At 72.8% G+C, this 230,686-nt stretch carries 146 protein-coding genes and 2 pseudogenes (2 of these 148 only partly in view); 60 read left to right on the forward strand and 88 right to left on the reverse strand.

Annotated features, from left to right (window positions below; all coding sequences use genetic code 11):
- Positions 1–34, forward strand: the 3' end of a protein-coding gene (locus ACTVZO_RS44000; protein ID WP_443304213.1) for a D-alanyl-D-alanine carboxypeptidase family protein. 1,271 nt of this gene lie to the left of the window's left edge; the window shows 34 of its 1,305 coding nt (coding positions 1,272–1,305); the start codon falls outside the window, past its left edge; the stop codon is at positions 32–34.
- A gap of 79 nt (positions 35–113) precedes the next feature.
- Here the strand turns inward: ACTVZO_RS44000 and ACTVZO_RS44005 are convergent, their stop codons facing one another.
- The 3 genes from ACTVZO_RS44005 to ACTVZO_RS44015 form a co-directional block, all read right to left on the reverse strand.
- On the reverse strand, positions 114–1,469 hold the full coding sequence (locus ACTVZO_RS44005; protein ID WP_443304215.1) for a sensor histidine kinase: 1,356 nt from the start codon (positions 1,467–1,469) through the stop codon (positions 114–116).
- A 352-nt stretch (positions 1,470–1,821) separates the two neighbouring features.
- A complete protein-coding gene (locus ACTVZO_RS44010) occupies positions 1,822–3,465 on the reverse strand; it encodes a penicillin-binding transpeptidase domain-containing protein (protein WP_443304217.1) in 1,644 nt (547 codons plus the stop codon).
- Positions 3,466–3,710: 245 nt separating this feature from the next.
- Positions 3,711–4,289, reverse strand: a complete 579-nt coding sequence (locus tag ACTVZO_RS44015; RefSeq protein WP_443304218.1) for a hypothetical protein — start codon at positions 4,287–4,289, stop codon at positions 3,711–3,713.
- A 232-nt stretch (positions 4,290–4,521) separates the two neighbouring features.
- Between ACTVZO_RS44015 and ACTVZO_RS44020 the strand changes: the two genes are divergently transcribed.
- Together ACTVZO_RS44020 and mihF are read left to right on the forward strand one after the other, a co-directional pair.
- Positions 4,522–4,914 carry a hypothetical protein gene (locus ACTVZO_RS44020; RefSeq protein WP_443304219.1) on the forward strand — a complete coding sequence of 131 codons (393 nt, stop codon included), beginning with the start codon at positions 4,522–4,524 and terminating at the stop codon, positions 4,912–4,914.
- A 217-nt stretch (positions 4,915–5,131) separates the two neighbouring features.
- Positions 5,132–5,470 (forward strand): integration host factor, actinobacterial type, encoded by a 339-nt coding sequence (mihF, locus tag ACTVZO_RS44025; RefSeq protein ID WP_443304220.1) that lies wholly within the window; start codon positions 5,132–5,134, stop codon positions 5,468–5,470.
- Positions 5,471–5,485: 15 nt separating this feature from the next.
- Here the strand turns inward: mihF and ACTVZO_RS44030 are convergent, their stop codons facing one another.
- From ACTVZO_RS44030 to ACTVZO_RS44040, 3 genes are all read right to left on the reverse strand, one after another.
- Positions 5,486–5,956 (reverse strand): response regulator, encoded by a 471-nt coding sequence (locus ACTVZO_RS44030; RefSeq protein WP_443304221.1) that lies wholly within the window; start codon positions 5,954–5,956, stop codon positions 5,486–5,488.
- Between the two features lie 307 nt (positions 5,957–6,263).
- Complete coding sequence (locus ACTVZO_RS44035; RefSeq protein WP_443304222.1) at positions 6,264–6,989, reverse strand: LuxR C-terminal-related transcriptional regulator; 726 nt, start codon at positions 6,987–6,989, stop codon at positions 6,264–6,266.
- Between the two features lie 66 nt (positions 6,990–7,055).
- A complete protein-coding gene (locus ACTVZO_RS44040) occupies positions 7,056–7,790 on the reverse strand; it encodes a GH25 family lysozyme (RefSeq protein WP_443304223.1) in 735 nt (244 codons plus the stop codon).
- A 274-nt stretch (positions 7,791–8,064) separates the two neighbouring features.
- On the opposite strand from ACTVZO_RS44040, the gene ACTVZO_RS44045 reads away from it, so the two are divergent.
- From ACTVZO_RS44045 to ACTVZO_RS44080, 8 genes are all read left to right on the forward strand, one after another.
- Positions 8,065–8,829, forward strand: coding sequence for a peptidoglycan-binding protein (locus ACTVZO_RS44045; RefSeq protein WP_443304224.1), 765 nt, complete (start codon positions 8,065–8,067; stop codon positions 8,827–8,829).
- Positions 8,830–9,072: 243 nt separating this feature from the next.
- On the forward strand, positions 9,073–11,367 hold the full coding sequence (locus tag ACTVZO_RS44050; RefSeq protein WP_443304225.1) for a sensor histidine kinase: 2,295 nt from the start codon (positions 9,073–9,075) through the stop codon (positions 11,365–11,367).
- 35 nt (positions 11,368–11,402) lie between these two features.
- On the forward strand, positions 11,403–11,768 hold the full coding sequence (locus ACTVZO_RS44055; RefSeq protein ID WP_443304226.1) for a DUF742 domain-containing protein: 366 nt from the start codon (positions 11,403–11,405) through the stop codon (positions 11,766–11,768).
- A complete protein-coding gene (locus ACTVZO_RS44060) occupies positions 11,749–12,372 on the forward strand; it encodes a GTP-binding protein (RefSeq protein ID WP_443304227.1) in 624 nt (207 codons plus the stop codon). Before ACTVZO_RS44055 ends, ACTVZO_RS44060 begins: the two co-directional genes overlap by 20 nt.
- Positions 12,373–12,449: 77 nt before the next feature.
- Positions 12,450–12,737 (forward strand): hypothetical protein, encoded by a 288-nt coding sequence (locus ACTVZO_RS44065; RefSeq protein ID WP_443304228.1) that lies wholly within the window; start codon positions 12,450–12,452, stop codon positions 12,735–12,737.
- A 52-nt stretch (positions 12,738–12,789) separates the two neighbouring features.
- A complete protein-coding gene (locus ACTVZO_RS44070) occupies positions 12,790–13,974 on the forward strand; it encodes a sensor histidine kinase (protein WP_443304230.1) in 1,185 nt (394 codons plus the stop codon).
- Positions 13,975–14,101: 127 nt separating this feature from the next.
- Entirely contained in the window at positions 14,102–14,410 is a 309-nt protein-coding gene (locus ACTVZO_RS44075; protein WP_443304231.1) for a WhiB family transcriptional regulator, read from the forward strand.
- A 27-nt stretch (positions 14,411–14,437) separates the two neighbouring features.
- Positions 14,438–14,842 (forward strand): SsgA family sporulation/cell division regulator, encoded by a 405-nt coding sequence (locus ACTVZO_RS44080; protein WP_443304232.1) that lies wholly within the window; start codon positions 14,438–14,440, stop codon positions 14,840–14,842.
- Between the two features lie 50 nt (positions 14,843–14,892).
- Here ACTVZO_RS44080 and ACTVZO_RS44085 read toward each other — a convergent pair whose 3' ends face one another.
- The 13 genes from ACTVZO_RS44085 to ACTVZO_RS44145 all read right to left on the reverse strand — a co-directional run bounded on the left by ACTVZO_RS44085 (position 14,893) and on the right by ACTVZO_RS44145 (position 30,306).
- Positions 14,893–15,528 (reverse strand): exosortase/archaeosortase family protein, encoded by a 636-nt coding sequence (locus ACTVZO_RS44085; protein WP_443304233.1) that lies wholly within the window; start codon positions 15,526–15,528, stop codon positions 14,893–14,895.
- Between the two features lie 36 nt (positions 15,529–15,564).
- On the reverse strand, positions 15,565–17,046 hold the full coding sequence (locus ACTVZO_RS44090) for a glycosyltransferase (RefSeq protein WP_443304235.1): 1,482 nt from the start codon (positions 17,044–17,046) through the stop codon (positions 15,565–15,567).
- 45 nt (positions 17,047–17,091) lie between these two features.
- Complete coding sequence (locus ACTVZO_RS44095) at positions 17,092–17,262, reverse strand: hypothetical protein (RefSeq protein WP_443304236.1); 171 nt, start codon at positions 17,260–17,262, stop codon at positions 17,092–17,094.
- 138 nt (positions 17,263–17,400) lie between these two features.
- Positions 17,401–18,228: a M15 family metallopeptidase gene (locus ACTVZO_RS44100; RefSeq protein ID WP_443304237.1), complete on the reverse strand. Its 828-nt coding sequence runs from the start codon at positions 18,226–18,228 to the stop codon at positions 17,401–17,403.
- Positions 18,229–18,308: 80 nt separating this feature from the next.
- Complete coding sequence (locus ACTVZO_RS44105) at positions 18,309–19,100, reverse strand: metal-dependent hydrolase (RefSeq protein WP_443304238.1); 792 nt, start codon at positions 19,098–19,100, stop codon at positions 18,309–18,311.
- 61 nt (positions 19,101–19,161) lie between these two features.
- Positions 19,162–19,323 (reverse strand): hypothetical protein, encoded by a 162-nt coding sequence (locus ACTVZO_RS44110; protein WP_443304239.1) that lies wholly within the window; start codon positions 19,321–19,323, stop codon positions 19,162–19,164.
- 47 nt (positions 19,324–19,370) lie between these two features.
- Entirely contained in the window at positions 19,371–21,425 is a 2,055-nt protein-coding gene (locus ACTVZO_RS44115) for a hypothetical protein (RefSeq protein WP_443304240.1), read from the reverse strand.
- A complete protein-coding gene (locus ACTVZO_RS44120) occupies positions 21,422–23,620 on the reverse strand; it encodes a glycosyltransferase (protein WP_443304241.1) in 2,199 nt (732 codons plus the stop codon). The genes ACTVZO_RS44115 and ACTVZO_RS44120 overlap by 4 nt, the downstream gene beginning before the upstream one ends.
- Positions 23,617–25,257, reverse strand: a complete 1,641-nt coding sequence (locus ACTVZO_RS44125; RefSeq protein ID WP_443304242.1) for a stealth family protein — start codon at positions 25,255–25,257, stop codon at positions 23,617–23,619. Before ACTVZO_RS44125 ends, ACTVZO_RS44120 begins: the two co-directional genes overlap by 4 nt.
- Positions 25,145–27,106 (reverse strand): stealth conserved region 3 domain-containing protein, encoded by a 1,962-nt coding sequence (locus ACTVZO_RS44130; protein ID WP_443304243.1) that lies wholly within the window; start codon positions 27,104–27,106, stop codon positions 25,145–25,147. Before ACTVZO_RS44130 ends, ACTVZO_RS44125 begins: the two co-directional genes overlap by 113 nt.
- A 118-nt stretch (positions 27,107–27,224) precedes the next feature.
- Complete coding sequence (locus ACTVZO_RS44135; RefSeq protein WP_443304244.1) at positions 27,225–28,484, reverse strand: hypothetical protein; 1,260 nt, start codon at positions 28,482–28,484, stop codon at positions 27,225–27,227.
- Positions 28,485–28,797: 313 nt separating this feature from the next.
- The gene (locus ACTVZO_RS44140) at positions 28,798–29,481 is read right to left on the reverse strand and encodes a peptidoglycan recognition protein family protein (protein ID WP_443304245.1); all 684 of its coding nucleotides are present in this window, start codon (positions 29,479–29,481) and stop codon (positions 28,798–28,800) included.
- A 9-nt stretch (positions 29,482–29,490) separates the two neighbouring features.
- Complete coding sequence (locus ACTVZO_RS44145) at positions 29,491–30,306, reverse strand: C40 family peptidase (protein ID WP_443304246.1); 816 nt, start codon at positions 30,304–30,306, stop codon at positions 29,491–29,493.
- 444 nt (positions 30,307–30,750) lie between these two features.
- On the opposite strand from ACTVZO_RS44145, the gene ACTVZO_RS44150 reads away from it, so the two are divergent.
- The 3 genes from ACTVZO_RS44150 to ACTVZO_RS44160 all read left to right on the forward strand — a co-directional run bounded on the left by ACTVZO_RS44150 (position 30,751) and on the right by ACTVZO_RS44160 (position 34,417).
- On the forward strand, positions 30,751–32,115 hold the full coding sequence (locus ACTVZO_RS44150; RefSeq protein WP_443304247.1) for a fibronectin type III domain-containing protein: 1,365 nt from the start codon (positions 30,751–30,753) through the stop codon (positions 32,113–32,115).
- 32 nt (positions 32,116–32,147) lie between these two features.
- Complete coding sequence (locus tag ACTVZO_RS44155; RefSeq protein ID WP_443304248.1) at positions 32,148–32,864, forward strand: lytic polysaccharide monooxygenase; 717 nt, start codon at positions 32,148–32,150, stop codon at positions 32,862–32,864.
- Between the two features lie 389 nt (positions 32,865–33,253).
- Positions 33,254–34,417: an NHL domain-containing protein gene (locus ACTVZO_RS44160; RefSeq protein WP_443304249.1), complete on the forward strand. Its 1,164-nt coding sequence runs from the start codon at positions 33,254–33,256 to the stop codon at positions 34,415–34,417.
- A gap of 118 nt (positions 34,418–34,535) precedes the next feature.
- Here ACTVZO_RS44160 and ACTVZO_RS44165 read toward each other — a convergent pair whose 3' ends face one another.
- From ACTVZO_RS44165 to ACTVZO_RS44180, 4 genes are all read right to left on the reverse strand, one after another.
- A complete protein-coding gene (locus ACTVZO_RS44165) occupies positions 34,536–35,552 on the reverse strand; it encodes an NHL domain-containing protein (protein ID WP_443304250.1) in 1,017 nt (338 codons plus the stop codon).
- Positions 35,553–35,996: 444 nt separating this feature from the next.
- Entirely contained in the window at positions 35,997–36,149 is a 153-nt protein-coding gene (locus ACTVZO_RS44170) for a hypothetical protein (RefSeq protein ID WP_443304252.1), read from the reverse strand.
- An 11-nt stretch (positions 36,150–36,160) separates the two neighbouring features.
- Positions 36,161–37,516, reverse strand: a complete 1,356-nt coding sequence (locus ACTVZO_RS44175) for a choice-of-anchor A family protein (protein ID WP_443304253.1) — start codon at positions 37,514–37,516, stop codon at positions 36,161–36,163.
- Positions 37,517–37,804: 288 nt separating this feature from the next.
- Complete coding sequence (locus ACTVZO_RS44180) at positions 37,805–38,485, reverse strand: response regulator (RefSeq protein ID WP_443304254.1); 681 nt, start codon at positions 38,483–38,485, stop codon at positions 37,805–37,807.
- Positions 38,486–38,695: 210 nt separating this feature from the next.
- Here ACTVZO_RS44180 and ACTVZO_RS44185 point away from each other — a divergent pair, with 210 nt between their 5' ends.
- The 3 genes from ACTVZO_RS44185 to ACTVZO_RS44195 all read left to right on the forward strand — a co-directional run bounded on the left by ACTVZO_RS44185 (position 38,696) and on the right by ACTVZO_RS44195 (position 42,149).
- Positions 38,696–39,967: a peptidoglycan-binding protein gene (locus ACTVZO_RS44185; RefSeq protein WP_443304255.1), complete on the forward strand. Its 1,272-nt coding sequence runs from the start codon at positions 38,696–38,698 to the stop codon at positions 39,965–39,967.
- Between the two features lie 164 nt (positions 39,968–40,131).
- Positions 40,132–41,370: an SPFH domain-containing protein gene (locus ACTVZO_RS44190; RefSeq protein ID WP_443304256.1), complete on the forward strand. Its 1,239-nt coding sequence runs from the start codon at positions 40,132–40,134 to the stop codon at positions 41,368–41,370.
- A gap of 122 nt (positions 41,371–41,492) precedes the next feature.
- Complete coding sequence (locus ACTVZO_RS44195) at positions 41,493–42,149, forward strand: response regulator transcription factor (protein ID WP_443304257.1); 657 nt, start codon at positions 41,493–41,495, stop codon at positions 42,147–42,149.
- Between the two features lie 40 nt (positions 42,150–42,189).
- On the opposite strand, the gene ACTVZO_RS44200 is transcribed toward ACTVZO_RS44195, so the two are convergent.
- The 3 genes from ACTVZO_RS44200 to ACTVZO_RS44210 form a co-directional block, all read right to left on the reverse strand.
- Positions 42,190–42,933 (reverse strand): peptidoglycan-binding protein, encoded by a 744-nt coding sequence (locus tag ACTVZO_RS44200; protein ID WP_443304258.1) that lies wholly within the window; start codon positions 42,931–42,933, stop codon positions 42,190–42,192.
- A 50-nt stretch (positions 42,934–42,983) separates the two neighbouring features.
- Positions 42,984–43,685 (reverse strand): response regulator transcription factor, encoded by a 702-nt coding sequence (locus tag ACTVZO_RS44205; RefSeq protein WP_443304259.1) that lies wholly within the window; start codon positions 43,683–43,685, stop codon positions 42,984–42,986.
- A gap of 181 nt (positions 43,686–43,866) precedes the next feature.
- Complete coding sequence (locus tag ACTVZO_RS44210) at positions 43,867–44,535, reverse strand: response regulator (protein ID WP_443304261.1); 669 nt, start codon at positions 44,533–44,535, stop codon at positions 43,867–43,869.
- Between the two features lie 108 nt (positions 44,536–44,643).
- On the opposite strand from ACTVZO_RS44210, the gene ACTVZO_RS44215 reads away from it, so the two are divergent.
- The 7 genes from ACTVZO_RS44215 (at position 44,644) to ACTVZO_RS44245 (ending at position 50,780) form a co-directional block, all read left to right on the forward strand.
- Positions 44,644–45,294: a LuxR C-terminal-related transcriptional regulator gene (locus ACTVZO_RS44215; RefSeq protein WP_443304262.1), complete on the forward strand. Its 651-nt coding sequence runs from the start codon at positions 44,644–44,646 to the stop codon at positions 45,292–45,294.
- Positions 45,295–45,426: 132 nt separating this feature from the next.
- The gene (locus ACTVZO_RS44220; RefSeq protein WP_443304263.1) at positions 45,427–45,900 is read left to right on the forward strand and encodes a roadblock/LC7 domain-containing protein; all 474 of its coding nucleotides are present in this window, start codon (positions 45,427–45,429) and stop codon (positions 45,898–45,900) included.
- A 47-nt stretch (positions 45,901–45,947) separates the two neighbouring features.
- Positions 45,948–46,376, forward strand: a complete 429-nt coding sequence (locus ACTVZO_RS44225) for a roadblock/LC7 domain-containing protein (protein ID WP_443304264.1) — start codon at positions 45,948–45,950, stop codon at positions 46,374–46,376.
- A gap of 192 nt (positions 46,377–46,568) precedes the next feature.
- Complete coding sequence (locus tag ACTVZO_RS44230) at positions 46,569–48,431, forward strand: sensor histidine kinase (RefSeq protein WP_443304265.1); 1,863 nt, start codon at positions 46,569–46,571, stop codon at positions 48,429–48,431.
- A gap of 5 nt (positions 48,432–48,436) precedes the next feature.
- On the forward strand, positions 48,437–49,633 hold the full coding sequence (locus ACTVZO_RS44235; RefSeq protein WP_443304266.1) for a sensor histidine kinase: 1,197 nt from the start codon (positions 48,437–48,439) through the stop codon (positions 49,631–49,633).
- A gap of 5 nt (positions 49,634–49,638) precedes the next feature.
- Positions 49,639–50,322, forward strand: coding sequence for a response regulator (locus ACTVZO_RS44240; RefSeq protein WP_443304267.1), 684 nt, complete (start codon positions 49,639–49,641; stop codon positions 50,320–50,322).
- Positions 50,323–50,333: 11 nt separating this feature from the next.
- Positions 50,334–50,780, forward strand: coding sequence for an SsgA family sporulation/cell division regulator (locus ACTVZO_RS44245; protein WP_443304268.1), 447 nt, complete (start codon positions 50,334–50,336; stop codon positions 50,778–50,780).
- Here ACTVZO_RS44245 and ACTVZO_RS44250 read toward each other — a convergent pair.
- The 3 genes from ACTVZO_RS44250 to ACTVZO_RS44260 form a co-directional block, all read right to left on the reverse strand.
- Complete coding sequence (locus ACTVZO_RS44250) at positions 50,726–51,145, reverse strand: cellulose binding domain-containing protein (protein ID WP_443304443.1); 420 nt, start codon at positions 51,143–51,145, stop codon at positions 50,726–50,728. The two genes, ACTVZO_RS44245 and ACTVZO_RS44250, sit on opposite strands and share 55 nt — an antisense overlap.
- Before the next feature lie 113 nt (positions 51,146–51,258).
- Complete coding sequence (locus ACTVZO_RS44255) at positions 51,259–52,761, reverse strand: ATP-binding protein (RefSeq protein WP_443304444.1); 1,503 nt, start codon at positions 52,759–52,761, stop codon at positions 51,259–51,261.
- Positions 52,758–53,489 carry a response regulator transcription factor gene (locus ACTVZO_RS44260; protein WP_443304269.1) on the reverse strand — a complete coding sequence of 244 codons (732 nt, stop codon included), beginning with the start codon at positions 53,487–53,489 and terminating at the stop codon, positions 52,758–52,760. The genes ACTVZO_RS44255 and ACTVZO_RS44260 overlap by 4 nt, the downstream gene beginning before the upstream one ends.
- A gap of 155 nt (positions 53,490–53,644) precedes the next feature.
- On the opposite strand from ACTVZO_RS44260, the gene ACTVZO_RS44265 reads away from it, so the two are divergent.
- From ACTVZO_RS44265 to ACTVZO_RS44295, 7 genes are all read left to right on the forward strand, one after another.
- Positions 53,645–54,220 (forward strand): hypothetical protein, encoded by a 576-nt coding sequence (locus ACTVZO_RS44265; RefSeq protein WP_443304270.1) that lies wholly within the window; start codon positions 53,645–53,647, stop codon positions 54,218–54,220.
- Positions 54,221–54,527: 307 nt separating this feature from the next.
- Positions 54,528–55,412 carry a ParA family protein gene (locus ACTVZO_RS44270; RefSeq protein WP_443304271.1) on the forward strand — a complete coding sequence of 295 codons (885 nt, stop codon included), beginning with the start codon at positions 54,528–54,530 and terminating at the stop codon, positions 55,410–55,412.
- A complete protein-coding gene (locus ACTVZO_RS44275) occupies positions 55,405–56,073 on the forward strand; it encodes a hypothetical protein (protein WP_443304272.1) in 669 nt (222 codons plus the stop codon). Before ACTVZO_RS44270 ends, ACTVZO_RS44275 begins: the two co-directional genes overlap by 8 nt.
- Before the next feature lie 322 nt (positions 56,074–56,395).
- Positions 56,396–56,899 carry a hypothetical protein gene (locus ACTVZO_RS44280; protein ID WP_443304445.1) on the forward strand — a complete coding sequence of 168 codons (504 nt, stop codon included), beginning with the start codon at positions 56,396–56,398 and terminating at the stop codon, positions 56,897–56,899.
- 337 nt (positions 56,900–57,236) lie between these two features.
- Complete coding sequence (locus tag ACTVZO_RS44285; protein ID WP_443304273.1) at positions 57,237–58,658, forward strand: transcriptional regulator; 1,422 nt, start codon at positions 57,237–57,239, stop codon at positions 58,656–58,658.
- Positions 58,655–59,338 (forward strand): DciA family protein, encoded by a 684-nt coding sequence (locus ACTVZO_RS44290; protein ID WP_443304274.1) that lies wholly within the window; start codon positions 58,655–58,657, stop codon positions 59,336–59,338. Before ACTVZO_RS44285 ends, ACTVZO_RS44290 begins: the two co-directional genes overlap by 4 nt.
- A 13-nt stretch (positions 59,339–59,351) precedes the next feature.
- A complete protein-coding gene (locus ACTVZO_RS44295) occupies positions 59,352–60,062 on the forward strand; it encodes a hypothetical protein (RefSeq protein ID WP_443304275.1) in 711 nt (236 codons plus the stop codon).
- Here the strand turns inward: ACTVZO_RS44295 and ACTVZO_RS44300 are convergent.
- From ACTVZO_RS44300 to ACTVZO_RS44325, 6 genes are read right to left on the reverse strand one after another with little or no spacing between them, the layout of a single operon-like run.
- Positions 60,040–60,783, reverse strand: a complete 744-nt coding sequence (locus ACTVZO_RS44300) for a formyltransferase family protein (protein ID WP_443304276.1) — start codon at positions 60,781–60,783, stop codon at positions 60,040–60,042. The genes ACTVZO_RS44295 and ACTVZO_RS44300 overlap by 23 nt on opposite strands.
- Entirely contained in the window at positions 60,780–63,938 is a 3,159-nt protein-coding gene (locus ACTVZO_RS44305) for an amino acid adenylation domain-containing protein (RefSeq protein WP_443304277.1), read from the reverse strand. Before ACTVZO_RS44305 ends, ACTVZO_RS44300 begins: the two co-directional genes overlap by 4 nt.
- Positions 63,935–65,095 (reverse strand): NAD-dependent epimerase/dehydratase family protein, encoded by a 1,161-nt coding sequence (locus ACTVZO_RS44310; RefSeq protein WP_443304279.1) that lies wholly within the window; start codon positions 65,093–65,095, stop codon positions 63,935–63,937. The genes ACTVZO_RS44305 and ACTVZO_RS44310 overlap by 4 nt, the downstream gene beginning before the upstream one ends.
- Positions 65,080–67,194: an AMP-binding protein gene (locus tag ACTVZO_RS44315; RefSeq protein WP_443304280.1), complete on the reverse strand. Its 2,115-nt coding sequence runs from the start codon at positions 67,192–67,194 to the stop codon at positions 65,080–65,082. Before ACTVZO_RS44315 ends, ACTVZO_RS44310 begins: the two co-directional genes overlap by 16 nt.
- 5 nt (positions 67,195–67,199) lie before the next feature.
- Positions 67,200–68,084, reverse strand: a complete 885-nt coding sequence (locus ACTVZO_RS44320; RefSeq protein ID WP_443304281.1) for a hypothetical protein — start codon at positions 68,082–68,084, stop codon at positions 67,200–67,202.
- A 3-nt stretch (positions 68,085–68,087) separates the two neighbouring features.
- Positions 68,088–69,164 (reverse strand): 3-oxoacyl-ACP synthase III family protein, encoded by a 1,077-nt coding sequence (locus ACTVZO_RS44325; protein WP_443304282.1) that lies wholly within the window; start codon positions 69,162–69,164, stop codon positions 68,088–68,090.
- A 444-nt stretch (positions 69,165–69,608) separates the two neighbouring features.
- On the opposite strand from ACTVZO_RS44325, the gene ACTVZO_RS44330 reads away from it, so the two are divergent.
- The gene (locus tag ACTVZO_RS44330; RefSeq protein WP_443304283.1) at positions 69,609–72,356 is read left to right on the forward strand and encodes a PKD domain-containing protein; all 2,748 of its coding nucleotides are present in this window, start codon (positions 69,609–69,611) and stop codon (positions 72,354–72,356) included.
- Between the two features lie 115 nt (positions 72,357–72,471).
- Here the strand turns inward: ACTVZO_RS44330 and ACTVZO_RS44335 are convergent, their stop codons facing one another.
- Positions 72,472–73,425, reverse strand: coding sequence for a DMT family transporter (locus ACTVZO_RS44335; protein ID WP_443304284.1), 954 nt, complete (start codon positions 73,423–73,425; stop codon positions 72,472–72,474).
- A 149-nt stretch (positions 73,426–73,574) separates the two neighbouring features.
- On the opposite strand from ACTVZO_RS44335, the gene ACTVZO_RS44340 reads away from it, so the two are divergent.
- Positions 73,575–74,987 carry an MFS transporter gene (locus ACTVZO_RS44340; protein ID WP_443304285.1) on the forward strand — a complete coding sequence of 471 codons (1,413 nt, stop codon included), beginning with the start codon at positions 73,575–73,577 and terminating at the stop codon, positions 74,985–74,987.
- Positions 74,988–75,058: 71 nt separating this feature from the next.
- Here ACTVZO_RS44340 and ACTVZO_RS44345 read toward each other — a convergent pair.
- From ACTVZO_RS44345 to ACTVZO_RS44385, 9 genes and pseudogenes are all read right to left on the reverse strand, one after another.
- A pseudogene (locus tag ACTVZO_RS44345) lies at positions 75,059–98,749 on the reverse strand (amino acid adenylation domain-containing protein); the annotation flags it as partial.
- 125 nt (positions 98,750–98,874) lie between these two features.
- A complete protein-coding gene (locus tag ACTVZO_RS44350; RefSeq protein WP_443304286.1) occupies positions 98,875–108,570 on the reverse strand; it encodes a type I polyketide synthase in 9,696 nt (3,231 codons plus the stop codon).
- 91 nt (positions 108,571–108,661) lie between these two features.
- Entirely contained in the window at positions 108,662–108,862 is a 201-nt protein-coding gene (locus ACTVZO_RS44355) for a ferredoxin (protein WP_443304287.1), read from the reverse strand.
- 5 nt (positions 108,863–108,867) lie between these two features.
- Positions 108,868–110,052 (reverse strand): cytochrome P450, encoded by a 1,185-nt coding sequence (locus tag ACTVZO_RS44360; RefSeq protein WP_443304288.1) that lies wholly within the window; start codon positions 110,050–110,052, stop codon positions 108,868–108,870.
- A 267-nt stretch (positions 110,053–110,319) separates the two neighbouring features.
- Positions 110,320–111,564, reverse strand: a complete 1,245-nt coding sequence (gene ccrA, locus ACTVZO_RS44365) for a crotonyl-CoA carboxylase/reductase (protein ID WP_443304289.1) — start codon at positions 111,562–111,564, stop codon at positions 110,320–110,322.
- Positions 111,565–111,631: 67 nt separating this feature from the next.
- Complete coding sequence (locus ACTVZO_RS44370) at positions 111,632–112,090, reverse strand: helix-turn-helix domain-containing protein (RefSeq protein ID WP_443304290.1); 459 nt, start codon at positions 112,088–112,090, stop codon at positions 111,632–111,634.
- Positions 112,091–112,282: 192 nt separating this feature from the next.
- Positions 112,283–112,498, reverse strand: coding sequence for an MbtH family protein (locus ACTVZO_RS44375; RefSeq protein ID WP_443304291.1), 216 nt, complete (start codon positions 112,496–112,498; stop codon positions 112,283–112,285).
- A gap of 16 nt (positions 112,499–112,514) precedes the next feature.
- On the reverse strand, positions 112,515–113,999 hold the full coding sequence (locus ACTVZO_RS44380; protein WP_443304292.1) for a methyltransferase: 1,485 nt from the start codon (positions 113,997–113,999) through the stop codon (positions 112,515–112,517).
- Between the two features lie 146 nt (positions 114,000–114,145).
- Positions 114,146–114,913, reverse strand: coding sequence for a thioesterase II family protein (locus tag ACTVZO_RS44385; protein ID WP_443304293.1), 768 nt, complete (start codon positions 114,911–114,913; stop codon positions 114,146–114,148).
- A gap of 168 nt (positions 114,914–115,081) precedes the next feature.
- Between ACTVZO_RS44385 and ACTVZO_RS44390 the strand changes: the two genes are divergently transcribed.
- Together ACTVZO_RS44390 and ACTVZO_RS44395 are read left to right on the forward strand one after the other, a co-directional pair.
- Positions 115,082–115,435 carry an acyl carrier protein gene (locus ACTVZO_RS44390; protein ID WP_443304294.1) on the forward strand — a complete coding sequence of 118 codons (354 nt, stop codon included), beginning with the start codon at positions 115,082–115,084 and terminating at the stop codon, positions 115,433–115,435.
- Positions 115,432–117,792: an amino acid adenylation domain-containing protein gene (locus ACTVZO_RS44395; protein WP_443304295.1), complete on the forward strand. Its 2,361-nt coding sequence runs from the start codon at positions 115,432–115,434 to the stop codon at positions 117,790–117,792. Before ACTVZO_RS44390 ends, ACTVZO_RS44395 begins: the two co-directional genes overlap by 4 nt.
- A 54-nt stretch (positions 117,793–117,846) precedes the next feature.
- Here the strand turns inward: ACTVZO_RS44395 and ACTVZO_RS44400 are convergent, their stop codons facing one another.
- The 4 genes from ACTVZO_RS44400 to ACTVZO_RS44415 all read right to left on the reverse strand — a co-directional run bounded on the left by ACTVZO_RS44400 (position 117,847) and on the right by ACTVZO_RS44415 (position 119,845).
- Positions 117,847–118,512, reverse strand: a complete 666-nt coding sequence (locus ACTVZO_RS44400) for a DUF4097 family beta strand repeat-containing protein (protein ID WP_443304296.1) — start codon at positions 118,510–118,512, stop codon at positions 117,847–117,849.
- Between the two features lie 188 nt (positions 118,513–118,700).
- A complete protein-coding gene (locus ACTVZO_RS44405) occupies positions 118,701–119,093 on the reverse strand; it encodes an acyl-CoA carboxylase epsilon subunit (RefSeq protein ID WP_443304297.1) in 393 nt (130 codons plus the stop codon).
- 306 nt (positions 119,094–119,399) lie between these two features.
- Positions 119,400–119,582 (reverse strand): DUF5302 domain-containing protein, encoded by a 183-nt coding sequence (locus ACTVZO_RS44410; protein WP_107489046.1) that lies wholly within the window; start codon positions 119,580–119,582, stop codon positions 119,400–119,402.
- 104 nt (positions 119,583–119,686) lie between these two features.
- Complete coding sequence (locus tag ACTVZO_RS44415) at positions 119,687–119,845, reverse strand: hypothetical protein (RefSeq protein WP_443304298.1); 159 nt, start codon at positions 119,843–119,845, stop codon at positions 119,687–119,689.
- Positions 119,846–119,942: 97 nt separating this feature from the next.
- Here ACTVZO_RS44415 and ACTVZO_RS44420 point away from each other — a divergent pair, with 97 nt between their 5' ends.
- From ACTVZO_RS44420 to ACTVZO_RS44430, 3 genes are all read left to right on the forward strand, one after another.
- The gene (locus ACTVZO_RS44420) at positions 119,943–121,148 is read left to right on the forward strand and encodes a cytochrome P450 (RefSeq protein ID WP_443304299.1); all 1,206 of its coding nucleotides are present in this window, start codon (positions 119,943–119,945) and stop codon (positions 121,146–121,148) included.
- Positions 121,149–121,183: 35 nt separating this feature from the next.
- Positions 121,184–122,203, forward strand: a complete 1,020-nt coding sequence (locus ACTVZO_RS44425; RefSeq protein ID WP_443304300.1) for a 3-oxoacyl-ACP synthase III family protein — start codon at positions 121,184–121,186, stop codon at positions 122,201–122,203.
- Positions 122,204–122,305: 102 nt separating this feature from the next.
- Positions 122,306–123,814, forward strand: coding sequence for an MFS transporter (locus ACTVZO_RS44430; RefSeq protein ID WP_443304301.1), 1,509 nt, complete (start codon positions 122,306–122,308; stop codon positions 123,812–123,814).
- A gap of 92 nt (positions 123,815–123,906) precedes the next feature.
- Here the strand turns inward: ACTVZO_RS44430 and ACTVZO_RS44435 are convergent, their stop codons facing one another.
- The 8 genes and pseudogenes from ACTVZO_RS44435 to ACTVZO_RS44470 all read right to left on the reverse strand — a co-directional run bounded on the left by ACTVZO_RS44435 (position 123,907) and on the right by ACTVZO_RS44470 (position 164,078).
- Positions 123,907–124,827, reverse strand: a complete 921-nt coding sequence (locus ACTVZO_RS44435; protein WP_443297102.1) for an IS3 family transposase — start codon at positions 124,825–124,827, stop codon at positions 123,907–123,909.
- Positions 124,824–125,186 carry a transposase gene (locus ACTVZO_RS44440; protein WP_443304302.1) on the reverse strand — a complete coding sequence of 121 codons (363 nt, stop codon included), beginning with the start codon at positions 125,184–125,186 and terminating at the stop codon, positions 124,824–124,826. The genes ACTVZO_RS44435 and ACTVZO_RS44440 overlap by 4 nt, the downstream gene beginning before the upstream one ends.
- 96 nt (positions 125,187–125,282) lie before the next feature.
- Positions 125,283–126,584, reverse strand: coding sequence for an ISAs1 family transposase (locus tag ACTVZO_RS44445; protein ID WP_443296498.1), 1,302 nt, complete (start codon positions 126,582–126,584; stop codon positions 125,283–125,285).
- Positions 126,585–126,923: 339 nt separating this feature from the next.
- Positions 126,924–127,106: a DUF5302 domain-containing protein gene (locus ACTVZO_RS44450; protein ID WP_107489046.1), complete on the reverse strand. Its 183-nt coding sequence runs from the start codon at positions 127,104–127,106 to the stop codon at positions 126,924–126,926.
- A 196-nt stretch (positions 127,107–127,302) separates the two neighbouring features.
- A pseudogene (locus ACTVZO_RS44455) lies at positions 127,303–139,266 on the reverse strand (SDR family NAD(P)-dependent oxidoreductase); the annotation flags it as partial.
- Between the two features lie 98 nt (positions 139,267–139,364).
- Positions 139,365–150,254, reverse strand: coding sequence for a type I polyketide synthase (locus ACTVZO_RS44460; RefSeq protein WP_443304446.1), 10,890 nt, complete (start codon positions 150,252–150,254; stop codon positions 139,365–139,367).
- Between the two features lie 164 nt (positions 150,255–150,418).
- A complete protein-coding gene (locus ACTVZO_RS44465; protein WP_443304303.1) occupies positions 150,419–162,352 on the reverse strand; it encodes an SDR family NAD(P)-dependent oxidoreductase in 11,934 nt (3,977 codons plus the stop codon).
- An 82-nt stretch (positions 162,353–162,434) separates the two neighbouring features.
- Complete coding sequence (locus ACTVZO_RS44470; protein WP_443304305.1) at positions 162,435–164,078, reverse strand: glycoside hydrolase family 1 protein; 1,644 nt, start codon at positions 164,076–164,078, stop codon at positions 162,435–162,437.
- 485 nt (positions 164,079–164,563) lie between these two features.
- Here ACTVZO_RS44470 and ACTVZO_RS44475 point away from each other — a divergent pair, with 485 nt between their 5' ends.
- On the forward strand, positions 164,564–165,055 hold the full coding sequence (locus tag ACTVZO_RS44475; protein WP_443304306.1) for a DUF2975 domain-containing protein: 492 nt from the start codon (positions 164,564–164,566) through the stop codon (positions 165,053–165,055).
- Positions 165,055–165,276 (forward strand): helix-turn-helix domain-containing protein, encoded by a 222-nt coding sequence (locus ACTVZO_RS44480; protein WP_030609318.1) that lies wholly within the window; start codon positions 165,055–165,057, stop codon positions 165,274–165,276. Before ACTVZO_RS44475 ends, ACTVZO_RS44480 begins: the two co-directional genes overlap by 1 nt.
- 13 nt (positions 165,277–165,289) lie before the next feature.
- Here the strand turns inward: ACTVZO_RS44480 and ACTVZO_RS44485 are convergent, their stop codons facing one another.
- From ACTVZO_RS44485 to ACTVZO_RS44495, 3 genes are all read right to left on the reverse strand, one after another.
- Positions 165,290–165,430: a hypothetical protein gene (locus ACTVZO_RS44485; RefSeq protein ID WP_443304307.1), complete on the reverse strand. Its 141-nt coding sequence runs from the start codon at positions 165,428–165,430 to the stop codon at positions 165,290–165,292.
- Between the two features lie 296 nt (positions 165,431–165,726).
- The gene (locus tag ACTVZO_RS44490) at positions 165,727–167,604 is read right to left on the reverse strand and encodes a hypothetical protein (RefSeq protein ID WP_443304308.1); all 1,878 of its coding nucleotides are present in this window, start codon (positions 167,602–167,604) and stop codon (positions 165,727–165,729) included.
- Positions 167,605–167,848: 244 nt separating this feature from the next.
- On the reverse strand, positions 167,849–168,550 hold the full coding sequence (locus tag ACTVZO_RS44495; protein ID WP_443304309.1) for an NUDIX hydrolase: 702 nt from the start codon (positions 168,548–168,550) through the stop codon (positions 167,849–167,851).
- Between the two features lie 110 nt (positions 168,551–168,660).
- On the opposite strand from ACTVZO_RS44495, the gene ACTVZO_RS44500 reads away from it, so the two are divergent.
- The 6 genes from ACTVZO_RS44500 to ACTVZO_RS44525 are packed head-to-tail and all read left to right on the forward strand — an operon-like array spanning position 168,661 to position 176,451.
- A complete protein-coding gene (locus tag ACTVZO_RS44500) occupies positions 168,661–170,688 on the forward strand; it encodes an Hsp70 family protein (RefSeq protein ID WP_443304310.1) in 2,028 nt (675 codons plus the stop codon).
- A complete protein-coding gene (locus tag ACTVZO_RS44505) occupies positions 170,685–172,019 on the forward strand; it encodes a GTPase (protein WP_443304311.1) in 1,335 nt (444 codons plus the stop codon). Before ACTVZO_RS44500 ends, ACTVZO_RS44505 begins: the two co-directional genes overlap by 4 nt.
- Positions 172,016–172,459 carry a nucleotide exchange factor GrpE gene (gene grpE / locus ACTVZO_RS44510; RefSeq protein ID WP_443304312.1) on the forward strand — a complete coding sequence of 148 codons (444 nt, stop codon included), beginning with the start codon at positions 172,016–172,018 and terminating at the stop codon, positions 172,457–172,459. The genes ACTVZO_RS44505 and grpE overlap by 4 nt, the downstream gene beginning before the upstream one ends.
- Complete coding sequence (locus tag ACTVZO_RS44515) at positions 172,452–174,515, forward strand: dynamin family protein (protein WP_443304313.1); 2,064 nt, start codon at positions 172,452–172,454, stop codon at positions 174,513–174,515. Before grpE ends, ACTVZO_RS44515 begins: the two co-directional genes overlap by 8 nt.
- On the forward strand, positions 174,503–175,159 hold the full coding sequence (locus ACTVZO_RS44520; RefSeq protein WP_443304314.1) for a hypothetical protein: 657 nt from the start codon (positions 174,503–174,505) through the stop codon (positions 175,157–175,159). Before ACTVZO_RS44515 ends, ACTVZO_RS44520 begins: the two co-directional genes overlap by 13 nt.
- Entirely contained in the window at positions 175,159–176,451 is a 1,293-nt protein-coding gene (locus tag ACTVZO_RS44525) for a 5'-methylthioadenosine/S-adenosylhomocysteine nucleosidase family protein (RefSeq protein ID WP_443304315.1), read from the forward strand. Before ACTVZO_RS44520 ends, ACTVZO_RS44525 begins: the two co-directional genes overlap by 1 nt.
- A 315-nt stretch (positions 176,452–176,766) precedes the next feature.
- Here ACTVZO_RS44525 and ACTVZO_RS44530 read toward each other — a convergent pair whose 3' ends face one another.
- The gene (locus ACTVZO_RS44530) at positions 176,767–177,396 is read right to left on the reverse strand and encodes a winged helix-turn-helix transcriptional regulator (protein WP_443304316.1); all 630 of its coding nucleotides are present in this window, start codon (positions 177,394–177,396) and stop codon (positions 176,767–176,769) included.
- Between the two features lie 81 nt (positions 177,397–177,477).
- Between ACTVZO_RS44530 and ACTVZO_RS44535 the strand changes: the two genes are divergently transcribed.
- The 6 genes from ACTVZO_RS44535 (at position 177,478) to ACTVZO_RS44560 (ending at position 182,475) form a co-directional block, all read left to right on the forward strand.
- Complete coding sequence (locus ACTVZO_RS44535; RefSeq protein WP_443304317.1) at positions 177,478–178,230, forward strand: MBL fold metallo-hydrolase; 753 nt, start codon at positions 177,478–177,480, stop codon at positions 178,228–178,230.
- A 24-nt stretch (positions 178,231–178,254) separates the two neighbouring features.
- On the forward strand, positions 178,255–178,899 hold the full coding sequence (locus ACTVZO_RS44540) for an NAD(P)-dependent oxidoreductase (RefSeq protein ID WP_443304319.1): 645 nt from the start codon (positions 178,255–178,257) through the stop codon (positions 178,897–178,899).
- Between the two features lie 3 nt (positions 178,900–178,902).
- Complete coding sequence (locus ACTVZO_RS44545; RefSeq protein ID WP_443304320.1) at positions 178,903–180,441, forward strand: multidrug effflux MFS transporter; 1,539 nt, start codon at positions 178,903–178,905, stop codon at positions 180,439–180,441.
- A gap of 290 nt (positions 180,442–180,731) precedes the next feature.
- Positions 180,732–181,097: a hypothetical protein gene (locus ACTVZO_RS44550; RefSeq protein WP_443304321.1), complete on the forward strand. Its 366-nt coding sequence runs from the start codon at positions 180,732–180,734 to the stop codon at positions 181,095–181,097.
- The gene (locus ACTVZO_RS44555; RefSeq protein WP_443304322.1) at positions 181,094–181,771 is read left to right on the forward strand and encodes a nucleotidyl transferase AbiEii/AbiGii toxin family protein; all 678 of its coding nucleotides are present in this window, start codon (positions 181,094–181,096) and stop codon (positions 181,769–181,771) included. The genes ACTVZO_RS44550 and ACTVZO_RS44555 overlap by 4 nt, the downstream gene beginning before the upstream one ends.
- Before the next feature lie 356 nt (positions 181,772–182,127).
- A complete protein-coding gene (locus ACTVZO_RS44560; RefSeq protein ID WP_443304323.1) occupies positions 182,128–182,475 on the forward strand; it encodes a hypothetical protein in 348 nt (115 codons plus the stop codon).
- Positions 182,476–182,516: 41 nt separating this feature from the next.
- Here the strand turns inward: ACTVZO_RS44560 and ACTVZO_RS44565 are convergent, their stop codons facing one another.
- Positions 182,517–182,765 (reverse strand): hypothetical protein, encoded by a 249-nt coding sequence (locus tag ACTVZO_RS44565; protein WP_443304324.1) that lies wholly within the window; start codon positions 182,763–182,765, stop codon positions 182,517–182,519.
- A gap of 634 nt (positions 182,766–183,399) precedes the next feature.
- Positions 183,400–184,595, reverse strand: a protein-coding gene (locus ACTVZO_RS44570) for an IS3 family transposase (RefSeq protein WP_443296327.1) whose coding sequence is annotated in 2 segments (ribosomal slippage) — positions 183,400–184,343 and positions 184,343–184,595 — 1,197 coding nt in all. Because the reading frame shifts where the segments join, the coding sequence is not laid out codon by codon here.
- A 77-nt stretch (positions 184,596–184,672) separates the two neighbouring features.
- Here ACTVZO_RS44570 and ACTVZO_RS44575 point away from each other — a divergent pair.
- Positions 184,673–185,452: a hypothetical protein gene (locus ACTVZO_RS44575; protein ID WP_443304325.1), complete on the forward strand. Its 780-nt coding sequence runs from the start codon at positions 184,673–184,675 to the stop codon at positions 185,450–185,452.
- Between the two features lie 134 nt (positions 185,453–185,586).
- Complete coding sequence (locus ACTVZO_RS44580; protein ID WP_443304326.1) at positions 185,587–186,930, forward strand: hypothetical protein; 1,344 nt, start codon at positions 185,587–185,589, stop codon at positions 186,928–186,930.
- 166 nt (positions 186,931–187,096) lie between these two features.
- Here the strand turns inward: ACTVZO_RS44580 and ACTVZO_RS44585 are convergent, their stop codons facing one another.
- Positions 187,097–188,566: a hypothetical protein gene (locus tag ACTVZO_RS44585; protein WP_443304327.1), complete on the reverse strand. Its 1,470-nt coding sequence runs from the start codon at positions 188,564–188,566 to the stop codon at positions 187,097–187,099.
- A gap of 227 nt (positions 188,567–188,793) precedes the next feature.
- Complete coding sequence (locus ACTVZO_RS44590) at positions 188,794–189,183, reverse strand: hypothetical protein (RefSeq protein ID WP_443304328.1); 390 nt, start codon at positions 189,181–189,183, stop codon at positions 188,794–188,796.
- Positions 189,184–189,560: 377 nt separating this feature from the next.
- On the opposite strand from ACTVZO_RS44590, the gene ACTVZO_RS44595 reads away from it, so the two are divergent.
- Complete coding sequence (locus tag ACTVZO_RS44595; protein WP_443304329.1) at positions 189,561–190,985, forward strand: MFS transporter; 1,425 nt, start codon at positions 189,561–189,563, stop codon at positions 190,983–190,985.
- Positions 190,986–191,053: 68 nt separating this feature from the next.
- The gene (locus ACTVZO_RS44600; protein WP_443304330.1) at positions 191,054–191,932 is read left to right on the forward strand and encodes a haloalkane dehalogenase; all 879 of its coding nucleotides are present in this window, start codon (positions 191,054–191,056) and stop codon (positions 191,930–191,932) included.
- A 75-nt stretch (positions 191,933–192,007) separates the two neighbouring features.
- On the opposite strand, the gene ACTVZO_RS44605 is transcribed toward ACTVZO_RS44600, so the two are convergent.
- Positions 192,008–192,889 carry an AraC family transcriptional regulator gene (locus tag ACTVZO_RS44605; RefSeq protein ID WP_443304331.1) on the reverse strand — a complete coding sequence of 294 codons (882 nt, stop codon included), beginning with the start codon at positions 192,887–192,889 and terminating at the stop codon, positions 192,008–192,010.
- A gap of 120 nt (positions 192,890–193,009) precedes the next feature.
- On the opposite strand from ACTVZO_RS44605, the gene ACTVZO_RS44610 reads away from it, so the two are divergent.
- Positions 193,010–194,134, forward strand: coding sequence for a serine hydrolase domain-containing protein (locus ACTVZO_RS44610; RefSeq protein ID WP_443304332.1), 1,125 nt, complete (start codon positions 193,010–193,012; stop codon positions 194,132–194,134).
- Between the two features lie 91 nt (positions 194,135–194,225).
- Here ACTVZO_RS44610 and ACTVZO_RS44615 read toward each other — a convergent pair whose 3' ends face one another.
- From ACTVZO_RS44615 to fabG, 14 genes are all read right to left on the reverse strand, one after another.
- On the reverse strand, positions 194,226–195,836 hold the full coding sequence (locus ACTVZO_RS44615) for a TROVE domain-containing protein (protein ID WP_443304333.1): 1,611 nt from the start codon (positions 195,834–195,836) through the stop codon (positions 194,226–194,228).
- A 440-nt stretch (positions 195,837–196,276) separates the two neighbouring features.
- Positions 196,277–197,461, reverse strand: a complete 1,185-nt coding sequence (locus tag ACTVZO_RS44620; protein ID WP_443304334.1) for a macrolide family glycosyltransferase — start codon at positions 197,459–197,461, stop codon at positions 196,277–196,279.
- A 136-nt stretch (positions 197,462–197,597) separates the two neighbouring features.
- Complete coding sequence (locus ACTVZO_RS44625; protein ID WP_215143827.1) at positions 197,598–198,110, reverse strand: DinB family protein; 513 nt, start codon at positions 198,108–198,110, stop codon at positions 197,598–197,600.
- A 67-nt stretch (positions 198,111–198,177) separates the two neighbouring features.
- Positions 198,178–198,621, reverse strand: coding sequence for an antibiotic biosynthesis monooxygenase (locus ACTVZO_RS44630; protein ID WP_443304335.1), 444 nt, complete (start codon positions 198,619–198,621; stop codon positions 198,178–198,180).
- 107 nt (positions 198,622–198,728) lie between these two features.
- Complete coding sequence (locus tag ACTVZO_RS44635; RefSeq protein WP_443304336.1) at positions 198,729–200,027, reverse strand: cytochrome P450; 1,299 nt, start codon at positions 200,025–200,027, stop codon at positions 198,729–198,731.
- A 15-nt stretch (positions 200,028–200,042) separates the two neighbouring features.
- The gene (locus ACTVZO_RS44640) at positions 200,043–200,897 is read right to left on the reverse strand and encodes an alpha/beta fold hydrolase (protein WP_443304337.1); all 855 of its coding nucleotides are present in this window, start codon (positions 200,895–200,897) and stop codon (positions 200,043–200,045) included.
- Positions 200,890–212,652: an amino acid adenylation domain-containing protein gene (locus ACTVZO_RS44645; RefSeq protein WP_443304338.1), complete on the reverse strand. Its 11,763-nt coding sequence runs from the start codon at positions 212,650–212,652 to the stop codon at positions 200,890–200,892. The genes ACTVZO_RS44640 and ACTVZO_RS44645 overlap by 8 nt, the downstream gene beginning before the upstream one ends.
- A gap of 65 nt (positions 212,653–212,717) precedes the next feature.
- Positions 212,718–213,824, reverse strand: a complete 1,107-nt coding sequence (locus tag ACTVZO_RS44650; protein ID WP_443304340.1) for an HAD-IIIC family phosphatase — start codon at positions 213,822–213,824, stop codon at positions 212,718–212,720.
- Between the two features lie 3 nt (positions 213,825–213,827).
- Complete coding sequence (locus ACTVZO_RS44655) at positions 213,828–215,006, reverse strand: acyl-CoA dehydrogenase family protein (RefSeq protein WP_443304341.1); 1,179 nt, start codon at positions 215,004–215,006, stop codon at positions 213,828–213,830.
- 22 nt (positions 215,007–215,028) lie between these two features.
- Positions 215,029–215,283 (reverse strand): acyl carrier protein, encoded by a 255-nt coding sequence (locus tag ACTVZO_RS44660; RefSeq protein WP_069924400.1) that lies wholly within the window; start codon positions 215,281–215,283, stop codon positions 215,029–215,031.
- A 97-nt stretch (positions 215,284–215,380) separates the two neighbouring features.
- Positions 215,381–216,232 (reverse strand): 3-hydroxyacyl-CoA dehydrogenase family protein, encoded by an 852-nt coding sequence (locus ACTVZO_RS44665; RefSeq protein WP_443304342.1) that lies wholly within the window; start codon positions 216,230–216,232, stop codon positions 215,381–215,383.
- 16 nt (positions 216,233–216,248) lie between these two features.
- On the reverse strand, positions 216,249–218,756 hold the full coding sequence (locus ACTVZO_RS44670; RefSeq protein ID WP_443304343.1) for an FkbM family methyltransferase: 2,508 nt from the start codon (positions 218,754–218,756) through the stop codon (positions 216,249–216,251).
- A 234-nt stretch (positions 218,757–218,990) separates the two neighbouring features.
- Positions 218,991–219,953 (reverse strand): aromatase/cyclase, encoded by a 963-nt coding sequence (locus tag ACTVZO_RS44675; protein WP_443304344.1) that lies wholly within the window; start codon positions 219,951–219,953, stop codon positions 218,991–218,993.
- Between the two features lie 23 nt (positions 219,954–219,976).
- A complete protein-coding gene (gene fabG, locus ACTVZO_RS44680) occupies positions 219,977–220,762 on the reverse strand; it encodes a 3-oxoacyl-ACP reductase FabG (protein WP_443304345.1) in 786 nt (261 codons plus the stop codon).
- Positions 220,763–220,942: 180 nt separating this feature from the next.
- On the opposite strand from fabG, the gene ACTVZO_RS44685 reads away from it, so the two are divergent.
- A complete protein-coding gene (locus tag ACTVZO_RS44685; protein ID WP_443304346.1) occupies positions 220,943–221,395 on the forward strand; it encodes a nuclear transport factor 2 family protein in 453 nt (150 codons plus the stop codon).
- 3 nt (positions 221,396–221,398) lie between these two features.
- Here the strand turns inward: ACTVZO_RS44685 and ACTVZO_RS44690 are convergent, their stop codons facing one another.
- The 8 genes from ACTVZO_RS44690 to ACTVZO_RS44725 all read right to left on the reverse strand — a co-directional run bounded on the left by ACTVZO_RS44690 (position 221,399) and on the right by ACTVZO_RS44725 (position 228,611).
- Entirely contained in the window at positions 221,399–222,370 is a 972-nt protein-coding gene (locus ACTVZO_RS44690) for an MBL fold metallo-hydrolase (RefSeq protein WP_443304347.1), read from the reverse strand.
- Positions 222,363–223,436, reverse strand: coding sequence for a hypothetical protein (locus ACTVZO_RS44695; RefSeq protein ID WP_443304348.1), 1,074 nt, complete (start codon positions 223,434–223,436; stop codon positions 222,363–222,365). Before ACTVZO_RS44695 ends, ACTVZO_RS44690 begins: the two co-directional genes overlap by 8 nt.
- Positions 223,437–223,438: 2 nt before the next feature.
- The gene (locus ACTVZO_RS44700) at positions 223,439–223,702 is read right to left on the reverse strand and encodes an acyl carrier protein (RefSeq protein WP_443304350.1); all 264 of its coding nucleotides are present in this window, start codon (positions 223,700–223,702) and stop codon (positions 223,439–223,441) included.
- Positions 223,703–223,756: 54 nt separating this feature from the next.
- Positions 223,757–224,023 (reverse strand): acyl carrier protein, encoded by a 267-nt coding sequence (locus ACTVZO_RS44705; RefSeq protein ID WP_443304351.1) that lies wholly within the window; start codon positions 224,021–224,023, stop codon positions 223,757–223,759.
- Positions 224,024–224,075: 52 nt separating this feature from the next.
- Entirely contained in the window at positions 224,076–225,320 is a 1,245-nt protein-coding gene (locus ACTVZO_RS44710) for a ketosynthase chain-length factor (RefSeq protein WP_443304352.1), read from the reverse strand.
- A complete protein-coding gene (locus ACTVZO_RS44715) occupies positions 225,317–226,582 on the reverse strand; it encodes a beta-ketoacyl-[acyl-carrier-protein] synthase family protein (RefSeq protein ID WP_443304353.1) in 1,266 nt (421 codons plus the stop codon). Before ACTVZO_RS44715 ends, ACTVZO_RS44710 begins: the two co-directional genes overlap by 4 nt.
- Before the next feature lie 188 nt (positions 226,583–226,770).
- Entirely contained in the window at positions 226,771–227,793 is a 1,023-nt protein-coding gene (locus tag ACTVZO_RS44720) for a 3-oxoacyl-ACP synthase III family protein (protein ID WP_443304354.1), read from the reverse strand.
- Complete coding sequence (locus tag ACTVZO_RS44725) at positions 227,790–228,611, reverse strand: thioesterase II family protein (RefSeq protein ID WP_443304355.1); 822 nt, start codon at positions 228,609–228,611, stop codon at positions 227,790–227,792. The genes ACTVZO_RS44720 and ACTVZO_RS44725 overlap by 4 nt, the downstream gene beginning before the upstream one ends.
- 184 nt (positions 228,612–228,795) lie before the next feature.
- Here ACTVZO_RS44725 and ccrA (ACTVZO_RS44730) point away from each other — a divergent pair, with 184 nt between their 5' ends.
- Both ccrA (ACTVZO_RS44730) and ACTVZO_RS44735 read left to right on the forward strand, forming a co-directional pair.
- Positions 228,796–230,157, forward strand: coding sequence for a crotonyl-CoA carboxylase/reductase (ccrA, locus tag ACTVZO_RS44730; RefSeq protein ID WP_443304447.1), 1,362 nt, complete (start codon positions 228,796–228,798; stop codon positions 230,155–230,157).
- On the forward strand, positions 230,154–230,686 hold the start of the coding sequence (locus ACTVZO_RS44735; protein ID WP_443304356.1) for a 3-hydroxyacyl-CoA dehydrogenase family protein. 1,222 nt of this gene lie beyond the right edge of the window; the window shows 533 of its 1,755 coding nt (coding positions 1–533); the start codon lies at positions 230,154–230,156; its stop codon lies beyond the right edge, outside the window. Before ccrA (ACTVZO_RS44730) ends, ACTVZO_RS44735 begins: the two co-directional genes overlap by 4 nt.

Consider the following 230,686-nt stretch of genomic DNA (forward strand, 5'->3'; position numbering starts at 1 on the left):
CGGTCTGCTCGACAAGCTGGGGCGGCTGTGGTGAATCCCGGGGCCCGAGCGCGACTGAAAGAGATACTAAGACCCATTTCAGGCTGCTTTAAGTCCGGATGGGGCAGGATTTCTCATGTCAGGAAGACCCGGTTCACCACCCATGGAGGGGCAAGATGATCCCGGAAGCCACCCCCACGGGACGTCACCGCCGGATACCGCGGTGCCAGCCCGAAACCCCCATCTACAACCGGCTCGTCGCCGACCTCGGTGAGCCGCACTACACGCGGGCGCAGCGAGCGGCCCACGGCCGGCCCCCCGCCGCCCAGGGCTCCGTCGCCGCCTGAGGGCAGGAACGCCCCCACCCTGAACCCGTCGCCGTGCGGCGCCGCCGACAGCGAGCCGCCCAGCAGCCGGAGCCGCTCTTCCAGGCCGATCAGGCCGTACCGGGCGCTCGGCAGCTCGAAGGGCCGTGACCGCGCGGGCCCGTTGACGACCTCCACGTGTACGCCGTCGGCCTCGCAGCGGACCCCCACCCGCACCTGAGCGCCCGGCGCGTGCTTGGCCGCGTTGGTCAACGACTCCTGGACGGTGCGGTACACGGCGCGCTGGACCTCGACGGGAAGCACGTCGAGGTAGCCCTCGACGGACAGTTCGACCGGTCGGCCCGCCGCCACGGCGTCCGCGACCAGGTCCGGTACCGCGAGCCCGGGGGCCTCCGCCCGCTCCGCGGCCGCGGCATCTCCCGCGCTCCCCGGGTGTCCGGGCCCGAGCAGGCCGAGGACCTCGCGCAGCTCCGCGAGAGCCGCCTGCCCGCCCCTGCGCACCCGCCCGAGCGTCCCGCGCACGGTCTCCTCGTCGTACGCGCCCGTGACCTCCAGGACGCCGACGGCCAGGACGATGTCGCTCACCCGGTGGGCGACCACGTCGTGCATCTCGCGGGCGATGCGCGAGCGCTCCCGCTCGATCGCGCGCCGCGTGACCATCTCCTGCTGGAGCTCCCGGCAGCGGGCCTGTGTCTGCGCCGCCTTGGCGAGCTCGCCGCGCAGACCGACGACGTAGCCGGCGAGCAAGGAGCCCGGCACGACGTCGAGCAGGCCCCCCGCGTAGTCACGGAGGTTCGGCAGCGCGAGACCGAGGGGCGTGGCGGACAGGACGGTGAGGCCGACGATGCCCACGCCGACCGAGACGATCCAGCCCCGGCGCCGGGTGGTACCGAGCGTGAACAGGGCGAGCGCCACCACTCCCGGTACGTACACCAGGCAGTAGCCGACCAGGGTGAGCAGCGCCACGCACACGGGGAACCGCCGGCGCCACAGGGTTACGCCCGCGAAGGCGGCGGCCACCAGGGCCGCGGTGGGGGTGGCCTGGCCGAGCATGCCGTGCCACGGCGTGAGGAAGGCGTCGGCGAGGCCCCACAGGACCGCGCAGAGCGAGAGCAGGAGGTCGCGGCGGCAGGGCCGGCGGGCAGAGGACTGGTCCAGGTACATGGTTCAGGGCCAAGTCGTGTCGGGGACGGTGCGGACCGGCACCGGCCGCGCCGCGCTGCGCTCCGGTACTGGTCCGCGAAGCGCTCATGTTGTCCCGACCCGGGCACGGCCGCATCGGCCGTGTGGCCGATGCCGCTGCGCCCCGGACCGGCCGAAAGCCCGATGCCCGGCGGAAGGACCCTCCGGCCGGCCGGCCCGGCGGCGCCGGGCATATGCCGACGACCAGCGCCTTTCGCGCAGGCCGCCGCCCGGGACGGGCTAGCGGACGGCGCGGCGGCCGCACCTCGGGGAATCGCAAACCACCGGCAAATTTCCGGCATGGGTAAGCCCTCAAGCCCGTGAGGGACCCTTATCAGCTGGGATCGGACGGCACGGCCGTGAGGATCTCCTTGATGACCGGACCGGCGGATCCTCCGCCGGTCTTCCCCTCCTCGACGACGCAGGCGATGGCGACGTTGCCGCGGTGGGCGACCAGCCAGCCGTTGTTCGCGCTGTCCCCGCCGACCTCGGCGGTGCCGGTCTTGGCACCGACCTCGCCGGGCAGGCCGGCGAGCACGGTCCCGGTGCCCTCGGTGACGGTGGCGCGCATCATCCGGCGCAGTGCGGTGACCACGCTCTCGGGGAGCTTGCCGGCCGTGGCGGTGGCCTTGGCGTCCTGGGTGATCACGGGCTGCTGGAAGGTGCCGGAGACGGCCGTCGCCGTGACCGAGGCCATCAGCAGCGGGTTCGCCAGCACCTTGCCCTGGCCGATCATCGCGGCCGCCTTGTCGCTGGCGCCGGCGGGGGCGGGTACGGAGCCGTCGTACGAGGGGATGCCGGTGCTCCACTTCTGCCCGATGCCGAAGTACGAGCCGGCGACCTTGCCCAGCTCGTCGTTGCCCAGCTTCCCGGTGAGGGAGACGAAGGCCGTGTTGCACGAGACCGCGAAATCCTTGAGGAAGGTCGCGCCGCGGTGCTCGGCGTCCGCGACGTTGGTGAACTTCTTGCCCGCGGTGAAGGACGCGGGGCAGTCCACCACGGTGTCGGGAGAGCCGACCGCGCCGTTCAGCATGAGCGCCGCGCTGGTGACGATCTTCCAGGTGGAGGCGGGGGCGTACGTTCCCGAGAAGGCGCGGTTGAAGCCGTCGCCCGGGGCGTTGGCCACTGCGAGGACCTGGCCGTTGTCGATGCGCAGCGCGACGAGTGCGCCGTTCTTCCCGTCGAGGTTCTTCGCCATGGCCTGCTCGGCGGCCGCCTGCCAGGCGGAGTCGATCGTCGTACGGACCGGCTGGCCGGGGTCGCCCTGCGCGGGCGCCCCGAAGGTCGTCTCCGTGCCCTTGATCTCGCCGCTGTCGCGGTTCACCAGGTGGATCGCACCGGTGTCCTTGCCGCGCGAGCCGGCGAGATCGGCCAGGGCCGGGGCGAGCAGCGGGTACGTCGCGCCCGACAGCCGTGTTCCCGCGCGGTCCAGGACCGGCGGGGCCGTTCCCTCCTTGCGGTCCAGGCGGAACTTGTGGGTGCTGCTCAGGTGCGGGTGGACGAGCGGGAGCCGCCAGTTGACCTTCCAGGCACCCGCCGCGTCCCGCTTCAGGGGGATCGCCGAGGCGTACTCCCAACGGCCCAGGTCGGTGACGGTCAGGCCCGCCGTGAACGCGACGGTGACGGTGCCGTCCCGGTCCTGCGTGGCCTTGCCCGCCGTGAGCTCCGACTTCCCGATGTCCAGCCCCGAGACGAACGAGGACAGCGTCCGCCGCGCGGTGTCCGGATCGTCCGTCCGCCCGGCGGCCTGCTCGAACGTGCCGCCCGCCCAGTCCGCCAGGAAGGCCCGGGCCTCGTCCACCGCCTGCGGGTCCACCGCCTCCGCGGGCCGCAGGTTCGCGAAGGGACCCCACGCGGTCGCGTAGGCGGCTGTGGTCGCTCCGGCCAGGACGAGGCAGCCGACGACGACCGTCGGCACCGTCCACGAGCGTCGCGGGGCGCGCGCACGTCGTCGCGCGCCGTGTGTCTTCTTGGGCAAGGCTGCGTCCTTCGTCGGTGCGCGGGGGCGCGGCCGAGGCCGGGCCGGGGGAGGGCCGAGGGAGGGCTCGTACGGCCAAGGGCCCGGCGCGGTCGGCCCGATGGCGGATCCAGGTCAGACCTTAGGCACGCCTCTCGGCGGCGCGGCGGGGTCCAAAGTGGACAACCGCGGCCAATGGCTGACCCGATCCGGGGCGTGCGCCGACTCCCGCGCACCCGAGGGGTCGCGTCTGGAGGGGTTGCCTCTTACAGGAGTTCCGTCACGGCCCAGACCGCGGCGCTCGACGCGACCACGGTCGCCGCCCTGAGGAAGGCCAGCCTGTGCCGGTCCTCGCGGGAGAACCGTTCCAGCGCGCGCCGGGTGTTCTCCACCGACACGGAGACGTCGCCCAGGGCGTCGCAGAGCGAAACGGCCCTGCGGCGCGTGAGGCCGCCGTCCACGAGGAGTTCGACGACGCGGTCCTCGGGGACCGCACCGCTGGCGACGGAGCCGCCCAGTTCGAGCCCCCTGCGCAGGCCCGGGTCCTCGTGGACCCGGGCGAGCAGGAAGTGCGCGTACTCCTGGCGGTGGCGGAACCCGCAGAGGTCCGCGTCCGCTCCGGGGCGCAGTTCCGGCGGTATCCGGTTCGCCAGTCGCAGGAGTACGTCGCCCGGCGTTCCCGGGTCGAACACCGAGCAGAGGACGGCGTCCACGCTGTTGAGCGCGCCGGCCATCGCCGCGGCCTCCCGCTCCCGGCCCGGGTCGACGGCACATTCGACGACCGCGAGCGGGCCACTGGCGTACGCGCGGGAAGAAGCGGCCTCGATCCACACAGGAAACTGCACGGTGTTCTTTCCCTTCGGAACGCCGGCTGGGGTGCCCTTTACACGCCACCGCCTCCTTTTTACGTCATCCTTGTGCTCTTTCGGCTGACCGAAAGAGAGAGGAGAGCATCCGAAAGGGATAAGTGGGCAGCGGGGACGGACTGCAAAGCTGGTTCGAGCGCCCTGCCCGCGCACCCCATGGGGCGGGCACGAGTGCGGCAGCGCCCCGGCATTTTCAGAGAAGGCCGCGAACATGAACACCACAGGAGAGGCGGCACCTGCCGCATCGGCCCGGCCGACGAAACGGCGATACCGCCGCGTCACCCCGGAGCGGATCGTCATCGGATCCGGAGAGGAACGGCGTTCGTACCAGGTCCTCGCCGAGCATCTGCTCCAGAACCTGCGGAGGAAGCGCTCGGCGGCCGTTCCGCTGCCTCAGGAGATCGCCCGGCGCTACTGCGTTCCGGTGGCGACGGCCCAGTTCGTGCGCCGCGCCGCGGTGACCCGGCTGCGCCCCCCGCTCCCGCCGCTGCCCCAGCCCACGCGTCCGCCGCGGCGTCCCGCGGTACGGAAAAAGAATGCCACCCCGGCCAGAGGGAATGGGGGGGACCTTCCGGCGACCGGGGTGGCTCATGAAGAACTCTGACAGATACATCCCGCCGGGGAAAGACGGTCGCGCGCAATTCCGCGAAATGGGGACTTTGGTCCCGGCAGCACCGCCCGGCGAAATGCGACGAAGGATGCGGCAGGCGGACAACTGTCCCCCTTTCGCATCTTCGCCGCGGCTGCGCTCCGTGCGAGGTTGAGGCCGGTCCCAGTGAAGCCGCCTTTCGACGAGGCGCACCGGATTAAGGACGCGACCCATGACCTTCCCCCAGATATCCTCCGCCGCCCGGAACGAAGCGCTGCTGAAGGCGAACGCCGTACGGCGCGAACGCCAGGTGGTCCTCGCCGCGCTGAAGAGCGGCAAGATCACCCTTGAGCAGGTCTTCGACCGCGACGACCACCCCGTCATCGCCAGGACCCGGGTCCGCCGCGTGCTCGAATCGCTGCCCGGTGTGGGCAAGGTACGCGCCGACCGCTGCCTGGACGAGTGCGGCATCTGGGAGAAGCGGCGGGTCCAGGGCCTCAGCCCGCGCCAGCGCACCGCCCTCCTGTCCCGCTTCCCCGCGGGCTCCGGCGAGGCCTCGGCCGACGGCTGACGCGACGGCCGCGGTTCAGCGCAGCACGCCGCCCGTTCGCCGGTGGCGCGACGGACGGGCTTCAGGGGACGGGGTGTTGGCGCCGGAGAGGTGGTCCAGCATCCCGCGCACGAGACACGAGTCGACGACCACGCCCCCCGCGGCCACCGTGCGCACGGCGTAGTGCAGGTCCGCCGGCCCCGAGGCCTTCAGGAGCAGTCCGCGGATGCCGAGGGCCCAGGCGGCGAGCAGGATCGGCTGGTCGGCGTAGGAGGTCAGGGCCAGGATGAACGGCCGGCGGCGGCCCGCCTCGCGCAGTTGGCGGGCGACGGCCAGACCGCCCATGTCGGGCATCCGCAGGTCGATCACGAGGACGTCGGGCGAATGCACCGTCGCCAGGCTGAGGGCCTGCGCTCCGGACGAGGCGCAGCCGACCACGTCGATGTCCGGATCACACCTCAGCACCTCGGTCAGCCCGTCCAGGACGGCCTGTTCGTCGTCAGCCACCACCACGCGATACACGGATACGCCTCCACGCTCCCAGCGGAATCCGCTCGTTCCCAAGTGAACCGAGAGGCACGCTATGCGCATCCGCGCACCATTCCGAGAGGCCCTCGGGAGACATTCCACGGCGCAGGACCACGGTCGTCGACACTCCGGCGCGACGAAGGGTGACCGCTTCCGGCCTTCGGAGGATCGCTCATCGGGCGGACGGCGCAGGGCGGTTGGCGCAGGGGCGGACGGCGAGGGGGTGGACGGCAAGGGGGGTGGACGGCGAGGGGGGGAAGGGCTGCGGGGAGTGGGCCGGCCGCGGTCACCGGGCCGCGGCGAGGCTCCTGACCAGGCCGGTCTCGTTCGCGAGCAGCGCCGCCTGGGTCCGGTTGTCGAGGTGGAGCTTGTTCAGGAGCCGTGACACGTACGTCTTCACACTAGCCCGGGAGAGCCGCAGCTCCTCCGCGATCTGCGCGTTCTCCAGGCCCTGGCCCAGCAGCCGCAGGACGTGCCGCTCGCTCTCGTTGAGCAGCGCGACCCGGTGGTGGGACCTGGAGAACTGGGGCTGGGACCTGCGCATCCCGTCGTTCAGCAACTCGCCGAACGTCTCCGGCGCGACGGCGCAGCCGCCGGCCAGCACGTGGCGCAGGACCGCTCGCAGCAGATCGGGACCCATGGACTTGGTGACCAGGGCGCTCGCGCTCGAGAGCAGCGCCTCGTCCAGGCCGTCGGTGACGGGATCGCCCGTCATCAGAACGATCTTGGGGAAGTCCGGGCTGTCCCTGCGGCCGCGGTCCGGCTGGAGGCCGAGGGACTGTGCCAGCCGGATGTCGATCAGCATCACCCGGGCGCCGCTGCTGCGCATGAGCCGCGCGGTCTCCTGACGGTTGCCGGCCTCGGCCACCACCTCGAAGTCCGGGAGGCAGCCGAGCACGTTGCGGAGCCCGGTCCGGAAGACCGCCTCACCATCGGCGATGAGGACGGTGGTGCGCGGGGAGGCGTCGGATTTCCGCTGGTCAATTCCGTACGCGGAGGCTGTCGAGGTCATGCGCCGAGTCTCACCGACCGACACTTAGCGACGACGTAATCGACGCTTAAGAACCCATAACCCGCCTCACCTTCCGGCCCGCGTCAGTGCGCGCAGCTCTCCCTCCGTGCCGTTGAAGCGGTTGCGGTCGTAGGGGCCGGGGGCGCCCTTGAACGAACCCTTGGCCGTGTACTGCCAGATCTGGTGCTCGTTCCACGCGCCGGGCAATTCGCCCGCGGTGGAGGTGTTGTAGCGGGCGGTCCACAGCGGGTTGTCGCGGAACTGGGTGCCGCTCCCCATGCAGCGGTTCCACCAGGACGTGGACGTGTAGATCACGGCGTCCTTGCCCGTCGCCGCCTTGTAGGTCTCGAGGAACCTCTTCGTCCACCAGCGCAGCTCCGCCGGCTCCCTGTCGTAGCAGCCGTCGCCACCCTCTGAGGCCTCGAGGTCGAGCACGCCGGGAAGGGTCCTCCCGTCCGCCGACCAGCGGCCGCCGTTGGAGAGGAAGTACCGGGCCTGCGCCGCCCCGTTCGACAGGTCGGGGCGCGCGAAGTGGTACGCGCCCACCAGCAGCCCGGCCTTCCTCGCCCCGGCCACCTGCGCCGCCCGGTGGGGGTTCTCGTACCCGGTGCCCTCGGTCGCCTTGACGTAGGCGAACCGCACCCCGGCCTTCGCCATCGCCGGCCAGGGAACGTCCCTGCCCTGGTAGGAGGCGACGTCCACGCCTTCGACCCCGGTCGGCGCGGACCGTGCCCGGCCCCCCTGACCGCCCGGATCCGCCCATGCCGGCCCGGTCGCGAGAGTGACGGCGACCAATGCCACCGCCAGTGCCGCTCCCGTGCTCCTGCCACCCGCCACTGTGCCCGCCCGTCCTCTTGCGCGATCCAACCGCCAACGCCCAAAATCAACCAGCTGATCAGCGGCGGAGCACGGCCCTGAAGGTTGACATCGGCTCCCGCAGGACCCGCTCGGGACGGTCGAAGGCGGGTATCCCTCAAGGGCCGGACGCGTTGCCGGACGAGTTGCCCTCTTTGGCAGACCGTGCGTCATCGGCAGACGGCTCACGGCGGCGCGACGGGTCCTTAGATTGAGCCGAGTGAAGATCAGTCGGTTCATCTTCCCCGCGGGCGACCAGCCCGCCCGGGTCTACCACGCACGCCGCCTGCTGCTCGTCGGCGTCCTGTCCATGTCGGTGGGGATGGTGGCGGTGACGCCCTGGCGCCAGCCCCCGTCCACCGAGGCCGCGCAGGTGCGCACGCCCGTACTGACCCTGCCGGGCCCGCCGATGCGGGAGGTGGGGTCGGAGGTCGACCTGACGTCCGACGAACCCCTGGAGGACGCGGACGCCGAAGCCGGCGCCGACGGGGCCGAAGGGGAGGGCGAGGACGCGGGCGAGCCCGGAGGCACCGGCGAGAGCGGCGCCGAAGGCGGCGACGGGCCCGCCCTCCCGGATCCCGCCGCGTCCGCGACCCCGCCCCCGGCCCGCTCCTCCTCGACGGGGAAGCCGGCGTCCGGCGCCACCGCCGAGAAGCCGGGCGGCACCACGGCGAAGCCCTGCCCCACGCCCTCGCAGCCCTCGCAGCCCTCGCAGCCCTCCAAGCCCCAGCCGTCCCCCACTCCCCCGCCCTCCACTCCGCCGCCGGCGGGCACGGGAACGCTGAAAGCGGGCGACTCCGGTCCGCGGGTCTCCCGGCTCCAGGAATTCCTGTTCCTCCAGGGCTTCACTTTCGTGCGGGTGACCGGGCTGTACGACGACGCGACGGTGCGCGGAGTGGCCAAACTGCAAAGCGACCGCGGCATCACCGGTGACCCGTCCGGAGTGTTCGGCCCTCACACCGCCGCCCGGGTGGGACAGTTCTGAGCACGCGATACGGGCACCGGCATTCATCTTTCGGATGATGCAGGTATCCCTTTAGACGAAAAAGTGCGCCCACCTTGTCTACATACGCTGAGACGGCCCCCAGTCCGCTCCTCCGGAGAGAACAGGCCAGCAGTGAATCAAGGTGCTCCCACATCGCACGGCCAGCCCCAGAAAAGGCGGTCCGCCCCTTCCTGGCACCGGCGCGTACTGGGTGACATACGAGTTCCCACCCGCATTCTGATCGTGGCGCTCGTCCCCCTTCTGGCGGCACTCGGATTCGCCGGACTCCGTATCGAGAACGCACTGTCCAGTGCCGACCGGTACCGCGTGATCACCCAGATCGCCGGAACGGCGCGTACGGGTACGGAACTCATCGACGCGCTGGCCCAGGAACGTGACATCGCCGTCGACACGCGTGCCAAGAACACCCTCGGCGATCCGTCGGACACCGCCGGGCGCTCGTACACGGACGCAAAGGCGAAGGCATTCCAGGAGGATCTGGACCGCCTCCCGCAGGGGGTCGGCATGGAGCGCCAGCAACTGGTGACCCGTACCGCGCTGGAAACCGTGGTCAAGCTGCGCAAGCTGGCCGACTCCCCCGCTCCGCGCGCCGAGGTGGAGGTCGGCTACGGCGGCGTCATCGTCTCGGTCGCCAGTCTCTACAACCAGGTGGGCGGCATCGGCGACAACGCCCGCGCCGCGGGCTGGACGCTCTACACCATCGCCATGAACCGGATCGGGCTCACCAGCCAGCGCTCGGTGCTCTCCAGCGCCGCCAAGGCGGGCAAGCTCAACGTCGGCCAGCAGGCCAACGTCCTCGCCTCCCAGCTGGTGCGCGACATCACCGCGATGGACTTCCAGCTGTACGCCTCCCACCGCGAGGTCGACGCCTTCCTCGCCGGTACCGAGTCGGAACCGTCCCGCCGCCTGGTGGCGGCGGTCCACACGCTCAACGGCTCGACGAAGGAAGTGCCCCTCACCGAGTTCCTGCCGGCCTCCTGGTACGAGGACTTCACCCGCCTCGACGGCGAGTTGAAGCAGCTGCAGACCCAGGTCGAGGACCGGATCATCGCGGCCGCCAAGGAGCAGAAGCAGGAGGCCAGCGACCAGGTGATCCGCGACGCGGTCATCGCCGGTCTCGTGCTCGTCCTCGCAGGCCTCATCGTCGCCCTGACCTCGCGTCACCTCGTACGCGGCCTGCGCTGGCTGCGGACGGGCGCGGTCCGGGTCGCCGACGAGCACCTGCCCGAGGTCACCCGCCACCTGTCGGCCGGGCAGGCCCTGCCGGAGGCGCTCGAGGGCAGGGTCCTCAAGGCCCGGACCCGCGACGAGCTGGGCGACGTGGCCCGCGCCTTCGACCAGGTCTACCTGGAGGCCGTACGCCTCGCGCGCGAGCAGGCCTCGATCCGCAAGGACGTCAACCTCTTCTTCCAGAACCTGTCGCGGCGCAACCAGGCCCTGGTCCACAAGCAGCTCGCCCTGATCACCGAGCTGGAGCACACCGAACGCGAACCCGGCGAGCTGTCCAAACTGTTCCAGCTCGACCACCTCGCCACCCGGATCCGGCGCAACAGCGAGAACCTGCTGGTCCTGGCGGGCGCGGAGATCAGCGCGGAGCGGCGCGAGACGACCGGCCTGCTGGACCTGCTGCGGACCGCCGCCTCGGAGATCGAGGAGTACCAGCGCGTCACGTGCCACGCCATCCCCGACACCGGGGTGGTGGGCTACGCCGCCGACGACCTCGTGCACCTGCTCGCGGAACTCCTCGACAACGCCACCTCCTTCTCCAGCCCGGACACCTGGGTGGTCGTCAGCGGCCAGCAGACCCCCGACGGCCGCGTCCTGCTCGAGGTCCGCGACAGCGGCATCGGCATGAGCGAGAGCCAGCTCGCGGCCGCGCGTGAGGTCCTGGACCCGACCGTGCGCAGGACGGGCGACCTCAACGAGTCCATGGGCCTGTACGTCGTCAGCTCCCTGGCGCACAAGCACGGAGCGGAGATCCGCCTGTACCCCAACCTGCCGACCGGCCTGGTGGCGGCGCTGGTCCTGCCGCAGGGCCTGCTCGGTCCGGTGGGGTCGCCGCCCGCCCAGGATCCGGCGCCCGCCCGGCTCACCGCGCACCGGCCGCAGGCCATCGCGGCGGCACGGACCGACGCCGGTACGTCCGCCACCGCGCAGATCCCGCAGGTCCCGCAGGCCCATGCGGTCGCCCCGGCTCCCGCCGCTCCGGCTCCGGCTCCCTTCCCGGCGCCGATCCCGGCGGCTGCCCCGGCCCCGGCGCCCATCCCGGTGCAGCAGCCGGCGCCGGCACCCACGCCGACCGCGGGTGCGGCGGCCGCCCCGGGGGCGCCGCTCACCGAGTCCGGGCTGCCCGTGCGCAACCGCCGGGTCCGCTCCGGCAGTTTCGGCGAGGGCCCGCAGTCGGCCCCGAGGGGGGCCGCGCACCCGGACCCCGCCGAGATCCGCCGCCGGATGAAGGTGCTGAGCGAGGGCATCGCCAACGGCGCCGCGGCAGCGGAGGACGAGCACCGTGGCTGACTCCGTCCTGACCGGCCGGCGGACGACGAGGAACCATGCCCCGGCACCGCGTTGACCCGGCCCGCGGCAGCGCGCCGACGCCGCTGCTCCCGAGGCCCTACGCGATCACCGGCGGCCGTACCGAGATCCGGCTCGACATCGCCATCGAGGCGCTGGTCGTCACGAACGCGGTGCACGGGCAGCGCGGCAGCCAGCCCGAGCACGACGCGATCCTCGTCCGCTGCGTCGAGCCGACGTCCGTGGCGGAGCTCTCCGCCCTGCTTCGCGTGCCGATCGGCGTCGCCCGTGTCCTCGTCGCGGACCTGGCCTCCCTGGGGCTGGTCTCGGTGTCGGGATCAGCCGGTGACGCCCCGTCCGTAGCTCTGATGGAAAGGGTCCTCAGTGGACTACACAGCCTCTGACCCGGCGCGCCCGGCGTTCGACGAGCTGCAGTCGGCGAAGATCGTCGTGGCCGGCGGGTTCGGGGTGGGCAAGACCACCCTGATCGGCGCCATCTCCGAGATCGACCCGCTGCGGACCGAGGCCGCCATGACGGCCGCGTCCGAGGGCATCGACGACCTCAGCCGCGTCCGGGGCAAGCGCACGACCACGGTGGCCGTGGACTTCGGCCGGGTCACCCTCGACCGGAGCCTGGTGCTGTACCTGTTCGGCACGCCGGGCCAGGACCGCTTCTGGTTCATGTGGGACGACCTGGTGCGCGGTTCCATCGGGGCCGTCGTGCTCGTCGACAGCCGCCGGCTCGCCGACTCCTTCGCGGCGGTCGACTACTTCGAGGAACGCGGGCTGCCGTTCGTCGTCGCACTGAACGGCTTCGACGGCGAGCACCCGTTCACGGTCTCCGAAGTGCGGTCGGCCCTGCGCATCGGCGCCGAGGTGCCCGTCCTGCCCATCGACGCCCGGCACCTCCAGGAGGTTCAGCTGGCCCTGATCAGACTGGTCGAGCACGCGTTGTTGGCGCGCCTCGCCGCACCGGGAGGGGACTGTCCTCCATCGGCACCGTCCTGATTCCCTTTGGTGGGGCCACCGGCCGCGAGGCGCTGCGAGCCTGGCATCGCATGCCGAGAAGCCGATGGGGGCACCACATGTCACAGACCGTTGACCTCGACCGCTGCTGGCGGCTGCTGGCGGTCAGCAGCCGGGGTTCGCACGACCTCGTCAAGCTGGGCAGCTCGTGTGCCTTCGACGTCGAGATCGTCCCCGACAAGGGAGCGTTCCTGCAGGGGCGCAGGCGCTGGCGCCGGATCCCGGCCCACACCCCGACCCGGGTGGACACCCTCGTCCCCTGGGCGCGGGGCGCCGTCCCGGCGGTGAACATCGCGTGGACGACACCCGAAGGCGTGCGCTGGCGGGCGGTCGTCCGCGCCCGCTGAAACGCGCGGCACCGTCCGCGCCCGCGCCACGAGGGCCCGGGCGGAGAAAGTGATGATGAAAGAGATCTACAAGCTGCTCCGGCGCCGCACCGCCTACGTGTGCGGCGGCGAGCACCATCCGCGTCGGCAGGGGATGGTGGACGCCGGGCTGGCCGTGCTGGTGGCGGCGTCCAGCTGCGCACTGCTCACGCGCGTCCACGCCACGGGACTCGTCGGCTCGTACGCCGCCAGCTGCGTCGTCGCCGCGGCCGGCGCGGCGGGCCTGATGTGGCGCCGCAGCCGCCCGGAACTGTCGGTGGCGGTGGCCGTCGCCGCCACGCTCGCCTCCGACGAGAACGGGGCGCTCCTGGCCGCCTCGTACGCGGTCGGGCTGTACGGACGCAGACACCGGGCGCTGATCGTGGCGCTGGCGACGCTGGTGTACGTGGGCACGCGGACGTCCGTCGGCGGATTCGTCGACGATCCGGGGTGGCGGCTGTACGTGGTCGTGCTGACCATCTGGCTGCCCGCGCTCTTCGGCCAGTTCGTGCGCCGCCAGCGCCTGCTGAAGGAGCGGCTGGACCAGCGGCTCTCGCAGGTCGAGTCCTCGGTGGACCAGGCGGTGCGCTTCGCGATCCTGGAGCAGCGCACCCGGCTCGCGTTCGAGGTGCACGACACGGTCGGCCACCACGCCACGCACCTGATGCTCCGCGCGTCCGGGGCCCGGCGGCTGCCGGGTCTCACCTCCGAGGCGGAGCAGGCGATCACCGAGTTGCAGGACGGGGCGGTCCTCGTCATGCGGGAACTGCGGCAGGTCATCGACGTGCTGCGCGAGGACGGCCCGCAGGACGGTCTCGGCGGGCGGGTCAGCTGCGGGGAGTTCCTCGAAAGCCTGACCAGGAACATGCGGGCCGTGGGGATGGACGCCTCGTACGGCGTGCGCGGCACGGTGCGGGCGCTCGGCGCACGCGGCGAGTCCCTGCTGCTGCGGGTGTGCCGCGAGGCGCTGACCAACGCGGCGAAACACGCGCCGGGTGCGCCGGTCCGGATGGAACTCGTCTTCGACGCGCACTCGGCGGCCCTGGTCGTCCGCAACGGGCCTCCCCCGCACCGGCGGAGCACGGACGAGCCGGCCGGACTAGGGCTGACGAGCCTGCGGCAGGCGGTCACCGAGGCGGGCGGCCGGTTCCGCGCCGGACCCGCCGAGGACGGGGGATTCCGGGTGGACGCCTCCGTACCGGCCGACGGGCGCGTTTGACACCCGGCGACGTACGAGGGTCACCCTTTGGCCCGCTTTTCTGCTGAGCAGCACCCCTAGCATTCCGAATAAAACGGACGGAATGACGTCCATATTTTTCGATCATACCGAGAGAGATCCAGAAAGAATGAAGTCGACACCCCAGGACCAGGACATGATCGGTGCAGCCGGCACGGAATTCGACTGGGACGGCGCCGTGTGCGCCCAGATCGACCCCGAACTGTTCTTCCCTGAACTGGGCGGCACGACCCATCACGCGAAAGCGGCGTGCGCACGGTGCCCGCGCGTGCAGCAGTGCCTGGACTACGCGTTGAGCAACGACGAGCGCTACGGCGTCTGGGGCGGCCTCTCGGTCCGCGAGCGCCACACCCTGGTCGCGTCGGCGCGCCGCGGGACGGGGCGGACCGCCGGGTCCGCCGAGCACCTCGACGGCTGAGCCGCACACGCCCCGCGGAGAACCACCATGATCACTCGTAGGATTTCCCTCCGTCAGATTCCCGACGACTCGGCCGTCCACACGGTCACGGCGACCTTCGTCTACTCCCCCCTCAGGCCGCTCGAAGTACGCCTTTCGCTGCCGGGTTCGGTCGGACTCGCGCGCACGGACTGGGTGTTCGCACGCGATCTGCTGCTCTCCGGAGTTCGCGGGCCGACGGGCGTGGGCGCGGTCTCGATCTGGCCCGGCCCCGGCGAATCCGGGACCCACCTCTACATCGCGCTGTCCGACCGGGACGACTGCGCCTTGTTCCGTACGGACCGCGACGAGCTCACCGTGTGGCTGCTGCGCACGCTGGCCCTGGTCCCCCGCGACCAGGAGGCGTGCCACCTGGGGGTCGACGAACTGATCGACCGGCTACTGGCCCGCTGACCCGGCGCACGGGTCCGCCGCTTCCGGCACGCGGACGGCCGGAGCCGCTTTCAGCCGTCTCGCCTGCGGGACTTCCGCCACGGGCCCCGGCGGGCGCGCCCGCGGTCGGCTCCTCGTTCGGCGCTCCGTCGGCCCGCGCCGAGGAACACCATGACCACGGCCGCCGAGGCGGCCAGCGCGACCAGGGTCAGAACGGTACCGAGGTAGCGGTGGGCCAGCTCGAACCCGCGCTCCTCGCCGAGATGGTCCATGGAGAACACGATCATCACCACGCGCAGGGAGTTGGCGAGGCAGAAGATGCCGGCGCCGATCGTCAAGCCGGTGAGCGCCCGCGTGGCGCGGCCCACGCCGGACACTGCGAGGATCCACAGCGCCGCCAGGACCGGCAGCACGCCCAGGATGTACGCGGAGGTGCATTCGTCGGTGATGCGCAGGCCGTGCGCCTGCCCGTTGGAGAGGTCGAAGTAGAACGCGGTCGAACCCCCCGAATGGCGCGCCGGCAGCCCGAGCAGCGCCGTCGTCAGCCGGGAGGCGACGAGCGCCTCGAGCACGCGGATCTGGTCCGCGACGCGGAAGACGCCGACCGAGAGGGCGACCAGGCTCAGGGCCAGTGGTATGCGGAAGGCCAGGTCGGCCCGGCTTCGGGCCGGTCGCGGGGAGGGGGTGCTTGCAGTGGCTACGGACACCGTGCTTCTTCCTTGGTGTGGCCTCACGGCCGTGGGCTACGCGTGCGGAGCAGGCGGCAGGACGGCGCGGGGCTGAAACGTCTCGGCGCCGTCGAAACGCCGGGCGCCCGCCGGCACCGGGGTGAGCGCCGGGGTCCCTACCGTGGCCGCGGGCGGCAGTTCGTGGGTCTTCTCCGCCGTCAGGCCGAGGCTCTCGCCCGCGGTGCGTGCCGTTTTCGCCCACCCGTTGCGGCCGAGGATCATCCGGCCCACGGCCCGCCATGCCGCCGCGTAGGCCACGTAGTTGGCGATGAGCAGCGTGTGTCCGAGGAGAAGGGACTTGAAGATGCCGAATCCGCGGTCACGGCGGTAGTAGAAGTACCCGGCCATGTGCATGGGGAAGAACGACAGGAAGTAGTAGACGGCGCTCGTGAAGGCGAGCTGGGACACCGATCCACCGAATTGGATGAACCCGATCTCGTTTCCGGTGGCGAGCTGCGTCACCATCATCACCAGCGCGACGTGGAAGATGACGGACCACGGCAGGGTCAGCGCCCACGGCACGAGCAGGTAGAGCGTGATTTCCAGCGCGGCCAGATTGCTGACGTGGGGAGCCGACCACAGCTTCGGAATGTTGCGTCCGGCCATCATGTGGCCCTGGAACCAGCGCGTGCGCTGCCGTACCAGCCGGCCCCAGGAGTCCACGGCCTCCTGGGTGACCCAGGCCCGGCTGGTGGTCTGTAGCGCCCAGCCGTCGATGCTGAGGCTCACCGCGAGCTCCAGGTCCTCGGTGAGGGAGGCGTTCCACGGGGGCCGGCCGAGTCCGGTCAGGGCGCTCAGCCGGGTGAACTGGGCGTTGCCGCCCAGGCTCACGGACCGGGAGTAGTTGCGGCCGAACTGAGAGGTGGCGGACAGTCCCCAGAACTCCAGGTCCTGGATGCGGGTGATGAGCTGGCTCCGGTTGCGGATGCGCACGGGAAGCTGGACGCCGCCCACCGCGCGGTCGGAGAAGAGTGCGGTCACGTGGACGAAGGCGCCGTTGGACAGCTGTCCGTCGGCGTCCATGACGCACACCAGGGTGTCGTCCGGGTCCAGTCCTCGCCGGTCCACGTCCTTCAGGATCCACTGGTATCCGTCGTTGAGCGCCTCACCCTTGCCCTTGCGGGCGTTGGGCAGCACACGCGTGACGATGGAGACGCCCGCGTCGCCCGCCGACCGGACGGCCTGTGCGGTGGCGTCGTCGGAGCCGTCGTCGACGACGACGATGCGGGCGTGCGGAACCTGCTCGCGCAACGCCGACACCGTACGGCCGATGACCGATTCCTCGTTCAGGCAGCCGATGAGGAAGTAGACGTCCATCTGGCTGTCGGCCCTGCCGGCACGGTCCAGCGCCCGTCGGCCCCGCCTCGCCCGGCCCTTGCGCTGCTCCGTGCGGGAGAAGACCACGCCCGGGACCATCGCGGCGATGAAGTAGGAGAGGCCGAACGCCATCACCACGGAGGTGACCGCCTGGAACAGGAACAAGAGCAATCTGATCACCCAGCGAAACGGGGAGGGGAGGAACCGGCGCGCTACGGCGACACGTCAGCGGGTGCGGGCCTTGATGAGGCGCGACCTCAGGACGAGGGCCGTGCCGGCCGCGACCACGACGAGCGCCAGCGCGGCGAACACCATCATCGAACCGGTGCCCGTGGCGGCCAGCAGACCGCCGCCGGCCAGACCTGCGGTGGGGGCCGTCACATTCCCGTCGTACATCGAGGCTCCTCGTCCGGAAGGGGTGCGCCTCAACTATTGCCCACGGCCGCCGGTGGAGCAGCGGCACAAAGGATGACTGTGCGCCGCGCAGGAGAGCAAGCGCGCTTCCTTGGGTGACGGGCGTACGACGCGCCAGGCTTACGGTTCCTCGGCCGGCCGGCCCTGGGCGGGGGTCTGCACGGGGAAGTCGAAGTAGGTGTCGGGGAAGGGCTCGTTCAGGAGCGTGTAGTGCCACCACTCCTCCGGCAGGTTCTTGAAGCCGGCCTGCTCCAGGGTGCTCTTCAGGAGCAGCCGGTTGGCCCTCTGCTCCCCCTGGATCCGCCCGTCGAGGGTGTGCGAGAGGGTGTCGAAGCAGTCGAAGCCGGTGCCCATGTCGACGGAGTCGTCCGGCGAGCGCTCCTCCTGCGGGGCGAAGCACGGGGTGAGCGGGCGGTCCGGGTCGTAGGGCGGGGTCGGCGGCGCGGGGAGCTTCACCAGGGTCAGGTCGACGGTGCTGCCGCGGCTGTGGCCGGACTTCTCGGCGATGTAACCGCCCTCGAACAGCCGGGTCTTGCCGACCCGCGGGTAGTACTCCGCCTTCATGGCCTGGTCGTCGAGGTCCTTGGCCCAGGCGACGAAGTGGTCCACGGCCCGTTGCGGCCGGTAGCAGTCGTAGACCTTGAGCGAGTAGCCCCGCTTCAGCAGCGCGCGCTGGGCCTGGTGCAGGGCCGAGGCCGCCGGACGGGTGAGGATGCAGGACGGTTCGAGGTAGCCGTCCACCGGTTCGCCCAGGAAGTTGCGCGCGGTGGTGTAGCGGATCTCCTGGCGGATGGTGGGGTCGACGGCGGCGAGAGGGACGAATTCCGCGGGCAGTTTCGACTCCGTCGCCGCGGCGGGTGCGGGGGGCGGGGCCGCGGCGCCGGTCAGGGCGAGGACGGCCGCGGTGGACAGGGCCAGCGCGCCGGCGAGATGTGCGTGGTAGGACATCCGTCCATTGATCCCTTGGACCGGCCGGCGGCGCCATCCCCCTTTCGGTGACTTCGGCGAACGGCCGATGACCCGGGGTCTCAGGAGAAGGCGTACGCGACGCCGCCCAGGGCCAGCGCGAGCACCGCGAACACGGGCATCAGGACCCGCTGTTCGACCCAGGAGCCGGCCGCGAAGCGCATCGGGCCGGGCGGACCGAGCGGGAACCACAGACGGCCCCGGATGGGCAGCGGCCACAGGACGGGGCAGCCCGATATCGTCAGCGCGTCGCCCAGGCAGTGCACCACGGCGCCGAGCGCCACGGGCAGGCCGAGCCACATGAGTTCCTGGCCCGGAGCGGTGAAGAGCCAGTCGCCGCCGAGCCCCGGCCGGTGCAGCAGGTCGGCCAGCAGCCATGCGGCCGCCGCGCCCAGCAGCCAGACCAGAACGCGGCTGGAGGACCGTGCCGCCTTCCAGAGCAGTCCTTCCACGCCGAGGACGAGGTGGACGAAGAGCACCCCGAACACGGCCCAGCGGCCGCCGAACGAGGCCGCGTGCGAGACGAGGAAGCCGAGGGTGACGGCGAAGAGCGCGGTATGGGTGAGCGTGCGGTGGCCGCCGGTGCGCGCGGGGTCCTCGGGCCCCCGGGTGCTGCTGTACACGGCGTGGGACAGGATGCCGATGGCCTTCGACAGCCAGGCCGAGAGCGGACCGAACGACCGCGAGATGGTGGCGGCGGGATGGTCCAGGTCGGGCGCGAGCGCCGCCCCCGCGCAGATGATCGCACCGCCCACCAGGACGGGCCACGGCATGGCGTGCCCGCCGGCGGCGGCCAGCGCTCCGAACCCGGCCCAGGCGGCCGCTCCTGACAACGCGTGCGCGGGACCCAGCACGTGGTTCTCTTCTCTCTGGTGATGGCGGTGTGTGCGGTGTGAGCGGTGTGCGGCGTGTGCGTCACTTGCCGACGAGGTGCGCGAGACCGGCGACCGCGGCGGCGAGCACGCCCAGGGCCAGGTAGCCCGGCATGGAGGCGCGGTCGTGGAACGCCAGCGGAACGCAGGTCAGCGCGATGATCACCGCGACGTGTGCCACTCTGTGCGCGATCGTGCGGCGCATGGCCCTTCCCCGTGACGCGAGACCCTCAGATGATCAACAGCGTGAGCCTAGGCGCGCGGACCCCGCCCGGGACCGGCCGGAAGTGGAGGAGAAGTCTCCATAGTGAGGGGATCCGTCCGGGGCCCCCGTCCGGGGCTCCCCTCCGGGACCGGAACCCGCGCCCAAGGCCGCAGCACGTGGGAGCGTGGCGGGCCGCCGCGGTCGGTCCGGTGGGCGACGATCACCTGCCCCTCGTGGTGGACGAGCCGCGGAGTACCCACCGCGCCGGCCGCGGTGAGCCGCTGCCAAGGGGCCGGCTCCGGCCGTCCGAGCAGGGCCAGGGGCCGTACGTACACGCCGCCCGCCCAGTCGGTCGCGGCGACCAGCGGTGCGGGGCCGGTGGCGGCCGCGAGGGCCTGACCGGCGATCTCGCCGACCGGGTGGGGCAGCACGCCCCAGACGGCGCCGGGGGCGGCGCGGTGGCCGACCTCGATCCGCGCGCTGCCTGCCGGGCGGTGGAGCAGGGCGAGGGTCCCGTTCGGAAGGGCCAGCGGGACCGGGCAGCCACCGGTGGGCAGGCCGATCCGCACCTGGTGGAACAACAGTCCTTCAGAGTCCGCCAGTTGACGCCAGATCAGCACTTCGTCCCGGGCGTTTCCCACGACCTCCACGAGGCCGTCTGCGCCGACCACGGTGTGGAGCGGACCCTGGAGTCCGCGGCCACCGAGGTCGCGCCAGGGGCCCCACCGGCCGTCCGGAGCGGCCGTACGGCTGCTCAGACCGGTGCCGTGGTTGCGGACGAAGAGGTGGACACGGCCGAGTCCGTCGCGGGCGACGCCCGGCATGCCGATACCGCGCCCCTTGTACCAGGCGTGCCCGTCATGGGGGTTGCCCAGGGAGATCCACGGTCCGAAGCCGGCCGCCCGGCCGGGGTCCTCGCGGGCGGTGAGCACCTCCAGGCGGTGCCGGCGCGGGTCGGGGTCCAGGTGTCTGCGGACCGCGAACAGTTGCGCCGCGGCGCCCGGATGCCCGTCGGCGCCGACCGCCGCGGCGTACGGAAGGACCGGACCGTCGGCGTCGAGCGGCCGGGGCGCGTCCCAGCCGTCGCCCGGGTCCTGCCCGGCGGTCCACAGCACCGGCTCCGAGCCTTCGACCCCGAACGCGGCGAGCCGTCCCGACGCCAGGTGGACCAGGGCCAGTTCGCCGCCCGGATACCGGGATGCGCAGCTGGTGCCGTACGGCTTCTTGGCGGTGGCGGCGCCGATCTTCCGGTCGCCGGGGTGGCCGGGGGTACCGGCGCCGTAGACGGACAGGACGCGGTGCTTGTCCGCGAGGTCGGCCGGGGCGAGGTTCGCGGCCCAGTCCCGGTTGCCGTAGCCGCGGTAGCCGACCACGGTGCAGCGAGGCTCCTCGGGGGTGCCCCGCAGGGCGTCCAGGGCGGCCAGGGCGTAGTGCGCGGCGGGTGCGTGGTCGGGGTGGTCGCGGGGCTCGCGCTCCCCGGTGGTCCGGTCCACGGTGCTGTCGGGGAACGGGTCCATGACCCGCAGCACGGTCGGCGGCCACGCGGTGAGGAAGCCCGCCAGCGCCTGGACGACCTGTTCACCGGTGCAGGTCTGTGCCGCGGGCAGCAGCGACCCGGCGGGCACCAGTACGGACTTCCGTGCGGCCGAACCGTCCCACAGCTCGGCGAAACCCATGGAGCGTCCGGCGCCGTCGCGTTTGGCCAGCGAGAGGAAGACCAGCCGTATGTGGGGCGCCGCCCGCAGGGTGGCGGTCTCGGCCGTCAGCCCCGCGGCGGTTTCCAGGAGGGTGCGGTCCCAGGGGGCGCAGCGGTCACCGGTGGCCATGTAGGCGTACGCGGCCAGCACTCCGTCGATGCGTGCGGCAGCGTACGCGGCGTGGTCCGCGGGCAGGTCGTGGTAGCCGGGAGTGCCCCGGGGCGCGTTGCGGCCGTCGGCCTCCCCCGCCGCCAGGTAGACGGTGACGACGGCGGCGCCGGAGCGCAGCGCGTGCATCAGGTCCGGATTCATGAAGTACAGGTCGTCGTCGAGGTGGCAGCACACCTGGACGTGGACCGGACGGGGATCGGGGCCGGAGGGGTTCGGGTAGGTCGGAGGGGTCATGACAGTTCGGTCACCACCACCGACAGGTCGTTGTCCGCGGTGTAGTAGGGGCGTGCGGCGATCCGGGTGGGTTCGCCGCCGTACCGGAAGAGGTCGACGGAGGCGGTCTCCTCGACGATCAGCTCCGGGAACCGGTGGGGCGTCTTGCGGTTGATGACGTCGTCGAGGATCCGGCCGACCCGGGTCGGTTCGGGCTCCGACTCCCAGGACAGGAAGACGTCCCAGTTCTCCTGCCGGAGCACCCGGTTGTGCAGGAGTTCCTCGGCCGGGATCCGGCAGTCGAAGTCCTCCCCGGCGAGCGTGACCGCCCCGATGACGAGCGAGGTGCGCGGGGTCTGGCGGCGGCGCAGGACCAGGAGCGGGGCGCTGCGTGCGGGCCACGAGCCGAAGAGCCGCCCCTGAAGGGTCAGGGTGTCGCGCCGGAACCCGATCCCGGTGATCTCGGCGTGCCGGATCCTGCGCCACGACCGCAGCGCGAGGTGGCCGTCGTCGGTGCGGTAGGGGATGGTGTGGCAGACCTCGCCCAGGTGGGGCCGCCGCGCGGCGGCGAGGAGCTCGCGGCCGTCGACGTGGCCGGCACGCAGCCGGGTGCGCCGGCCCCGGCCGTCCACCAGGTACACGTCCCACCGCCCGCTGCCCAGACGGGCCAGGTCCGCGGGCCCCACGACGGCGGTCAGCGCGGAGGCGGGCGGCCGGCGCAGGCTGACGCGCAGGGTCTCGCCGGTGTCGCCGGGGTGCCTTTTGCGGCCGCGCAGTTCGAGGGCCGTGGCGCCCGCGGGCGCGGGCGTGACGAGGACGACGGCGCCATCGGCGCCGACCAGGCAGTCGGCCACTCCGGCCTTGCCCGGGGCGGACCCCGCGCCCGGGGACGAGGACGGGGACGGAGACGGGGACGGAGGCGAAGCAGCGGCGGCGCCCGTCACCGGTTCGCGGTGTCCGGTCCGCGCCGGGCCGTTCTCACCGGAGACGGCGCCCCGGCCCCGCAGCGCCTGCCCGAGCCGGCGGACCACCGCGCCGCCGGTGCGCCGGCCGCTCTCGGCCCGGTCCGGGCGGGCGGCCCGGGCCTGCCGGAGCACCTGCGCGAAGTCCCGGGCCACCGCGCTCGGGTCGTAGCGGCGCCCGGCCTCCAGCGCGGCGGCGCCCATGACCCGGCGCTGCGCGGCCGAGGCCATCAGGGCGGCCAGTGCGTCGGCGACCGCTCCCACGTCGTTGACCGGGGTGAGCACCCCGCCCACGCCGTGCCGGATGATCTCGCGGGGTCCCACGGGGCAGTCGGTGGCCACCACCGGCACACCCGCGCGCATGGCCTCGACCAGGGTCAGACCGAAGGACTCGCTCTCGGAGGTGGACACCGCGACGGAGGCCTTGCTCCACTCCGGCTCCAGCGGAACGGTTCGCCCCATCAGGAACACCTGGTTGTGCAGGCCGAGTTCGGCGACCAACCGGACCAGGTCGGCACGCAGCGGCCCGGTTCCGTGGATGCGCAGCTGCCAGTCGGGGAACTGCTCGGCGATCCGCCGCCAGGCCCGGACCAGTACGTCGTACCGCTTGCCGGGGACGAGCCGGCCGGCGGCCATCACGATACGGGTGTCCCCGCGCGACGGCGGGAAGGGCGAGGCGGGCACGGCGTTGGGCAGGACGTGGACCCGGTCCTCGATCCCGGGTATCCCCCCGCGCAGCCCCGTCGCGTCCGCCTCGGTCAGGGCGAGGACGGCGTCGACCTCGGGGTAGGCCTCGGCCATCGCCTCTCGGACGCCCGGCGGCACCGAGTCCCAGGTCATGTGCTCCTGGGTGATCTTCAGGGCGGAGGCGGGGGCCAGCCGCGCGACGCACAGGTTCAGACCCGGCCGGGTGCCGACCACCGCCTGGGCGTCGCATCCGGCCAGGTAGCGGCGGATCCGCTCGTCGTCGGCGAGGCTGTAGCGGCGGTAGTTCGGCTCCTCCGGCGGGATGAGCGCGGAAGGCCGGCCGGCCGAGTCCGGCTCCGCGGAGCCGCCGAGGTCGACCGCGTCGGCGAGTGCGAGGACCTCGACGTCCCGGCCCAGGAGCGGCGGGGACGCGGTGGCGGCGCGAGAGCCCAGGACCGAGACGACGCGCACGTGATGGTCGGCGGCCAGGGCATTGGCCAGGTTGAACACCGCGCGGTTGGTACCGCCGACGCCGAAGGCGTCCTGGACGAGGAAGGTGGTTCTCATGGGGCGCTCGGCTTCTCGTAGGGGCTGGGCACGGGGAAGTAGGCACCCAGGAAGGCGTTCAGGAGCCGGCTCTGTCCGGCGATCTCCGCCGGCTCGCTGGCGGAGTCGTTGATGCAGAAGGCGTCCTGGTCCCGGCGGTGCAGCAGCCGCTGGAGCTCCTGCCCTACGGCGGCGTCGTCGAGCTGGACGTAGCGGTAGCGCAGGTCGGCCGGAAGGGCGGCCGCGCCGTGGTACGCGTAGTGCTGGTAGAGGGAGGAGGCGATGGAGATGTCGGTGAGGCTGCGCAGCCGGCTCGCGGCGGTCCGGGCGTGCTCCTCCTCGAACTCCCGTTCCAGCGCGGCCAGGAGGCTGCGCCGCAAGGCGTACGGCACGTGCTTCATCTTCGACACCAGCGTGCGGCCGTACGTGCGCTCGATGAGCCGCCTGTTGTTCTTCGCGGCGACGGAGGTGGGCGGATCGTCGGGCGTCGGATCCCCGAAGGGGACCTTGGCCGGCGAGGGGAAGAACTTCGTCAGCCCGTTCGGGTGGAAGAAGGCGTGCGGGGGCAGCGGGCGCCCGATGAACATGTCGTCGTTGAAGTAGAGGAAGTGCTCCGCGAGCCCGGGAATCCGGTGGAGCTGGCTCTCGATGGCGTGGCTGTTGAACGTGGGCAGGTGGGCGGGGTCGGCGAAGATCTCCCGGTGGTCGACGATCCGCACCCGCCCGTCGTGCCCGGCCTGGTCGTCGAACCACACGGGGGTCTGCCGGTCGGTCACGATGAAGATCCGCCGGACCCAGGGCAGGAAGAGGTAGACCGACCGCAGGCTGTACTTGAGCTCGTCCCGGGAGATGTAGCGGGCCGCGCTCGCACCGTCGGCGTGATAGCTGCTGCCGTCGGCCGCCGCACGCCGCTCCTGCCACTGCGGATCCTGGCCGTCGACCCACGTGTAGACCAGGTCGATGGGGAAGGGCATCTCGTCGGGCAGACGTACGTCGAACTCCGGCCGGCTGCGCCGCGGGCGCAGTACCCGTCGCTCGCCCGCGAGCCGGGTGAAACGCTCTCCGGCGAGCACCACCGGCTCGAGAGCGGTGTCCACCCGGTCGGCCGCGCGGTTGGGGCGGGGCGCCAGCAGCACCTCGGCCCCGGGCTGCGCGTCGGTGCCCGCGCCGCTCGGCGCGGCACCCTCCTCCTGGTCCCCCTCCTTCCAGAACTCCACGTCGCAGCCGGACTCCGCCCCGTGGACCAAGGTCTGGCCGGGCACCGTACGGAACCACACGACGCGCACCACGTCCCCCCGGCAGACGGCCCGCCACCCGCCCTGGTCACCCGGTTCGACGACCGTCCTCGCGCCCGCCGAGAGCCCGGCGCCGGGCCGGGCCAGATAGCCTCGGCTCGCCGCCAGTTCACGCTGGAGGAGCGCGAGCACCGCCGCCTTGTCCCTGACGGGCACTCCGATGGCGGAAGCACGGTCGTCCTGGCCGCTCACGGCGAAGTGGTCGATCCCCGAGCTCTCCAGCAGCCGCGTGACGGCCAGGCAGTTCAGCTCACGGGCGCCCAGCGGCGTGAGCCCGGGGTGCGTCCGCACCCACCGCAGCCGCATGTCCACGGCCATCTGCGTCACCGCGGGCGCCTGCTGCTCGTGGGGTTCGCCGTGCATCGGATGCCTCTCGTGTGGTCGCGCGGGTCTGCGGTGCCGACGCCTCGTAGGCGCTGGGCACGGGGAAGTAGCGGGCGAGCAGACCCCCGACGAGTTCGCCCTGCTCCTGCCGGTTCAGCTCCGCGGACGCTCCCGGGTGGGTGTCGTTGAGGCAGAAGACGTCCCGGTCGCGGCGCGCCAGCAGCTGGTTGGCGCGCCGTGTGGCCCCGGGGCTCGCGCTGTCGATGTAGGCGTAGCGCAGCCGTCCGGGGGTGCTGCGGCCGGTGTGGTAGCCGTAGTAGTGGCACAGGGACGACACCACGGACAGGTCGTCGGGGCCGCGGAAGCGTGCGGCGGCGGTGGCGGCGAACTCCCGCGGGTGGCGCTGCTCCAGCTCCTGGAGGACATCGCGGCGCAGGGCGTGCGGTACGTGCTTCATCTTGCGCGTGGGCACGGTGCCGAAGGCCCCGTGGATCAGCCTCCTGCCGTTCTCCCCGGCCAGGGCGACCGGCGAGCGGGGCGTACTGCTGGGGCCGAGCGGCAGCACGGCCGTGGAGGGGTGGAAGTAGGCCGTGCCGTTGCTCTGGAAGAACGCGTTCGGGGAGAGGAGCCGCCCGAGGAAGACGTCGTCGTTGAAGTAGAGGAAGTGCTGCGACAGTCCGGGGACGTGGTGGAGCCGGCTCTCGATCGCATGCGAGTTGAAGGTGGGCAGCACGCTCGGGTCGTCGAAGATCTCGCGGTGGTCGACGACGCTCAGCCGCGGGTGTGCGGTGTTGAGCCAGGACGGCGTCTGACCGGCGGTGACGAGGTGGACGTGGCGCACCCACGGCGCGTGCTGTTCCAGTGAGCGCAGCGAGTAGCGCAGTTCGTCGCGGCTCTCGAAGCGGGCGGGCGAGTCCGCCTCGGGGTGCAGCGGGCCGGCCCGGCGCCGGGCCAGCTCGCGGCGGGCGCGCCAGTCGGGGTCGCTGCCGTCGACCCAGGTGTAGACGACGTCGACGGGGAAGGGAACGTCCTCCGGGAGGCGTACGGCGAACTTCGGGATGGTGGTCATCAGCGGCCGGTCCCCGCCACCGGGTATCAGCCGGTCGGCGGACACGCACACCAGCGGTTCCGTCTCCGCGACCTCGTCGGACACCCGGTTCGGGCGGGGGGCCCGCAGCATCGCGCCGTGCGGGTGCGGGTCCGGTTCGTCGGCCGGCCTGGGCTCGTCGTGTCCGGCCTGCGGCACCACCGTCCAGAACTCCACGTCGCAGCCGTATCCGGGCCCGAACACCAGGTTCCCGCCCGAGTCGCACCAGAAGTGGGCCAGCCGCACCACGTCGCTGCGCTCCAGCGCCCGCCAGGTACGTGCGCTTCCACCGGGCCGCAGCCGGCCGGTACCGCCGGTGCGGCGCACGGCGGCGACGTAGCCGAGGTGGTCGCGGCACGCCGAGCGCAGCGCCTCGGCCGCCTTGTGCCGGTCCTCGGCGCGCACGGCGACGGTGGTCGAGCGGTGGGAGGTGCCCCGGACGCAGAAGTACCAGACGGAGGCGGCCTCCAGGGCCTCGCACACCGTGCGCAGGTTCGCGGCGCGGGCCGCCGACGGAGAGGCCCCGTACCGCATCACCCGGCAGGCCCGGGCCCGCCCGCCCACCGCCAGCACCCGCCGCCCCCGGCCGTGGGCGCGGGCGCCCCAGGCCAGCCGGACGGCGGCGCGGTGGGCCGGCACACGAAAGTCGGCCATGCGTGCGCAGCGGCGCTTGGCCCGCTCGCGAAGGGCCGGACGCACCGTGTCGGCCAGCCTGCTCCGCAGGGCGGCGGGCAGCAGCCGGTAGAGCGCCACCGGCCAGGCCCCTTCGGGGTTGCGGGGGGCCGTGCGGCCAGGCGCCATCTGTCTGTCTCTTCCGTTCACGGTCGGATGTCCGAGCGTGTGCTCATTCACGTGCGGCGCCGATGGCCACCGGACGGATTCCGCCGTCCGGTGGCCATCGGCGCTCCGCCGCCGCAGATCAGGCGACGGTGAAGCTCACCGTGGACTTCTCGGAGGCGTTGCCGTCGGCGTCCTCGGCCACGATCTCGACGGTGTGCCGGCCCGGCTCCCACTCGCCCTTGCCGTAGCGGAGCTTCGGCGGGACGGTCCAGTCGTTCAGACCCCAGGCCCAGTAGCCGTCGGTGCCGACGGAGCGGTTGCCGATCTCCTTGCCGTCCTCGTAGACGCGCACCAGGGTCGCGCCCGCGGCCGTGCCCGAGAACTTCGGCACGAGACCGGTCGTGCTGTCGTTGACGGGGGTCTGGATGACCGGAGCGGCGGGGCCGTGCTGGATCTCCCCGTACTTGACGAAGGTGCTGCCGACCTGGAAGGCCTGCGCCTTGTCGGTCCGGTCGTACGAGCAGGCCTGGTTGTTGCCGCCGGAGCCGTCGCCGGCCTGGGGCCACACCAGGAACTTGTAGTAGCCGGGGTCCTCACCGCTCAGGTCCATGGCGGGCAGGACGAACCTGTCACCCGTACCGCTTCCGGCGTGGCCCTTGACCGCCTGGCGCACCGGCTCGGGGGTCTTCTTCGAGGGCCTGCCCTGGGCGTCGACTATCTGGTAGTAGACGTGGTCGCTCGCGTTGCAGGCAGCCTGGCTGCCGATGCGCCGGTTGACCAGGTCGATGATGAACTTGTCGCCCGGAATCTGGCCGTCGGCCGCGATGTAGCCGAAGCCGCCCTGGCTGTAGCCGGGAGCCGCGCCGCCCCAGTGCGTGTCGTACGGGAGCCGGACGAAGGGCTTGGAGGTTCCGGCCGGGTCCCCGCCGCACCGGTCGCCGTTGACGACGTCGACCTCCGGGGAGATCTCCACCTTGTCACCGTTGTCCAGCGGGACCTGGATCTTGATCTGGTACTTCTTGCTGGGGTCGGGGCAGGCGTTGGCGTCGACGTTCAGGTCACCGCGCAGATGGAAGGTGATCTGCTTCCTGTCGCCGACCGTCTTGGTGTCGACGATCATGTACTCCTCGCCGACGCCGAGCGCCGTCGGCTCCTTCTCGTAGGCCGTGTAGTTGAGGGTGCCGTTGCCGTAGTGCGAGTACTTGATACCCGCGGCCTTGTTGATCGACCTGTCCTTCGGCACGTTCAGGATTCCGTCGAAGCGCAGTTCGCTGTCCCAGGTGGCGAACCGGTTGCCCGAGCCGAGCGGGGTGATGGAGTTCTCCGCTGCCGGGGCCTCGGCCATCGCGATCGGGGAGACCGCCATCGTCAGCGAACCGGCGGCCAGTGCGGTGGACACTCCTGCCACAATCAGACGGCGCCGAGTCGTTCGAACCATTTTCTTCTCCTCGTGAGGCGCGGCGGACATGTTCTGTACCGGCGCCACAGAATCGCGACGTTCCCCCGAAACCCCGACCGGGGAGGGGACTTTTATTCGCCCCTCACGCTAGGGCGAGACCCGCCTCGTGACTGCCGCCATGCGTCCGTTCCTGCGCTCTGCTTTGAGTATCCGAGAGTATTTCCACCCGTCCACCCATCCGCCGCCGAATGTCTCCACAAGCGGCGGAATTCGTCTCCGCATGGGCTACAGGGAAAGGGCCGCACGGATGTCCTCACGCCGCCGGGGGCGCGGCAGGCGGTTCCCCGGCCCGGCGCAGGATGTCCTCGCGCTGGGCGGAGCGGAGCGAACCCGGGCACTCGTGGCCGCCCCAGTCGGCCCCGCCCATGTGGTGGGTGCCCAGACCGCGGGCGTCGGGGCTGTCGGCGAGGGCCTGCGGCCAGTCGTGCTCGGCCATCCCCCACGCGTAGATCCGCGCGACGGCGTCCACCTGCGCGTCGGTGAGCGGCCTGGTGGCGAAGCCGGAGGTTTCCACCGAGGCCCAGGAGGGGTTGCCGGAGCCTTGGGTCCAGGCGCGGTCGTCGACCGAGACGTACTGCTCGATCTCCCCGGCCTGCGATACCCAGAAGTGCGCCGAGCTGCGCTGCTTGGGGTCCGAGAACCGGTCGTACAGCGACCCCTCGCCCTCTTGTACGTGCAGGATGAGCCCGCGCTGGGCGTCGCGTGCGCCCGGGGTGAAGTTGCGGTTCAGTGGCTTGCGTTCGGCACCCGGCATCCAGCCCGTGCCGGTGCCGGAAGGGGTTGAGGGCCCCGGCTTGGGGGCCGGCGGCTCGGCCTTGGCGGTCGGCGCCGTCCCGTCGGGGAGGGACTCCGCCACCACGACCATCGCGGCCGTGGCGGCGACCGCGAGGAGGTGGCGGCGCGTCAGGACCTTCCGCTCTTTCGGACTCGTCGTCACGGCGGGCCGCTAGACGATCCGTACGGCGCCGCTGGGCCTGCTGTGGGCCAGGGAGCGCTCGGCGACTCCGGCGCGGGGGTTCTGCGCGCCGATGAAGCGGCCGTTGCCGATGTAGAGCGCCACGTGGTGGGCCGTGCCCTGCTTGCCCCAGTAGAGGATGTCGCCGGGCTTCAGGTCCGACAGCGGCACCTGCCGGCCGGCCGTCGACTGGAGCTGCGAGACCCGGGGCACCGCGACACCGGCGTGCCGGTAGGCGGCCTGGACCAGGCCGGAGCAGTCGAAGGAGGCCGGGCCCGTGCCGCCCATCACGTACGCCTTGCCGACCTGGGCGCGAGCGAAGGCGACGATGGCGGCCGCGGAGCCGGTGGCCACGGGACCGCGGTCGGTGGTCCGGTCGGCCCGGTCGGCGGCCTCGGCCTCCGCCCGGCTCCGGTGGGCTTGCTCCTCGGCCTGGGCCTTGGCCTTGGCCCGTGCTTTCGCCTGCGCCTGGGCGCCGGCCTCCGCCTCGGACGCCTCCCGGAGGCCGGTGAGTTCCGCGGCGTGCGCCTCGGCGTGGAGGGCGTCCGCCGTGGAATCGATGGCCCCCGCGATCTCCGCGGCCCCGTCCGGTTCGAGGAACGGCAGGTCGAGACCGGCGGAAGCCGGTACGGGCGAGGCGTCGGCCAGGCGCGCCATGGCGAGGGTGGTGCCCAGGACACCGCCGGTGACCCCGGCCCGTACCACGAGACGGGAGATCGCCCGGCGCGGTCTGCGGTGGCGGGCTGCGCGTACGGGCTCGGCGGCGGGCGCGGGAGCGAGTGCCTGAGAGGCAGTGGTGTGGGCCATGGGACACGGCTATCAAGGCGCGGGACCGCCCATCAAGCAGCCTCCCTCCGGGCCGGATTCGGGGTCTTCCGGCCGGCCGGGCGCGTCGCGGCCTCCGAATCAACTCCGGGTATCCGGAGGAAAGCGGCGGACGGCCGGATGGTTTCGCACTCCCTGCCCGCCTCGGAACCCTCAGCGCACGTCTAGCACCCGAGTGGAGCCTGCGCAAAAACCCCTTTGGTGGACTTCTGAAGCCCCGTGAGGCATGTCACATCGGCGGGGCCGGCGGCACCTTCCTCAAAGATCGGATAGCGCACCCTTAACGAAGCCCTAAGAATTCCGGAAACCGCGTCTTCGGGCCGATTTCGGACCGAACGGATGCCTAGGGTCGGTGACATCGATCGACGCGATCCGAAGGTTTCGGGATCGCCGTCTCAGCCCGATGCTTCCGTCTAGAGGTTCCTGATGTCCCGTAAGCGAATCGCTCTCGTGTGTGCCGCCGTCGTCGCCGGCGCCGGCGCAGTGGCCATTCCCGTCGCCGCCAACGCGGGCTCGTCCGCCGACCTGAGCGTCGAGGGCTGCAGCACCGTCTCCGGCGATGCGCTCATGCACCGGACGGAGGCCAACCTGACCGTCAGGAACAGCGGCAGCACGGACGCGAAGACGTGGAAGCTGGAGTTCGAGGTGCCGGTGGGACGCACCACCGTCGTCGATCCCGGCACCTTCGACCTGCGCAAGGAGGGCGGGCGCTTCACCGTCACCCCGAAGGAGGGCCGGGGCACGGTCCCGGCCAACGGCGCGCGGGACGTCGCGATCGGCATCGACGAGGCCCACGGGGGGATCCTGCAGATCTCCGGCTGCACGGTGACGGGCGGGGACTCCGCCCCCTCGGACTCGCCGCGGCCCACGGACGACGGCTCGTTCGTCATCGACCACACCACCGTGCACCTCATGTGGCGGGCACCGCAGAAGCCGGGCTCCCAGGTCGCGAAGTACGAGGTCTTCGAAGGCGAGCAGCTCGTCAAGACCATGGACAACGGGATGATGACGATGACCAACATCGATGGGCTGCTCCCGGCCACCGCCTACACGTACCGCGTCCGGGCCGTGTACGCCGACGGGAAGCGCTCGCCGTTCAGCAAGGACATCACGCTGACGACGCGCGCGTCGCCCGGCGACGACGCCGAGAAGCCGGTCATGCCCGCGCAGCTGAACGGCGAGGCCGTCGGCGCCAACCAGGTGTCGCTGCGCTGGCAGGCGGCCACCGACGACGTGGCCGTCACCGGCTACCGGATCTACCGCGACGGGAACCGCGTGGCGGAGCCCGCCGCGCACGCCACGTCCGCCACGGTCGGCGGCCTGGAGCCGAGCACCGCCTACCGGTTCAAGGTGACGGCGGTCGACGCGTCGGGCAAGGAATCCGACCCGACCGAGGAGGTTTCGGTGACGACCGGCAGCGGCGGGGGCAACGGCGGAGGCGGCGGGGGCGGCGGCGGCACGGCCGGCGCACCGGCCGACTTCACCGCGGGCACGGGCACGAAGGCCGACGGCAGCCTCACCCAGCACTACCTGAACCTGGGCTGGACGGTCCCCAAGGGGAACGGCCAGATCACCACCTACCAGGTGTACCTCAACGGCAAGCTCGCGCAGACCTTCATGTGGGGCGACGGCGCCGCGGTCCTGCCCGTCCCGTCGGGTACGGCGACGCGCGAGGTCCTCGTCGGGGCCAACCCGGGCAAGACCTACGCGGTCAAGATCAGGGCCCGGCTCGGGGACGGCACCTGGGGTGCGTTCTCCGCCGAGAAGACCGTCACCACCGCCGGCCGCTGAGCCGTCCACCCCCACCAGGAGCTTCAGTCATCATGCGCAACCGCCGCACCGCCCTCGCCCTCACCGCCTTCGGCGGCCTCCCCCTGTCCCTCACCGCACTGACCGTCCTCACCGCCGCCCCGGCGGTGGCCCACGGTGCCACCGGGAACCCGGCCGCCCGCTCGGTCGCCTGCCACCCCTCCAGTCACGGGAAGACCAACGCCGCGTGCAAGGCGGCGCTCGCCGCGAGCCCGGAATTTCCCGGCGACTGGCAGTCGATCGTCCAGGGAGCCGCGATCAAGCACGACTCCGAGAAGCGCTCCTCCTCACCGCAGCACCGCAGCCTCATCCGCGACGGGCAGCTGTGCAGCGCCGGCAACGCGAAGTTCAGCGGCTTGGACCGGCCCGACCCCGGCTACCCCTCGACATCGCTGACCAGCGGCGCGGAGCACTCCTTCGAATACGCCATCAGCGCGCTGCACAATCCGTACCGGCTGGAGATGTACGTGACCAAGGACGGTTACGACCCGTCGAAGCCGCTGAAGTGGTCGGACCTGGAGGACACGCCGTTCGTGAGCGCCGACAACCTGTCCGCGGTCGCGAGGCCGAACGCCCCCCTGGGCAGCTCGGCGTTCGCCTTCAAGGCGCAACTGCCCGAGAAGAAGGGCAAGCACATGGTGTACACGATCTGGCACGGCCTGATGAAGCCGGACGGCTCCGCGCAGAGCTCGGAAGCCTTCTACTCCTGCTCGGACGTGAACTTCACATGAGCCTCTGAACGCCTCGTCGGCCCGCCTCGCGTACCGCGGGCCGAGGGGGCGGGGAAGGTGGCAGCAGCGCCGCGGGCAGTGCCCCCGGCGGCCGTTCTGCTGCCACCCGCCACGTGCGAGGGGCCATTTCTCACGTCCCAGACACTAAGGACTCCGGACCGGGCGCCACAGCCGCCATAGGTCCCCACCCACAGGGCCGTTGGTCCCTTCACGCTGCCCTTACGGCCACACCCGCCCCGCCGCCGGAAGGCTGTTCTCCTTCGGCCGGGAGTCGAGCCGTTCGGCGCGGACACCGGACGGGTGGCGGTGCCAGGGTTCGCGGCAGATGGATCCGGTTTCGGACGGCCCCCGCGTGCGGAGGCCCCCGGTACGACGAGGGAGACCGCTCGGTGCAGGTGCAGGTGCAGGTGTGGCGTGGGGCGCCGGGCGACGCGGTGACGCCCGCCGCCGCCGAGGGGGACACCCGGGTGTGGCGGCAGGCCCGCGCCGCCGCGGAGGTCTCCTCCCCCATCAACCGGTTCGCGGGCTGCGGTGCGTCCGGCTTCTCCGGGGACAGGGGTCCCGCGGCGCTGGCCCGGCTCTCCTCCCCGCACGGGATCGCGGCCGCGCCGGACGGCAGTGTCGTCTTCGCCGACCTGCTCAACAACCGGGTGCGCAAGGTGGACGCGGAGGGCACCGTCACCACCGTCGTGGGCGACGGGCGGTGGGGGGACACCGGCGACGGCGGTCCCGCGACCGAGGCCCGGCTGAAGTACCCGTACGGCGTGGCGCTCGCCCCGGACGGGGCGCTGCTCGTCGCCGACACCAACAACCACCGCGTGCGCCGGGTCGGGCCCGACGGCACGATCACCACCATCGCGGGAGACGGGCTGGCCGGATACGGCGGTGACGGCGGACCGGCCACCGGGGCCCGGCTGAACCACGTCACGCACATCGCGGCGGCTCCGGACGGCAGCGTGTTCCTCGCCGACACCTTCAACCACCGCATCCGCAGGATCGACCCGGCGGGGACGATCACCACCGTGGCCGGCACCGGCAGCCGCGGCTCGACGGGCGACTACGGTCCGGCAGCGTGGGCCGCGCTGAACTGCCCGTACGGTCTGGCGCCCGCCCCCGACGGCACCCTGCTGTTCGCGGACACCAACAACCACCGGATCCGCAGGATCGGCCGCGACGGGACCGTCACCACGGTCGCCGGCAACGGGCTCCCCGGGGACACCGGTGACGGCGGGCCCGCCGTCCGGGCACGGCTGAACAGCCCCCGGGACGTGGCGGTGGCCCCGGACGGCTCGCTGGTGATCGCGGACAGTTTCAACGACCGGTTGCGGAAGGTGGATCCGGCCGGGGTCATCACGACCGTCGCCGGCGCCGGCCGGTTCGGGACCGGGGGCGACGGCGAGTCCGCCCTCCGCGCCGAGCTGGGCGAGCCGCGCGCGGTGGCGTTGCGGCCGGACGGCAGCGTGGTGGTCGCGGACTACTTCCACGACCGGCTGCGCCTGGTCCACGGGGTGGTGCGCCCGTCGGTGCGTCCGCCGGCCGCCTCACTCGGCTAGGCCGGCGGCCGCGGCCGGTGGACCCTCGCGGGGTGGGGGGGAGCGTCCCGGCGGGAATGAGCCGGGTCGGTGCCGGGGCGCTCCCCCGGTTCTGGGTGCCGCCCGTGGGCGGCGGGGGTCAGGACTCGGGGCCCACGTGACGGAGCCGGTGGTTCATCCGGTCCGCGATCACCACGCCGCCGTCGCGCGCGACGGCCACGCCGTGCGGGTAGTTGAGCCGGGCGCGGGTCGCGGGGCCGCCGTCGCCGGCGAAGCCCTGGTCGCCGTCCCCGGCGAACGCGGTGATGATGCCCGACGGGTCCACCCTGCGTACCCGTCCGGCGCGTTCGTCGGAGACGAGCACGCCGCCGTCCGCCGCGACCGCGATGCCGGAGAGCGTGGTGAACGAGGCCTGGGCCGCGGGCCCGCCGTCACCCCGGTCGGCGGACCGGCCGTTGCCGGCGACCGTGGTGATCACTCCGGCCGGGTCGACCCTGCGGATCCGGCGGTTCCCGGCGTCCGCGAGCAGCAGGCTGCCGTCGGGGGCGACCGCGAGGCCCTGTACGGCTCCCAGCCTCGCGTACCGGGCCGGGCCGCCGTCGCCGCCGAACCCCTTGGCACCGCTTCCCGCGACCAGGCTGACCAGGCCGAACGGGTCCACCTTGAGGACCCGGAAGCGGTAGGGCTCCGCGATGAGCACGCTGCCGTCGGGCGCGACCGCCACCGCTCCCGGACGGCTGAGCCGGACCCGGGTGGCAGGATCGCCCTCCGCCCCGGCGCCCGGTTCGGCCGGGCGGCAGCCGGCGATCGTGGTGATCACCCCGACGGGGTCCACCCTCCGCACGCGGTCGACGAAGGTGTCCGAGATGATCACGCTTCCGTCCGGCGCGACCGCGAGACCGCACGGGTAGCACAGGCGCGCCTCGACGGCCGGTCCTCCGTCGCCGCCGACCCCGCAGTCACCGGTGCCGGCGACCGTCGTGATCACTCCGCTGGGGCCGACTCTGCGGACCCGGTTGTTGGTCCGGTCGATGAACACCACCGACCCGTCCGGTGCCGCCGCCACCCCCTGCGGAGCGGCGAGCCGGGCGAGGTACGCCCAGGTGCCGTCCCCGCGGAAGCCCCGTACGCCCGTCCCCGCGAGCGTGGTTATCATGCCGGGACCGCCGAGCCGCCCGGTGCGGCCGGTCTGCCGCCCCACGCGCTCGGCCTGTCCGGCCCCTCCGGTGAGTAAACCCGTACACACCGGCAGCGCGGCCTGCGCCGCGCCTCGCCCCACACGCATCCTGTTGCAACCTCATTCGGTCATCGGACTGTCCTTGTCCCCGGGCGGTCCCCGCCTCCGTTTCCGGAAGGCTCCGCACGGGGCTGTGCGTCCTATTGGAGCGGCTGGGGTGGCGGGGGACCATCGCTGATCGGCCCCTCTTCCAACTGAAGTAACATTTCCGGCACATCAGCAGAAATCATCTGTGCCATGTCGTCAGAGGACGCCGAGAAAGGGGCCGCCCGGGTCCGACGACGGGGGACGAAGGACCCGGGGCGACCCCCTGGACAACCGTGACACATCCGGCACTACCGGCCGGCACCGATCCACTGGGGATCAACCATCGGTCCACTCAACGGCACTTCCGGCTGCCCGCCGGGCCCGCTCGGCCCGCTCGGCCCGCCGGGCCGGGGCGCGCAGCAGGCTGTAGAGAGCGCAGGCCGCGACCGACAGGACCAGCCAGCCGAGCATGATCCACACAACGATCACGGCAGCCTCCGTCAGCCGCGGGCATCGCCCCGGCGCCGGCGCATGGTCACGGTGACCAGCGCGCCGCCGACGGCCACGGCCGCGACGCCCGCGGTCACCAGGGCGGGGGCGATCCCGCCGCCCGTGCTGGCCAGACTGCCATCGGCCGCGGGGTCCTGGGAGGGGTCACCGTTCCCGGGCGCCGCGGGCCCCGAGGTGGACGAGTCCGACGGCGTGTCGGACGGCGGGGTGGAGGGCGACGGCCGGACGGGGACGTCCTCCGGGTCCTTCGGGTCGGGCAGCTCCGGCAGCGGGGTGACGACCGGGTCCGGGTCGGACGGCGGCGTGATCGGCTTGCTGGGGGCGCCCGCCGCCGGGAGGCAGCCGGCGAAGGCCATCCGGTGGGTCTCTGCGCCGGGCACCGAGGTCAGCTTCTTCGCGATGACCGAGCCGTTGACGTGGCCCGGGGCCACCGAGCCCGCCTTGCGGCCCAGCTCCACGTGCGCGTTCGGCGCGAGGATCGTGCCCGGCCAGGAAGCGTGGTTCTTCACCACCGACGAGGCGTTCGGGAAGTTCCACAGCAGCTTCGAGCGGATCGCCTTGAACTGGGCACTGCCCGCGGCGTAGTCGTCGAGTACGTACTTCCCGGTCTCCGGGTCCCAGAGGTAGATCCCGTAGAAGGAGGAGGCCCCGCTGTCGTAGGCGGCGCCGATCACGTTGACCAGGGTGGTGGAGCCGGCCGGCACCTTGATCGCCACGCTGCTCGCCTTCTGCAGGTCCGCCGCGTTCACCGCGAAGACGTTGACCTTCTTGTCCTCGCCCGTCAGGAGCAGCTGCCCGGTGGCACCGGACCGGCCCACCGAGCCCTTGGCCTCGGCCGCCGCCCAGCCCGCGGAGCGGTCGCGGAGGGTGGCGAACTCGCCGGCGAAGTCGAAGGGGGCGGCGCCCTTGCTGTGCTCGCCGTCCACCGCGAAATCGCCGCCGGACTGGCGGAGTTCCCCGTAGCGGCCGGATCCCTTGCCGAGGACCACCTGGTTGGCGTGCAGGGTGCCGCCGACCACCATGCTGTGCTTACCGGGAAGTTTCCCGAGGTCGGTGGCGGTCAGCTTGTCGCCGATGGAGAATCCCTGGCCGGTGGCCGGGTCGCCGAAGCGGGCGTCGCCGCCGACGGCGACGGCGCCCTCGGAGTCGGAGTACCGCAGGGAGTCGCCCTCGACGAACTCGGCGTACCCGCCGGCGGCACCCAGCGGTGCGTCGGCGCAGGACGGGGCCGCGAAGGCCGGGGTTCCCGCGTCGAGGAGGAACGTGCCGGTCAGGCCGAGGATGGCTACTGCGGCGTGGGCGCGCATGGGTGACTCCAGGTCGGTACGGGGATGCGGGGCGGACACGGCCGGGATCCTGGCCGTGGGATCGACCTTCCGCTACACGAAATGCGACGTCAAATACCCCCTTGTCGCTACAAATCGGGCATCGCGTCCTTAAGTTTCTTAAACAGACCTAAATCCGTGACGCACCTCACATGGCGTCATCAAAAGAACCCCCGGTGCGGGCCGGAGGATGACGGCCCCTGTCCCCCCGGCAGCCCCCACCGGCACCGGCCGCTTCCTAGACTGTGCCGCAGTGCCCCCGCTTGCGAAACTTTCCGGTCGGCGGGAGCGGGGGCACGTTTCTCACGCTCAGGCGCCGCCTTCTTCAGAACGCGCTCCGCGCATCTCCGGAACCCGGTTGAAAACCGCGGCGACATGGGCGCGGTTTCGCATCTGTAGTTTCCCCAGAGCCCGCGAGACGTGCGATTTGACGGTCCCTTCCGCCACGCCGAGCCGCTGGGCGATCGCCAGGTTCGTCAGCCCCTGCGAGGCTCCCTCCACCGCGCGCTTCTCCTGGGGCGTCAGCTGCTCCCAACGCCGCTCGAAGGCCTCCGTAGCCGGGTCCTTGAAGCGCGCGAGGTGATCGAGCACGTCAGAGGCCAGCAGGGAGTCGACGACGACTCCGCCGGCGGCGACCTTCAGTACGGCGTACAGCAGGTCCGAGGGGGCGGAGCTCTTGATCAGGACCCCCCGGACCCCCGCCGACCAGGCATCCACCAGCAGGGTCCGGTCCGCGACCGAGGTCACGGCCAGCACCCGTGTGCGGGAGCGGCCCGCATCGCGCAGCCGGCGCGCGACCGCGAGCCCGCCCATGTCGCGCATCCGCAGGTCCACGACGAGCACGTCCGGGGAGAGCACGACCGACAGGCTCAGCGCCTGACCGCCGGTGACGGCGCGCCCCACGACCTCGATGCGGGGATCGGTGCACAGCACGCGGATCAAGCCGTCCAGTACGACCTCCTCGTCGTCCGCCACCACGACTCGGCACATCGACGGCCCCTTTCACGGGAACAGCAGGGTGAATTCTCGTCGCGCCGCTCACAAAAGAGCCGATGGGCCCTTACAGAAAGGGCCTTGACGCAACGAAAGATCAGGTGACAGCGGGGACGATATCCCCACCCGGACGTGCGCTCCGCGGAAACTCCGGATGATTTTCGGGTAACGCGTCCATCCCCCCTCATACCAAAAGGAAGCAGAAGGATGACCGCCCCGAGCTTTACGGAGATACCCCCTCGTACCGATTGCGACTGTTCGGGCTGCGCCACGGAGCGGACGGCAAGGCGGCGGCGGGGCTGGACGCGGTGCGGCCCGGCGGCCCACCGGCGGGCGGCCGCCCTGGTCGTCCTCGGCGGAGTGTCGATCACCGGACTGGCGACGGCCGAGGCACAGGCCGCGCCGGCGGTCCAGAACGCACCGACGGCGGTGAGCGGCCTGCAGACCGCCCTCCAGGTCCAGACCGTCGCGTCGAAGTCGCTGGCCCACTCCGCCTCCGTCACGCGCAGCGAGATCATCCAGCGCGCCCAGAGCTGGGTGGACGCGCGCGTGCCGTACAGCATGTCCGGTACGTGGAACGACGGTTACCGGCGGGACTGCTCCGGTTTCGTCTCGATGGCGTGGAAGCTCGGCAGCAACGAATGGACCGGCAGCCTGGCGAACTTCGCGGACCGCATCTCGAAGAACGACCTGAAGCCGGGCGACATGCTGCTGTTCCACAACAAGGCGGACCCCGGCAAGGGCTCCCACGTGGTGATCTTCGGAGGCTGGGCCAACTCGTCCCGTTCGAAGTACATCGCCTACGAACAGGCGGGCTCCACCGGCGCGGTCAAGCGAACGAACCCGTACGCCTACTACTCCAACTCCGGTTCGTACGTCCCCTACCGCTACAAGAACGTCGTCGAGGACGGCGCTTCCTCCCCCGGTTCCGGTTCGTCCTCCTCCTTCCCCGGGGCCTCCTACTTCGGCCCCGGCAAGTCGAACGCGCACATCACCAGGCTCGGGGACATGCTCAGCGGCCGGGGAGCCGCCGGGCTGTACCCGCGGGGCACGGGTCCGACCTGGACGGACGACGACCGCAAGGCCACCCAGGCCTTCCAGAAGGCCCAGGGGTGGACGGGCGCGGACGCCGACGGGATACCCGGACCCGACACCTGGCGCATGCTCGTGGACGGAACCGGCAAGAACGTCCCCGGCGGCAGCAGCAGCAGCGGAGGCGGCTCCGGCGCATCGGACAAGGCCGGCGCCTTCCCCGGGGCCTCCTACTTCGGTCCCGGCAAGTCGAACGACTACGTGACACAACTCGGCAAGCAGCTGGTCAAGAAGGGGTACGGGCGCCACTACACCGAAGGCCCCGGACCGTCCTGGAGCGAGTCGGACCGGCGCAACGTGGAGGCCTTCCAGCGCGCCCAGGGCTGGACCGGATCGGAAGCGGACGGCTACCCGGGGCCGGAGACCTGGCGCCGGCTGCATTCCTGACGCGATGACAGGCGCCGTTCCGGGCACCTTGAGCACACTGACGGTTGATCACACTGTAAGCACCTGGCACCACATGGTGCTCCTTTCGCGGCGGCCGTTCCCACTGCGGTGATGACACGCTGAATCCGCCCGGTAGAGCGGGTGAGAGGAAAGGGCATGGCCAGGTGAGGAACGAGCAGTCCAAAGAGCGGTGGCCGCAGATCAGCCCCGCGCAAGCGCTGAACACGCATGTACACACCGGCGCGATCGGCGGCCTGCCCATGGACGACCTGTTCCGCACGTCCCGGCCCGGCGGGCGGCGTTCACCCGCCGAGGCGCCCGACGGTGCCGAGACCGCGCGCGAACTCCCGTCCGTCGAGCAGGTGGCCGTACCGGCGGCCCACGAGGTGTCCGGCCAGGTGGCGGCCGTCCCGGAGAACCCGCCGGCCACGGCCGCACGGACCCGCAACCCGCGGGTGGACCACACGCTCCAGGAGCGCACGGTCTCCGGCGTTCCCGGCTGGTGCGCGATGGTGACCGCCACCGTCGCCCTGGCGGCCGCGGTCTGGCTGCTGTGGCTGACCGGGCGGCTGCCGGGGCCGCTGACCGCTCCGGTCACCGACCTGCTGGGAGAGGCACCCGCGAAGCCGGTCCTGTCCTGGGGCGGTCCGGCGATCGGGCTGCTCGTCCTGTGCGGGGCGGCTGCCCTGTTCGGCCTCGCGGGGCTGACCCGCGTACGCAGCGGTTCGGCCGTCGTCCTGCACGCGCGGGGCCGCTACCGGGCGACGCTGCGGCGTACCGGACTGGTGTGGCGGAGCCCGCTGCGGCCGCGGCGGGTGGTCGACGTCCGGCTGAGGCACTGGCGGACCGGGATCGACGGGGTGACCGACCGCGACGGCACTCCCGTCGACGCCGTCCTGCTCGTCGTGTGGCAGGTCCGCAACACCGCGCGCGCCCTGTACGCCGTCGACGACCACGAGTCCTACCTCAAGGAGCAGATCGAGGCGGCGGCGGGCGAGGTCTTCTCGACCCTGCCGTGCGACAGCTTCCGGGAGCGGGAGGCCTCGCTCCGCGACAGCAGGCACCTGGCCGGCGAGCTCACCCAGGCGCTGTCCGCGGACATGCGGGCCATCGGCCTGGACGTCTTCTCCGTGCAGGTCGTCCGCCTCGAGTACACCGCTCACGTCGCCGAGGCCATGCGCCAGCGCCGGCTCTCGGCCCTGGAGGCCAAGCACCGCGAGGGAACCCTGGAGGAGGTCGCCCTCGCCGTGGAGGCCACCACCCGCACGGTCACGGCGCAGGGCGGCGTCGAGTGGGACGACTACGAGCGCAAGGCGTTCGCACGCGAGCTGACCGTGGCCTTCTACGCCGCGCGCACCTCCGCCGTCGTCCCGGCCGGCCCGTCTTCGCCGGACCGGCCGTAGCCGCCCGCGTCCGCCCGCTCCCGCCCCTCACCCGGGTTCCGTCCCGGGTTCTTCCCCTTCCCCCTCCTCCATCCCCCGCGGCCGCTCACGGCCACTCGCAGCAAGAAGAAGGTGCAGCCCTCATGACCGTGCGCGTCATGATCGTCGACGACCAGCCGATCACCCGGTCCGGCCTGCGCTTCCTGGTCGACTCCATACCCGGGTACCAGGTGGTGGCCGAGGCCGAGGACGGCGCCGACGCCGTGGGCAAGGCCCGCGAGCACGAAGCCGGCCTGGTGCTCATGGACCTGCGGATGCCGCGGATCGACGGTGTGGAGGCGACCCGGCAGCTGATGCGGATGGGCGAACCGCCCAGAGTGCTCGTCATGACCACGTTCGCCGTGGACGAGCAGGCGCTGGACGCGCTGGAGGCCGGGGCACACGGGTTCCTGTCGAAGGACCTGCGCGTCGAGGAGCTCCGGGCCGCCATGGACGTCGTGATGAGCGGCGGTCAGCTGGTGTCCGGGGACATGCTCGACTTCCTCATGCTCAAGGCCTCCCGGGGAGCGGCCGGCCTCAGCGTCCGCCGCAAGGAACTGCTGGTCCTGCTCACCGAGTCCGAGCGCCGGGTGCTGAGCCTGCTGGGGGCGGGGCTGAGCAACTCCGAGATCGCCGACGCCCTCTACCTGTCGGTGTCCAGCGTCAAGACGTACGTCTCGCGGCTGTTGCAGAAGCTGAACCTGGACAACCGCACCCAGGCGGCGGTGCTGGCCTACGAACTCGACTTCATGGACGGCTGACACCGCCGGAGCCGGGCCGGGCGCTGCCGGCGCTGCGGGCTCACCCGGCGGCCACGCGTTCCAGGGCCTTGCGGGTCTTGGGGCCGTAGACACCGCGCGGCTCTCCGGCCACCTCGTCGCGGACCGCCGACCACTCCTGGAACCTCCGTACGGCGACCTTGGTGTCCTCGTCGTAGAGGGAGTAGCGGTGGCTGTCGTAGAAGCCGGTCCGGTTCAGCAGGCGTTGCATGGCGGCGACCTCCTCACCCTCGTCGCCCAGGCTCAGCGTGGGAGGCCCGGCCGGGGAGGTCGGCGGCTTGGAGCCGGCGCCGCCCGTCGCCGAGGGCTTGCCGGGAACGGAGGTGGCGGGCGGCCCGGAGGGGTCGGCGCCGGCCGGAGTGCCGCCCGGGGTTCCGGCCGTCGCCGGGTCCGCGGTGGCGCCGGGTCCGCGGACCGGAGGCGCGGTGGACGACGCGGCGCCCCGGTGGGCCGCGCCCTCGGTGGAGCCCGGGGAGGCGCCCGCGTCGCCCGGTGCGGACTCCTCCTCCACCACCGCGCTGCCCAGCCCGAGGCGCCCGCCGATGGAGCCGCTGCTCTCGCTGCGCCAGCCCAGCGCGACGGCCGTGGCGGCGACCAGCAGCAGGGCTCCGCCCGCCGCCAGCGGGACGAACCTGCGGGGTGTGCGCGTGGACCTGCGGCCGGGCTCCGGTGCGTGCACGTCGAGGACGATGACCTCGCCGTCGACGATGGTGTCCTCCATGGAGGTCCCGGACTGCGCTGCGGATCCGTCCGGCTGCGCGGACATGCGATCCCTCCTCGGGTGGGTCGGTGCGGTGGCGTTCGGCGCGGGCCCGGCTACCCGGGTACGCCCAAGGGGTCGGCCAGACCGGCCTCGTTCGCGACCAGGGCGGCCTGCGTGCGGTTCTCCAGGTGGAGTTTGGCCAGCAGACGGGACACATGGGTCTTCACGCTCGCCAGGGAGAGCCGCAGTTCCCCGGCGATCCCCACGTTGTCCAGCCCGCGGCCGAGCAGTCCGAGCACGTCGCGCTCCCTGGCGCTGAGCAGCGGGATCCTGCGGTGGTGCCCGGCGAACCGGGGGGCGTACGGCCGGCCCGGAGCGCCGGTCAGTTCACCGAACGCCTCCCCCGCGAGGGCGCAGCCGCCGGCCAGCACATGGCGCAGGACCGCCTCCAGGAGCCGGGGGTCGGGCGAGCGGGGGACGAACCCGCGCGCGCCGGCGGCGAGCGCGTCCGCCAGGCCGTCGGGGCCGGGTTCGTCCGCGATCAGGACCAGGCCAGGACCGTGCAGCGGCCCCATCGCCTTCGCCAGCTCCCGTTCCACGAGCAGGATCCGCGGGGAGCACGGGCCGGTCAGCCGGGCGGCCTCCGGGCCCGAGCCGGCCTCGGCCACGACCTCGAACCCGCAGCGGTCGGAGAGCAGCCGGCCCAGACCGGCCCGGAAGGCCGCGTCACGGGCGGCGATGAGCACCGTCGCGGCCGGCGCGGACCGGCCGGCGGAGCTGTCCGCGGGCCTGCGGATATCGGTGGTCGAGATCATGGGACAAGTCTTGTCGAACGGGTCTTAGCCACGCTGTAATCGTTCCTTAAGCGGCTTTAAGCGGCTTTTCGGCCGCGCTTCGCGAAGCGAAGTCAAGCGCCGATCGTCCCCCGGCGGGCAGGTGTCCACAACCGGCCAAGGCCCCTTGGGGACGGGACTTAGGTCCCGTCCCGCGGGCCCGTCACCCGCCCTGTCCGTCCTGCTCGCCGCGCGGTCCCATCCGGCTGGCGAAGCGCGCCAGCTGCACCCGGCTGGTGAGCCCGAGCTTGGTGAACAGCTGCGCGACGTTGTTCTTGACCGTGGCTTCGGAGACCCCGAGCTGCCTGCCGATCGCCGCGTTGGTGAGTCCGCGGGCCAGCAGCCGCAGGACGGCCTGCTCGCGGTCGGTCAGCGAGTCGAAGCGGGCCTCCTCCTCGGCCGAGACGTGGTCGGCGCTGCGGACCGAGTCGACCAGGCGGCGGGTCACCGCGGGATGCAGGACCGAATGCCCGGCGTCCGCCGCCCTGATGCCCTCGAGCAGGTCCTCCACCAGCAGATCCTTCAGGAGGAAGCCGGAAACCCCCGCGGCCAGGGCTTCGGTCACGGATTCCGCGACGTGGAAAGCGGTGAGGACCAGGACGTGTGGCGGGGCGTCCAGGGCCAGAAGTCCTCTCGCGAGGGAAATCCCGTCACCGTCCGGAAGGACCATGTCGACCAGTGCGACATCGGGTCTCGTCCTTTCGGCCAGGGAAAGGGCGGAGGAGGCGTCGAAAGCGCGCCCCACCACCCGGATATCCTCGCTCGTCTGGATGATCTGCTCCAGACCGGCCATCGTGATGACGTTGTCCTCAACGATCAGTACCTTGATCAATATGATCGAGCTCCGTGATTCGACGCGGCCTACCATTCAACCTATGTCACCGCCCGAGAACGCCCGGGGATGTCCGTAGTCCGGATCTCACACACAGTCGGAGCAATCGTGATCACCGTCCTGCTGGTCAGCAGCGAACGTGAAACCCGCCTGGAACTCCGAGGATTCCTGCACCCCGGCACGGGGATCAACACCATCGGCGAGGCGTGGGACCACGCGACCGCCAAAGAGCAGGTCCGCGTCCTGCTGCCGGACGTGGTGATCGTCCACATCGAGCAGCGCAACGACGCCTTCGCCGTCACGCGGTCGCTGGTCAAGGAGCCCGACGCCCCGCAGATCCTGCTGGTCGGCCCACCGGACCCCGCCCATGTGGAGCAGGCGATCACCTCGGGGGCCTCCGGGATGCTCACCGGGGACTCGCTCGAGACCTCGCTGGTCCGGGCGGTCCGCAGCATCGCCTCCGGGCAGGCGTTCTTCGCCCCCTCCCTCACCCGGGACGTCATCGAACTGGCCTCGCGGCGCACCTCGCCGGAGCCCGTCACCGAGGACCACCCCGGACTGGTCGCCCTCACCGACCGGCAGCGCGACGTGCTGATGCTCCTGGCCGCCGGGCTTTCCAATGCCGATATCGCCGAACGGCTCCATCTCGGGCTCGGAACGGTCAAGACCCACGTGCGCGACATCCTGGCCCGGCTGGGCGCGAAAAACCGCGTGGAGGCCGCCCGTATCGCCTTCGGCCGGACCGAATCCGAAGGATAGGCCTTTCCTCGGGGCGCGGGATCATCTTTTGGCCGATGGGCGTCTCCCTTTAGTCACGGACGGGTCCCCCCGGGGGCTACATACGCTGTGAGCACCCCTTCCGGTCCTTCTTTTTCCGAGAACAGGCATCCCGTGTCGTCCCTTCATGAGCACGCCCCCGCGTCGCCGCACCTGCCGCCCCCCGCGGCGCAGGACGGCGTCGGGGAGTTCCGGTGGATCCTGCGCCGGTTCCTCGCGGATCTGCCAGGTGCCTTCGACGTGGCCGTCGTCTCCGCCGACGGGCTGCTGCTGGGCCGGGTCCACGAGACGGACGCCCCGGAGTCCGAACTGGTCGCCCCGCTCACCGGCGGGCTGGCCGCGCTGGCCGGCGCCGCCGCGGAACTGGGCGGCTCGGGGGCGGTGCTGCGCACGATCCTCGAGATGCAGCACGGCATCGTGGCGGTGGTCTCGGTGTCCGACGGCTCGCTGCTCGCGGTCGCCGCCGACGCGTCGTCCGACCGGTCGCTGCTGGGCTACCAGATGACCCGCCTCGTCCACCGGATGGGCCGCGTGCTGACACCCGAGCTGAGATCGACGCTGAGGGAACATGCCGCGGCGACCGCCTGACCGGCGCCGGCCCGAGCCGTTCCCCGAATCCGCCACGAGAGGCGACCATGCGACTGCTTGAAGCCCGGGCATCCGATGTCCAGCACGTCATAGCCGACTACCGCGAGACCACTCCGGGAATGGAGCGGGCGGTGCTCGTGTCCTCCGGGGGCCTGGTACTGGCCTCCAGCGGCACGGACGACCCGGCCGACGCCGAACGGCTCGCAGCGCTCACGGCCAGTCTGATGTCGATGGCGAAGGCCGCCGCCCAGGCCTACCGGGCCGGCGCCGCCAGCGCGGTGGTGATCAACACCGAACGGCACAACCTCTGTCTGGCACCGGTCGACGATCACACCGGCCTCATCGTCGTGGCCTCCGCGGACACCGATCTCGGCCATGTCATGTACGTGGCCGCGCTGATCGCCCGGGAGCTCGCGAGCCTGCTCGACAACGACACCCGCGCACACCTGTGCCGCCTGTTCCTCAACCCGGGCTGAGCCCGGCGGCCGGGCCCCGGCGCTAGAGGCCCACCAAGGTGTCCTCCATCGGCCCGTTCTTGATTCCCTTTGGTCGAGCGGCATCGGGTGACCTGCTGCGAGCCTGTTCACGGGAGGCTCGGGGCCGATGGGGATTGCCGCGCCAGTCCCACGGCCCGCGTACCGGGCCGCTGTTCGACGATGTTTGGACCGATGAGCACATTCTCACCACGTCACTGGCGCCTGGCTCCACGCGTCACGGCGGTACTCGCCCTGCCGGTGGCGCTGGCCATCGCGCTCGCCCTGCTGGTGATCGGCCATTCGGCCGGGCGGCTGTCCGCGACCACGGAAGCGCAGAGGAGGGCCGGCGTGCTGATGACGGCCACCCTACTGGCCCACGACCTGCAGAACGAGCGGGACACGCTCGCACGCGACGCGGGCCGGGCGACCGATGAACTGCGGCGCCTGCGCGCGACGACGGACACCTCCGTGGCCGCGTTCCGTACGGCGGCGGCCGCGTGCGCGGGCGACCGGCAGGTCTCCGGCCTCCTCGCCGACGCCACCGCCGCCCTGGCGGACCTGCGGCAGGCCCGGGACGGGGACGTGGGTACCGGCTCCGTAGCCGCCGTCACCGCCTACGGCGACATCGTCGGACGGCTGCTGGCCCTGCACGTGGCCGCCGGACGGGACGTACCCGGCGGCTCGCGGCCCGGTGCCCTGCAGTCCCTGGTCACCGGAAAGCTCGCCCTCTCCAACCAGCGGGCCGTGCTCGGCGCGGCCCTCGCCCGGCCCGAGACCACCAAGGAGCAGGCGGCCTATCTGCGGGCTCAGCAGGGCGTCGCCCAGCAGATGCTCAGTCAGTTCCGGTCCGCCGCGGTCCCGGCCGACCGCGAGGCGTACGGCGGCGCGGCCGACACCGCCCGGACCGACGCCCTGCTGGAGGCCGCCCTGTCCGGTACCCGTCCCTCCCGCCAGGAGTGGGCCGCCGCCGCCAACCAGGCGGTGGACGGCCTGCACACGGCGGAGACCGCGCTGCTGGACCGTTCGGTCCGGGAGGCGGCCGCCGAGCGCACCGCCGCCTACCGCTCCCTGGTGATCCACCTCTCCGCCATCGCCGTTGCGCTGCTGGGCACCGCCGTCGTGGCCGTGCTCGTGGCCCGCCGTCTCATCGGCAGGCTCCGGCAGCTGCGCCGCTCCGCCCTGAAGGCCGCGGCCGAACTGCCCGTGCTGGTGGACCGGATGTCACGGGCCTCCGAGCCCGGACGGCTGCGGGTGGACGTGCCGCCCGTCGACACGGGCGTACGGGACGAGATCGGCGAGGTGGAGCGCGCCTTCGACGAGGTGGTGCAGGAGGCGGTGACCCAGACGGTCCGGCAGCTGACGCTGCGGGCCTCGGTGCACGAGACGCTCGCCACCGTGTCGCGGCGCGGCGACGTACTGGTGCAGCAGCAGCTCGAACTGCTCGCCCGGCTCCAGATGGACGAGGCCGACCCCCGGGCGCTGGAGCCCCTGTTCACCCTGGACCACCTGGCGACCCGGATCCGCCGGCACGGCGAGAGCGTGCTGGTGCTGGCCGGTGAGCGGGTGGGCCGCCGGCACTTCGAGGACGCGCTGCTCGTGGACGTCCTGCGGGCCGCGGCGGCCGAGGTCGACGACTTCACCCGGATCGAGATCACCGGCGTGCCGGAGGTCGCCGTCGCCGCGCACGCGGTGCACGACCTGACCCACCTGGTGGCCGAACTGCTGGAGAACGCGACCCGGTTCTCGGAGGCCGGACGGCCCGTACGGGTGGGCGCCGAGGCCGCGGACCACGGCGGCGGAGTCGTCGTACGGGTCAGCGACAGCGGTTCGGGGATCGCCGCGGACCAGCTCGACGAACTCAACGTACGGCTCCAGGCCGCTCCGGCCATCGAATCGGTACGCGGCGGACGCATCGGCCTGTACGTGGTCGGCCTGCTCGCCGCCCGGCACGGCGCCCGCGTGTACCTGGACTCGGCGGCCGGCGGGACCCAGGTCCTCGTCGCGCTGCCGGACGACATCGTGGCGGCGGGCCCGGCCCGCCGCACAGGGAAGTGAGAGCCGTGACGGCAGACCTGCGGACCGTGTCCCGGCGGAGCGCACGCCGGCTGCGGGCGATGGCGGGCAGCAACTGCCCGCTGGGCGAGCGCGCGCAGGACACCACGCTCGTCCTCCTGGTCGCGGTGGCCAGCGGCGTCGTGCTGACCTCCAGCTACCAGACGGGCTTCACCCACTCGTACGTACTGAGCCTGCTGTGCGCGCTGGCCGCCGCCGCGAGTCTGGTGTGGCGCAGGAACCGCCCCGAGCTGTGCGTCCTCCTCGCGGTGGTGGCGACGCTGGCCTCCGACGAGGCCACCGCCCTGATCGCCGCGTCCTATGCCGTGGGCCTGTACGGCCGGAGCCGGCGCGCCCTCGTCGTCGGCGGCAGCGCCCTGGCGTACGTCATGACCAGGACGCTGACGGGCGAGGTCGTGGCGGATCCCACCTGGCGCACCTACATGGTGGTGCTGTACACGGTCCTGCCCGCCTTCTACGGGCACGTGGTGCGCCGCCAGCGCGAGCTGAAGGACCAGTTGCAGGAGCAGCTGTCCCACGCGCAGGCGGCCACCGACCACGCGGCGCGCTTCGCGATCCTGGAGAAGCGGACCCGGCTGGCCTTCGAGATCCACGACACCGTCGGCCACCACGCCACCTTCGTCGTCCTGCGGGCCTCGGGCGCGACCCGGCAGCCCGGTCTGACGCCGCAGGCGGCCGAGGCCTTCCACGACATCCAGGAGGGGGCCATCCTCGTCATGCAGGAGCTGCGCCGGGTCATCGCCGTGCTGCGCGATGACGAGGAGGCCTGCCTCTCCGGCATCAGCTGCGACGAGTTCCTCGAGGGACTGGCCCGCAACATGCGCGCCGTGGGCATGGACGCCACGTACACCGTGCGGGGCACGGTGCGCGCACTGGGAGCCCGCAACGAGGCACTGCTGTACCGGATCAGCCGCGAGGCCCTGACCAACGCGGCGAAGTACGCGCCCGGCGCGCCGGTGGCGCTCACGCTGGCGTTCGAGGAGCGCTCCGCGACCCTGACGGTCCGCAACGACCGGCCGCTGCAGAAGCAGCCCGCGGGCGACTCCGGCGGCATCGGCCTGCACAGCATGCGGGAAGCCGTCGAAGCCGTCGGCGGGACGTTCGTCGCGGGCCCGGTACCGGACGGCGGTTACCTGATTCAAGCCGTGATCACGCTGCCGCCGGGCAGCACCGAGAAGGAGTGACCGCCATGACCATTCGCGTCGTGATCGTCGACGACCAGGCCATCATCCGCTCCGGCCTGCGCATGATGCTGGAGGCTTCGGAGGAGTTCGAGGTCGTCGCGGAGGCCGTGGACGGGGCCGACGCCATCATCCAGACGAAGACCCACCGCCCGGACATCGTGATGATGGACCTGCGGATGCCGAACGTGGACGGGGTCAGCGCCACGCGCAAGATCGTCCAGCTGCCGGAACCGCCCCGGGTGCTGGTGCTCAGCACCTACAGCGCCGACGGCGAGGTGTTCGACGCGCTGAACGCCGGCGCCAGCGGCTTCCTCCTCAAGGACCTCCGGGCCGAGGAGCTGTTCTCCGCCCTGCACGTGGTCGCCTCCGGCGGCCGGGTCTTCGCGCCCGACGTCCTGCAGAACCTGGTGCGCCGCGCGGTGCGGCGCATGCCGGTGCGCGTGCACGGGGTCAACGCGAAGGTCGCCGCGCTCAGCGAGAGCGAGCGCAAGGTCCTGGCGCTGGTCGGGATGGGCATGACGAACGAGCAGATCGCCAAGGAGCTGCACCTGGCGGGGGCCAGCGTCAAGACGTACGTGTCGCGGACGCTGGCCAAGCTCGGGCTGGAAAACCGTACGCAGGCGGCGGTCGTCGCCTACACCGTCGGGCTCGCCGGCAACCCGGCCGCCGACGGCGAGGCCTCGCGGTAGGGGAGGACGGGATGAGGGGGAGGGACGGTGCCCGTGGCCAGGCGGCCGTGAAGCAGTGGATCCGGATGTGCTACCTGCCCGACGAGGGCCCCGCGGTCCCCGTCTGGGTGCTGTGGGAGTACTCCGCCGAGACCCCGCTCGAAGTCGGCATGACGTTCCCCGTGGCAGACGGGAACGGCTGGTCCAAGTGGGTGTTCGCGCGCAGTCTGCTCATCGGCGGCGCCTACGCGGCCTGCGGCGAGGGAGACGTGCGGGTGTGGCCGGTGGAGCACGACGTGCAGCCGTGGGTGTCCATCGCGCTGTCCGACGGCTCCCTGAGCGCCCTGCTCCAGGTGTCCCGCGAGGATCTGCTGGCCTGGACGGCGGGGATGCTGGAACGGGTGCCGGTGGACGCCGAGTCCGGTCACCTGGACGTGGACGGGTGCATCCGGCGGATCCTGGAGGCGGCCGACGGATGAGGCAGGATCTGCGCGGTGTGCGCGGCCGCCTCGTGCCGGACGCCGAATCCTATCGAGATCCTGCGGCCCGGTTCGATGTCCCGGATCCAGTGTTCGGGGGTGACGGTCACGGTGCGTCCGGTGACCGCGTACGTCGCGTTCCACATCGAGTGGATCTCCACACCCTCGGGCAGGACGAACTCCAGGCGCCAGTCCTTCTGCATGTGCGGTGACGCGTTGCGCAGCTCGTAGCAGCCGGTGTAACCGGTGCTCCACTGGGCGGTCTTGGCGAACGAGACCGCCATCGCACCCGTGGCCGCGGCCTGCACCTCGACGGGGTGCGCCCTGAGGCTCACGCGCCTGCGGCCCCTGGCCTGACTCAGCATCACGGACGGCTCCTCACCGGGTGTTCGGGATCGTTCCCCGGCCACCGAGCCTATGCGGTGAATGGGATGCCAAAGCCGCGGAAGGTACCGAACCCGGATCTTTTAGGGTGCCGTTAAGTCTGTCCTGAGCGCCGTTTCACCAAGGACCGCCGCCGGCCGGCCACCGCGCCCGCGCCGCGCCTGCGGCGGCCCCCCGGGCGGGCCCGGTGCCCGCGTCCGCGCCCGCGCCGGGAGCGCGGACCGGTGTGCCGGACGTCGCGGCAGATCCTGACCCGGATCTCGGCGCCACCCAGCACCGAACGCCCGATCCGCACGTCCCCGCCGGTCGCTTCGGCGAGCTTGCGGACGATGTCCAGGCCCAGTCCGGTGGAGCCGTCCTGTTCGCCGGAGTTGCCGCGGCGCAGCGCCGCGTCGGCGTCGGGAATGCCCTCCCCCGCATCGGAGACCATCACGATCACGGCGTCCCGGGTGCCGTGCACGTCGACGGCGAAGGCGGTGCCCTCGCCCGTGTGCCGGAAGACGTTGCCGAGCATGGCGTCGAGCGCCGCCGCCAGGTCCGGTCGGTGCACCGGCACGTGCGCGGACTCCTCCATGCCGGCCAGCCTCACCTCGCGCCCCTCGTCCTCGGCGAGCGCCGACCAGAACGCCATGCGTTCGCCGATCACCTCGGCCACGTCGCAGCCGATGCCGTCGACGGACCCGTCCTGGAGCGCCCGCGGCCGCTGTTCGCGGGCGGTGCGGATGATGGTGTCGACCTCCCGCTCCAGGCGCTGCACCGCTTCCCTGGTGTGCTCGGCCGCCGGCCCGTCCCCCAGCGAGGCGACGTTGAGGCGCAGCACCGTCAGGGGGGTGCGCAGCCGGTGGGAGAGGTCCGCCGCCAGTTCCCGCTCGCTGGCGAGCAGCTGGACGACCTGGTCGGCCATCGCGTTGAACGCGGCGCCCGCCGAGCGCAGTTCCTCCGGTCCTTCCTCCTGGACCCGGGTGCCGAGCCGGCCCTCGCCGAGTTCCTTGGCCGCCTGCGCGAGACGCCGTGCGGGGCGCACCATCCGTACGCCGAGCCGGTCCGCGAACGCGACCGAGCCGATGACCAGGGCGACCGCGACTCCGGCGATGGCCAGCAGGGCGGTGCCCACGCCGTTGGTCATCTCGGCCTCGGGTACGAACACCTCCACGATGGCCAGGGAGCCCGCGCCGACCCCGATGGGCTGGAGGAGCACGACGCCGCCGGAGACGGAAGCGGTCGCGACCTGGCGGCGTTCCCGGGCGGTCGCCACGTCGCCCGGGGCGGCGCGCACGGCGCCGAGACTGCCCGCGCCGCGCGCCGGCCCCGTCCCGCCCGCGGACTCCTGGCCGTTCGCGCCGTCTTCCCGCGCCGCGGGGAGGTGGACGGCCATCCGGTCCATGGCCCCGGCCTGGGTGGCGAGGATGGCCCGGTTCACCTGCTGCCGGTCGGTGGTGATGGACAGCACCGGACCGATCGCGGACGCCTGCCGCTCCGCGTCGGTGACGGCCCGGTCCCGGGCCATGTGCTGGACGACGATGCCCAGCGGTACGGCGAAGGAGAGGGCGACCATGACGGTGACGGCCAGGCAGATCCGGACGAGCACCCACCTTATGCGTGCCACGCCACCGCCTGCGGCATCGCCGGATCCTCCGGGGCCTGCAGTTTGACGCCCACGCCCCTGACGGTGTGCAGGTAGCGGGGGCTTGCGGCCTTCTCGCCGAGCTTGCGGCGCAGCCAGGACAGGTGGACGTCGATGGTCTGGTCGTCGCCGTACGTCTGCTGCCACACCTCCGACAGCAGCACCCTGCGGGGGACGACGACCCCGGGCCGCTGGGCGAGGAAGGCGAGCAGGTCGAACTCGCGCCGGGTCAGTTCCAGGGGGGCGCCGTCCAGCTCGGCCCGCCGGCGCTGGGCGTCGATGGCCAGTCCGCCCACGCGTACCGGCCCGGTGTCGCCCTCGGCGGCGTCGTGCCCCCCGCCGCGGGCCCTGCGGAGCACGGCCGAGACCCGCGCGGCGAGCTGCTCCACGGAGAAGGGCTTCGTCAGGTAGTCGTCGGCGCCGCCGTTGAGCAGCCGGATGATCTCGGCCTCGTCGTCGCGCGCGGTGGCGATGATGACGGGCACGTCGGTGATGCCGCGCAGCATCTTCAGGGCCTGCGATCCGTCGAGGTCGGGCAGACCCAGGTCGAGGATGACCACGTCGAAACTGTTCGCCGACGCCTCGCGCAGTGCTTCCAGTGCGCTGCCGACGCTTCTGACCACGTGGGCGGCATCGGTCAAGTGCCGTATGAGGGCGGAGCGGACGAATGGATCGTCCTCGACTACGAGCACACTTGCCATGGCCGGAAGTGTACGGGATTTATCGAAAGCAAATACCCGCATACTCTCTCGTCCTTATGGCCAATCGAAGACCTAGGTCTAAAGTTGACAGCCGAAAGTTGACATCCTGCCCGAGTGTTTTGCAGGTATGCGAGACAGCTCGATAGCGTGCTGGAATGCGACGAGGGTTCATAGGCGGCTCGGTCTGGATGCTGGCCACGGGAGTGGCCGTGACACTGTCGTGGTGGGGGATCTCCTCCGTCATGTCGGGAACGGTTTACGACCCTCCGAACGCACTCAACATCTCCGCGGAGTCCCCGGTGGACGACGCCTCGGCCGGGGCAGGCGGGGACGCGGCCGGCGGCGCCGCGACCCCGTCCGCCCCGCCGCAGCCCTCCGTCACCCCCGGCGGGGCGCCGTCCGGCTCGGCGTCCACGGGCCCCGGCGGCGGCACACCCTCCGGCGGCTCCACTCCGCGCACCTCCGCCTCCGCCCCCTCACCGCCCGCGTCGACCCCACCGCCGGCGGGCCATCTCAAGGCGGCTGCCGTCAAGGGCGGTCACGCCTCCTTCGAGATCGGAGAGCGTTCGGCCACCCTCTCCTCGTCCACCCCCAATGCCGGCTGGAAGATGGAGACGGACACCACCAACCCGTACGTGATCCGCGTGGACTTCCGCAAGGGCGACGAAGTGACCTCGATCATCTGCTCCTGGTACAACCACGCGCCGATCGTGGAGACCGTCCCGTCCTAGCCGGCGGCTGCTGCAACGACGGATATCCGCACGGCTGTGACGAACGCTGCCACGGACTGCGCAGCATTCACTGTGACATTCACGGCATCCGGAAATTCCCGGCAGGTGGACCACGCGCGATCGCGGTGTATTGAGCCTGTTAAGGTCACCTCCATATCCCGTGTCACTAGACGGAACGCGGCCGCCCCATCCGTTCCACTGCCCGGCATCGCAGGGCGCACCGGCGGCGAACACCCCACCTCACACCGGTGACACAAGAGCCGAACGCTCTCCGGCCGTCAGGATTCCACGAGAGGTACAACAAGAGGTGAAGATCATTGCTGTCGCAACGCAGAAGGGCGGCGTGGGAAAGACCAGTACCACCGTCAATCTCGGTGCCGGTCTCGCGCTGGCCGGCCAGCGCGTGCTCATCGTCGATCTCGACCCCCAGGCCCAGGCGGGCACGGCGCTCGGGCTGAACCTGACCGGCGAGGACCAGCTCGCCCGCTCGCTCGGGTGGGTGCTCCAAGGGCGCCTCCAGGGCATGCGCATGGATCCCGCCGGGATCTGGTTCGACCGCAGCGAGCTGCTGGCCGACTTCGAGGACGCGGGCACGCTCCACCTCCTCGCCAGCGAGGAGTCCACGATGACCGCCGCCCAGGACCTGATCCACAAGAAGGGCTACCAGGCCACTCCGGTCCTGCGCCGGATGCTGCTCGAACTCGACGGCGTCTTCGACTTCGTGGTCATCGACACCCCGCCCGCGGTGTCCTCGCTCTCGGCGACCGCCCTGGCCGCGGCCGACCACGTGCTGACGGTGTGCGTTCCCGAGTACCCGGCGCTCAAGGGGGCCGCCGCCACCCGGGGGACGGTGCGCTACGTCAAGGACCGCACCGGCGGCGAGTGCGACCCGCAGTACCTGGGCGCGGTCATCAACCGCTCCAATCCGCCGTCGAAATGGAAGATGCAGGAGGTCAACATCCGCAACGGCATGCTCGACACGGACCTCGCCCCCTTCTGCACCGACATCCGCGTCGACAACCGCATCAGCGATTCCTTCGCCTTCGGCGTCCCGGCGGCCATCCGCTTCGCGAGCCACACCCCGGGCAAGATGTACGGCGAGCTGATGGTGCAGATCCTGGCCCGGATGGCCCAGCCCCTGGAGGCCTGGGAGACCCCCGGGAGGATCGAGGGGGTGAGCGCCGGTGCATGACGAGCGTCTGACCTCGCCCCGGCCGTCCGCACGGCCCAAGAAGCCCACCCCCGCGCACTTCCAGTTCGCCGGCACCTCGCTCGTACGGGATCTGATCGCCGGTGCGGAGGCGGTGGCCGACCGCTCCTTCCTCGGCTCGGGACGCCACGCGGCGCAGGCCGGGCCGCCCGCCGCCCCGGACGTGGCCACCGCGCCCCAGCCGCAGTCCGCGTGGGCGCACGCCGCGATCCACCACAGCTACGCGGACGCCAAGCTGCGCTCCGCCCGCTGGCGCGCGTACGGGTTCCGCATCGCTCCCGAGGTGCTGGCGCGGCTCAAGGACCGGCTGAATTCCGACCGACGCACCACGGGGAATTCCAGCCTCGCCACCGGACATTACGTGGACGCCGCGCTGCGCACCATGCCAGAATCCGTCACGGAGCTCATATCGATGGCCGAGGAATTCGGCGCCACCCGGCTCTGGGATTCCGAGCGGACCCAGCCCTCGACCTATCGGGTGGGGGAACAGGCATATGAGCTGGCATCGACCCTGAAGCTCGTTCTCCAGGAAGCGGATTTCGGCCGCCGCGGCACGCAGGTGGTCTCGGCGGGCATCGAGCGGTACCTGGACGCGCTCGACCGGGAAGGCGCCCTGCGCAGGCCGGAGCGCCACCGGCCCTAAGCCCGGGACGGCCGTGGGCAGTCGGCCGCCCGCGGTGGCGGCCGCTGCAACGATGACTGCGACGACGACTGCAACACTGCGACATACGAGAGATCCACGGATGACTGCAACAAACAAACCGACGAGCAATCCCTGTGACACTAGAGCGGATTCCACTGAATTCACACGCCGCCCGCCGGCCGGACGCGGTCTCACCTGGGATATTCCCGGCGGGAATTGCGACACGCCGCACCTTTTCTCTAGTGTCGCGAGAGCGGGATGTTCCGCTTCGAGTATCTTTCGAGTGAAAGAAACTGCTCTTGCGATGACGGAGGTGGCAGCAATGGATCTGCCGGGCGACAAACTGAGCACCAGTGCGGTGGCCATCGCCGCGGGTCTCAGCGAGTCGTGGGCCTGGAAGGCCCGGGACCAGGGAGTGCTCAGCGAGCCCCACTTCGAGGAGGACATCGTCGCCCTGCGCGTCTACGCGTTCGTCTCGCAGATCGGCTGGCCCGGCACGCGCCGTCCGCGCAGCGCCCGCCAGGACCTCGAGCTGTGGCAGCAGTCCGCGGTGGAGGCCGCGCGGCAGGCCGCGTCCGATCCCTCCACCACGCCCGAGACCGCGCTGTGGGTCCTGGAGGACTCGGTGCACCTGGTCTCGGCTCCCGACGAGCGGGCGGCGTTCGACCTCAGGCATCTGGGCGGACGGGTCGCCGTACGCATTCCCGTGGGCCTGTGGATCACCGAACTGCCGGACGCCCTGGCCGCGCTCACCTCGCGCCGCCGGCGCCGCCCGTCCCCGGCCACCTCGGCCAAGCCCTCTCACGAGGAGGCCGAGATGGCCTAGGACCAGGGCGTTCACCGCCCGGGAAGCTCAGCTACCAAGGTGATTCGCAGTCACCTCGGCTCAGCGGCCCAAGACACCGGAGGGGTTCGCAGCCCCTCCGAAGGATCCGTCGGCCCGGTTCGCATCCGGCCGAACGCATCGGTGTTTCTTCCTGCCAAGCACCACGAGCACCAGCATCGAGGGCTTCGCCATGCCCTCCTGTCGTGGAAGGCCTTGCCATTTTGCAACACCGCCATGCCAATTTCCAGTTCCGCTTCGACCGATTCATACCGGTCTGCAATAACTCGCCCCATTCGAGTCCGGGTGCTCACCCCGGACTCCCGTCCGAGGGGCTCCGGTGACGGCCGCGGACGGGACCGCCTTGTGGGTCCCCGCGCCGCAGCAGTGGATGTCGACCACGAAGGGCCGCGCCACCGGCGACGCGTACTCCTGGATGCAGGCCGTGCACTGGGCCGCGCAGCCGGGCCGGTACACCCCGCGCCGCTCGCACGGCCCGCGGTTCGGCACGACGACGGTCGCGCTCGCGCAGCGGCTGGCCCGCCTGTCCCCGTGCCGGCCGGGCGTCTCCTACCTGGCCCGCTGCCTGAAGGTCAGCGAGCGGACGGTCCAGTACCACCTGGCCATGCTGCGTGAGGCCGGGCTGCTCGCCTACGTGGTCCGCGGCACCCGCACGCGCGGCAGCCGGGCACTGGCTTCGGAGTTCGCGCGCACGGTCCCCCCGGAGTTCGACCGGGCCCTCGGCATCCGCACCACCGGCGAGGGGGCCTTCCGCCGGATGACGGGCATGGCGGAGGCCGGGCGGGAGGAGATCGCGCGGCTGGCCCGGACGGCCGCGCGGACGGCCCGGGCCCGTCGGCGGGCGCGGGCGCAAACGTCCCGGGCAGCCCTGGGGAGCACGTTCCGGGGCCCCGCCGACGGCATGACGGGTTGCACCCCAAGGGTGGGTGGTTCCGTGGGTTCTCCTTCCGCGGACCTTGTTTCCCTTCCCTCTGAGAAACGCGTCGTGCCGGGAACGACGCACACGACACCCCCCAAGGCCCCGGCCGTCCGGCGCGGAGCCCTCAACCGGGTGGGCCGCAGGTTCCAGCTCGCACGGGAGCTCTCCCAGCAGGTCGGCTGGCTCGCCCGGACTCCCGTCCCCCGCCTCGCATGGGTGCTCCGGCACGTCTCGGACGCCGGCTGGAGCGCCTGCGAGGTGCAGGCCTGGCTGCACCTGCGGGGCGCGGCGGCCCGCCGGGTCCACCGGCCGTCCGGGCTGCTCGCCACACTGATCGCGGGAGCCGAGAGCGGCCTCGACACCGCGGACAAGCGCGCCGCCGCGGTCGCCGGCTGGCGGGACTCCCGGCAGGCCGCCCGGCAGCGGCACGAGGCGTGGCAGGGCGCCTGGCAGGCTCCCCGCGATCCCGGTGTGCTCCACCTGGTCACCTCGGCCACCGAGGCCCTCGCGGGCCCTCGGCACGGCGTCGCCACACCGGCCACACCGGCCATGCCGGCCATGCCCGCTACGCCCGCCACGCCCGTGGCGTCCGCCGCGGAAGGCCCGCTGGAGCTCTCCGACGGTGAGCTGGACGCCCTGCGCGCCACCGCCCGGGGCGAGTTCATGTCCGGCGAGACCACCCTGATCACGACCGCCGTGGAGACCTGGGGGCTGCGGCTCGCACGTCAGGTCTACGGCGGGGACCTGGTCTCGCGCGCGCTGCGGCTGACCCGCGGCACCGGCCTGATGGCGGTGCGCACCGTCGGCGGAGGAGCCCGGTGAGCAGCTCCTCCGCCCACGATCCGCCCGGACCCGCGGTGCCCGGCGCACGCCCCGGCGACGGCACCGACCTGGCGTGGGTCGCCCTCCAGACGGCCCGGCAGGCCGCGGCCCGCAGCCGTCTCGAACCGGCCGCCCGCCAGGACCGGCCCTCCCGGGACGCCCGGCCCCGCGGCTCCGACCCCCGCGAGCCCGCGCCGCTCACCGACGCCCTGAGCACGCTGCTCGCTCAGCGCGCCTGGCAGCTGCCGGTGACCGGGCAGCGCGTCCGCGATCTGTGGGTGACGGCGGCCAAGGGCCTGGGCCGCCACGTCGAGGCCACCGGCTTCGACACCGGCACGGGGCTCCTCGAACTCCGCCCGGAATCCGCCGCGTACGCCACCCAGGCGAGGCTGAGCGCCGACATGCTGGTCCAGCGGATCAACGACCTGCTCGGAACCGAGACGGTGCTGGGCCTGCGGATCCTGCCGCCGGGACCACCGGATTCACCGCGTCCGCCAGGCCCCGCGACGCACCCCGGACCGCCCGCCCCGCCCGCCCCGCCCGCCGACGACGCCGAGCCGTCCCCCGGCTATCAGCGGGCCCTCGCGGCGCACCGCACGGCGCGCGCCACCCGGCTCGAAACGGCCCAACAGTCCAGTAGGCGCGGGACGTTCGGCCCTATGGACGGCGTTCGGCAATGATCATGCTGATCACATGACAACAACGAAAAACCGCAGGTTAGCGACCTCTCTGCTCACTTCGGGCGCTTGCCTGGCCCTGACCGGTGTCGCCGTCCTCCCCGTGCCGGACGCCCATGCCGCACCGGCCGCCTCCGCCGGGACCTCCCTGTCCCCCGCCGGGCACCGCCTCGACGCGGTCGCCTCGGGGCCGGTGGTCTTCGAAGCCGGGCCGATCACCGTCACGTGCGCGAGCTCCGAGTCCCGCGCGGGAACGGCCGCCGCAGGCCACAACACGATTCCCCCGGCGCCCGGCAACACCGGCTCCGGCGGGCCCGTCGCGGTCCGCATCAAGGCGCCGGCCTTCAAGGACTGCACCACGGACGCGCCGGGCCTGCGCGTCGCCGTGGAGACCAACGAGGACAGCGGCCCCTGGCAGGTCCTCCTCCAGCACGGCGCGCCCTCCACCGCCCGGCTGTCCATCCCCGCGGGCGGCTTCGTCCTGAAGACGAGCGGGCTGCTGTCCTGCAGGGCCACGGCCGCACCGGGCAAGGCCGCGGCCGTATCCGGCGTGTGGGAGGCCGGCGCCGCCCCCGCGGTCCGCATGGAGCGCTCCGCGGTACCGCTGAAGATCGAAGGATCGTTCTTCTGCCCCACGTCCGTCACCTCCGCCTCCATCTCGGCGCGGTACGCGGTGTCCGACGCCACCGACCCGGCCGGCGTGATCACGGTCGACCCGGCTGCCTAGTGCTGTGCCCCGGTGAACCCTTCCGGTCACAGCACGAGGGGGACAGCCGCAGCAGTGCCCGGTTGACCTCGGGGGCGTGGGGGGCGAAGGCGCCGAGGTCGGTGGCGCGGGCGTAGGCGGGGTGGTCTCGGTAGGCGGGGAGGCGGTCCAGGGCGCGCAGGCCGTAGTACCCGGACGGCTGCCCCGTCGTTGCGGGGACGGGGTGGGCGGTTCCGGCGGCGACGGCCGGGAGGATCCGCTCGAACAGGGTGTGGCAGGCGCGGAGGCCGCGGAGCATGACCTGGTGGTAGCGGTCCTCGGGGCCGAGGGGGAAGCGGTGTTCGGCCAGGACCGGGCCGGTGTCGATACCGGCGTCCACCTCGTGGGCGGTGGCCCCGTACTCCGGATCGCCGTGCAGCAGCGCGAACAGGACGGCCACGGAGGGCAGCCCCCGGTGCCGGGGCAGCAGGCCGTTGTGGATGTTGACGACGCGCAGGCCCTCGGCCCGGAGCAGGGGTTCGCGGAAGATCTGCCCGTTGTTGACGGACCAGACGATGCCGTCGGTGCAGGCCCGGGCCAGTGTGCGGGCGTGGGCGTTGACGTCGGCCGCCGCCAGGTGGGGCGCGTGGGCGGCCGCGGCGTCCAGCGGGTCTGCGGAACAGACCAGGTCGACCGGGTGGCCGCGGGTGGCCGCGTGGGTGACGGCCCGGCGGAGCAGGGCTCCCTCGCCTACGAAGATCATGCGGCGGCCTCCTCGCGGGCGGCGGCGGTCAGGTGGGCGCAGAGCTGCCCGAGCGTCAGGTTCCGTACGAGGCGGTCGAGACGGCCGGTGAAGCACTGGGCCTGGGCGGGGGTCAGCAGGTCCGAGGAGACGGCGGTGACCATCTCGACGAGGGCCAGCGAATCGCCGCCGAGGGCGTGGAAGTCGGAGTCCGACGACAGCAGCGCGCCGTCGACGCCGAGGATCTCCGCCCAGTGGTGCCGGACGCGCGCCTCCAGGGTGGTGACGGGTGAGGGGGCGGGAGCTGGGGCGGGGGCTGGGGGTGCGGTGCGGGCGAAGGGGTCGGGGAGGGCGTCGAGGTCGGTCTTGCCGCTGACCGTCCCGGGCAGGGCGTCGACCGCGGTCACGTGGGCCGGGACGAGGTGGGCGGGGAGGGTGCGGGTGAGCTCGGTCCGGAGGGTGCGGGCCAGGTCGGGGTGGGCGGCGGGGCCGCCGGTGTGGGGCAGTACGTACGCGCAGAGCACGTACGCCGTGGAGTGCGGGCGGCGGCGGGGTACGACGACGGCGCGGTGGACGGAGGGGTGGGCTTCGAGGGCGGCGACGACCTCGGCGGGCTCGACGCGGTGCCCGGCGATCTTGACCTGTTCGTCGATGCGGCCCGCGAACTCGATGGCCCCGCCGGGCAGTCGGCGGCCGAGGTCGCCGGTGCGGTAGGAACGGAGGCCGTCGGGGCCGGTGCTGAAGGGTGAGGGTGGGCCTGCGGAGGGTTCGCCGTCGGCCGGGTCCAGATAGCCGCGGGCCACCTGGAGCCCGCGTACGACGATCTCGCCGGTGCGGCCCGTGTCGTCGGGGCTCGTGCCGATGGTCTCGCCGTCGTCGGCGGTCAGCTCGACCTGGGCGAAGGGGCCGGGGAGGCCGATCGGGAGGGTGGCGCCGGTCTCGGTGCCGTCCACGGTGTGGGCGAGCACGGCGACGGTCGCCTCGGTGGGCCCGTACGCGTTGATCAGGCGGCAGCCCGGCCCGAAGACGGCGTGCGCGGACCGTGCGGCGGCGGGGGTGAGGGGTTCGCCGCCGAGCAGCAGGGTGCGCAGCGGGAGCGCGGGGCCGGCGGCGTCCGCGGGGCCGAGGAGGGCCAGGTGGGAAGGGGTCAGCGCCAGGGTGTCCGCGCGGTGTTCGGCGACGAGGGCGCGGAGGGTGGCGGGCGAGGGCGTGCCGGGGGCGAGGACGGCCGTACCGCCGGCCAGCAGCGGCAGGAAGAGGGGGAAGCAGGAGATGTCGAAGGCGTAGGAGGAGGCGAAGCCGAAGCGGGTGCGGCCGGTGACCCGGCAGACCCCGGTCATCCAGCGCACGAACCCCATGAGGCTGCCGTGCTCGATCTGCACGCCCTTGGGGCGGCCGGTGGAACCGGAGGTGTGGATGACGTACGCGAGGTCGCCCGCGGCGGGCCGTACCTCCGCTGCGCCGGGCCGGCCCGTGCGGGGGGCGTCGAGGAGGTCCTCGACGGTGAGGAGGGTTCCGGGGACGAACGGGGCCAGTTCGCCGGCCAGGTGCCGGGTGGTCAGGCAGAGGGCGGTGGCGGAGCCCTGGAGGATCTCCCGGATGCGGGCGCCGGGGTGGTGGGGGTCGAGCGGTACGTAGGCGGCGCCCGCCTTGAGGATGCCCCACAGGGCGCACACGCCGGCGGGCGTACGGTCGACGACCAGTCCCACCCGGTCCTCGCGCCCCACCCCGCGCCGTCCGAGCCCGGCCGCGATCGCGTCGGAGCGCCGGTCGAGTTCGGCGTACGTGACCACGTCCTCGGGCCCGTCGAGCGCGGGCGCGTCGGGGGTGCGGGCGGCCTGCGCGCGGAAGGCGTCCACGACGGTGAGCGGAGGCCTGGTGTCCGCTTCGGCGGGTGCCGGCGCCGGAATCCGCCGTGGGGCGTCCGCTCGGGCGTCCGGCCCGGCCGGGAAGCCGGCCAGGGCCGCGTCCAGCAGTCGGCCCGCGCGGGCCGCGAGGTCCCGGCCGGGGCCGCGGACGCCGAGCGTGATCTCGGTGGCGGTGCCGGTCTCGGCGGCGACCAGGGAGAGCGGGACCAGCGGGGCGTGCACGGGGAGCGCGTACACCGTGGACGCCGTGAAGCCGCCGCCGGAGAAGTCCGCCGGGTCCAGGCGGCCGAGGTGGGAGACGACGGCCGAGGCGAGGTGGCGGTCGGTGCGGAACGCCGCGGCCTGGGCGGCGCGCAGGAGGGCGGCGGTCACGGGCAGCGGCAGCGCGGCGAGCGCCGACTCGAACCCGGCGGCCAGTTCGCGGTTCTCGGCCAGCGCGGACAGCAGCCGGGTGTGCACGGCCGTCCAGTCCGTGCCGGGGCGCAGGTCCAGGAACAGCGGCAGGGTCAGGTTGCCGGTGGCGGCGATCCCGGGGCGGTGGCGGCGCAGGTCGACCGGGACCATGACCCGGGTGTCGATCCGCGCGGCATCGGCCAGCGCCTGCGCGAGCCGGGCGGTGAGCGCGGGATGCCGGCCGGGCAGCGTACGCCGCAGCCACACCGTCCGAAGCCCCCGCCCGTGGCCCGGGCGCCGGCGGAGGGGATCGTCGGACGGGCCCAGCGGGGAGCGGGCGGGCGGGCTCGGGGTGGGGCGGCGGGGGGCGCGGCCGAGGCGGCGGAGCAGGGTGGCGTCGGTGTCCGGGTCCGGCGCGGGGCGGGCCGGTTCGCCGCGCAGGGCGCGGAAGACCTCCCGTACCCAGGTCAGGGCGCCGTGACCGTCCATCACGGCGTGCGAGGCGCTGAAGACGACGGTGGTCGGCCTGCCGTCCCCGCCGGGCACGATCACCACCTCGCAGCCCGGCGGCTCCGTCCGCCGCGACGGCCCGGCGGGCAGCTCGACCGTGCCCGGCGCCGAGTCGGCGTACGCACCGGCGCGCGGGACGTCGTACCGCACCCGCGGCACCGGCCCCTCGTCGGTCCACTCCGCCCCGGCGCGCACGAGCCGCGAACCCGGGCAGACCTCGGCGGCCCGGGCCAGGGCCGCCTGGAAGTGCCTGCGGTCGGGCACCCCGTCCCCCTCGAGAACGATCCGCAGGGCCATGGCCCCGCGGGCGTCGCCGGCGGCGAGGTAGAGGCGCTCGGTGGGCGACACCGGACGACGGTGGCCGGCGGCGCCTTGGGCGTCGGGAACGTCCTGACGGGGGGTCATGAGGGAGTGGTCCCTTGTTCGGTCGGGGCGGGAGGGATGGGAGGGATGGGAGGGGTGGGAGGGGTGGGATCGGGAGCGGTGGTTCCGGGAGGGGTCGGGCCGGTCGTCCAGGCGGTCACGCCGCCCGTCGCCGCCACCCACTCCCCCAGCGCGCGCAGCCCGTCGGCCTGGGTGCGCGGGGCCGCGTAGCCGAGGTCGGCGCGGGCGGCGGTGGTGTCGTACGTCGCCGAGCGGGTCAGCAGCGCCATCATGTAGCGGCTCAGGGGCGGGCCCCCGTCCGTACGGCCGCCCGGGGAGCGGCGGCGCAGGTGCCAGCCCGTCTCGACCGCCGCGGCCATCGCGCGGCCGAGGACCAGCGGGATGCGCGGCGCGGGCGGCGGGCAGTCGAAGAGGGCGCCGACCCGGGCCAGGAACGGCCACAGGTCCGTCTCCTCGCGGTCCCCGACGAAGTAGGCCCGGCCGCCGACCTGCCCGGCGGGGGCGCGCGCGGCCCGCAGGCAGGCGTCCACCGCGTTGTCGACGTGGCACAGCGACACCAGGACCCGTTTGCCGCCGGAGAGGTCCGGCAGCCGGCCCGCGCGCATGGCGGCGACCATGCGCGGCAGGAATCCGGCGTGGTCGCGCGGCCCCCAGATGCCGCGCGGGCGCACGGCGCAGGTGGTGAACTCCGGGCCGTCGGCGGCCCGTACGTACTGTTCGGCGATCGCCTTCGTCTCGCAGTAGAGGTTGAACCACCGCTCGGGGTACGGGGTGCTCTCGTCGATGCCGAGCCGGTCGCCCTCCCGTACCCGCATCAGCGCGCTCGGGCTGGAGACGAACACGAAGCGCCGCGCCCCGGCCGATCGCGCCGCCGCCAGCAGCCGCAGCGTGCCGGTGATGTTGGCGGCCTCGAACTGCGCGCGGCTGCCGTGGTCGACGACCCGCGCCGCGCTGTGCAGGACCGCCTCGCAGCCCTCGGCCGCCCGCCCCAGCGAACCGCCGTCGGTGAGGTCGCCGGTGACGACCTCGACGCCGGGCAGGGAGCTCAGCCGTACGGCGTCGCGGCCGGGCCGTACGAGGGCGCGGACCCGATGGCCCTCGCGCAGGGCTCCGTCGACCAGGTGCCCGCCCAGGAATCCGGATGCCCCGGTGACCAGGATCATCACAGGGACCGCCACCAGGTCGCGCCGTAGAGCATGGTGCGTCCGACGACGTGGGCGGTGCCGTGTCCCGCGGCCCGGCCGCGCGGCAGCGCGAGCGGGATCTGCGCGGCGTGCACGCCGACGCTGAGGAAGGCGTCGGCCCACCACAGCCAGGTCAGCACCGGAACGTCGGGGACTCCCGCGGCGGCCGCCCACACGGCCCCGCCGACGAGGTACGCCCATCCGGCGAGCGGCACGATCCGCAGCCCCCGCCGGCCGGCGGCGGAGGCGGGCCGGGCCGACTCCCGCTCGGCCCAGCGGGCCAGCTCCTCGCGGCCGATCTTGGCGTTGTGCCGGACGTCGACGGGGAATCCGGGGTGGCGCAGGAAGTCCTGGAGGCCGGTGGTCGGGGCGTGGGCCTCGGCCATCGTGCGGAGTTCGGCGGCCAGCTCCGCCCACGCGGCGCCGTCGAGGGGCGGTCCGTCCGTCCCGGTCTCCAACTCCACGCAGACGACGGGGTGTTGTCGGCCGGCCGGGCCGATGCCGACGAGGGCGGTGCGCCGGACGAGGGGATGGGCGTTGAAGACCCCCTCGCAGCGCACGGTGTGCAGGTCCCGGTAGGCGGTGCGGACCCGCTGCGCGGCGCGCCCGCAGAACCACAGCCGTCCCTCGTCGTCGAGTCGGCCGAGGTCTCCGGTGCGGTGCCAGAGCCGGGGGGCTTCCCCGTCGGGGCGCTCCTCGGTCACCTTGTGCGCGGCGTCGGCGTCGGGGGCGCGGTGGTAGCGCGGGCTGACGGAGTCGCCGTGGACCAGGATCTCGCCGACGCGCCCGGCGGGCAGGGCGGTCGTGGAGTCCAGGCGGGCGAGGGGGCCGTCGGTGACGCGGGCGATGAGGACGCGGGTGCCGGGGACGGGCCGGCCCACGCAGGTCCCTTCTCCGGCGGCGGAGCGGGCCGCGGTGCCGCCGGGCAGGTGACCGTGGGCAGGGCGGCCGTCAGCAGGGCGGCCGTCATGCCTGTCGTGGCCGTCGCGGCCGGCGGGCCCGTCGTGGCCGGCGTCGTCGCCGAGGATCTCGGCTGCCTCGATCGAGGTGATGGGCAGCACCTCCGTGGCCCCGTACGTCACATGGATCCGCGCCTTCTCGTCGAGTACGCCACGCAGCGCGGCCACGACCGCGTCGGGCACCGGGGCTCCGCCGGAGACGACGCAGCGCAGGTCGGGCAGCGGGTGGCGGCCCCGGACGGCGGCGCCGGTGAGGTGCCCGGCCAGGTTCCGCAGGAGGGCGGGTGAGGCGAACATGGTGGTGACGCGGAATCGTTCCAGCGCGTCCACGAGCTTGGCCGGGTCCGCCTGGGCGACCCGGGCGGGCGCCAGCGGCGCGAGGACCAGGGTGGAGCCGTAGACCAGGTCGAGCACCCCGTAGAAGGGGAGCGTGACCAGGGAGACGTCGTCGCGGGTGCGGCCGTGGACGGCCGCTATCCGGCCGGCGATGGACAGCGCCATGCGGTGGGTGTACTCGACCCCCTTGGCGGGGCCCGTGCTTCCGGTGGTGAAGCCGATCATCAGCAGGTCGTCCCCGCCGGTCGGCGCCGCCGCCCGCCCGGCGGCGTTGACGGCGGTCGCGGGGGTGGCGCGCAGCGCGGCCACGGTGTGGCCGCGGCCGAGCCTGCGCCGTCCGAGGGTGACGGGTACGCGTACGGCGGCGAAGGTGCGGCGGCCCAGGACGCGGACGAGCTGGGCGAGGGGCGGCCCGATGAACGCCTCGGCGCCCACGGCCCGGTAGCAGTGCAGCATACGCCGAACGCCCATGCCGGGATCGACGACGACGGGGACGGCTCCGACGCGGAAGAGGGCGAAGCAGAGCGCGAACAGCTCCGGCCCGGGCGGGGCCATCAGCACCGTCTTGGTGCCCCGGGTGATCCCGGCGCGCAGGAAGCCGCGGGCCAGTTCCTCGACCGTCTGCTGGAGCTCGCCGTACGTGAGGGTGGCGTAGCCGCCTTCGCCGTCGCCGGTGGGATGGATGACGGCCGGTTTGTCGGGGAAGGCGCGGGCGTTGCGCTCGAGCCACCCGGCCACGCTGCCCGAATCGGCGGCCGTATCGGCAGCAGGGGCTGCGGTGGACCTGGTACGCGGCACCGGGCTCACCACCCCTCGGGCCGGTAGAGGGCGCAGGCCGCGCTGGGTCCGGCGCCGGCCGAGACGAACAGGAACCGGTCGTAGTCGTCCCGGCGTACGCCGTCCATCGCCCGGAGGTAGCCGAGGACCGGCGCCGCGGTGTGCGGCTCTCCCCCGGACTCGTCCTCGTCGGCACCTTCGTCGGCGGACTCGGACGCGAACGGGCCGATCACCAGGGTCCGGTCGAGGTCGACGCCGAACTCGGCCGCGTAGTCGGTCACGGACCGCGCCGCGAACTCGCTCAGCCGCGCCCCGTGCCCCGGCGCGCGCCGGACGGTGATCGTCGTCCGCCCGTGCCGGCCCATGCTGCCGGTGTCGAGGTAGCCCTCGACGTCGGTGGGCCGGTCTTCGGTGTAGTGGCGTACGGGCCCGAACCCGGCGGCCGGGTCGGCGCTGCGCTCCAGCAGGAGGGCGCCGGCCAGGTCCGCGTACGGGTAGCCGGGGTCGCGGTCCGCGTCGCCGCCCGGGTGGACGTCGGCCGCCGTGATGAGCAGCCGTTCGGTGCTGCCCGTCTCCAGCAGCGCCTGCCCGATCTGGACGGCGTTGAGCACGCCGCAGGCTCCGTTCATCAGGTCGAAGGAGAAGCCGGCGGCCGGTTCGGGGTCGGCGACGTAGTCGAGGTTGATGCCGACCTCCTTCTGGACCAGGGCCGCCATGGCCGGTTCGAAGGTGTTGTGCTCCCGGTAGACGCCGACGTTGACGAGTACGCCGATCGACGAAGCCGGTACCCGCGCCCGAGCCAGAGCGGCGCGGGCGGCCCGGGCCGCGAGGTCCACGGCGGACGTCGGGGCGGACCTCGGGGCGGACGTGCCGGGCAAGGCGGTGCCGGCCGCGGTGATGACCATGCCCATGGCTCAGACCCCCACGTTCGTCAGCGTCGCGGACAGGGCGCCGGTGACCACGCCGGAAGCGGCCGGCACCAGCAGGAACGTGGCCCCGGGGCGGGCGCTGCCCGCCCTGAGGTGCTCGGCCAGGGCCAGGAAGTGCGAGGTGGTGGCGGTGTTGCCGTACCGCTCGACCACGGAGAGGGAGGCGGGCATGGGAGCGTCGAACTCGGCCTCGGCCGTCCGGTTGGCGTAGTCGATGAAGCGGGTGCCGACCTGGTGCTGGATGACGTGGTCGAAGTGCTCGTCGGCGAACTCCCGTCCCCTCTTGGCCAGGAAGTCGCCGTGGAACCGCGGCCACAGCCTGAGCCGGTCGCGGTTGTGCATCTTCTTGTTGTCCGTGTAGAGGGCGATGCCCGGGTTCCGGTCGCTGGGCATGCCCATGCACAGGTGCGAGTACTCGGAGCAGGTCATCAGCTCGACGTAGTGGATGCGGTCGGCGGTGTCGGCGGAGGCGTCCAGGACGACGGCGGCCGCCGAGTCCCCGACGGAGAGGGAGGCAAACTGCGGGTCGTAGGAGTCCGTCATCTCCTGTGCGGCGGTCTGCGCGACGCGCGTGGCCTGTTCTCCGCTGACGACCAGGCCGCGCCGCACGGCGCCGGAGCGGATCATCCGGTCGAGCAGCCACACGCCGGTCATCATCCCGGCGCAGGCGTTGGAGACGTCGAAGTGGATGGCGGAGCGGGCGCCCAGCTCCCGGGCGAGCAGGGCGGCGAAGGAGGGCTCGAAAGTGAAGCGGTCGCCGTCCTTGAAGCGGGTGATCGAGGCGGAGATGACGATGTCCAGGTCCGCGGCCCGGTACCGGGAGGAGGCGAGCGCGTCGCGGGCGGCGGCCAGGGCCATCCCGAACGAGTCCTCGCCGGCCGCCGGTTCGGGGTCGTAGACGCGGCGTTCGGCGATCCCGGTGATCCTCTCGATGTCCACGTCCCCCAGCCCCGGGACCGTGGCGGCCAGTTGGGGGGTGGTCTGGATGGCTGCCGGCAGGCAGACGCCTAACGCTTCTATTCGGCTGTACGCGGTCGGCGAGGTCGGTGCGGTCGTGCTCATGTGTGTCGCTCTCCGTGGCGGGCCGCCGGGGCATGGGAGTGCCGGGGCGGTGGTTGACAGAGGGATGCAAGGGGCGTCCGGGGAGTAACGGACAGCGAAGTTACCGTAGCGTACGGAGATGCCGCCGGGCCGTCAGAGATCCGCAAATCCGGAATATCCGGTCGAATACCGGCCACCCACCACCACCGTGACACCAGGCAGAACCAGGGCCTCCGCCCCTCCGAGCGGCACCCCAGCCCCTCGAAAACCTGTCCGGAACCACCCGGTCCACCTCACCGGCTCATCCGATGTGACAGAGGCTGTCAGTGGTGTGGATGATGATCGCCGCAGCACGGGTCGCGCGCGCCCGACCGAGGTGGGGGGAGTCGGCCGGTGGCGGCCGCGTCGCGCCGTCCCGTGCTGCTCTCTCCGCGTCATTCGTCGAAGGAAAACGGAAAACCTCTGTTGCGTCCCACTCGTACGACGGTCCTGCTCACCGCAGGTCTCGTCACCCTCCTCGGTGTCCCCGCGGCGGCCGCCGCCGAGACACCGTCCAGTCTGCACGTGAACAACACGGCCGGCGCCAACTGCACCGACACCGGCCCCGGATCGCAGGCGGCGCCCTTCTGTACGGTCTCGGCAGCGGCCAAGGCCGTACAGCCGGGGCAGACCGTGCGGATCAAGCCGGGCAAGGCGTACGCCGAGTCCGTCACCGTCAGCCGGTCCGGGCAGCCCGGCAAGCCGATCAGCTTCGTCGCCGACGGGCCGAACCCCTCCGACCAGGTGGACCTCGGAAAGGGCCAGAGCCTGACCGTCAGCGGCGCCTCGCACGTGGTCCTGCACGGGCTGCGCGTCCTCGGCGGCGTCAAGATCACCGGCTCCACCGACGTCGAGCTGGACCGGTCCCTCGTCACGGGCCCCGGTCCGGTCTCCCTCGCCGTCAACGGGCAGAGCGCGGACGTCCGCGTGACCCGGAGCCAACTGATCAAGACCGCGCAGATCGAGAGCTCGCGGGGCACCGTGCTCAGCCGCAACGAGATCGACGGTTACGTGATGCCCGCGGTCCAGGCATGGGACGCGCCCGGCACGGTCGTCACGAACAACACCCTCAGCCTCGAATGCGAGGCGGCCCTCTCGCTCGACGGCGCCTCCACCGGCTCGTCGGTGTTCAACAACCTGGTCCACCTCGACCCCGAGCTGCCCTGCCCGTCGCCCGGCGCGCGCAACGGCCTCGTGGTGGCGCAGAGCGCGGCGGCCGGCACCCGCGCCGACTACAACCTGATCACCGGGACCGCCGTGGCCGACCGGGTCGCGTACAAGTGGGCCGGCGCCGAGTTCACGACCCAGGCGGCCTTCACGGCCGCCACCGGGCAGGGTGCGCACGACGTCCTGCGCCCCTCGTGGACGGGGGTGGGCCACGCCTTCGCGGGCTCGCCCACGATCGACTCCGGTGACCCGACGGCTCCGGGCGTGCTCCCCACCGACCAGGCGGGGGTGCCGGTGTCGGACGACCCCAGGGTCGCCAACACGGGCAAGGACGGCGGGTACGTCGACCGCGGTGCCCGCGAGTCGCGTGACGTCGTGAGCGAGGCCCGGGTCGAGCTCGACCAGACGTGGGCGCCGGCCGGGACGACGGTCAAGGCGACGGCCTCGGCGAAGACCACCTGGGACAGCGCGCTCACGTACACCTTCGACTTCGGCGACGGGACCGCCCCGGTCGTCACCAAGGAGCGGACCGCCGGGCACGCGTACACCTCGCCGTGCGCGTGCCTGGTGAAGGTGACGGCGGCGAACGACGCCGGGATGAAGGCGTCCGCGGAGACGCCGGCGAAGGTGACCGCGGCCGGTCCGCTGACCGCGGACTTCACGTCCGAGGCGGCGCTGCCGGACTGGGGCGACAGGGCGACGTACGTCGCCCCGCTGACCATCGGGGTCGACCCCCGGACCGCCACCAAGGCGCCCTGGCCCGTACAGGGCGTGGACGTGGACTTCGGCGACGGCACGTCCGAGAGCCGCGCCGGGCTGGAGGCGTTCCGGCACGCCTACGCCCTGCCGGGTGACTACAAGGTGACGGTGACGGTCCGGGACACCAAGGGCGCGGCCTCCACCGCCGTCCGGACCGTCAAGGTCGCCTACGCGCCGTCCGGTTACGTGGCCGTACAGCCGCACCGCATCCTGGACACCCGTACCACCGGCACCCCGCTGCAGGGCGGTACGGCCCGGCCCGTGACCGTGCCGGTCGTACCGGAGGGGTCGGCGCCGGCCCACTCGGGCGGCGCGACGGCGGCCGTACTGAACGTGACCGTCACCGGGGCCACCGAGGACACGCACCTGAGCGTCTGGCCCGCCGGGCAGCCGCGTCCGGTGAGCTCCAACGTCAACGTCCGCGCGGGCGGCACCTCGTCCAACACGGTCACCGTGCCGGTCGGCGCGGCCGGCCAGGTGCTGGCCCAGCTCAACTCGGGCAAGGCCGCGCTCGTCGTCGACTTCGTGGGCTACTACCAGCCGCAGACCGGCGAATGGTTCTCCCCGAGCCCCCAGACCCGTCTCCTCGACACCCGTACCACCGGTGGAGCGCTGAAGGGCGGGCAGGCCCGCACGGTCAAGGTCGCGGGCGTGTACGGAGTCCCGGCGGACGCGACCGCCGTCGCGATCAACCTGACCAGCACCGGGTCCACGGAGAACGCGCACGTCATCGCCTACCCGTACGCGGGGAACCGGCCCTCGACGTCCAATCTGAACCCGCAGCCCGGCAAGGACCTCTCCAACCAGGCGATCATCCCGATCGGCCCGGACGGGACGATCACGCTCTACACCAACACCGGCTCCACCCACCTGATCCTGGACGCGGCCGGCTTCTACTCCCGGAACGGCAGGGCCCGGTTCACCCCCGCCGTCCCCCAGCGGCTCGCCGACACCCGCACCACCGGCAAGCTCGCCCCGGGCGCCGTCACCGCGCTCACGGGCCTTCCGGCGAACGCGATGGGCGCGGTCGTGAACGTGACCGCGACCGACACCACCGCGCCGGGCTTCCTCAGCGTCACCGGCGACGGCTACGGCCGCCCGGAGACCAGCAGCATCAACACCCGCCCGGGCGAAACGGTCCCGAACCACGTCACCACGTCCGTCTCCCAGGGCCGTTTCGAGATCTGGAACAGCTACGGCGGCAGCACGCACGTGATCACCGACCTTCAGGGCTACTTCGCGCCGTAGGCACGCGGCAGTCCACCGCCACCGGAAGCCCCGGCCATCGCGAGAAGCGACGGCCGGGGCTTCCGGCCGTGGTGCGCGTGGTGCGCGCCGCGGCCGTTCGCGCCAGCCCTTCCCGTCAGCCCTCCGCGGGGCGGCGGGGGGCGCGGCGCCGGCGGGAGACGGCCACTCCGGTCAGGCAGATCGCGCCGCCGAGCAGGGTCAGGGGGGCCGGTACCTCGTCCAGGACCGGCCAGGCGATGAGGATCACGACGGCGGGCACCGCGTAGGTGGTCGCGCCCATCTTCCCGGCGGTGGTCCTGGACAGGGCGTACGTCCACGTGGTGAAGGCCAGGGCGGTCGGGAAGAGGCCCAGGTAGAGCATGTTGAGGGTGGCGGCCGGCGGTGCCTCGGGGAGCCGGGTCAGCAGTTGCCAGGCGAAGGGGAGGGTGACGGCGGTGCCGACGAAGCAGCCGTACGCGGTCACCTGGAGCGGGGTCGCGTAGGACAGCGCCGGCTTCTGCGCGACCACCCCGGCGCCGTAGGCGAGCGCGGCGAGCAGGCACAGCAGGACGCCGCCGAGGGAGGCGGAACCCCCGTCGGAGGTGGACAGGCCCACCACGACGGCGCCGGTGAAGGAGACGGCCATGCCGGCGAGCAGCATCGGCGGGAAGCCCTCCTTCAGCAGCCAGCCGCCGAGCAGGGCGATCACCAGGGGGCCGATGTTCACGACCATGGCCGCGGTGCCGGCGTCCACGCCCTGCTCGCCCCAGTTCAGGGCCACCATGTACAGGCCGAACCACAGCACCCCGGAGGTGAGGATGCCGGGCCACGCCTGGCGCGGCGGAAGCGGGACCCGCTTGACGGCCAGGACGACCGCGAGGGCGAGGGAGGCCGTCAGCAGGCGTCCGAGGGCGAGCGCCCCGGGGGCGTAGTACGGGGCCGCCGCGCGGATGGAGACGAACGCGGAGGCCCAGAGCACGACCGTGACGGCCGCGGCGGCGAGGGCCCGGCGGTCGGGTGCGCGGCGGTCGGAGGGCGCGGGGGCGGTGGGCGGCGGGCCGGTGGGGGGCCGGCCGGGCTGGTGATCCATGACGGGCAACGTACTCATGGCTCTTGCGGCTGCCCACGCGTTTTCCGGGAGGGCGGTCCCCCCGGAGGCCTCCGGTCCGGCTCAGGGGCGTCTCCAGAGGGTGGGGGGACAGTGTCGGGGATCTGTTTGCCGTGCTCAGGAGGCTGACCATGTCCGCGCCCGTGTTGGAACCGCGCGTGGAGGCACCGCCCGCGCACAAGACCCCCCGCCTACGGCCGGGGCTCGCCCTCGCCGTCATCGCCTCGTGCAACGCGATGATCCAGCTCGACGACGCCATCGTGAACATCGCACTGCCCGGCATGCGCGCCGATCTCGGGCTGTCGGACGTCGGATCGTCGTGGGTGCTGAACGCCTATCTGCTCACCTTCGGCGGTCTGCTGCTGCTCGGCGGGAGGGCCGGCGACATCCTCGGGCGCCGCCGGGTGTTCCTCACCGGCGTGGCCCTGTTCACCGCGGCCGCCGCCGTGCGCGGGCTCGCGTCGGACGTGGAGCTGCTCACCGCGATCCGCGTGGTCCAGGGCGTCGGGGCGGCGCTGGCCGCGCCGAGCGGACTGGCGCTGGTGCTGAGCATGTTCGAGGAGGGTGCGCCGCGCAAGCGTGCGATCGCCGTGTGCACGGCGGCCGGTGCGGTCAGTACGGCCGGCGGACTGCTGCTGGCCGGGACGCTGTCCGGTCTGAGTTCGTGGCGGTGGGGGCTGCTGCTGAACGTGCCGCTCGGCGTGCTGATCCTGGTGCTCGGACCGCTGGCGATCACGGAGACCCGCCGCAACCCCGGCCGTTTCGACGTGGCGGGCGCGCTGCTGTCGGCGGTGGGCGCGGCCGCCCTCGTGTACGGGCTGGCGCGCGCGGCGGAGCAGGGGCTCGGCGATGTGCGGGCGCTGGTGTGCGTGGCGGGCGCCGTGGTGCTCTTCGCGGTGTTCGCGGGCGTCGAGCGGCGGGCCGCACATCCGATCGTCTCGCTGCACCTCTTCCGGTCCCGCAACCGGGTCCTCGCGTACGTGGGGACGCTGGCCGTGCCCGGTTCGATCATGGGTGCGTACTTCTTCCTGAACCGGTACTTCCAGCAGGAGGCGGGCTACGGCCCGCTGGGCGCCGCGGTCGCGCTCACCCCGCTCGCGGCGACGATGGCGGTGATGGCGTGGGCCGCCGTACGGCTGGAGCGCCGGCTGGGCCCGCGCTACCTGATGGCGGGCGGCGCCGCCCTGCTGCTGACCGGCAACCTGTGGCTGTCGCAGCTCGGCCCGGGCACCTCGTACGCGGGCGGGATCCTGCCGCCGCTGCTCCTGCTGGGCGCGGGCATGGCGTGCTGTGTGATCCCGCCGACGGTGCTGGCGACGTCCGGGCTGCGGCGCGGGGACGCCGGAGCGGCCTCCAGCATGCTCAACGCCGTGCAGACGCTGGGCGGTTCGCTGGGTCTGGCGATGCTGGTGGCGGTGGCCTCGCGGTCCGGGATGTCCCTGGGCTTCACGGCGGGCGCGGTGTGCGCCGGTGTCGCGCTGCTGGCCGCACTGCTGATCCGTCCCGGCTCGGGCACGGGCGTGAACGCCGAGTCCGGAGCCTGACACCTCCCTTCTTTTCCTTCCGTTGCGGCCCGTGGGGTCCGCCGTCCGAGGACGGCGGACCCCACGGGCGTTCACGCCCCGGGCGCCGGGACCGCCTCGGTCAGCAGGCGGGCCATGGCCTCGGGGTTCTCCATCGGCGCCGAGTGCGCGCCCTCGATGCTGCGGGTGGCGAACGTGCCCCTGGTCAGCGCGGACCAGCCCTTCATCGTGCCCTCGGGCAGCACCGGGTCGGCCGTGGCCGACACCGCCGTGACCGGGATGTCCAGCGGACCCCTGCGGTCGCCGTCCAGCACGCGCAGGTACCGGGTCCACATCGCGGAGTCGCTGCGCAGGTTCTCCAGGTAGCCGGCGAAGACCTCCTCGTGGGCGAGGATCTCGTCGGGCAGCACCCCCCGGAAGGCCTCGGCCAGGGTCCCCGGCTCCGCCGTGTCCCACAGCGCCGACACCTCCTGGAACCGCTGGAGCTCCGGCGGCGCCTCGGTGAACGGCGGCAGCGCACAGGCCGCGACGAGGGACAGCTCCGGGCCGCCCGCCCTGCTGCCCAGCCGGTGGGCGATCTCCCAGACTCCGCATGCGCCCTGGCTGTGCCCGTACAGGACGACCGGCACGTCGAGACGGTCGGACATCTCCGCCACGACGCGGTCGACGAGCACGTTCACATCGCCGAGCGGTGCCTCCCCGTCAGCTGCCTCACGGCCGGGAACGCGGATGCCGAGCAGTTCCACGTCCTCGGGGAGGTACGGGACGAGCGGGATGTGGGCGGTGGTCGTGCCGCCCATTCCCGCCATGCACAGGATCCGTGCCCTGGGGTTCGCCGCCGGCTTGAGCACCCGCACCAGCAGGTCGGCGGAGGCCGAGGCGGCGGCCGTCGCCGAGGCCGTGGCCCCGGTGCCGGGCGGGCGCCCGGTGAGTTCGTCGACCAGGTGCCGCGCGATGCCCGCACAGCTGCCGTGCCGGAACAGTACGTCCGTGCCGAGCGGCAGGCCGGTCCGCCGGGCGAGCCTGGCGCGCAGGCCGACCGCCATCAGCGAGTCCATCCCGAGCTGCTGGAGGGGCTGTTCGGCGGGGATGTCCGCCACCCCGAGGGCAGCGGCGGCCTCGACGCGGACCAGCTCGAGCACCGTACTCAGCCGTGCGCCGCGTCCCATGCCCGCCAGCCGTTCGCCGAGTCCGCTCTCCCGGCGCGTGCCGGTCATCTCGGCGCGCGCCTCCGGGATGCCCAGCAGCAGCGGACGCCGCCGGGCGACGCAGAAGGCGGGGGTGAAGCGGGACCAGTCGATGTCGGCCACGCCCAGCGCCACCCGGTCCGTGCCGAGTACCAGGTCCAGTGCGCCCAGTGCCCGGTCCGGGGCCATCAGCCGCAGTCCCCGTTCCCGGAGCTGCTCCTCCGCCTCCGCCGTCACCATGCCTCCGTCGGCCCAGCCGCCCCAGTGGACGACGGTCGCCGTGAGTCCGCCCGCCACCCGGTACCGGGCGAGGGCGTCCAGCGCGGCGTTGCCGGCCGCGTAGGTCGTGCCGCCGCCCGCGCCCCACAGACCGGCGCCGCTGCCGTACAGCAGGAACGCGTCCAGGGGGCGGTCGCCGAGCAGTTCGTGCAGGTGCCAGGCGCCGGACACCTTCGCGGAGAGTTCCTCGGCGGCCTGGTCGCCGTCGAGTTCGGACAGGAGCGCCATCCCGCCGATCCCCGCGAGGTGGGCGACGACCGTCAGCGGCGGGCCGTCGGCGTCGATGCGGCCGATCAGTTCGGCGACCTGCCTCCTGTCGGCGACGTCGCAGGCCGCCGTCACGATCTCCGCGCCGGCCGCCTCGAGTTCCTCGCGGAACGGTGCGGAGACCTCGCCGGAGCGGGAGGCGAGCACGACGCGCCGCGCGCCGCGTTCCGCGAGCCACCGGGCGAGCCGCCGGCCGAGGGCGCCGGTGCCGCCGGTGATCAGGGCGGTGCCGCCGGTCGTCCAGGGCGAGCGGGGTGCGGGCGTGGTGCGGCGCAGCCGGCGTACGTACCGGCCGTCGGCGCGGAGCGCGATCTGGTCCTCGTCGTCACCGGCGAGGACGGCGCGGACGAGCTGCCCGGCCCAGTGCGGGTGCGGCTGTTCGGGCAGGTCCGCGACTCCGCCCCAGCCTTCGGGGCGTTCCAGTGCCGCGACCCGGCCCAGTCCGTGGAGCAGCGCCTGCTCGGGACGGGTGACCGGATCGGCCGGGTCCACGCCGACGGCGCCCCGGGTGACCAGCCACACCGGAGTCCCGGGGTGGCTCGCTCCGAGCTCCTGCAGCAGTCGTACGGTCCGCAGGAAGCGCCGCGTCCCGTCCTCGTCCGACGGGGTCAGGACGATCACGCCCCGGAGCTCCGCCGGGAGGGCGGCGAGCTCGTCCGGGTCCGTGCCGGCCCGGTGCGTGGCGGCTCCGGCTTCGCCGAGGGCCGTGACCAGCTCCGCGGCGGGTGACGCGGGGTCTGCGAGGACCGCCCAGACCCCGTCCGCCGCAGCCGGGGCCGGGGCGGGTTCGGCGGGCTGCCAGGTCTCCTCGTACAGCCAGTCGGCGATCCCGGCGTGGTCGTCGCGGCTCTCGTGCCAGCGCCGGAGCAGCGGCAGCAGGTCCGTGACGCTGTCCCGGTGCTGCCCGGACGCGCCGAGCAGCTCGGCGAGTGCGTCGGCCCCGCCCGCACCGACGGCGTCCCAGAACCGCTGGTCGGTCGTCTTGCGGCGGGCTGGTTCCTTCCAGTGGCGCTCCCGCTGGAAGGCGTAGCCGGGCAGGCCGACCATGCGGCCGTCGGGGACGGCCGCCGGCCAGTCGATGGCGGCACCGTGCGCGTGCAGGGCGCCCAGGGTGCGCTGGAGCCGGTCCAGGCCGCCCTGGTCGCGTTCCATGGCCGCCAGGACCACGGCGTCCCGGTCCGCGCCGCCGTCGGCCAGTGGCATGGCCAGGACGGGATGCGGGCTGACCTCGACGAACACCGTGTATCCGTCGGCGAGCAGCTGTTGCTGGGCGAGGTCGAGCCGTACGGGTTCGCGCAGGTTCCGGCACCAGTAGGAGGCGTCCAGTTCCTCACCGGAGGCCCGCCCGCCCAGGACGGTGGAGTAGAGCGGGATGTCGGCCGGGCGGGGGCGCAGCGGGGCGAGCCGGTCCCGCAGGCCCGGCAGCAGTGCGTCCATGTGCGAACTGTGGGACGCGCAGGAGGTGTTCAGCTTTCCGCACCACACGTCCTGGTCGTCCCACGCGTAGAGCAGTTCTTCGACGACCGTCCGGTCTCCGGAGATGACCGTGGATCCCGGTGTGTTGACCACGGCGACCGAGACGGCGTCCCCGTAGGGGGCCAGTGCCGTCTCGACTTCGGACACGGGGAGTTCCACCGTCGCCATCTCGCCGTCCGAGTGCAGTGCGGCGAGGGCCGTGCTGCGTGCGGCGACGATCCTGGCGCCTTCGTCCAGGGTCAGGGCGCCGGAGACGACGGCTGCGGGGATCTCGCCCTGGCTGTGTCCGACGACGGCCTGGGCTTCCAGGCCCAGTTCCCGCATGGCCGCCGCAAGGCCCAGGTACATGGTGAACAGCACCGGCTGGGCGATGTCCAGGCGGTCCCAGGCGATGCGGTCCTCGTCCTGGAGGAGTTCGCGGACCGACCAGCCGGTCCAGGGGCGCAGTGCCTCGTCGCAGCGGGCGACCGTGTCGGCGAAGGCCGGGCTCTCGGTGAGCAGGCGCCTGGCCATGCCCGGCCACTGCGAACCCTGGCCGGGGAAGACGAGGACGACCTTGCCGGGCCGGGCGGTGGCGAGGGTGACGGACGGGTCCGGCCGGTCCTGGGCGATGGCGGTCAGTCCTTCGATGACCGCGGCCAGGTCGGGTCCGGCCACCGATGCGCGTTCGGCGAAGTGTTCGCGGTGCCGGGTGGTGGTCCGGGCGAGGTCGGTGAGGGGGGTGTCGGGGTGCCGGGTGAGCCAGTCGGCCCACCGGCGGGCCTGGTCCCGCAGTGCCTGCGGGGTCCGTCCGGAGACGACCACGGGCGGCGCCGCGGCCTGTGCCGGGGCGGGCTGTGCGGCGGGCTGCGGCGGCTGTTCCAGTACGAGGTGGGCGTTGGTGCCGCCGATGCCGAAGGAGGAGACTCCGGCGCGGCGGGTGCCCGCCCAGGCCCGGGTGTCGTCGCTGATCCGCAGGACGGCCGGGTCCAGGCCCAGTTCCGGGTTGACGCGCTGGAAGTTGACCGTGGGCACCAGCTCGCCGTGGTAGACGCACAGTGCCGCCTTGACCAGTCCGGCCAGGCCCGCGGCCACGTCGGTGTGGCCGATGTTGGACTTCACCGAGCCGACGGCGCAGGGCTCTTCGCGGTCGGGGGTGAAGACCTCCTGGAGGGCCTGGATCTCGATGGGATCGCCCATGGCGGTGGCCGTGCCGTGTGCTTCGACGTAGCCGATGTCGGCGGACGAGAGTCCGGCGTCGGCGAGCGCGTCGGTGATGACGGTGGCCTGCCCGTTCACGCTGGGCGCGGTGAATCCGACCTTGTCGGAGCCGTCGTTGTTGATGGCGCTGCCGCGGATGACCGCATAGATCCGGTCCCCGGCCTCGACCGCGTCCGCCAGCCGGCGCAGCACCACCGCCACCACACCGTTGGCGAGGACCGTACCGGCGCCGTCGGCGTCGAAGGGCCGGCAGTGGCCGTCCGGCGAGGCCACGAAGCCTTCCTGGTACTGGTAGCCCTGTTCCAGCGGGAAGGTGAGCGCGGAGGCGCCGACGAGGGCCACGTCGGACTCTCCGCGCAGCAGGCTCTGCCGGGCCAGGTGGGTGGCGACCAGACCCGTGGAGCAGGCCGTCTGCACGGTCAGCGCGGGTCCGCGCAGGTTCAGCTTGTGCGCCAGGCGGGTGGCGAGGAAGTCGTTCTTGTTGCCGATCGCCGAGCGGAACACCTCCGAGGCGTCCTCGGAGTCGCCCTGGTCGTAGCCGCCGAAGCCGACCCCGCCGAAGACCCCGATGCGGCCGGGGTCGGCGCCGGGCAGGATGCCCGCGTCCTCCAGGCCCTGCCAGGCGGTCTCCAGGAAGAGCCGGTGCTGCGGATCCATGTTCTCCGCTTCGGCCGGGGAGCATCGGAAGAACTCGGCGTCGAAGAGGTCCGCGTCCTCCACGTACCCCTTGGCCGGGACGAACCCGGGGTCCTCCAGCACGCTCCTGGGTATCCCGGCGTCGAGCAGCTCCTGATCGGTGAAGCGGCGGATCGACTCGACCCCGCCGCGCAGGTTCGCCCAGAACTCCTCCGCGTCGCGCGCGCCCGGCAGCCGCAGGGCCACGCCGACGATCGCCACCGCGTCCTCCTCCGGACGCTCCCGGTGCGTCGCGGCCGCGGTCACCGTGCGCGTGGTGTCGCCGCGCAGGTACGCGGTGAGCTGCCGGACCGTGGAGTACCGGAACAGCGTCGCGAGCGGGAACTCTCGGTCCAGGGCGGCGCAGAGCCGCTCGTGGACCCGCAGCGCCGCCATCGACGTTCCGCCCAGTTCGAAGAAGCCCCGGTCCGGTTCCACCTCGGCCAGGTCCAGTACCTGCGACCAGGCCGAGACCACCGCGTCCCACACCCGGTCGCCCTCGGCGGCCGGTTGCGCGGCCTCCTGCCGCGGCGCGGGCAGTGCGGCCAGCGCCAGCCGGTCGATCTTCCGGTTCGGTGTCAGCGGCAGACCGTCCTGCCGGACCCAGCGCGCGGGCAGCATCGACACGGGCAGCCGCGCCGCGGCGTGCTCGGCCAGCGCACGCGGGTCGGCGTCCCCGGAGTAGTACACCCACAGGGCCGCCGGGCCGGCGTCCTCGCGGACGACCGCTGCGGCTTCCCGCACACCGGCGCAGCCGGCGACCACGGACTCGATCTCGCCGAGCTCGATGCGGTGTCCGGCGAGCTTCACCTGGCTGTCCACGCGGCCGCAGTACTCCAGTGAGCCGTCCTCGCGGTAGCGGACGACGTCCCCGGTGCGGTACATCCGCCCCGCGCCCTCGTACGGGTCCGCCACGAACCGCTCGTCGGTCAGCGCGGCCCGGTTCCAGTAGCCCCGTGCGACACCGCGCCCGCCGATCCACAGCTCACCGCGGCAGCCGCGCGGTACGGGCTGCAGGTGCCGGTCGAGCACGGCCAGCCGGGTGTCGGGGACGGGCGATCCCAGCGAGACCGGGCCGGGCCCGACCCGCCAGGTCGTCGACCAGACGGTGGTCTCCGTGGGCCCGTACATGTTGAGCACGTCGCCGCCGCAGGTCCGCAGCAACCGGTCGGCCAGGCCTCGGTCGAGCGCTTCGCCACCGACCAGCAGCAGCCGCAGCCCGCCGAGCAGCTCGCGGCCTTCCGCGTCCGCCAGCAGCATTCTGGCCAGGGACGGCGTGCACTGGAGGTGCGTCGGCCCGTACTTCCGGTATCCGGCCCAGGCGCCGAGTTCTCCGCCGGCGATGACCACGCGGTGGCCCCTGGTCAGGGTCCACAGCAGTTCGAGGCCGGAGATGTCGAAGGACACGCTGGTCACGGCGAGCCAGGTGGCGTCGGCGCCACCGCCGACGCGGTCGTCCATGGCCAGGCAGAAGGCGGCGAACTGCGCGTGCTCGACCACCACGCCCTTCGGGGTGCCCGTCGAGCCCGAGGTGTAGATGACGTAGGCCGGGTCGGACGGTTCCGGCCGGAGCGGCGGAGCCGCGTCCGGCTGTCCGTGGCGCCCGTCTCCGGCGCTCTCCTCGACCATCTCCTCGGCGGTCTCCTCGACGGAGAGCACCCGCGGACCGTCCGGCAGGACGTCCGCGAGGGAGCCGGTCGAGATCACCACCCCGAGGCCGCTGTCGGACACCACATGGTCCAGACGTGCCTTCGGGTACGCCGGGTCCAGCGGTACGTAGGCGGCCCCGGCCATCCAGGTGCCGAGCATCGCCACCGGAAGGTCGGCCGTACGGGGAAGGCAGAGGCCGACCAGGTCGCCGCGGGTCACGCCCAGTGCGGCAAGCCTCCGGGCGATCGCGCGGGCCCGCGCGGACACCTCCCGGTAGGTCAGCTCCCGTCCGTCCGCGACCACGGCCACCGCGTCGGGCGTCCGTGCCGCCTGTTCCAGGATCCGCTGGTACGCGGTCTCGGCGGCGGGCCGGGCCGCGACGTCGCCGCCGTGCCCGGCGAGCCACCGGCGTTCCGTACCGCAGAGCAGTTCGCTCTCCCGGACCGGACGCGCGGGCCGCTCGGCCAGCGAGGCCAGCAGGGTCTCGAAGTTGGCGGCCATACGGACGGCCGCGTCCCGGTCCAGGACGTGCGACTGGAACTCCAGCTCCCCGCGCAGCACATCGCCGTCGGCGGTCAGGGTCAGGCCCAGCTCGAACTTCGACGCGCCGCGGACGTTGCCGGACACGCTGCCCGTGGTGGGCAGCCGCCAGGCCTCCTCGCCCGTGCCGATCGTGGGGAAGGCCGCGCCGCCGTAGTTGAACACCGCCCGGAACAGCGGGTTCTCCTCGCCGGTCCGGTCACCGCCGGCGACGCGCACGACCTCGGTCAGCGGCACGCTCTGGTGCTCGAACACCCCCCGCACCCGGGTGTGCGTGCGGGCGAGGACGTCCTCGAAGGACACCGCCCCGGTGAGGTCGCAGCGCAGCGGCAGGGTGTTCGCCAGGAAGCCGAAGGTCTCCGCGACCTGCGGCAGCTCCCTCGCCGACCAGATCGTGCCGATGCTGAAGTCGTACTGGTCGGTGTACCGGGCGAGCAGCACCGCGAAGGCGCTGACGTACACGGTGTACCCGGTGACGGCATGGCGTGCGGCGAGCTCGTCCAGGGCCGCCCGGAGCTCCGCGGGCACGGTGAAGTGCACGGCGTCGCCCTGGTCGCCCTGCTCGCCCGCGGCCTTCCCGGCGTTCTCGGCGGGGTCCCGGGCGGGGAGTTCCAGGCGCTGGGCACCGTCCAGCTCGGACGCGAAGTACGCGAGCGAGCGCTCGAACGCGCCCTGCTCGAGGGCCTGCTGCTCCCATCGCGCGTAGTCGCCGAGGTGGTAGCGGACCTCCGGGAGTCCGGGGGTCCGCTCCTCGATGAGGGACCGGTACGTCTCGTACAGCTCGTTCAGCAGCAGGGACAGCGACCAGCCGTCGGTGATGGCGTGGTGCAGGGTGAGGCACAGGGTCCACATCTCGCCGGAGTCCACCAGCAGGCAGCGGAACAGGGTCTCGGCGTCCAGCTCGAACGGGGTCCGTTCCTCCGCGCGCAGCGTCCGGTCGAGCTCGTCGGCGCCGGCCACCCGCTCGTACCGCAGCGGGACGGTGAACTCCCCGTGCACCACCTGGACCAGTTCGCCGTCGCGCAGCTCCAGTCCGGTGCGCAGCGCCTCGTGACGTTCCATCACCGTACGCAGCGCCCGGCCGAACCTCTCCGGGTCCAGGGGGCTCGCCACCTCCAGCCGCAGGACGGCGTTGTACTGCGCGGAGTCCGGATGCATCCGCTCCAGGAACCACAGCCGGCGCTGGCCCTCGGTCGCCGGGTGGACCTCGCGCCGCTCGGCGCGTTCCATCACCGGTCCGGCGGGCGGCAGCTCGGAGAAGGCGTGGGCCAGCAGGTGGTCCACGACCGCCCGGGTCGTGGGGTGCTCGAAGGCGAGCGTGGACGGCAGCGGTGTGCCGGTCACCTCGCTGAGCCGGTTGCGCAGTTGCAGGGCCATCATCGAATCCAGTCCGCGCTCCTGGAACCGCTCGTCCACGGGCAGGGGTTCGCCGAGTCCGAGGACGCCGCGGAGGACCTCTTGCACGGCCTCCAGCACGGCGGGGGCACGGGCCGGCTCGGGCAGTGCCGCCAGCCGGGCCGCCAGGTCCGCGGGGGGTGCCTGCCGTTCCTGGCGGGTACGGGATCCGCCGTCGATCCAGTAGCTCTGCCGCTGGAAGGCGTAGCCGGGCAGGCCGACCAGGCGGCCGGGGCCGTCGACGATCCGGGTCCAGTCCACCGGGTGGCCGTGGACGTGCAGTTCGCCGAGGCCGCGCACGATCTGGTCGAGGCCGCCGTGGTCGCGGCGCAGGCTGCCCAGGACCACTCCGCCCCGGTCGGCGGTGAAGGCGGTCAGCGGGATGGCCAGCAGGGGGTGCGCGCTGATCTCGGTGAACACGCCGAAGCCGGCGGCGCTCAGCGCGTCGAGCGCCAGGTCCATGCGCACCGGCTCGCGCAGGTTGCGGCACCAGTAGCGGGCGTCGAGGAGCTCTCCGCCGATCAGCGCGCCGGTCACCGTGGAGTACATCGGCACGGTCGTCGCGCGGGGGCGCAGTCCGCTCAGCGCCGCTTCCACCCCGGGCAGCATCGGATCGACCAGGGCGCAGTGTCCGGCCCGGTCCGCCTTGATCCGGCGGGAGAACACGTCACGGTCCGCCAGCTTCGCGAGCAGGTCGCCCACCGCGTCCGCCACGCCGGCCACGACCACCGAACCCGGGGTGTTCACGACGGCCACCGACAGCGCGCCGTCGTACGCCGCGAGCAGTTCCTCCACCTCGGCCAGCGGCAGTCCCAGCACGGCCATGCCGCCCGAGCCGCTCTCGATGCGGTCGAAGGCCTGGCTGCGGACGGCGACCACCCTGGCGCCCTCCTCGAGGGTCAGCGCTCCGGCGACGACCGCGGCGGGCACCTCGCCCTGGCTGTGGCCGACCACGGCCTCCGGTTCCAGGCCGACGGACCGCCACACCTCCGCCAGACCGAGTGCGACCGTGAACAGGGCGGGCTGGGTCACCTCGACGTCGTCCAGGCTCAGGCCGCTCGCCCCGGGGTCCTGGAGGAGTGCGCGGACCGACCAGCCGGTCCAGGGGCGCAGTGCCTCGTCACAGCGGGCGACCGCCTCGGCGAAGGCCGGGCTTTCGGCGAGCAGGCGCTGCGCCATGCCCGGCCACTGCGATCCGTGGCCGGCGAAGACGAACACGACCTTGCCGCGTTCCTCGGCCACGCCGGTGCACACCGCGTCGTCGGCGTGTCCGTCCCCGAGCGCGGCCAGTCCGCGCACCGCCTCGTCCAGGTCATGGGCGAGTACGGCGGCCCGGTGGTCGAAGTGCCGGCGGTTACGGGTGGTGGTCCGGGCGAGGTCGGTGAGGGGGGTGTCGGGGTGCCGGGTGAGCCAGTCGGCCCACCGGCGGGCCTGGTCCCGCAGCGCCTGCGGGGTCCGTCCGGAGACGACCACGGGCGGCGCCGCGGCCTGTGCCGGGGCGGTGGGCGTGGCGGGCTGCGGCGGCTGTTCCAGTACGAGGTGGGCGTTGGTGCCGCCGATGCCGAAGGAGGAGACTCCGGCGCGGCGGGTGCCCGCCCAGGCCCGGGTGTCGTCGCTGATCCGCAGGACGGCCGGGTCCAGGCCCAGTTCCGGGTTGACGCGCTGGAAGTTGACCGTGGGCACCAGCTCGCCGTGGTAGACGCACAGCGCCGCCTTGACCAGCCCCGCCAGGCCCGCGGCCACGTCGACGTGGCCGATGTTCGACTTCACCGAGCCGAGCGAGCAGGGCTCGTCGCGCTCGGCGGTGAAGACCTCCTGGAGGGCCTGGACCTCGATGAGGTCGCCCATGGCGGTGGCCGTGCCGTGTGCTTCGACGTAGCCGATGTCGGCGGACGAGAGTCCGGCGTCGGTCAGCGCGTCGGTGATGACGGCGGCCTGGCCGCTCACGCTGGGCGCGGTGAATCCGACCTTGTCGGAGCCGTCGTTGTTGATGGCGCTGCCGCGGATGACCGCATAGATCCGGTCCCCCGCCTCGACCGCGTCCGACAGGCGCCGCAGCACCACCGCCACCACACCGTTGCCCACCACGGTGCCCTGGCGCTCGGCGTCGAACGCACGGCAGGAGCCGTCCGGGGAGAAGACGAAGCCCTCCTGGTGGTAGTAGCCGTACTCCAGGGGGAAGGTGAGCGCGGAGGCGCCGACGAGGGCCACGTCGGTCTCCCCGCGCAGCAGGCTCTGCCGGGCCAGGTGGGCGACGACCAGACCCGTGGAGCAGGCCGTCTGCACCGTCAGCGCGGGACCGCGCAGGTTCAGCTTGTGCGCCACCCTGGTGGACACGAAGTCGGACTTGTTGCCGAGGAGGTTGCGGTAGAACTCGTGGAGTTCGGTGATCTCGTCGCCGCGGACCGTTCCGGTGTTGTAGCCGCCGAATCCGGCGCCGGCGAAGACTCCGATGCGGCCGTGGTCGGCGCCGGGCAGGATGCCCGCGTCCTCCAGGCCCTGCCAGGCGGTCTCCAGGAAGAGCCGGTGCTGCGGATCCATGTTCTCCGCTTCGGACCGCGAGTACCCGAAGAACTCGGCGTCGAAGAGATCGGCGTCCTCCACGTACCCCTTGGCCGGGACGAACGCAGGATCGTCCAGCACGCTCCTGGGCACCCCGGCGTCCAGGAGCTCCTGATCGGTGAAGCGGCGGATCGACTCGACCCCGCCGCGCAGGTTCGCCCAGAACTCCTCCGCGTCGCGCGCGCCCGGCAGCCGCAGGGCCACGCCGACGATCGCCACCGCGTCCCCGTCCGGGCCCGTGCCGCCCGTGCCCGTACGCTGCTCGGCCGCCGCCGTGGCCGTCGCCGTGGCCGGGGTCACCGCGGGTGCGGGGGTGTCGGCGCGCAGGAACGCGGTCAGCTGCCGCACCGTGGAGTGGCGGAACAGCGTCGCGAGCGGGAACTCGCGGCCGAGGCCGTCACGGACCAGCTCGTGGACCCGCACCGCCGTCAACGACGTGCCGCCCAGATCGAAGAACCCGCTGTCCGGGTCCACCTCGTCCGGCTCCACCTCCAGCACCTGCGACCAGGCCGAGAGCACCGTCTCCCACACCCGGTCACCGCCGGCGGACGGCTCCGCCCGTACCTGCGGCGCGGGCAGCGCGGCCGGCTCCGGAGCCGCCCCGGCGCCGGGCCTGCGGAACCGGCCCTCCTCCTCGGCGTGGAGCAGGGGCAGCCGGCTGACCGGCAGGCCGTCGTCCCGGACGAAGGAGGTCAGCAAGGTCTCGAAGTTCGCGACCATGACCCGTGCGGATTCCCGGTCCAGTACGTGGGTCCGGAACTCCAGCTCACCGCGCAGTCCCTCCGCGGCGGGTGCGAGGCTCATGGTCAGCTCGAACTTGGCGGTTCCCGCGACGTTGCCGGTGAAGAACCCGGCGAACGGCCGCCACGCGTCGTCGTCCGGCTCCGCGCCCAGGCCGTAGTTGAAGACCGCCCGGAACAGCGGGTTCTCCTCGCCGTTGCGCTCGGCGTCGACGACCTTGACCACTTCGGACAGGGGCACGTTCTGGTGCTCCATCACGCCGAGCACGCGGGACTTCATCGCCGCCAGCAGCTCGGGCACGTCCGGGTCGGCGGAGAGGTCGCAGCGCAGCGGCAGGGTGTTGGCGAGGAAGCCGACGATCTCCGCCGACCCGGGCAGCCCGCGCCCGGACCACACCGTGCCGATGCCGAAGTCCCGCTGGTCGCCGTACCGGGCGAGCAGTACCGCGAAGGCACTGGCCAGCACCGTGTACAGGGTGACCCCCGCCTTGGAGGCGAGGGCCTCCAGCTCGCCCCGCAGGGCGTCGGACACGGCGAATCCGACCTTGTCCGCGCCGGAGTCCGGGTCGCTCGGGGGCAGTTCCAGACGTGGGACCCCGGACAGTTCGTCCCGGAAGAAGCCCAGTCCCGTCTCGAAGGCTCCCCGCGCGATGGAGTCCCGCTCCCAGCCGGCGTAGTCGCCGAGGTGCACGAGAGGCGCGCTCCCGCTGCCGGGTACGCGGCCGGCGCGGAACTCCCCGTACGCGGCGAACAGCTGGTTGAGCGTCATGACCAGCGACCAGGCGTCGACGATCGCGTGGTGCAGGGTGAGGCAGACCACCTGTTCGTCGGCGCCGGTCAGCACCAGGCAGCGCAGCAGCACGGGGCCGGACAGGTCGAACGGCGTCTCGGCCTCGACGCGGATCCGCTCGGCCAGCTCATCGGGGCCGGCGACCTCCTCGAAGCGCAGGGGGCTGCCGAACTCCTCGTACACCACCTGGACCAGTTCGCCGTCGCGGCTCTCCAGGCCCGTGCGCAGGGCCTCGTGCCGCCGCACCACGTGCTCGACGGCGGAGGCGAACGCCTCGCGGTCCAGCGGTTCGGGGACCCGGACCGGCATCGTCACGTTGTACTCGGCCGTGCCGGGGCTCATCTGCTCCAGGAACCACAGCCGGCGCTGCCCCTCGGTCGCGGGATGGACGTCGCGTCGCTCACCGCGCTCCACGCGTTCCACGCGCGGACGGACCGCGGCCTGTCCCTGGCCTCCCGGTTCTCCCAGGTCGCCCAGGCAGCCGTTCAGGTACTGCGCCAGGCGGGCGGGCGTCGGGTGGTCGAAGACGGCCGTCGCGGGCAGGGACAGTCCGGTCTCCGCGGACAGCCTGCGGCGCAGTTCCACGGCCATCAGGGAGTCCAGTCCGAGCCCGGTGAACTCCGCGTCGGGGCTGATCTCGTCGGGGCGGCCCAGTGCCGCGGCCGCTTCGCGCCGCACGAGGTCGGCCAGCGCGCGGATGCGCTGCGGTTCCGGCAGGGCGGACCAGCCGGTGTCGGCACTGTCCGTACGGGTGTCCGCGAGCCTGCGCATCCGGGTCCTGCCGCGCAGCAGCGGCGAACGGTCGTCCTCGGCCCCGGACAGATCGATCCGCAGGGGTACGAGGTGCGCCCGCCGGCCGGTCAGCGCGGTGTCGAGGGCCCCCAGCGCCTGGGCGCCGGTCAGCGGGGCCACGCCCTGCCTGCGCATCCGGGCCAGTTCGGCCCGGCCCAGGTGCGCGGTCAGGCCCGTACCGGCCTGCTCCCACAGCCCCCAGGACAGGCTCAGCGCGGGAAGTCCCTGTCGGCGCCGCTCGAGCACGACCGCGTCCGCGAACGCGTTCGCCGCGGCGTAGCCGCTCTGCCCGGCGCTTCCGAGGACACCCGCGGCGGACGAGAACACCACGAACGAGGTCAGCGGACGGTCCGCGGTCAGCTCGTGCAGCCACCATGCCGCGCGTGCCTTCGGCGCCCAGACGCGTGCGAGACGCTCCGGGGTCTGGTCGGTGAGCAGCCCGTCGTCGAGTACGCCGGCCAGGTGCCACACGCCGACGAGGTCCGGGACGGACTCCACGAGTCCGGCCAGCTGTTCGCGACGGGTGACGTCGCAGGCCACCACGCGTACGTCGGCGGCCCCGGCGGCGGTCAGTCCGGCGACGAGCTCGTCGGAACCGTCCGCGGCGTCACCCCGGCGGGAGGCCAGGACCAGCTTGCGCACTCCCCATGAGCCCACCAGGTGCAGGGCGACCTGCCGGCCCAGTTCACCGGTGCCACCGGTGATCAGCACCGTGCCCTCGGCCGCGGACGCGGCGGCGTGGCCGCCGTCGGGTGCCGTGTCGTGCGGGGAGAACCGGACCAGCCGGGGCACCCGGACCGTCCGGCCGCGGACCACCAGCTCCGGCTCGGGAAGGGTCAGCGCCGCCCGCACCGTGTCCGCATCGGCACCGGCGTCCACGTCGAGCAGCCGCACCGGGTGTCCCTCGGCGCGCGCCGCACGCAGCAGGCCCCACAGGGGCGCAGAGGTCAGGTCGACGCCCTCGCCCTCGTCCGCGGAGACCGCCTGACGGGTCACCCAGACCAGTTCGGTGCCGGTCAGGCGTGGGTCGGCCAGCAGCTCACGCGCACGGACCAGGGCCGCCGCGGTGAACTCCTCCGGGGCGCCGGAGGGCCGGGTGGCGTCCACGACGATGCGGGACGGCACCGGTCCGGTGGCGGTTCCCGCGTCCGGTACGGGCAGTACGGCCAGTACGGGCAGTCCCAGTGTGGCCGCGAGAGGACCGGCGGTGATCACGGTGTCCGCGGGCCCGGCGGCGGGCGTCGACGGGCATTCCTGGAACTCCAGCCGGTACAGGTGCTGCCGCGCCGCCGTCCGCAGGCCTTCGGCGCGGGCTTCCCGGAGGCGGAGGCCCGCCGTGACGACCGGGTCCCCGTGCTCGTCCGTCACGTACAACTCGGCCTGCTCGCGCGTGCCGTCGAGGCGTACGCGCACCCGCACGACCGAGGCCCCGGTCGCGTACAGCCGGGCGTCGCTCCACTCGAAGGGCAGCAGGACCCGCTTGCCGTCGCGGTGCCCCGTGTTCTCGTCGCCGGGCGTCCGGGCTTCCTCGGCGGTGAGGATCGTGTGGAGCGCGGCGTCCAGGAGCGCGGGGTGGATCCCGAAGCCTTCGGGCCGCAGGTCCTCCGGGAGGCGGAGGAGGGCGTAGAGCTCGTCGCCGTGCCGCCAGAGGGCGCCGAGGCCCTGGAAGGCGGGGCCGTAGTCGAGTCCGCGCTCGCGGAAGCGCTCGTAGAACCCGTCCAGGGGCACGGGTTCCGCGGATCCGACCGCCGCCGCCCAGTCGAGGGGTTCGGGGTCGTGCGGCCGTGTGCCGTGGGCGAGTTGGGCGGTGGCGTGCGTGGTCCAGGGCGTGTCGGGGTGGGCGTCGGGGTCGGGGTGGGTGTGCACGGTGGCCTGGCGGCGCCCGTGGCCGTCGAGGTCGGTGACGGCGATCTGGAGCCGCAGCCGCCCGGCCTCGGGCAGGACCAGCGGGGTGGTGAGGGTCAGGGTCTCCACCGTGCCGGCGCCGACCCGTTCGGCGGCGGTGAGGACCATGTCGAGGATCCCGGTGCCGGGCAGCAGCGTCGTGCCGAACACGCGGTGGTCGCCCAGCCAGGACTGCCCGCCGTCGGTGGGGTCGATCGTGCCGGTGAGGATCAGTCCGTCACCGGAGGCCAGCGGTGTCGACAGCGTGAGCCACGGGTGGTCCACCCCGTCCACGCCGCCCGCCCCGTCCACGCCCCGCCCGGAGGCCTCCGCGGGCGGGGTGCCGGGGGCGGCGAGCCAGTACCGCCGGCGGTCGAAGGCGTACGTGGGCAGCTCGCTCGCCGGGGGTGTCCGGGGGACGAGTTGCTGCCAGGGCCATGCGTCGGCGTGGGCGAGGCCGGCGCGGACCCACGAGGCGAGGAGGTCGGTGGTGTCGCCCCGGTCCCGGTGGGCGCTGGCCACGGCGACTCCGCCGTGCTGCCGGGTGATCTCGTCGAGGACCATGGCCATGACGGGGTGGGGGCTGACTTCGGTCCAGGTGTGGTGGCCGTCGGCGGTGGCCGCCCGGGCGGCCAGGTCGAAGCGGACCGGTCGGCGCAGGTTGGCGCACCAGTAGTCGGCGTCGAGCTCGGTGCCGTGGACCAGACGGCCGTGGACGGTGGAGTACAGCGGGATCCGTCCGGCGGCCGGCTCAAGGCCCGCGAGCTCCTCGGCGAGGACGGGGAGGAGCGGGTCCATGTGGGCGCTGTGGGAGGCGTAGTCGACCTGCACCCGGCGGGCGAACACGTCCTCGGCCTTCAGCTGCGCCAGCAGGGTGTCCAGGGCATGGGCGTCCCCGGAGATCACCGTGGACGTGGCCGTGTTGACCGCTGCGATCGACAGTCCGGTGCCGGTGAGGCGCTCGCCGATCCACTCGTGACCGCGTTCGACGACGGCCATGCCGCCCCGGCCGCGGCAGGTGGCCACGGCCCGGGAACGCGCCGCCACGATCCTCGCGCCCTGTTCGACCGTGAGGACGCCCGCGACCACCGCGGCGGCCACCTCGCCCTGCGAATGCCCGATCACCGCCCGCGGGATGACACCCATCGACTCCCACCAGGCGGCCAGGCCCACACCCATCGCGAACAGCGCCGGCTGGACCTCCTCCACCCCGGACAGCGGCCGCTGCCCGGTGAGCACCTCGGTGACCGACCAGCCGGTCCACGGCAGCAGTGCGGCGTCGCAGGCGGCCACGGCACGGGCGAACGCGGGCGAACTGGCGTACAGGGAACGGCCCATGCCCTCCCACTGCGAACCCTGCCCCGGGAACACCCACACACCACCGGCGGCGGCCCCCTGAAGGGCCTCCTCGGGCAGTGCCTCGACGGGGGCGATCACACCGGGTGCCTCGATCCCCCCGGCCAGTGCTTCCAGCCGGTCGATGGCCTCGTCGCGGGTGGCGGCGAGGACGGCTCCGCGCTGGTCGAACCAGCCGCGGTTCCACAGGGCGGTGGACGCCACCCGGTCCAGCGGGACCTCCGGGTGGGCGCGCCACCAGGCGGCCCAGCGTCCGGCCTGCGCGCGCACCACGTCCGCGTCCCGGCCCGACACCACGACCGGGAACACGCCCTCCGGCACGGCCTGTTCGGGGTCGGCCCGTACGGCGGGCGCCTCCTCCAGGACGAGGTGGGCGTTGGTCCCGCTGAGCCCGAACGAGGACACGCCCGCCCGCCGCACCCGGGAGTCCTCGCGCGGCCAGGAGCGCGCCTCGCCCAGCAGCTCGAGCCCGCTGCCCTCCCATACGACGTGGGGGCTCGGCTCGTCGGCGTGCAGGGTCGCGGGCAGCTGCTCGTGCTGGAGCGCGAGCACCATCTTGATCACGCCGGCCACGCCCGCGGCGGCCTGCGCGTGGCCGATGTTCGACTTCGACGAACCGAGGTACACCGGCCGCTGCACGGACCGTCCCGGTCCGAAGACCTCGGCCAGGGCTCCCGCCTCGATCGGGTCGCCGAGGGGGGTGCCGGTGCCGTGCGCCTCGATGGCGTCCACGTCCGCCGGGGACAGCCCCGCCCGCGACAGAGCCTGCTGGATCACGCGCCGCTGCGAGGGCCCGTTCGGGGCGGTCAGCCCCTGGGAGCGGCCGTCCTGGTTGACGGCCGAACCACGGATCACGGCCAGGACGCGATCACCGTCGGCCTGCGCGGCCGACAGCCGCTTCAGTACGAGGACACCGCAGCCCTCGGACCAGCCGGCCCCGTCCGCGTCGGCGGAGAAGCTCTTGCACCGGCCGTCGGCGGCCATGCCGCGCAGCCGGGAGAACTCCACGAACAGCGAGGGCGTCGACATCACGGTCACGCCGCCGGCCAGCGCGATGTCGCACTCCCCCTGGCGAAGCGCCGTCACCGCCAGGTGCAGGGCCACCAGCGAGGACGAACACGCCGTGTCCACCGTCACCGCCGGGCCCTGCAACCCCAGTGAGTACGACACCCGGCCCGACAGCACGCTGCCGGCGCTGCCCATCGAGCCGTACGCGTCGAGCGCACTCAGGTCGTGCCGGTGGAATCGGTCGTAGTCCGATCCCATCGCACCGAGGTACACGCCGGTGTTGCTGCCCTCGAGGGTTCCGGGGCGCAGTCCGGCGCGCTCCAGGGCCTCCCACGAGGCTTCCAGCACCAGGCGCTGCTGCGGGTCCATCGCGCGCGCCTCGCGCGGCGGTATCCCGAAGAAACCGGCGTCGAACTCCTCCACATCCCGCAGGAATCCACCGGTCCGCGCATAGCTCTTGCCCACGGCCTCCGGATCCGGGTCGTACACGTCCCAGCCGTCCCACCGCGACGGGAACCCCTCGATCGCGTCCCCGCCCGAGGACAGCAGCTCCCAGAACTCCTCCGGAGTCCCCACCCCGCCCGGCAGCCGGCACGCCATCGACACGATCGCGACCGGATCGCCGTCCTGGTCCTGGGCCTGGTGCGCGGTCCGTACGACGGCCCCGGCGGGCGCCGCGGCCGGTGCCAGGTCCATCCGTTCCAGGAGGAACTCCGCCATGGCGGCCGGGGTCGGGTGGTCGAAGGCAAGCGTCGCGGGCAGCGGTACCTCGGTCTCCTGGGAGATCCGGCGCCGCAGTTCCACGGCCATCAGCGAATCGAGGCCGAGGTCGCGGAGCACCTGCTGGGCCGGCACCGCGCCCTTGTCCGGGAGGCCGAGCACGCTCGCCGCCGCCGACCGCACGAGCAGCGTCACCGTCTCCCGCCGCTGGTCGGGGGAGAGCGCCGCGAGCCTGCCGCGCAGGCCCGAGGGGGTCTCCCCCGCGTTCGCCCGGCGCATGCGCGGCCTGACCATGCCGCGGAGCAGCGCCGGCACCTCGTCCTGGCCGCGGTGCAGCGCGGCGAGCCCGAGCCGCACGGGAACCAGGTGTCCCCCCGCATCCACCGCCAGCGCCGCGTCCAGCGCCTTCAGCCCCTGGTCCACGGACAGCGGCTCGACGCCCATGCGCCGGATCCGGGTCAGCTCGGCCCGGCCGAGATGCGCGGTGAGCCCCGTGCCGGCCTGCTCCCACAGCCCCCAGGACAGGCTCCGGGCGGGCAGGCCCGCGTGCGTCCGCCAGACCGCGAAGGCGTCGAGGAAGGCGTTGCCCGCGGCGTACGTGCTCTGGCCGGGGCTGCCGAGCACTCCGGCGAGCGAGGAGAACATGACGAACTCGGACAGCGCGTGCTCCCGCGTGAGTTCGTGCAGGTGCAGGGCCGCGTCCAGCTTCGGAGCCAGTACGCGCTCCAGCCGGCGCGCGTTCTGGTCCGCCAGCAGTCCGTCGTCCAGTACGCCGGCCAGGTGCCAGACCGAGTCCAGGTCGTCGATGGAGCCGATCAGACCGGCGAGGGCCTCCCGGTCGGCGACGTCACAGGCCACGATCCGTACGCTGTCGGCCCCGGCCTCCGTGAGTTCGGCGGCGAGGCCAGCGGCCCCGGGGGCCCGCTCGCCCTGACGCGAGGTCAGCACGAGGCGCCGGACACCGCGGGTGCGCACGAGATGCCGGGCCAGCTCCCGGCCCAGCTCACCGGTTCCGCCGGTGACCAGTGCCGTTCCCCTCAGTGCCGCTCCCTCCGGCGCCGGGGTTGCCCCGGTGGCGCCGTCCGGCTCCGGCTCCGGCTCGACCGCGACCAGCCGGGCGACCCGGATCTCCCCTGCCCGTACGGCGATCTCGGGCTCGTCCGCGACGGACACGGCCCTGGCGAGCACGGCGGAGTCCTCGGCCGCGGAGCCGGTGTCCACCAGCCGCAGGGACCGCTGCGGGTACTCGGCGCGCGCGGCACGGACCAGGCCCCAGACCGGGGCGTGCACCAGACCGTCGACGCCCTCCCCCGGCTCGGCCGCCACGGCCCGCCGGGTCACCCAGACCAGTTCGGTCCCCTCCAGCCGGGACTCGGCCAGCAGGGCCTGCAGCACGTGCAGCGCGGCGGCGGTGGCCGTGCGCACCGCGTCCGCCGGATCGCCCTCGCCCCGCGCGGTGCGGTCGACGACGAGGCGGGCCGGGGGCTCGTCGCCGGCGTCGAGCCGGGCGCGCAGCCCTTCCACGTCGGCGACGGCCTGTCCGCCGGTCACGTGCGCGAGATCGCCGGAGCCGCCGAGAACCCAGCTGCCGGCCGGTACCTCGCGGGTCGTGGGGGAAGGCCGGAAGTCGAGCCGGTAGAGGTGGTCGCCCGTACGCCGACGCAGCTGCTGCTCGGTCGCCGGGCGCAGGACGAGCGCGTCCACGTAGGCCACCGGATCGCCGTGGGCGTCCGTCATCCACAGCCGGGCCCCGGACGACGCGGGGTCCCGCTCGATCCGGACGCGCAGTTCGGTGGCCCCGGTGGCGTACAGCTCCACCCCGGTCCACTCGAAGGGCAGCAACACCTGTCCGGTGCCGGCGTCCAGTACGGAGACCGCGTGCAGCGCCGCGTCCAGCAGTGCCGGATGCACCGCGAAGCCGCCCGCCGCCGCGCTCCGGGCCTCGGTCTCGGCCGCGGTCTCGGCGGCCGGGTCGGGCAGGCGGACCACGGCGTAGGCGGTGTCGCCGCTGCGGGAGAGCTCCACCAGGCCCCGGAAGGCGGGCCCGTAGTCGATCCCGCGCTCGCGCAGCCGGTCGTAGAACCCGTCCAGGTCCACCGGTGTGGTGCCCGCCACCGGCAGGCTCCGCAGTTCCCGGAAGCCGTCGCCGTGGGCGTCGCCCGACACCGGGTGGGTGAGGAGGTGGGCGGTGGCGTGGGTGGTCCAGGGCGTGTCGGGGTGGGTGTCGGGGCCCGGGTGGGTGTGCACGGTGACCTGGCGGTCCCCGTGGGCGTCGGCGCCGGTGACGGCGACCTGGACGCGCAGCGCGCCGGTTTCGGGGAGGACGAGGGGGGCGGTCAGGGTCAGGGTGTCGATCCCGGTGGCGCCGACGCGTTCGGCGGCGGCGAGGACCATGTCGAGGATCCCGGTGCCGGGCAGCAGCGTCCTGCCGAACACGCGGTGGTCGCCCAGCCAGCGCTGTCCGGCTGCGGTGGCGTCGATCCTGCCGGTGAGGACGAGGCCGTCGTCGTCGGCCAGCGGGGTGGCGAGCGTGAGCCAGGGGTGGCCGAACCCGTCCGCGCCCCAGGCCGAGGGGTCGGACGGGGTGCTGCCGGAGGTGGGGAGCCAGTGGCGCCGGCGGTCGAAGGCGTAGGTGGGGAGGGCGCTTTCCACCGGGGTCCGCGGCACCGCGCGCTCCCACGGCCAGCCGTTCCCGCGGGCCAGTCCCGCACGGACCCATGCGGACAGTACGTCGGTGGTGTCGGCCTGGTGCCGGTGGGCGGTGGCGACCGTGGTTCCGCCGTGCTGCTGGGCGATCTCGTCGAGGACCATGGCCATGACGGGGTGGGGGCTGATCTCGGTCCAGGTGTGGTGGCCGTCGGCGGTGGCCGCCCGGGCGGCCAGGTCGAAGCGGACCGGTCGGCGCAGGTTGGCGCACCAGTAGTCGGCGTCGAGCTCGGTGCCGTGGACCAGACGGCCGTGGACGGTGGAGTACAGCGGGATCCGTCCGGCGGCCGGCTCAAGGCCCGCGAGCTCCTCGGCGAGGGCGGGCAGGAGCGGGTCCATGTGGGCGCTGTGGGAGGCGTAGTCGACCTGCACCCGGCGGGCGAACACGTCCTCGGCCTTGAGGCCGGCGAGGAAGGTGTCGAGGGCGTCGCCGTCCCCGGAGATCACGGTGGATCCGGGGGTGTTGACCGCGGCCACGGACAGTCCGGTGCCGGTGATGCGTTCGGTGATCCAGTCCAGGCCGCGTTCGACGACGGCCATGCCGCCCCGGCCGCGGCAGGTGGCCACGGCCCGGGAACGCGCCGCCACGATCCTCGCGCCCTGTTCGACCGTGAGGACGCCCGCGACCACCGCGGCGGCCACCTCGCCCTGCGAATGCCCGATCACCGCCCGCGGGGTGACACCCATCGACTCCCACCAGGCGGCCAGGCCCAGACTCATGGTGAACAGCGCCGGCTGGACCTCCTCCACCCCGGACAGCGGCCGCTGCCCGGTGAGCAGCTCGGTGACCGACCAGCCGGTCCACGGCAGCAGTGCGGCGTCGCAGGCGGCCACGGCACGGGCGAACGCGGGCGAACTGGCGTACAGGGAACGGCCCATGCCCTCCCACTGCGAACCCTGCCCCGGGAACACCCACACTCCCCCGGCGGCGGCCTCGTGCAGGGCCTCGTCGCCCAGTGCCTCGACGGGGGCGATCACACCCACGGCGTCCGTACCGCCGGCGAGCGCGTCCAGCCGGTCGATGGCCTCGTCGCGGGTGGTGGCGAGGACGGCTCCGCGGTGGTCGAACCAGCTGCGGTGCCAGCGGGCGGTGGACGCGACCCGCTCCAGGGACACCTCGGGGTGGGCGCGCCACCAGGCGGCCCAGCGCCCGGCCTGCGCCCGCACCACGTCCGCGTCCCGGCCCGACAGCACCACCGGGAACACCCCGTCGGTGGCGGCTCCGGCGGCCTCGGGCCCGGCGGCCTCCTCGGGCTCCTCGGCGGATCCCGTACCCGCCGGTGCCTCTTCGAGGACCAGATGGGCGTTGGTCCCGGAGAGGCCGAACGAGGACACGCCCGCGCGCCGCGGCCGGGACTCCGCCCGCGACCAGGAGCGTGCCTCGTCCAGCAGCCGCAGCCCGCTGCCCTGCCATTCGATGTGCTCGCTGGGCCGCTCGGCGTGCAGGCTCGGGGGCAGCTGCTCGTGCTGGAGCGCGAGCACCATCTTGATCACGCCGGCCACGCCCGCGGCGGCCTGCGCGTGGCCGATGTTCGACTTCGACGAACCCAGCCATACCGGCTGCTCCGCCGACCGTCCCGGTCCGAAGACCTCGGCCAGCGCGCCGGCTTCGACCGGGTCGCCCAGTGGAGTCCCGGTGCCGTGCGCCTCGATGGCGTCCACGTCCGCGGGGGACAGCCCCGCACGCGACAGGGCTTCTCGGATCACGCGCTGCTGCGAGGGCCCGTTCGGGGCGGTCAGCCCCTGGGAGCGGCCGTCCTGGTTGACGGCCGAACCACGGATCACGGCCAGGACGCGATCACCGTCGGCCTGCGCGGCCGACAGCCGCTTCAGTACGAGCACGCCGCAGCCCTCGGACCAGCCGGCCCCGTCCGCGTCGGCGGAGAAGCTCTTGCACCGGCCGTCGGCGGCCATGCCGCGCAGCCGGGAGAACTCCACGAACACCGACGGCGTCGACATCACGGTCACCCCGCCGGCCAGCGCGACGTCGCATTCGCGCTGCCGCAGCGCCGTGACCGCCAGGTGCAGGGCCACCAGCGAGGACGAACACGCCGTGTCCACGGTGACGGCGGGGCCCCGCAGCCCCAGTGAGTACGACACCCGGCCGGACAGCACGCTGCTCGCCCTGCCGGTGTTGACGTAGCCGTCCTGGTCGCCGAGGCCGTGCCCCAGGCTGCCGTAGTCGCCGTTCATCGTGCCCAGGTACACACCGGTGTTGCTGTTCTCGACGGCTTCGGAGGGGTACCCGGCCCGTTCGAGGGCTTCCCAGGCGGTCTCCAGGACCACCCGCTGCTGCGGGTCCATCGCGCGCGCCTCGCGCGGCGGTATCCCGAAGAAACCGGCGTCGAACTCCTCCACATCCCGCAGGAATCCACCGGTCCGCGCATAGCTCTTGCCCACGGCCTCCGGATCCGGGTCGTACACGTCCCAGCCGTCCCACCGCGACGGGAACCCCTCGATCGCGTCCCCGCCCGAGGACAGCAGCTCCCAGAACTCCTCCGGAGTCCCCACCCCGCCCGGCAGCCGGCACGCCATCGACACGATCGCGACCGGTTCGGTCAGTTGTGCCTCCAGATCGGTCGCCCGCCGCTTGAGCTCCCGGATCGCGGGCAGGGCGAGTTCCAGCCGACTCTGTTCAGACATCAGGAGTTCCTTCCGGGAAGTGCGGGGTGTGGAAGCTTCTAGAGTTCGAGGAGGGCGTCGAGCTCGGCGCCGAGCTCGGCGACCGACCGGGCCGGCGCCGGCGCGGCCGGGTCCGGTGACGCCTCCGGTTCCGGCTCCGTCCCGGACTCCGCTCGATCGATCCCCATGCGCCTCATCAGCAGCTCCGCGATGTCCGCCGGGGTCGGGTGGTCGAAGGCGAGGCTCGCGGGCAGCGGCACCTCGGCCGCGTTCGCGAGCCTGCGCCGCAGCTCCATGGCCATCAGCGAATCGAGGCCGAGGTCCTTCAGTACGGCCTTGCTCCTGAGCCCTCCGGGGCCGGGCAGCCCGAGGACCACGGCGGCCTCCTCCAGCACCAGCCTGGTGACCGATGCGGCCTGCTCGTCGGGCGCCTTGCCCTCCAGGCGCTTGCGCAGCCCGCCCCCCGCCGGGTCTTCGCCGGCGCGGCGCAGCGCCGGCCGGACCAGTGCCCGCAGCAGCGCCGGGGGTTCGCCTTCCAGCGCCGCGAGGTCGAGCCTGACCGGGACGAGGTTGCCGTCCGGCGAGCGCAGGGCGCGGTCCAGCAGCCGCAGGGCCTTGGCGACGGGCAGCGGTGCGATGCCCTGCCTGCGCAGGCGCCCCAGTTCGGCCTCCGTGAGGTGTGCGGTCATTCCGGAGCCCGCCTGCTCCCACAGCCCCCAGGCCAGACTGGTCCCGCCGCTGCGGGCGGCGAGGGCGTCCAGGTAGGCGTTGGCCGCGGCGTACGCGCCCTGCCCGGCGGAGCCGAGGGTTCCGGAGATGGAGGAGAACAGGACGAACGCCGACAGGCCCAGATCCGCGGTGAGTTCCGCCAGGTGCGCGGCCCCGTCCAGCTTGGGGGCCAGCACCGTGCGCAGGCGCCGCTCGTCGTAGTCGAGCAGCAGGCCGTCGTCGAGTACACCGGCGAGGTGCAGTACCGCCGACCAGTCGTCGGCCGAGGACAGTACGCCGGCCACCTGGCCCTGGTCGGAGACGTCGCAGGCCCGCACCCGGACGGATCGCGCACCGGCTCCGGTCAGTTCCGCGACCAGGCGTCCGGCATCCGGGTGCGCGGGGCCGCTGCGCGAGGTCAGCACCAGGTCGCGGACCCCGTGCTCGGTCACCAGGTGCCGGGCGACCGCCCTGCCGAGTTCGCCGGTGCCGCCGGTGATCAGCACCGTTCCGTCGGCCACCGAGCCGGCGGGGGCCGCGGTAGCGGCGGGTCCGGCCGCACCGGCGGCGCCGGCGGCGCCCGCCGCGGTCAGCCGGGGTGCGAGGAACTCTCCGCCCCTGACGGCGAGTTCCGGCTCGCCGGACACGGACAGTGCCGACAGCAGCGCCGGGGCGTCGATCCGGTCGCAGTCGACGATCCGGATGGCCGCCTCCGGGTGCTCGCGCCGCGCCGCCCGCAGCAGCCCCCACAGGGGGGCCTGGGCGAGGCCGCGCACCCGGTCGCCGGGGCGTGCGGCGATGCTGTCCCGGGTGATCCACACGAGCTCGGCGTCCCTGCGGGGCACCAGCCGGCGCAGCAGGTCCAGCGCGCGTGCGGCCGACTCGTGGGCGGCGGCGACGCCCTCGGCGTGCCCGGTGGCGTCGATGAGGATCCGGCGCGGGCCGTCTCCCGTGACCGTCTCGGACGGCGTCACGCCGAGGGCTTCGGACACCGGGCCGCGGCCCAGCACCCGGACCGGCTCCGCCACCGCGGGCACCTGCGGTACGGGCCGGAAGGCCACGCGGTAGAGGTCGGGGACGGTGAGGGCGGCACGCAGCAGGCCGGCGCTGACCGGGCGCAGCCGCAGGGCGCCGACGTACGCCACCGGCGCCCCGGCGGGGTCGGTGATCACGGCCCGGATCCCGTCGTCGGCGACGTCCACCCGGACGCGGAGCTCGGTGGCTCCCGTGGCGTACAGGCGGACGTCGGTGAACTGGAAGGGGAGCTGGGCCTCCGCGGTGGCCGGGACCACCGCGCGCATCACCTGGAGGGCCGCGTCCAGCAGGGCCGGGTGGACCCCGAAGCCGCCCGGCTCGCCGGACGGCAGCCGGACCACGCCGCAGGCGGTCCCGTGCTGCCCGCGCAGTTCGGCCACGCCGTGGAAGGCGGCGCCGTAGTCGACGCCCTGGGCGGCGAAGCCCTCGTAGAAGCCGGCGAGGTCCACGGTGGGCAGCGCGGGCACCGACCAGTCGGCGGGCTCCGGGCCGAACGCGTCCACCAGCACGCCCTCGGCGTGGGTGCTCCAGGTGCCCGTGCCCTCCGCCTTGCCGTGCAGGGTCACCGGTCGCCGTCCGCCGTCGGCGGGGCCGATCCTGACCTGTACGTGGACCGCGTCCTCCAGCACCATGGGCCGCGACAGGGTCAGCTCGCCGACACCGGCCGCTCCGGCCCGGCCGGCGCCCGCGAGGACCATGTCCAGCAGCGCGGTGCCGGGTACGACGACGGTGCCGAAGACCACGTGGTCGGCCAGCCAGGGCTGGGTCGACGCGGACACCCGGCCGGACAGCACCCAGCCGCCGTCGGCGAGTTCGGTGACCTCGGTCAGCCACGGGTGCCCGGCGCCGGAGCCGTCCGGCCAGAAGCGCCTGCGCTGGAAGGCGTAGGTGGGAAGGCCGACGCGGCGGCGTCCCCCGCCCAGCAGCGGGGCCCAGTCCGGCCCGGCACCCGCGGTGTGCGCCCGGGCGACCGCGAGGGTCAGTGCCTCGGGGCCGGACCGGTCGGCGCGCTGGGCCGGGACCACGACGGCTTCGACGCCGTCGAGGCAGTCCTCGATCATGGCGGCGGGGGTTCCGTCGGGGCCGATGTCGAGGAACCGGGTGACCCCTTCGCCGAGTGCGGTACGGATCGCGTCGGCGAACCGGACCGGCTGCCTCACCTGGCGCACCCAGTGGTCGGGGCCGCAGTCGGTCACGGTCCGGCCGGTCAGGTTCGTCAGCAGTGCGATGCGCGGCGGATGGAAGGTGAGCCCCTCGGCCACACCGCGGAACGCGTCGAGCATGCCGTCCATGTGCGCGGAGTGGAAGGCGTGGGACACGTTGAGCCGCTTGGTGCGGCGTCCGGTGAACCGCCCGGCCACCTCGTCCACGGCGTCGGCGTCACCGGCGATCACCACGGACCGCGGGCCGTTGACCGCGGCGAGGTCCACCCGCGCGGACAGCAGCGGGGTCACCTCGTGCTCGGTGGCCTGGAGGGCGAGCATCACGCCGGTGTCCGGCCGGGCCTGCATCAGCCGGCCGCGGGCGGCGACCAGCGCGCAGGCGTCCTGCAGGGAGAGCACGCCCGCCACGTGTGCGGCGGAGATCTCCCCGACGGAGTGTCCGAGCACCAGGTCCGGGGTGAGGCCCCAGCTCTCGAGGAGCCGGAACACCGCCACCTCGAAGGCGAACAGCGCGGGCTGGGTGAACTCGGTGCGGCGCAGCGCGTCCGGGTCGTCGATGACCTCGGCGAGCGGAAGGCGCAGGTGGCGGTCGAGTCCGGCGGAGATCTCCCGCCACGCGGCGTCGAACACCGGGTACGCCGCGCGCAGATCGGCTCCCATGCCCGGGCGCTGGGTTCCCTGTCCGGCGAAGACAAACGCCGTCCGGCCGTCGTCCGCCGTCCCCTCCACCACGGAGGCCGAGGAGGCCCCGTCGGTGATCGCACGCAGCCCGGCGAGCAGGTCGCCGGTGTCGCGGCCGAGGACGACGGCGCGTTCCCGGAAGGAGGTGCGCGAGGTGGCCAGGGAGAACGCCAGGTCGGCCGGGTCGGTGCCGGGGTGCGTCCCGACCTGGAGGGCGAGCCGGGACGCCTGCTCGCGCAGGGCGTGCGGGGTCCGCGCGGACAGGGTCCAGGGCAGCAGGGCGGGACGGGGGCCGGCCGGCGGTTCGCCGGTTCCGGTCGCCGGTTCCTCGGCGTCGGTGGGCTGTTCGAGGATCAGGTGGGCGTTGGTGCCGCTGATGCCGAACGAGGACACGCCCGCCCGCCGCGGGCCGTCCGCCTCCCAGGCGACCGGGTCGGTGGCCAGCCGGAGGGAGCCCTCCGACCAGTCGACGTGGCGGGAGGGGGTGTCGGCGTGCAGGGTACGGGGCACCGTGCCGTGGTTCATGGCCAGCACCATCTTGATCACGCCGGCCACGCCCGCCGCCGCCTGCGTGTGCCCGATGTTGGACTTCACCGAGCCCAGCCACACCGGCCGGCCGCAGGCCCCGTAGGTGGCCTGGAGCGCGCGTGCCTCGATGGGGTCGCCCAGGGTCGTGCCGGTGCCGTGGGCCTCCACGACGTCCACGTCGGAGGCTTCGAGCCCGGCCGCGGCGAGTGCCTTGCGGATGACCTGCTGCTGGGCCCGGCCGTTGGGCGCGGTGAGCCCGTTGGAGGTGCCGTCCTGGTTGACGGCCGAACCGCGGATCACGGCCAGTACGGGATGCCCGTTGCGCCGCGCGTCGGACAGCTTCTCCAGCAGCAGCAGTCCGCTGCCCTCGGCCAGTGCCGTGCCGGAGGCGCCGTCCGAGAAGGCGCGGCACCGTCCGTGGGGGTCGAGGCCGTGCTGCCGGCTGAACCCGACGAACAGTCTCGGTGTCGCCATCACGGTGGCGCCGCCGGCGACGGCCATCGTGCACTCGCCCCTCGACAGGGCCTGCGCGGCGAGGTGGACGGCGACCAGCGAGGCCGAGCACGCGGTGTCCACCGTGACGGAGGGCCCCTCCAGGCCCAGTGCGTAGGAGACGCGGCCGGAGACCACGCTGGCGGCGCTTCCGGTGAGCCCGAACCCCTCGGAGCCGTGCGGGGTGCCCAGCGAGGCGTAGTCCTGGCCGTTGGTGCCCAGGTAGATCCCGGTGTCGCTGCCCTTCAGCGCGGCCGGTGCGATCCCGGCCCGCTCCAGCAGCTCCCAGGACCCCTCCAGGAGGATCCGCTGCTGCGGGTCCATGGTCAGTGCCTCGCGGGGGCTGATCCCGAAGAACTCCGGGTCGAATTCGGCGGCGGCCACGAAGCCGCCTTCGCGGACGTAGCTCGTACCGGGGTGGTCGGGGTCCGGGTGGTAGAGCGCGGACAGGTCCCAGCCCCGGTCCTCGGGGAACGGGGTGATGGCGTCCCCGCCGTCGGCGAGCAGCCGCCAGAAGCCCTCCGGGTCGCGGACTCCGCCGGGGAACCGGCAGCTCATGGCGACGATCGCGATGGGCTCGGCGGCGTCGGCGTCGGCGTTGGCGGCGGGAGCGGGGGCGGTGGCTGCCGGGGCGGGCTCCGCGGCGGACTCGGCGGCCCCGGCGGGCTCGGCGGGCTCGCCGGCCTCGGCGGCCTCCTGCTCCAGGTACGCGTCGAGGATGTGCGCGGCGACCTGCGCGGGCGTGGGGTGGTCGAAGATCAGCGTGGTGGGCAGCCGCAGTCCGGTCACCGCGCCCAGCCTGTTGCGCAGTTCGACGCCGAGGACCGAGTCGAAGGCGAGTTCCCTGAAGGTCCGCTCGACGTCCACCGCCTCCGGCGCCGCATGGCCGAGCACGAGGGCGGTCTGCGCCCTGACCTCCTCCCGTGCGGCGCGCTTCCGGCCGTCCGCGGGGAGTGCGGCCAGGCGCCGCCGGAACTCGGGCTCCTGCACGGCCGAGGCGTCCAGGCCGTCGGGCAGGTCGGCGAGCAGGGCGCTGGGGCGGGTGGCCGTGAACACCGTACGGAACCGGTCCCAGCGCACGTCCGCCACGGTGACGCAGGCTTCCGCGGAGGCCACGGCCCGGTCCAGGGCCAGCAGGGCCAGATCCGGTGCCATCGCGGGTACGCCGTGGCGGTCGAGGACCTCCTTCACCGGCCCCCGCGCCATCCCGTCCCCGGCCCACGGGCCCCAGGCCACCGAGGTCGCGGGCAGCCCCTGGCCGTGGCGCAGCGCCGCCAGGCCGTCCAGATAGGCGTTGCCGGGCGCGTAGTTGCCCTGGCCGGGGACGCCGACGGTCGCGCCCCACGAGGAGAAGAGCACGAACGCGTCGAGTCCGGGGGCGAGTTCGTGCAGGTTCCACGCACCCTGTGCCTTGACCCGCAGGGCCGCCTCGACCAGGTCGGGGGTGAGGTCCTGGACGAGCGCGTCGTGCAGGGCTCCGGCGGCGTGCACCACCGCGTCGGGCCGGGTCCGCTCGACGAGCCCGCGGACCGCGTCCCGGTCGGCGACGTCGCAGGCGACGATCTCGACGCCGGCCCCGAGCCTTCGCAGGTCGGCGGTGAGGGCCCGCGCCCCCGGGGCGTCCGGCCCGCTCCGGCTGACCAGCACCAGGTGTTCGGCGCCCTGACCGGCCAGCCGGCGCGCGACCTCGGAGCCGAGCGCGCCCGTTCCGCCGGTGATCAGCACCGTCCCCGCGGGGCTCCAGCCGCGGGCCGGTCCCGCGGCGGCGGCGCGGACCAGCCTGCGGCCGTAGGGCACGGAGCCCCGTATCGCGATCTGGTCCTCGCCGTGGTCGCCGGTGAGCAGCCCGGCCAGTACCGCGGGGTCGTACGCGGCGGACAGGTCGACCAGGCCGCCCCAGCGCTCGGAGTGCTCCAGGGCGACGACCCGCCCCAGCCCCCACACCAGGGACCCGTCAGGATCGACCGTCCCGTCCGCGGCCGCGGCCGCGGCCGCGGCCGCGCCCCCGACGACGGCGACGGCGTCACGCGTCACGCACCACAGGGGGGCGCTCACGCCCGCGTCCCCCAGCGCCTGCACGGCGGTCAGGGCCGCCGCGTAGCCCGCGGGAACCCCCGTGTACCCGGCGTACGGCCCGTCCTGACCCGCCGACAGGCAGAGCACGCCGTCGCAGGCCGTGCCGCGCAGCCGGGCGGCGAGCGCACCCCGGTCGAGGCCGGGTTCGAGCTCCATGAGGGTGACGCGCAGGCCCTGCCCGGTCAGCGCCCCGGCCACCGAGCGGGCCCAGGCGTCGCCGGCGGGCGCGAGGGCCAGCCAGTCGCCCGGGCGCACCGCGGGTCCGGGAACCTCCGTCCAGCCGGCCCGGTACTCCCAGCCGTCCACGACGGACTCCGAGGTGCGCCGCCTGCGCCAGGAGGCCAGGGCGGGCAGGACGGGGGCGAGGGCGTCCGGGTCGAGGCCCAGGGTGCGGGCCACCCCGTCGAGGTCCTCGCGGCCCACCGCGTCCCAGAACGGCGCGTCCTCGGTCGGCCCGCCGCCGTCCGCCGCGCCGTCGATCCAGTACCGCTGGTGCCGGAAGGGGTACGTGGGCAGGTCCACGGTGTTCGCCCGCTCGAAGGCGCGGCTCCAGTCGACGTCCACCCCGGCGGCGTACGCCTCGGCCAGGGCCGTCAGGAAGCGGCCGCCCTCCTGCCTGCGCAGCGTTCCGACGGTGCGCACCTCGGCGCTCTCCTCCACGCCCATGGTGAGCACGGGGTGCGGGGTGCACTCGATGAACACGCTGCGGCCCTCGGCGGCCAGTTCGCGCACGCACGCGTCGAGTTCGACCGTGGAGCGCAGGTTCCGGTACCAGTAGGCCGCGTCCAGGGCCGCGGTGTCGGTCCGGCCGACGTCGACGGTGGAGAAGAAGCCGGCCGCCCCGGGGCGCGGCCGGATCCCGGCCAGGTCCGTGAGGATGTCCTCGCGGATGGCCTCCACCTGCGCCGAGTGCGAGGCGTAGTCGACCGGGACCCGCTTGGCGCGGATCCCGGCGGATCCGCAGTGCGCGAGCAGTTCGTCGAGCGCTTGCGGATCGCCGGAGACCACCGTGCTCCGGGGCCCGTTGACGGCCGCCACCGACAGCCGGTCCGGCCACCGCCCGGTCAGCCGCAGCGCGTCGGCCCGCGAGCACACCAGCGAGACCATGCCGCCCCGGCCCGCCAGACCGCGGCGGATGGCCCGGGCCCGCAGCGCCACCACGGCCGCCGCGTCCTCGAGCGACAGCGCGCCGGACACGCAGGCCGCGGCGATCTCGCCCTGCGAGTGGCCGAGCAGCACCTCCGGGTCGACGCCGAAGTGCTTCCACAGCCGGGCCAGGGACACCATCACCGCCCACAGGGCGGGCTGGACGACGTCCACCCGTTCCAGGGCGTCCGCGTCCCCGATCACCTCGGTGAGCTTCCAGTCCACGTACGGTCCCAGCGCCGTCTCGCACTGCGCGAACCGTTCGGCGAACACCGGTGAGGAGTCGAGCAGTTCCGTGGCCATGCCGGCCCACTGCGCGCCCTGTCCGGCGAACATCAGCACCGGGCCGCGGCCGCGGCCGGATCCGACGACCAGGTCCGGCACCTGGGCTCCGGACGCGAGGGCCTCCAGCCCGCGGCTCAGGTCCGCGGTGTCCCGTCCGAGGAGGACGGCCCGGTGCTCGTGGTCGGCGCGCGTCGCGGCCAGGGAGAAGCCGATGTCGGCGGCCGAGAGGCCGGGGTGCGCGGCGAGGTGGGCGCGCAGCCGGCGGGCGCGTTCCCGCAGGGCCTCCTGGGAGCGCGCGGACAGCACCCAGGGGATCCGCGTCGGCGCGGCGGGTTCCCGGACGTCGGCGGGCCGCGCGGGCGGCCCGGCGAGCGCGAGGTGGGCGTTGGTGCCGCCGTAGCCGAAGCTGCTGACTCCGGCCAGGCGCGCTCCCTCGGGCCACGGCTGCCGGTCGGTGACCACGGCCAGCTGCGCCGCGTCGAAGTCGATGTCCGGGTTGGGGCGGCGGAAGTGCAGGCTGGGGGGCAGCTCGCCGTGGAAGAGGGCCAGGGAGGTCTTGAGTACGCCGACCACGCCGGCGGCCGGTTCGAGGTGGCCGAAGTTGGTCTTGGCCGACCCGATCCGCAGCGGCTGCCCGGCCTTCCTGCCGTCGCCGAACACGCTGCCCAGGGCGGCGGCCTCGACCGGGTCGCCCCGGCGGGTCCCCGTGCCGTGGGCTTCCACGTACGACACCAGGCCCGGGGCGGTGCCGGCCTCCCGCCAGGCCGAGCGCAGCACTTCGGCCTGTGTGTCGGCGCCGGGGGTGGCCAGGCCGTCGGTGGTGCCGTCGTTGTTGACGGCGCTGCCGCGGATGACCGCGTAGATCCGGTCGCCGTGCCGCAGGGCGTCGCCGAGCCGGCGCAGGACGACGACGCCGCAGCCTTCGCCCCGTACGTATCCGTTGGCGTCCGCGTCGAAGGCGCGGCACTGCCCGTCGGGGTTCTGCGTGCCGAACTTGGACATCGCGACGGTGGTGTGCGGGTGGAGGATGAGGCTGACTCCGCCCGCCAGCGCCAGGTCCGATTCGCCGGAGCGCAGGCTGCGGACCGCCTGGTGGACGGCGACGAGGGAGGAGCTGCATCCGGTGCCGATGGACATCACGGGGCCGCGCAGGTCGAGGGCGTAGGCGATGCGGGCCGGGATGATCGAGGTGTCCGTGCCGATGGCGGTGTGGGTGCGGATCTCGGCGGCGGACGCTCCGGTGGCCAGGTGGTACTCCTGCCACATGGTGCCGAAGAACACGCCGGTGGCCGTTTCGGCGAGCCGGTCGGTCCGGATCCTGGCGTCCTCGACCGCGGCCCAGGCGACCTCCAGGGCGACGCGCTGCTGCGGGTCCATCTGGGCGGCCTCGGTGGGCGAGATGCCGAAGAACGCGGCGTCGAACCCCGCGACGTCGTCCAGGAACCCGCCCCAGCGGGTCGTCATCCTGCCGGGCGCCGAGGGGTCGACGTCATGCCAGTCATCGGCTCTCCACCGCTGCGGGGGGACCTCGCCGATGGCGTCGATCCCGTCCAGCAGGCCCTGCCAGAGCGCCTCGGGGGAATCGATCCCGCCGGGGAGGCGGCAGCCGAGTCCGATGATGGCAATGTCGTCGGCGTTCATCACGCATCCTCACTTCGGGCAGGTGAAAGGCACGGTGGTCCGCGCCGGCGGTGCCGGGGTCCGGGGCGGGCCGTGGCCGGCCGCCCGGTCCCTACGCGGTCTCGTCGAGGCTGATCGCCTGTGCGGGGCACACCCGCACGCACTCCTCGACGCTGTCCCACAGTTCCTCGGGCGGATGCGGGGTGAGCAGCACGACGGTCCCGTCCACCGGGCTCTGGTCGAACACCAGGGGCTCGGTGAGGGCGCACATGCCCGCGCCGCAGCACTTGTCCGCGTCGACTTCGACTCTCACGGCCGTCACCAGCCGACGGGCAGGCGCCGCACGCCGTACATCGACGACAGGTGGGTCGTCTCGATCTCTTCGGGCGAGGCGGCGAGGTGCAGGCCGGGGAACTCGCGGATCAACTGGCCGAAGGCCACCCGCATTTCGACCCGGGCGAGCTGCTGTCCCACGCACTGGTGCACGCCGTAGCCGAAGCCGAGGTGCCGGCCGGCGCTGCGGGTCAGGTCGAGTGCGTCCGGGTCCTGGAAGGCCTCGCCGTCGCGGTTGGCCGCGGACAGGGCCACGGTCACGACCTCGCCCGCCCGGATCAGCCGGCCCTCCAGCTCGACGTCCTGCACGGCTCCGCGGATGATCCCGAACTGGACGATGCTCAGGTAGCGCAGCATCTCCTCGACCGCGCCGTCGATCAGGGACGGGTCCCGGCGCAGCAGCGCCAGTTGCTCCGGCCGGGAGAGCAGCAGGTACGTGCCGAGTCCCAGCATCTTCGCGGTGGTCTCGTGGCCCGCCGTGAGGACGAGCATCGCCGAACCCGCGGCCTCCTCGTCGTTGAGGTCGGAGGCGGCGACCCGGCTCAGCAGGTCGTCCTGCGGCCGCTCTCGCTTGAGGCGGATCAGCCGGGTCAGGAATTCCGCCATCAATTGGAATGCCTCCACGACCTCGTCCATCGAGCGGTCGTAGTCGAGCATGGTTTCCGAATGCCGCTGGAAGAACGCGTGGTCCTCGTACGGAACGCCCAGCAGCTCGCATATCACCAGCGAGGGAATCGGCAGGGCGAATTCGCGCACGAGATCCGCCGGGGGGCCGATCTCCCGCATCGCGGCTATCCGGTCCGCGGTGATCCGCTCCACCTTCGGTTCCAGGTTCCTGGTCCGCCGTACGGTGAATTCACCGGTGAACAGCTTCCGGAACCGGCTGTGCTCCGGGGGGTCCATGAAGATGAAGACACCCGGCCTCGTCGGCCCCGGGGCGCCCTCCCCCACCGCCATCCGGCGGTGCTCTCCGCGGGAGCTGAACCGGGGGTCGTTCAGGACGGCACGCGCGGCGGCGTACCCGGTGACCAGCCAGCCTTCGGTACCGTCGGGGTAGGCCAGTCTGCTCACCGGGTGCTCGTCCCGCAGCTCGGTCAGCTTCGGGGGCGGGCTGAAGGGGCAGGTGCGCCCGGTGGGGAACGCCACCGGCTGCAGATCGGTCCTGGTCAAGTCGACTCCGTGGTTGTAAGGGCCTGTTCGGCCGGCCCAGGCGGAACCCCTGCTCGGAGGACATCCGGTCACGCCGTGCCGCGGAAATGCAATTCCCTCGGCTTCGGGAAATACCCCGCGGATCGGCGTGACTCGATGATGCCAGACAACCCGGATCTCGATCTGTCCATTCGTGCCGTATGCAGCTTTCTCACGATTGCGGCACAACTGCCCTTCGAGCGACCCCCGAGGATTTCCTGAATACTTCCCGAGGGTTGCTGCGACGGCTCAGCGGTCGCCGAGGCCGGGATTGTTCGTCGCACCGACCAGTACGGCCGAATTACCCGGAGCCTGTACGCCCTCCAGCAGGTCCTGATGGGCCCGGCCGATCTCCTCGAAGGCGTACGTGTGGCCCAGGTGCGGGTCGAGGAGGCCCATGTCGACGAGGCGGGTCACGGCGAGGCACTCGCGCGGATTGGCGAAGTGGGATCCCTGGAGCCGCTTCTGCCTCATCCACAGGTACCTGAGGTCGACGTCCACGTTGAAGCCGGACGTGGCCCCGCAGATCACGATCATGCCGCCCGTACCGCACACGTAGACCGACGTGGGGATGGTGTCGCTGCCGGGATGCTCGAAAACGATCTTGGGAGACGCCTTCTCGCCGAGGATGTCCCAGATCTCCCGCCCGAAGGCCCGAAGGTCCGCGGTCCACCGCTTGTGCGCTTCGGTGCCGGCCTCGGGCACGCGTCCCCAGTGGCTGAACTTGGTCCGGTCGATGACGCCCGCGGCGCCCAGGTCGAGGCAGTACTTGGCCTTCTCCGGTGAGGACACGACGGCGATGGGCCTGCCGCCCATCTGCCGGGTCAGGGAGATGGCCATGGAGCCGAGGCCGCCGGAGCCGCCCCAGATGAGGACTCCGTCCCCGGGCTGCACCGTGTTGGGCGCCCAGCCGTTGAGCTGCCGGTACGCCGTCGCTCCGGTCAGCAGGAACCCGGCGGATTCCGCCCAGCCCAGCCGGGCGGGCCTGGGCAGACACTGGAAGTCGGCCACCAGGGCGAACTGCGCGAAGGAGCCCCAGTTCGATTCGTAGCCCCACGCCTTGAGCGACGCCGCGAGCATGGGATCCACGCCGAGCCGGACATCGGGGTCCTGCTCGTCCCACAGACCGGCCGAGACGATGACCTCCTCCCCGACCTTGACCTGCCGGACGCCCTCTCCGACCTTCCAGACGATCCCGGAGGCATCCGATCCGCCGACGTGGAAGGGCTCCGTGTTGCCCTGCCGCTGACGTGCCGCCACGACGTCCACGGGATGCCCCTTGGCCGCCCAGACGTTGTTGTAGTTGATGCCGGCGGCCATCACGGCGACGAGGACGAACCCGGGCGGCACCTCGGGCGTCTCCACCACCTCCGTACGGAAGGCCGAAGCCGGGGCCCCGTACCGTTCCGGGCGGATGACCGATGCGTACATGGTGCGGGGTACGGTCCCGAGCGGGGGCAGATCGCCCACCTCGTAGAGGGTGCTGGTCGTCAAGGAGTCCACGGTAACCTCCGGTGTCGATGGGTCGGTTGGTCCCTGCGCTCTGTCGGATGCGGCACGGTCAGACACCGGAGGCGTTCGTCACCGGGACGGCCTCGGCGGACACCGCGTTCTCCAGCATGTAGCCCCGCCCCCACACGGTCCGGATGGACAGTTCGATGGGCAGGAGCCGGCGGCGCAGCCGCATGATGTGCAGGTCGAGCGCGTTCCTGTTCAGCGTCAGCGCCTGCAGGGCGAAGCGCTGCACGAACTCGGAGCGGTGCACGACGTCGCCGAAGCGGTCGACGAGCAGCCGCATCAGCTCCGTCTGCGTGCTGGAGACGGTGATGGAGTGGTGACCGAAGCTCAGGGTGCCGGTCGAGTCGAGCGTCGGTACCCGGTTGCTGTCGAAGCGGCTCTGCAAGGCGGTGACCCGGGCTTCGAGGTCGTCCCGGGAGACCGGGGGGCGCACCCAGTCCTCGACCGGGTCGTTGCTGATCGGAGGCTGCGCGCCCGCCTCGACGACGAGCAGGCGCGGCATTCCCTCTTGCCGGCAGCGGGTTCTCAGATCCGCCTGCGCCGGCCAACGGACGAAGACGACGTCGGAATTTCGAACGCCCACGGGCACGTCCTCCCTGTACAACCCACGTACATCCGGTCCGACCCACCGAAACCCATGGACCTCTCGGGACGGACGAGCGCCGGTCGAGTCCGTGGTCACGGGCGGCCCGCCTCAGGTCTGCGGCGCCGCCTCGCGCAGGCTCCGGGGCCGCAGGTCGGTCCAGTTCTCCTCGACGTACGCGATGCTCCGCGCCCGGTCCGCCGGCCCGGCCACGACGCGCCAGCCGTCGGGCACGGCGGCGAACGTGGGCCACAGCGCGTGCTGCTCCTCGTCGTTGACCACCACGTGGAACTCGCCGTCCTCGTCGTCGAACGGGTTCACAGCCATGTGTCCTCCACTGCCTCTACGTCGGTTCGGGGAGTGCGGCGCGGTCGACCGTGCCGTCGGGGGTCAGCGGCAGGTGGGTGAGGACCACGATGTCGTCCGGCACCAGGTGGCCGGGCAGTTCGGCCGCCAGGTCCCGGCGCAGCACCGCCGGCAGCCTCGACGCCCGGCGGGACGCGCCGGGCACGTTGGCGAGCGGCCTGGCCCGGGTGTCCAGGGGCCGGTACACCCCGCCGTAGCGGTGCGTGCCGTCCGCGGGCACGATCACCGCCTCGAACCAGCCGGGCGCCTCGGCGGACCAGGTGCACAGGACGGTGCGGCCGTGCTCCTCGCCCCAGGCCTCCAGCGCGTGCGGGTCGAGGGGTGCGCCCTCCGCCGGGGCGGGGGCCCCGCATTCGGCGGCCTCGCTCATCAGCCTGGCGTTCGGTATCCGGGTCAGCCGCAGGCGGCCGCCGTGCCGGGCCAGCCCGGCCTCCAGGCCGGACAGCTCGTGCACGTCCGCGCCCCAGGTGACGGCGGGGACGTCCGCGAGGTGCGCAGGCCTGCCCGGCCCCTTGTGCAGGACGGCTTCGTAGCGGTGGCGGGTGAGCTCGTTCCCGTCCGGTCCGGGCTTGAGCCGGACGTCCACGGCCACGACGTCGTCGCGGGCGTCGGCCCAGTCGGTGAAGAAGCCCGGATCGAGGTGGAGTTCCGTCTCGCGGAGCAGGGCGCGGCCGACCGCCGCCCGCACGGCGGACGGCTCGTCACCGGGGCGCTGGGCGTGGTGGACGGCGGTCAGCAACTCCCGCAGGGTGCCGAGGTTTCGGACGTCGCCGACGAGGATCCGGCCGCCCGGGGCGAGCCGCCGCAGCGCGACGTCCAGGACGGCCGACAGGTAGGCGGCGTCGGGGAAGTACTGCGCGACCGAGTTGAGGAGGACCGTGTCGAAGTACTCCGCCGGCAGTCCCTCGGCGGCGTCGGCGGGCCGGCAGCGCAGCGTCACCCTGTCCCTCAGCCGCGGGTCCGCGGCGACCTGGGCGCCGAGGCGCTCGATGACCGCTTCGGAGAAGTCGGTGGCCCAGTAGGCCTCGGTCTGCGGGGCCAGCGGCCCGAGCAGGAGCCCGGAGCCCACCCCGATCTCCAGGACCCGGCGCGCCCCCAGGGCGCGCACCCGGTCCACCGCGGACGCGCGCCACTGGCGCATCTGCGGCAGGGGGATGGGCTCGCGGGTGTAGGCGCTGTTCCATCCGGTGAAGTCGTCGCCGATCCCGCCGGTGTCCGGCACGGTGTCGCCGTACATCTCGTCGTAGACCGCACGCCACTTCTCGACGTGCCGGGTCACGTCCGCGTCCGGCACCCCGGGTACGACGTACGCCACCAGGCGCCGCTCCCCGAGCCCGTTCTCGCGGGAGACCACGGCCGCCTGCGCCACGCCGTCCTGTCCGCGGAGCGCGGCCTCGGCCTCGGCCTCGGCCTCCTCGAACGGGCTGGCGGGGCGCTGTCGCGCGTTCGTGAGGGGCGCCATGCTGCTGTTCCCTTCCGGTCTTCGTGCGCGGGGTCGGTCGGGAGCCCACCCTAGGAAGCGGGGCGCCGGGTCATCCGGCCGCCTGACAGATGTGTGCCAGACCCGGCGGGGTACCGGGTACCGGGTACCGGGCGCCGGGCCCGTGGTCAGGCGAGGGCCGCCACCGCCTCGCCGATGGCCGCCGCCAGGTCCGCCGGCCGGCTGGTCGGCAGGTCGTTGCCGCCGGGCAGCGACACGACCCGGAACGGCCCCGTGGTGAGCGCCGACCAGGCCTCGAGCTGGCCGCGTTCGACGGTGTGGTCGTCGCTGCCGTACACGGCCACGGTCGGGACCGCGACGGGCTCGGCGCTGCCGCGCTCGTACAGCTCCAGCTCGTGGGTCTCGACGAGTTCGTAGTCGGCGCGCAGGGCGGGCTCGACGATGTCGAGCAGTTCCTCGTTGCCGAGGAGCTGCGCCGGGAGGTACCCGTCCGCCACGACCTGCCCGAGGAAGTCCGGCCGCGGCAGGGCGAAGGTGGGCTCGCGGCGGACGCTGCCGGGGGCCGGGTTCGAGGAGACGACCAGGGCCCGCACCCGGGCGGGGCCCAAGCGCCGTGCCACCTCGTAGGCGATCGTCGAGCCGGCGCAGTGCCCGTACAGCACCACGGGCCGCCCCTCGGCGTGGCGGAGCAGTTCACCGGCGAGCTTGTCGGCGAGCTCGCTCATGACGGTCTCCGCCGGCTCCTCCAGCCGGGACTCCCGGCCCGGGAGGCGCACCGCGAAGGCGTCGAAGGCGCCGGAGAGCTCGACGCACAGCGGGCGCACCGTGGTCACGCCGGCGCCCGCGTGCGGAAAGGCGTACAGCACGCACCCCTTGGGGCCGTCGTGAGGAACGCCGACGAACCAGGGGCTTTTCATGTGAGTTCCAGTTCCCATGCACGTGAGGATGACCAGTCATCGCGGCCCACGGGCGCCAACCCTGACTGACCTCTGAAAGATCCTCGGACAACACCGGGCCGTCGCGGCGAGACTGGCATCCGGCCGGAGCCCTCGGCCGGGTGAGCGCGAACCCCAGAGCACCGAGAGAGAACGCGGGAGAGATCGGTGAACGACTTCGGATCGGTCGGGGTGGCGAGCCCGGACCTCATCGGCCACGACGGCCCGGACCTCGAACTGCTGCGCGCCCAGGTGCGGATCCAGTGGGCCGACGCGCTGGAGCACGAGGACTTCGGCGACGACGAGGACTTTTTCGAGGCCGGCGGGAACTCGCTGCTGGTCGCCGAGATCATGGCCACGCTCGGCGCGGAGCTCGGCGTGCGCCTGGCCCTGCGGCTCTTCTTCAACCACCCGACGGTGAACGAACTGACCGGCGCGCTGGCGGCCCACGAGGGCCTGCGGGCGCCGGTCGCCCCGGCTGCCCCGACCGCTCCGGTCACTCCGGCCGCACCGGCCCGGTGAGCGCCCGGCCGGTGTCCGTCGCGGACGCCCCCTGGAGCAGGTGGAACGAGACCGCGCGGCCCTTCCGCGACGACGCCACGATCCCCGTCCTGATCGCCGAGGCCGCCCGCCGCCACCCGGACCGCCCGGCGATCGTGACCTCCGACGAGCAGGTCCTCACCCACGGCGAACTGGACCGCCACACCAACCGGCTGGCGCGGCTGCTGCGCGAGCTGGGCCTGGGCCGGGGATCGGCCGTCGGCGTGTACGGCGAGCGCGACGCCTCGGCCCTCATCGGCATGCTCGCGGTGCTCAAGGCCGGCGCCTCCTACGTGCCGCTCGACCCGGCGTGGCCGGACTCCCGGGTGGTCGGGCTGCTCGACCAGCTCGACGTGGCGGCCGTACTGACCGACCGCGCGTCCCTGCCCTCCGTACAGGAGTTCCGGTGGGAGGTGCCTTCGCTGCGCCACGTGCTGTGCCCGGGCATCCCCGAGGAGTTCTCCTGGTCCGCCACCTTCCGGCGCGAGGCCGTCGCGGACCTCTTCGACTACCTGTCCGGCTCCCCCGACCCGCTCGAGGCCGCGGGCTTCAACACCCGCCGCTCGCAACGGCCGTTCACCGTGGACGACCTCCGGGGCTACCAGGAGCACGTGGCGCGGTTCGTACGGGCCGCGACGTCCGCCGAGCGGCCTTCGGTCCTGGAGATCGGGTGCGGATCCGGCCTGGTCGTCGAGGCCCTGGCGCCCCAGGCGTCCCGCTACGTCGCCGTCGACCCCTCGCCGGTGTCCGTGGCCCGGAGCCTGGAGGCCGGGGCCCGCGCCGGGGGCGAGGCCGAAGGCGTGGTGTGCTTCGCGCACGAGGCCGCCGAGCGGGTGAGCGGCCGGTTCGACGTCGTCGTGCTGGCCAGTACGGTGCAGTTCCTGCCGGACCTCGACCACCTGACGGGCGTCCTCGACTCGCTCCTCGGCCTGCTCGCCGACGACGGCGTCATCGTCCTCGCCGACCTCGTCGACCCCGGGCTCGGCGCCCATTCCGGCCTGCGGGTGCCGCCGCGCTACGTCGAGCGCCTGCCCGAACTGCTGCCCGGGGTGGCCCGCGCGGAGGTCCACCGCCGCCCGGCCGGGGAGTTCACCGGCGAACTGGCCGAGCGCTACGACGCCGTCATCCGCGTCGAGCCGTCGCGCGAGCGTGCCGCGGCCTCCGACGACCGTGCCGCGACGCCGCCGCGCGAGCCGCTGTGGACCGGCCATCACATCGGCCTCCGGCCGGCCGGCCCCCTCAGCACCGGTCCGACGGCCGACGACGTCTGCTACACGATCTTCACGTCCGGCTCGACCGGTACGCCCAAGGGGGTCTCCGTCGCCCACCGGTCGGCGGTGAACCTGATCGACTGGGTGAACCGCACCTACGGGGTCGGGCCCGCCGACAAGCTCCTGTTCGTCACGTCCTTCTGCTTCGACCTCTCGGTCTACGACATGTTCGGCGTGCTCGCCGCCGGCGCGACCATCCGGCTGGCGTCGGGCGCCGAACTCGCCGAGCCGGACACCCTGGTGGACCTGCTCGAACGGGAGGCCATCACCATCTGGGACTCGGCTCCCGCCTCGCTGGCCATGATCATGCCCTTCGTCCAGGCCCGCGAGCCCGCCGGCCGCGACACGCTCCGCCTGGCCCTGCTCAGCGGGGACTGGATCCCGGTGCCGCTCCCGGACCAGATCCGTGCCGCGTTCCCGAACGCCGAGGTGGTGTCGTTCGGCGGCGCCACGGAGTGCACCGTCTGGTCCAACGACTACCGGGTGCGGGACGTCGACCCGGCGTGGCCGAGCATCCCGTACGGCAAGCCGATGCAGAACACCCGCTACTACGTGCTCGACAGCGAGCTGCGGCCCTGCCCCCTCGGCAAGGAGGGCGATCTGTACATCGCCGGGACCTGCCTCGCCCTGGGCTACGCGGCGGCCGCCGCCCTCACCGCCGCGAAGTTCCTGCCCGACCCGGGAGCGGTGCGCCCCGGCGAGCGCATGTACCGCACCGGTGACCGCGCCCGCTGGCTGGCCGGCGGCGACCTGGAGTTCCTGGGCCGCCTCGACGACCAGGTCAAGGTGCGCGGTTACCGGATCGAACTGGGCGAGGTGCAGAGCGCCCTCCTCCAGTGCCCGGGCGTCCGGGCCGCGTCCGTCGTGGCGCCGACGGGGCGGGGCGGGCGGTCGCTGGCCGCCTTCTACGTGCCGACGGCCGAGCCGCTTGCGAAGGCCGAGGTCGTACGCGCGCTGCGGACCGTGCTGCCGTCGTACATGGTCCCCGCGCGCGTCATCGCACTGGACGAGCTGCCCCTGACCCGGCAGGGCAAGGTCGACCGGGCGGCGCTCCTGCGCCGGCTGTAGCCCGGGCCGGGCCCCTTCCCGGGCCCGGCCGCGGTCGCGGCCGCACGAGGCGCATCAGACGCTGCGGGCGGTGATGTCGCCGTGGGCGGTGGTCGCCTGGATGTTCAGCTCCGCGGCGCCGTCGGTGTTCTTGAGCGCGTTGCTGATCCGGCCGAGGCCGGTGCCCGCGTCCAGGGAGGCGGACACTCCGCGTGCGGCGCCGACCGACACGTCGCCGGCCTGGGTGCGCAGCACGACCGTGCCGCGCACGGCCTCGGCGATCCGGATGTCGCCCTGGGCGGTGCTGATCTCGGCGGAGCCGCCCAGGCGGCCGACCGTGACGTCGCCGGCGAGGAGCGTGAGGCGGGCGCCCGCGGTCTCGTCGAGCTTGACCGAACCCTGCGCGCTCTCGAAGGTGACGTCTCCGAGCCGTCCGACGCCCCGGAGTTCGGCGTCGGAGCCCTTCGCCTCGACGCGGGATCCGGCGGGCAGCCGGACGGTCACCTCGATGGCTCCGGAGGCGCCGAGGATCTGGTTCTTCGCCGGGGTGTCGATGCGCAGGACTCCGTCGGCGTAGGCGACCTCGGTCTGCTCCGCCGCCTTCACGTCGCGGCCCTTCGAGGCGTCCGCGGGCAGGATTTCCACGGTGGTGTCGGTGCGGTCGGCCGCGATGAACCGGACGCGGCCGGCGGGGATGTCGAGGACGGCGGAGACGGGGGCGGGGGTGTCGAACTTCTGCATGATGCTCTCCTGGCTTCTCGCGTTTGTTTCCGACAACAGAAACGCTACGTAGCCTTTACGTATCGGGCAACGGAGTCGTTGCACAGATAGTCCATCAATGCAGGTCAGAGCATACCAATCGTTGCAATAGGCAGTGTCATCAATGCAACGTCAGCCCCTGGTTCGTTGCATTGAACTGGCAGTGAACGCTACGAGGCCCAGGCGCCCGGCGCGCGGAACGGCTGACAGGACGGGGACGGCAGCCTGCGGGTGCGCGCGGGTGCGGGGCGAGGGGCCTCGTGGCCCTGGCCCAGACGGGCCGTCAGGAGCACGGCGAGCGCGGCGATCTCCTCGGCGGTCGGGTTGCCCCTGGAGATCCGGATCGAGGCCATCGCGAGGGCCAGCGAGGCACCCCCGGCGGCGGCCCCTCCGGCGGGCTCGACGCCGGCCGTGACACCCGCGCCGGCCGCCTCGACCACGCCGGCCGTTCGCTCCGTACGGGCCGCGTCCGCACGGCGCGGATCCGTACGGGGACGCTCGCCCGCGGGGGCGACACGCACCGCAGGGGCGGTCAGCAGCGGACGTTCCTTGACGATGATCATGGGGGAACCCCTTTCGACACGGTCGCACCGGGACGCGCCCTGGTGCCGGACACTCCAGGATCGGCCCAGGCACTAAAGCCGGGCTCGGGTTCCGCACGCAAACGCGTACGGGACCACTCGCAGGCCACTGTCGATCATGGCCGGAACGCGTCACTCCGGGTTCAATTCTCCACTGAAATCCAAGCCGAATTCGAGGAACACTCAAGCAGAATTCCAGTGGATATTGCGGGCAAACCAAAAAGGCCGCCGCGGTCCATTCCAGTGGAATGGACCGCGGCGGCCCTTGGGGGGGTGAGCCGGGCTGGATCAGCCGGTCTTCCTGCGGAAGTACCGCTTCTGGCCGGACGAACCGCTCATGTTCTTCACCTTCATACGGCCCTCTTCGTGAGCCGTGCGGGCGCGCGATGCGTTGGACTTGCGCTCCAGAGCAGCGCGGAACTTCTCCTTGGCATCTTCTGCAACGCCACCGTCGAACGACTTGTCAGTCATACATACCTCCTGCAATCAATCGACAGAAAAAGTCTGGCACAGAATTCCCGGACCGACGACCCCGCATTACCGGACCGAGGGAATGGAATTCGCCATTTCCGGGATCAGGCGGAGTCAAGGGCGAGCCGGTCCCCGGTGCGGGGCGCCGCGGTCTCGTCGGTGGTGGCCCCGCCGGTCGTCTCCGGCGCGCCCCGAGGGGCCTTCGAGGCGGGCAGGAGCGGGCCGAAGAGGCCCCGTGTCTGCCGCCGCACGGCGTCGGGCACGGCCCGGCGGCGTCACTCGAGGTCGGCTCGAGTCTGCGTCCAGGGCCCGCCGGGAAGCTGGACGGGCCTTCGGGATCCCAGCGAGATGGAGTAGGACGTGCGCAACACCCTGTGCCAGCCGGTCAAGCTGCCCACGGAGCGGCCGTCACCCCTCGACCCACCCGTCGAACTGAGAGTGTTCCGGGACCGGGACCCCGTCACCCCGATGCTGTTCCCGGACGGGCACAGGGGCTGGCTGGTCACCAGCCACTCCCTGGTGCGGTCCGTCCTCGCCGACCAGCGGTTCAGCGCACGGCAGGAACTGCACCACCACGCCGCCTTCGACCATCCGTTCGGCACGGAGAAGATCACACCCGCGGAGCCCGGCCAGTTCATCGGTATGGACGCACCGGAGCACACCCGCTACCGCAAGCCCCTCACCAAGCACTTCACGGCGCGGCGGATCAGGGAACTGGCGCCCCGGATCGAGGAGATCGTCGAGCAGCGGCTGGACGCGCTGGAGGCCGCGGGGCGCGGAGCCGACCTCGTCGCCGAGTTCGCCATCCCGATCCCGACCCTGCTGATCTGCGAGATCCTCGGCGTGCCGTACGCCGAGCAGGACATGTTCCGTCACGACGTGGCCACCTTCTTCAGGCTGGACTCCACGCAGGAGGAGACCCACGGCGCGTACGCCGACATGGTCGCCTACCTCGGCGGGCTCGTGCCGCGCAAACGCGCCGAGCCCGGGACGGACCTGATCAGCAGCCTGATCGAAGGGGGCGAGCTCTCCGACCACGAGATCGCGACCGTGGCGCTGGTCGTACTGATCGCCGGCCACGAGACCACGGCGAGCATGCTCGGACTCGGCGTCTACACCCTGCTGAGCCATCCGGGTCAGTGGGCCGGACTGAGGGCCGACCCGGACCTCCTCGACGGCGCCGTCGAGGAACTGCTGCGGTACCTCCCGCTCTTCCGGGCGGGGCTGATGCGGACCGCGCTGACCGACGTGGACCTCGGCGGCCACCGGATCGCGGCCGGTGAGTGCCTCGTGCTCTCCCTGTCGGCCGCGAACCGCGATCCGCGGCGCTTCGACGGCGACCCGGAGCGGTTCGACACCGCGCGCAGGCCGGGCGGCCAACTGTCGTTCGGGCACGGCCTGCACCAGTGCCTCGGACACCATCTCGCACGGGTCGAGCTGCGGATCGCGTACGCCGGACTGCTGCGCCGGTTCCCTCGCCTGCGGATGGCGGTTCCGGCCGAGGAGGTACCCCTGTGCACCGACATGGCCATCTACGGCGTACACCGGCTGCCGGTCACCTGGTAGCCACGGCCCGGAGGGGCCCCAGACAAGGAGATCACATGAGTTTCGGCCTGATGTCACTTGGTTACGAACTCGGCGACGAGGTGCCAGTGCTGGACGTCGCCGCCGAGTACACCGAGGACATCGAGCGGGTCCGCACCTACGCGAGCCGCTACATGCACCGGTGCCCCGAAGCGGTTGGCCTGACGGACCTGTCGTACCAGGCCGTACGGAAGGCACTCCACGCCGCCGGCACGGACGCCGGTGACATCGACCTGCTGGTCCTCGCGGTCACCGACATCACCGAGTACCTGTACTGGGACGCGGCGGCGAGCCTCCTGCACCGGCTCGGCGCCGACGGCGCGGAGGCGGTCCTGCTGACCCAGGCGTGCTCGTCGGGCGTCGCCGCGTTCGACCTGGTGGCCGGGAAGTTCGCCACCCATCCCGAGTACCGGACGGCCGTGGTGGTCGCGGCCAGCCGCGTCGCCGAGCCCTACTGGAACCGGCTGGAGACGGGGGCGGGCTGCTTCTCGGACGGTGCCGTCGCGGCGGTCGCCCGCCGCGGTCACGACCGGCTGCGCTGGCGTGCGAGCGACATCACCACGGACGGCACCTACGTCGACTTCTTCCGCCTCGACGCGGGAGGTGCGGCGGCCCCCTTCGGCACCCCCGGCGCGGCGGGCAGCGCACCGAGGGTACGGGGCATCGCCGACGTGAAGGAGTACTTCGGCGACGACCACGAGAAGATCTCCGCGTTCGGCACCCACGCCCGCAACCAGTACCGGCTCGTCGTGGAACGCGCCTGCAAGCGGGCCGGTGTCGATTTCACCGACCTGGCCCGGCTCAACCTGCCCTTCGACAACCAGCCGGCCATGGCGGGACTCGTCGCTGCCCTGGACTTCCCCCCGGAGCGCACGAACCTGTCGCTCGCCGAGGACTACGGGCACCTCGGTGCCGCCGACCCCCTGTTCGCCCTCGCCCGGGACGTCGAGCAAGACGCCCTCCGCCAGGGCGACCACGTCGCCCTGGCCGCCGTCGGACGCGGCATGAGCTGGGCGAGCGCCGTCTTCGAGGTGTGACCCCGGCCTGCCGCCGCCCCCGGGCGGCGGCAGGCCGGCAGCGCCGCGCGGCAGGTCCGGCGGGACGGCCCCACCCCCACCCTTCTCCCAGGAGCTGATCACGTGACAGACACAGCACAGTCCGGACGCGCGCGATGGGTCGCCCTGGGCGTACTCGGCACCGCCTCCTTCCTCGACGGCCTCGACGCCAACATCGTCACCGTCGCCCTGCCCAGCATCCAGCGGGACATGGAGATCGGCTTCGCCTCCGCTCAGTGGACCATGGCCGGCTACGCCCTCGCCTTCGCCATGTTCCTGATCACCGGTGGGCGACTCGGTGACATCTTCGGGGCCAAGCGGGTCTTCATGACCGGTGTCGCCCTGTTCACCGTGGCGTCCGCCCTGTGCGGTCTGGCCGTCTCCCCGGGCATGCTGGTCGCCGGCCGCTTCATGCAGGGGTTCATGGCCGCCCTCATGCTTCCCCAGGTCATGGCCGTCATCGTCCGGACCTTCGACCGCAAGGAGTGGGCCCTGGCCGCCGGTCTGGTGGGCGGTCTGCTCAGCCTCGGCAGCATCGGGGGACCGCTGCTGGGCGGTCTGCTCACCGACCTCGACCTGATGGGCCTCGGCTGGCGGACGGTGTTCTTCGTCAACGTCCCGATCGGGATTCTCGCGCTGATCATCGGAGCCCGGTCGCTGCCCTCCTTCCGCGCCGACGAGCGCCCGCAGCTCGACATGCCCGGCGTGGTCCTGCTGACCGCGGCCTCCCTGGGCGTGATGTTCCCGCTCGTCCAGGGCCGCGAACAGGGCTGGCCCGCCTGGATGTTCGTGCTGATGGCCGCCTCGGTGCCGCTGTTCCTCGCGTTCGTGGTCCACGAGCGCAGGAGGCAGGCGAAGAACGGCTCCGCTCTCGTGGACCCGGCCCTCTTCCGCCACCGCTCCTTCTCCGCCGGCCTGGTCGTGACCCTGCTCGCATTCACCGGCATCAGCTCGTTCTCCTTCGTGCTCACCTACCACCTCCAGTTCGGTCTGGGCTGGTCCGTGGGCGACACGGCACTCGCCATCGCGGCGTGGCCGCTGGGCATCGTCGCCACGTTCCAGCTCGGCTGGCGCTTCGGGGCCACCCGGGGACGCCTGTTCGTGGCGGCGGGCGCCCTCATCATGGCGCTGAGCTCCCTGGCCGCGATCGGCGTCGTACACACCCAGGGCGCCGCACTAACCATGCCGTACGTGGCCGGCGCGGCCTTCCTCATGGGCCTGGGCATGGGGTTGAGCACGCCCATCCTCGCCACGGCCGTGCTCGGTGACCTGCCCCCCAAGGACGCGGGCGCCGGATCCGGCGTGGTCAACGCCGCCACACAGTTCGGTGCCGCGATCGGCATCGCGGTCGTCGGGGCCGTCCTCTTCGGGCTCGTGGGCCCGGAGACCGCGGGGACGGCCGCGGCGCGAGCCGCCGACTTCAGCTCCGCCGTCTCCGTCACCCTCTGGTACAACGTCGCCGCCTTCCTGCTGACCGCCGCCCTCGCCCCGCTGCTGCCCCGCAGCAAGCCGGCGGACGCGGAGGCCGGGCCCGCCGGGAAGGCCGAGCAGACGGGCCTCGCCGCCGGCAGTCTCGTGCCCGACCCGGTATGAGCGGCCCGGCCGGGCAGAAGCGGTACTTACGGCGCAAGACCGGGTGAAACTCCGCTTTTCCTGAGGTTCCCCCGCTGTGCGGGAGTGGTTGACTAGCTGGTCAGGGCGGGTTGACGTGGTTTCAGGTTCACTTGTTCGGTGGCTGCCTGGTTGGCGTAGTGCTTCTCCTCGAACTCGATGGGGCTGAGGTAGCCGAGTCGTTCCTGGATGCGGTGGGGGTTGTAGAAGCCGTCGATGTAGTTGAAGAGTGCGAGGTTCGCCTCGGCACGTGTGGCGAAGACGCGGCCGCGGACGCACTCGGTCTTGACAAGCATCCACAGATTCTCGGCGAGGGCGTTGTCATACGAGTCGCCGACGGAGCCCATGGAGGCTTGGATCCCGGCTCTGAGCAGGCGTGTTGTGAGCTTCACGGACGTGTATTGGCAGCCGTGGTCGGCGTGGTGAATGAGTTCGCCGGTGATGGGCTCGCGGGAGGCGAGGGCGTACTCAAGCGTGGTCAGGACCAGGTCGGCGTCGGCGCGGGCGGAGGTTTCCCAGGCGACGACGCGGCGGGAGAAGGCGTCGCGGATCGCGGAGAGCCACAGCGGGCCCTCCAGTGTGGCGATCATGGTCAGGTCGGTGACCCACAGCCGGTTCGGCCCGGTCGCGGTGAAGTCGCGCCCGACCAGGTCCGGGGCGAGCTCGGCGTTCGGGTCGCGGCGGGTGAAGCCCTTGGCCTTGCGGGGACTGAGGCCCTGGAGGCCGGCCTGGCGCATGAGCCGTTCGACGCGTTTGCGGCCGACTCGGGTGCCCTCGCGCCGCAGGACGGCGTGGACGCGCGGTGAGCCGTAGATCCCGCCGGAGGCGTCGTGGACCTGGCGGATACGGTCCGTCAGCTCGATGTCCCGGCGGCGCCGCTCGCACGGCTCCTTCTCCGCCCGGCGCCAACGGTAGTAGGTGGAAGAGGGGAGGGAGAGTTCCCGGAGTACGGGCTCGACCCCCAGGTGTGGGTGCTCGTCGAGGAGTCCTGTCACCTGGGCCGGGTCGGGTCGAGCTGCGCCGCGAAAAAAGCCGACGCCGTCCGCAGAACCTCATTCGCCCGCTTGAGCTGGACATTCTCCTTCCGCAAGGCCGCCAGTTCCTCACGCTCCGCGGTGGTGAGCAGGTCTCCCCGTTCGCCGGCGTCGGCCTCGGCCTGACGGATCCAGTTCCGCAGAGCCTCGTGATGCACACCGAGATCCTCGGCCATACGACGGATCACCGGCTTCGGCTCCGCGGCGCGATACATCCGCACCGCACGCTCACGCAACTCCAACGGATACTTCCTCGGTGCGGACATCGTCCGGGTTCCTCTCATGAGACCCATCTGACCCCCTGTCACCCATCCCCGCATCTCGGGGGAACCTCATCCACCGCGCTGCCGAGGCTGCCGCGGACCTCCCACCAGGAGGCCCAGGGCCCCGGAGTGTTCCCGAGATGTCCGGTTTGGTCATGTGATGCCGTGGAGCCGCAGGACGGCGGTGGGGTCGGTGTGGGCGCGTCTGGCGCTGGCGGCGTTGACCCAGCCGAGGGCCCGGAGGGTGCCGCGGACGATGTCGCCGAGGCCGGCCATGACGGCGGGCGTGTTGCGGGTGCGGATGGTGCGGGCGTCTTCGCCGAAGGTGACGTCGCGGACCCAGTGGACGCTGTTCTCGATCGTCCAGTGGCCGCGGGCCCAGGCTGCGATCTCCTCGGGGCTCGCCTGCTCGGCGGTCAGGTCGGTGACCGCGTAGACGATCTCCTCGGACCACTTCTTCGTGCCGAGCGGGCGGCGCCTGCGGCGGATGCGGACCACCTGGCGGGCGTGGGGGAACAGGAGCCCGTTCACGCTGGCGACCTGCAGTTCACGGATCTCCTCGCGGCCGTGGCCGGACTCACTGGTGCGGTGCAGGACCGGGATCTGCTTCCAGGGAAGGGACTTGAGCTGCCGGGCGAGGTTCTTCTGGTTCCCCTTCACGGACAGCAGGTAGTGGGCGCCGCGCTCCTCGACCAGGTAGCGGGCGTGCTCGCGCTGGGCGTGCAGGGCATCGAGGGTGACCACGGCGTCTTCCAGTTCCTCGTCGGGGATCTGTTCCATGAGGGGCTGGAACTCGGGTATCTCGTTGGTCTTGGCGCCGACCTCGCGGGCGGCGACGGTCAGCGCGTCCTGGTGGCGCACTGCGGAGAACACGTAGACCTGGGAGCCGTCCGGGCGCTTCGCCCCGCGCAGGCACTTGCCATCCCCTGCGAAGACCCGCCGCCGGGCCCGGGACGGTGGTGTGCGTTCGGCGGCGTGGTGAGCGCGACGCTGTTCGCGTTCGGCGAGTCCCTCCGGGGTCCGCGCGCTCGGCGCCCGGTCTGCTGATTGCCGGGCCAGGACGGCCAGTCGCGTGTAGCCGGCTCGGGTCAGCTCGGCCGGGTCGACCTTGCCGTAGGCGTCGCGCAGGGTCTTCTCGTTGGGGCACCGCATCCGGCCGGTCATCGGATCGAACGGACAACCGAGATCGGCCAGGACCTGCTGATCACAGCGACGTGCCCACTCCCCGATCGCGACAAGGGAGTTATGGCCGGCGGTGGTCATCGCACAGACCCCGATCGCCAGCAGCGTCGCCAGCCGGTAGCGCCTCCCACGCGGATCACGCGAGTCCGGGACCTGGGCCAGAGCCTGCAGCAGCCCGTCCGGGACGACCGGCTCCGACGCGGCCAGCGACTGCGCAAGCAGGGGCGCGCACACGGGCACGACGGCCACAGGGCAGGATGAAGCAACGAGCACGGCACCCCTGCAGATCGTGAAGCCTAGAGAACTCCATGATCCACAGGTGCCGTGCTCGCTTCACGCCCAGGGACAACCGGCGCCCACGGGGCCAAATCAGACATTCCCGGAACACTCCGGGGCCCTGCCAGGAGGCCCGCGGCAGCCTTTTCCGTGTGCGCCCCGAACCGTCCCACGACGGACGGCGGACGGCGGACGGCGCACCGGAATTCCGGATCAATCCGAGGCGCACTCGAGAAGAATTCCAGTGGATATTACGGGCAAACCAAAAGGGCCGCCGCGGTCCATTCCAGTGGAATGGACCGCGGCGGCCCCTGGGGGGGGGTGAGCCGGGCTGGATCAGCCGGTCTTCCTGCGGAAATACCGCTTCTGGCCGGACGAACCGCTCATGTTCTTCACCTTCATACGGCCCTCTTCGTGAGCCGTACGGGCGCGCGATGCATTGGACTTGCGCTCCAGAGCAGCGCGGAACTTCTCCTTGGCATCTTCTGCAACGCCACCGTCGAACGACTTGTCAGTCATACATACCTCCTGCAATCAATCGACAGAAAAAGTCTGACATAGAATTCCCGAAATTACGACCCCCCATTCCCCTTCCGACGGAATGGAATTCGCCATTTCCGGGATCAGGCGGAGCCAGGGAGCGGCCTGCCCTTCCCGGCGGGCGGGGGGTGGGGGGACCCGGGGGCCGGCCCGGGGGGAGGCCGGCCCCCGGGGGTCAGATGCCGCCGAGTACGGCGTCCAGGGCCGCGTCCATCTCGTCGTCGGTCAGTTCCTGGGCGGTCTGCAGGGCGTCGGCGGGGGCCTCGGCCGTGGCGGTGGCGGGTGCGGCAAGCTCCAGCAGCCGGTCCAGCAGGCCGCTCTGGCGCAGCCGTTCGACGCCGATCCGGGCCACCGCCCACTGGGCGGCCTGGGCCGGGTCCTGCGGCGGGGTGTCGGCGACGGCCGCGGTCTGAGCCGCCGCGCCGTCGAAGGACAGCTTGCCGAGCAGGTATCCGGCGATGGCGCGCGGCGTGGGGTAGTCGAAGGCGAGCGTGTTGGGCACGGCCACCTGCGTGTGCCGGTCGAGCCGGTTCTTGAGCTCGACGGCCATCAGGGAGTCCCAGCCGAACTCCCGCATCGGCTTGTCGAGCGGGACGCTGCCGGACAGGCCGAGGACCGCGGTCACCTCCTGCTGGACGAACTTGCGCAGCTCCGTCTCGCGTTCCTCGCCGGGCAGGCCCGCCAGCCGGTCCCGGAAGGCCGAACCGCGCTCGGCGGCCTCCTTGGCCTTGCGGGGCTGCGTACGGACCAGGGCCCGCAGCAGGGCCGGCGGCCGCGCACCGGAGTCGCCGGACGCGAGGCGGGCGGTGTCGAGCTTGAGCGGCACCAGGTGCGGTTCGGGGCGGGCCAGGGCGGCGTCGAAGAGGGCGAGGCCCTCGGCGGCGGTCAGTGCCTGGGCGCCCTGGCGGCGCATCCGGGCGAGTTCCGCCTCGCCGAGCTGCGCGGTCATTCCGGCGCCGCCCTGCGCCCACAGACCCCAGGCGAGGCTGGTGGCGGGCAGGCCGAGCTTGTGCCGGTGGGCGGCGAGCGCGTCCAGGAAGGCGTTCGCGGCGCCGTAGTTGGACTGGCCCGGCGAACCGAGGGTGCCGGCGACCGAGGAGAACAGGACGAAGGCGGCCAGGTCCAGGTCGCGGGTGAGCTCGTGCAGGTGCCGGGCGCCGGCCAGCTTGGGGGCGAGGACGCGGGCAAACCGCTCGGGCGTCTGGTTGTGCACGACGCCGTCGTCGATGACGGCCGCGAGGTGCACCACACCGGTCAGCGGGCGCTCCTCCCCCGCCTCGGCGAGCAGGCGGGCCACCGCGTCGCGGTCCGAGACGTCGCAGGCCAGGATGCGCACGCCGGCCGCGCCGGCGGCCTCCAGGCCGGCCACCAGTTCCGGCGCGCCCGGAGCCGCCATGCCCTGGCGGGAGGTCAGGACGAGGTGGCGGACGCCGTGTTCGGCCACCAGGTGCGCGGCCAGGTCGCGGCCGAGTTCGCCGGTGCCGCCGGTGAGCAGGACCACGCCTTCCGGGTCGAGCGTCCGGCCGGTGGTCAGGACCAGCTTGCCGGTGTGGCGGCCCTGCGCCATGTGGCGGAAGGCCGCGGGGGCCTCCCGTACGTCGTACGCGAGGTACGGCAGCGGGGCGATGACCCGGTCGGTGAGCAGGCCGGACAGGTCGGTGAGCATCCGGTGCAGGTGCCGGGGCTCCAGCGACATGAGGTCGAAGGCGCTGTAGGCGACGCCCGGGTGGGCGGCGGCGACGGCTCCGGCGTCGCGGATGTCGGTCTTGCCCATCTCCAGGAAGCGTCCGCCGTGCGGCAGCAGGCGCAGCGAGGCGTCGGTGAACTCCCCGGCGAGGGAGTTCAGCACGGCGTCGAAGCCGGCGCCGCCGGTGGCGGTCAGCCACCGCTCCTCGAAGGCGGTGTCGCGGGAGGAGGCGATGCGCTCGTCGGGCAGGCCGAGGGTGCGCAGCGCGTCCCACTTGGGGTGGCTGGCCGTTCCGTAGACCTCGGCGCCCAGGTGGTGGGCGAGCTGGACGGCGGCCATGCCGACGCCGCCGGCGGCCGCGTGGACGAGGAGCTTCTCGCCGGGGCGCAGCGCTCCGAGGTCGGTGAGGGCGTAGTAGGCGGTGAGGAAGGCGAGCGGGATCGTCGCGCCCTCCTCGAAGGTGAGGGTGTCGGGCAGTCTGGCCATCAGGTGGCCGTCGCCGCGGACCTCGGTGCCGAAGGCGCCGAGCGCGAGGCCCATGGCCCGGTCGCCCGGGCGCAGGTGGGTGACGGCGGATCCGGTCTCCAGGACGGTGCCGGCGAACTCCAGGCCCAGCTTGGGCGTGGCGACCATGCCGAGCGCGTTGAGGACGTCGCGGAAGTTCATGCCCGCGGCGCGGACGGCGACGCGCACCTCGTCGGGGCCGAGCGGTCCGCCGGCCGCGACGGGGACGAGTTCGAGGCTGTCGATGCTGCCCTTCTCGCGGATGTCCAGGTGCCAGGGCCCGTCGCCGGCGGGCGGGGTGAGGGCCTCGCCGCCGTGGGCCGCCGCGGCGCGGGTGGTGCGCACGAGGCGGGGGGCGAACAGGGCGCCGCCGCGCAGCGCCAGTTCGGGCTCGTCGGCGGTCGCGAGGGCGGCGTCGAGGACCGCCCGGTCGGGGGTGGCGGTGTCGAGGTCGACCAGGCGCAGGGTGCGGTCGGGGACCTCTCCGCGGATGGCCCGTACCAGGCCCCACAGCGGGGCGTGGGCGAGGTCGGACACGGTGTCCTCGGGGCGGGCCGCGACGGCGTCGCGGGTGATCCAGACCAGCTCGGATTCCGCGGTCTTCCCGGTCAGCAGGTGCTGTACGAGGTCCAGCGCGGCCAGCGTGTCCGGCTCGGCCGCGTCGGCCGGACCGGCGGTGGTGGCGTCGATGACGATCCGCTCGGGGGCGGGCCCGTCGGCGAGCAGCGGCTCGGGGCCCGCCGACCAGGTGGCGCCGAGGGCCTCGGCGAGGGCTCCGCTGCCGCCGATCACCAGGGTGGTCGCGGGCTGCGGGGCGGCCTGGGCGGGCTCGGCCACCGGCTGGAAGTCGACGCGGTAGAGGTGGTCGCCCTCGGAGCGGGTGACCCGCAGCTGCTCGGCGGAGGCCTGCCGGATCTGGAGCGCGCCCGACAGGACGGGCTCGCCGGTGGCGTCGGTGACCAGGACGCGTGCGCCGAGGCCGCCGGCCGGGGACGGCGCGCCGTCCGCGGGCTCCTGCGGGTCCAGGGCGATGCGGACGCGCAGTTCGGTGCTGTCCGTCGCGTACAGGGTGACGTCGGTCCAGGCGAAGGGCAGCAGCACGGTGCCCTCGGGCTGCTCGGATCCCGGGGTGACGCCGGCCAGCACGTGCAGGGCCGCGTCCAGGAGCGCGGGGTGTACTCCGTGGCCCTCGGTGCCCTGGCGCAGCGGCTCGGGCAGGGCGACGTGGCCGTAGGCGACGTCGCCCTGGCGGGCGAGGGCGGTCAGGCCGCGGAAGGCCGGGCCGTAGGCGAGGCCTTCGCCGCCGAGCCGCTCGTAGAAGCCGTCGAGTCCGATGGGCTCGGCACCGGGGACCGGCCACCGGGCCAGTTCGGCGAGCCCCTCGGGGGTTTCGGCGGCGGCGTCGTCGGCGAGTTCGCCGGAGGCGTGCAGGGTCCAGGCGGCCGGGTCGGCGGATGCCTCGGGCTGGCTGTGGACGGCGATCTTCCGCCGGCCTTCCGCGTCGGGGGCTCCGACCTTGACCTGGAGCCGCAGGGGTTCGCCGGAGGCGAGGACGAGCGGCTGGGCGAGGGTGAGTTCGGCGACCCGCTCGGAGCCGACGGCCCGGGCGGCGGCCAGCGCGAGGTCGAGCAGGCCGGTGCCGGGCACGAGGACGCTGCCGAAGACGGCGTGGTCGGCGAGCCACGGGTGGTCGGCGAGCGAGAGCCGGCCGGAGAGCAGCTGGCCCTCGCCGTCGGCGAGCGTCAGGACGGCGGCGAGCCAGGGGTGCCCGGCCGGTACGAGACCGGTGTCCCGGGCGCCGCGGGCACCGCCGCGGGCCGGCTCCAGCCAGAAGTGCTCCCGCTGGAAGGCGTACGTGGGCAGCTCGGCGGCGAGTTCGGCCGCACGGGCCCGGGCAGCGGCGGGCTCGTCGGCGAACACCTGCTCCCAGTCCGGCTCCTGGCCGCTGACGTGGAGCGCGCCGAGGGCCTCGACGAGGGAACGGACCTCGTCCGGGGCCTGGTCGGGGTCCTTGGGCGCGCGCTGCGAGGCGACGAACACGGCGGGGCCGGTGACGCAGTTGGCGCCCATGGCGGCCAGGACGGCGGCGGGGCCGCATTCGAGGTGCCGGCCGATGCCGTCGGCCTCGAGGGTCCGTACGGCGTCCAGGAAGCGCACGGCGTCGCGTACCTGCCGTACCCAGTACTCGGCGGCGCGCAGGCCTTCGCCCGGTGCCAGGTCCGGGCCCATCCGGGTGCCGGTGACCGTGGAGACGACCGGGACCCGCGGGGCCGCGAAGGTGATCTCCTCGGCCACCTGCCGGTAGGCGTCGAGCATGGCGTCCATGTGCGGGGAGTGGAAGGCGTGCGAGACCGTCAGGCGGCGGGTGCGGCGGCCGAGTTCGGTGAACCAGCCGGTGACGGCGGCCACGGCGGCCTCGTCACCGCTGACGACGGTCTGCGCGGGCCCGTTGATCCCGGCGATCGAGATGCGCTGGGCGGCGCCCGCACGCACCTCCAGGGTGTCGAGGGCCTCGATGACCTCGGCCTCCGAGGCTTCCACGGAGGCCATGGCCCCGCCGCTCTCGCAGGCCTGCATCAGGCGGCCGCGGGCGGCGACCAGGCGGGCCGCGTCGTCCAGGGTGAGGACCCCGGCGACGTGGGCGGCGGCGAGTTCGCCGATGGAGTGGCCGGCGACCGCGGCGGGGTGCACGCCCCAGGCCTCCCACTGGCGGAACAGCGCGGTCTCGACGGCGAACAGCGCGGGCTGGGCGTACTCGGTCTCGTGGACGAGCGCGGATCCGCCGAGGACGAGCTCGGCCAGCGGCCGGTTCAGGTGCGGGTCGAGCGCGGCGCAGACCGCGTCGAAGGCCTGCCGGAAGACCGGGAGGGCGGCGTGCAGGGCGCGGCCCATGCCGGGTCGCTGGCTGCCCTGGCCGGTGAAGAGCACGGCGAGGGGGCCTTCGGCCGCGGTGCCTTCGGCGGCGCCCGCCGGGGTGCGGCCGTCTGCGAGGGCGCGCAGCGCGGTGACCGCTTCGGCGGTGGTGGCCACGGTGAGGGCGGCGCGGTGCTCGAAGTGCGTGCGGTGGCGGGCGGCCGTGACGGCGAGGTCGGCGACCGGGACCTCGGGCCGGCCCTGGAGCCAGTCCGCCCAGCGGGCGGCCTGCGTGCGCAGGGCCGGCTCGTCGCGGCCGGAGACGACCAGGGGGAAGGGGGCCCGGGGGGCTGCTTCGGCCGCCTGGGCCGGTTCGGTCGCTTGGGTCGCTTGGGTCGCTTGGGTCGCTATGGGCCGTTCCGTCGCTTCGGTCGCTTCGGTCGCTCCGGTCGCTCCGGTCGCTCCGGTCGCTTCGGCCGGACCGGCCGCCGGGGCGGACGGGGCCGGGGCGGCGGCCGGGGGCTCTTCGAGGACGACGTGGGCGTTCGTACCGCTCAGGCCGAAGGAGGAGACGCCGGCGCGGCGGGTGCGCGCGGTCTGCCGGGACCAGGGGCGGGCCTCGTTCAGCAGTTCGAGGCCGCTGCCGTCCCAGGCGATGTGCGGGCTGGGCTCGTCGACGTAGAGGGTCTTGGGCAGGGTCTCGTGCTGGAGGGCGAGGATCATCTTCATGACGCCCGCGACACCGGCGGCGGCCTGCGCGTGCCCGATGTTGGACTTCGAAGAGCCCAGGTAGACGGGCCGGTCGCCGTCCCGGTCGGGTCCGAAGACCTCGGCGAGCGCGCCCGCCTCGATCGGGTCGCCCAGCGGGGTGCCCGTGCCGTGCGCCTCGACGGCGTCGATGTCGGCGGGGGCCAGCCGGGCCGCTTGCAGGGCGTCGAGGATGACGCGCTGCTGTGCCGGCCCGTTGGGGGCGGTCAGGCCCTGGCTGCGGCCGTCCTGGTTGACGGCGGAACCGCGGATCACGGCCAGGACGTTGTCCCCGTCGCGTTCGGCGGCCGACAGCCGCTTCAGGACGAGGATGCCGACGCCGTCGGACCAGCCCGCGCCGTCCGCCAGGGCGGAGAAGGACTTGCAGCGGCCGTCGGGGGCCATGCCCTTGAGGCGGGAGAACTCCACGAACAGCCGGGGCGTGCTCATGACGGTGACGCCGCCGACGAGGGCCAGCTCGCACTCGCCCTGGCGCAGGGCGCTCGCGGCGAGGTGGATGGAGACGAGGGAGGAGGAGCAGGCGGTGTCGACGGTCACGGCCGGGCCCTGGAGGCCCAGGGCGTACGAGACGCGGCCGGAGACGACGCTGGACGCGTTGCCGGTGCTCACGTAGCCGTCGAAGGCGTCGAGTTCGCGGCCCTGCTCGCCGTAGTCGGAGCTCATGGCGCCGAGGTAGACACCCGTACGGCTCTCGCTGAGCGAGCCGGGACGGATCCCGGCGCGTTCGAGGGCCTCCCAGGCGGTCTCCAGGACGAGACGCTGCTGCGGGTCCATGGACAGGGCCTCGCGCTGCGAGATGCCGAAGAAGGCGGCGTCGAAGTCGGCGGCGGCCTCGATGAAGCCGCCCTCGTGGGCGTAGCTCTTGCCGACCGCTTCCGGGTCGGGGTCGTAGACGCCGAGGTTCTCCCAGCGCGACGGCAGTTCGCCGATCGCGTCGCTGCCCGAGGCGAGGAGGTTCCAGTACGCCTCGGGGGTGTCGATGCCTCCGGGGAGGCGGCAGGCCATCGAGACGACGGCGATGGGGTCGTCGGCGGCCGGGGCGGGCGCGGTGTGCCGGAGCGCGTTCGGCTTCGCCTTGGCCTTGCCGGTGGTCAGGTCCAGCTTGTCGAGCAGCAGACCGGCGATCGCGGTCGGGGTCGGGTAGTCGAAGGCGAGGGTCGAGGGCAGCGTGACGCCGGTCTCGGAGGACAGGCGGCGGCGCAGCTCCACGGCCATCAGGGAGTCGATACCGAGCTCCTTGAGCACCTGCTGCGCACCGATCCCGTCGGCCGCGGCGATGCCGAGGACCACGGCCGCCTCACGCTGCACCAGCCGGACCAGGAACGGCAGCCGCTCGGCCGCCGGCTGGGCGGCCAGCTGCTCGCGCAGGCCGGCGGGAGCGGTGCCCGCACTGCCGACGCGCTTCTTCGGGGCCCGGACGAGGGCCCGCAGCAGGGCGGGCAGTTCGTCGGGGCGCCGTTGCAGGGTGACCAGGTCGAGCTTGACCGGGACCAGGTGCGGGTGCGCGGAGCCGAGGGCGTTGTCGAGGGCCGCGAGGCCCTGCCGCTCGGTGAGCGCACCGATGCCCATGCGGCGCATCCGGGCGAGTTCGGCTTGGCCGAGGGTGGCGGTCAGTCCCTGACCGGCCTGCTGCCACAGACCCCACGACAGACTCGTCGCGGGAAGACCGTCAGCACGGCGGTGGGCCGCGAGAGCGTCCAGGAACGTGTTCGCCGCCGCGTAGTTGCTCTGACCCGCACCACCCAGAACACCGGCGGCGGAGGAGAAGAGAACGAACGCGGCCAGGTCCAGACCCTGCGTCAGCTCGTGCAGGTGCAGCGCGGCCTCCGCCTTCGGCTCCCACACACGCGCCAGACGCTCCGCGTCCTGCGACACCAACAGACCGTCATCGAGCACGGCCGCCAGGTGGAACACACCCGTCCACGGCCGGTCCGTATCCGCGAGCAAGCCGGTGACCTGCGCACGGTCGGACACATCGGCCGCAACGATCCGCACGGACTCGGCACCGACAGCCTCCAACTCGGCCACCAACTCAGCAGCCCCCGGAGCCCCCGGACCACGCCGCGACGTCAACACGAGATGCCGCACACCATGCACGGTGACCAGATGACGCGACACCGCCCGACCCAGCTCACCCGTACCACCCGTGACCAGAACGGATCCGTCGGGGTCCAGGCGCGGGGCCTCGGAGGGCTTGGCCGTGCGGACGAGGCGGGCGGTACGGATCTCCCCGTCGCGGAGCGCGATTTCGGGCTCGTCGGTGAGGGTGAGGGCCGGGGCGAGTGCAAGGTCGTCGCGGGCACCGTCGGGGCCGAGGTCGATGAGTCGGATGATCCGGTCGGCGTGCTCGGCGCGGGCCGCCCGGAGCAGACCCCACAGGGCGGCGTGGGCCAGGCCGGTCACGCCGTCGCCCGCTTCGGTGGTGTTAACGGCGTTAACGCCGTTAACGGCAGAGCGGGTTACCCAGACCAGCTCGGTCTGGTCCAGGCGCGGTTCGGCCAGCAGGAGTTGCAGGATGCCGAGCCCGGCGGCGGTCAGCTCGCGGGCGTCGGCGGCGGGGGCTTTCCCGGTGGCGTCGACGAGGACGCGGGCCGGGGCGTCGGCTCCTTCGGCAATGTGCGCGAGGAGCGCTTCGGCGTCCGCGAACACCCGCGCGCCGAGGGTGGCCGCGATCCCGGCGTCGCCTTCGAGCGCCCAGGTCTCTCCTGCCGGCTCCGCGTCGCCCGGGGTCGGGGTGGGGCGGAACTCGACGTGGTACAGGTGCTCGGCGCGCTCGCCGGCGCGGATCTGCTCGGCGCTCGCCTCGCGGATCGCGAGTCCGCGGGTCCGGACGACGGGGTGGCCGGTGCCGTCGGCGACGGTGAGGGTGAGGTGCTCGTCGGCGCCGGACGTGACCTCGACGCGTACGCGCAGCTCGGTGGCACCGGCGGCGAGGAGCTCCACGCCGGTCCACTCGAACGGCATGAACACGCGCTGGCGGGCTTCTTCGTCGCGTACGCCCATGAGGGTGTGGAGCGCGGCGTCGAGGAGGGCCGGGTGGACGCCGAAGTCGTCGGCCTTCAGGCCTTCGGGGAGTCGGATCAGTCCGTACGCCGTATCGCCCTTGCGCCACAGCTCGGTCAGGCCCTGGAAGGCGGGACCGTAGTCCAGACCGCGGGCCCGGAAGCCCTCGTAGAAGCCGTCGAGATCCACGGACTCGGCGCCCGCGACCGGCCACTGCGCCAGCTCGGCGAAGGCGTCACCGTCGGCGGTGGCCGGGACGGGGGCGGCCTCCGTTGACTCCGCGAGCTCACCGGTCGCGTGACGGCGCCATTCCTCATCGCTGCCCTCGGGGCGGCTGTAGACGGTGACGGGGCGTCGGCCGGTGTTTTCGGGTGCGCCGACGGCGACCTGAAGGCGGACGGAGCCTTCCGAGCCGAGCAACAGCGGCTCGGTGAGTACGAGTTCGGCCACGCCGGGGGCGCCGACGTGGTGGGCGGCGGTGAGGGCCAGCTCCAGCAGGCCGGTGCCGGGGACGAGGACCGAGCCGAAGGCCGCGTGGCCGGCCAGCCAGGGGTGCTCGGCGAGGGAGACCCGGCCGGTGAAGAGGTACCCTTCGCCGTCGGCGAGGGAGATGACCGCGCCGAGCCACGGGTGCTCGGAGACATCGAGACCGACCTTGCGCACGTCGCCCGAGTTCTTCGGGGCGTCGATCCAGTAGTGCGCACGCTGGAAGGCGTAGGAGGGGAGCTGGACGAGGTTCCCGGAGTCCGGGACGAAGTCCCAGCCGAGGTCGTGGCCCTGGACGTGGAGCAGGCCGAGGTTGCGCAGGAGCTGGGAGAACTCGCCATGCTGGCGGGCGAGGGAGCCGACGACGATGCCGTCGCGTTCCGCGCTGCCGTCGGTCAGCGGCATCGACAGGACGGGGTGCGCGGAGATCTCGACGAAGACGCCGTGGCCGTCGTCCAGGAGCTGGTTCAGGGCGCGGTCGAAACGGACCGGCTCACGCAGGTTCCGGCACCAGTACGAACCGTTCAGGTCCTTGCCGTCCGCTACCCGGCCGGTGACGGTGGAGTAGAAGGCGATGTCCGTGGGCTGCGGGGCGATTCCGGTGAAGCCCTCGGCCAGGGCCGGGAGGAGCGGGTCCATCTGGGCGTTGTGGGAGGCGTAGTCCACGTTGATCTTGCGGGCGTAGACACCCTGGTCCGACAGCTCCGCGACGATCTTCACGATCGCGTCGGCCTGACCCGAGATCACCGTCGAGCCGGCCGTGTTCACCGCGGCGACGGACAGCGCCTCACCGTACGGGGCCACGAACTCCTCGACCTCGGCCACCGGACGCTCGATCAGCGCCATACCGCCCTGACCCGCACACGCCAGCACCGCCCGCGAACGCTGAGCAACGATCTGCGAGCCCTGCTCCAAACTCAGAGCACCGCTCACCACAGCGGCAACGACCTCACCCTGCGAGTGACCCACCACGGCCGACGGCTCGACCCCGAGGGAACGCCAGACAGCGGACAGACCGACACCCATCGCGAACAGAGCGGGCTGCACCACGTCCACCCGGTCGAACGGCGGGTGATCACCCTCCTCACCGGAGAGGACCTCACGCACCGACCAACCCGTGAACGGCCGCAGCGCGGCATCACACGCATCGACGGCATCGGCGAACACCGCATTGGTGGCGAGGAGCTCACGGCCCATCCCCACCCACTGGCTTCCCTGACCCGGGTACACGAAGACGACCTTGCCGCGCTCGCGCGCGGTCCCGGTCACCACCGCGTCATGCGAAGCGCCCTCGGCCAGCGACCTCAGCGCCTCCACCAGACCGGCGGAATCGGCGGCGACCACACTCGCCCGCGACTCGAAGTGCGAACGGTGCCGGGCAGCCGTCACCGCCACATCGGCGACCGGGACCTCCGCACGCCCGGACAACCAGTCCGCCCAACGGCCCGCCTGCTCCCGCAGCGCGGCCTCGTCACGACCCGACACGACCACCGGAACCGGACCGGCCGGCGCATCGGCAGCCGGTTCGGCGGGCGCCTGGGCCAGGGCCGGGGGCTCCTCCAGCACCACGTGTGCGTTCGTACCGCTCAAGCCGAAGGACGAGACGCCCGCGCGGCGGACGCGCTCCGCGCCCCGCTCCCACGCACGCGCCTCGTTCAGCAGCTCGATCCCGCTGCTCTTCCACTCGATGTGCGGGCTCGGCTCCTCGGCGTGCAGGGTTTTCGGGAGCAGGCCGTGCTCCAGCGCCAGCACCATCTTGATCACGCCGATGACACCGGCAGCCGCCTGCGCGTGCCCGATGTTGGACTTCGAAGAGCCCAGGTAGACGGGCCGGTTCGCGGCCCGGTCGGGTCCGAAGACCTCGGCGAGCGCGCCCGCCTCGATCGGGTCGCCCAGCGGGGTGCCCGTGCCGTGCGCCTCGATCGCGTCGATGTCGGCGGGGGTCAACCGGGCCGCTTCGAGAGCGTCGTGGATGACGCGCTGCTGCGAGGGGCCGTTGGGGGCGGTGAGGCCCTGGCTGCGGCCGTCCTGGTTGACGGCCGAGCCGCGGATCACGGCCAGGACCGGGTCGCCGTCGCGCTGCGCGGCCGAGAGCTTCTTCAGCACGAGCACGCCCGCGCCTTCGGCCCAGCCCGCGCCGTCGGCGCCCGCCGAGAAGGACTTGCAGCGGCCGTCGGCCGCCATGCCCTTCAGCCGGGAGAACTCAACGAACAGGGCCGGGGTGCTCATCACGGTCACGCCGCCGGCCAGCGCGAGCTCGCACTCGCCCTGGCGCAGGGCCTGGACGGCCAGGTGGATGGAGACGAGGGAGGAGGAGCAGGCGGTGTCGACGGTCACGGCCGGGCCCTGGAGGCCCAGCGTGTACGAGACGCGGCCGGAGACGACGCTGCTCGCGTTGCCGGTGCTGTACCCGTCGAGGGCGTTGAGGTCGTGGCCCTGCTGGTTCCCGTAGTCGGAGCTCATCGTGCCGAGGTAGACGCCCGTACGACTCTCGCTGAGCGTGTCGGGGCGGACTCCGGCCCGCTCGAGGGCCTCCCACGAGGTTTCCAGGACCAGGCGCTGCTGCGGGTCCATCGAGAGCGCCTCGCGCGGCGAGATGCCGAAGAACGGTGCGTCGAAGCCCTCGGCTCCGTCGATGAAGCCGCCCTCGCGGGCGTAGCTCTTGCCGACGGCCTCGGGGTCGGGGTCGTAGACGCCCAGGCTGTCCCAGCGCGACGGCAGGCCGCCGACGGCGTCACCGCCGGAAGCGAGCAGCTCCCAGAAACCCTCGGGGGTGTCGATGCCTCCGGGGAGACGGCAGGCCATCGACACGACCGCGATCGGCTCCGTACGCGAGGCCCGCTCGGCGTTGAGTTCCTTCTCGGTCTCGACGAGCGCGTTCGCCGTGCGCCGCAGGTACGCCTCGAGCTTTTCCAGCTTCTCGACTTCGGACGCGCTCATTCACTCACTCCAAGCTTGCGATCCAGGAACTGAAGGAGGTCATCGGTGCTGTCGCCACCGAGTTCGGCTTCGGCCTCGGCGGCTTCTGCCGCTGCGGCCGGGCCGGACGCGGAGGACGCGGCGGAGGCCTTGGCCAGGCCGTCCCGCAGGGCCAGCAGGCCGGCGGCCAGGCCCGGCTCCTCGAGTTGTTTCGGTGTCGCGGAACGCAGGAGTTCCACGAGGTTGTCTATCTGGTTCTTCGTCACGCGCTGTCCGGCCCGGGCCGCTCCCCCGGTTCCCACGGCCAGCTTGTCGAGGAGCAGACCGGCGATGGCGGTGGGCGTCGGGTAGTCGAAGGCGAGGGTGGACGGCAGCGGGGTGCCGGTCTCGGCGGAGAGGCGACGGCGCAGCTCGACGGCCATCAGGGAGTCCATGCCGAGCTCCTTGAGGACCTGCTGCGCGCCGATGCCCGCGCCGCCGGAGGCGCCGAGGACCGCGGCGGCTTCGCGCTGCACCAGCTGGGTGAGCCGCGGCAGGCGCTCGGCGTCCGGCAGGGCCGTCAGCTGTTCGCGCAGCCCGTTCCCACCGGTGGCCGTCTCGCCGCCCGCGCGCTTGCGCGGGGCGCGCAGGAGGGCGCGGAGCAGGGCAGGGGCATCGCCGCCGTTGTCCAGTTCGCGTTGCAGCGGCGTGAGTTCGAGGCGTACGGGGACCAGATGCGGCTGGGCCGAAGCCAGCGCCGCGTCCATGGCCGCCAGGGCCTGCGGTTCGCTCAGTGCGGCGATGCCGCGCCTGCGCATGCGGGCGAGTTCGGCTTGGCCGAGGGTGGCGGTCAGTCCCTGACCGGCCTGCTGCCACAGACCCCACGACAGACTCGTCGCGGGAAGACCGTCAGCACGGCGGTGGGCCGCGAGAGCGTCCAGGAACGTGTTCGCCGCCGCGTAGTTGCTCTGACCCGCACCACCCAGAACACCGGCGGCGGAGGAGAAGAGAACGAACGCGGCCAGGTCCAGACCCTGCGTCAGCTCGTGCAGGTGCAGCGCGGCCTCCGCCTTCGGCTCCCACACACGCGCCAGACGCTCCGCGTCCTGCGACACCAACAGACCGTCATCGAGCACGGCCGCCAGGTGGAACACACCCGTCCACGGCCGGTCCGTATCCGCGAGCAAGCCGGTGACCTGCGCACGGTCGGACACATCGGCCGCAACGATCCGCACGGACTCGGCACCGACAGCCTCCAACTCGGCCACCAACTCAGCAGCCCCCGGAGCCCCCGGACCACGCCGCGACGTCAACACGAGATGCCGCACACCATGCACGGTGACCAGATGACGCGACACCGCCCGACCCAGCTCACCCGTACCACCCGTGACCAGAACGGATCCGTCCGACGCGAACTCCGGCAGCTCCCCACCGGACTCCGCACGCACCAGACGCGCCACCCGGATCTCACCCCCGCGCACCGCCAGCTCCGGCTCACCGGTGACGGACAGGGCCTCGGGCAGCAGGGCATCGTCGGCTCCGCCGGCGGGGCCGAGGTCGACCAGGCGGATCACGCGGTCGGCGTGCTCGGCGCGGGCCGCCCGGACCAGGCCCCAGAGAGGGGCGTGGGCCAGGTCGGCTACACCGTCACCCGTGTCCACGGCCGAGCGCGTCACCCAGACGAGCTCGGCTCCGGCCAGCCGGGGTTCTGCGAGCAGACGCTGGAGCGTCCCGAGGGCGGACGCGGTCTGCTGCTGCGCGCCGTGCCCTATCGCTCGCGTCGCATCCAGAACGAGTCGAACGGGTAGCTCGGTCCGCTCATCGATCTGGGCAAGGAGTACATCCACATCAGCCACATAGTCGGCCTCCAATGTTGCGAACATCCCGGCGTTCTCGCCGAGAATCCATGTGCCGCCCGCCGGGGCCTCCTCGTGCGCCAGCGCGCCGCGGGCGGCGAAGTCGACGCGGTAGAGGTGCTCGGCGCGCTCGCCGGCGCGGATCTGCTCGGCGCTCGCCTCGCGGATCGCCAGCCCGCGGGCTCGGACGACGGGCTGCCCGGCCGGGTCGGCGACCCAGATGCGGGTGTTGGTGCGGGTGTCGTCGAGGTCGATGCGCACACGGAGCTCGGTGGCTCCGGCCGCGATCAGCTCGACGCCCGTCCACTCGAACGGGAGCAGCACCTGCCGGTCGTCCGGGTCCTGGCCGCGTACGCCCATGAGGGTGTGCAGGGCGGCGTCGAGGAGGGCCGGGTGGACGCCGAAGTCGTCGGCCTTCAGGCCTTCGGGGAGTCGGATCAGTCCGTACGCCGTATCGCCCTTGCGCCACAGCTCGGTCAGGCCCTGGAAGGCGGGACCGTAGTCCAGACCGCGGGCCCGGAAGCCCTCGTAGAAGCCGTCGAGATCGACGGACTCGGCGCCCGCGACCGGCCACTGCGCCAGCTCGGCGAAGGCGTCACCGTCGGCGGTGGCCGGGACGGGGGCGGCCTCCGTTGACTCCGCGAGCTCACCGGTGGCGTGACGGCGCCAGTCGGAGTCGGAGACCTCGTCCGGGCGGCTGTAGACGGTGACGGGCCGGCGGCCGGCGGCGTCGGACGGGCCGACCACCACCTGAAGCCGGAGGACCGAGTCCTCGGCCAGGGTCAGCGGCTCCAGCAGGGTGAGTTCCCCGATCGACTCCGCGCCGACGTGGTGGGCGGCGGTGAGGGCCAGCTCCAGCAGACCGGTGCCCGGAACGAGCACGGTGCCGAAGGCCGCGTGCTGCGCCAGCCAGGGGTGCTCGGCGAGGGAGATCCGGCCGGTGAACACGTGTCCCTCGCCGTCGGCGAGCGCGGTGACCGCGCCGAGCCACGGGTGTTCGGGGACGTCGAGACCGACGGACCGGACGTTGCCGGTGGGCTTGGCGGCCTCGAGCCAGTAGTGCTCGCGCTGGAAGGCGTAGGTGGGGAGCGGTACGAGGCCTCCGGTGCCGGTGCCGGTGCCGAGGACGCGGTCCCAGTTCAGGTTGTGGCCCTGGACGTGGAGCAGGCCGAGGTTGCGCAGGAGCTGGGAGAACTCGCCGTGCTGGCGAGCGAGGGAGCCGACGACGATGCCGTCGCGTTCCGCGCTGCCGTCGGTCAGCGGCATCGACAGGACGGGGTGCGCGGAGATCTCGACGAAGACGCCGTGGCCGTCGTCCAGGAGCTGGTTCAGGGCGCGGTCGAAACGGACCGGCTCACGCAGGTTCCGGCACCAGTACGAACCGTCGAGCTCCGTGCCGTCGGCGACCTGCCCGGTCACCGTCGAATACAGCGCGATGTCCGTCCGGGACGGAACCAGACCCTCGAAACCGGCGGCGAGACCGGGCAGGAGGGGATCCATCTGGGCGTTGTGGGAGGCGTAGTCCACGTTGATCTTGCGGGCATAGACGTTCTGCTCGGAAAGCTCCGCGACGATCGTGGAGATCGCGTCCGCCTCACCGGAGATGATCGTCGAACCAGTGGTGTTGACCGCGGCAACGGACAACGCCTCACCGTAAGGAGCGATGAAACCCTCCACGTCGGCCACCGGACGCTCGATCAGCGCCATACCGCCCTGACCCGCACACGCCAGCACCGCCCGCGAACGCTGAGCAACGATCTGCGAGCCCTGCTCCAAACTCAGAGCACCGCTCACCACAGCGGCAACGACCTCACCCTGCGAGTGACCCACCACGGCCGACGGCTCGACCCCGAGGGAACGCCAGACAGCGGACAGACCGACACCCATCGCGAACAGAGCGGGCTGCACCACGTCCACCCGGTCGAACGGCGGGTGATCACCCTCCTCACCGGAGAGGACCTCACGCACCGACCAACCCGTGAACGGCCGCAGCGCGGCATCACACGCATCGACGGCATCGGCGAACACCGCATTGGTGGCGAGGAGCTCACGGCCCATCCCCACCCACTGGCTTCCCTGACCCGGGTACACGAAGACGACCTTGCCGCGCTCGCGCGCGGTCCCGGTCACCACCGCGTCATGCGAAGCGCCCTCGGCCAGCGACCTCAGCGCCTCCACCAGACCGGCGGAATCGGCGGCGACCACACTCGCCCGCGACTCGAAGTGCGAACGGTGCCGGGCAGCCGTCACCGCCACATCGGCGACCGGGACCTCCGCACGCCCGGACAACCAGTCCGCCCAACGGCCCGCCTGCTCCCGCAGCGCGGCCTCGTCACGACCCGACACGACCACCGGAACCGGAGCGTCGGCAGCGGCCTCGGTGCCCGGCGCCGGAGTCACCGCGGGCGGCTCCTCCACGATCACGTGGGCGTTCGTACCGCTCAGGCCGAAGGACGAGACGCCCGCGCGGCGGGTGCGCCGGGCGGCCCGCTCCCACGGCCGGGCCTCGTTCAGCAGCTCGAGGCCGCTGCCGTCCCAGGCGATGTGCGGGCTGGGCTCGTCGACGTAGAGGGTCTTGGGCAGGGTCTCGTGCTGGAGGGCGAGGATCATCTTCATGACGCCGACCACACCGGCGGCGGCCTGCGCGTGCCCGATGTTGGACTTCGAAGAGCCCAGGTAGACGGGCCGGTCGCCGTCCCGGTCGGGTCCGAAGACCTCGGCGAGCGCGCCCGCCTCGATCGGGTCGCCGAGCGAGGTGCCCGTGCCGTGCGCCTCGATCGCGTCGATGTCGGCGGGGGCCAGACGCGCCGCCTCCAGGGCTTCCTGGACCACCCGCTGCTGCGAGGGGCCGTTGGGGGCGGTCAGGCCCTGGCTGCGGCCGTCCTGGTTGACGGCGGAACCGCGGATCACGGCCAGGACGTCGTCCCCGTCACGTTCGGCGGCCGACAGCCGCTTCAGGACGAGGATGCCGACGCCCTCGGCCCAGCCGGCCCCGTCGGCCTGTGCCGAGAAGGACTTGCAGCGGCCGTCGGGGGCCATGCCCTTGAGGCGGGAGAACTCCACGAACAGCGCGGGGCTGTTCATGACGGTGACGCCGCCGACGAGGGCCAGCTCGCATTCCCCCTGTCGCAGGGCGCCCGCCGCCAGGTGCAGGGCGACCAGCGAGGAGGAGCAGGCGGTGTCCACGGTCACGGCCGGGCCCTGGAGGCCCAGCGCGTACGAGACGCGGCCGGAGACGACGCTGGAGGCGTATCCCGTGCTGGTGTAGCCGTCGAGGGCGTCCAGGTCGTGACCCATGTGCCCGTAGTCGGAGGTCATGGCGCCGAGGTACACGCCGGTGCGGCTCTCGCTGAGCGAGTCGGGCCGGATGCCGGCCCGCTCGAGGGCCTCCCACGAGGTCTCCAGGACCAGGCGCTGCTGCGGGTCCATCGAGACGGCCTCGCGCCGCGAGATGCCGAAGAAGGAGGCGTCGAAGCGTTCGATGTCCTCGATGAAGCCGCCTTCGCGCGAGTAGCTCTTGCCGACGGCCTCGGGGTCGGGGTCGTAGACGCCCAGGCTGTCCCAGCGCGACGGCAGGCCGCCGACGGCGTCACCGCCGGAAGCGAGCAGCTCCCAGAAGCCCTCGGGGGTGTCGATGCCTCCGGGGAGGCGGCAGGCCATCGAGACGACGGCGATGGGGTCGTCGGCGGCCGGGGCGGGCGCGGTGTGCCGGAGCGCGTTCGGCTTCGCCTTGGCCTTGCCGGTGGTCAGGTCCAGCTTGTCGAGCAGCAGACCGGCGATCGCGGTCGGGGTCGGGTAGTCGAAGGCGAGGGTCGAGGGCAGCGTGACGCCGGTCTCGGAGGACAGGCGGCGGCGCAGCTCCACGGCCATCAGGGAGTCGATACCGAGCTCCTTGAGCACCTGCTGCGCACCGATCCCGTCGGCGGTCGCCACACCCAGCACGACAGCCGCCTCACGCTGCACCAGCCGGATCAGCGACGGAAGCCGCTCGGCCGCTGCCTGCGCGGCCAGCTGCTCGCGCAGCCCGGTCGGCGTGCCGCCGGACTGCCCGGCCCGCTGGCGGCGGGCGCGCAGCAGGCCCCGGAACAGCGCCGGGACGGTTCCCTCCGCGTCCAGCTCACGCTGGAGCGAGGTGAGTTCGAGGCGTACGGGAACGAGGTGCGGCAGCCCGGAAGCCAGGGCCGCGTCCATCGCCGCCAGACCCTGCGGCTCGCTGAGCGCGGCAACGCCCTGGCGACGGAGCCGGGCGAGTTCGGCTTGGCCGAGGGTGGCGGTCAGTCCCTGACCGGCCTGCTGCCACAGACCCCACGACAGACTCGTCGCGGGAAGACCGTCAGCACGGCGGTGGGCCGCGAGAGCGTCCAGGAACGTGTTCGCCGCCGCGTAGTTGCTCTGACCCGCACCACCCAGAACACCGGCAGCGGACGAGAACAGCACGAACGCGGCCAGGTCCAGACCCTGCGTCAGCTCGTGCAAGTGCAGCGCGGCCTCCGCCTTCGGCTCCCACACACGCGCCAGACGCTCCGCGTCCTGCGACACCAACAGACCGTCATCGAGCACGGCCGCCAGGTGGAACACACCCGTCCACGGCCGGTCCGTATCCGCGAGCAAGCCGGTGACCTGCGCACGGTCGGACACATCGGCCGCAACGATCCGCACGGACTCGGCACCGACAGCCTCCAACTCGGCCACCAACTCAGCAGCCCCCGGAGCCCCCGGACCACGCCGCGACGTCAACACGAGATGCCGCACACCATGCACGGTGACCAGATGACGCGACACCGCCCGACCCAGCTCACCCGTACCACCCGTGACCAGAACGGATCCGTCCGACGCGAACTCCGGCAGCTCCCCACCGGACTCCGCACGCACCAGACGCGCCACCCGGATCTCACCCCCGCGCACCGCCAGCTCCGGCTCACCGGTGACGGACAGGGCGAGTGCCACGTCCGCCGCCACGGCGGTCGGCTCGGCGTCGATGTCGACGAGGCGGATCACACGGTCGGCGTGCTCGCTGCGGGCCGTGCGCAGGAGTCCCCACAGGCCCGCCCGGACGAGATCGCGTACGGGGCCGTCGGCGTGCACCGCGCCCCGGGTCAGCCAGATCAGCTCGGTCTGTTCGAGGCGGGGCTCGGCGAGCAGGCGCTGCAGCAGCTCCAGCGCGGCGGTGGCCTCGCCGAGGGCCGTCGCGCCGACCAGGCTGGTGGCGTCGACGAGGAGGCGGTCCGGGGCGTCCGCGCCGGCGTCGGCGTCGAGTGCGGAGCCGGCGGCGAACAGCGCCTCCGCGTCCGGGTAGGCGGCGTCGAAGCCGAGCGCGTCGTCGCCCAGAACCCAGGTCAGGCCCTCGTGCGCGGCCTCTTCCAGCACGGGCGGGGCCTGGAAGGCGACCTGGTAGAGGTGGTCGACGGTCTCGGTGACCTTGAGCTGATCGGCGCCGGCGGCGCGCAGCTGGAGGCCGTCGGCGTGGGCGACGGGCCGGCCGGCCGGGTCGGTGGCGGTGACGCGCACGCTGTTCTGCCGGGGGTCGAGTTCGACGCGTACGCGGAGGTCGGTGGCTCCGGCGGCGAGCAGCTCGACGCCCGTCCACTCGAACGGGAGCAGCACCTGCGAGCCGTCGGTCCCGGCTTCCGTGCCGGTGCCGGTGCCGGTGTGCGCCTCCTGGACGCCGACCAAGGCGTGCAGGGCCGCGTCGAGGAGTGCGGGGTGGATGCCGAACTCGTCGGCCTTCAGGCCCTCCGGCAGCCGGACCCGCGCGTACGCGGTGTCGCCGGCGCGGTGGAGTTCGGTCAGGCCCTGGAAGGCGGGGCCGTAGTCGAGGCCGCGGGCGCGGAGGCGGTCGTAGAAGCCGTCGAGGTCGACGGGCTGGGTGCCGGGGACCGGCCACTGGGCCAGCTCGGCGAACGTGTCGCCGTCGGCGGTCGGGGCGTGGGAGAGCGAACCGGCCGCGTGACGGCGCCAGGGAGCGTCGTCGGCCGCGTTCTCCGGGAGGCTGTAGACGGCGACGGGGCGGCGTCCGGTGCCGTCGGGTGCGCCGACCGCGACCTGGAGCCGGATCGCACCGTCCGTTCCGAGCAACAGCGGCTCGGTGAGCACGAGTTCGGAGACTCCGGGGGCGCCGACGTGGTGGGCGGCGGTGAGGACGAGCTCCAGCAGACCGGTGCCGGGGACGAGCGCCGTACCGAAGGCCGCGTGCTCCTGGAGCCAGGGGTACTGCGCGGAGGAGAGCCGGCCGGTGAACAGGTACCCCTCGCCGTCGGCCAGCGCGGTGACCGCGCCGAGCCACGGGTGCGCCGACGCGGTGAGGCCGAGCGAACGGACGTCGCCCGCACGCTCGTCCGACTCGAGCCAGTAGTGCTCGCGCTGGAAGGCGTAGGTGGGGAGCGGTACGAGGCCTCCGGTGCCGGTGCCGGTGCCGAGGACGCGGTCCCAGTTCAGGTTGTGGCCCTGGACGTGGAGCAGGCCGAGGTTGCGCAGGAGCTGGGAGAACTCGCCGTGCTGGCGAGCGAGGGAGCCGACGACGATCCCGCCGCGTTCCGCGCTGCCGTCGGTCAGCGGCATCGACAGGACGGGGTGCGCGGAGATCTCGACGAAGACGCCGTGGCCGTCGTCCAGGAGCTGGTTCAGGGCGCGGTCGAAACGGACCGGCTCACGCAGGTTCCGGCACCAGTACGAACCGTCGAGCTCCGTGCCGTCGGCGACCTGCCCGGTCACCGTCGAATACAGCGCGATGTCCGTCCGGGACGGAACCAGACCCTCGAAACCGGCGGCGAGACCGGGCAGGAGGGGATCCATCTGGGCGTTGTGGGAGGCGTAGTCCACGTTGATCTTGCGGGCATAGACGTTCTGCTCGGAAAGCTCCGCGACGATCGTGGAGATCGCGTCCGCCTCACCGGAGATGATCGTCGAACCAGTGGTGTTGACCGCGGCGACGGACAGCGCCTCACCGTAAGGAGCGATGAAACCCTCCACGTCGGCCACCGGACGCTCGATCAGCGCCATACCGCCCTGACCCGCACACGCCAGCACCGCCCGCGAACGCTGAGCAACGATCTGCGAGCCCTGCTCCAAACTCAGAGCACCGCTCACCACAGCGGCAACGACCTCACCCTGCGAGTGACCCACCACGGCGGAAGGCTCCACACCCAGCGAACGCCACACGGCCGAGAGACCGACACCCATCGCGAACAGGGCGGGCTGCACCACGTCGACCCGGTCGAACGGCGGGTGATCACCCTCCTCACCGGAGAGGACCTCACGCACCGACCAACCCGTGAACGGCCGCAGCGCGGCATCACACGCGTCGACCGTCTGCCGGAAGGTCTCGTTCTCCGCCAGCAGCGCCCGGCCCATGCCGACCCACTGCGAGCCCTGGCCCGGGTACACGAAGACGACCTTGCCCCGGCGCGCAGCCGAACCCGTCACCACCGCATCGTGCGAAGCGCCCTCGGCCAGCGACCTCAGCGCCTCCACCAGACCGGCGGAATCGGCGGCCACCACACTCGCCCGCGACTCGAAGTGCGAACGGTGCCGGGCAGCCGTCACCGCCACATCGGCGACCGGGACCTCCGCACGCCCGGACAACCAGTCCGCCCAACGGCCCGCCTGCTCCCGCAGCGCGGCCTCGTCACGACCCGACACGACCACCGGAACCGGACCGGCCGGCGCATCGGCAGCCGGTTCGGCGGGCGCCTGGGCCAGGGCCGGGGGCTCCTCCAGCACCACGTGCGCGTTCGTACCGCTCAAGCCGAAGGACGAGACGCCCGCGCGGCGGACGCGCTCCGCGCCCCGCTCCCACGCACGCGCCTCGTTCAGCAGTTCCAGGCCGCTGGTGTCCCACTCGATCAGCGGGGTCGGCTCCTCGGCGTGCAGGGTTTTCGGGAGCAGGCCGTGCTCCAGCGCCAGCACCATCTTGATCACGCCGATGACACCGGCAGCCGCCTGCGCGTGCCCGATGTTCGACTTCGACGAACCGAGCCAGACCGGCCGGTCCGCCTCGCGTCCCGGGCCGAAGACCTCGGCGAGCGCGCCCGCCTCGATCGGGTCGCCGAGCGAGGTGCCCGTGCCGTGCGCCTCGACCGCGTCGATGTCGGACGGCGTCAGCCGGGCGGCGGCCAGCGCGTCCTGGATGACGCGCTGCTGCGAGGGGCCGTTGGGGGCGGTCAGGCCCTGGCTGCGGCCGTCCTGGTTGACGGCCGAGCCGCGGATCACGGCCAGGACCGGGTCGCCGTCGCGCTGCGCGGCCGAGAGCTTCTTCAGCACGAGCACGCCCGCGCCTTCGGCCCAGCCCGCGCCGTCGGCGCCCGCCGAGAAGGACTTGCAGCGGCCGTCGGCCGCCATGCCCTTCAGCCGGGAGAACTCCACGAAGAGGGAGGGGGCGCTCATGATGGTGACGCCGCCCGCGAGGGCGAGTTCGCACTCGCCCTGCCGCAGGGCCTGCACCGCCAGGTGCAGGGCGACCAGCGAGGAGGAGCAGGCGGTGTCGACGGTCACCGCCGGGCCCTGGAGGCCCAGCGTGTACGAGACGCGGCCGGAGACCACGCTGGAGGCCTTGCCCGTGCTGACGTAGCCGTCGAGGGCGTCCAGATCGCGGCCCAGGTGGCCGTAGTCGGAGCTCATGGTGCCGAGGTAGACGCCGGTACGGCTGTCCATCAGCGAGTCCGGGCGGATACCGGCCCGCTCGAGGGCCTCCCACGAGGTCTCCAGGACCAGGCGCTGCTGCGGGTCCATCGAGACGGCCTCGCGCGGCGAGATGCCGAAGAAGGAGGCGTCGAAGTGCTCGGCGCCGTCGAGGAATCCGCCGTCCTGGGAGTACGTCTTGCCGACGGCCTCGGGATCGGGGTCGTACAGGTCCAGCCCCGTCCAGCGCGAGGGCAGACCGCCGACGGCGTCACCGCCGGAGGCGAGCAACTCCCAGAAGCCCTCCGGAGTGTCGATCCCCCCAGGGAGCCGACAGGCCATCGACACGACCGCGATCGGCTCGGACTGCTTCGCCTCGAGGTCCGCCGCGCGCTTCTGCAACGCGCGGATCGCGGGCAGTGCAGCCTGCATCCGGTCCTGGTTTGTATTCGACACCATCGAGCGCCTCTCTGCGCGGCCACCGCAAGCTGATCCGGTCTCCGCGGACACAACACGGAGACCGGATCAGCCAATCGGCAAACACTTGAGCCCGGGTCAACGTGACCTGGTGTGGCCGGTGGCGCGGCCTCGGAGGCCTTGGTGCGGGGGTACGTCAGGGCCTAGTCGAGGCCGAATCCCTCGGCGGCGAACAGGGCGTCGAGCTCGGCGTTGAGGTCCTCGACGGACCGTTCGCCGTCGTCCTCCGCGCCGCCGATCCCGGCTTCGATCCCGGCGTCGACACCGGCGTCCGGGAGGCCGAGGTCCGCGATCGCCGCGGTACCCACAGCCCCGGCCGACACCGAAGCCGATACCGAAGCCGCCACCGCTGCCGGTGTCGTCGCCGGAGCCGGGGCCGGGAGGTCCAGCCGGCCGAGGATGAGCCGTGTGATGTGCTCGGGCGTCGGGTGGTCGAAGGCGAGGGTCGCGGGCAGCGGTACCCCGCTCTCCGTCGCCAGGCGCCGCCGCAGCTCGACCGCCATCAGCGAGTCGAGGCCGAGCCCCTTGAGCACTTCCTGCGGGGAGAGGGTCCCGGTCGAGTTCAGGCCCAGTACGGCGGCCACCTCGCGCAGCACCAGCTCCGTCACCAGGTCGGCCCGCTGGTCCTCGGGAACGGCCAGCAGGCGCTCCCGCAGCCCGGCCGGACCGCCGGAGGCGGCGGCGGGGGCCTCGGCCCGGCGCGGCCGGGTCCGTACGAGGGACCGGAACAGGGCGGGCGCGGGCCTGCCCTGGTCCACCTCGGCCTGTGCGGCGCGCAGATCGAGCTGGAGGGGTACGAAGTTGCCGGCCGGGCGGGCGAGCGCCGCGTCCAGGAGGTCCAGGCCGTGTTCGAAGCTGAGCGGGGCGATGCCCTGGCGGCGCATCCGGTCCAGTTCCGCCGTGCCGAGGTGCGAGGTCATGCCCACCCCGGCCTGGTGCCACAGGCCCCAGGCGAGGCTGGTGACCGGGCGTCCCTCGGAGCGGCGGCGGGCCGCGTACGCGTCGAGGCAGGCGTTGGCCGCACCGTAGATGCCCTGCCCCGCCGTACCGACGGTGCCGGCGGCGGAGGAGAAGAACACGAAGGCGGCGAGGTCCAGGCCCAGGCCGGTGGTCACCTCGTCGAGGTGGACGGCGCCGGTGATCTTGGGCTCCATCACATGAGCGAGCCGCTGTGCGTCCTGGCCGAGGAGTACACCGTCGTCCAGGACGCCCGCGAGGTGTAGGACGGCCGTCCAGGGCCGACCCTCCTCAGCCAGACCGAGCACCTTCTCCACGTCATCGCGACGACCGACATCACAGGCCTCTACCCGCACGCATTCCGCGCCTTCTTCCGTGAGCTGTTGTATGAGTTCCGCGGCTCCGGGCGCCTCGGCGCCGCGCCGTGAGGTGAGTACGAGGTGCCGAACGCCGTGCCGGCGGACCAGATGGCGGGCGACCTCGCGGCCGAGCTCGCCCACGCCGCCCGTGATGAGGACGGTGCCCTGCGGATCCAGGGCGCGCGCCTCGCCCGAGCCCGCGGCCGTGCCCGAGCCCGTGCCCGAGCCCGCGGCCGTGCCGTCCGGCCGGTCGGCCGTGACCAGGCGGGCCGCCAGCAGCCGGCCGTCGCGCAGGGCGAGTTCCGGCTCGTCGGCGCGGGCCAGGGCGGCCTCGACGGCGTCCTTGGTGCTGTCCTGGCCGAGGTCGACCAGGCGCAGGTTCTGGCCCGGGTGTTCGGCGCGGGCGGACCTGACCAGGCCCCACAGGGGTGCGTAGGCCAGACCGTCGAGCGGGTCGCCTTCCACGGCGCCGATGCTGCCGCGGGTGACGAAGACGAGTTCGGTGCCGGAGAGCCGCTCGTCGGCCAGCAGGGCCTGGAGCAGGGCGAGGGTGTACTCGCCGCCGCGGAACACGGCCTCGGACGCGGTCATGGCGGGCGCGCGGCCGGTCGTGTCCACGATGACGCGCTCGGGTGCCGGGCCGCCCGCGTCCAGCCGGGCGGACAGGGTCCCGGCCCCGGACACCGCCTCGATGCCGAGCAGCAAGGCGAGTTCGCCGGTGCCTCCGACCACGAGGTCGGCCGTGCGGCGGCCGGAGGCCGCCGCGGCCGCCGGTACGGGCTGGAAGGCCAGCCGGTGCAGGTCCCGGGCGCCGGTGGAGCGGGCGGCGCGCAGCTGGTCCGCGGTGGCCCGGCGCAGGTGCAGCGCGCCGACGCGGACGACGGGTGAGCCTGCCGCGTCGGCGGCCCAGACCTGGACGGACTGGCCGGCGGCGGACTGCTCGACGTCGATGCGGACGCGGAGTTCGCCGCTGCCCGCCGCGAACAGTTCGACGTCCGTCCACTCGAACGGCAGCAGCGCGCCCTCGGGTTCGTCCTGTCCTGCCGTCGCGCCCTTCATCACGTGCAGGGCGGTATCGAGCAGGGCCGGGTGCACGTTGTACTCGCTGCCCGCGGCCGGGTCGGGGAGGCGTACGAGTCCGTACGCGGTGCTGCCCTTGCGCCACAGTTCGGTCAGGCCCCGGAAGGCCGGGCCGTAGTCGATGCCCTGGGCGGCGAAGCGGTCGTAGAAGCCGTCGAGGGCGACCCGCTCGGCGCCGGCCACCGGCCAGGCGCTGAGGTCGGCGAACCCGTCCGGGGTGCCGGGGTCGTCCGGGCCGGCCGGATCGAGCAGCAGTTCGCCGCTCGCGTGGCGGGTCCAGGTACGGCCGGGGCCGTCGGGGCGGCTGTGGAGGGTGATGGGGCGGCGGCCGTTGTGCGGGGCGCCCACGGTGATCTGGAGGCGTACCGCGTCCTCGATCACCAGCGGTTCGGCGAGGGTCAGTTCGGCGACGGCGACGGCCCCGGCCTCGTGGGCGGCGGCCGTGGCCAGTTCGAGCAGGCCGGTGCCGGGGACGATGACCGAGCCGAAGACGGTGTGGTCGCGCAGCCACGGCTGGTCGGTGAGCGAGAGGCGGCCGGTGAACACGTGGCCGTCGGCGTCGGCGAGTTCGAGGGCCGCGCCGAGCCAGGGGTGCCGGGAGGCCTCCAGACCCAGGGAACCGGCGTCGCCGGAGGCCTGGGCGACCGGGAGCCAGAAGTGCTCGCGCTGGAAGGCGTACGGGGGGAGCGGTACGAGGGCTCCGTCGCCCAGGACGCGGTCCCAGTCGAGTTCGTGGCCCTGGACGTGGAGCAGGCCGAGGTTGCGCAGCAGCTGGGCCGGGGTGCCGTCACGGCGGCTGAGCGAGCCGACGACGATGCCGTCGCGTTCCGCGCTGCCGTCGGTCAGCGGCATCGACAGGACCGGGTGCGCGGAGATCTCGACGAAGACGCCGTGGCCGTCGTCCAGGAGCTGGTTCAGGGCGCGGTCGAAACGGACCGGCTCACGCAGGTTCCGGCACCAGTACGAACCGTCGAGCTCGGTGCCGTCGGCGATCTGCCCGGTCACCGTCGAGTAGAAGGCGATGTCCGTGCCGGTCGGGGCGATACCGCCGAAGCCCTGTGCGAGGGCGGGGAGGAGCGGGTCCATCTGGGCGTTGTGGGAGGCGTAGTCCACGTTGATCTTGCGGGCGTAGACACCCTGGTCCGACAGCTCCGCGACGATCTTCACGATCGCGTCGGCCTGACCCGAGATCACCGTCGAGCCGGCCGTGTTCACCGCGGCGACGGACAGCGCCTCACCGTACGGGGCCACGAACTCCTCGACCTCGGCCACCGGACGCTCGATCAGCGCCATACCGCCCTGACCCGCACACGCCAGTACCGCCCGCGAACGCTGGGCAACGATCTGCGAGCCCTGCTCCAAACTCAGAGCACCGCTCACCACAGCGGCAACGACCTCACCCTGCGAGTGACCCACCACGGCCGACGGCTCGACCCCGAGGGAACGCCAGACAGCGGTCAGACCGACACCCATCGCGAACAGAGCGGGCTGCACCACGTCCACCCGGTCGAACGGCGGGTGATCACCCTCCTCACCGGAGAGGACCTCACGCACCGACCAACCCGTGAACGGCCGCAGCGCGGCATCACACGCGTCGACCGTCTGCCGGAAGGTCTCGTTCTCCGCCAGCAGCGCCCGGCCCATGCCGACCCACTGCGAGCCCTGACCCGGGTACACGAAGACGACCTTGCCCCGGCGCGCAGCCGAACCCGTCACCACCGCATCGTGCGAAGCGCCCTCGGCCAGCGACCTCAGCGCCTCCACGAGGCCCTCAGTGTCGGCGGCGACCACACTCGCCCGCGACTCGAAGTGCGAACGGTGCCGGGCAGCCGTCACCGCCACATCGGCGACCGGGACCTCGGCACGTGCCGCGGCCCAGTCGGCCAGCCGGCCGGCCTGCTCGCGCAGCGCGGCCTCGTCACGCCCCGAGACGACCACCGCGTACGAGGAGGCGCTCGCCCCGGTGTCGGGGGTGGCGGCGGCCGACGGCGGGGTGGCGGCCGGGGGCTCCTCCAGCACCACGTGGGCGTTGGTACCGCTCAGGCCGAAGGAGGAGACGCCCGCGCGGCGCGGGCGGGACTGGTCGCGTTCCCACGGGGTGAGCGAGTCGACGACCCGGACGGGGAGTTCCTCCCAGGCGATGTTCGGGTTGCGCGGGGAGCTGTTGAGGGTCGCCGGGAGGGCGTCCTGCCGGAAGGAGGCGAGCATCTTGCAGACGCCCGCGACACCGGCCGCCGACTCCAGGTGGCCGATGACGCTCTTGGCGGTGCCCAGTCCCAGCTCCTGCCCCGGCGTGCGGCCTTCGCCGTAGACCGCGGCCAGCGCCTGCACCTCGATCGGGTCGCCCAGCGAGGTGCCCGTGCCGTGGCATTCGACGTAGTCGACGTCGGCGGGCGCGAGCCCGGCCGAGGCGAGGGCGGCGCGGATGACCTTCTGCTGCGAGGTGCCGTTGGGGGCGGTGATGCCGCTGCTGGCGCCGTCGTGGTTGATGGCGGTGGCCCGGATGACGCCGAGGACCGGACGGTCCTGGGCCTGTGCGTCCGAGAGCCGCATGAGGGCGAGTACGCCGACGCCCTCGCCGCGGCCGTAGCCGTCCGCCTCGGCGGAGAAGGTCTTGCTGCGGCCGTCCGGGGACAGCGCGTGCGAGCGGCTGAGCGCGATGAACGCGCCCGGGTCGGCGAGCACCTGCACGCCGCCCGCCAGGGCGAGTTCGCACTCGTCGCTGCGCAGCGCCTCGCAGGCCAGGTGCAGGGCGACCAGGGAGGAGGAGCAGGCGGTGTCCACGGACAGCGCCGGGCCCTGGAGGCCGAGGTGGTAGGAGAGGCGGCCCGCGTTGAAGCTGGGCAGGGTGCCGGTCAGCGTGTAGGTGTCGGGGGCGCCGCCCTGCCGGTACTTGCCGTACTCGCCGACGCCCGCGCCGACGAACACGCCCGTACGGGAGTCCCGCAGTTCGCGGGGCCGGATCCCGGCGTCTTCGAGGGAGGTCCAGGCCGCTTCGAGGAGGAGGCGGTGCTGGGGGTCCATCGGCTCGGCCTCGCGCGGGCTGATGCCGAAGAAGGCGGCGTCGAAGTGGGCGACGTCGTCGAGGAAGGAGGCGTGGCGGGCGTACGTACGGCCCTCCGCGTCCGGGTCGGCGTCGTAGAAGGCGTCGATGTCGAAGCGGTCCGCGGGCACGGTGGTGACGGTGTCGCGGCCTTCGGCGAGGACGGTCCAGAGGCTGTCGAGGTCGTGGGCGCCGCCGGGCATGCGCAGGCCGACGCCGACGATGGCGAGCGGCTCGTCGCCGCGGCCGGGCCGGTCTCCCGCCGGGGAACCGGCCGGGGCCGGGGCGGGGACCGCGGGGGCGAGTTTGGCGAGCAGCCAGTCGGTGGCGGTGCTGAGGTTGGGGCAGTCGAAGGCGAGCGTCTTGGGGGTGGTGACGCCGGTGCGCTTCTGGACGCCGGCGGCGAAGTCGATGGACATCATCGAGCCGAAGCCGAGGTCCTTGAAGCCGCGTTCCGGGTCCAGGGACCGGGGGTCCTTGATGCCGAGCACGGCGGCGGCCTCGGCGGCGAGCACGGCGGTGACGTGGGCCGCGCGGTCGGCCTCGGGCAGGGCCAGGACGCTGCTCAGGAACGGGTTCGTCTCGCCCTGGGCCGCGGTGGCGCCCGTACCGGCGGCGGTGGCGGTGTCCGGTGCCGTACGGGCCTCCGCGATCTCGTCGAGGAAGCGGCGCGGGCGGGCTTCGCCGTAGCCGGAGGCGGCCTTCTGCCAGTCGACGTCGGCGACGACGAGGGAGCGGCCCGAGGCGAGGGCGGTGTCCAGGGCCGTCTGGGCGCGGGCCACGGCCATCGGGGCGAGTCCGGCGGCGCGCAGCTGGGTTTCGGCGGCGCCGTGGGTCATGCCGCCGTCGGCCCAGGGGCCCCAGGCGAGGCTGAGGGCGGGGACGCCTTCGGCGCGCAGGGTGTCGGCGAGGGCGTCGAGGGCGGTGTTGGCCATGGCGTAGTTGGCCTGGCCGAGGTTGCCGAGGACTCCGACGACGGAGGAGTACAGGACGAGGGCGTCGAGTTCGTGGTCGCGGGTGAGCTCGGCCAGCAGGCGGGCCGCGCCGAGCTTGGGCGCGGCGGAGGCCGCCAGGGCCTCGGTGTCGAGGCGGTCCAGGAGTCGGTCGTCGAGGATGCCCGCGGTGTGGAACACGGCGCGCAGGGGCGGCTGTTCGCCGTCGAGGCCGTCCAGGAGCCGCTGGGTCTGGCCGCGGTCGGTGAGGTCGCAGGCGGCGAAGGTGACGCGGGCTCCGGCGGCTTCGAGGCGGGCGGTGAGCTCGGCGGCGCCCTCGGCCGCGGGGCCCCGGCGGGAGACGAGCACGAGGTGCTCGGCGCCGCGCTCGGCGAGCCGCTGGGCGAGGTGGCCGGCGAGGGCGCCGCTGCCGCCGGTGATGAGGACGGTGCCGCGGGGGGTCCAGGGGGTGGCTGCGCCGGGCGGGGTGGCCGCCCGGCGCAGCCTGCGGGCGTACGTGCCGGTGGGGCGCAGGGCCAGGTGCTCCTCGCCTCCGGCGGAGGCGCCGCCGTTGCTCGCGGCGTTAACGGCGTTAACGCCGTTAACAGTTGCGGCGAGCCGCGGGGCCTCGGTCAGGGCCTGCGCGGGGTCGGCCGGGAGGTCGACGAGGCCGCCCCAGCGGGCGCCGTGTTCCAGGGCGATGACGTGGCCCAGGCCCCAGGCGAGGGCCTGGTCGGGCTGCGGGGCCGGGTCGGCGGGGGCGGCGTGGACCGCGCCCTGGGTGACGAGCCACAGCGGGGCGCGGACGGCGGCGTCACCGAGGGCCTGGACGAGGGCCAGGGTCTGGGCGGCGCCCGTGGTGGTGGCCGGGTGGGCGGGGTGGGCGGTGGTGTCGGTGGGGGTGAGCGCGAGGACACCGGACAGCGGCCGGCCGCCGAGCTCCTCGGTGAGGGCGGCCAGCGGGGATCCGTACGCGGTGCGGTCGTCCTGGCCCGGCACGACGTGGACGGTGGCGCCGCCGGCGGCGAGCGCCTCGGTGACGGCGGCGAGGAGACTCCGCGCCCGGGACTCGGCGCCGTCGCCGGTCGCGGACTCGGCGCCGGTCGCGGACTCAGCGCCGGTCGCGGACTCAGCGCCGGTCGACGGATCGGCGCCGGTCGACGGATCGGCGGCGGTCGCGGGCCGGGCGGCGGCGGGGGCGACGAGCAGCCAGTGGCCCTCGGTGGCCGGGGCCGCGGGGACGGGCCGGACGGGCTCCCAGGTCTGCTCGTACAGCCAGTCGGCGACGGTGTCGGCGTGGTCCTGGCGTTCGCGCCAGGCGGCGAGGTGGGGCAGCAGGGCGGCGACGGCGGTGCTGTCGGTGATGCTGTCCTCGACGCCGAGGAGTGCGGCGACGCGCTCGGCCGCGCCGCTCCCGACGGCCTGCCACAGCGCGTCGTCGGCGGCGGGGCGGCCGCCGCGGGCCCGCTCGGGGGCGTCGATCCAGTGGCGTTCGCGCTGGAAGGCGTACGTGGGCAGGTCGGTGACGGTGGCGGCGGTGCCGGTGCTGGTGAACACCTTGCACCAGTCGACGTCCTGGCCGCTGACGTGGAGCGCGCCGAGGGCCTGGACGAGGACGCGGGCCTCGTCGCTCTCGTCGGCGCGCTGGGAGGCGATGAAGGGGACCTCGCGCTCGACGCAGCCGGCGCCCGTCGCGGACAGCACGGCGGCGGGACCGCACTCGAGGTAGCGGGCGACGCCGGCCCGCTCCAGGGTGGCCATGGCGTCGAGGAAGCGGACGGGTTCGCGTACCTGGCGGACCCAGTACTCGGCGGAGCGCATGCCCTCGCCCGGTGCGAGGTCGGTGTCCGTCCAGGCGCCGGTGACGGTGGAGACCAGCGGGATCCTCGGCGCGTCGAACGCGCACTCCTGGGCCACGGCCCGGTAGGCGTCGAGCATCGCGTCCATGTGCGGACTGTGGAAGGCGTGGGAGACCTCCAGCCTGCGCGTGCGGCGGCCCCGGGCCGCGAAGTGGCCGATGACGGCGGTGACGGCGTCGGTGTCGCCGCTGACGACGGTCTGTGCGGGCCCGTTGAGTCCGGCGACCGCGATCCGGCCGTCCACGTCCGCGAGGACGTCGAGCACCTCGGCTTCGGACGCCTCGACGGAGGCCATCGCCCCGCCCGGCTCGCAGGCCTGCATCAGGCGGCCGCGGGCGGCCACCAGGCGGGCCGCGTCGGTCAGGCCGAGCAGGCCGGCCGCGTGCGCGGCGGCGAGCTCGCCGACCGAGTGGCCCGCCAGGACGCGCGGTTCCACCCCCCAGGCCTGCCACTGCCGGAACAGGGCGACCTCGACGGCGAACAGGGCGGGCTGGGTGAACTCGGTCTCGTGGACGAGCGCGCCGTCGGCGCCGTCGGGGTCGGCGAACAGCACGGCGACGAGCGGGATCCGCAGGTGGCGGTCGAGTTCCGCGCAGACGTCGTCGAAGGCCTGGCGGAAGGCCGGCAGCGCCCCGTACAGGGCGCGTCCCATGGCCAGGCGCTGGCTGCCCTGCCCGGTGAACAGCACGGCCAGGTCGCCCTTGCGGGCGGTGCCCTCGGTCAGGGCCCGGTGCGGGGCTCCCTGGGCCAGGGCGCGCAGGGCTTCCGCGGCCTCGTCGGCGGTGGCGGCGACGGCGACGGCCCGGTGCTCCAGGTGCGAGCGGCGGCCGGCGGCGGTGTACGCGGTGTCGAGCAGGGCGGCCGTGGAGGCGCCGGCCAGGTGGTCGGCGAGGGCGGCGGCGTTCGCGGCGAGCGCGGCGGCGGTCTTGCCGGAGACGGTCACGGCGACGGGCGCGGTGGGGGCCGGGCGCTGGGGCCGGCCGGTGACGGCGCCCCAGTCGACGTCGTAGCCCTCGCACCACAGGCGGACGGCGACGTCCTCCAGCAGGCGGCGGGCGGGCCGGTCGCGGCGGCCGGTGACCAGGACCGAGGAGGGGCCCGGGGCGGGGGTGGTGTCCCCGGCGGCGGCCGCTTCGGCGAGGGCGGTCAGGGTGCGCTTGAGGGAGTGCCGGGCGACGGGGTGCGGGGCGATCTCGACGATCGCGAGGCCCCGTTCGTCGGCGAGGGCGGTGACGGCCTCGGTGATCAGCATGGGGGCGCACATGTTGCGGGCCCAGTAGGCGGCGTCGAGGGCGGTGCCGTCGGTGAAGCCGTTGGTGACGGTCGACCAGAAGGGGATGGCGGCCGGGGCGGTGCGCAGGGTGCCGAGCCGGCGTTCGAGTTCGGGGGCGAGCGCGGTGAGCTGCTCGCTGTGGGAGGCGTAGTCGATGTGGACGCGCTGGCAGCGCACCCCGGCGTCGGCGAGTTCGCGTTCCACGGCGGCCACGGCGTCCAACGGCCCGGACACGGCGGTCTGGCCGGGGGCGAGGTGGCCGGCGAGGGAGATCCGGCCGGGGTGGCGGGCGGCGAGCTCGCGGGCGGCCTCCAGCGGCAGTTCGCACAGCAGCAGGGCGCCCTGGCCGGCGGCGCGTTCGGCGATGAGCTGCGACCAGGTGCCGATGAGGCGGGCGCCTTCGGTCAGCGGCAGGACGCCGGCCACGACGGCGGCGGCGACCTCGCCGATGCTCTGGCCGAAGACGGTGCACGGCTCCAGGCCCCAGGCTTCGAGGGTGCGGGCGAGGGAGACCTGGACGGCGAACAGGACGGGCTGGACGACGTCGGTGCGGTCCAGTCTGGAGGTGTCGGGTCCGGCGAGCAGCTCCTCGACCACGGACCAGCCGGTGGCCGCGGAAAGCGCGGTGTCGCAGGCGTCGAGCGCGGTCCGGAAGGCGGGTTCGGCGAGCAGGTCGCGGCCCATGCCGAGCCACTGGGAGCCGTGGCCGGAGAAGAAGAAGGCCAGCGAGGGCCGGGTGCCGGCGGTGCGCGGGGTGCGGGTGGCGAGGTGCTCGCGCAGGGTGTCGGCGAGTTCGCCGGGGTGGCTCACGGCGGCGACGATCCGCTGGGTGCCGGTGGCGCGGGCGAGGAGTTCGGGCGCGTACCAGCCGTGGCCGGTGCGGGCGCGGGCGGTGACGGCCTCGGCGGCCTCGCGCAGCTCCTGGTCGGTGTCGGCGGCCAGCGGGACGAGGTGGCGCCGGCGGTAGGGGGCCTCTTCGAGGGCGATGTGGGCGTTGGTGCCGCCGAAGCCGAAGCTGCTGACGCCCGCGTACCGGCGGCTGCCCTGCGGCCAGGGGCGGCGCTCGGCGACGACTTCGAGGCGGCCGGCCTCGAAGTCGATGTGCGGGTTGGGGGTCTCGAAGTGGAGGCTGGCGGGGAGTTCGCCGTGGTGCAGGGCCAGGGCGGTCTTCATCAGGCCGACGACGCCGGCGGCGGGTTCCAGGTGGCCGAAGTTGGTCTTGGCGGAGCCGATCCGCAGGGGCTCCTCGCGGCCGTCCGCGAAGACGGTGGCCAGGGCCTCGGCTTCGATGGGGTCGCCGAGCAGGGTGCCGGTGCCGTGGGCTTCGACGTAGGAGACGTGCCGGGGGGCGACGGCGGCGTCCTGCCAGGCGGCGCGCAGGACTTCGGCCTGGGCGCGCGGGTTGGGCGCGGTGAGGCCGTTGGAGGCGCCGTCGTTGTTGACGGCGCTGCCGCGGATGACGGCGTAGATCCGGTCGCCTTCGGCGAGGGCGTCGGACAGGCGGCGCAGGACGACGATGCCGCAGCCCTCGCCGCGTACGTAGCCGCCCGCGCCGGCGTCGAAGGCGCGGCACTGGCCGTCGGGGTTCATGCCGCCGAACTTGGTCATGGCGACGGTGGTGTGGGGGCTGAGCATGATGTTGACGCCGCCCGCGAGGGCGAGGTCGGACTCGCCGGAGCGCAGGCTCTGCACGGCGAGGTGGGTGGCGGTCAGCGAGGAGCTGCACGCGGTGGCGACGGCGAGGGCCGGGCCGTGCAGGCCGAGGGTGTAGGCGATGCGGGCGGGGATGATCGAGTTGTCCCAGCCGGTGGCGGAGTGGGTCTCGATGTTCCGCGGGTCGGCGCCGGTGGCCAGGTGGTACTCCTGCGCCATCGTGCCCATGAACACGCCGGTGCGGGTGCCTTCGAGGTCGCCGTGGACGATCCGGGCGTCCTCGATGGCGGCCCAGGCGCTCTCCAGGGCCATGCGCTGCTGGGGGTCCATCTGGCGGGCTTCGGCGGGCGAGATGCGGAACAGTTCGGCGTCGAAGCCGGCGACGTCGTCGAGGAAGCCGCCCCAGCGGGTGGTCATCCGGCCGGGGGCGCGCGGGTCGGGGTCGAGCCACTCGTCGGCGTTCCAGCGGTCGCGGGGGACCTCGCGCACGGCGTCGACGCCGTCGAGGAGGCTCTGCCACAGCGCGTCGGGCGTCTCGATGCCGCCGGGCAGCCGGCAGCCGAGGCCGACGACGGCGATGGGTTCCTGCGCGTGCGCGCGGCCGCGGGCGCGGGCGGTCCCGGCGCCGGGCGCGGCGGGCCGTTCGTCGCCGGCGAGGTGGCCGGCGAGGGCGGCGACGGTGGGGTACTGCCAGGCGACCCAGGCGGGGACCGGGCGGCCGAGCCATGCGGACACGCTGTCCAGCATGGCCACGATCGACAGGGAGGTCATGCCCAGGTCCCGCAGGGAACGGTGCTCGTCCACCGAGCCGGGGCCGATCTCCAGGAGTCCGGCGATCGTCTCCCGCAGCCGGGCGGCTATGTCCGCGGCGACGGGCACGGGGGCGGCAGCGGCGCCGCTGTTCACCTGGGCGTTGCTCATCTGGGCATCCTTGGAGATCGTTGAACCGAGGCCTCGGCAGAAGACGGGGAGGCCGGGCGCGGTGCGCGCCCGGCCGTGGGGGTCAGTCCCGGCGGCCGGTGACGGCCGGGCCGGCGGTGGTGGCCGGGGGTGAGGCGGGTGCCTGGCCGGGCTCCGGGGTGAGCGGGCCGCTGCCGCCGTACTGGGCGCGCAGGGCCGGGCTCAGGTTCCGGGACCCGGCGATCTGGGCGTAGACGCCGACCGCTTCGGTCGGGGTGCGCTTCATGGTGGTGCGGTCGACGGCGTAGAGGCCGAAGCGCGGCTTGTAGCCGCCGAGCCACTCGAAGTTGTCCATCAGGCTCCAGTGGTAGTAGCCGCGGACGTCGACGCCTTCGGCGCGGGCCCGCTGGATCTGCTCCAGGGCGCGGACGATGAACTCGGCGCGGCGCTTGCCCGAGGCGGTGGCCATGCCGGACTCGGAGACCAGCAGGGGCAGGCCCTTGTAGCGGCGGCTGAAGTCCTTGAGGACGGGGTAGAGGCCCTGCGGGTCCGACTCGTATCCCATGTCGGGGATGAAGTACGTCGGGTCCTTGAGCGGGAAGCAGGGCGGCGCGCCGCACACGTCGACGTTGATGACGGGCAGGGTCGTCGGCCCGGGGGTGGTCGGGTCGGTGACGCCGGTGCGGTCGTAGAGCTGGATGCCGAGCCAGTCGAGGGTGTTCTTCCACTCGGGGTGCTGCTCGTCGGGCGTGCCGTCGTAGTTGGAGTCGAAGGTGCCGTAGCGCAGCGAGTCGAGGAAGTTCAGCTCGAAGAAGCGGCGGAAGCGGTCCCGGGCGGCGATGTCGCGGGGCTGGGTGCTGATCTTGCCGTCCCGGACTGCCTCGTACTGCTTGACGCTGGCGGTCAGGCCGACGCTGGCGCCCGGGTCCACCTTCTTGATCGCCTTGTACATGGCGGCGTGCGCGTCGATGTACGTGCGTACGGCGGGCGCGAACTTCGTGTCGAAGTTGGTGGGCAGGTTGGCCTTGCCGGGCGGGCCCGCGCCGAAGGCGTGCGAGAACATCATGTACACGCCGGGCTCGTTGAGGGTCACCCAGTCGCGGACGCGGTCGCCGAACCGCTGGGCGAGCAGCCTGGAGTGGTCGGCCATGGCCTTGACGACGAGCGGACCGCCCTGGGGGTGGTCGAGGCCGCAGAGGTTGGTGTCCGAGGGCCCGTTGGCGCAGGTGACGTCCTCGGGGTTGTCCACCCACACCGGGTTGGCGAAGTGGTGGATGGTGACGACCGGGCGGATGCCGCGGGCGACGAGGGCGTCGATCACCTTGTTGTAGTGGGCGATGGCCTGCTCGTCGATCTGGCCGCGGCGGGGCTCGATGCGCGCCCACTCGATGCCGAAGCGGTACGAGTCGACCTTCAGGGCGGCGATGAGGTCGATGTCCTCGATGGCCAGCGTGTACCCGTCGACGCCCTCACCGACGGCGGGGCTCTTGCCCATGCCGCCTTCGGCGACGGGCTGGGTCCACTTGTACCAGTCGGTGTTGGTGTTCTGGTCCTCGATCTGGGTGGCGGAGCTCGAGACACCGAACCGGAAGCTGCCCTTGCCGAACGGCGAGGAGAGCGAGCCCGGCTGGGCGAACCGCGCCGCCGGTCGCTGGGTCGTGGAGGAGGCCTCCTGGGCGGCCGCCGTGGGTACCAGGAGTCCTGCGGTGAGGATCACCGCCGCCGCGGTCTGCAACAGTCGTTTCACGATGCCTTCCAGAGGGGGCCGAGGGCTGAGTCGTCCGCCCCCACCCTCGTGAGGGGGTCTCGAAGCCCACTGGAGGCTCCGTACAGCCCACCCCCGGCAGGCCCACTTCTCAGGACACCCCGGGCCGTCCCGCAGTCCTGACGTACCCGGCCGGTCCCGGTCTCCCGCCCGCCGCGCGCACAGGCCGCTCGGCCGCCCGCCGGCGCACTGCCCTCGGCACACTGGTCGCGGGCGCCTGACCGCCGTAGTGCGCCGCGCGACGGCCCGCGGCCTCATCACCGCCCTGTCCGGCCCGCCTTGGCCGTCCCGGCCGCCTCCGTCGTCGTCCGCCCCCAGCTCCCTTTTCGGCCTTCCGCTCCGCCCATCCGGAGTGATCTCCACGAGGTCGTCCGCCATCGCCGCCCGCCCTTGGGCGCCCCGGGCCCCCTTGCCCAACCTATCGAGATTCGATAGATTTCTATCGCACTTCGATGTAAGGATGAGGCATGGGAAAGCTGACGGTGCGCGCGCTCCGCGCCGTGCTCGTGGTGGTGCTCACCGGCACCGTGTTCGTACAGGCATTGATGCTGTGGATGCTGGTCAGCGGGAACGACCCGGAGGACGGGTCGCTCCCGCTGACCGCGCTGCGGGTGATCACCATCCTGGGCATCGGGACGGCCCAGGTCGCCCTGGTCTGCGTATGGCGACTGGTGACGATGGTGCGGCGCGGAACCGTGTTCTCCCACACCGCCTTCCGGTACGTGGACGGCATCATCGGCGCGATCGTCGCGGCTGCTCTCGTGTGGTTCGCGGTCACGGCCCTGAACGCGCCGGGCCAGCGGGACGATCCGGGCGTCACCGTCATCATGGGCGGGGTCGGGCTGGCCGTCCTCGGAGTCGCGCTCATCGTGCTCCTCCTGCGGATGCTGCTCGCCCAGGCCATCGCCCGCGACGTCCAGGCGACGCAGATGCAGGCCGAGCTGGACGAGGTGATCTGATGCCGATCACCGTAGACATCGACGTGATGCTGGCCAGGCGGAAGATGTCCGTGGGCGAACTCGCGGACCGTGTGGGGATCACCCCGGCCAACCTGGCGGTACTGAAGAACGGCCGCGCCAAGGCGGTGCGCTTCGCGACGCTCGCCGCGCTCTGCGAGGTGCTCAAGTGCCAGCCGGGCGACCTGCTGCGCTGGGAGGCCGAGGACGCCGCGGGCGGATAGCCGGTCCCGCCGGTCAGCCCGTCACTTCTGCGGCAACGCCTGACTGCGGCGGGGTGCGCATGCCCCAGCGGGCAAGGGACGGGCCGGCAGAGCCCAGTACCGCGAAGAACAAGGCCAGCAGCAGCCAGCCCGTCGTGCCGAGTCCGAGCACCACCGTGGTGAGGATCCGCGAGGACCAGCCGGCGCCGCTGCTGCCGCGGCGCCGGCAGTGTCTTTGCCGACACGGTTGACGAAACTGGCGGCGATCAGCACGCGCTCCGGCCCGTTGTCCCCCGCTCCGCAGCCTATTCGGCCTGCCGCGCCGCCTTTGATCACGGACGGCAGGCTAACAGCGGTCACTGATCCGGCAGCTGTCGCACCGAGCGCCGGCAGTCGACCGCGCCACGGGCCCGGATGCCACGGCCACGGCCGGCCCACCACCGACCGCAGGGACAGGATGAAGAGACTCACTCACAGCGGCAACGGGGGCGTGGGCAGCGGATCGCCCTGCCGGGCGCTCAGCGCCATGACCATCACGGCGTCCGTCCAGCCGAGCGGTGCCACCGACGAGGGATGTCCGGCACCGTTGACCGTCTCGGGGAACTCCCCGAGCCCGTTGCGCTTGGCCAGGACCCAGTTCAGTACCGCGTCCGCCCGGGCCGTGTCGCCCAGCTGAGCCCAGGCCAGGGCGAAGAAGCCGGTGCTGGCCGTCCACGCGTACGACCCCCAGGGCGCACCGGGGTCGTTGCCCGGCAGCAGGCCTCCGTTGGGCTGGAGCAGGGCGCGCTGGGTGGAGACCAGGGCGGCCGGCAGATCGGCCGGGGCCCGGTTGAAGGGCGGCGCCATGAACGCCGCCGCGCTGTCCCGGCCGTGCTTTCCGTCGATGGTCCGCTGGTAGCCCAGCGGAGCGAAGTACCGGGCGATGCCGGCGGAGAGCTTGCGCGCCGCGGCGGTCCACTTCACCCGGTCCGCGTCCTGCCCGCGGCTTCCCGCCAGGTCGGCGGCCGCGTTGAGACCGGCGAGGAGCGGTGCCGCGGTACCGATGTTGGTGGTGGCGGTCGGCAGTTCCCAGTAGTCGGGGGAGGCCGGCGGGAGCCCGTTCGCGCCCAGCGAGGCGGCAGCCCGGTCCGCGGCCTTGCGCACCATCGGGTAGAGGGCGTCCAGCCCTGCGGCGCGGGTACCGGCCGGCGCAGCCTGGTACCACTGCCAGACCGACCAGGGCACCCAGCCGTTGCCGTCGAGCTGCCAGGGGCGCCCGTCCGGTGGCCCGGATCCGTCCAGGGTGGTCCTGGCCTCCCAGGTCCCGTCGGCCCGCTGCGTGCGGACGTCGTACTGGAGGATGCGGTACGCCTCCTCGCTGTGTCCGGTGGCCGCGAACGCCGCCGCCACGAAGGCACCGTCCCGGGGCCAGGAGTACTCCCACGGCGGGGACCAGGCCGCGGCAGAGGCCCCGTTGGGCTGAAGGAGGGCGCGCATCGACAGCAACGCACGCCGTGCGGCGGCCCGTTGTCCGTTCGTGGTGCCCGGCACCGTGCCCTTGGCCAGCCAGCCCGCGCTCTCCGCGACTTGGGCCAGTGCGCCCGGGTGGTCGGCGGGGACCACCACGGAGGCCGTCGCCCCGGTGGGCAGGTACCGCCAGCGGCCGGACGGCAGGCGCAGCACGTTGCTGTCACCCACGTAGGACGCTCCGACGGCGAAGGCGGGCAGCACCGCCTCGGTGCTGCGCAAGTTGCCCAGCAGCCCCGAGGTCCGGGCCGCGAGCGCCGTGGTGGGGACGTAGCACTGCTGTGTCTCGCCGCACCGTTCGCTGCCGGTGGGCTCGACGTAGAACGCGAGCCGGGAGGTGTAGGCGTGCCAGCCGCCCCAGTACGCCTTGTCGTAGTTCCAGCTGGTCAGGGCGCCCGGCGCCGAGGATACGGTTCCGTACCAGGCGATCGGCTTGTTCTCCGTGGTCGTCGCCTGGAGGTGGAGGTAGTACGTGGCGCCCGGCGTGACGGCGGCGTTCATCGGGAACTCCAGCCACCCCGATCCGGCTCCGCCCAGGGAAGCCAGGTTGATGGTCCTGCTCGCGATGGAGGAGGCGCCGTTCGCCTTGTCCTTGCGGATCTGCGCCGTGATCTGGCCGGTCGCGGCCCCGCTCGCCACGTACGCGCTGACCCGGGTGACGCGCGTGTTCCCGGTGGTGAAGGCCTGCGCCGCCGCGTTGTTCGTGGCCTTGACGCTGAACAGGGCCGTGCCGTGGGCCGACTGTCCGTCATAGGCGGTGGCCGCGGCGGCCGCGGGTTCTGTTCCTCCCAGGACTGTCAAGGCCATCACGGGTGCCAGCAGGTAGGCCGTCGGCGACGTCAATGCCCAAGTCCTTCCGAGACAACGCGGCCCGGAAGGGCTGCGGCATTGGCACAGGATGCCACCGCGCAATCGTCACGACGGTGAACGTCGGGCCGCCCGCCACCCGGACAGCTCAGCCGAATCCGCCGGTGAGGGGGACCGGCGGCCCCGCACTACCCGGAACCGGCCCCCGCAGCGCGCCGCGACGCCGGGCCTGCGGGTCGGGCGGGTCGGGCGGGTCGGCCGGGCTCAGGGTGGTCGGGGCTCACGCGGGCCGCATGATCGGCGGTGTCAGCGTCGTCGCGTCGCCCGCCCGGTACAGCGCCGCGGGGCGGCCGACCGCGGGCTTGCGCCGGCGCCCCACCGGGACGATGAACCCGGCCGCTTCGGTGACCTTGCGGTGGAAGTTCGGGCCGTCCAGCAGCTGTCCCCACACGGTCTCGAAGACGTTGCGCAGTTCGGCGATGGTGAACTCGGGCCCGCAGAACTGCGTGGCCACGGCGGAGTGCTGGAGCTTGAAACGGGCCTGTTCGACGGCGTCGGCAAGGATCTCGTGGTGGTCGAAGGCGAGCAGGTCCGGGGAGGCGAGCGCCGTGTCTACCGGCAGCCACCGGGTGGCGGCCGCGTCCGACCCGGCGACCGGCGCCGCGGGCTCCGGCACGATCGCCAGGTAGGAGCAGGTGACCACCCGCGGGTCGCGCGGATCGCGACGCGGGTCGGTGTAGACCCCGACCTGTTCGAGGTGGAACCGGGCGGCGTCCAGTCCGGTCTCCTCGCGCAGTTCGCGGACCGCCGTCTCGTCGAGGGTCTCCGACCCGCGCAGGAACCCGCCGGGCAGGGCCAGTCTGCCCCGGAACGGCTCCGTGCCCCGCTCCACCATGAGGACCTGAAGGGCGCCCTCACGGATGGTGAGGAGGGCGATGTCGGCCGTCATGTGGATCAGGAGGCGGGGGCGGGTGGCTCTCATGCTGCACAGACTAACTAATTGTGCGATTGACAAGAACTCCGCCGCGTACTTAGGGTCACAACTACAGAAACCGCTCCCGGAGCGGGAGCGGTACAGGCTTGGGGGGCCCTGTGATCCTTGCTGTGGACATCGGCGCGTCGGCTACGAAGGCCGCTCTGTGGCGGCCGAAGCGCTATGACCCCGCCGCGCTCGACATCGACGGGCAGTTCCAGTGGTCCACCACGCTCTTCCTGGACCGAGGGCGGGGCATGCTCACCGGGGTGGCGCCGGAGAACCTCGCCGGCGCCCCGCGCTACCGCGGCCGGTACCTCGTAGGAGTCAAACAGCAGGTCAACAAGCCGGACCCGGCCACCGAACCGCTCTACCGGGAGTTACGGTTCCCCACCGGCGGCACCGAGCCCCTCGTGCGCGGAATCGGCGTGATCCTGGCCCACGCGCTCACCGCGGTCCCGAAGCGGTTCGGACGGCCCGACCGCCTGGTCCTGTCCCACCCCGTGGTCTGGACGGACACCGAGAAGGCGGTGCTCGTGGAGGCGGCGGCCGCCGCCCTCCCCGGAGTTCCCGTCGCCCTGGTCAGTGAAGCCGAGGCGGTCGGCCTGCACATGGCGTCCCGGCTGCCGGCCGGCGGATCCTACGCGGTCCTGGACTTCGGCGCCTCGTCCTTCGACTTCGCCGTCCTGCGGCACCAGGCGCAGGGTCCGGCCCGCGTGGTGTACGACGGGGGCCGGCTGATCGGCGGCGACGACTTCGACGCCTGCCTCCTGAACCTGGTGCGCGAATCGGCCGACGCCGGCCAACTCCGCGAACTGACGGACATCGCCACCACCGAGCCCGAGTTGCTGAGGGCCGAGGCGGAACAGGTCAAGAAGGCCCTGAGCGATGGCGACGAGGCCGTGTTCGCGGTCCGCGGTCTCGAAATCGACGTCTACCGCGCGGAGTTCGAGGCGGCGATCGCCCCGCTCGTCCAGACCTGCCGCACCCTGGTCGACGAGGCGCTGTCCCTGCTCCACGCGGACCCGCCCCACACGTTCGCGCTCAGCGGCGGAGCGGCGCGCATCCCCTTGGTACGGGAACAGATGGCCGACCTGGCCGCCGGGGCGGGAGCCGAGGTGATCGACGCCCAGGAGGAGACACCGGGCAGCCTGGTCGCCCTCGGCGCACTGCGCATACCCGCCGACGCCCCCGCGCCGCGCGCCCGCGCCGTCCGCCCCTTCACCCTCGCCGCCGAGGTGATGAAGGCGCCGGCTGCCCGGACACCCCTCACGGCCGTGCGCGGCGGCCTCGCCTTCCTCGGCCCCGACGCCGGGTTACAGGTGTGGCAGGACGACGGCACCGGAACCATGGGCCCGGTCGCCCTGCGCCGCAAGGTCCCCGGCTCGGTCGCCATGACGGCCGGCGGCACCGGTCGCGAACTGGTGCTCGCCAGCCCCTCACCCGCTTTCACCGTGATGGAACTGAACGCGCGGGGCGAGGACGTCGCTGCCAGCGTGTTCGGCCACCTCGCCGCCACACCGTCCCGGTCCGAGGGCCGCGTCACCGCACTGGCCCACTGGTGGCCGCTGCTCGCCTGGTGCGTCGACGACGGCCCCGGCGGCTCCCTGGTCGACGTCCGCGCAGACCGCTGGAGTCCCCTCCTCTTCGACGAGCCCGTATCGGAACTCACCTTCGCCGGACCCGGAATGCTCCTGGCCCGCACCGCGACCGGCCTGTTCCTGCTCGACACGGACTCCCTCCGGACTCCGGACTCCCTGCGGAGACCGGCCTTCCTCCCCCTCTCCGAGCCGTTCTCCGTGGCCGTCGAACCGTCCTCGGCCACGGCGGCCGTGAGCGGAGCCGGAGCCGTGAGCGGATACGCCCTGCGGCCGGACGGCTTCGAGCGGCTCTGGCACCGTCCGCTGGGGGACGGCGGACCCGTGGCCTGCACGGCGCCGGGCGGACAGCCCGTGGTGATCGTCTTCGACACCCACGACGGGGTGTACCGGGCGCTCGCGGCGGACACCGGCAGACAACTCGCGCTGCGCGACGCGGCCGCGTCCACGGGCCCTCACCGGATGTACCCCAGCCCCGACCCCGGTGTGGTGTACGCCAGGACCCCCGGGTTCGTGCACCGGCTGCGCCTCGAAGGGCCCGTACGGTGACGGCGCCCGGGCCGGCCGCGGCGCTCATCGCGGAGCACTGCCGCGCGCTGCTCGGCGACCCGGAGCAGGCCGATGACACCACCCTGCTCGACATCGTCGCCCAGTGCGGCCAGCCCCTGAGGGTCCTGCTGGTCGGCGGCGTCTCGAGCGGGAAGTCGACCCTCCTGAACGCCCTGGTCTCCGGTTCCCGGGCCGAGACGGCGTTCACCGAGACCACCGCCGAGGTCACCTGGTACCACGGACCACACCTGGGCCCGCTGCGGCTTCCCGATCCCTCCCACCGCGCGGTCCCTGTCGGGTTCCCGCTCGCCGACCGCCTCGTCCTGGGCGACAGCCCCGGCCTGAACACCCTCTCGGAGAACCCGCGCGAGACCCTGCGGATGATGCGCGGCGGTGACCTGGCCGGGGCCGCCGCGGCCTTCGTCTGCGTCCTGGACCGCGGACTGGTCGACCAGCACTGGGCCGAGCAGCTGGATGGCCTCGCCGCCCTCTCCGCGGGCCCCTTCGACCTCGTCGGCAACGTGGTGGTCGTCATGTCGAAGATCGATCTGGTCGATGAGGACATCGGCAGCATCGAGCGCCGGACCCGCGTCGACGCACCGCTCACCTTCCGCTTCGCGGGCGTCAACCAGCTCATGGCGGCCGCCGCCAGGAGCGGCGGCGTAGACCGGCGGACGGTGGCCGTACTGGACGCCCTCCGCGCGCTGCCCTCGTTCACCTCGTGGCCCGCGGAATCCTGGTCCGACGTGCGGGAGGAACTGTCCGGACGGTTCCCCGACGCGGACCTGAAGGCGTTCGAGGAAACGGTCGGGGGGCCCAAGGGGCTCCCCGAACTGGTCCGCACCACCGCGGGCATGGACGACCCGTCGGCCGTCGCCGCCGTCTTCGAGCGCATGTCGGGCATCGCGGCCCTGGAATCCGTACTGGCCGACATCGCGGAGGACACCGACCTGTTCACCTCCACCGCCGCCCTGCTCAGGCTGCGCCGGCTGGCCGTCCGGCTGCCCGACGGTCCCGCCGCACGGGTGCGCTCCGCGATCGCCGGGGTGACGTCCAGCCGGGCGTACCAGGACCTGTGGCCGCGGGCCGCCGCACGGCTGATGCGCCACACCTCCGTGGGAGACGGACTCGACCCGGACGACCTGGAGACGGCCCTGCGGCTGCTGCGGGGGCTGAGCTGCCCACCGGCCGCTGCCGCCACCGCACTCACCCGCTGGTCGGCCCGATCGGCCGATCCCTTCGCCGACTCCCGCACCCGCCACCTCGCACGCCTCGTCCAGGACGCGGCACTGCGCGCACTGGCCGATCCCGAACCGGAGGAAACGCTGTGAGACCTCCCCGCTTCCGCTCGGCCCGGACCACGGCCCGGGTCCTGCACCGGCTCGCAGCCCGCCACCGGCCCGGTCCGGGCGGCGCACGACCGGGCGGCGCACGACCGGGCGCGCAGCCCTCCCCGGCGCCGCCGCACCTCCCCAACGTGGCCGCGGACCTGCTGGCCGTGGCCGACCGCCTGACCAGCCGTGAACTGGCGCGCCGGATCAGGGCCGTGGTGGCACGGCTGCCCGGCATCGTGACGATCAGCCCCGAACCGGGAACGCCCTTCGACCCGGCCGCCCACACCTGGGCCGAGACGCGCGGGGCCACCGAACCACAGCAGTACGGCCGGATCGCCGACGTGCTCGACCCCGGGTTCCGCGAGAGCCACACCCGCAAGGTCCTCAAGCCGGCCCGCGTCGCCGTCTACGACATGGAGGAGGAGTCCCATGACTGACCCCTTCGGCACCGCCGCCGCAGCGGCCGCCGACGACCGGGCGGAGGACGCCCTGCTGCGCCTGCTCGCACTGGCCGAGGAGGAAGAGGCCCTGGCCGCGGCCGGTGAACCCCTCAAGAACCTGGCCGGTCGCTGGCGCAGGCCCGTCGCCCAGGTGACCGTCGTCGGAGAGGTCTCCGTCGGCAAGTCCACACTCATCAACGCGCTGGTGGAGACCCCTGTCCTGCCCACGGCCACCGAAGCGCTGTCGTCCGTGCAGGTGGAGCTGGTCCACGGAAAGGCCCCGCTGGCCACCGTCTACGTACAACAGGGCGACGAACTGGTCGTGCGCGACGTGGTGGGGAAGGAGATCGAGGACTACCTGACCGCACGCGGCACCAAGACGGTGACCCGGCGCCACGGGCGGGACGCCGAGGTCCTCGGCGCGGTGGTCGCGGTCCCGTCCGACCTGCTGGCCCAAGGGCTGCGGCTGACCGACACGCCTGGAGTCGGCGGCCTCAACCCCGCCCACCGCAGGGCGACCGTGGCAGCGCTCGCGGACACCGACGCGGTCCTGTTCGTCATCCGCCCGGACCGTCCCGTCAGCGCCTCGGAACTGCGCTTCCTGGCCGAGTCCGTGGACCACGTCGGGCACTACCTGATCGTCCAGACCCACGCCGAACAGTTCCCCGACGCCGCCGACCGGCTGCGCGAGAACCTCGCCCTGCTGCACTCCCCGCAGACGTGGACGGCGCTGCTCGACGACGAGACGCGCGGCGGGCAGCTCGCCGAACGCTTCCGGAAGGAGGTGACCGGGGTCAGCGTGTCCGCCAAGGACGCCCTGGGCGCGTACGCACGGCGTCCCGGCCCGGGCTGGGAGAGGAAACTGGAACTGAGCGGGATGCCGAAGCCAGCCGAGTGGCTGCGCACCGAGGTGGTCGAACAGGTCGGGCTGATCCACCGCCGCACCCTGCTGCGGCTCGCCGGCTCCACCGCGGACGCGATCGCCGACCGGCTGGCGGGCCGCCGGTCCCTGCTGGCGGAGGGCGAGGAAGGCGAACGGGCCGTCCGGGAACGGCAGGAGCGGGTCTACCGGTGGATCGCCAAACACGGGGAGGTCTGGAAGCCCGACCTCGACCGGGCCGCCGAGGAGGCTCAGGCGGAAGTGCGCGAACTGGGTGCCGAACGGGCGGAGCGGCTCAAGGCCGACTACCGCGAACGGTTCGAAGGCAAGAACCCCAAGGCTCTGCAGAGCATCTGTGAGGAACTGGTCAAGGAACCGGCCAGCGCCTCGGCCGAGATGCGCGCACTGGTCAAGCTGCGGCTCGACGCCGCGGTCAAGGAGATCACCGAGAACGACCCGGACGGGCCGGTGGGCGCCCACCTGGGCCGGCTGAACGCATCGGAGGAGCTGGCCGTACGGGTGTACACCCCGCTCACCGTCGCCGACCTCGTACCGGAGGACAGCGAGGCCTCGGCGGCAGCCCTGATGGGGGCGGGCGTACTGTCCCGCGACCTGGCCGCCGGCCGGCGCACGCCCCGTACCGAGGCCCGTACCGAGCCGCAGACCATCGGGCTGTTCCCCGACTGGTTCCCCGTCCACAAGTCCATCCCCGCGCCGCAGGCAGGCACCCAGTCGCCCGGTACCGGACAGCAGGCCGGCGGTGCGGCCGCGCTGGCCACCGCGGCCCTGGCCGCGCTGCCCGCCGCCGTCGTGGCGGCGGCGGTCGCCGCGGCGCTCTTCGGCGGGGTGGCCGTCTGGCGCCGGCGCCGCGCCCAGTCGAGGGAGGCCGCCGAACAGGTACTGGCGGAGGTACTGGCGGCCATAGAGACCGAAGCGGTCCAGGACGCCTGCGCGTACGCCGTACAGCAGCGGGACGCCATCACGGTGGAGATCGAGAGCCGGCTGAAGGAGGAGCAGGCCCAGATCGAGCGGGACGAGGCGGACCTGGAGCGGCACACCGGCCTGAGCATCGACGAGCGCGTGGGGATGCTCAACGCCATCGACCTGGCCGCGCGGGAACTGGACGCCCTGCGAACGGAGTTCGAGGAGGTCAGGCACGTATGGAACCCCTGAGCACGGGCACTGGCACTGGCCCGGGCGGTGACGGCCGGGGAGGCGGTGCGCCGGGCCCGCGGCGGCCCGCCTCCGACGGGTCCTCGCCGCCCCCCGGTTCCGGGGCGCTGTGCCAGGTACTGGTCACCGAGTACGAGGTGCTGAAGGCGGAGCAGAGCGCCCGGATCGCGGCGCGCGACCACCTGATGTACGCGACGCTCGCCGTCTTCGGCGCCACCGCCGTGGCGATCGCGGGCACCTCCCGCGCCGCGGAACTCGTCCTGCTCCTCCCGCCGGTGTGCATCGTCCTCGGCTGGACCTACCTGGTCAACGACGAGAAGGTGTCGGCCATCGGCCGCTATCTGCGCACCACGCTCCGGCCCCGGCTGGCGGCGGCGGCCGGCGTGGACGCCGGTCTCGTACTCGCCTGGGAGACCGTGCACCGGGGCGGCCCTCTGCGGGTGTCGGGGAAGTACCTCCAGCTCGCCGTGGACCTGATCATGTTCGCTCTGCCCGCGGTCGTCTGCGTCGTCCTCCACTTCCTGTCGCGGGGCGTCTCCCAGCCCGCCCTGTCCGTGGTGTCCGCCGCCGAGCTGGCGGCGGTCGCCGTACTGTCCACCCGCATCGTGCTGGCCATGGACGCCGGCGACAGAAGGGAGCCGTGATGGCCGAGCCGACGACCGCAGACCGCGAACTGAAGCCGAAGGTGGGGCTGGTGGTCGCCCTGGGCGAGGAGTTCCGGTACGTGATGGCCGGGCTCGACCGGCTCGGCGACATCGAGGTGGACCAGCGGGTCTACTACCGTTTCCGGGTCCCGGGCTCCGATGTGATGGGCGTACTGACCGTCCTGGACGCGATGGGTCTGCCGAACGCCGCGGTCGCCGTCAACGACCTCGTCCACGAGTTCAAGGTGTCCCTGGTCGCCCTCGTGGGGACGGCGGCGGCACTCGACGACGGCCTCCCGCTCGGTGACGTCGTCATCGCCTCGGAGATCGTCGACTACCTCAACCAGGCCAAGGTCGTGGACGACCCGAAGAACCCCGACGGCGCCGCCTACCGGCTCGCCGGGACGAACTGGAAACCATCGGCCGCCCTGCTGCGCTACGTCCAGAACTTCCCGCGCAGGGAGGCCACGGAGGAGCGGGCGGAGCAGTGGACCCGGGACAGCCACGCGGCATGCCGCATCGCCAAGCCGGACCGGCCGGACCAGGGCCCGCAGTATCACGTGGCACCCATCGCGAGCGGTGACATGGTCATCGGTTCACAGGCCTTCAGGGAGGTGCTCCAGGACCACAACCGCAAGCTGGCGGCGGTCGAAATGGAGGCGGGCGGCGCCGCACTGGCCGCCTACCCGCAGGACGACGTGGACCTGATCGTCGTCCGCGGGCTCTCGGACCGGGCCGAGAGCGGCAAGGCGGCCACCGACGCCACCCGGGACCTCGACGGCCTCCCCAACGCCTGGCGCCGCTACGCGGTGGGCAACGCGATCCGGCTGCTGACCTTGATGCTCGCCGACCCCGACTTCCCCTGGCTCACCCGGCACGAACCGGCACGGCGCCGGAGGCTCAGGGGCGACGCCGGTTCGGCCCGCACGTCCGGCGACGGCCGACCGGGAGGAAAGCTGCGCCCCACCCTCGGCGTCGCCGCCGGGCTCACGGCCGCCGCATACGGACTGGGGCTCCGTGTCGCCGAACACCTCGCACGCGAGCACGCCTCGGCGACGCAGGACCAGCCGACCCCGGCGGTGCACGGGTCCCGCGACCACGGGGACCAAGCGGCCCACAAGGAGCACGGGGACCAAGGGGACCCGGACCGCACGGCGGACACCACCACCCCCGACCAGGCCGACGCGCACACCGCCCCCCACCACCCGGGGGACTCCACCTCGCCGGTGGACCTCATGGGCGCGGTGGGCTTCAAGGACGTGGGGGGCAGCTTCGACGCGGGCCTCGTGTGACCTGATCAACGGCGCGTGAGGGTCCTGTCCGATCGGGAGATCGGGTGGACCCTCGGCATTTTCATGGGAGCCGTAGCCGCGGCGCAATCGCTGCCCGCCACCGTTCCGCCCGGGTGGCGAGGCCGTGCACGACGGCCGCGTACGTGGAGTGGGTCGCCGGGCTGATCGCGCGGGGATGGCGCCGAACACCATCCGCACGTACATGTCCGGGCTCCGTACGCGGATGCCCGAGGACCGGCGGCCGGCACGACCGAGGTCCGCGGGATGCTCGCCGAGTACCGCAAGGAGAGCGCAGGCCCGCGAGCGGCCGGCCGATCAGCGGGGCAGGATGCGCACGACTGCCTCGCGTTCGCCGCTGAGCCGCAGGCCTTGCTGTACTGCGGCGCTCAGGTCGAGGTCGCCGAGCAGGGTGGCGGCCAGCAGGTGCGGCGGTCCGGTCAGTGACGCGGTGGGGTGGTCGACCCGGCCGGCGTGTGTGTGCACCGAGCCGTCCTTGACTTCGATGACCAGGTCTTCGTTGCCGTCGGCGTGCAGTTGCAGGGCGATGGCCGGCTGGTCGGGATGGTGGTCGGTCAGTGCCCGGGCGGGCACGTCCAACCAGTGGGTGCGGAAGGTGTCGTTGCCGCCCGGCTCACGCAGCAGCGGCACGCCCCACCGGCTCAGTTCCTGCAGCACCGGCTCGAGCTCGCGGCCACGCTCGGTGAGGGAGAACAGGGTGGTGGCCACCGGCGGCGGGGCGGCCTCGCGGTGGATCAGGCCGGCTTCCTCGAGTTCGCGGAGCCGGTCGACCAGCAGGTTGCTGGCGATCCCGGGCAGCCCGTTGCGCAGGTCGGTGTGCCGGCAAGGACCCAGGGCGAGCAGTTCGCGGACGATCAGCAGGGTCCATCGGTCTCCGATGGCATCCAGTGCTTTCGCGATGCCGCAGTACTGCCCGTAGGTGCGCATGCCAGCACTCTACATCGTCGTGTTGAGATTCAAAACTCTCTTGTTGACTTTCTCAACAAGGTCGGTCTAGCGTCGCTGCCCATGACCCCCACCCTTTCCGTGCGTCGGCTGGCCTGGGCCGGCGTCGAGATCCGTCTCGGCGACACCCGCCTGCTGATCGACCCGCTCGAGAACGTCGCTCCGCTGGCGCCGGTGATGGGGCCGCCGCTCCGGCCGGTCGACCCGGTCGACACCCCGCCCGGCACCCACGCCCTCATCACCCACCTGCACCCCGACCACTACGACCACGACCTGATCGCGCGGATCGCGGCCACCGGCACGATCGGCTGCCACACCCCGAGCGCGGCGGCGCTGCACGAGGCGGGCATCACCCCCGTCGCCCAGGACCTGGGCCGGTCACGCCGCATCGGAGAGCTGACCGTCACCCCGGTGACCTCGCTGGACTGGCGCGGCAACGACTGCGACCAGGTCGCCTGGGTGGTCGAAGGCGCCGGCCGGCGGGTCATCCACTGCGGCGACACCCAGTGGCACGGCAGCTGGTGGCAGATCGCCCGCGACCACGGCCCGTTCGACGTCGCGTTCGTCCCGGTCAACGGCGTCATCGCCCACTTCGAGGGCTACGCGGCCGACGTCCCGGCGACCATGACCCCCGAGCAGGGCGTCGAGGCCGCCGTCGCACTCGGCGCCGGCACCGTCTGCGCCATGCACTACGGCCTGTTCCACAACCCGCCGTTCTACACCGAACAACCCGACATCGAGCAGCGCTTCCAGCACGCCGCCGACGGGCGCGGCATCACCGCGGCCATCGTCGCCGACGGCCAGCCCGTCCTCTGAACCATCAGGAACAAGGAGCAGCACATGAAGATCGTCCTGTTCGGTGCCAGCGGCAACATCGGCCGGCCCACCACCGAGGAACTACTGCGTCGCGGCCACACCGTCACCGCGGTCACCCGAGCCGGCCACGTCGACGGACTGGGGCACAAGGCCCTGACCGTGACCACCGGTGACGTCACAGACGCCGCCGCGGTCGCCGGCCTCGCCGCCTCCCACGACGCCGTACTGTCGGCCGTCGGCCCCCGGATCGGCCAGGAGAACGACCGCGCCACGATCGTCGGTGCCGCCCGTGCGCTGATCGACGGACTCCGCCGAGCCCGTGTCACCCGCCTGGTCACCATCGGCGGTGCCGGCAGCCTGCGCACGCCGACCGGCGCCCGGGTCATGGACGACCCGGACTTCCCCGCGCTGTGGAAGGCCAACGCCGAGGCCCAGTCCGAAGCGCTCGACCTCTACCGCGGCGTGCACGACCTCGACTGGACGTACGTGTCGCCCGCCGCGGTCATCGCAGCGGGCGAGCGGACCGGGGCCTACCGCAGCGCCGGGGACACCCTGCTCACCGACGACGACGGCAACAGCCGCATCTCGTACGCCGACTACGCGATCGCCCTGGCCGACACGATCGAGAGCGGCACCGCGATACGCCGCCGCATCACCGTGGCGTACTGAGCCATGAGCGACGACGCCGCCGGCCGGCACACCCGATTCATCGTCCTGCTCGCAGCGCTCGTGGCCCTGGGACCACTGTCCATCGACGGCTACCTGCCCGCACTGCCGGACCTCGCCGGCGACCTGCGCGCCGGCGCCGCGGCCACCCAGCTCACCCTCACCGCCTGCCTGGCCGGGCTGGCCATCGGGCAGCTGATCGCCGGGCCGCTGAGCGACAGATACGGCCGGCGGCGTCCGTTGCTGGCGGGCCTCGCCCTCTACACGACCGCCAGCGCGTTCTGCGCGGTGGCGCCCGACGTCAGGACCCTCGTCGGCCTACGCCTGGTCCAGGGCATCGGCGGGGCGTTCGGCATCGTCATCGCCAACGCCATGGTCCGCGACCGCACCTCCGGAACCCGCACCGCACGTCTCTTCTCCGCACTGACCTTGATCACCGGCCTGGCGCCGGTGTTCGCGCCGGTCCTCGGCGGCCAGCTCCTGCGCGTCACGGCCTGGCCGGGGATCTTCGTGGGCCTGGCCGTACTCGGCGCCGTGATGCTGGCGGCCTCCGCCGCAGGACTGCCGGAAACCCGGTCCTCCGCGCCAGGCCAGCCGCTGCCGGCTGTCGTAGGGCAGCTGCTCGGCGACCGGAACTTCACCGGGTACGTCCTGGCCAACGGCCTGGTCTTCGCGGCGATGTTCGCCTACATCTCCGGCTCGCCGTTCGTCCTGCAGGAAATCCACGGCCTGTCACCGCAGCAGTACAGCGCCGTGTTCGCCGTCAACGCCGCCGGACTCATCGCGGCCGCCCAGATCAGCGGCCGGCTGGTGGCCCGGGCCGGCGCCCGCGTGCTGCTGCTCGCCGGTCTGCTGGGCGCGACAGCCGGTGGCACCACGGTCCTGGGCGCGGTGCTGACAGGGGCACCCCTGCCCGCGCTCCTGACCGGCCTGTTCGTCCTGGTCTCCAGCGTGGGCCTCGTCATGCCGAACGCCGCGGCCCAAGCCCTGGCCGACCACGGCGGACACGCCGGGACGGCCGCCGCTCTGCTCGGCTTCAGCCAGTTCATGATCGGCGGGGCACTGGCTCCGCTGGCCGGCGCGGGCGGCGCCACCGACGCCTTGCCGATGGGAATCATCGTCGCCGTGCTGCCGGCGCTCGCTCTGCTCACACTTGGCGTCCTCACCCGGCCGATGCCCGGTGAGCGCACTCGCAGGCCGGCTGGCCAAGGACCTGCCGGGCACCGGCGACCGCGCCGGCCGGCACCCGGCGGCCGTACGGGGGACGCATCGGAACGGCGGCTTCCCATCCTAAATCGAACAGGCTTACGATCGCCGTGTGACCTCATCCGATGTGCCCCCGTTCCCGGACGACCTCCTCAAGCTCCAGGAGCAGCTCCACCAGGCCAACGCCGAGCACCGTGCCTACCTGGCCGGGCTGCCCTGGAGTGTGGAGCCGATGAAGGGGTGGGCTCGGGGGGAGCGGTACTCCCACCGCGGCGATGTGCCCGACAGCCCCGGCTGGTCCGAGGAGGAGGCGGCAACAGTGGACCGACTGTGGAGTGATATCCGGACTCTGGCGATCGCCGTGGTCGACCATCCCCACTGGTCGACGCTGCCCCGGGAGGACATCGTGGCCGCGCGTATGGGGCTGAAGAAGCAGGCCCGCCCGACCGTGGCCCCTGGCGCGCCTGATTCACCGGAAGCGGAGTAGGCACAGTGGCCGGCGCCCGCCCCTCCTCCCTCTGCCACCCGAACCGTAAAGGGGCCACGGGCGGGACGCGCGGTGTAGCCGGCGGGGCGGTGTGTCGCGTCTGCGGTACCGGAGACGGACGGGACGCGGGATAATCGGGCCCATGGTCATGCTCTCCTCCAGCAGCGCGGCGCCGTCGGCGGCCGAGGTGCTGCACGCCCGCTACGCGGGCCGGCTGCCCGCCTCTCTGGAGAAACTCGCAGGTCCGGAGCATGGCGTGGTCGAGCTGCCACTGCACGTGGCCTGGTCCGGGCTGCGCGCCTACGACCTGGACCGCCCCCGCCTGCGCATGGGCCTGTACCGCACGGTGCTGGCCGAGGGGCAGCACGAGGACCTCGTGACCCTGCTGAACCGTGACCTCCTCCTGGCCCAGTGGCCCGTCCTGCGCACCTTGATCAGCAGGCATGTGCGCGAGGTCTGGGAGGACGCCTTCCCCGAGCTGGCGACCGCGGGATCCGCCGCGGCGTGAAACTGAGCGACCTGCACCGCCGGCTCCTGGCCGCCGTCATCGACATCGGCACCCCCTACCCCCTCGTGATCACCGGCGGGTACGCCGTCCAGGCCCACGGCCTCGTCGAGCGCCTGAGCCAGGACCTCGACGTCGCCACCGAGAACCCGGCTCCCATGACGGAGATCGTCACGAGCCTGGAGCAGGGCCTGGCCGCTCGGGGCTGGCAGGTCCGCGTGATCGACGTGGACCCGCTCTCGGCCCGCCTGATGGCCGCCGACCCCGATACGGGCGAGGAGTGCGAGGTCGACGTCCTCAAGGAGCACTTCTGGACCCCGCCGGCCCAGACCGAGTACGGGCCGGTCCTCGCCTTCGACTCCGTCATCGGCACCAAGGTCCGCGCCCTGGCCGACCGCGGCGCCGTCCGCGACTTCATCGACGTCCACGCCGCCTCCCGCCACCGCACGCCCCATGAGCTGGAACGCCTGGGCGAGCGGCACGGCCGCGACGAGTTCCGCCTCCACGACCTCCGCGACCGCCTTGCCGGCGCGGACTGGGCCGACGACGAGGAGTTCGCCGCGTACGGCCTCACCGAGGACGAGACCGCCGAGCTGCGCGCCTGGGCCCAGCGCTGGGTGAGCGACCTCGAGCAGCGCCTCCACGAAGACGAGGGCCAGAACGCCGACGAGGTCTGACGCGCAGGGTGTGCCGGGTGGGGCGGGCGTGAGATCTTGCCACAAGGTCCAGGTGTCTCCCCGGGTGACTTCCGCCGGGACCTCGAACTTCAGCCGTAGCAGGGACCTGCGCGTCGGAGGGCGCGCGTCCTCGACCTCCCGAGTTCCGGAGCCGGTGCAGGCCGTGGGCCAGTTCCCCGCCGCGAGGGTGCCACCCCGCCTTTCACTGGCGGCGCGCTCAGTAGGCGCACTGCACGGTCGCGGGGTGGGGCCCGTGGTCAAGCTTGTCGTCTGCAGTGCGGCCTCCGCGGAAGGGCGGGCAGCGCCGCAGCGTAAGGCCACTCGGCGCGCTGCTGCGGGTAACGGAGGACGCGGCCGTGCACCACGGCCGGCCGGTGCACTGGATGAACCCCAAGGAGCAGTTCACGATCGCCACCGAAGCCTCCGGGGGCGCGGACTCCGACGCAACATCACCCTTCGACGTGGTCTTTCAGGACGAAGGTGTCAGCGTCGTCGTGAGCGGCTATAAGCCCGTCGTCTACGACCAGTCCGACTCCGCATTGGAGTGCGGACACCAACGCCCCCTCGAAGTCCTGCGGGACTGGACCGAGACAGCCGAAGCAGCAGCCCAGCGAAGCCCCAACTCACCTGCGAACCGCGAGCACGCCGAGTACCTGCGCCGGATGCTCACAGAAGCCGAAGCCACTCGCGACTCGAGCGGGTGAGGCGAGGTGCGGCGCACGGGACAGGGCACCCTGCCGCCGGCTCAGCGCGGCCGGCCGCACCTGGTGCTCGATGCCGGTGCGCAGGCCGTGACGGTGCGGTGGAGGGGTGCGGGGGCGGTCACGGATGGGCACCGCCCTGGTACGTGCCGGAGGGAGGAGAAGCCGTCGTTGAGCTGCTCCAGCCACGCGGCGCACTCCAGGCACATGTGCTCCAGCTGGCGCCAGCGCAGGAGGTGGTCGGGATGCTCGGAGAACTGGCCGGCGGTCAGGCACAGCTCGTTCCACCACATCCGGACGTCCTGGCGAAGCCGCTGGGTGAAACCCGCCTCTCGTGTGCGACCCTCGGCCACCGCCGTGCCCCACATGGTCAGGAGGTCCGAGAGGTAGAGGCTGGTCCGGTCTGTGGTCTCAGACGAGTCGTCATGTCCCGTTCTGCCGCGCCGGATGGGCAGACGCCATCCACAGCGTGCCCTTCGCCTCTACCGGATCCCTCATGACGACGCCCCGTCCGCGCCTCTCGGGGTGCCGGCACCGGCCGCCGGCACCACACTGCGGTGATCTCGGACGGGTCCGAACCCCCGCTCGAGCCCCGCCGTCAGCCGACCGGGCGAACACGGTGCTGGTCCAGGTAGGTGTAACCGGAACCGGGGTAACGGTCGATCGATGTACGAACCCTCGGGGTGCCGGCACGGAGCAGGGACGACGAGCAGGCAGGTAGGACGCCTCGGACCCGGGCGCGAATGCCAGACGGCCTGATGGAGATGGATGCGGTGCTGACAATCGGCAAGGCGAAAGCGGCAGTGGCCGCGGTGATGGTCGGGTTGACGATGGGGGGTGCGGAGGCGGCCGCCGGTGTGGAGGCGGCCGACGGGCCGGCCGCAGTGAGGGGCCCCGCGTTTTCCGGACAGCTGCTAATTAGCAAATTCAGGCTGCGAGCTGCTGGTTCAGGTACTCGTCGTGGACCTCTCGTGGGGTCCGGTACCCGAGTCCCGAGTGACGGCGCTTCGTATTGTAGCGGACCTCTATGTAGCGGGCGATGTCGCGGTAGGCGTGTTCTCGGGTGGGGTATACGGTCCGGTGGACACGTTCATTTTTCAGGGTCGCGAAGAATGATTCCGCCATGGCATTGTCGTAGCAGATCCCGGTCCGGCCAACGGATTGCCGGATTCTTAGCCCGGTCAGTGTATTGGCGAACTGGGTCGAGGTGTAATTGCTGCCGCGGTCCGAGTGAAAGATGGCGTCTTCGGCGAGTGGGTGGTTGCGTGCTGCCATTTTGATGGCTGCTTCGATAAGTGGGGTCTTGTAGTTGTCGTCCATGGCCCACCCGATGACGGCTTTGGTGTGGCAGTCGATGACGGTGGCGAGGAATACCCAGCCTTCCCAGGTTGGAATGTATGTGATGTCGCCGACCATTTTGCGGCCGGGTGCGTCGGCGGTGAAGTCGCGGTTCACGAGGTCAGGGATCGGGCCGGCGGAGCCGTCGTTCTCGGTGAGGCTGTGGCGCCACGGTCGTGGCTGACACGCCTGGAGGTCCAGTTCCCGCATGAGGTCACGCACGAGCTCGGGTCCGCAGGGGACGCCCCACGCGGACAGGTCGGCGTGGACCCGACGGTAGCCGTAGGTTTCGTCAGAATCCTCGAACGACTTGGTGATCAGCAATTTCAGATCCTCCCGTCGCCGGGCAGTCGCTGAAATCGGCCTGCTCCGCCATTCGTAGAAGCCGGAGCGGGATACTTCCAGCCAGTCGCACATCTTGGCAACCGGCACCGTGTCTTCAGTGTTCGTGGTAAATATTGCGTACTCTGCATCGATGAACTCGAACTTGTCGCTCACCGAGGGTCCTTGGCGAAGTACGCTGCAACTTTTTCCAGGAAAGCGACTTTCTGTCGCAGCTCGCGCAATTCTCGTTCCTGCTCCCGCAGGCGGGCGCGCTCGTCGAGCGTGAGTTCCGGCTCCTCGCCATCATGCTCACGACGGTATGCGTTGACCCAGTTTCCCAGAGTTCCTTCAACGAGTCCGAGTTCCCGGGCGACCTGGGCGACCGGACGCGACGTCTCGATCACCATCTTCACGGCCTCTTCCCGATACTCCGGGCTAAATTTCCTGCGTTTCTGCGACAACCGACTTCCCTTTCCGAGTGGTCCCACCGTAGTGGGACCACTGTCCGGAAGGTTCGGGGCGCCTCACAGGAAGAGTAGTGAACTGCAAAAACGATGCCGCAATTCTGCGGGCGGCGATCGCCGCTGCCGCGCCGGGCTCGCGGCTGGAGGTCAGGGGAAGGTGTATCGGCCCCTTCACCATCGACAAAGATCTTTCCCTGACCGGCCGCTGGGGCGCCGTCCTGGACGGAAACCACCAGGACACGACCATCACCGTCAACGGGAACGTCCGGGTCTACTTGGAGAGTCTCTCCATCGTCAACGGCGCTGCAAAGATCCGGAATCCCGGCCCACCCGGCGCGGATGGCGGCGGCATCCGCAACAACGGCGGCAACGTAACGGTGACCCGCTCCACAGTGCACCACAACACGGCCGCCTTCGGCGGCGGCATCTCCAACGAGGGCATTGGCACGATGAGGCTCACGGCGACCAACGTGCACCACAACACTGCGGCCGGCAGGGGAGGCGGTGTCTTCAATCTCGATGACGCCGAACTCACCCTGCTCCGCTCGGCCGTGCACGACAACACTGCCGGCGGGATCGGTGGAGGATTCCACAACGACGGCTCGCTCGTACTGTCGGACACGAAGGTGTACGGCAATTCCGCCGGCTCGGGGGGCGGTGGCATCTACGCAGAGGACGGGACCGCGACGCTGACCGGTGCCACCGTCGTGCGCAACACCGTGGGCCAGCCGGATGGACAGGGGGGCGGAATCTTTGTGCGCGAAGGCGTCGTGACGCTGCGGCAGTCCCTGGTGCGCCGCAACCAGCCGGACAACTGCGCTCCGCCCGGAGCCGTACCGGGCTGTACCGGCTGACGGTGACGGCGGGGTTGACTCGGGCGCCCCGGCCGGGCCCGTGAACCAGAGGTCCACGGTCAAGGGGAAGCTTCACCCCGCCCCCCTTGACCGAAAGTCTTCCTCAAAGGGGATGGGCAGCAGGTAGGCACAGCATGAGACTCGCTCTCGACCATTCCACCCTGGGACGAGAGTTGACCATGGAATACCAGCGGCTAGACGCCACTAAGTTTATCAAGATCCTGCAAGATTCCCACATCGGACAGGACGACAATGCGAAGCAAGTCGTAAATGACCTGCTGTCGTACGTGTTCGGGACGGTCCCTGAATCCATCGATGAAGACAAACTTCAAGAGGTGATCGTCGCCGAGCCGCCGTACAGTCTGTTCGGCAGCATGCAGGAGCAGTTCCTGTCGGCAGTCATAGACTACCCGGCCAACGTCATCAGCACCCTTCAGACCGTAGTCATTCCGCAATTGATGCGGAAGCGGAACGAACTGTCGGCGCAATCCACCCAGGTTGATCAGTGGCAGGAGTTCACTTCCGAGAAAAGGGAAGCGAGTAGGAAGGCGGTCAATTCTGCGGCCGCGGGCGACGAAGGCCTGGCACGAAAAAAGACGGCCGTCGAACGGGAGCGCGAGCGAGAGGCGGCGGCCATCAAGAGGGCCCTCGTGCTGAACGATCTCACCTACGAAGTCCTTACACCATTCCTGCGGAAATCGCTGCATACGTCATGGCAGGCGGAGTCCGTTAAAAAGATTGCAGAAGCGCTCAAGGCGATAGTTTTCGAACTTTCGGTGGCGAAAAGGAACAACCTCCCGAACTCCGGCAATCTCAAGAAGAGTGCACTACAGCTCGCTGAAACGGCAGGCGAATTCCAGAGGGAATACGCGGCCAAGGTCGACGGCAATTCCCCCACCGCCGATGTCGCAAATGCGCACGCGGCATTTCTGAGCTTCTTCCAGGTCAACTCGAAAATCGGCGAGTCTATCAGCCAGGCCCTCGGCGGGGTCTCTGCGCTGGATACATCTTCAGAGGTGCCGGGAAGTCAGACAGGCGAAGATCAGAAGCAGTGGGATGACTACGTTGCACAGTGCGGCGAGGTGGAGACGATCATCTCCGCGGTACGCTCGACGCTGCACAGCGAAATAAAGTGGCCAACCGACCGGAAACCTGACTTCATCGAAGATTTCAATGATTGCCTCATGGCGATCGATCTGCATGTGAAGGCGGTCAAGGACGGCAGGGTGGAAGTAGGGGATCTGAGTGATATGGCCGCCAGGCTGAAGAGGGCCGCAGTGACCTTCGCTTCCGGATACGCGGAAGCTTCTGACGATCTGGACCCTTTGGAGCTGCCAAAGAAGGTAGTTTCAGAAGTACTCTCCACTCACAGCGCGCTCGGCATGTCGGTTCATGGCTGGTGCGAAACCGCCAAAGGCAGGAAGCCCGGAGGGTTCCGCTCAACGGCAAACGTGCCGTATGACCGAATGAAGAACTGACGCTTCAGTTGTACTGACCTCGAAGGCGTGACCGTCGTCCGAGGGTGTGCCGGGGCATGCCGGGCCTGTCAGCGGCTGTCGTTCAGGCAGTGGCGGACAGGCCGGCGGCGCGTCAGATCGCGCCCTCGATCACGTGACAGCGCCGCGTCGAGGCTGAACACCCAGCTCAGGGCACTCCTGCCCGGGCCTTCCAAGCATTGACAGCGTCTGGGGCCAGCTGGCTGAGCGCTTCCCGCTCGTGTTCGGGCCACGTCTGCCAATCCGACAGTCGGTGGGCGTCGGTGGTGGCTTGATCGGCCCACCGGTCCAAGATCTCCAGCCCGTTGTCGATGACGTCGGTCCAGTCAGGGTGGAGTGCTGCTGCGTCCTGGACGCCCTCTTCCTGATGGAGCAACCACAGGTAGGCAGTCAGGATGCAGGGGGATGGAAGCGCACCGATTGCACCGTGCAGGTACTCACGCATCTGCCACGCGGCGACCGTCTGCGGGACGAGCCGGCTCAAGGCCCTTCGTTCCTCCTCCGGCAGCATGTCCCAGTCGGCCTGGCGGTCGGCGTCTGTGGTGTTGGGGTCCTTCCAGCGGGTCACGAAGGCCTCGCCGACACCGGACACCTCGACAGTCGCCGGCTCGCTCTCGGCGTAGGCCTTGATGATCCGGTCGCCCTGAGTGAGACCTTTGAGTGCAGCGAAGGCACTGATCGGCAGTCCCTTGTTCCAGAGGGCGTAGACGCCGGCATCTCGGATCCTGTTGAACGCGAACATGGGCTTGGCCCAGCGTTCGACATCCGGGCTGAGCTTGGTGACCCAGCGCTGATCTTGAGCGGGCAGACTGTCGAACCATTTATGACACTTGGTGTTGTCGGACAGCGCGTCTGCCTGCTGCCTGCACTTTACCAACGCGGCTTTCAGGTTCTTATTCTGGACAATTTGCCGCTTGACCTGACCATCCATCGTCGTGTAATAGACGTAGAGTCCCCAGTCGCCCTCCCTGGCACGCTGATCCCTGGCACACTGAATTTCATACCAAAGTGAAGCGATCAGCGAATCTCCCAGCGTTCTCGCCTGATCCTTTGGCGTAAAGCTTTCAAAGGCGACGCGAGCGGCCTCGAGTTTTGTCTCATCATCGGTCACAGAATCCTTCTGGACATCGTAAATCAACTTCTCGAATGCATTCACGGTTTTCCGCGTATTGCGGAAGGCTTCAGGGTCAGGGTCTCTCACTAGCTCTCGCGTGACCGCGCCATGCGGCCTGATCTCCTGCGGACGCGGGCGACAGCAGGAGATGCGAATGATGTTGAACTCGTCGAGGAGCCCGAAAACTCCGGCGCAATGATGCCGAGGCGGGCGGCACGTCTCATGGTCGGTGCATAGCTGCGAGGGACTGGGAAGAAAATTTCCGCCGACGAAGCAAAGTGGAGCCTCGACCTTCGCCGTCTCGGCTTCCACCTTTCCGATCTGGATACGTGCGGCATATTTCAGATCGGAGAAGGATCCGAGGATATAGTTGGGGACTTTTACCTTGCCGTCAGCGGTGCCAGTGAACTCCTCTTCCCCTTTATCATGGAGAAGCTCCAGCACGCGCATACCGACGAGAGCGCTAAGACTCGTACGGGGCTTGGCGAAGAATGCGACGGTCACTCCTTCAGGAACGAAGGTCCCAGGGCCTCCTGGGTCCATGCCGTGCGCTGCCACATAAACCACCCGGTCCGGACCGGTACTAGATTCCATAGGAGAGCCTCAATTTATGTTGCGAATTTCGCTTCCGATGTTCCCTCAGGGCAGCTACCCGCACACAGCTTGACCCTGACCGAAAACCTCACCGATGAGGAAGGCTCCACAGGATTGGATTTCCGGTGGATGGGATTCTAATTATTTCCACCAATATAGCCTTCTCCGGAATCGTCGAAGTCGGACCCATCGTGATGGGAATGCGTCTGCGTAATCTGCTCAAGATCGCCGACCGTCAAACTCTCCTGCACTGGAAGTGATGGAGCGTCCGAGTCGTAGAAGAGTCCCTTTCGGCAGTTCGGGCACGGAACCTCCATACCGGGTCTGCGCGGCGTGTAGAACGCCCAAGTTGCCAGGCAGAGGTAGCATGCGTCGAAATGACACTTCGTGGTGAAGGTGAAGTTTCTCGTCTGCAGGCAAACGCTGCAAATGCCTGAGTGGAAGCCCGACGAAGCGAGATGATTGAAGTCATCTGCGGCACCCTCCAGAGATTCTTGCGGAATCTGATCCTCGGTAACATTCTCCATCTCAACGCTTTCCTTATGCCGTTATTGATGTGGGCTGTTCCAGTAAACTGCATGCGGAAATGTCTGGTATTCCCCTCGGGGAAGTCGATGGGGCACACCGCCTGCCCTTGCGGCCGGTGAGGAACAGCGGACCGCTGGTGCGGCGGGCGGTGAGTCGGGGCAGGAGCCGGGCGGTGCCGGACTGCCAGTGGATCGCCGCTCGATGCCGATCGACGGTTCGCGGTTGACGGTGTCCGCGTCCCGGCCGGACCTCCCCCGCACCACGGGCCGATCGGTTGATGAAAGGCGCATAACGCGATCAATAGGGTGATACGTCTGCCCATAAGCAGGCCTCGCGGGCCGTCTACCCTCGCGGTCCTTCACGGAGAGTCTCGCTGATGTCCACGACCGTCCTCCCCACCAGAACACTGCCGGGCCGTGCCGAGCAGCAGCGATGGCCGGCACGGCTGTGGGGTGTCCTCGCTGTGCTGTGCCTCGTGCTGTTCCTGGACGGTCTGGACGGATCGATGGTCGGCATCGCGTTGCCGTCCATCGGTCACGATCTGGGCATGGGGCCCACTTCGCTGCAGTGGATCGTCAACGGCTACTTTCTGGGGTACGGCGGTCTGCTGCTGCTCGGCGGCCGGGCTGCCGACCTGCTGGGACGTCGACGGGTCTTCCTGATCGCTCTGGGCGTCTTCGCTGCCGCCTCGCTGTGCGGCGGTCTGGTCGACAGCGGTTCGTTGTTGATCGCGACCCGGTTCGTCAAGGGCGTGGCCGCGGCCTTCACGGCCCCCACCAGCCTGTCCCTGCTCACCACGACCTTCCCGGAGGGCCCCCAGCGCAACCGGGCACTGTCGGTCTTCAGCCTCTTCGGCGCCATGGGCTACTCCCTTGGCCTCGTCCTCGGCGGCCTGCTGACCGGCATCGGGTGGCGCTATGTCTTCCTGATGCCCGCCCCGCTCGCGCTGCTCGCCCTCGCCGCCGGATGGAAGCTGATCCCCAAGGACCGCCCCGTCAAGACTGGCGGCCACGACCCGGCCGGCGCCATCACGCTGACCCTGGGCATGCTGCTCGTCGTCTACGCCGTCGTCACCGCACCGGCCAAGGGCTGGACCTCGCCCGAAACACTCGGCACCCTGGCCCTCGCCATCGCACTACTGGCCGCCTTCATCCTGATCGAAAAGCGTGTCCGCCACCCACTCATACGACTCGGCATCCTGCGCCACAGCAGCACGATCCGCGCCAACTTGAGCATCATGGCACTCGTCGGCTCCTACATGAGCTTCCAGTTCATGCTCACCCTGTTCCTTCAGGACGGACGCGGCTGGTCCCCCCTGCGCATGGCCTTCGCGCTGCTCCCGATCGGAATCGTCGTCGCGGTCGGCTCGCCCGTCGCGGGCAAACTCATCAACCGTTTCGGAACCACACCGCTGATCCGCCTCTCCATGGTGGCCACCACCCTGGGGTACGCCTGGTTCCTGACCACTGCGGCCGGCTCGCCCCCCTACCTGACCACGATGCTGCCGTCCCTCCTGCTGCTCGGTACCGGCTTCGCCCTCGGCTACGGCACCATCATGGCGCAGGCCACCGAGGGCATCCGCAACGAGGAACAGGGCCTCGCCTCCGGTCTGGTCCAGACCTCAGCGATGGTCGGAGCCGCCCTCATCCTCGCCGTCCTGACCGGGCTGCTCGGCGGAGCGGGACACGGCGGCGGCACCTTCACCCCCTACCGGCCCGGCCTGAACCTCATCACCGCTGTGGCCGCCGCCGGCCTCCTCCTCAACCTGATTCCCCTCCAGCGCCTGCGGCGCAGACGCTGACACGCAAGGGCAGACGCCGATAATCAGTGATTCAGCTTGCTGGGCGAACCCGAGAACAAGGAGCGCGAATGGTTTCGTCAGGGGACCACTACCAGAAGCACCGCATCAAGGTCGGTGGCCTTGATATGGCGTACATCGATGAAGGAGAAGGCGACCCGATCGTCTTCCTGCACGGGAACCCGACGTCGTCGTACATCTGGCGCAATGTGATCCCGCACGTGGTGGACCAAGGACGGTGTATCGCACCGGACCTGATCGGGATGGGTGATTCGGACAAGCTCCCCGGCAGCGGACCGGACTCCTACCGCTTCATCGAACACCGGCGGTACCTGGACGAGCTCCTCCAGGCCCTGGGTGTGCGCGAACGGGTGACCTTGGTGGTGCAGGACTGGGGATCGGCCTTGGGCTTCGACTGGGCCTACCGGCACCCCGCCGCAGTCCGGGGCATCGCCTACATGGAGGCCTTCGTGGCCACGATCCCCTCCTGGGACGGCATTCCCGGCCAGGGAGCCGAGTTCCTCCAGGCGATCCGCTCCACCGCAGGGGAAGAAATGGTCCTCGACCGAAACTTTCTCGTCGAGGAAGTCCTGCCGCATCAGGTACTGCGTGGGCTCTCCGAAGAGGAGATGGCTGTCTACCGGCGCCCCTACACCGAGCCGGGTGAACCTCGCAGGCCCACCCTGACCTGGCCGCGGCAAGTCCCCATCGCAGGCGAGCCCAAGGACGTCCACGACATCATCACTCGCTATGCGGAATGGCTCGCCACCTCTTCGATTCCGAAGCTATTCATCGAATCAGTGCCCGGCGTCATGTTCGAAGCGCACCGCGCCGTCGCCCGGTCATGGCCGAATCAGACACATCTGACGATCACGGGCAGCCACATGATCCAGGAGGACTCGCCAGACGAGGTCGGGACAGCGCTCGCCTCCTGGCTGCGGGATCTGTAGATCCGTTCGGCGCTGACGGATCACCTCGATGACGAGGAGGCCCGCCGTCGCCTTGCCGTCCTGACGAGGTGATCGTCAGGGCCCGCCTCCGGGACTGACCCGTTCGACCGGGATCCACAGCTGGGAGTCGGTCTCCGCGCCGATCTCCACCGGCCGGGTCCGCAAGAGCTCCGGGCCCGGCCGGGGCGTGTACGGGTTCGAGGGGAACCACTGCGTGAACACGTCCCGCCAGAGCTCCTGGAGGGCGCTCGGGTAGGGCCCGCGGTTGTCGAAGACCGCCCAGGTCCCGGACGGCACCTCGAGGCAGTCGAGCTCCTCCGCGGTGGTCTCGGGGCCGGTCGTCACGCCGACCCAGTAGTCCACTTCGGCGCCCTCCTCCCGGCTGTCGGTCAGGTACACCGTCGCCGACAAGACCCCGTCAGGCTCCCCCTCGGCCAGCTGCTTCATCCGGCCGATCGCCTGCGCGTCCAGGCTCGCCACGTGCGCCGAGGCAGCCGTGTTGGCTCCCTCGTACACGAGGGGTACGCGCGCCTTCCTGCCGGCGAAGCGGAACGACTCCTTCTCCACGATCCGGTACCGCATGGTCGTGCTTCCTTCCACGACGACACGGAAGGACATCCGCGGCTGGGACGTCAGCACGGCTCCCGTGGCCCTGGCCTCACCCGGCCCGATGCCGTGCACCGACCGGAACGCCCGGGCGAACGCCTCGCCCGAGCCGTACCCGTACCTCGTCGCGACATCGAGCAGCGTGCGTTCCCCTGCCAGCACCTCCGCTCCGGCGAGGGTCATCCGCCGGCGCCGTACGTACAGCGGGAGTGGCATCCCGGAGAGCGCGGAGAACAGCCGCCGGAAGTGGTACTCCGACACGGTCGCGATCCGGGCCACCTCGGCCATGTCGATGTCCTGGTCGAGGCATTCCTCCAGATGGTCCAGCGCCTTGTTCAGCCGCTCCAGCATGCGCACCCGTCCTTCGTTCTCGTCTCTTGGAGTACAGGGGATTCCCCCGCGCCCCGCCCGACAAATCCCGCGCGCGAATTGTCGGGCCACGGACCTGGCCGGCGGCCGAGGCTTACACCCATGAAGGACATCGAGGGATTCTGTGAGCCGCGCTTCGTCGCGGTCCGCGAGGCGCTGGCGGCTTTGCTCGGCGAGGACGACGTGGGCGACGTGGGCGCCTCGGCTGCCGTCTACGTGGACGGCGAGCCGGTGGTCGACCTCTGGGGCGGGTACGCCGACACGGCCCGGACCGTCGGCTGGGAGCGGGACACCCTCGTCGGGGTGAACTCGACCAGCAAGAACATGACCGCCCTGTGCGCGCTGATCCTGGCCGACGAGGGCCGTCTCGATCTGTCCGCGCCGGTCGCCGCCTACTGGCCCGAGTTCGCCGCGGCCGGCAAGGAGAGCGTGCTGGTACGGCACGTACTGTCACACACCGCGGGTTTGCCGGACCTGTCCGGGCTGCGAGCGGCCGAGGAGCTCTACGACTGGGAGAGCGTGACGGCAAGGCTGGCCGCGCAGGCCCTCGCGTGGGAGCCGGGAACGGCAGCCGGATATCACGCCCTCACCTTCGGGTTCCTCGTGGGCGAGGTCGTGCGCCGCATCACCGGTCGCAGCCTCGGCGAGTTCTTCGCCGAGGAGGTGGCCAAACCGCTGGGCGCGGACTTCCACATCGGTCTGTCCGCCGAGCACGACCACCGCGTCGCGCCGCTCATCCCGCCGCATGAACTGACCGAGGAGTACACCGCCAGCGCCCCGGCGGGAGCGGACGGCGTACCGCGGGAGACCACAGGCGCCGCCATCCAGGTCAAGGACGTCAACTCGGTGGCCTGGCGCCGTGCGCAGATTCCCGCGGTGAACGGCTTCGGCAACGCCCGCTCTGTCGCCCTCGTCCAGTCGGTACTCGCGAACCGGGGAGCGGCCGGTGGTGTGCGGCTGCTGTCCGCCCGGGGGTGCGAGCCCGCCTGGCAGGAGGTGTTCAGCGGCGAAGACCGTGTCCTGGGGACGCCGATGACCTGGACGACGGGCTTCGGCAAGTTCGGCACCGCCTTCGGCTGGGGCGGCTGGGGCGGTTCACTGGTCGTGAGCGACCCCGGCTCACGTATGACGGTGGCCTACGTCATGAACCGGATGATCGACAGGGACCGGCAGGAGGACAACCGCGGAATGGAGATCGTCATGGCCGCCTACAGCGGCCTGCACTGACCGACCGACTCCGTCACGGCGGGACGGACGGCGCGCGGTCAGCCCGCCGCCCGTGCGGCCGACCGCTTGGCGAGGAGTTCGCGCCGGCCCGTCACTCCGGGTCGGCGGTCCAGGGCCAGGCGGCGTGGCGGCCGGCTTCGATGAGGCCGATCATCCGGAACGCGGCGTCCGTGAGCCCTCCGAAGGTGTGCCGGTGGGGGCCCGGCGGGATGTGGCCCGGCTGGTACCCCGCCAGGTTCCACGTGTACACCGGGATGCCGGACGGCACTGGTTCGGCCGGCCGGCCGCGGCCGTGGGGCGCCGCCTGCTCGTCGGTGACGATCAGCACGCGGTCGTGGTCCCGGTAGTGGACGCGCAGCGCCGTCGTGGTCTGAGTGCCCCCGAGACGGTGGAATCGTTTCAGCACCTCGAGTACCGGTTCGCCCGCCCCGAACGGCACGAGCGCGCTGGACCAGCCGAACTCCACCAGGTCCGCCTGCTCGGCGCGCATCGCCAGCGCGGCCCCGAAGACGGCCGCCGCGTCCGCCCGGCTGAGCGTGGACCGCTCGGAGACGGTGTCCCAGAACATGGAGTCGGACCGGTCCACCAGGATCAGCGTCCGGCCGGGCAGGGACGGCACGTTGGCCAGCGAGTGGCCCAGTGCCTGCTCCAGCGGGGCAGCCCAGCGGGGCGACGGCGCGTGCCGGTGGGCGGCCAGGTACCGGAAGGGGAACTGCCGGGACCGGGCCACCTCGTCGGCATCCGAGATCCGTGCCGCGACCCGCGCCGCGACCTCGTCCGAGACCCCCGCCTCGTCGAAGTTCCGCAGGTTCCGCAGGAGCGCCATCGGGCCCATCGAGGGGATCACCGCCTCCCACACGGCGGCGTCCATCGGCCCTCGGACCCAGCCCGCCAGGCTCTCCCAGGTCATGCCCGCCGCGGCCAGCCGTTCGGCGCCGCCCGGCCCGGTCACCGCGGCCCGCCGCTCGTCCGCCGGCAGGTCCATCAGCGCACGGTGCACGGTCAGCAGCCTGTCCGAGGCCGGTACGGCCGCCTGTTCCGGGTGGTGGCGCCGGTCCAGGGCGTACCGGAAGAGGGCACCCTGCCGGGGCTTGGCCGGGTCGGGCGAGGCGTGCACCAGGTTCAGCACGTCCCCGAAGCGGAAGGCCTTGGACGCGGTGTCGTACTTCAGCAGGGACCGCGAGGAGTACAGCCGGCGCACGGCGTCGGCAATGCCCCGCTTCACGGGCTGCGGCACGTTGCGCCCGTACCGCGAGGTCCAGTGGGCGAGCAGCTCTCCGGGTTCATCGGCGCGCTGGAGCACCGAGTCGATCACGGACCGGTTGGACGGGCCGCCGGCCGCCCCGGCCTGGAGCCGAGCCCGGACGTACGCGGCGGCTCCCACCAAGGACGCCGTGCGCATATTGCCCTCGCCGCGCAGCCAGCGCAGCAGCCCGGCCGTCCATACGGGGTCCTCGACGGCGAGTTGGCCCACGAGGCGGGCATAGCGGTCGTCGCGCTCCCGGCCGCTCTCGTAGAAGGTCTGCTGGGAGACGAAGTTGCCGACGGCCAGGAGGAAGAGCTCTTCCCGGGGTTCCCGTACGAAGGCCGGTCCGCCTTCGTACGTGTGCATGGCCCGCCCGCTGCGGCGGTGGTGGACCGCGGGCGCGAAAGCGGTGTGGGCGGCGGCGGCCGCCGCCGAGACGTGCGGGGCCACGAGCATCTCGGACCAGACCTTGGAGACGCGCTGGGTGTAGCGAGGCAGTGAATCCCCCCGGATCCAAAGGAACGGACGGCCCCGGACAGATGGTCGACGGGGCGAGCGAGGCTGCGGCCGCGCCACCCGAGATCAAAGGAGGCGGCGGCGTCACTTGGTTGTCAGAAGGAAGTAGCCGCAGCCGGGCGCATCGGGGGCGCGGTCGCGATGACACTCAAGCAGGCCGACTGATCGCGCACCAACGAATTAACGGTAGCGACCTCGAGCAGCGCCTGTACGGAGACGAGGGCCAGGACGCCGACGAAGTCTGACGCGCAGGGTGTACCGGGTGGGCGTGAGACCGATCTACAAGATCACCAGCGGCCGCCCCGGCTCGCCGGGCAGCCGGCAGCCCCCGGCCGTACGGGCGGCCGGGGGCTGGGGGCTGGGGTTGTGGTGGTGGGTGGTTAGCCGGCTTGCTGGGTCATGAACTTTTCGATGGCGTCGGCGGCCAGTGCCGCGCCGTCGACCTGGCGCATGGCCTCGCCCAGGTTCGCCACGCGGGCGGTCGCCTCGGTGTCGGCGGCCACGGTCGTGACGGCCTCGCGCAGGGTGTCGACGGTGGTGTCTTCCTTGCTCAGGTGGCGGCCCAGGCCCAGCTCGTCGACGCGCAGGGCGTTGGCCTTCTGCTCGTTCATCTGGGGGATCACGACCATGGGCACGCCGTTGTACAGGGACTCCATGACGCTGTTCATGCCGCCGTGGGTGACGAACAGCTTGGCGTGGCGCAGGACTTCGAGCTGCGGCACGTGGCGGCGCACGTCGAAGTTGGCGGGCAGCTCGCCGAGGTCGGCGGTGTCGATGTGGTCGCCGACGGCCATGACGACGTCCCACTCGCTGTCGCCGAACGCCTCGACGGCCATGCGGAAGAACTCGGCCCAGCCGGTGGCGGCGGTGCCCAGCGAGATCAGGAGGACCGGGCGGTCCGCCGACGCGGGCTCCCAGGCGCCCTGGAAGGAGCGGTCGCCGAGGCTGGGGCCGGCGAAGACGAAGCGCTCGTCGAAGGTGTCGCCGTCGTAGTGGAAGTCGCGCGGCAGGAAGATGATGCCGAGCTTCTCGATGCTCGTGAAGAAGGCCACGGGGTCGGCCGGCAGGTTGAATTCCGGGAGCAGACCGGCGAGCTTGCCGATCATTTCCATGACCTGCGGGTCTTCGTATGTGGCCAGCGGGAACTTCTCCTGGATGGAGAAGTGCTCATTGGCCCCGTAGGTGGGGTAGAGGCGGACGAGCGGGATGTCGTTCTTGGCGCCGTAGAAACGCGCGCCCCACGCCATGAAGTCGTGGACGATGACGTCGGGACGGTTCTTCTCGTAGAAGGGGCCGACCTGCTCGACGAGGCCGGTCGAGTCGTCGAGACACCGCATTCCCTCGCCCGCATTCGCCTCCTCGGTATAAGGAGAGCGGTAGAACTCACCGAATACGGATTCGTGAGGGACGACCTCGGCTCCGATCGCCTCTATGGCGGGCGCGAAGTGTTCGGTCGCCGTGCAGGTGACCCGATGCCCCCGCTTGACCAGTTCTTCGACGACGCCGAGTGTCGGATTCACGTGGCCGATGGCCGGGAAATTGAAGAACGCAATGTGCGAAGGCATGAAAACCCCTCTTCCTGGAACCGCGGTACGGGCGAACCGTGTGCCACGGTAGCAGTCGCTCCGGTATCCCGAATCCGCGTGGATCCGGTACGGATCCGAGATACCGGAGCATTTCGGCCAGCCGGCGAGGGTATGGCTAGAAAGGCACCGACTTGCCGAGCGCGACGCGCAGGCAGCCGATCTGGCCGCAGTGGTAGGCGTCGTGCATCTGGATGATGGACAGCGCCTTGCCGAGGTTCTTCAGCCGGTCGTCGCCGAACGGCTCCAGCGGGGACTCGCTGTCGAGGTCCTCGGGGCGCAGCCCGGCCACGAAGGCCCGCATCCGCGCGTGCACCTGCTGGTAGAGCTCGATCATCTCCGCCAGCGAAGGGCCCCAGGACCAGTCGTTGTTGTCGTTGCCCGCGTAGTGCCGGGAGAACTCCTCCGTGACCAGGGACTCGGTGCCCTGGTGCAGCGTGGAGAAGTAGTCGGTGGCGCAGATGAGGTGTCCGAGGAACCAGACCAGCGGCTTGTGCGGGGCCGGCGCCAGGCGTGCGGTCTCGTTGTCGAAGTCCTCGGCGAGCTCGAGCACCATGCCGTAGGCGAGGTCGAAATGGTGCAGGAAATGAGTGGTGAGCGGCTGCGCCGGCGCCTCGGCGGTAAGGGTCATGCGGTTGCTCCTTCTCTTGTCGTTCTCGAGTGGGGCTCGAGTGATTCTCGAGCGGTCCTCGGTGTTCTCACGCGGAACGGTCCGCGTCGTACGACTCGAATGCGCTCGGGCCGGGCGCCCGGACCTCGTCGAGTTTTGCTTTCGCATCGTCGAAGGTAGGCAGCTCCAGGGTCTCCTCGGAGACCCAGTTCGCACCTTCCCAGTCGTACATGAGCTCTCGCACCTGGCGCGCCGCCGCGATGTGCGGACCGGATTTCAGGAATCCCTTCAGCGCCTCTTCGTCTTCCCAGATGCTGAGGCTCCGCGTGCTGTTGAAGTTCTTCTCGGATATCGCGAGCGTCACGGCCAGCAGACCGGGGCGAACGTAGAGCTCGGCGAGAATTGCCTCGTTCAGGGCGATCGCGGCGGGCTCGTGTCCGGGTTTCGGCCAGCCGACGGATGTGGCGATCAGGTGCCGCCTGCGCAGCGGTTCCTTCAGCTTTCCGGTTTCCTCGTCGACCGCGGGTCCCACCCAGGGGGCGACCACATTGAGGTCGGACTCGTCCCCGGCCGCGAATTCCCGGAGGGAAGCCGGTGCCGTCCGCGATTCCGGTACTGAATTCTCGGACATTGGGTGTTTCACCGATCCTTGCGTCGTACGACAAGCCGCTTGATTTCCGCGGCCTGGAGGTGGAGCACACCGAACTCGGGCTTGCGCACGAGTTCCAGCTCCTGGAGCAGTGGCAGCACGGCGTGCAGGACGGCCCGCAGCTCCAGCCGGGCCAGGTGGTGGCCCAGGCAGACGTGCTCGCCGTGCCCGCCGAACGCGATCTGGGCGCTGGCGTCACGGGTGACGTCGAAGCGGTACGGGTCCTCGAAGACCGCCTCGTCGCGGTTGGCCGCCGGGTACCACATCGCGACCGTCTCGCCCTTGCGGATGAGCTTGCCGCCGATCTCGGTGTCCTGGGTGGCGGTGCGCACGAAGTTCACCGCGATCGACGTCCAGCGCAGGATCTCCTCGACGGCGCCCTCGATCAGCGACGGGTCCTCGAGGAGTTTGGCCACCTGATCCGGGTGCTCCAGGAGGGCCTGGATGCCGCCGGTCGTCGCGTTGCGCGTGGTGCCGATGCCCGCGACCAGCAGGTTGAAGATGGTGTAGAGGATCTCGTGGAAGGACAGGGCCTCCCCCTCGATCCGCGCCCGGGCCAGCCGGCTGAGCACGTCGGTGCCGGTGCCGTCGATCTCGGCCATGCGCTGCTGGACCAGGCCCGCGACGTAGCCGTTGAGGGCGCCCATGTTGCGGGCGAAGGTGGCCTCGGCGTCCTCGCCGTCCCGCTGATTGTCGGGGTCGCCGGGGGCCGTGGTGCCCTCGGTCCACTCGAAGATGTCGTCCCAGTCCTTCAGGGGCGCCCCGACCAGTTCGCAGATCGCCGCGACGGGCAGCCGCGCGGAGAGGCTCTTGGCCACGTCCGCGGTGCTGCCGTCCTCGTCGAGCAGGCGGGTGAAGGCCTGCGCGTACTCGGCGGCGAGCTCGTGGAACCGCTCCTCCAGCTCCTTGATCGCCTTCGGCGTGAAGCAGGGCGCCATGACCTGGCGCAGGTGGCGGTGGCGCGGCGCGTCCATGTACGAGAGGGCCGGCGGCATGTCGGGGGCGTGCCCGAACATCTCGGCCCGCGCCTCCAGCTGGGCCTCGAACATCTCCACGGCTTCGGGGGTGTCCAGGGTGACGCGCTGCGCGCTGGAGAAGAGCTTCGGGTTGCGCGAGACGTACGCGATGTCCTCGTGCCGGGTCAGCACCCAGAACGGCTCGAAGCCGGGGCGCCGGTACCAGAACACCGGCTCCTCGCGGCGCAGCAGGTCGAACTCGGCGTACGGGTAGCCGCCGTTCGCGGCGTACGCGGTCTCATCGGTGATGTCGAGCGTGTCGAGCGTGAGCATGACGGTACGTCTCCTTCAGCGTGCGGTGGTCTCGAGGAGGAAGGAGACGACCGACGCGACGGTCTCCGTCCGGCGGTCGGCGGTGGCGTCGGCGCCGTCGAGCAGGCGGGCGCCGGGCACCTCGGCGGCGAGCCGCTTGGCGAGCGCGGCGGGGGCCAGCGTGCTGTCGCCCGGCAGCACCAGCAGCGGCGCGGGGAAGCCCGTCATCCACTCCTCCGGTACGGAGAAGTAGGCGGAGCCCTGCGGCCACAGGCCGTCGCGGAAGCGGACGACGCGCACGATGTAGCGCTCCCGGCGCAGGGCCAGGAGCTCCTCGCGGAACTCGGGCACGCCGTGGAGCTGGCGGGCGTACGGTCCGGCGCCGGGCCGGTCCGCGAAGCCGCCGCGGCCGGCCTCCTCGATCACGCCCTCGATGTCTTCGGCGCGGGGCAGGCGCATCGGCTCGTCGAAGGTCGCCAGGAAGTCGCCGAAGCCGTTGCCCTCGGCGAGCCCGACGGGCGCGTGGGCGACGACGGACGCGATCCGGTCAGGAGCGTCCTGGACCAGCCGCCAGGCCTGGGCGGTGCCGGCGCCGGAGGCGGCGACGTGGGCGCGCTCGATGCCGAGTTCGTCGAGGACGGCGATCAGGTCGGCGGCGGTGCGTCCGTAGCAGAAGGGCTCTGCGGCTCCGGTGCTGGAGCCCTGGTGGCGCGCGTCGACCGTGATCACCTGGAACCGCCCGGCGAGGGCGTCGGCGGTCTCGGTGAAGGCGGCCCGCTCGGTGTCGCACTGCCCGGGGATCTCGCCGGGGCCGATGAGCAGGACGGGGAAGCCGGTGCCGCGCACCTCGTAGTGGATCCGCGCCCCGTCCGGGCGCACGGTCTCAGGCATGGTTCTCCTCCAGGCTGGTGGCGATCGTGGTGATCGCGTTCATGAGTTCGGCCGCCATGGCCTCGGGGTTGGTGATCGGCGCGGCGTGGGATCCCTCGATGGCGCGGGGCACGTAGAGGGCGCCGGTGAGCTCGCGCCACACCTCCATGGACCCTTCGGGCAGCACCGGGTCGGTGGTGCCCGACACCGCGAACAGCGGTACGTCCAGGACCGGGCGGGTGGTGCCGCGCAGCACCGCCCGGTGGTTTTCGGCCAGGACCGTGTCGGTGCGCAGCCGCTGGACGTATTCGGCGAGCAGTTCCTCGCTGGCGAGGACCTCGTCGGGCAGCAGCCCCTCCAGTATCGCGGCCAGTTCGCGCGGGTCGGCGCCGTCCAGGTCCCCGGTGAGCTCGCCGAGCCGGTCGAGACCGGGGGTGAGCGGGGCCAGCGGCGGCAGCGCGCAGGCCGCGACGAGGGCGAGGGGCGGTACGGCCGGCCGGTGGGCGAGCCGGTGCGCGACCTCCCAGGCCAGCCAGGAGCCCTGGCTGTGCCCGTACAGGACGACGGGCGCCCCGCCCGCGTCCGGGGCGAGCCGTCCCGCGAGGGCGGCGACGACCTGGTCGGCGAGGGCCATCATGTCGGTGACGGGTGCCTCGTCGGCGCGGCCCTCGCGGCCCGGCAGCTGTACGCCGAGGAGTTCGACGTCGTCGGGCAGGTGGCGCACCAGCGGCACGTGGCCGCCCGTGGTGCCGCCCATGCCGGCGACGCAGACGATCCGGGCCCGCGGGTTCTCGGCCGGCTTGAGGACGCGCAGCCAGGGGTTGTCCTGGCCGCCCTGGCCCGCCGCAGGGGCCTGGGGCGCGCTGCCCTCGGGGGCGAGCGTGGCGCCGAGGTGGTCGGCGATGCCCTCGCAGGTGGCGTGCCGCAGGATCGCCTCGGTGGTGACGGCGAGGCCGGTGCGGCGGGTCAGTTCGTTGCGGACCTTGACCGCCATCAGCGAGTCCAGGCCCAGCTGCTGGAGCGGCCGCTCCTCGTCCAGTTCCGCCTCCGGCATGCCGAGGACGGGTGCGACCTCGCCCTTGACCAGGGCGGTCAGCGTGGCCCGGCGTTCCTGGGGGCTCTGCCCGGCCAGGGCCGTGCGCAGTTCCACTCCGGCCGAGGCGTCCGGTGCCTGTTCGGCTTCCGGCTCGCGCGCCTCGGGCAGGGTGTCGAGCAGCGGGCGCGGGCGGGCCGCCCGGTAGGCGGGGGCGAACGCCGTCCAGTCGATGTCGGCGACGCCGAGCGCGGCGAGGCCCGAGCCGAGGGCGATGTCGAGGGCGTCCAGGGCGAGTTCGGGTGCCATGGTGCGCAGGCCCCGGGAGCGGGCGGCCCGCTCGGCCTCGGCGGTGACCATGCCGCCGCCGGCCCAGCCGCCCCAGTGCAGGACGGTGGCGGTGAGCCCCTGGGACCGGCGGTGGCGGGCGAGCGCGTCGAGCGCCGTGTTGGCGGCTCCGTACGCGGCCTGCCCGGCGCCGCCCCACAGGCTGGCGCCGCTGCCGTACAGCACGAACGCGTCGAGCTCGCGGCCCGCGAGGGCCTCGTGCAGGTGCCAGGCGCCGTGCACCTTGGCCGCGTTCTCCTCGGCGGCGGCCTCGGGGGTGAGGCCGGCGAGGGCGGCCGGGCGGGACAGGCCCGCCAGGTGGGCGACGGTCCGCAGCGGGCGCCGGGCGTCGCCGGTGCGGGCGAGCAGCGCGTCGACCTGCCCGCGGTCGCTGATGTCGGCCTGTTCCAGGGTGAGTTCGACGCCGAGGGCGGCGAGTTCGGTACGCAGCAGCTCCGTTTCGGGGGCGGCCTCGGCGCGGCGGGAGGCCAGCACGATGTGCTCGGCGCCGCGGTCGGCGAGCCGCCGCGCCAGGTGCAGGCCGAGGGCTCCCTGGCCGCCGGTGACCAGCGCGGTGCCGCGGGTGCGCCACGTACCGGACGGGCGCGGGGCGGTGCGCCGCAGCCGGCGTACGTGGCGGCCGTCGGCGCGCAGTGCCACCTGGTCCTCGTGGTCGCCCGCGGTGAGGCAGGCCACGAGGGCGGCGGCCCAGCCCGGGTGGGGCTCGGCCGGCAGGTCGACGGTGCCGCCCCAGCGCAGCGGGTCCTCGAGGGCGGCGACCCGGCCGAGGCCGGTGACCAGCGCCTGGAGCGGCGCGGAGGTGCCGGTGCCGCCGGCACCGCCGGTGTCGGCCGCGCCGCGGGTCAGCGCCCACAGCGGGGCGTCGATACCGAGGTCGCCGAGGGCCTGGAGCAGGGTGAGGGTGGTGGCGAAGCCCGGCGTGGAGCCGGAGCCGTCGGGGGTGCCGTCGAGGGAGCCCAGGGTGAGGACCGCGACGGGCTTCGCGGGCAGTGCCGTCAGGGCCGCGCCGAGCGCGGCCCGGTCGGCGGTGGCCCCGATGCGGTACGGGGTGGCTCCGGCGGCGCGCAGCGCGTCCTCGACGGCTTCGGCGGTCGCGGTCTCGGCGGTGGTGGTCACCAGCGCCCAGGGCCCGGCCAGGGCTGCGGTCCGGCCTTCGGGCGCCGGGGAGAGCTCCCAGGCGTCCTCGTACAGCCAGCCCGCGACGGTCTCGCGGGACTCCTGGCCCTGCCACCAGGCGGACAGCAGCGGGAGCAGTTCCGCGATGCCGTCCCGGAGGCGTTCGGGCGCGTCGAGCAGCTCGGCCAGCCGGGCCGGGCCCTCCTCGCCGACGGCCTCCCAGAAGGCCTGGTCTGCGGCGGCGCGGGGGGCCGCGGCCCCCTTGAGCTCCGGCGGGTCGATCCAGTAGGAGCGGCGCTGGAAGGCGTACGAGGGCAGTTCGGCGACCTTGGCGGCGGGGGCGCCGGCCCAGACCCGCTCCCAGGGCACCCGGTGGCCGTGGGTGTGCAGTTCGCCCAGGGTGCGCAGGAGTTCGGAACGGTCGCCGTGGCCGCGCCGCAGGGTGCCGGCGACCAGGGCGTCGGCGCTGCCCTCGGTGAGCGGCATGGCGAGGACGGGGTGCGGGCTGACCTCGATGAACACGTCGTGGCCGGTCTCGATCAGCTGCTGCTGGGCGAGGTCGAGGCGGACGGGTTCGCGCAGGTTGCGGCACCAGTAGGCGGCGTCGAGTTCCCGGCCGTCGAGGAGGGTGCCGGTGACGGTGGAGTAGAACGGCAGCCGTCCGGAGGCGGGCGCCAGGTCCGCGAGGTCGGCCTCGAGGCCGGGGAGCAGGGCGTCCATCCAGTGGCTGTGCGAGGCGACGGGCGCTTCCAGCTTGCCGCAGACGACGTCCTTGTCGTCGAGGGCGAAGAGCAGGTCCTCGATGGCGTCGGCGTCGCCGGACAGGGCGACGGAGGTGGGGGTGTTGACGGCGGCGACGGAGACGGCGTCCCCGTACGGCGCGATCCGCTCCCGCACCTGCTCCAGCGGGAGTTCGACGACGGCCATGGCGCCGACCCCGGCGACCGCCTGGAGGGCGCGGCTGCGCACGGCCATGATCCGGGCGCCCTCGTCCAGGGTGAGCGCGCCGGCCACGACGGCGGCGGCGACCTCGCCCTGGCTGTGCCCGGTCACGGCGTCGGGCTCGACGCCCAGCTCGCGCCAGGCGGCGGCGAGGGCCACGTACATGGTGAACATGACGGGCTGTACGACGTCCAGGCGGCGGGCGGAGAGTTCGGGACCGCCGGTCCCGCGCAGCACGTCGGTGACCGACCAGCCGAGCTGGGGCGCCAGCAGGGCGTCGCAGTCGCGGACGGTCCGTGCGAAGGCGGGCGACTGGTCGAGCAGGGCGGCGCCCATGCCGTCCCACTGGCTGCCCTGGCCGGGGAAGACGAAGACGGTGCGGCCGCGGCCGCGGGCGGTGGCCCGGACGGCGTCCGTGTGCGAGCGGTCCTCGGCGAGGGCGCGCAGCGCGGCCGCGGCCCCGTCGGCGGTGGCGGCCGTGACCAGGGCGCGGTGGCCGAAGTGGGTGCGGCGCTGGGCCGCGGTGCGGGCGACGTCGGCGAGCGGGACCCGCGGGTGCTCCTCCAGCCAGCCGGCCCAGCGGCCGGCCTGCTCGCGCAGGGCGGCCTCGGTGCGGGCGGACAGGACGACCGGGACCGCCCCGGCAGGGCTCTCCGGCGCGGCCGGGGTGGTGTCCGGTGTGGCCGGTGCGTGCGGTGCCTGTTCGAGGACGACGTGGGCGTTCGTCCCGCCGATCCCGAAGGAGGAGACGCCCGCGCGGCGCGGTCCGTCCTCCTGCCAGGGCTTGGTCTCGGTGTTGACGTAGAAGAGGTTCGGGTCGAGGCCCATCTCGGGGTTGGGGTGCTCGTAGTTGAGGCTGGGGACCAGCTCGCCGTGGTGCACGGCCAGCGCGGCCTTGATGAGGCCCGCGATGCCCGCGGTGGCGTCCGCGTGGCCGATGTTGGTCTTGACCGAGCCGATCGCGCAGGGCTTGGTGCGCTCGGCGGAGCCGAAGACCTGCTGGAGGGCCTGTACCTCGATGGGGTCGCCCAGCGAGGTGGCGGTGCCGTGCGCCTCGATGAGGCCGACGCTGTCCGGGGTGACGCCGGCCGAGGCCTGGGCCTCGGCGATGACGTACGCCTGTCCCTGGACGCTCGGCGCGGTGAATCCGGCCTTGGCGGCGCCGTCGTTGTTGACGGCGCTGCCGCGCAGTACGGCGTACACGGTGTCCCCGGCCTCGACGGCGTCGGAGAGCCGGCGCAGGACGAGCATGCCGACGCCGCTGCCGAAGACGGTGCCCGCGCCCTTCTCGTCGAAGGCGCGGCACTTGCCGTCCGGGGAGACGACCAGGCCCGGCTGGTGGACGAAGCCGCGCTTGAGCGGGATCGTCAGCGAGGAGGCGCCGACCAGGGCGACGTCGGACTCGCCGCGCAGCAGGCTCTCGCGGGCGAGGTGGGCGGCGACCAGGCCGGTGGAGCAGGCGGTCTGGACGGAGAGGGCGGGTCCGCGCAGGTCGAGCTTGTGGGCGACGCGGGTGGCCAGGTAGTCGTTCTTGTTGCCGATCATCGAGCGGTAGAAGGAGGACAGGTCGCCCGAGGCGTCCTGGTGGTAGCCGCCGAAGCCGGTGCCGCCGAAGACGGCCACGTTGCCGTCGAACGCGGTGGGCACGATCCCGGAGTGCTCCAGGGCCTGCCAGGCGGCTTCGAGGAACAGCCTGTGCTGCGGGTCCATGACCTCGGCCTCGGCGGGCGAGTAGTCGAAGAAGGCCGCGTCGAAGAGGTCGGCGCCGTCGATCAGGCCGCGGGAGCGGACGTAGGCCGGGTCGGCGAGCTCCTCCTCGGTGGCGCCGGCCGCGCGCAGTTCCTCGTCGGTGAAGTGGGTGATCGACTCGACGCCGTCGCGCAGGTTGCGCCAGAAGGTGTCGATGTCGGGGGCGCCGGGCAGCTTGCAGGCCATGCCGACGATGGCGACGGCGTCCTCGCCGGAGCGTTCGCGGTGCGCCGCGGAGGCCTGCCGGGCCAGTGTGGCGTGGGAGCCGTCCCGCAGGTACGCGGAGAGCTGGCGGACGGTCGGGTAGCGGAAGAGGGTGGAGAGCGGGAACTCCCGGCCCAGGCCCGCACAGATGATCTTGTGGGCTTCCAGGGCGCTCATGGAGTTGGCGCCGAGGTCGAAGATCCCCTTGTCGGGGTCGACGACGGGGATGCCGAGCACGTCGGCCCAGGCACCGGACACCAGCGCCTCGATGCCGCCCTCGCCCGCCGTCTCCCCCGCCGCCTCGCGGCCGTCGGCGGCGCGTGCCGCCGCGGTGGCCGGCGCCGGGGCGTCCAGGCGCAGCAGGGCGCTGCGGTCGACCTTCTTGTTGGGCGTGTGCGGCAGTTCGGCCAGGTGGACCAGCCGGGACGGGACCATGTAGGCGGGCAGCCGTCCGGCGAGCGCGGCGAGCAGCTCCTCGTCGGCGACGGTGCGGCCCGGGGCCGCGGTGAGGTACAGGCACAGCCGGGGGTCGCCCGGTACGTCCTCGCGGACCACGGCGGCGGCCTCGGCGACGCCGGTGTGCTCGGCGGCGACGGCTTCGATCTCGCCGAGTTCGATGCGGTGGCCGCGCAGCTTGACCTGGGCGTCGGCTCGGCCGCAGAACTCCAGGGAGCCGTCGGCCCGGTAGCGCACGACGTCCCCGGTGCGGTACATGCGGGCGCCGTCCCCGGCGAACGGGTCGGGCAGGAAGCGTTCGGCGTCGAGCTCGGGCCGGTTCAGGTAGCCGCGGGCGACGGCGAGGCCGCCGATGAACAGCTCGCCGCGGGCGCCGCGCGGCGCCCGGCGTCCGGCCGCGTCCAGTACGTACAGCAGGTTGCCGTGCAGCGGCCGGCCGAGCGAGACCTCGCCCGGTACCGCGTCCCAGGCCGCCGACCACACGGTGGTCTCCGTCGGCCCGTACATGTTCATCAGGCCGCCGGGGCACAGCCGGTCCAGCTTGCGGGCCAGGCCCCGGTCCAGGGCCTCGCCGCCGACCAGCATCCGGGTCAGGCCCTGGACGAGGGAGCGGCCGTCGGCGTCGGCCAGCAGCATGCGCGCCAGGGAGGGCGTGCACTGGAGATGGGTGGGCGCGTACGGCAGGTAGTCGGCCCAGCCGGCCGGGCCGCCCCGGCCCACGACGACCCGGTAACCCCGGGTCAGGGTCCACAGCAGTTCCAGCGTGGAGATGTCGAAGGAGAGGCTGGTGACGGCGAGCCAGGTGTCGCCCGGGCCGCCGCCGACGCGCTCGTCCATCGCCGTGCAGAAGGTGGCGAACTGGGCGTGCTCCAGCTGGACGCCCTTGGGCAGGCCGGTGGAGCCCGAGGTGTAGATGACGTACGCGAGGCCGTCCAGGCCCGGGAGCGTGTCCGGGTCCTGCGGGAAGCCGTCCTGGTCCGTGTCCTCCCCCAGCGCGTCGGCCAGCAGCACGGCGACGTCGTCGGAGGCGACGTCGGGCGAGCCGTCGCGGGTGGAGACCACCAGCGACAGGCCGCTGTCGCGGATCACGTGCTCCAGGCGGGCCTTGGGGTACTCCGGGTCCAGCGGTACGTACGCGCCGCCCGCGAGCCAGGTCGCGAGCACCGACACCACGAGGTCCGCCGAGCGCGGCAGGTGGATGCCGACGAGCGTGCCGGGGCCGGCTCCGGCGGAGCGCAGGTGCCCGGCCATCGCCGCCGCCCGTGCCACGACCTGCCGGTAGGTGCGGGTGCGGCCGCCGTCGACGAGCGCGGGCGCGTCGGGGGTGCGGCGGGCCTGGGCGAGGATCCGCTCCAGGGCGGTGGGGCCGGTGGCCCCGCCGGACACCCGGCCGCCGCGCTCCTCCAGCCAGGCCAGCTCCTCGCCGGAGATCAGCTCCAGCTCGCCGATCGGCAGGGACGGATCGGCGACGGCGGACTCCAGCAGGGTCCGGAAGTTGTCCGCGAGGCGGGCGGCCGCCTCGGCGCCGAGGACGCCGGGCAGGAACTCCACCTCGCCGACCAGCCCCTCGCCGTCGGGGGCGAGGGTCAGTCCGACGGCCGACTTGGCCACCCCGCGCGGGCCGCCGCCCACGGCGGCGTCCCCGGACGGCACCCAGGCGCCGCTTCCCTCGCCGAGCGGGGGCAGTGCGCTCGCCCGGTAGTTGAAGACGGCGCTGAACAGCGGGTTGTCCTCGCCGGTGCGTTCGCCTCCGACGGCCTTGACGAGCTCGGTCAGCGGCAGGTCCTGGTGCTCCATCAGCTCCAGGACGCGCGGCCCGGTCTCCGCCAGGACCTGCTCGAAGGCGGGGTCACCGGTCAGCTCGCAGCGCAGCGGCAGGGTGGTGACGAGGAAGCCGAGGAGGCCCTCGGTGCCGGGCAGCTGACGGTTGGCCCAGACGGTGCCGAGGCCGAAGTCGTACGAGCCGGTGGTGCGGGCCAGCAGCACCGCGAAGGCGCTCGCGTACACGGTGTAGGGGGTGACCCCGGTACGGGTGGCCAGCTCCTCCACCCGGCTGCGCAGTGCGGCGGGCAGGGTGAATCCGGTGGTGCCGCCCTCGCCCTCGCCGTCGGAGACGGGCAGTTCGAGGCGGCCCGTGCCGGCGAGCCGCTCGCCGATCACCCGCAGGCCCGCGGCGAAGTGGCCTTCTTCGAGGGCGCGCTGCTCCCAGGCGGCGAAGTCACCGAGCTGGAAGGCGGGTTCGGGGGCCTCGGGGGCGGTGCCCGCCGCGTAGGCGGTGTAGGCGGCGAAGAGCTCCTGCGTGAAGACGGACAGGGACCAGCCGTCGGTGACGGCGTGGTGCAGGAAGATGCCGATCAGCTGGCCGCCGTCGTGGGTGTCGGCGAGCAGGCAGCGCAGCAGGCCCGGTCCGTCCAGCGGCATCGGCCGGCGCTCCTCCTCGCGCACCCGGGCGTCGAGCTCCCGCGCGTCGAGGTGGCTGAGGTCCTCGTGGGTGAAGTGCGGCTCCTCCTCGGCCCGGACGGCCTGGACCAGCGCCCCGTCGCGGGCCGTCAGCGAGGTGCGCAGCGCCTCGTGGCGCGCCGTCACCCAGGTCAGGGCCGAGCGCAGCGCGGCGGGGTCGAGCCGCTCCGCGGTGCGCAGCACGAGGGGGGTGTGGTACTCGGCGCTGCCGGGGCGCAGCTGCTCCAGGAACCAGAGCCGGCGCTGGCCGTCGGTCGCCGGGTGCTCGCCGCGCCCCTCGGAGCGCTCCAGGGCGGTGGTGGGCGCGCTCTCCAGCACGCCCAGGGCGTGCTCGACGAGATGCGTGGCGATGTCGTGCGCGGTGGGATGCTGGAAGGCGAGGTTCGCCGGGAGGGTGGCGGTGGTCAGCTCGGTCAGCCGGTTGCGGAGCTGGAGCGCCATGATCGAGTCGAGGCCGAGCTCCTGGAGCCGCTTCGCGGCCGGGACGGGCTCGGTGGAGCCGAGGACGGCGGCCGCCTCGCGCGTGACGAGGTCGGTGAGGGCTTCGAGGCGTTCGCCGTCGCCGAGGGCGGCGAGGCGGGCGCGCAGGGCGGCGGGGCCGGTGGCGTCCTCGCCCGCGGTGTCCTGGACGGCGCGGCCCAGGGCCGCGATCTCGGCCTCGTCGAGGCGGCGGTAGCCGGGGACGTCGGTCCAGTAGGCCTTGCGCTGGAAGGCGTACGTCGGCAGGTCCGCGAGCCGGGCCGCGGAGCCGTCGGCGGGGGCGAACACCCGCGTCCAGTCGGCCTCGTAGCCCTGGGTGTGCAGGGCGCCGAGCGAGCGCAGGAGCTGGTCGAGGCCGCCCTGGTCGCGGCGCAGGCTGCCGACGACGGCGCCGTCGCTGTCGGCGGTGGCGCTGGTCAGGGGCATCCCGAGGACGGGGTGCGGGGATATCTCGACGAACACGCCGTGGCCGTCGGCGACGAGCCGGGCCAGGGCGAGGTCCATGCGGACGGTCTCGCGCACGTTGCGGCACCAGTAGGCGCCGTCGAGGGCGGGCCCCTCGACGACGGCGCCGGTCACCGTCGAGTAGAACGGCACGGTCGCCGCGCCGGGGCGCAGGTCGGCCAGCTGCTCGGCGAGCCACGGCAGCATGGGGTCGATGTGCGCGCTGTGTCCGGCGGTGTCGGACTGGATGCGGCGGCAGAAGACGTCGCCGCCCTCCAGCTCGGCCAGCAGCCGCTCCACGGCGTCCACGTCACCGGAGACCACGGTGGATCCGGCGGTGTTGACCACGGCCACCGACAGGGCGGCCCCGTACGGCTCGATGAGCTCGCGGGTGCGCGCCACGGGCAGTTCGACCAGGGCCATCGCGCCCCGGCCGCTGCACTCCCGCAGCTGGCCCTGGGAGCGCAGGGCGGTCAGCCGGGCGCCGTCGGCCAGCGAGAGGGCGCCGCTGACCACGGCGGCGGGGACCTCGCCCTGGCTGGAGCCCACCACGGCGGCCGGCTCCACGCCGAGCGAACGCCAGACGGCGACCAGGCCGATCATCACGGCGAACAGGGCGGGCTGGAGCACGTCGATGCGCTCCAGGGTGAGTTCGGGGTCGGCCTCGCCGCGCAGGAAGCCCGCGACGGACCAGCCCGTCCACGGGGCGAGGGCCTCGTCGCACTCCTGGACCGCGTCCCGGAACACCGGGCTCTGCTCCAGGAGTTCGCGGCCCATGCCGAGCCACTGCGAGCCCTGGCCGGGGAAGACGAAGACGGCCTTGCCGCGCTCGCGGGCGGTCGCGGAGGTGACGGCCGGGTGCGGCAGGCCCGCGGCGAGGGCGGTGAGCGCCTCGGCGGCCTCCCCGGGTCCGGCCGCCAGCACGCTGGCGCGGGCTTCCAGCGGGGTGCGGTGCAGGGCCGCGGTGCGCAGGACGTCGGGCCAGTGGGCGTCGGGGCGGGCGGTGAGCCAGTCGGCCCAGCGGCCGGCCTGGGCGCGCAGCGCCGCCGTGTCGAAGCCGGAGAGCAGCAGAGGGCGGGGGCCCGAGGCGGCCGGTGCGCCGGCCGGGGCGGGCTCGGCGGAGGGGGTTTCGGCCTCTGCCTCGGCCTCGGCGGGGGCCGGGGCCGGGGCCTCCTCGACGATGACGTGGGCGTTGGTGCCGCTGATGCCGAACGAGGAGACGCCGGCCCGGCGCACCCGCTCGCCGCGCTGCCACGGCCGCAGTTCCTGGACGAGCCGCAGACCGCCGTCCTCCCAGGGGATCTGCGGGCTCGGCTCGGCGGCGTGCAGCGTGGGGGGCAGTGCCTCGTTGTGCAGCGCGAGGATCATCTTCATCACGCCGACGACGCCGGCGGCGGCCTGGGTGTGGCCGAGGTTGGACTTGGAGGAGCCGAGCCACACCGGCCGCTCCCCGTCGCGTCCGGGGCCGAAGACCTCGGCCAGGGCGCCGGCTTCGATGGGGTCGCCGAGCGGGGTGCCGGTGCCGTGCGCGTCGATCGCGTCGATGTCGGCGGGGGTCAGGCGGCCGGAGTCGAGCGCGTCGCGGATCACCCGCTGCTGCGCGGGCCCGTTCGGGGCGGTCAGGCCCTGGCTGCGGCCGTCCTGGTTGACGGCCGAGCCGCGGATCACCGCGAGCACCGGGTCGCCGTCGCGGCGGGCCGCCGACAGCTTCTTCAGGACGAGGATGCCGACGCCCTCGGACCAGATGGCGCCGTCGGCCTGGGCGGAGAAGCTCTTGCAGCGCCCGTCGGGTGCCATCGCGCCGAGCCGGCTGGACTCCACGTACATGGCGGGCGAGCTCATCACGGTGACGCCGCCGGCCAGGGCCAGTTCGCAGTCGCCTCCGCGCAGCGCCGCGACCGCGGAGTGGATGGCGACCAGCGAGGAGGAGCAGGCGGTGTCGATGGTCAGGGCCGGGCCCTGCAGGCCGAGCGCGTAGCTGATCCGGCCGGAGACGACGCTGCCGGATATGCCGGTGCCCTGGTAGCCGTCGAGGACCTCCAGGGGGGCGTTGCCGGTGTCGTAGTCGGAGCGCATGGCGCCCAGGTAGACGCCGGTGCGGCTGCCGGCCATCGCGTCGGGGCGCAGGCCGGCCCGCTCCAGCGCCTCCCAGGAGGCCTCCAGGACGAGCCGCTGCTGCGGGTCCATGGAGACGGCCTCGCGCCGGGAGATCCCGAAGAAGTCGGCGTCGAACTCCTCGAGCCCGTCGAGGAACCCGCCCTCCTGCGCGTAGCTCTTGCCGGTCGCCGTGGGGTCCGGGTCGTACAGGTCCAGCCCGTCCCAGCGCGCCGGCAGCGGGCCGATGGCGTCACGGCCGGCGGCCAGCAGCTCCCAGAACTCCTCGGGCGTGGTGACGCCGCCCGGGAGCCGGCAGGCCATGGCGACGACCGCCACCGGCTCGTGCCGCTCGTTCTCCAGCTCGGCGTTGCGCTGCTGCAGCTGGATCACCGCAGCCATGGCCCGCCGGAGCCGGTCCTCGTTCGCCTGGGCGCTCATCTTGGCCATCCGTCTCGTTCTGTGGCACTGCCGTAAGGGGTCTGGGGGGGAAGGGGAGGGGGAGCGGAGCCGGCTCAGTTCCCGAGCGTGACGTCCATGTACGGGGGGAACTCGGGGATCCGGGAGAAGTCGTTCTCCAGCACCGAGATGTCGCCCTTCTTCGCGATCTCGCGGAAGCCGGCGAACTTGTACGTGATGTACATGGTCCGGTTGCGGTCGGTGGGCACGAACTCGGCGCGCAGCTTCGCCCCGGCCCGGTGGGCCTCGCGGATCAGGTGGCCGAGCAGGACCGAGCCGACGCCGCGGGACATGACGCGGCAGGACATCAGCAGCAGCTTGACGGTCCACACGCCGTCGCCGCGCTCCACGAGCGAGAGGCCGATCTTGCCGTAGGTGCCGTACTTGTCCTCCAGGCCGGCGACCAGCAGGTCGTGGTCCGGGGAGCGGCGGAAGGCGTCGAGCTCCTCGTAGGAGTAGGTGTAGCCGGTGGCGTTGAGCTGGTTGGTACGGACCGTCAGCTCCTCGGCGCGCTGGAGGTCGCGCTCCTCGGCGGGGTCGATGGTGAAGCGCATGCCGAGCGAGGCGAGGAACTCCTCCGAGGTGCCCTCGTGGGACTCCTCGGCGGCGTTGCGCTGCGCGTCGGCCCGGTAGAGGTGGCGGCGCTCGCGGGAGTCGGCGGTGACGAACCGGGGGTGCATCTCGGGCAGGTCCGGGATGCCGTCGGCGTCGAGGGCGTCGATGCAGCGCACCTGGGGGTGGGCGAAGGCGACCTCGTCGCGTTCGAAGGGCTGGTCGTCGACGAAGGCGAGCGTGTCGATGCCGATGTTGATCGCCTTGGCGACGGCCTGTACGGACTCGGACTTGTTGCCCCAGTTGATCTGCGGGTAGAGGAAGTACTCGGCGATGCCGAACTCCTCCAGCTTGGCCATGGCCGCGGCGTGGTCGTTGCGGCTGGCGACGGAGTGCAGGATGCCGCGCTCGTCGAGGATCCGCAGGGTCTCCACCACGCCGGGGCGCAGGGTGACCTCGGCGTCCTCCAGCAGGACGCCGTCCCAGACGGTGTTGTCGAGGTCCCACACCACGCACTTGACGGTGGTCGCCGCCTTCGGGGCGGCGGCGGTCGTCGGCTCGGTGGCGGTGGTCGTCGTCTCGGTGGTCGTCGTCTCGGTGGTCGTCGTCATCGGTCACTCACTTCCACGGGCTGCGGCGGCGGGGGTGCGGCGGAACGGGGCCCGCTCCTGGAAGGCGTACTCGGCGAGGCCGACCTGGTGGAGCTGGGAGCTGCCCTCGATGACCTCCATGACCTTGGTGTCACCGAGCAGGCGCTGTACGGGGTAGTCGGGGCCGCAGCCGTTCGCGCCGTGGATCTGCACGGCGTCGGTGGCGGCGCGGGCCGCGGCGGTGGAGGCGAAGTACTTGGCGGTCGAGGTGGCGGCCAGGGCCCCCGGGTCTCGGGCGTCGCGCAGCCGGCCGGCCTCCAGGCTCAGCAGCCGGGCCGCCCGGGCGGAGGTGTACATCTCGCTGATTATGCGGCGGACCAGCTGGTGCTCCCGGATGGGTACGCCGAACTGGACGCGCTCGGCCGCGTAGTCGGTGCTGGCGTCCAGGCAGGCGTCGAGGATGCCGACGCAGCCCCAGCCCACCGTGTACCGGCCGAGGTCCAGGGCCGCGCCGGTCACGTGGGAGACGCCCAGGCCCGGGCGGGCCAGCAGGTTCTCGGCGGGGACGCGGCAGTTGTCGAAGTACACGTGGGCGGTCATCGAGGCGCGGATGCCGATCATGTCCTCGATCAGCTCGGTGCGCAGGCCCGGGGTGTCGCGTTCGACGAGCAGGGCGGTGGGGCCCTGTTCGCCGCGTCCGACGACGAGGAACAGGTCGGCGGTCTCGCCGTACGTGATCCACTTCTTGTGGCCGTCGAGGATCCAGTCCTCGCCGTCGCGGGTGACCCGCGTGGTGACGGCGGAGGCGTCGCTGCCGGTGCCCGGCTCGGACACGGCGAGCGCGGCGACGCGCTCCCCGCGGGCGAGCCGGGGCAGCCAGGTGTCCTTCTGGGCGCGGGTGCCCCAGCGGGCGACGGCGTGCGCCACCATCGTGTGCACGGTCAGCAGACTGCGCAGCGAGGAGCAGGCACGGCCGAGCTCGGCCGCGAGCAGGCCGAGGGTCACCGCGTCGCTGCCGCCGCCGCCGTACTCGGCCGGGACCGGCAGCCCGAGCAGGCCCTCGTCGGCGAGCAGCCGGACGGCCTCCGGCGGGGTGCGCTGGGCCCGGTGCCATGCGTCGGCGTACGGGGCGACACGGGTGTCGGCGAAGGCCCGGAACTCCTTCTGGGCCCGCGCCTGCTCCGCGGTGAGCATCGTCGTCATCTGGGGTCGGCTCCGCTCGTGCCTACTGGGGGACCGACGCGGCCAGCTTGCGGCTGACGAACGCGTCGAGGGCGCTGATGGAGCGGAAGTACTCCAGCTCCAGGTCCTCGTTCTCGACGGTGATGCCGAACTCGTGCTCCACGAAGGAGACGAGCTGCATCGCGAACATCGAGCTGACGAAGCTGAGCTCGAAGATGTCCTGGTCGTCCTTGAGGTCCTGCACCGGGATGAAGCGGGAGAGGTACTCCGCGATCCTGGCCTTGTTGTCCGTGCTCATCTCGTTCCGTCCTGTCGTCTTCGGTACGGGGAAGGGGGCGGGGGGAGGGGGCGGGTGCGCGGGCGGCCGCGGCCGGTGCCCGCGCGGCGGCGCCCGGTCAGCGGTACGTGTGGAATCCCTGGCCGCTCTTCCGGCCCAGCAGGCCCGCGGCGACCATCTTCTTGAGCAGGGGCGCCGGCCGGTACTTGCTGTCGTTGAAGCTCTCGTAGAGCACCTCGACCGACTTCAGGATGGTGTCGAGGCCGATGAGGTCGGCCGTCTCCAGCGGGCCCATCTTGTGGTCGAAGCAGGTCTTGAAGATGCGGTCGACGTCGGCCGGCGGCGCGACCCCGTCCTGCACCAGGAAGACGGCCTCGTTGATGGTGAGCATCAGGACGCGGTTGGAGACGAAGCCCGGGACGTCCTCGACGACGATGCACTCCTTGCCCAGCTCCGCGAGGAAGCGGCGGGCGGTGTCGATCGTCTCGGGGGTGGTGTGGTGGCCGCGGATGACCTCGACCATCGGCTTGAGCGGCACCGGGTTCATGAAGTGCATGCCGACGACGCGCTCGGGGCGGCTGGTGACCGAGCCGACCCGGGTGATGGAGATGGCCGAGGTGTTGACGGCGAAGACGACCTCGGGTCGGCAGATCCGGTCGAGCTCCTGGTAGACCTTCTCCTTGATCGCCCATTCCTCGGTCACGTTCTCGACGACGAAGTCCGCCTTGGCGAGCAGCTCGTAGTCGGTCGTGAACTCGATCTTCTCGAAGACCTCGGCGGGGTCCACCGCGGCCTTGCGGTTGAACATCGCGAAGGCCCGCAGGCTGCTGCGCAGCTCCTTGCGCGCGTTCTCGAGGATCTCCTCGGAGACGTCGACCAGGACGACGCGGTGGCCGGTCTGTGCGAGGTTCTGCGCGACGCCGACGCCCATGACGCCGGCTCCGACGACTCCTGCTGTCGTGAATTCCATTGGTGGTCGACTCCGTTTAGCGTGCGTCGCCGCGTACGGCGTAGATGTTGTGGATGTCCGTGCCGGCGTACAGCTCGTCCTGCTCGGCGTGCGCGGTGAAGCCGCGGCTCTCCAGGAGCGCCACGAGCCGGGCGACCTCGCCGTCGGCGTCGTGCGCCTCCAGCACCATCTGCTGGATCTTGGGCCAGTCCTCGTCGGCGATGCCGTCGATGACCTGGCGCTCGCTCTTCTGCACGTCGATCTTGATGAGGTCGATGCGCTCGATGTTCTGCTCGCGGATGACCGCGCTCAGCGGGCGCAGCTTCGCGGTGAACTCGATGGCCTCGAAGCGCACGTCCATCAGCTCTTCGGTGTACTCGGCGAGCTGGTCGGCCGCCTCGTCCCCGCCGGCCTCGCGCTGGTTGGCGATGATCGTGCGCAGGTTGTGCTTCTCCTCCGCCTCGTCGGGGTGGAAGGAGGACATGCCGGAGCTGCGCGGGTAGAAGGTGAACCGCGCCTCGGACTCGCTGTCGGAGATGCCGATGTTGAACAGCCGGGCGTCGACGCCGTGTTCGGCGACGTTGCGGCTGAGCAGCTCGAACAGCGGCGGGGCCGGCTCGAAGGTGTACGCCGTCACGTCCTTGGCCTCGTAGTGCGCGAAGAGCGTGAAGAGGCCGATGTTGCCGCCGACGTCGACGACGGTCGCCCCGTCGGGGAGGGTGATCCCGTTCTTGGCGTAGACGCGGTGGTCGAAGATGTCCTCGTAGAAGTGGAGGGTCTCCGCCTCGTTCTGGTGGGAGACCATCAGGCCGTTGGGGAGCCGGAAGCGGGCGAGGGAGCTTCCGGTGTGCGAGGAGCCGGATCCGTCCCCGGCCAGCGCCTCCTGCGGGTCCCGGCCCTCGCGCAGCGCGTCGATGGCGGTCGCGGTCCGCGCGAGGGTGGCCCACTCGTAGATCTGACGCAGCGTCGGCTCGACGGAGAAGGCGCGGGTGATGCGCAGGATCAGGCGGGTGGCCAGCAGCGAGTTGCCGCCGAGTTCGAAGAACGAGACGTCCCGCGGGAGCTGCTCCTCGGTCTTCAGCAGCCGGGCCCACAGGGCGTGCAGCTCCTGCTCGGTGGCACCGGGCTCGCCCGCCGCGGTGGCCGGGGCCGCGGCCGGGGCGGCGACGCCGTCGGTCGCGAGGTCCTGGGCGGGGTGGACCGTCCAGTCCACGGCGCCGCCGGCCAGCCAGAGCCGGCCCAGCGCCTTGAGGGCGACGGCGGTGTCGGAGCGGCGCTCCAGCGGGTGGCGCATCGAGGCGATGACGGCGCCGTTGCCGACGCCGCGGACCTCGGTGGCGAGGCTGGCCAGGGTCTGGCCGGGGCCCGCCTCCAGCAGGACGTGCTCCTCGCCGATGGCGCGCAGGCCGTCGGCGAAGCGGACCGGGCTGACGAGGTGGCGGGCCCAGTAGCGCGGGTCGGTGGCCTGCTCGTCGGTGATGAGCTCGCCGGTGACGTTCGAGACGTACGGGATGCTCGGCGCGTTGAGCGTCAGGGTCCGCGCGAGCGCGGTCAGCTCGTCGGCGATCGGCTCCATCATCGTGGAGTGGAAGGCGTGGGTGGTGGTGACCCGGCGGTTGACGACCTCGCGCGAGCGCAGGGAGGCCTCCAGCGCGGCGATGTCCTGCTCGGGGCCCGCGACCACGCAGAAGGCGTCGCCGTTGACGGCCGACAGCGAGAGGTTCGGTCCGAGCAGGGCCCGTACGTCCTGCTCCGGCAGCATGACGGCGAGCATGGCGCCCTGCGGCAGGGCGTCGATGAGCGCGGCGCGGCGGGCGACCAGGGTCAGCGCGTCCTTGAGGGAGAGCACCCCGGCCAGCGTCGCGGCCACGTACTCGCCCAGGCTGTAGCCGGTCAGGACGGCGGGGCGGGCGCCCCAGCTGCGCCACAGTCCGGCGAGGGCGTACTCGATGACGAAGAGGGCGGGCTGGGCCAGCTTCGTGGCGTTCAGCCGGCGCTCCTCGGCGCTGACCGGACCGCTGTCGCGGCCGAGCATGCGGCGCAGGTCCATGGCGGGCGCCTTCGCGCCGTCGCCGGCCTGCGGTGCGGGTGCCTCCCCGGCGCCGGCCGGGAAGATCACCTCGCGGATGTCCAGGCCGAGGTCGGGGGCGAGCAGTTCGGCGCAGCGGTCGACCTCGGCGCGGAAGACCGGGAAGTCGCGGTACAGGTCGCGGCCCATGCCCAGGTAGTGGTCGCCCAGGCCCGGGAAGAGGAAGGCCAGCGGCGCGGCGGTGGCGCCGGTCTCCTTGGCACCCAGCTCGGCCGGGCCCTCGGGGCCCGTCAGGACGGCGCCGCGGTGCGCGCCGGAGCCGGCGCCCGCGCCGACGGAGCGCCGGGTGACCGGGGCGGCGGCCGAAACGGCGCCCGCACCCTTGAGCGCGGCGAGTCCGGCGTCCAGGGAGGCACCGTTGGTCCCGCTGACCAGGTCGAGGTGGAACGGGAGCGGACCGGTCGGCGGACCCGCCGCTTCGTGCCTCTCCTCGGCGGTGATCGTGTTGGGGGTCATACCTCTCCTTGGGTGTGTCGGAAAACCGGGCGAGCGGCCGGTGCGCGGCCGCTCGGGCCAAAACAGCGGGTGCCGCAGGTGCACGCAAAGCAACCCCGGCCTGGGTGACCGGGGCTGCACATGTGTGAGGAGCGCCCGTGTGCCGCCCTGGTATCTGTCCGAGGATTCCGTCGTGACCAGCCTGGCCAGGACTGCTTGAGCAGAGCCGGAGCAGCGGTGGACGCGGTCACAGCACTAGGCGGCGCGGGTCGGGACCTGGGACTCGGCGTGGGCCTTGGCGAGGTTGAGGGTCGCCGTGCTGTTGCGGCCGAGCGCCTCGCGGACGTAGCGGCGGCATTCGGCGATGCCGGCCTCGGGGCCCAGGACGCGGGTGATGTTCTCCTCGCGCAGCACGACGCTGTGCTGCGAGGTGACGGTCACGCCGGTCCCGTCCTCGACGAGCGACCACTCGCCGGTGTGCGCGGACATCAGCAGCGGGGTCGCCGTCTGCTTGTAGACGATGCGCCGGGCGTGCGGGAAGCAGACGCGGACCGATTCGGTGGTGTGCGCGCTGCCGTCGGCGGTCAACGTGTCCATGGACATGATCTGCACGCCCGGCTCGGGCTCCGTCAGGTCCAGGCGCGAGACGTGCGGGACCAGCGTGGGCCAGTCCTGGACGCGGTGCAGGAACTCGTAGACGCGCTCGGCCGGGCCGTCGACGCGCACCGAGTCCTCGAAGGACATCACCAGGTCGTCGAGGCGCTCCCAGCCCTCGGCGAGCTGCTTGATGTTGCCGAGCTCGGCGCGGCTGTTGGTGTCGGTGGCGCTCTCCACCCAGGCTACGGAGTCGGCGTCGTCACCGGCGACGGTGAAGTCGTGCAGCAGGACCAGCCGGCAGGCGGCGGCGCCGCGCGGTTCGACGATCCAGGTTCCGCCCATCGACTCCAGCGGTGAGGCGGGCACCTCCTGGCGGAACTCGATGCGGCGCTGAGCCACGTCCAGGGTGCGCCGCGAGGTCCAGGACTTGATCTGGCCGTTGGCGGTGGCCCACATGCGCAGGTGCTCGCGGGAACCGTCGGACTCCAGCTGCTCTACGTGGACGTTGGGCGGGAAGTACAGCGGCCACTTGGCCGCGTCGGCGATCAGGCCGTAGACCACTCCGGCGGGGGCGGCGACGGTCACCTCGTGCGTCGTGCGGTGCACACGCTCAGCGGACATCGTAGGAGTTCCTGCTTTCCGGATCAGAAGTTGCCGAGGCCGCCGCAGACGTTGAGCGCCTGCGAGGTGATGGACGAGGCCACGTCGGTGGTCAGGTAGCCGACCAGGCCGGCCACTTCCTCGGGGGTGGAGTAGCGGCCGAGCGGGATCTTCGAGGTGAACTTCTGCATGATCTGCTCTTCGGAGGTGTCGTACGCGGTCGCGTACCCGGTGCGCACGCGCTGCGCCATCGGGGTCTCGACGTATCCGGGGCAGACCGCGTTGACGGTGATGCCGGTGGGGGCGAGCTCGTTGCCGAGGGACTTGGTGAAGCCGACGACGCCGTGCTTGGAGGCCGAGTAGGGGGCGCCGAGGACGACGCCCTGCTTGCCCGCGGTGGAGGCGATGTTGATGATCCGGCCGTAGGAGGCGCCCTCGAGGCCGCCGTTCTTGAGGACCTCGCGCGTCAGCAGGAAGACGCTGTTGAGGTTGGTCTGGATGACGTCGTACCAGAGCTCGTCGGTGAGGTCGGCGGTCGGACCGCCGCCGCTGCGGCCGGCGTTGTTGACGAGGACGGAGATCGGCCCGAAGGTCTTGACGGCGGCGGCGACCAGCGCCTTGACGGACGCGGCGTCGCGGACGTCGGCGGCGGCGCCCTCGACCTCCAGGCCCTCGGCGCGCAGGTCCTCGACCGTCTGCTTGACCTGCTGCTCGGTGCGGGCGCAGAGGAAGACGCGGTGTCCGCGGCGGGCGAGATCGCGGACCACGGCCAGCCCGATCCCGCTCGTACCCCCGGTGACCAGGGCTACCGGCTTCGTCTCTGTCGTCATCGGTGTACCTCCAGAACGGCGTTGATGCTCCGACCGTGTCCTGGACTCCTTGACGCCCGCACGAACCCCGCTTGAGGAGGGGTCGCGGCCGGTCCGGTCGGCGGCCCGTTCGAGACGTCTTCGAATCCCGCTCGACCCGCGGCGGCGAGGGTGGGCGCACCCACCAGATCGGAGTCCTCCATGACCATCCAGGCCGGCATCGGACAGCAGGCCGCCGCGGCCTTCGGCGCCCTGTACGCCGAGGTCCAGCAGTTCTACGCCCACCAGATGCAGCTGCTGGACCTCGGCGAGTCCCAGCGCTGGGCCGAGACGTTCACCGAGGACGCCACCTTCGACGTGCCCACGCTGCCCGAGCCGGTGCGCGGCCGTCCGGGCCTGGTCGCCGCGACCAGCCGCACCGCCGCCCAGCTCGCCGAGGCCGGCCAGCGCCACCGCCACTTCATCGGCATGTTCGACGTCGCCGAGCGGCCCGACGGCACCGTGGACGTCCGCTCGTACGCGATCGTCTACGCCTCCGTCATCGGCGGCGACTCCCAGGTGCACCGGGTGTGCGTCTGCGAGGACGTCCTGGTCCGCGTCGAGGGCGCCCTGCAGGTCGCGACCCGCCGCGTGACCCGCGACGACCTGGCCTGAGCATCAGGCGTGGCAGGCGGGCAGCCCGCCGTTGAAATCGGCCATCTCCTGGAAGAGGGCGCCCACGTCGAGCGGTGCCCCGGGGGCCGCCCCGGCCAGTTCGGCGTAGGCCCGGTGCAGGTTCGGTACGAGGCGTTCCGCGTCGAGCAGGTCCGCGAACGGGCCCAGGTCCGCTTCGGCAGCGAGTTCGAGCGGGGTCAGCCCGGCCGCCGCACCGCGCTCGGCGAGCCCTGCGATCCAGCGGAAGTAGGCCGCGTTGGCTTCGATCAGTTCGGGTCCGCCGACTGGGCCGTGGCCCGGGACCACGGTCTCGGCGCCCAGGGCGCGCAGCCGCTCCATCGCGGCGAGTGAGCCCGAGACGGAGCCCATCAGGCAGAACGGGGCGGCGTTCGACATGACCAGGTCGCCGGCGAACAGCACCCGCTGCTCGGGCAGCCACACGGCGGTGTCGTTGGTGGTGTGCGCGGCGGGTCCCAGGTGCAGCAGTTCGGCCCGTACACCGCCGATGTGCAGGGTCAGCGCTTCGCGGTAGGTGAGGTCCGGGAGGGTGACCTCCACATCGCCCCAGCAGACGTCCGGCCACAGACTCGTCAGGTGCAGTCCGGCCAGCTCCATCATGGTGCGCGTCTGCTCGTGGGCGATGACCAGCGCTTCGGGGAAGAGGTGGTTGCCGAACGTGTGGTCGCCGTGGAAGTGCGTGTTGACCAGGGCGCGCGGGGGCTCGAGGACCAGCCGCAGCACTTCGGCGCGCAGGTTGCGGGCGCGCTGCTCGGTGGCGGCAGTGTCGACGAGCAGGCTCTGCCCGTTCCCGCCGGTGACCAAGCCCGCGTTGTTCAGGCACCAGCCGCCGTCGCCCTGGACGTACGCGAACACGCCGTCGGCGATCTCGGTCATGGAGGCGTCCGGCGGGGGGAGGGCCGTGCCGGGCGTGGCCGGGACGGGCGGCCGGGCGGTCCGGGCGTCCTGCTCAGGCATGGACGGCCGCCCGGGTCCGCAGCCGCTCCAGCAGGGCGAGGGCTGCTCCGTCGTGGATCACGGCCCGGGCGCCGGCCAGTGCCTCGTGCCAGTCTCCGGTGGTGTGGCCTGCGATGGCGAGGGCGGCGGCGCTGAGGCAGACGCCGTCCTCGGCCTCGCGGGTGCCTCCGCCGCCGAGCACGGCACGGAAGTACGCCACCGGATCGGCGCCGCGTGGGCGCAGGCCATCCAGGGTGCCGGGGCGCAGTCCGAGCAGGGCCGGGTCAAGGGTGAACTCGTCCTCGCCGACGGCCTCGTAGACGTGTACCCGGTTGGTGGTGCAACCCACGAGTCCGTCGGCGCCCAGGCCGTTGCCGGCCAGCCACACCCGGCGGCCGGCGGTGCGGGCGGTGTGTTCGGCGGCCGTGCGCAGTGCCGTGGCGGAGCGGACGTCTCGGACCCCAGTGACCTGGGCGGATACGGGCATATCGGCGAGGAAGGGACTGAGCGCGTCGATGCCGCGGCCAAGCCCGCGGATGTCCAGCGGCCGCACGGCGGCGGCCAGCAGGGCCAGTTCGGCCGGGTAGACGAAGGACCCGGCGAAGGCGATGCCGCAGTCCTCCAGTGCCTCGTGGGTCTCCTCGTACGAGCGGGTCAGCGGGATGCCGAGGCGCTGCGTCAGCGACGCCGGGCCCGCCGGGGAGGAGTACGCGGGCAAGCCGGTCCTGACGACCGGGGTGCCCATCGCGGCGGCGACCACCGCGGCCGCCAGCGGGATGTAGGCGGTGTGCGGGCCGCCGCCGCTCGCGGTGGTGGCCACCGCGCCGTCGAAGGCGCCCGGCCCGGCGCCGCCCGTGCGGGCCGCATGGCCGGGGCGGCGTTCCGCGAGCGAGCCGAGCAGGGCGGTCAGCGTGGTGCGGCCGGGCAGCGCGGTGGACAGCGAGGCGAGCAGGGCGACGGCTTCGCCGCGGCGCGCCTGCGGGTCGTGCCGCGGCCCGCGCTCGTGCAGCCCATCCCAGAACGAGCGCCACATGGGCAGGTCCGCTGGCCGGTGCTGCCCGACGACGGCGTCGACGGCGTCGTTCATGGCTACGCGGCCTCCGCCCGCGGCCGGGACGCGTCGGTGATGAACACGTCGATGGCCGCGGCCGAGCGGAAGAACTCCGGGTCCAGGACGAACTCGTCGGTGTTGATGTGGTGGACGTCTTCCAGCCACGCGATCACCTTGAGCAGCGCGAGGCTGTCGACGACGCCCGCTGCCAGGAAGTCGAAGTCCGCGTCCAGTTCATCGGCGGAACCCTCCGGCAGGAACTCGCGGACCATGAACTCCTTGATGGCCTGGATGCGTGGCATGTCAGCTCTCCTTGGGGAAGCGGGTGCGGGCGGGACGGTCGTGGGCCGTCGGGCTCAGGTGGTGACCCGGACGGACAGCGCCCGGTTGACGAGCTCGAGGTACTTGCGGGGGGTCTCGGCCTCGTCCATGGCCTCCTCGTCGAGCGTGACCGCGTACTGGCGCTCGATGAGCCCGGTGGTCTGCAGGAGCGCCAGCGAGTCGTAGCCCAGGTCGTAGAAGGTGGTGTCGAGGACGTCGGCACTGTCCATGTCGACGCCCTCGTCCTCGCCGGCGCAGTCGCGCAGCAGACGAGTCAGGTCGGTCAGCTCCAGGTACCGCATGGGGATCTCCTCGGGGCGGTTCGGTTGGGGAACGGGCAGGTGCGGCGCGGCCTCAGGCGGCACGGACCACGGCGGCGGCGTTGAAGCCGCCCCGGCCGCGGGCCAGCACCAGGGCGGTGCGCAGGGCGCTGCCGGTCCGCGGGGCGCCGGTGACCAGGTCGAGCGGGCAGTCGTCGGCGGGGCGCGCGGTGCCGGTGGTCGGCGGGATCACCTGGTCGCGCAGGGTGAACAGGGCGGCGGCGAGGTCGAGCGAGGCACCGCCCGACAGGAGCCGTCCGGTCATCGACTTGGGGGCGGTGACCGGGACCCCGCGCGGGCCGAACACGGCGGTGATCGCCTCGGCCTCGGCACGGTCCGCGGCGCGTTCGCCCGCGGCGTCGGCGAAGACCACGTCGACGTCGGCGGCGGTCAGGCCGGCGTCGGCGAGCGCGAGGCGGGCCGCGTCGGCGAGCCGGGGCGTGTCCGTGCCGTCGAAGGTGGCCGCGTACCCGGCGAAGGAACCGTACGTACGGGCGCCCCGGGCACGGGCGGCCTCTGCGTCCTCCAGGACGAGCAGGGCGCCGCCCTCGCCGACGATGTGGCCGGTGGCCTCGGCGTCGAAGGGCAGGTAGGCGCGGGCCGGGTCCGGTACCTGGCTCATCCCGCCCTCGGCGAGGTGAGCGGCCCAGCCCCACGGGCAGAGCGAGGCGTCGACGGCGCCGGTCACCATCAGGGTCGCGCCCTTGCGGAGCTGGCGCCGGGCCTGGGCGACGGCGTCCAGGCCGCCCGCGCCCTCGGTGACGATGACGCCGCTGGGGCCGCGCAGCCCGTGCCGGATGGAGATCTGCCCGGAGTTGACGGCGTAGAACCAGGCGAAGGACTGGTAGGCGCTGACGTACTGGCCGCCCTTGCTCCACAGGGCCTCCAGCTCGCGCTGGCCGAACTCGTAACCGCCGGCCGAGGAGGCGGTGACCACGCCCGCGCCGTACTCCGGCAGCTGGGCGGGGTCGGCGCCCGCGTCGTCGAGGGCCTCCTTGGCCGCGGCGAGCGAGAGCCGGGTGACGCGGTCCGTCTGCGGCAGCAGTCGGCTGGGGACGTGGTCCTCGTCGACGAAGCCCGGGATCTCGCCGGCCAGGCGTACGGGATAGCCGCTCGCGTCGAACCGGGTCAGCGGCCGGATGCCGCTCTCGCCCCGCAGGACGGCCTCCCACCAGGCCTCCGCGCCCAGCCCGTTGGGGGCGGTGACGCCGACACCCGTGAAGACGGCGGTGGCGGTCCGCGCCGGGGCGCCGGACGGGACGGGTGCGGCGGCGGTCATGCGGCTTCCTTCAGGCTCGGGCGGTTGAGGACCATGGCACTCTGGAACCCGCCGAAGCCGCTGCCGACGCTGACGACGGCGTCGGTGCGCTGCTCGCGGGCGGTGAGCGGGGTGTAGTCCAGGTCGCAGGCCGGGTCCGCCTCGTGCAGGTTGGCGGTGGGCGGAACGGTGTTGTGCGCGATGGCCAGGGCGCTGGCGGCCACCTCCAGTGCACCGATGGCCCCGAGCGAGTGCCCGATCATCGACTTGATGGAGCTGACGGGCACCTCGTAGGCGCGCTGTCCCAGGCTGCGCTTGAAGGCCGCGGTCTCGTGCTTGTCGTTCTGCTTGGTGCCCGAGCCGTGGGCGCTGACGTAGTCGATGGCGGAGGCGTCCAGCCGGGCCTCGTCGAGCGCGGCCGTGATGGCCGCGGCCATCTCCGCGCCGTCGGATCGCAGCCCCGTCATGTGGTAGGCGTTGCTGCGGCTGGCGAAGCCGGAGATCTCGGCGTAGATCCGGGCGCCGCGGCGGCGGGCGCGCTCGAGCTCCTCGACGACCAGGACGGCGGATCCCTCGCCGAGGACGAAGCCGTTGCGGGTGCGGTCGAAGGGCCGCGAGGCGGTCGCCGGGTCGTCGTTGCGGGTGGAGGTGGCGCGGATCGCGTCGAAGCAGGCCACGGTGATCGGCGAGATCGGCGCCTCGGTGGCGCCGGTGACCATCACGTCGGCCGCGCCCTCGCGGATCAGCTCGACGGCGTGGCCGATGGAGTCGAGCCCGGAGGTGCAGCCGGTGGAGACGAGCGAGACGGGGCCCTGCGCACCGCTGTCCCGGGCCACTTCGGCGGCCAGGGAGCTGGGGGCGAAGTAGTCGTAGAGGTGGGCGACGGCCCGCGCGTGGTCCACGTTCCACAGCCGGCCCAGCTCGCTGACGGCCGCGTACTCGTTGTCGAGTCCGGTGGTGCAGCCGACGGCGCTGCCGAGGGTGACACCGGTGCGCAGCGGATCGAGCCCGTCGGCGACGCCGCTGTCGGCGATCGCCTCGCGGGCGCTGGTCAGCGCGAACAGGGCGGCGCGGTCGAGGCGGGCGGCCTCCTGCGGGTCGAACCCGTGGGCGGCGGGGTGGAAGTCGGCCTCGGCGGCGACGCGGGAGCGGAAGGAGGACGCGTCGAAGAGGGTGATGGCCCGGGTCGCGGTGCGGCCTGCGGTGAGCAGTTCCCAGAACTGCCCGGTGCCGACTCCTCCGGGGGCGACGACCCCGATCCCGGTGATGACTACCCGTCTCATCGACTGTCCTTCACTGTGTTTCCTCCGACCTGGGCCCGGTCCGGCTCGTACCACGGAACGGTCCGGTCCTGCGAGCCTCGCGCTTCGGGCTGGAGCACTGCTAGAAGATGCGTGCACGCCGCCGGAGGACGCGTGCGCGCCGCGTCCGGGCCGACGCCTGCGGGCCGCAGGTCCGGGCCGGCGCGGTGTCAGCCACCCCAGCGCACCAGGGCGGTCCCCACGCTCATGCCGCCGCCGAAACCGGCCAGCAGGACGAGGTCCCCGTCGGCCGGTCCGCCGTCCCCGCGCACGGCGTGGTCCAGGGCCAGCGGGATGGAGGCGGCGCCGGTGTTGCCGTGGAACTCCACGGGCAGGTGGACGGAAGCCCGGGTCAGGCCGAGCGGCCCCACCAGGGAGCGCAGCATCTCGCCGTTGGCCTGGTGCGGCACGAAGTGGGCCACGTCCTCGGGGCGGACCCCGAAGGTGCGCAGGATCTCCTCGACCGCGCCGGGCAGTTCCCGTTCGACGAAGTCGCGTACGTCGCGCCCGCGCATCGCGAAGTAGTGCTCGCCGCGGGCCACCGTTTTCAGCGCGGCGGGCTTGCGGCTGCCGCCCGCGCCGACGCCGATCAGCCCGTGCAGGCTGCCGTCGGTGCGCAGGCCGGTGCCGAGCAGCCCGTAGCCCTCGCGCACCGGGCCGAGGACGACGGCTCCGGCGCCGTCGCCGAACAGGGGGGCGGTCCTGCGGTCGGCGGGGTCGACGATGCGCGAGTAGACGTCCGTCCCGATGACCAGCACGGGGCGGCGCCGGCCGTCCGCCTCGGGGGCGGCCAGCAGCCGGGCGCCGGTGTGCAGGGCCGTGGCGAAGCCGCTGCACACGGCGTTGACGTCGAAGGCGGCCGCGTGGCGGGCGCCGATCCGGTGCTGCACGAGGGCGGCGGTGGCGGGCTGGGTGTGGTCGGGGGTGGAGGTGGCGACCACGATCCAGGCGAGGTCCTCCGGATCGGTGCCGGAGTCCGCCAGCGCCCGCAGGGCGGCCTCGGCGGCCAGGTCGGAGGCGGCCTCGTGCGGAGCCGCGTACCGCCGTTCCCTGATGCCCGTCTTGCGCTCGATCCACGCGGGAGTCACACCGACGCGGGCGGCGATCGTCTCGTTGGGCACGATCCGCTCGGGTAGGTAGGAGCCCGTGCCGAGGATGCCGACGGACCCCAGGCCCGGCGAGTGGACGCTCACGCGGCCACCGCCGCGGGACGGGCCTGAGCCGCGGGACGGGCCGGCGCGCCGGGCCGCGTCGGCGCTTCGGGCCGCGTCAGCGCTTCGGTGACGGCGCCCGCGATCTCGTCCAGGCGGTCGCTGAGGAAGAAGTGGCCGCCGGGCAGCACCCACAGCCCGAACGCGGACCGGGTGTGGTCGCGCCACCGGTCCACCTTCCCCACCTCGGCCATGTGGTCGGCGTCGCCGGTCAGCGCGGTGATCGCGGTGCGCAGCGGCGGGCCGGGGCGGAAGCGGTACTCGCGCACGGCCCGGTAGTCGGTGCGCAGCGGCGGCAGCAGCATGCTCCGCACCTCGGGGTCGTCGAGCAGCCCGTCGTCCGTCGCGTTCAGCGCGCGCAGCTCAGCGACGACCTCCTCGTCGGTGCGCGGGAACCAGGCCTCGTACTCGTCCTGGCAGGGGGCCGGGCGGCCGGAGACGAACAGGTGGGCAGGACCCCGCCCGGCCGCCTCCGTCCGGCGGGCCACCTCGAAGGACAGCATCGCCCCCATGCTGTGCCCGAACAGCGCGTACGGGCGGCCGTCGTCGAGGGCCAGCAGCTCGGCGGTGATCCGGTCGGCGAGCCGCTCCAGCGAGGTCTCGCCCGGTTCGGCGCGGCGGTCCTGGCGGCCCGGGTACTGCACCCCGTACACGTCCACGTCGGGCGAGAGCACGGTGGCCAGCGGGTGGAAGTAGCTCGCGGACCCGCCCGCGTGCGGCAGCGCGAACAGCCGGACGGGCGCCTGCGGGGCGGGCCGGTAGTTCCTGAACCAGGGACTTCCGTCGGTCGTTCGCGTCATCGGATCTCCTCATCCACGGACAGAGCTCGAAGCCCAGCCTGCGGGCCGGCCCGCCGTGTGCGGATCCCCTGGCACCCCCCTGGCCGCGGCCCCGCCCGGGCCTAGGGGCACGTCTGGGGTGCCGGGACCGGGGCGGGCCTTCCTACGTTTGGCTGAGGCGCTCCTCGACTTCAAGGGACATCACGTGGACGAGATCATCAGTGCTCTGCTCTCCGAGGACGCGGCCCCGGGTGACTTCCAGCAGCTCCGGCTGCCGGAGAGCTACCGCGGCAATGTCGTCCGCAAGGAGGACATCGGCATGTTCGAGGGCATGGCGACGGCGGACAAGGACCCCCGCAAGTCCCTGCACCTGCAGGACGTGCCGACCCCCGAACCGGGCCCCGGCGAGGCGCTGATCGCCGTCATGGCGAGCGCCGTCAACTACAACACCGTCTGGTCCTCGATCTTCGAGCCGCTGGCGACCTTCGGCTTCCTGGAGCGCTACGGCCGGCTCAGCGAGCTGACCAAGCGTCACGACCTGCCGTACCACGTACTGGGCTCCGACCTGTGCGGCGTGGTGCTGCGCACCGGCCCCGGCGTGAACCGCTGGCAGCCCGGCGACCGGGTCGTGGCCCACTGCCTGTCCGTGGAGCTGGAGTCCGCCGAGGGCCACAACGACACGATGCTCGACCCCGAGCAGCGCATCTGGGGCTTCGAGACGAACTTCGGCGGCCTGGCGGAGCTGGCACTGGTCAAGTCGAACCAGCTGATGCCCAAGCCCGAGCACCTGACGTGGGAGGAGGCCGCCTCCCCCGGTCTGGTCAACTCCACCGCCTACCGCCAGCTGGTCTCCCGCAACGGCGCCGGCATGAAGCAGGGCGACAACGTCCTGATCTGGGGCGCCAGCGGCGGCCTCGGCTCCTACGCCACCCAGCTGGCCCTGGCCGGCGGCGCCAACCCCGTGTGCGTGGTGTCCAGTCCGCAGAAGGCGGATATCTGCCGGCGGATGGGCGCGACCGCGATCATCGACCGCAACGCCGAGGGCTACACGTTCTGGAAGGACGAGGACACCCAGGACCCGCGGGAGTGGAAGCGCTTCGGCAAGCGCATCCGCGAGCTGACCGGCGGCGAGGACGTGGACATCGTCTTCGAGCACCCGGGCCGCGAGACCTTCGGCGCCTCGGTCTACGTCACCCGCAAGGGCGGCACCATCACCACCTGCGCCTCGACCTCCGGCTACATGCACGAGTTCGACAACCGCTACCTGTGGATGTCGCTCAAGCGGATCGTGGGCTCGCACTTCGCGAACTACCGCGAGGCCTGGGAGGCCAACCGCCTCATCGCCAAGGGCAAGATCCACCCCACCCTCTCGAAGGTGTACTCCCTCGAGGAGACCGGCCAGGCCGCCTACGACGTCCACCAGAACCTGCACCACGGCAAGGTCGGCGTCCTGGCGCTGGCCCCGCGCGAGGGCCTGGGCGTACGGAACCACGAACTGCGCGCCACGCACGTCGAGGCCATCAACCGGTTCCGCAGCGACGACGACACGCAGGAGGCCGGCCAGTGACCGCGCAGCACACCCCCATCACCGGGATCGTCGGACTGGGCACGCTCGGCGAGGCCCTGCTGCGCCTGGCCCACGAGGCCGGGCACGAGGTCATCGCCGTCGACCCCGCCCTGGACGCGCTGGACCGCGCGGCCCGGCGGCTCAAGGCGGCCGACGCCGCCCGTACCGGCGAGAGCGGCAGGGCCGCCGGTCCCGCCGTCACCTTCACCACGGACCCGGCCGCCCTCGCCCGGGCGGAGCTGGTGATCGAGGCCGTCCCCGAGGACGAGGCCGTCAAGAAGGCCGTACTGGGCGACATCGTCTCCCGGTGCGCTCCCGGCGTGCCCGTCCTCACCACCGCGACGACCCTGTCCGTGCCCCGCCTCGCCATATCCTCGGGCCGTCCCGGTGCGGTCGCGGGCCTGCGCTTCTTCACGCCGCCCGCCGCCGGCGGGCCCGTCCTGCCCGTCCACTCCCCGCTGGCCTCGGCCGCCACCGCGGCCGCCCTCGACGCCCTGGTGGCCGAGCTCGGCCTGCGGCCCGTCGCCGT

Origin of the sequence: Streptomyces sp. IBSNAI002, assembly GCF_052244475.1 — a bacterium.
Taxonomy (GTDB): Bacteria; Actinomycetota; Actinomycetes; order Streptomycetales; family Streptomycetaceae; genus Streptomyces.

Excerpts from the sequence above, each read along its gene's own strand:
- ACTVZO_RS44110 (WP_443304239.1), bottom strand. The coding sequence starts at position 19,323 with ATGCGCCGCACGATCGCGCACAGAGTGGCACACGTCGCGGTGATCATC.
- ACTVZO_RS44550 (WP_443304321.1), top strand. The coding sequence starts at position 180,732 with ATGGTCATGCTCTCCTCCAGCAGCGCGGCGCCGTCGGCGGCCGAGGTG.
- ACTVZO_RS44180 (WP_443304254.1), bottom strand. The coding sequence starts at position 38,485 with ATGTGCCGAGTCGTGGTGGCGGACGACGAGGAGGTCGTACTGGACGGC.
- ACTVZO_RS44350 (WP_443304286.1), bottom strand. The coding sequence starts at position 108,570 with ATGAACGCCGACGACATTGCCATCATCGGACTCGGCTGCCGCCTCCCC.
- ACTVZO_RS44715 (WP_443304353.1), bottom strand. The coding sequence starts at position 226,582 with ATGAGACGGGTAGTCATCACCGGGATCGGGGTCGTCGCCCCCGGAGGA.
- ACTVZO_RS44530 (WP_443304316.1), bottom strand. The coding sequence starts at position 177,396 with ATGCGCACCTACGGGCAGTACTGCGGCATCGCGAAAGCACTGGATGCC.
- ACTVZO_RS44305 (WP_443304277.1), bottom strand. The coding sequence starts at position 63,938 with ATGACCCCCCGTCAGGACGTTCCCGACGCCCAAGGCGCCGCCGGCCAC.
- ACTVZO_RS44710 (WP_443304352.1), bottom strand. The coding sequence starts at position 225,320 with ATGACCGCCGCCGCACCCGTCCCGTCCGGCGCCCCGGCGCGGACCGCC.
- ACTVZO_RS44200 (WP_443304258.1), bottom strand. The coding sequence starts at position 42,933 with ATGTCCGCGCAGCCGGACGGATCCGCAGCGCAGTCCGGGACCTCCATG.
- ACTVZO_RS44580 (WP_443304326.1), top strand. The coding sequence starts at position 185,587 with ATGAGACTCGCTCTCGACCATTCCACCCTGGGACGAGAGTTGACCATG.
- ACTVZO_RS44075 (WP_443304231.1), top strand. The coding sequence starts at position 14,102 with ATGAAGTCGACACCCCAGGACCAGGACATGATCGGTGCAGCCGGCACG.
- ACTVZO_RS44465 (WP_443304303.1), bottom strand. The coding sequence starts at position 162,352 with ATGAGCAACGCCCAGGTGAACAGCGGCGCCGCTGCCGCCCCCGTGCCC.
- ACTVZO_RS44370 (WP_443304290.1), bottom strand. The coding sequence starts at position 112,090 with ATGCCGCGCCTGCTCGTCGTCGAGGCGGGCGCGCAGCCTCCGATCAGC.
- ACTVZO_RS44615 (WP_443304333.1), bottom strand. The coding sequence starts at position 195,836 with ATGCTCGTGGCCCCGCACGTCTCGGCGGCGGCCGCCGCCGCCCACACC.
- ACTVZO_RS44640 (WP_443304337.1), bottom strand. The coding sequence starts at position 200,897 with ATGCCTGAGACCGTGCGCCCGGACGGGGCGCGGATCCACTACGAGGTG.
- ACTVZO_RS44590 (WP_443304328.1), bottom strand. The coding sequence starts at position 189,183 with ATGGAGAATGTTACCGAGGATCAGATTCCGCAAGAATCTCTGGAGGGT.
- ACTVZO_RS44265 (WP_443304270.1), top strand. The coding sequence starts at position 53,645 with ATGCGACGAGGGTTCATAGGCGGCTCGGTCTGGATGCTGGCCACGGGA.
- ACTVZO_RS44620 (WP_443304334.1), bottom strand. The coding sequence starts at position 197,461 with ATGCCTTCGCACATTGCGTTCTTCAATTTCCCGGCCATCGGCCACGTG.
- ACTVZO_RS44185 (WP_443304255.1), top strand. The coding sequence starts at position 38,696 with ATGACCGCCCCGAGCTTTACGGAGATACCCCCTCGTACCGATTGCGAC.
- ACTVZO_RS44320 (WP_443304281.1), bottom strand. The coding sequence starts at position 68,084 with ATGGGCATGGTCATCACCGCGGCCGGCACCGCCTTGCCCGGCACGTCC.
- ACTVZO_RS44645 (WP_443304338.1), bottom strand. The coding sequence starts at position 212,652 with ATGGCCAAGATGAGCGCCCAGGCGAACGAGGACCGGCTCCGGCGGGCC.
- ACTVZO_RS44340 (WP_443304285.1), top strand. The coding sequence starts at position 73,575 with ATGTCCGCGCCCGTGTTGGAACCGCGCGTGGAGGCACCGCCCGCGCAC.
- ACTVZO_RS44245 (WP_443304268.1), top strand. The coding sequence starts at position 50,334 with ATGAGGGGGAGGGACGGTGCCCGTGGCCAGGCGGCCGTGAAGCAGTGG.
- ACTVZO_RS44410 (WP_107489046.1), bottom strand. The coding sequence starts at position 119,582 with ATGACTGACAAGTCGTTCGACGGTGGCGTTGCAGAAGATGCCAAGGAG.
- ACTVZO_RS44450 (WP_107489046.1), bottom strand. The coding sequence starts at position 127,106 with ATGACTGACAAGTCGTTCGACGGTGGCGTTGCAGAAGATGCCAAGGAG.
- ACTVZO_RS44670 (WP_443304343.1), bottom strand. The coding sequence starts at position 218,756 with ATGACCCCCAACACGATCACCGCCGAGGAGAGGCACGAAGCGGCGGGT.
- ACTVZO_RS44545 (WP_443304320.1), top strand. The coding sequence starts at position 178,903 with ATGAGCGACGACGCCGCCGGCCGGCACACCCGATTCATCGTCCTGCTC.
- ACTVZO_RS44335 (WP_443304284.1), bottom strand. The coding sequence starts at position 73,425 with ATGGATCACCAGCCCGGCCGGCCCCCCACCGGCCCGCCGCCCACCGCC.
- ACTVZO_RS44165 (WP_443304250.1), bottom strand. The coding sequence starts at position 35,552 with ATGATAACCACGCTCGCGGGGACGGGCGTACGGGGCTTCCGCGGGGAC.
- ACTVZO_RS44375 (WP_443304291.1), bottom strand. The coding sequence starts at position 112,498 with ATGGCTGTGAACCCGTTCGACGACGAGGACGGCGAGTTCCACGTGGTG.
- ACTVZO_RS44535 (WP_443304317.1), top strand. The coding sequence starts at position 177,478 with ATGACCCCCACCCTTTCCGTGCGTCGGCTGGCCTGGGCCGGCGTCGAG.
- ACTVZO_RS44150 (WP_443304247.1), top strand. The coding sequence starts at position 30,751 with ATGTCCCGTAAGCGAATCGCTCTCGTGTGTGCCGCCGTCGTCGCCGGC.
- ACTVZO_RS44385 (WP_443304293.1), bottom strand. The coding sequence starts at position 114,913 with ATGGGAACTGGAACTCACATGAAAAGCCCCTGGTTCGTCGGCGTTCCT.
- ACTVZO_RS44625 (WP_215143827.1), bottom strand. The coding sequence starts at position 198,110 with ATGACCCTTACCGCCGAGGCGCCGGCGCAGCCGCTCACCACTCATTTC.
- ACTVZO_RS44230 (WP_443304265.1), top strand. The coding sequence starts at position 46,569 with ATGAGCACATTCTCACCACGTCACTGGCGCCTGGCTCCACGCGTCACG.
- ACTVZO_RS44610 (WP_443304332.1), top strand. The coding sequence starts at position 193,010 with ATGAAGGACATCGAGGGATTCTGTGAGCCGCGCTTCGTCGCGGTCCGC.
- ACTVZO_RS44605 (WP_443304331.1), bottom strand. The coding sequence starts at position 192,889 with ATGCTGGAGCGGCTGAACAAGGCGCTGGACCATCTGGAGGAATGCCTC.
- ACTVZO_RS44155 (WP_443304248.1), top strand. The coding sequence starts at position 32,148 with ATGCGCAACCGCCGCACCGCCCTCGCCCTCACCGCCTTCGGCGGCCTC.
- ACTVZO_RS44055 (WP_443304226.1), top strand. The coding sequence starts at position 11,403 with ATGCCCCGGCACCGCGTTGACCCGGCCCGCGGCAGCGCGCCGACGCCG.
- ACTVZO_RS44100 (WP_443304237.1), bottom strand. The coding sequence starts at position 18,228 with ATGTCCTACCACGCACATCTCGCCGGCGCGCTGGCCCTGTCCACCGCG.
- ACTVZO_RS44425 (WP_443304300.1), top strand. The coding sequence starts at position 121,184 with ATGAGTTTCGGCCTGATGTCACTTGGTTACGAACTCGGCGACGAGGTG.
- ACTVZO_RS44065 (WP_443304228.1), top strand. The coding sequence starts at position 12,450 with ATGTCACAGACCGTTGACCTCGACCGCTGCTGGCGGCTGCTGGCGGTC.
- fabG (WP_443304345.1), bottom strand. The coding sequence starts at position 220,762 with ATGACGACAGAGACGAAGCCGGTAGCCCTGGTCACCGGGGGTACGAGC.
- ACTVZO_RS44495 (WP_443304309.1), bottom strand. The coding sequence starts at position 168,550 with ATGAGAGCCACCCGCCCCCGCCTCCTGATCCACATGACGGCCGACATC.
- ACTVZO_RS44655 (WP_443304341.1), bottom strand. The coding sequence starts at position 215,006 with ATGACGACGATGCTCACCGCGGAGCAGGCGCGGGCCCAGAAGGAGTTC.
- ACTVZO_RS44240 (WP_443304267.1), top strand. The coding sequence starts at position 49,639 with ATGACCATTCGCGTCGTGATCGTCGACGACCAGGCCATCATCCGCTCC.
- mihF (WP_443304220.1), top strand. The coding sequence starts at position 5,132 with ATGACCTTCCCCCAGATATCCTCCGCCGCCCGGAACGAAGCGCTGCTG.
- ACTVZO_RS44295 (WP_443304275.1), top strand. The coding sequence starts at position 59,352 with ATGACAACAACGAAAAACCGCAGGTTAGCGACCTCTCTGCTCACTTCG.
- ACTVZO_RS44520 (WP_443304314.1), top strand. The coding sequence starts at position 174,503 with ATGGAACCCCTGAGCACGGGCACTGGCACTGGCCCGGGCGGTGACGGC.
- ACTVZO_RS44280 (WP_443304445.1), top strand. The coding sequence starts at position 56,396 with ATGGATCTGCCGGGCGACAAACTGAGCACCAGTGCGGTGGCCATCGCC.
- ACTVZO_RS44685 (WP_443304346.1), top strand. The coding sequence starts at position 220,943 with ATGACCATCCAGGCCGGCATCGGACAGCAGGCCGCCGCGGCCTTCGGC.
- ACTVZO_RS44125 (WP_443304242.1), bottom strand. The coding sequence starts at position 25,257 with ATGCACGGCGAACCCCACGAGCAGCAGGCGCCCGCGGTGACGCAGATG.
- ACTVZO_RS44525 (WP_443304315.1), top strand. The coding sequence starts at position 175,159 with ATGGCCGAGCCGACGACCGCAGACCGCGAACTGAAGCCGAAGGTGGGG.
- ACTVZO_RS44130 (WP_443304243.1), bottom strand. The coding sequence starts at position 27,106 with ATGGCGCCTGGCCGCACGGCCCCCCGCAACCCCGAAGGGGCCTGGCCG.
- ACTVZO_RS44540 (WP_443304319.1), top strand. The coding sequence starts at position 178,255 with ATGAAGATCGTCCTGTTCGGTGCCAGCGGCAACATCGGCCGGCCCACC.
- ACTVZO_RS44675 (WP_443304344.1), bottom strand. The coding sequence starts at position 219,953 with ATGTCCGCTGAGCGTGTGCACCGCACGACGCACGAGGTGACCGTCGCC.
- ACTVZO_RS44595 (WP_443304329.1), top strand. The coding sequence starts at position 189,561 with ATGTCCACGACCGTCCTCCCCACCAGAACACTGCCGGGCCGTGCCGAG.
- ACTVZO_RS44035 (WP_443304222.1), bottom strand. The coding sequence starts at position 6,989 with ATGACCTCGACAGCCTCCGCGTACGGAATTGACCAGCGGAAATCCGAC.
- ACTVZO_RS44665 (WP_443304342.1), bottom strand. The coding sequence starts at position 216,232 with ATGGAATTCACGACAGCAGGAGTCGTCGGAGCCGGCGTCATGGGCGTC.
- ACTVZO_RS44020 (WP_443304219.1), top strand. The coding sequence starts at position 4,522 with ATGAACACCACAGGAGAGGCGGCACCTGCCGCATCGGCCCGGCCGACG.
- ACTVZO_RS44325 (WP_443304282.1), bottom strand. The coding sequence starts at position 69,164 with ATGAGCACGACCGCACCGACCTCGCCGACCGCGTACAGCCGAATAGAA.
- ACTVZO_RS44725 (WP_443304355.1), bottom strand. The coding sequence starts at position 228,611 with ATGACGCGAACGACCGACGGAAGTCCCTGGTTCAGGAACTACCGGCCC.
- ACTVZO_RS44705 (WP_443304351.1), bottom strand. The coding sequence starts at position 224,023 with ATGCGGTACCTGGAGCTGACCGACCTGACTCGTCTGCTGCGCGACTGC.
- ACTVZO_RS44250 (WP_443304443.1), bottom strand. The coding sequence starts at position 51,145 with ATGCTGAGTCAGGCCAGGGGCCGCAGGCGCGTGAGCCTCAGGGCGCAC.
- ACTVZO_RS44515 (WP_443304313.1), top strand. The coding sequence starts at position 172,452 with ATGACTGACCCCTTCGGCACCGCCGCCGCAGCGGCCGCCGACGACCGG.
- ACTVZO_RS44115 (WP_443304240.1), bottom strand. The coding sequence starts at position 21,425 with ATGACCCCTCCGACCTACCCGAACCCCTCCGGCCCCGATCCCCGTCCG.
- ACTVZO_RS44600 (WP_443304330.1), top strand. The coding sequence starts at position 191,054 with ATGGTTTCGTCAGGGGACCACTACCAGAAGCACCGCATCAAGGTCGGT.
- ACTVZO_RS44080 (WP_443304232.1), top strand. The coding sequence starts at position 14,438 with ATGATCACTCGTAGGATTTCCCTCCGTCAGATTCCCGACGACTCGGCC.
- ACTVZO_RS44195 (WP_443304257.1), top strand. The coding sequence starts at position 41,493 with ATGACCGTGCGCGTCATGATCGTCGACGACCAGCCGATCACCCGGTCC.
- ACTVZO_RS44300 (WP_443304276.1), bottom strand. The coding sequence starts at position 60,783 with ATGATCTTCGTAGGCGAGGGAGCCCTGCTCCGCCGGGCCGTCACCCAC.
- ACTVZO_RS44225 (WP_443304264.1), top strand. The coding sequence starts at position 45,948 with ATGCGACTGCTTGAAGCCCGGGCATCCGATGTCCAGCACGTCATAGCC.
- ACTVZO_RS44565 (WP_443304324.1), bottom strand. The coding sequence starts at position 182,765 with ATGTGGTGGAACGAGCTGTGCCTGACCGCCGGCCAGTTCTCCGAGCAT.
- ACTVZO_RS44005 (WP_443304215.1), bottom strand. The coding sequence starts at position 1,469 with ATGTACCTGGACCAGTCCTCTGCCCGCCGGCCCTGCCGCCGCGACCTC.
- ACTVZO_RS44700 (WP_443304350.1), bottom strand. The coding sequence starts at position 223,702 with ATGCCACGCATCCAGGCCATCAAGGAGTTCATGGTCCGCGAGTTCCTG.
- ACTVZO_RS44650 (WP_443304340.1), bottom strand. The coding sequence starts at position 213,824 with ATGACGACGACCACCGAGACGACGACCACCGAGACGACGACCACCGCC.
- ACTVZO_RS44660 (WP_069924400.1), bottom strand. The coding sequence starts at position 215,283 with ATGAGCACGGACAACAAGGCCAGGATCGCGGAGTACCTCTCCCGCTTC.
- ACTVZO_RS44695 (WP_443304348.1), bottom strand. The coding sequence starts at position 223,436 with ATGAACGACGCCGTCGACGCCGTCGTCGGGCAGCACCGGCCAGCGGAC.
- ACTVZO_RS44400 (WP_443304296.1), bottom strand. The coding sequence starts at position 118,512 with ATGCAGAAGTTCGACACCCCCGCCCCCGTCTCCGCCGTCCTCGACATC.
- ACTVZO_RS44260 (WP_443304269.1), bottom strand. The coding sequence starts at position 53,489 with ATGGCAAGTGTGCTCGTAGTCGAGGACGATCCATTCGTCCGCTCCGCC.
- ACTVZO_RS44480 (WP_030609318.1), top strand. The coding sequence starts at position 165,055 with ATGCCGATCACCGTAGACATCGACGTGATGCTGGCCAGGCGGAAGATG.
- ACTVZO_RS44690 (WP_443304347.1), bottom strand. The coding sequence starts at position 222,370 with ATGCCTGAGCAGGACGCCCGGACCGCCCGGCCGCCCGTCCCGGCCACG.
- ACTVZO_RS44405 (WP_443304297.1), bottom strand. The coding sequence starts at position 119,093 with ATGATCATCGTCAAGGAACGTCCGCTGCTGACCGCCCCTGCGGTGCGT.
- ACTVZO_RS44635 (WP_443304336.1), bottom strand. The coding sequence starts at position 200,027 with ATGCTCACGCTCGACACGCTCGACATCACCGATGAGACCGCGTACGCC.
- ACTVZO_RS44380 (WP_443304292.1), bottom strand. The coding sequence starts at position 113,999 with ATGGCGCCCCTCACGAACGCGCGACAGCGCCCCGCCAGCCCGTTCGAG.
- ACTVZO_RS44145 (WP_443304246.1), bottom strand. The coding sequence starts at position 30,306 with ATGGCCCACACCACTGCCTCTCAGGCACTCGCTCCCGCGCCCGCCGCC.
- ACTVZO_RS44475 (WP_443304306.1), top strand. The coding sequence starts at position 164,564 with ATGGGAAAGCTGACGGTGCGCGCGCTCCGCGCCGTGCTCGTGGTGGTG.
- ACTVZO_RS44440 (WP_443304302.1), bottom strand. The coding sequence starts at position 125,186 with ATGCGGGGATGGGTGACAGGGGGTCAGATGGGTCTCATGAGAGGAACC.
- ACTVZO_RS44120 (WP_443304241.1), bottom strand. The coding sequence starts at position 23,620 with ATGAGAACCACCTTCCTCGTCCAGGACGCCTTCGGCGTCGGCGGTACC.
- ACTVZO_RS44095 (WP_443304236.1), bottom strand. The coding sequence starts at position 17,262 with ATGTACGACGGGAATGTGACGGCCCCCACCGCAGGTCTGGCCGGCGGC.
- ACTVZO_RS44070 (WP_443304230.1), top strand. The coding sequence starts at position 12,790 with ATGATGAAAGAGATCTACAAGCTGCTCCGGCGCCGCACCGCCTACGTG.
- ACTVZO_RS44205 (WP_443304259.1), bottom strand. The coding sequence starts at position 43,685 with ATGATCTCGACCACCGATATCCGCAGGCCCGCGGACAGCTCCGCCGGC.